General features: G+C 60.5%; 196 protein-coding genes, 1 tRNA gene, 1 other RNA gene and 2 pseudogenes. 92 read left to right on the top strand and 108 right to left on the bottom strand.

All coding sequences use genetic code 11. The features are described 5' to 3' along the window. Nucleotides 1-232 precede the first annotated feature (232 nt). The 4 genes from ACKLNA_RS12015 to glpD all read left to right on the top strand — a co-directional run bounded on the left by ACKLNA_RS12015 (nucleotide 233) and on the right by glpD (nucleotide 5,253). On the top strand, nucleotides 233-1,084 hold the full coding sequence (locus ACKLNA_RS12015; RefSeq protein WP_134827960.1) for an MIP/aquaporin family protein: 852 nt from the start codon (nucleotides 233-235) through the stop codon (nucleotides 1,082-1,084). Nucleotides 1,085-1,162: 78 nt separating this feature from the next. After that, on the top strand, nucleotides 1,163-2,665 hold the full coding sequence (gene glpK, locus ACKLNA_RS12010; RefSeq protein ID WP_085709488.1) for a glycerol kinase GlpK: 1,503 nt from the start codon (nucleotides 1,163-1,165) through the stop codon (nucleotides 2,663-2,665). Between the two features lie 95 nt (nucleotides 2,666-2,760). Next, nucleotides 2,761-3,516, top strand: a complete 756-nt coding sequence (locus tag ACKLNA_RS12005) for a DeoR family transcriptional regulator (RefSeq protein WP_085709487.1) — start codon at nucleotides 2,761-2,763, stop codon at nucleotides 3,514-3,516. A 198-nt stretch (nucleotides 3,517-3,714) separates the two neighbouring features. After that, on the top strand, nucleotides 3,715-5,253 hold the full coding sequence (glpD, locus tag ACKLNA_RS12000) for a glycerol-3-phosphate dehydrogenase (protein ID WP_408985982.1): 1,539 nt from the start codon (nucleotides 3,715-3,717) through the stop codon (nucleotides 5,251-5,253). A gap of 56 nt (nucleotides 5,254-5,309) precedes the next feature. Here glpD and ACKLNA_RS11995 read toward each other — a convergent pair whose 3' ends face one another. Next, a complete protein-coding gene (locus tag ACKLNA_RS11995) occupies nucleotides 5,310-6,197 on the bottom strand; it encodes a LysR family transcriptional regulator (protein ID WP_408986124.1) in 888 nt (295 codons plus the stop codon). 106 nt (nucleotides 6,198-6,303) lie between these two features. On the opposite strand from ACKLNA_RS11995, the gene ACKLNA_RS11990 reads away from it, so the two are divergent. The 18 genes from ACKLNA_RS11990 to ACKLNA_RS11905 all read left to right on the top strand — a co-directional run bounded on the left by ACKLNA_RS11990 (nucleotide 6,304) and on the right by ACKLNA_RS11905 (nucleotide 24,225). Then, nucleotides 6,304-7,671 (top strand): MFS transporter, encoded by a 1,368-nt coding sequence (locus ACKLNA_RS11990; protein WP_408985981.1) that lies wholly within the window; start codon nucleotides 6,304-6,306, stop codon nucleotides 7,669-7,671. Then, entirely contained in the window at nucleotides 7,652-8,068 is a 417-nt protein-coding gene (locus ACKLNA_RS11985) for a DUF4440 domain-containing protein (protein ID WP_114885232.1), read from the top strand. Before ACKLNA_RS11990 ends, ACKLNA_RS11985 begins: the two co-directional genes overlap by 20 nt. Continuing rightward, nucleotides 8,065-8,997: a PDR/VanB family oxidoreductase gene (locus ACKLNA_RS11980; RefSeq protein WP_408985980.1), complete on the top strand. Its 933-nt coding sequence runs from the start codon at nucleotides 8,065-8,067 to the stop codon at nucleotides 8,995-8,997. The genes ACKLNA_RS11985 and ACKLNA_RS11980 overlap by 4 nt, the downstream gene beginning before the upstream one ends. A 40-nt stretch (nucleotides 8,998-9,037) precedes the next feature. Then, the gene (locus ACKLNA_RS11975; protein ID WP_408985979.1) at nucleotides 9,038-10,312 is read left to right on the top strand and encodes an aromatic ring-hydroxylating dioxygenase subunit alpha; all 1,275 of its coding nucleotides are present in this window, start codon (nucleotides 9,038-9,040) and stop codon (nucleotides 10,310-10,312) included. After that, nucleotides 10,293-10,775, top strand: coding sequence for an aromatic-ring-hydroxylating dioxygenase subunit beta (locus tag ACKLNA_RS11970; RefSeq protein WP_408985978.1), 483 nt, complete (start codon nucleotides 10,293-10,295; stop codon nucleotides 10,773-10,775). Before ACKLNA_RS11975 ends, ACKLNA_RS11970 begins: the two co-directional genes overlap by 20 nt. A 28-nt stretch (nucleotides 10,776-10,803) precedes the next feature. Then, nucleotides 10,804-12,504, top strand: a complete 1,701-nt coding sequence (locus tag ACKLNA_RS11965; protein ID WP_408985977.1) for an NAD(P)/FAD-dependent oxidoreductase — start codon at nucleotides 10,804-10,806, stop codon at nucleotides 12,502-12,504. A 31-nt stretch (nucleotides 12,505-12,535) separates the two neighbouring features. Further along, nucleotides 12,536-13,873 carry an amidase family protein gene (locus tag ACKLNA_RS11960; RefSeq protein WP_408985976.1) on the top strand — a complete coding sequence of 446 codons (1,338 nt, stop codon included), beginning with the start codon at nucleotides 12,536-12,538 and terminating at the stop codon, nucleotides 13,871-13,873. Between the two features lie 69 nt (nucleotides 13,874-13,942). Continuing rightward, on the top strand, nucleotides 13,943-15,211 hold the full coding sequence (gene mtr / locus ACKLNA_RS11955; protein WP_408985975.1) for a tryptophan permease: 1,269 nt from the start codon (nucleotides 13,943-13,945) through the stop codon (nucleotides 15,209-15,211). A gap of 264 nt (nucleotides 15,212-15,475) precedes the next feature. Beyond that, nucleotides 15,476-16,402: a glutamate/aspartate ABC transporter substrate-binding protein gene (locus ACKLNA_RS11950; protein ID WP_085709739.1), complete on the top strand. Its 927-nt coding sequence runs from the start codon at nucleotides 15,476-15,478 to the stop codon at nucleotides 16,400-16,402. 192 nt (nucleotides 16,403-16,594) lie between these two features. Further along, nucleotides 16,595-17,341 (top strand): amino acid ABC transporter permease, encoded by a 747-nt coding sequence (locus tag ACKLNA_RS11945; protein WP_085709477.1) that lies wholly within the window; start codon nucleotides 16,595-16,597, stop codon nucleotides 17,339-17,341. Further along, the gene (locus ACKLNA_RS11940) at nucleotides 17,341-18,012 is read left to right on the top strand and encodes an amino acid ABC transporter permease (protein ID WP_114885245.1); all 672 of its coding nucleotides are present in this window, start codon (nucleotides 17,341-17,343) and stop codon (nucleotides 18,010-18,012) included. Before ACKLNA_RS11945 ends, ACKLNA_RS11940 begins: the two co-directional genes overlap by 1 nt. Further along, nucleotides 18,009-18,743, top strand: coding sequence for an amino acid ABC transporter ATP-binding protein (locus ACKLNA_RS11935; RefSeq protein ID WP_085709475.1), 735 nt, complete (start codon nucleotides 18,009-18,011; stop codon nucleotides 18,741-18,743). Before ACKLNA_RS11940 ends, ACKLNA_RS11935 begins: the two co-directional genes overlap by 4 nt. A 65-nt stretch (nucleotides 18,744-18,808) precedes the next feature. Then, on the top strand, nucleotides 18,809-20,722 hold the full coding sequence (locus ACKLNA_RS11930; protein ID WP_408985974.1) for an ATP-binding protein: 1,914 nt from the start codon (nucleotides 18,809-18,811) through the stop codon (nucleotides 20,720-20,722). After that, nucleotides 20,719-22,047: a sigma-54 dependent transcriptional regulator gene (locus tag ACKLNA_RS11925; protein ID WP_085709473.1), complete on the top strand. Its 1,329-nt coding sequence runs from the start codon at nucleotides 20,719-20,721 to the stop codon at nucleotides 22,045-22,047. The genes ACKLNA_RS11930 and ACKLNA_RS11925 overlap by 4 nt, the downstream gene beginning before the upstream one ends. A 20-nt stretch (nucleotides 22,048-22,067) precedes the next feature. Continuing rightward, nucleotides 22,068-22,397: a GlpM family protein gene (locus ACKLNA_RS11920; RefSeq protein ID WP_167443801.1), complete on the top strand. Its 330-nt coding sequence runs from the start codon at nucleotides 22,068-22,070 to the stop codon at nucleotides 22,395-22,397. A gap of 121 nt (nucleotides 22,398-22,518) precedes the next feature. Next, nucleotides 22,519-23,439, top strand: a complete 921-nt coding sequence (locus ACKLNA_RS11915; RefSeq protein WP_408985973.1) for an arginase — start codon at nucleotides 22,519-22,521, stop codon at nucleotides 23,437-23,439. Further along, on the top strand, nucleotides 23,436-23,810 hold the full coding sequence (locus ACKLNA_RS11910) for an EamA family transporter (RefSeq protein ID WP_085709470.1): 375 nt from the start codon (nucleotides 23,436-23,438) through the stop codon (nucleotides 23,808-23,810). Before ACKLNA_RS11915 ends, ACKLNA_RS11910 begins: the two co-directional genes overlap by 4 nt. A 31-nt stretch (nucleotides 23,811-23,841) precedes the next feature. After that, nucleotides 23,842-24,225 (top strand): EamA family transporter, encoded by a 384-nt coding sequence (locus ACKLNA_RS11905; protein WP_408985972.1) that lies wholly within the window; start codon nucleotides 23,842-23,844, stop codon nucleotides 24,223-24,225. A gap of 45 nt (nucleotides 24,226-24,270) precedes the next feature. Here ACKLNA_RS11905 and ACKLNA_RS11900 read toward each other — a convergent pair whose 3' ends face one another. Next, on the bottom strand, nucleotides 24,271-25,137 hold the full coding sequence (locus tag ACKLNA_RS11900) for a fatty acid desaturase family protein (RefSeq protein ID WP_408985971.1): 867 nt from the start codon (nucleotides 25,135-25,137) through the stop codon (nucleotides 24,271-24,273). A 67-nt stretch (nucleotides 25,138-25,204) separates the two neighbouring features. Further along, nucleotides 25,205-25,966 (bottom strand): MipA/OmpV family protein, encoded by a 762-nt coding sequence (locus ACKLNA_RS11895; protein ID WP_248739261.1) that lies wholly within the window; start codon nucleotides 25,964-25,966, stop codon nucleotides 25,205-25,207. 218 nt (nucleotides 25,967-26,184) lie between these two features. Between ACKLNA_RS11895 and ACKLNA_RS11890 the strand changes: the two genes are divergently transcribed. The 6 genes from ACKLNA_RS11890 to ACKLNA_RS11865 are packed head-to-tail and all read left to right on the top strand — an operon-like array spanning nucleotide 26,185 to nucleotide 33,493. Continuing rightward, the gene (locus tag ACKLNA_RS11890; RefSeq protein ID WP_085709466.1) at nucleotides 26,185-26,898 is read left to right on the top strand and encodes an HAD-IB family phosphatase; all 714 of its coding nucleotides are present in this window, start codon (nucleotides 26,185-26,187) and stop codon (nucleotides 26,896-26,898) included. After that, nucleotides 26,891-28,285 carry an aspartate aminotransferase family protein gene (locus ACKLNA_RS11885; protein WP_085709465.1) on the top strand — a complete coding sequence of 465 codons (1,395 nt, stop codon included), beginning with the start codon at nucleotides 26,891-26,893 and terminating at the stop codon, nucleotides 28,283-28,285. The genes ACKLNA_RS11890 and ACKLNA_RS11885 overlap by 8 nt, the downstream gene beginning before the upstream one ends. Further along, on the top strand, nucleotides 28,282-29,163 hold the full coding sequence (locus ACKLNA_RS11880) for a carboxylesterase (RefSeq protein ID WP_085709464.1): 882 nt from the start codon (nucleotides 28,282-28,284) through the stop codon (nucleotides 29,161-29,163). The genes ACKLNA_RS11885 and ACKLNA_RS11880 overlap by 4 nt, the downstream gene beginning before the upstream one ends. Nucleotides 29,164-29,205: 42 nt before the next feature. Continuing rightward, nucleotides 29,206-30,333, top strand: coding sequence for a GNAT family N-acetyltransferase (locus ACKLNA_RS11875; RefSeq protein WP_408985970.1), 1,128 nt, complete (start codon nucleotides 29,206-29,208; stop codon nucleotides 30,331-30,333). 6 nt (nucleotides 30,334-30,339) lie between these two features. Beyond that, nucleotides 30,340-32,115, top strand: coding sequence for an ATP-binding protein (locus tag ACKLNA_RS11870; protein ID WP_408985969.1), 1,776 nt, complete (start codon nucleotides 30,340-30,342; stop codon nucleotides 32,113-32,115). Further along, nucleotides 32,105-33,493, top strand: a complete 1,389-nt coding sequence (locus ACKLNA_RS11865; protein ID WP_408985968.1) for a sigma-54-dependent transcriptional regulator — start codon at nucleotides 32,105-32,107, stop codon at nucleotides 33,491-33,493. The genes ACKLNA_RS11870 and ACKLNA_RS11865 overlap by 11 nt, the downstream gene beginning before the upstream one ends. Before the next feature lie 37 nt (nucleotides 33,494-33,530). Here ACKLNA_RS11865 and ACKLNA_RS11860 read toward each other — a convergent pair whose 3' ends face one another. Both ACKLNA_RS11860 and ACKLNA_RS11855 read right to left on the bottom strand, forming a co-directional pair. Continuing rightward, the gene (locus ACKLNA_RS11860) at nucleotides 33,531-34,196 is read right to left on the bottom strand and encodes a DsbA family oxidoreductase (RefSeq protein ID WP_114885263.1); all 666 of its coding nucleotides are present in this window, start codon (nucleotides 34,194-34,196) and stop codon (nucleotides 33,531-33,533) included. Between the two features lie 50 nt (nucleotides 34,197-34,246). Continuing rightward, nucleotides 34,247-35,281, bottom strand: a complete 1,035-nt coding sequence (locus ACKLNA_RS11855; RefSeq protein ID WP_085709459.1) for an alpha/beta fold hydrolase — start codon at nucleotides 35,279-35,281, stop codon at nucleotides 34,247-34,249. Nucleotides 35,282-35,488: 207 nt separating this feature from the next. Here ACKLNA_RS11855 and ACKLNA_RS11850 point away from each other — a divergent pair, with 207 nt between their 5' ends. Then, nucleotides 35,489-41,002: a dermonecrotic toxin domain-containing protein gene (locus tag ACKLNA_RS11850; protein ID WP_408985967.1), complete on the top strand. Its 5,514-nt coding sequence runs from the start codon at nucleotides 35,489-35,491 to the stop codon at nucleotides 41,000-41,002. A 43-nt stretch (nucleotides 41,003-41,045) separates the two neighbouring features. Here the strand turns inward: ACKLNA_RS11850 and metE are convergent, their stop codons facing one another. Further along, nucleotides 41,046-43,358: a 5-methyltetrahydropteroyltriglutamate--homocysteine S-methyltransferase gene (gene metE, locus ACKLNA_RS11845; protein WP_408985966.1), complete on the bottom strand. Its 2,313-nt coding sequence runs from the start codon at nucleotides 43,356-43,358 to the stop codon at nucleotides 41,046-41,048. A 111-nt stretch (nucleotides 43,359-43,469) separates the two neighbouring features. On the opposite strand from metE, the gene metR reads away from it, so the two are divergent. Next, a complete protein-coding gene (gene metR, locus ACKLNA_RS11840; RefSeq protein ID WP_085709456.1) occupies nucleotides 43,470-44,387 on the top strand; it encodes a transcriptional regulator MetR in 918 nt (305 codons plus the stop codon). Here metR and ACKLNA_RS11835 read toward each other — a convergent pair. The 4 genes from ACKLNA_RS11835 to ACKLNA_RS11820 all read right to left on the bottom strand — a co-directional run bounded on the left by ACKLNA_RS11835 (nucleotide 44,371) and on the right by ACKLNA_RS11820 (nucleotide 47,428). Then, nucleotides 44,371-44,901, bottom strand: coding sequence for a GNAT family N-acetyltransferase (locus ACKLNA_RS11835; protein ID WP_408985965.1), 531 nt, complete (start codon nucleotides 44,899-44,901; stop codon nucleotides 44,371-44,373). The two genes, metR and ACKLNA_RS11835, sit on opposite strands and share 17 nt — an antisense overlap. A gap of 2 nt (nucleotides 44,902-44,903) precedes the next feature. Then, nucleotides 44,904-45,542 (bottom strand): LysE family translocator, encoded by a 639-nt coding sequence (locus tag ACKLNA_RS11830; RefSeq protein ID WP_408985964.1) that lies wholly within the window; start codon nucleotides 45,540-45,542, stop codon nucleotides 44,904-44,906. 23 nt (nucleotides 45,543-45,565) lie between these two features. Then, nucleotides 45,566-46,000 carry an NUDIX hydrolase gene (locus tag ACKLNA_RS11825; protein WP_408985963.1) on the bottom strand — a complete coding sequence of 145 codons (435 nt, stop codon included), beginning with the start codon at nucleotides 45,998-46,000 and terminating at the stop codon, nucleotides 45,566-45,568. 72 nt (nucleotides 46,001-46,072) lie between these two features. Continuing rightward, entirely contained in the window at nucleotides 46,073-47,428 is a 1,356-nt protein-coding gene (locus ACKLNA_RS11820; RefSeq protein WP_408985962.1) for an HD domain-containing phosphohydrolase, read from the bottom strand. A 248-nt stretch (nucleotides 47,429-47,676) separates the two neighbouring features. On the opposite strand from ACKLNA_RS11820, the pseudogene ACKLNA_RS11815 reads away from it, so the two are divergent. The 5 genes and pseudogenes from ACKLNA_RS11815 (at nucleotide 47,677) to ACKLNA_RS11795 (ending at nucleotide 55,602) form a co-directional block, all read left to right on the top strand. Continuing rightward, nucleotides 47,677-49,552 (top strand): annotated as a pseudogene (locus ACKLNA_RS11815) (putative bifunctional diguanylate cyclase/phosphodiesterase). After that, a complete protein-coding gene (locus tag ACKLNA_RS11810; RefSeq protein WP_408985961.1) occupies nucleotides 49,549-51,423 on the top strand; it encodes a putative bifunctional diguanylate cyclase/phosphodiesterase in 1,875 nt (624 codons plus the stop codon). The pseudogene ACKLNA_RS11815 and the gene ACKLNA_RS11810 overlap by 4 nt, the downstream one beginning before the upstream one ends. Next, complete coding sequence (locus ACKLNA_RS11805; RefSeq protein ID WP_408985960.1) at nucleotides 51,420-52,388, top strand: cytochrome-c peroxidase; 969 nt, start codon at nucleotides 51,420-51,422, stop codon at nucleotides 52,386-52,388. The genes ACKLNA_RS11810 and ACKLNA_RS11805 overlap by 4 nt, the downstream gene beginning before the upstream one ends. Beyond that, nucleotides 52,388-54,202 carry a DAHL domain-containing protein gene (locus tag ACKLNA_RS11800; RefSeq protein ID WP_408986123.1) on the top strand — a complete coding sequence of 605 codons (1,815 nt, stop codon included), beginning with the start codon at nucleotides 52,388-52,390 and terminating at the stop codon, nucleotides 54,200-54,202. Before ACKLNA_RS11805 ends, ACKLNA_RS11800 begins: the two co-directional genes overlap by 1 nt. Beyond that, a complete protein-coding gene (locus ACKLNA_RS11795) occupies nucleotides 54,199-55,602 on the top strand; it encodes an ATP-binding protein (protein WP_408985959.1) in 1,404 nt (467 codons plus the stop codon). Before ACKLNA_RS11800 ends, ACKLNA_RS11795 begins: the two co-directional genes overlap by 4 nt. On the opposite strand, the gene ACKLNA_RS11790 is transcribed toward ACKLNA_RS11795, so the two are convergent. Together ACKLNA_RS11790 and ACKLNA_RS11785 are read right to left on the bottom strand one after the other, a co-directional pair. Then, nucleotides 55,603-56,928: an APC family permease gene (locus ACKLNA_RS11790; protein ID WP_408985958.1), complete on the bottom strand. Its 1,326-nt coding sequence runs from the start codon at nucleotides 56,926-56,928 to the stop codon at nucleotides 55,603-55,605. 266 nt (nucleotides 56,929-57,194) lie between these two features. Continuing rightward, complete coding sequence (locus ACKLNA_RS11785) at nucleotides 57,195-58,016, bottom strand: carbon-nitrogen hydrolase family protein (RefSeq protein ID WP_408985957.1); 822 nt, start codon at nucleotides 58,014-58,016, stop codon at nucleotides 57,195-57,197. Between the two features lie 125 nt (nucleotides 58,017-58,141). Here ACKLNA_RS11785 and ACKLNA_RS11780 point away from each other — a divergent pair, with 125 nt between their 5' ends. Then, nucleotides 58,142-58,942 carry a LuxR C-terminal-related transcriptional regulator gene (locus tag ACKLNA_RS11780; RefSeq protein WP_085709445.1) on the top strand — a complete coding sequence of 267 codons (801 nt, stop codon included), beginning with the start codon at nucleotides 58,142-58,144 and terminating at the stop codon, nucleotides 58,940-58,942. A gap of 37 nt (nucleotides 58,943-58,979) precedes the next feature. Continuing rightward, nucleotides 58,980-60,599 (top strand): FMN-binding glutamate synthase family protein, encoded by a 1,620-nt coding sequence (locus ACKLNA_RS11775; RefSeq protein WP_305833524.1) that lies wholly within the window; start codon nucleotides 58,980-58,982, stop codon nucleotides 60,597-60,599. Between the two features lie 31 nt (nucleotides 60,600-60,630). Here ACKLNA_RS11775 and ACKLNA_RS11770 read toward each other — a convergent pair whose 3' ends face one another. The 5 genes from ACKLNA_RS11770 to ACKLNA_RS11750 form a co-directional block, all read right to left on the bottom strand. Beyond that, nucleotides 60,631-62,133, bottom strand: coding sequence for a hypothetical protein (locus tag ACKLNA_RS11770; protein ID WP_408985956.1), 1,503 nt, complete (start codon nucleotides 62,131-62,133; stop codon nucleotides 60,631-60,633). Then, nucleotides 62,130-62,504 (bottom strand): GtrA family protein, encoded by a 375-nt coding sequence (locus tag ACKLNA_RS11765; RefSeq protein ID WP_408986122.1) that lies wholly within the window; start codon nucleotides 62,502-62,504, stop codon nucleotides 62,130-62,132. The genes ACKLNA_RS11770 and ACKLNA_RS11765 overlap by 4 nt, the downstream gene beginning before the upstream one ends. A gap of 108 nt (nucleotides 62,505-62,612) precedes the next feature. Continuing rightward, nucleotides 62,613-64,118 (bottom strand): glucosyltransferase domain-containing protein, encoded by a 1,506-nt coding sequence (locus ACKLNA_RS11760; RefSeq protein WP_408985955.1) that lies wholly within the window; start codon nucleotides 64,116-64,118, stop codon nucleotides 62,613-62,615. A 170-nt stretch (nucleotides 64,119-64,288) separates the two neighbouring features. After that, entirely contained in the window at nucleotides 64,289-65,707 is a 1,419-nt protein-coding gene (locus tag ACKLNA_RS11755; RefSeq protein ID WP_408985954.1) for an amino acid permease, read from the bottom strand. A 301-nt stretch (nucleotides 65,708-66,008) separates the two neighbouring features. Beyond that, on the bottom strand, nucleotides 66,009-69,092 hold the full coding sequence (locus ACKLNA_RS11750) for a dermonecrotic toxin domain-containing protein (RefSeq protein WP_408985953.1): 3,084 nt from the start codon (nucleotides 69,090-69,092) through the stop codon (nucleotides 66,009-66,011). A 302-nt stretch (nucleotides 69,093-69,394) separates the two neighbouring features. Here ACKLNA_RS11750 and ACKLNA_RS11745 point away from each other — a divergent pair, with 302 nt between their 5' ends. Beyond that, nucleotides 69,395-72,538, top strand: coding sequence for a transglycosylase domain-containing protein (locus ACKLNA_RS11745; RefSeq protein WP_408985952.1), 3,144 nt, complete (start codon nucleotides 69,395-69,397; stop codon nucleotides 72,536-72,538). A 150-nt stretch (nucleotides 72,539-72,688) separates the two neighbouring features. After that, the gene (locus ACKLNA_RS11740) at nucleotides 72,689-77,710 is read left to right on the top strand and encodes an NEL-type E3 ubiquitin ligase domain-containing protein (protein ID WP_408985951.1); all 5,022 of its coding nucleotides are present in this window, start codon (nucleotides 72,689-72,691) and stop codon (nucleotides 77,708-77,710) included. A 54-nt stretch (nucleotides 77,711-77,764) separates the two neighbouring features. Here ACKLNA_RS11740 and ACKLNA_RS11735 read toward each other — a convergent pair whose 3' ends face one another. The 7 genes from ACKLNA_RS11735 to ACKLNA_RS11705 form a co-directional block, all read right to left on the bottom strand. Then, nucleotides 77,765-79,018, bottom strand: coding sequence for a hypothetical protein (locus ACKLNA_RS11735; protein ID WP_408985950.1), 1,254 nt, complete (start codon nucleotides 79,016-79,018; stop codon nucleotides 77,765-77,767). A gap of 44 nt (nucleotides 79,019-79,062) precedes the next feature. After that, the gene (locus ACKLNA_RS11730) at nucleotides 79,063-79,566 is read right to left on the bottom strand and encodes a CS1 type fimbrial major subunit (RefSeq protein WP_408985949.1); all 504 of its coding nucleotides are present in this window, start codon (nucleotides 79,564-79,566) and stop codon (nucleotides 79,063-79,065) included. 108 nt (nucleotides 79,567-79,674) lie between these two features. Beyond that, on the bottom strand, nucleotides 79,675-80,175 hold the full coding sequence (locus tag ACKLNA_RS11725) for a fimbrial assembly protein (protein ID WP_408985948.1): 501 nt from the start codon (nucleotides 80,173-80,175) through the stop codon (nucleotides 79,675-79,677). A gap of 15 nt (nucleotides 80,176-80,190) precedes the next feature. Continuing rightward, nucleotides 80,191-80,934 carry a molecular chaperone gene (locus ACKLNA_RS11720; protein WP_408985947.1) on the bottom strand — a complete coding sequence of 248 codons (744 nt, stop codon included), beginning with the start codon at nucleotides 80,932-80,934 and terminating at the stop codon, nucleotides 80,191-80,193. Between the two features lie 43 nt (nucleotides 80,935-80,977). Continuing rightward, nucleotides 80,978-82,195 carry a hypothetical protein gene (locus ACKLNA_RS11715; protein ID WP_408985946.1) on the bottom strand — a complete coding sequence of 406 codons (1,218 nt, stop codon included), beginning with the start codon at nucleotides 82,193-82,195 and terminating at the stop codon, nucleotides 80,978-80,980. Between the two features lie 4 nt (nucleotides 82,196-82,199). Then, nucleotides 82,200-84,722, bottom strand: a complete 2,523-nt coding sequence (locus ACKLNA_RS11710) for a TcfC E-set like domain-containing protein (protein ID WP_408985945.1) — start codon at nucleotides 84,720-84,722, stop codon at nucleotides 82,200-82,202. A gap of 102 nt (nucleotides 84,723-84,824) precedes the next feature. Further along, nucleotides 84,825-85,316, bottom strand: a complete 492-nt coding sequence (locus ACKLNA_RS11705; RefSeq protein ID WP_408985944.1) for a CS1 type fimbrial major subunit — start codon at nucleotides 85,314-85,316, stop codon at nucleotides 84,825-84,827. Between the two features lie 502 nt (nucleotides 85,317-85,818). Here ACKLNA_RS11705 and ACKLNA_RS11700 point away from each other — a divergent pair. Further along, the gene (locus ACKLNA_RS11700) at nucleotides 85,819-86,394 is read left to right on the top strand and encodes a PadR family transcriptional regulator (RefSeq protein WP_408985943.1); all 576 of its coding nucleotides are present in this window, start codon (nucleotides 85,819-85,821) and stop codon (nucleotides 86,392-86,394) included. Beyond that, the gene (locus tag ACKLNA_RS11695) at nucleotides 86,391-87,176 is read left to right on the top strand and encodes a siderophore-interacting protein (protein WP_408985942.1); all 786 of its coding nucleotides are present in this window, start codon (nucleotides 86,391-86,393) and stop codon (nucleotides 87,174-87,176) included. Before ACKLNA_RS11700 ends, ACKLNA_RS11695 begins: the two co-directional genes overlap by 4 nt. 18 nt (nucleotides 87,177-87,194) lie before the next feature. On the opposite strand, the gene ACKLNA_RS11690 is transcribed toward ACKLNA_RS11695, so the two are convergent. After that, nucleotides 87,195-87,833 (bottom strand): Pr6Pr family membrane protein, encoded by a 639-nt coding sequence (locus tag ACKLNA_RS11690; protein ID WP_408985941.1) that lies wholly within the window; start codon nucleotides 87,831-87,833, stop codon nucleotides 87,195-87,197. Between the two features lies 1 nt (nucleotide 87,834). Then, entirely contained in the window at nucleotides 87,835-88,065 is a 231-nt protein-coding gene (locus tag ACKLNA_RS11685; RefSeq protein WP_007956650.1) for a VF530 family DNA-binding protein, read from the bottom strand. A gap of 301 nt (nucleotides 88,066-88,366) precedes the next feature. On the opposite strand from ACKLNA_RS11685, the gene ACKLNA_RS11680 reads away from it, so the two are divergent. The 6 genes from ACKLNA_RS11680 to ACKLNA_RS11655 all read left to right on the top strand — a co-directional run bounded on the left by ACKLNA_RS11680 (nucleotide 88,367) and on the right by ACKLNA_RS11655 (nucleotide 96,427). Beyond that, nucleotides 88,367-89,728: a carbohydrate porin gene (locus ACKLNA_RS11680; RefSeq protein WP_408985940.1), complete on the top strand. Its 1,362-nt coding sequence runs from the start codon at nucleotides 88,367-88,369 to the stop codon at nucleotides 89,726-89,728. Nucleotides 89,729-89,864: 136 nt separating this feature from the next. After that, nucleotides 89,865-92,276 carry a glucose/quinate/shikimate family membrane-bound PQQ-dependent dehydrogenase gene (locus ACKLNA_RS11675; RefSeq protein WP_408985939.1) on the top strand — a complete coding sequence of 804 codons (2,412 nt, stop codon included), beginning with the start codon at nucleotides 89,865-89,867 and terminating at the stop codon, nucleotides 92,274-92,276. 166 nt (nucleotides 92,277-92,442) lie between these two features. Beyond that, nucleotides 92,443-93,669, top strand: a complete 1,227-nt coding sequence (locus ACKLNA_RS11670; protein ID WP_408985938.1) for a hydroxymethylglutaryl-CoA reductase — start codon at nucleotides 92,443-92,445, stop codon at nucleotides 93,667-93,669. 4 nt (nucleotides 93,670-93,673) lie between these two features. Continuing rightward, complete coding sequence (locus ACKLNA_RS11665) at nucleotides 93,674-94,729, top strand: mevalonate kinase (RefSeq protein ID WP_408985937.1); 1,056 nt, start codon at nucleotides 93,674-93,676, stop codon at nucleotides 94,727-94,729. Beyond that, nucleotides 94,726-95,727 carry a diphosphomevalonate decarboxylase gene (mvaD, locus tag ACKLNA_RS11660; RefSeq protein ID WP_408985936.1) on the top strand — a complete coding sequence of 334 codons (1,002 nt, stop codon included), beginning with the start codon at nucleotides 94,726-94,728 and terminating at the stop codon, nucleotides 95,725-95,727. The genes ACKLNA_RS11665 and mvaD overlap by 4 nt, the downstream gene beginning before the upstream one ends. A gap of 331 nt (nucleotides 95,728-96,058) precedes the next feature. After that, nucleotides 96,059-96,427: a DUF6124 family protein gene (locus tag ACKLNA_RS11655; RefSeq protein WP_408985935.1), complete on the top strand. Its 369-nt coding sequence runs from the start codon at nucleotides 96,059-96,061 to the stop codon at nucleotides 96,425-96,427. 118 nt (nucleotides 96,428-96,545) lie between these two features. Here the strand turns inward: ACKLNA_RS11655 and ACKLNA_RS11650 are convergent, their stop codons facing one another. Continuing rightward, nucleotides 96,546-102,272, bottom strand: coding sequence for a dermonecrotic toxin domain-containing protein (locus tag ACKLNA_RS11650; protein ID WP_408985934.1), 5,727 nt, complete (start codon nucleotides 102,270-102,272; stop codon nucleotides 96,546-96,548). 193 nt (nucleotides 102,273-102,465) lie between these two features. On the opposite strand from ACKLNA_RS11650, the gene lon reads away from it, so the two are divergent. From lon to cmoB, 5 genes are all read left to right on the top strand, one after another. Next, nucleotides 102,466-104,889, top strand: coding sequence for an endopeptidase La (gene lon / locus ACKLNA_RS11645; protein WP_408985933.1), 2,424 nt, complete (start codon nucleotides 102,466-102,468; stop codon nucleotides 104,887-104,889). Between the two features lie 111 nt (nucleotides 104,890-105,000). Beyond that, nucleotides 105,001-105,393, top strand: coding sequence for a protease inhibitor I42 family protein (locus ACKLNA_RS11640; protein ID WP_408985932.1), 393 nt, complete (start codon nucleotides 105,001-105,003; stop codon nucleotides 105,391-105,393). A gap of 2 nt (nucleotides 105,394-105,395) precedes the next feature. Next, the gene (locus tag ACKLNA_RS11635; protein WP_408985931.1) at nucleotides 105,396-106,040 is read left to right on the top strand and encodes a lysoplasmalogenase; all 645 of its coding nucleotides are present in this window, start codon (nucleotides 105,396-105,398) and stop codon (nucleotides 106,038-106,040) included. 121 nt (nucleotides 106,041-106,161) lie between these two features. Next, on the top strand, nucleotides 106,162-106,869 hold the full coding sequence (cmoA, locus tag ACKLNA_RS11630; protein WP_408986121.1) for a carboxy-S-adenosyl-L-methionine synthase CmoA: 708 nt from the start codon (nucleotides 106,162-106,164) through the stop codon (nucleotides 106,867-106,869). After that, nucleotides 106,866-107,822: a tRNA 5-methoxyuridine(34)/uridine 5-oxyacetic acid(34) synthase CmoB gene (cmoB, locus tag ACKLNA_RS11625; RefSeq protein ID WP_408985930.1), complete on the top strand. Its 957-nt coding sequence runs from the start codon at nucleotides 106,866-106,868 to the stop codon at nucleotides 107,820-107,822. The genes cmoA and cmoB overlap by 4 nt, the downstream gene beginning before the upstream one ends. 58 nt (nucleotides 107,823-107,880) lie before the next feature. Here the strand turns inward: cmoB and tadA are convergent, their stop codons facing one another. Together tadA and ACKLNA_RS11615 are read right to left on the bottom strand one after the other, a co-directional pair. Then, a complete protein-coding gene (gene tadA, locus ACKLNA_RS11620) occupies nucleotides 107,881-108,378 on the bottom strand; it encodes a tRNA adenosine(34) deaminase TadA (protein ID WP_408985929.1) in 498 nt (165 codons plus the stop codon). After that, nucleotides 108,378-109,754 carry a multicopper oxidase family protein gene (locus tag ACKLNA_RS11615; protein WP_408985928.1) on the bottom strand — a complete coding sequence of 459 codons (1,377 nt, stop codon included), beginning with the start codon at nucleotides 109,752-109,754 and terminating at the stop codon, nucleotides 108,378-108,380. The genes tadA and ACKLNA_RS11615 overlap by 1 nt, the downstream gene beginning before the upstream one ends. A gap of 198 nt (nucleotides 109,755-109,952) precedes the next feature. Between ACKLNA_RS11615 and ACKLNA_RS11610 the strand changes: the two genes are divergently transcribed. Next, nucleotides 109,953-113,048 (top strand): membrane-targeted effector domain-containing toxin, encoded by a 3,096-nt coding sequence (locus tag ACKLNA_RS11610; protein ID WP_408985927.1) that lies wholly within the window; start codon nucleotides 109,953-109,955, stop codon nucleotides 113,046-113,048. Nucleotides 113,049-113,126: 78 nt separating this feature from the next. On the opposite strand, the gene guaA is transcribed toward ACKLNA_RS11610, so the two are convergent. From guaA to ACKLNA_RS11590, 4 genes are all read right to left on the bottom strand, one after another. Beyond that, nucleotides 113,127-114,704 carry a glutamine-hydrolyzing GMP synthase gene (gene guaA / locus ACKLNA_RS11605; protein WP_408985926.1) on the bottom strand — a complete coding sequence of 526 codons (1,578 nt, stop codon included), beginning with the start codon at nucleotides 114,702-114,704 and terminating at the stop codon, nucleotides 113,127-113,129. A 99-nt stretch (nucleotides 114,705-114,803) separates the two neighbouring features. Continuing rightward, entirely contained in the window at nucleotides 114,804-116,273 is a 1,470-nt protein-coding gene (gene guaB / locus ACKLNA_RS11600) for an IMP dehydrogenase (RefSeq protein WP_408985925.1), read from the bottom strand. 115 nt (nucleotides 116,274-116,388) lie between these two features. Then, nucleotides 116,389-116,937: a hypothetical protein gene (locus tag ACKLNA_RS11595; protein ID WP_011335799.1), complete on the bottom strand. Its 549-nt coding sequence runs from the start codon at nucleotides 116,935-116,937 to the stop codon at nucleotides 116,389-116,391. 73 nt (nucleotides 116,938-117,010) lie between these two features. After that, nucleotides 117,011-117,778, bottom strand: coding sequence for a sulfite exporter TauE/SafE family protein (locus tag ACKLNA_RS11590; protein ID WP_408985924.1), 768 nt, complete (start codon nucleotides 117,776-117,778; stop codon nucleotides 117,011-117,013). Nucleotides 117,779-117,879: 101 nt separating this feature from the next. Here ACKLNA_RS11590 and ACKLNA_RS11585 point away from each other — a divergent pair, with 101 nt between their 5' ends. From ACKLNA_RS11585 to leuA, 4 genes are all read left to right on the top strand, one after another. After that, nucleotides 117,880-118,767 carry a LysR family transcriptional regulator gene (locus ACKLNA_RS11585; RefSeq protein WP_408985923.1) on the top strand — a complete coding sequence of 296 codons (888 nt, stop codon included), beginning with the start codon at nucleotides 117,880-117,882 and terminating at the stop codon, nucleotides 118,765-118,767. A gap of 10 nt (nucleotides 118,768-118,777) precedes the next feature. Beyond that, a complete protein-coding gene (xseA, locus tag ACKLNA_RS11580) occupies nucleotides 118,778-120,157 on the top strand; it encodes an exodeoxyribonuclease VII large subunit (RefSeq protein WP_408985922.1) in 1,380 nt (459 codons plus the stop codon). A 3-nt stretch (nucleotides 120,158-120,160) separates the two neighbouring features. Continuing rightward, the gene (locus tag ACKLNA_RS11575) at nucleotides 120,161-120,982 is read left to right on the top strand and encodes a peptidoglycan DD-metalloendopeptidase family protein (RefSeq protein WP_408985921.1); all 822 of its coding nucleotides are present in this window, start codon (nucleotides 120,161-120,163) and stop codon (nucleotides 120,980-120,982) included. Between the two features lie 330 nt (nucleotides 120,983-121,312). After that, nucleotides 121,313-122,992 (top strand): 2-isopropylmalate synthase, encoded by a 1,680-nt coding sequence (leuA, locus tag ACKLNA_RS11570; RefSeq protein WP_085709408.1) that lies wholly within the window; start codon nucleotides 121,313-121,315, stop codon nucleotides 122,990-122,992. 109 nt (nucleotides 122,993-123,101) lie between these two features. Here leuA and ACKLNA_RS11565 read toward each other — a convergent pair whose 3' ends face one another. From ACKLNA_RS11565 to trmJ, 21 genes are all read right to left on the bottom strand, one after another. Continuing rightward, entirely contained in the window at nucleotides 123,102-123,893 is a 792-nt protein-coding gene (locus tag ACKLNA_RS11565; RefSeq protein ID WP_408985920.1) for an amidohydrolase, read from the bottom strand. Beyond that, nucleotides 123,881-125,029, bottom strand: a complete 1,149-nt coding sequence (locus tag ACKLNA_RS11560; protein ID WP_408985919.1) for a pyridoxal phosphate-dependent aminotransferase — start codon at nucleotides 125,027-125,029, stop codon at nucleotides 123,881-123,883. Before ACKLNA_RS11560 ends, ACKLNA_RS11565 begins: the two co-directional genes overlap by 13 nt. Before the next feature lie 117 nt (nucleotides 125,030-125,146). After that, on the bottom strand, nucleotides 125,147-126,619 hold the full coding sequence (gene der, locus ACKLNA_RS11555) for a ribosome biogenesis GTPase Der (protein WP_408985918.1): 1,473 nt from the start codon (nucleotides 126,617-126,619) through the stop codon (nucleotides 125,147-125,149). A gap of 140 nt (nucleotides 126,620-126,759) precedes the next feature. Further along, complete coding sequence (gene bamB, locus ACKLNA_RS11550) at nucleotides 126,760-127,911, bottom strand: outer membrane protein assembly factor BamB (protein WP_408985917.1); 1,152 nt, start codon at nucleotides 127,909-127,911, stop codon at nucleotides 126,760-126,762. Continuing rightward, on the bottom strand, nucleotides 127,904-128,545 hold the full coding sequence (locus ACKLNA_RS11545) for a tetratricopeptide repeat protein (RefSeq protein WP_085734102.1): 642 nt from the start codon (nucleotides 128,543-128,545) through the stop codon (nucleotides 127,904-127,906). Before ACKLNA_RS11545 ends, bamB begins: the two co-directional genes overlap by 8 nt. A gap of 41 nt (nucleotides 128,546-128,586) precedes the next feature. After that, nucleotides 128,587-129,876 carry a histidine--tRNA ligase gene (gene hisS / locus ACKLNA_RS11540; protein WP_408985916.1) on the bottom strand — a complete coding sequence of 430 codons (1,290 nt, stop codon included), beginning with the start codon at nucleotides 129,874-129,876 and terminating at the stop codon, nucleotides 128,587-128,589. Between the two features lie 22 nt (nucleotides 129,877-129,898). After that, entirely contained in the window at nucleotides 129,899-131,008 is a 1,110-nt protein-coding gene (gene ispG, locus ACKLNA_RS11535; protein WP_007956680.1) for a flavodoxin-dependent (E)-4-hydroxy-3-methylbut-2-enyl-diphosphate synthase, read from the bottom strand. Between the two features lie 3 nt (nucleotides 131,009-131,011). After that, entirely contained in the window at nucleotides 131,012-132,055 is a 1,044-nt protein-coding gene (locus tag ACKLNA_RS11530) for a RodZ domain-containing protein (RefSeq protein ID WP_408985915.1), read from the bottom strand. Further along, a complete protein-coding gene (gene pilW, locus ACKLNA_RS11525; RefSeq protein WP_408985914.1) occupies nucleotides 132,055-132,813 on the bottom strand; it encodes a type IV pilus biogenesis/stability protein PilW in 759 nt (252 codons plus the stop codon). The genes ACKLNA_RS11530 and pilW overlap by 1 nt, the downstream gene beginning before the upstream one ends. A 12-nt stretch (nucleotides 132,814-132,825) precedes the next feature. Then, a complete protein-coding gene (gene rlmN / locus ACKLNA_RS11520) occupies nucleotides 132,826-133,974 on the bottom strand; it encodes a 23S rRNA (adenine(2503)-C(2))-methyltransferase RlmN (RefSeq protein ID WP_408985913.1) in 1,149 nt (382 codons plus the stop codon). A gap of 28 nt (nucleotides 133,975-134,002) precedes the next feature. Continuing rightward, a complete protein-coding gene (gene ndk / locus ACKLNA_RS11515) occupies nucleotides 134,003-134,428 on the bottom strand; it encodes a nucleoside-diphosphate kinase (RefSeq protein ID WP_003227894.1) in 426 nt (141 codons plus the stop codon). Between the two features lie 88 nt (nucleotides 134,429-134,516). Next, nucleotides 134,517-134,717, bottom strand: a complete 201-nt coding sequence (iscX, locus tag ACKLNA_RS11510) for a Fe-S cluster assembly protein IscX (RefSeq protein WP_085684618.1) — start codon at nucleotides 134,715-134,717, stop codon at nucleotides 134,517-134,519. Nucleotides 134,718-134,731: 14 nt separating this feature from the next. After that, nucleotides 134,732-135,073, bottom strand: a complete 342-nt coding sequence (gene fdx / locus ACKLNA_RS11505; RefSeq protein ID WP_041071821.1) for an ISC system 2Fe-2S type ferredoxin — start codon at nucleotides 135,071-135,073, stop codon at nucleotides 134,732-134,734. Continuing rightward, nucleotides 135,073-136,938, bottom strand: a complete 1,866-nt coding sequence (hscA, locus tag ACKLNA_RS11500) for a Fe-S protein assembly chaperone HscA (RefSeq protein WP_408985912.1) — start codon at nucleotides 136,936-136,938, stop codon at nucleotides 135,073-135,075. Before hscA ends, fdx begins: the two co-directional genes overlap by 1 nt. Nucleotides 136,939-136,989: 51 nt before the next feature. After that, nucleotides 136,990-137,511 carry a co-chaperone HscB gene (gene hscB, locus ACKLNA_RS11495; protein WP_114885358.1) on the bottom strand — a complete coding sequence of 174 codons (522 nt, stop codon included), beginning with the start codon at nucleotides 137,509-137,511 and terminating at the stop codon, nucleotides 136,990-136,992. An 8-nt stretch (nucleotides 137,512-137,519) separates the two neighbouring features. Continuing rightward, nucleotides 137,520-137,843, bottom strand: coding sequence for an iron-sulfur cluster assembly protein IscA (gene iscA, locus ACKLNA_RS11490; protein ID WP_003227904.1), 324 nt, complete (start codon nucleotides 137,841-137,843; stop codon nucleotides 137,520-137,522). A 28-nt stretch (nucleotides 137,844-137,871) separates the two neighbouring features. After that, nucleotides 137,872-138,258 carry a Fe-S cluster assembly scaffold IscU gene (gene iscU, locus ACKLNA_RS11485; protein WP_064589074.1) on the bottom strand — a complete coding sequence of 129 codons (387 nt, stop codon included), beginning with the start codon at nucleotides 138,256-138,258 and terminating at the stop codon, nucleotides 137,872-137,874. 101 nt (nucleotides 138,259-138,359) lie between these two features. Beyond that, nucleotides 138,360-139,574: an IscS subfamily cysteine desulfurase gene (locus tag ACKLNA_RS11480; protein WP_085709396.1), complete on the bottom strand. Its 1,215-nt coding sequence runs from the start codon at nucleotides 139,572-139,574 to the stop codon at nucleotides 138,360-138,362. A 50-nt stretch (nucleotides 139,575-139,624) separates the two neighbouring features. Next, a complete protein-coding gene (gene iscR, locus ACKLNA_RS11475) occupies nucleotides 139,625-140,116 on the bottom strand; it encodes a Fe-S cluster assembly transcriptional regulator IscR (protein WP_007956690.1) in 492 nt (163 codons plus the stop codon). Between the two features lie 168 nt (nucleotides 140,117-140,284). Continuing rightward, nucleotides 140,285-141,061: a serine O-acetyltransferase gene (gene cysE, locus ACKLNA_RS11470; protein ID WP_085709395.1), complete on the bottom strand. Its 777-nt coding sequence runs from the start codon at nucleotides 141,059-141,061 to the stop codon at nucleotides 140,285-140,287. 2 nt (nucleotides 141,062-141,063) lie between these two features. Continuing rightward, nucleotides 141,064-141,834 (bottom strand): tRNA (cytosine(32)/uridine(32)-2'-O)-methyltransferase TrmJ, encoded by a 771-nt coding sequence (gene trmJ, locus ACKLNA_RS11465; protein ID WP_007956692.1) that lies wholly within the window; start codon nucleotides 141,832-141,834, stop codon nucleotides 141,064-141,066. 145 nt (nucleotides 141,835-141,979) lie between these two features. Here trmJ and suhB point away from each other — a divergent pair, with 145 nt between their 5' ends. After that, nucleotides 141,980-142,798: an inositol-phosphate phosphatase gene (suhB, locus tag ACKLNA_RS11460; protein WP_085709393.1), complete on the top strand. Its 819-nt coding sequence runs from the start codon at nucleotides 141,980-141,982 to the stop codon at nucleotides 142,796-142,798. Nucleotides 142,799-142,913: 115 nt separating this feature from the next. On the opposite strand, the gene ACKLNA_RS11455 is transcribed toward suhB, so the two are convergent. From ACKLNA_RS11455 to queA, 6 genes are all read right to left on the bottom strand, one after another. Further along, nucleotides 142,914-143,462, bottom strand: a complete 549-nt coding sequence (locus ACKLNA_RS11455; RefSeq protein ID WP_085709392.1) for a glycine zipper 2TM domain-containing protein — start codon at nucleotides 143,460-143,462, stop codon at nucleotides 142,914-142,916. A gap of 120 nt (nucleotides 143,463-143,582) precedes the next feature. Continuing rightward, nucleotides 143,583-144,497, bottom strand: a complete 915-nt coding sequence (gene secF / locus ACKLNA_RS11450) for a protein translocase subunit SecF (protein ID WP_085709391.1) — start codon at nucleotides 144,495-144,497, stop codon at nucleotides 143,583-143,585. A 9-nt stretch (nucleotides 144,498-144,506) separates the two neighbouring features. Further along, nucleotides 144,507-146,375, bottom strand: coding sequence for a protein translocase subunit SecD (secD, locus tag ACKLNA_RS11445; protein ID WP_248742673.1), 1,869 nt, complete (start codon nucleotides 146,373-146,375; stop codon nucleotides 144,507-144,509). Nucleotides 146,376-146,439: 64 nt separating this feature from the next. Further along, a complete protein-coding gene (gene yajC / locus ACKLNA_RS11440) occupies nucleotides 146,440-146,775 on the bottom strand; it encodes a preprotein translocase subunit YajC (protein ID WP_065257675.1) in 336 nt (111 codons plus the stop codon). A 43-nt stretch (nucleotides 146,776-146,818) separates the two neighbouring features. Beyond that, complete coding sequence (gene tgt, locus ACKLNA_RS11435) at nucleotides 146,819-147,934, bottom strand: tRNA guanosine(34) transglycosylase Tgt (RefSeq protein WP_162803510.1); 1,116 nt, start codon at nucleotides 147,932-147,934, stop codon at nucleotides 146,819-146,821. 14 nt (nucleotides 147,935-147,948) lie between these two features. Then, nucleotides 147,949-149,013, bottom strand: coding sequence for a tRNA preQ1(34) S-adenosylmethionine ribosyltransferase-isomerase QueA (queA, locus tag ACKLNA_RS11430; RefSeq protein WP_408985911.1), 1,065 nt, complete (start codon nucleotides 149,011-149,013; stop codon nucleotides 147,949-147,951). 108 nt (nucleotides 149,014-149,121) lie between these two features. Here queA and ACKLNA_RS11425 point away from each other — a divergent pair. The 3 genes from ACKLNA_RS11425 (at nucleotide 149,122) to ACKLNA_RS11415 (ending at nucleotide 150,966) form a co-directional block, all read left to right on the top strand. Beyond that, nucleotides 149,122-149,206 (top strand) — tRNA-Leu (locus ACKLNA_RS11425). 93 nt (nucleotides 149,207-149,299) lie between these two features. After that, nucleotides 149,300-149,629, top strand: coding sequence for a hypothetical protein (locus ACKLNA_RS11420; protein ID WP_408985910.1), 330 nt, complete (start codon nucleotides 149,300-149,302; stop codon nucleotides 149,627-149,629). A gap of 158 nt (nucleotides 149,630-149,787) precedes the next feature. After that, nucleotides 149,788-150,966: a hypothetical protein gene (locus tag ACKLNA_RS11415; RefSeq protein ID WP_408985909.1), complete on the top strand. Its 1,179-nt coding sequence runs from the start codon at nucleotides 149,788-149,790 to the stop codon at nucleotides 150,964-150,966. 239 nt (nucleotides 150,967-151,205) lie between these two features. On the opposite strand, the gene ACKLNA_RS11410 is transcribed toward ACKLNA_RS11415, so the two are convergent. Beyond that, a complete protein-coding gene (locus ACKLNA_RS11410; RefSeq protein ID WP_408985908.1) occupies nucleotides 151,206-151,955 on the bottom strand; it encodes a hypothetical protein in 750 nt (249 codons plus the stop codon). A gap of 117 nt (nucleotides 151,956-152,072) precedes the next feature. Here ACKLNA_RS11410 and ACKLNA_RS11405 point away from each other — a divergent pair, with 117 nt between their 5' ends. The 5 genes from ACKLNA_RS11405 to ACKLNA_RS11385 all read left to right on the top strand — a co-directional run bounded on the left by ACKLNA_RS11405 (nucleotide 152,073) and on the right by ACKLNA_RS11385 (nucleotide 155,999). After that, nucleotides 152,073-152,426, top strand: a complete 354-nt coding sequence (locus tag ACKLNA_RS11405; protein ID WP_408985907.1) for a hypothetical protein — start codon at nucleotides 152,073-152,075, stop codon at nucleotides 152,424-152,426. Between the two features lie 132 nt (nucleotides 152,427-152,558). Then, nucleotides 152,559-153,302 carry a hypothetical protein gene (locus tag ACKLNA_RS11400; RefSeq protein WP_408985906.1) on the top strand — a complete coding sequence of 248 codons (744 nt, stop codon included), beginning with the start codon at nucleotides 152,559-152,561 and terminating at the stop codon, nucleotides 153,300-153,302. Nucleotides 153,303-153,374: 72 nt separating this feature from the next. Next, complete coding sequence (locus ACKLNA_RS11395; RefSeq protein WP_408985905.1) at nucleotides 153,375-155,294, top strand: alkaline phosphatase D family protein; 1,920 nt, start codon at nucleotides 153,375-153,377, stop codon at nucleotides 155,292-155,294. A 199-nt stretch (nucleotides 155,295-155,493) separates the two neighbouring features. Beyond that, nucleotides 155,494-155,748, top strand: coding sequence for a type II toxin-antitoxin system Phd/YefM family antitoxin (locus tag ACKLNA_RS11390; protein WP_115079126.1), 255 nt, complete (start codon nucleotides 155,494-155,496; stop codon nucleotides 155,746-155,748). Next, a complete protein-coding gene (locus ACKLNA_RS11385; protein WP_265813306.1) occupies nucleotides 155,745-155,999 on the top strand; it encodes a Txe/YoeB family addiction module toxin in 255 nt (84 codons plus the stop codon). Before ACKLNA_RS11390 ends, ACKLNA_RS11385 begins: the two co-directional genes overlap by 4 nt. Here the strand turns inward: ACKLNA_RS11385 and ACKLNA_RS11380 are convergent. After that, entirely contained in the window at nucleotides 155,993-157,180 is a 1,188-nt protein-coding gene (locus ACKLNA_RS11380; protein ID WP_408985904.1) for an aspartate aminotransferase family protein, read from the bottom strand. The genes ACKLNA_RS11385 and ACKLNA_RS11380 overlap by 7 nt on opposite strands. 102 nt (nucleotides 157,181-157,282) lie before the next feature. Between ACKLNA_RS11380 and ACKLNA_RS11375 the strand changes: the two genes are divergently transcribed. From ACKLNA_RS11375 to ACKLNA_RS11365, 3 genes are all read left to right on the top strand, one after another. Next, entirely contained in the window at nucleotides 157,283-158,188 is a 906-nt protein-coding gene (locus ACKLNA_RS11375) for a LysR family transcriptional regulator (protein ID WP_408985903.1), read from the top strand. Between the two features lie 57 nt (nucleotides 158,189-158,245). After that, the gene (locus ACKLNA_RS11370) at nucleotides 158,246-158,650 is read left to right on the top strand and encodes a GNAT family N-acetyltransferase (RefSeq protein ID WP_408985902.1); all 405 of its coding nucleotides are present in this window, start codon (nucleotides 158,246-158,248) and stop codon (nucleotides 158,648-158,650) included. Between the two features lie 63 nt (nucleotides 158,651-158,713). After that, complete coding sequence (locus ACKLNA_RS11365; RefSeq protein ID WP_408985901.1) at nucleotides 158,714-159,229, top strand: DUF6622 family protein; 516 nt, start codon at nucleotides 158,714-158,716, stop codon at nucleotides 159,227-159,229. A gap of 18 nt (nucleotides 159,230-159,247) precedes the next feature. Here the strand turns inward: ACKLNA_RS11365 and msrA are convergent, their stop codons facing one another. From msrA to msrB, 3 genes are read right to left on the bottom strand one after another with little or no spacing between them, the layout of a single operon-like run. Beyond that, nucleotides 159,248-159,952 (bottom strand): peptide-methionine (S)-S-oxide reductase MsrA, encoded by a 705-nt coding sequence (msrA, locus tag ACKLNA_RS11360; protein ID WP_408985900.1) that lies wholly within the window; start codon nucleotides 159,950-159,952, stop codon nucleotides 159,248-159,250. A gap of 15 nt (nucleotides 159,953-159,967) precedes the next feature. Further along, complete coding sequence (locus tag ACKLNA_RS11355; protein ID WP_408985899.1) at nucleotides 159,968-161,776, bottom strand: cytochrome c biogenesis protein DipZ; 1,809 nt, start codon at nucleotides 161,774-161,776, stop codon at nucleotides 159,968-159,970. 43 nt (nucleotides 161,777-161,819) lie between these two features. Continuing rightward, a complete protein-coding gene (msrB, locus tag ACKLNA_RS11350) occupies nucleotides 161,820-162,338 on the bottom strand; it encodes a peptide-methionine (R)-S-oxide reductase MsrB (RefSeq protein ID WP_408985898.1) in 519 nt (172 codons plus the stop codon). Nucleotides 162,339-162,489: 151 nt separating this feature from the next. Here msrB and ACKLNA_RS11345 point away from each other — a divergent pair, with 151 nt between their 5' ends. The 3 genes from ACKLNA_RS11345 (at nucleotide 162,490) to ACKLNA_RS11335 (ending at nucleotide 165,548) form a co-directional block, all read left to right on the top strand. Beyond that, nucleotides 162,490-163,206 carry a response regulator transcription factor gene (locus ACKLNA_RS11345; protein WP_192552329.1) on the top strand — a complete coding sequence of 239 codons (717 nt, stop codon included), beginning with the start codon at nucleotides 162,490-162,492 and terminating at the stop codon, nucleotides 163,204-163,206. Next, nucleotides 163,203-164,723, top strand: coding sequence for a sensor histidine kinase (locus tag ACKLNA_RS11340; RefSeq protein WP_408985897.1), 1,521 nt, complete (start codon nucleotides 163,203-163,205; stop codon nucleotides 164,721-164,723). The genes ACKLNA_RS11345 and ACKLNA_RS11340 overlap by 4 nt, the downstream gene beginning before the upstream one ends. A gap of 120 nt (nucleotides 164,724-164,843) precedes the next feature. Further along, the gene (locus ACKLNA_RS11335; RefSeq protein WP_408985896.1) at nucleotides 164,844-165,548 is read left to right on the top strand and encodes a hypothetical protein; all 705 of its coding nucleotides are present in this window, start codon (nucleotides 164,844-164,846) and stop codon (nucleotides 165,546-165,548) included. A gap of 69 nt (nucleotides 165,549-165,617) precedes the next feature. Here ACKLNA_RS11335 and ACKLNA_RS11330 read toward each other — a convergent pair whose 3' ends face one another. From ACKLNA_RS11330 to hmpA, 9 genes are all read right to left on the bottom strand, one after another. After that, nucleotides 165,618-166,109 (bottom strand): RidA family protein, encoded by a 492-nt coding sequence (locus ACKLNA_RS11330; RefSeq protein ID WP_085709372.1) that lies wholly within the window; start codon nucleotides 166,107-166,109, stop codon nucleotides 165,618-165,620. A 194-nt stretch (nucleotides 166,110-166,303) separates the two neighbouring features. Continuing rightward, complete coding sequence (gene cyoE / locus ACKLNA_RS11325; protein WP_039765651.1) at nucleotides 166,304-167,191, bottom strand: heme o synthase; 888 nt, start codon at nucleotides 167,189-167,191, stop codon at nucleotides 166,304-166,306. A gap of 10 nt (nucleotides 167,192-167,201) precedes the next feature. Further along, on the bottom strand, nucleotides 167,202-167,537 hold the full coding sequence (gene cyoD / locus ACKLNA_RS11320; RefSeq protein ID WP_085709371.1) for a cytochrome o ubiquinol oxidase subunit IV: 336 nt from the start codon (nucleotides 167,535-167,537) through the stop codon (nucleotides 167,202-167,204). Continuing rightward, nucleotides 167,537-168,163, bottom strand: coding sequence for a cytochrome o ubiquinol oxidase subunit III (locus tag ACKLNA_RS11315; RefSeq protein ID WP_007956720.1), 627 nt, complete (start codon nucleotides 168,161-168,163; stop codon nucleotides 167,537-167,539). The genes cyoD and ACKLNA_RS11315 overlap by 1 nt, the downstream gene beginning before the upstream one ends. A 3-nt stretch (nucleotides 168,164-168,166) precedes the next feature. Continuing rightward, nucleotides 168,167-170,197 carry a cytochrome o ubiquinol oxidase subunit I gene (gene cyoB, locus ACKLNA_RS11310; protein ID WP_085701769.1) on the bottom strand — a complete coding sequence of 677 codons (2,031 nt, stop codon included), beginning with the start codon at nucleotides 170,195-170,197 and terminating at the stop codon, nucleotides 168,167-168,169. 3 nt (nucleotides 170,198-170,200) lie between these two features. Next, complete coding sequence (gene cyoA / locus ACKLNA_RS11305) at nucleotides 170,201-171,142, bottom strand: ubiquinol oxidase subunit II (protein ID WP_065261342.1); 942 nt, start codon at nucleotides 171,140-171,142, stop codon at nucleotides 170,201-170,203. Between the two features lie 823 nt (nucleotides 171,143-171,965). Continuing rightward, on the bottom strand, nucleotides 171,966-172,475 hold the full coding sequence (locus ACKLNA_RS11300) for a disulfide bond formation protein B (protein ID WP_085709370.1): 510 nt from the start codon (nucleotides 172,473-172,475) through the stop codon (nucleotides 171,966-171,968). Between the two features lie 25 nt (nucleotides 172,476-172,500). Next, entirely contained in the window at nucleotides 172,501-173,061 is a 561-nt protein-coding gene (locus tag ACKLNA_RS11295) for an ester cyclase (RefSeq protein ID WP_248739335.1), read from the bottom strand. Between the two features lie 157 nt (nucleotides 173,062-173,218). After that, on the bottom strand, nucleotides 173,219-174,400 hold the full coding sequence (gene hmpA / locus ACKLNA_RS11290) for an NO-inducible flavohemoprotein (protein ID WP_408985895.1): 1,182 nt from the start codon (nucleotides 174,398-174,400) through the stop codon (nucleotides 173,219-173,221). Between the two features lie 163 nt (nucleotides 174,401-174,563). Here hmpA and norR point away from each other — a divergent pair, with 163 nt between their 5' ends. From norR to ACKLNA_RS11265, 5 genes are all read left to right on the top strand, one after another. Then, nucleotides 174,564-176,120, top strand: coding sequence for a nitric oxide reductase transcriptional regulator NorR (gene norR / locus ACKLNA_RS11285; RefSeq protein WP_408985894.1), 1,557 nt, complete (start codon nucleotides 174,564-174,566; stop codon nucleotides 176,118-176,120). Between the two features lie 128 nt (nucleotides 176,121-176,248). Continuing rightward, nucleotides 176,249-177,151 (top strand): chemotaxis protein CheV, encoded by a 903-nt coding sequence (locus ACKLNA_RS11280; protein ID WP_085709366.1) that lies wholly within the window; start codon nucleotides 176,249-176,251, stop codon nucleotides 177,149-177,151. A gap of 27 nt (nucleotides 177,152-177,178) precedes the next feature. After that, nucleotides 177,179-177,637, top strand: coding sequence for a GNAT family N-acetyltransferase (locus ACKLNA_RS11275; RefSeq protein ID WP_408986120.1), 459 nt, complete (start codon nucleotides 177,179-177,181; stop codon nucleotides 177,635-177,637). Nucleotides 177,638-177,698: 61 nt separating this feature from the next. After that, nucleotides 177,699-178,016: a hypothetical protein gene (locus ACKLNA_RS11270; protein WP_408985893.1), complete on the top strand. Its 318-nt coding sequence runs from the start codon at nucleotides 177,699-177,701 to the stop codon at nucleotides 178,014-178,016. Between the two features lie 87 nt (nucleotides 178,017-178,103). Continuing rightward, nucleotides 178,104-178,853, top strand: coding sequence for a YkgJ family cysteine cluster protein (locus ACKLNA_RS11265; RefSeq protein ID WP_408985892.1), 750 nt, complete (start codon nucleotides 178,104-178,106; stop codon nucleotides 178,851-178,853). Here the strand turns inward: ACKLNA_RS11265 and ACKLNA_RS11260 are convergent. From ACKLNA_RS11260 to ACKLNA_RS11250, 3 genes and pseudogenes are all read right to left on the bottom strand, one after another. After that, the gene (locus ACKLNA_RS11260) at nucleotides 178,850-179,914 is read right to left on the bottom strand and encodes a methyl-accepting chemotaxis protein (protein WP_408986119.1); all 1,065 of its coding nucleotides are present in this window, start codon (nucleotides 179,912-179,914) and stop codon (nucleotides 178,850-178,852) included. The genes ACKLNA_RS11265 and ACKLNA_RS11260 overlap by 4 nt on opposite strands. Before the next feature lie 243 nt (nucleotides 179,915-180,157). Then, nucleotides 180,158-180,439, bottom strand: a pseudogene (locus tag ACKLNA_RS11255) (PAS domain-containing protein); the annotation flags it as partial. A 150-nt stretch (nucleotides 180,440-180,589) separates the two neighbouring features. After that, nucleotides 180,590-180,817 (bottom strand): hypothetical protein, encoded by a 228-nt coding sequence (locus tag ACKLNA_RS11250; protein WP_114885412.1) that lies wholly within the window; start codon nucleotides 180,815-180,817, stop codon nucleotides 180,590-180,592. Between the two features lie 784 nt (nucleotides 180,818-181,601). Between ACKLNA_RS11250 and ACKLNA_RS11245 the strand changes: the two genes are divergently transcribed. The 7 genes from ACKLNA_RS11245 (at nucleotide 181,602) to ACKLNA_RS11215 (ending at nucleotide 191,378) form a co-directional block, all read left to right on the top strand. After that, entirely contained in the window at nucleotides 181,602-182,762 is a 1,161-nt protein-coding gene (locus tag ACKLNA_RS11245; protein WP_114885414.1) for an efflux RND transporter periplasmic adaptor subunit, read from the top strand. Continuing rightward, entirely contained in the window at nucleotides 182,759-185,860 is a 3,102-nt protein-coding gene (locus ACKLNA_RS11240) for a multidrug efflux RND transporter permease subunit (protein ID WP_408985891.1), read from the top strand. Before ACKLNA_RS11245 ends, ACKLNA_RS11240 begins: the two co-directional genes overlap by 4 nt. A gap of 8 nt (nucleotides 185,861-185,868) precedes the next feature. Then, on the top strand, nucleotides 185,869-186,546 hold the full coding sequence (locus tag ACKLNA_RS11235; protein WP_003228008.1) for a heavy metal response regulator transcription factor: 678 nt from the start codon (nucleotides 185,869-185,871) through the stop codon (nucleotides 186,544-186,546). After that, on the top strand, nucleotides 186,536-187,900 hold the full coding sequence (locus tag ACKLNA_RS11230) for a heavy metal sensor histidine kinase (protein WP_408985890.1): 1,365 nt from the start codon (nucleotides 186,536-186,538) through the stop codon (nucleotides 187,898-187,900). The genes ACKLNA_RS11235 and ACKLNA_RS11230 overlap by 11 nt, the downstream gene beginning before the upstream one ends. A gap of 121 nt (nucleotides 187,901-188,021) precedes the next feature. Continuing rightward, nucleotides 188,022-188,243: a hypothetical protein gene (locus ACKLNA_RS11225; protein ID WP_085709734.1), complete on the top strand. Its 222-nt coding sequence runs from the start codon at nucleotides 188,022-188,024 to the stop codon at nucleotides 188,241-188,243. A gap of 196 nt (nucleotides 188,244-188,439) precedes the next feature. Beyond that, on the top strand, nucleotides 188,440-189,756 hold the full coding sequence (locus ACKLNA_RS11220) for an OprD family porin (RefSeq protein WP_408985889.1): 1,317 nt from the start codon (nucleotides 188,440-188,442) through the stop codon (nucleotides 189,754-189,756). Nucleotides 189,757-189,869: 113 nt separating this feature from the next. Then, complete coding sequence (locus tag ACKLNA_RS11215; protein ID WP_408985888.1) at nucleotides 189,870-191,378, top strand: sensor domain-containing diguanylate cyclase; 1,509 nt, start codon at nucleotides 189,870-189,872, stop codon at nucleotides 191,376-191,378. 61 nt (nucleotides 191,379-191,439) lie between these two features. On the opposite strand, the gene lpxC is transcribed toward ACKLNA_RS11215, so the two are convergent. The 18 genes from lpxC to rsmI all read right to left on the bottom strand — a co-directional run bounded on the left by lpxC (nucleotide 191,440) and on the right by rsmI (nucleotide 210,993). Beyond that, complete coding sequence (gene lpxC, locus ACKLNA_RS11210; RefSeq protein ID WP_065261513.1) at nucleotides 191,440-192,351, bottom strand: UDP-3-O-acyl-N-acetylglucosamine deacetylase; 912 nt, start codon at nucleotides 192,349-192,351, stop codon at nucleotides 191,440-191,442. Nucleotides 192,352-192,463: 112 nt separating this feature from the next. Further along, entirely contained in the window at nucleotides 192,464-193,660 is a 1,197-nt protein-coding gene (ftsZ, locus tag ACKLNA_RS11205; protein WP_085709356.1) for a cell division protein FtsZ, read from the bottom strand. 67 nt (nucleotides 193,661-193,727) lie between these two features. Then, nucleotides 193,728-194,987, bottom strand: coding sequence for a cell division protein FtsA (gene ftsA / locus ACKLNA_RS11200; protein ID WP_065261511.1), 1,260 nt, complete (start codon nucleotides 194,985-194,987; stop codon nucleotides 193,728-193,730). 15 nt (nucleotides 194,988-195,002) lie between these two features. Continuing rightward, nucleotides 195,003-195,869: a cell division protein FtsQ/DivIB gene (locus tag ACKLNA_RS11195; protein WP_085709355.1), complete on the bottom strand. Its 867-nt coding sequence runs from the start codon at nucleotides 195,867-195,869 to the stop codon at nucleotides 195,003-195,005. Nucleotides 195,870-195,873: 4 nt separating this feature from the next. Continuing rightward, on the bottom strand, nucleotides 195,874-196,848 hold the full coding sequence (locus tag ACKLNA_RS11190) for a D-alanine--D-alanine ligase (protein WP_192552343.1): 975 nt from the start codon (nucleotides 196,846-196,848) through the stop codon (nucleotides 195,874-195,876). Next, the gene (gene murC, locus ACKLNA_RS11185) at nucleotides 196,845-198,305 is read right to left on the bottom strand and encodes a UDP-N-acetylmuramate--L-alanine ligase (RefSeq protein WP_085709353.1); all 1,461 of its coding nucleotides are present in this window, start codon (nucleotides 198,303-198,305) and stop codon (nucleotides 196,845-196,847) included. The genes ACKLNA_RS11190 and murC overlap by 4 nt, the downstream gene beginning before the upstream one ends. Then, entirely contained in the window at nucleotides 198,298-199,368 is a 1,071-nt protein-coding gene (murG, locus tag ACKLNA_RS11180) for an undecaprenyldiphospho-muramoylpentapeptide beta-N-acetylglucosaminyltransferase (protein ID WP_085709352.1), read from the bottom strand. The genes murC and murG overlap by 8 nt, the downstream gene beginning before the upstream one ends. Then, nucleotides 199,358-200,575: a putative lipid II flippase FtsW gene (ftsW, locus tag ACKLNA_RS11175; protein ID WP_085709351.1), complete on the bottom strand. Its 1,218-nt coding sequence runs from the start codon at nucleotides 200,573-200,575 to the stop codon at nucleotides 199,358-199,360. Before ftsW ends, murG begins: the two co-directional genes overlap by 11 nt. Then, the gene (gene murD / locus ACKLNA_RS11170) at nucleotides 200,572-201,918 is read right to left on the bottom strand and encodes a UDP-N-acetylmuramoyl-L-alanine--D-glutamate ligase (protein WP_408985887.1); all 1,347 of its coding nucleotides are present in this window, start codon (nucleotides 201,916-201,918) and stop codon (nucleotides 200,572-200,574) included. The genes ftsW and murD overlap by 4 nt, the downstream gene beginning before the upstream one ends. Nucleotides 201,919-201,923: 5 nt before the next feature. Beyond that, the gene (gene mraY, locus ACKLNA_RS11165; RefSeq protein ID WP_015096766.1) at nucleotides 201,924-203,006 is read right to left on the bottom strand and encodes a phospho-N-acetylmuramoyl-pentapeptide-transferase; all 1,083 of its coding nucleotides are present in this window, start codon (nucleotides 203,004-203,006) and stop codon (nucleotides 201,924-201,926) included. Next, the gene (gene murF, locus ACKLNA_RS11160) at nucleotides 203,006-204,373 is read right to left on the bottom strand and encodes a UDP-N-acetylmuramoyl-tripeptide--D-alanyl-D-alanine ligase (protein ID WP_408985886.1); all 1,368 of its coding nucleotides are present in this window, start codon (nucleotides 204,371-204,373) and stop codon (nucleotides 203,006-203,008) included. Before murF ends, mraY begins: the two co-directional genes overlap by 1 nt. Next, nucleotides 204,366-205,829, bottom strand: a complete 1,464-nt coding sequence (locus ACKLNA_RS11155; RefSeq protein ID WP_085709348.1) for a UDP-N-acetylmuramoyl-L-alanyl-D-glutamate--2,6-diaminopimelate ligase — start codon at nucleotides 205,827-205,829, stop codon at nucleotides 204,366-204,368. The genes murF and ACKLNA_RS11155 overlap by 8 nt, the downstream gene beginning before the upstream one ends. After that, a complete protein-coding gene (locus tag ACKLNA_RS11150) occupies nucleotides 205,829-207,568 on the bottom strand; it encodes a penicillin-binding protein 2 (protein ID WP_170929662.1) in 1,740 nt (579 codons plus the stop codon). The genes ACKLNA_RS11155 and ACKLNA_RS11150 overlap by 1 nt, the downstream gene beginning before the upstream one ends. After that, nucleotides 207,568-207,861, bottom strand: a complete 294-nt coding sequence (gene ftsL, locus ACKLNA_RS11145; RefSeq protein WP_007956777.1) for a cell division protein FtsL — start codon at nucleotides 207,859-207,861, stop codon at nucleotides 207,568-207,570. Before ftsL ends, ACKLNA_RS11150 begins: the two co-directional genes overlap by 1 nt. Next, complete coding sequence (rsmH, locus tag ACKLNA_RS11140) at nucleotides 207,858-208,805, bottom strand: 16S rRNA (cytosine(1402)-N(4))-methyltransferase RsmH (RefSeq protein WP_408985885.1); 948 nt, start codon at nucleotides 208,803-208,805, stop codon at nucleotides 207,858-207,860. The genes ftsL and rsmH overlap by 4 nt, the downstream gene beginning before the upstream one ends. Next, nucleotides 208,802-209,257 carry a division/cell wall cluster transcriptional repressor MraZ gene (gene mraZ / locus ACKLNA_RS11135; protein WP_003205355.1) on the bottom strand — a complete coding sequence of 152 codons (456 nt, stop codon included), beginning with the start codon at nucleotides 209,255-209,257 and terminating at the stop codon, nucleotides 208,802-208,804. The genes rsmH and mraZ overlap by 4 nt, the downstream gene beginning before the upstream one ends. Nucleotides 209,258-209,660: 403 nt before the next feature. Then, nucleotides 209,661-210,014: RNase P RNA component class A (gene rnpB, locus ACKLNA_RS11130), an RNA gene on the bottom strand. Between the two features lie 73 nt (nucleotides 210,015-210,087). Further along, nucleotides 210,088-210,993, bottom strand: a complete 906-nt coding sequence (gene rsmI / locus ACKLNA_RS11125) for a 16S rRNA (cytidine(1402)-2'-O)-methyltransferase (protein WP_408985884.1) — start codon at nucleotides 210,991-210,993, stop codon at nucleotides 210,088-210,090. Nucleotides 210,994-211,170: 177 nt separating this feature from the next. Between rsmI and ACKLNA_RS11120 the strand changes: the two genes are divergently transcribed. The 4 genes from ACKLNA_RS11120 (at nucleotide 211,171) to ACKLNA_RS11105 (ending at nucleotide 214,615) form a co-directional block, all read left to right on the top strand. Next, nucleotides 211,171-212,982 (top strand): penicillin-binding protein activator, encoded by a 1,812-nt coding sequence (locus tag ACKLNA_RS11120; protein ID WP_408985883.1) that lies wholly within the window; start codon nucleotides 211,171-211,173, stop codon nucleotides 212,980-212,982. Next, nucleotides 212,982-213,344, top strand: a complete 363-nt coding sequence (locus ACKLNA_RS11115; protein WP_007956783.1) for a YraN family protein — start codon at nucleotides 212,982-212,984, stop codon at nucleotides 213,342-213,344. Before ACKLNA_RS11120 ends, ACKLNA_RS11115 begins: the two co-directional genes overlap by 1 nt. Before the next feature lie 102 nt (nucleotides 213,345-213,446). Further along, nucleotides 213,447-214,040, top strand: coding sequence for a phosphoheptose isomerase (locus tag ACKLNA_RS11110; RefSeq protein ID WP_007928463.1), 594 nt, complete (start codon nucleotides 213,447-213,449; stop codon nucleotides 214,038-214,040). Next, the gene (locus tag ACKLNA_RS11105) at nucleotides 214,037-214,615 is read left to right on the top strand and encodes a BON domain-containing protein (RefSeq protein WP_085709343.1); all 579 of its coding nucleotides are present in this window, start codon (nucleotides 214,037-214,039) and stop codon (nucleotides 214,613-214,615) included. Before ACKLNA_RS11110 ends, ACKLNA_RS11105 begins: the two co-directional genes overlap by 4 nt. Before the next feature lie 98 nt (nucleotides 214,616-214,713). Here the strand turns inward: ACKLNA_RS11105 and ACKLNA_RS11100 are convergent, their stop codons facing one another. The 7 genes from ACKLNA_RS11100 to rplM form a co-directional block, all read right to left on the bottom strand. Further along, on the bottom strand, nucleotides 214,714-215,127 hold the full coding sequence (locus tag ACKLNA_RS11100) for a ClpXP protease specificity-enhancing factor (RefSeq protein ID WP_065261496.1): 414 nt from the start codon (nucleotides 215,125-215,127) through the stop codon (nucleotides 214,714-214,716). Between the two features lie 16 nt (nucleotides 215,128-215,143). Beyond that, nucleotides 215,144-215,761: a glutathione S-transferase N-terminal domain-containing protein gene (locus ACKLNA_RS11095; protein ID WP_085709342.1), complete on the bottom strand. Its 618-nt coding sequence runs from the start codon at nucleotides 215,759-215,761 to the stop codon at nucleotides 215,144-215,146. A gap of 148 nt (nucleotides 215,762-215,909) precedes the next feature. After that, complete coding sequence (locus ACKLNA_RS11090) at nucleotides 215,910-216,692, bottom strand: cytochrome c1 (protein ID WP_064383969.1); 783 nt, start codon at nucleotides 216,690-216,692, stop codon at nucleotides 215,910-215,912. Beyond that, nucleotides 216,692-217,903 carry a cytochrome b gene (locus ACKLNA_RS11085; protein WP_408985882.1) on the bottom strand — a complete coding sequence of 404 codons (1,212 nt, stop codon included), beginning with the start codon at nucleotides 217,901-217,903 and terminating at the stop codon, nucleotides 216,692-216,694. Before ACKLNA_RS11085 ends, ACKLNA_RS11090 begins: the two co-directional genes overlap by 1 nt. Continuing rightward, nucleotides 217,903-218,496 carry a ubiquinol-cytochrome c reductase iron-sulfur subunit gene (gene petA, locus ACKLNA_RS11080; RefSeq protein ID WP_003228055.1) on the bottom strand — a complete coding sequence of 198 codons (594 nt, stop codon included), beginning with the start codon at nucleotides 218,494-218,496 and terminating at the stop codon, nucleotides 217,903-217,905. The genes ACKLNA_RS11085 and petA overlap by 1 nt, the downstream gene beginning before the upstream one ends. Nucleotides 218,497-218,765: 269 nt before the next feature. Beyond that, nucleotides 218,766-219,158 (bottom strand): 30S ribosomal protein S9, encoded by a 393-nt coding sequence (gene rpsI / locus ACKLNA_RS11075; protein ID WP_007961615.1) that lies wholly within the window; start codon nucleotides 219,156-219,158, stop codon nucleotides 218,766-218,768. A gap of 14 nt (nucleotides 219,159-219,172) precedes the next feature. Then, nucleotides 219,173-219,601 carry a 50S ribosomal protein L13 gene (gene rplM / locus ACKLNA_RS11070; RefSeq protein ID WP_007928449.1) on the bottom strand — a complete coding sequence of 143 codons (429 nt, stop codon included), beginning with the start codon at nucleotides 219,599-219,601 and terminating at the stop codon, nucleotides 219,173-219,175. Nucleotides 219,602-219,845: 244 nt separating this feature from the next. Between rplM and ACKLNA_RS11065 the strand changes: the two genes are divergently transcribed. Continuing rightward, nucleotides 219,846-220,886 carry an NADP(H)-dependent aldo-keto reductase gene (locus ACKLNA_RS11065; RefSeq protein ID WP_408985881.1) on the top strand — a complete coding sequence of 347 codons (1,041 nt, stop codon included), beginning with the start codon at nucleotides 219,846-219,848 and terminating at the stop codon, nucleotides 220,884-220,886. Between the two features lie 105 nt (nucleotides 220,887-220,991). Here ACKLNA_RS11065 and ACKLNA_RS11060 read toward each other — a convergent pair whose 3' ends face one another. Further along, nucleotides 220,992-222,128 (bottom strand): acyl-CoA dehydrogenase family protein, encoded by a 1,137-nt coding sequence (locus ACKLNA_RS11060; RefSeq protein ID WP_408985880.1) that lies wholly within the window; start codon nucleotides 222,126-222,128, stop codon nucleotides 220,992-220,994. A 245-nt stretch (nucleotides 222,129-222,373) separates the two neighbouring features. On the opposite strand from ACKLNA_RS11060, the gene ACKLNA_RS11055 reads away from it, so the two are divergent. Continuing rightward, nucleotides 222,374-223,270 (top strand): GlxA family transcriptional regulator, encoded by an 897-nt coding sequence (locus ACKLNA_RS11055; protein ID WP_170931599.1) that lies wholly within the window; start codon nucleotides 222,374-222,376, stop codon nucleotides 223,268-223,270. A 63-nt stretch (nucleotides 223,271-223,333) separates the two neighbouring features. Here ACKLNA_RS11055 and zapE read toward each other — a convergent pair whose 3' ends face one another. The 3 genes from zapE to ACKLNA_RS11040 all read right to left on the bottom strand — a co-directional run bounded on the left by zapE (nucleotide 223,334) and on the right by ACKLNA_RS11040 (nucleotide 226,528). Further along, nucleotides 223,334-224,428, bottom strand: a complete 1,095-nt coding sequence (zapE, locus tag ACKLNA_RS11050) for a cell division protein ZapE (protein WP_085606932.1) — start codon at nucleotides 224,426-224,428, stop codon at nucleotides 223,334-223,336. 90 nt (nucleotides 224,429-224,518) lie between these two features. Next, nucleotides 224,519-225,874: a tryptophan--tRNA ligase gene (locus ACKLNA_RS11045; protein ID WP_408985879.1), complete on the bottom strand. Its 1,356-nt coding sequence runs from the start codon at nucleotides 225,872-225,874 to the stop codon at nucleotides 224,519-224,521. 24 nt (nucleotides 225,875-225,898) lie between these two features. Next, nucleotides 225,899-226,528 (bottom strand): alpha/beta hydrolase, encoded by a 630-nt coding sequence (locus tag ACKLNA_RS11040; protein ID WP_408985878.1) that lies wholly within the window; start codon nucleotides 226,526-226,528, stop codon nucleotides 225,899-225,901. A 144-nt stretch (nucleotides 226,529-226,672) separates the two neighbouring features. Here ACKLNA_RS11040 and ACKLNA_RS11035 point away from each other — a divergent pair, with 144 nt between their 5' ends. After that, a complete protein-coding gene (locus ACKLNA_RS11035; protein ID WP_085709336.1) occupies nucleotides 226,673-227,107 on the top strand; it encodes a YhcB family protein in 435 nt (144 codons plus the stop codon). Nucleotides 227,108-227,174: 67 nt separating this feature from the next. On the opposite strand, the gene ACKLNA_RS11030 is transcribed toward ACKLNA_RS11035, so the two are convergent. Then, on the bottom strand, nucleotides 227,175-227,912 hold the full coding sequence (locus ACKLNA_RS11030; RefSeq protein ID WP_085709335.1) for an OmpA family protein: 738 nt from the start codon (nucleotides 227,910-227,912) through the stop codon (nucleotides 227,175-227,177). Nucleotides 227,913-228,028: 116 nt separating this feature from the next. Further along, entirely contained in the window at nucleotides 228,029-228,673 is a 645-nt protein-coding gene (locus ACKLNA_RS11025; RefSeq protein WP_408985877.1) for an MBL fold metallo-hydrolase, read from the bottom strand. 200 nt (nucleotides 228,674-228,873) lie between these two features. On the opposite strand from ACKLNA_RS11025, the gene ACKLNA_RS11020 reads away from it, so the two are divergent. Further along, on the top strand, nucleotides 228,874-229,970 hold a 1,097-nt coding region (locus ACKLNA_RS11020; protein ID WP_408985876.1), incomplete at its 3' end, for a M10 family metallopeptidase.

Here is a 229,970-nt window from a genome sequence, read left to right as displayed (position 1 = left end):
CCCGCAGGATCATTCACCTGACTGATAGTTTATTTGTGACTGACGGTTCACTTTCGACCTTTGACAGCTTTGTTTCTTGTCTATATTTTTTCGAATCTGAATAATGTAAGAATTATCGTCACCGCAGCACCCAGCAGTAAACCGGGAACAGGATGGGGATCCTGCCCCGGCGAAAATCGCGCCTTGCCCTGTCGGCAAACGCGCCAGACAACAACAAAAACCGAGGTTTTCAATGACAACTGCGTTACAGCAACCATCGCTCTCGAGCCAATGCCTGGCCGAGTTTCTGGGTACTGCACTGCTGATCTTTTTCGGTACAGGCTGCGTCGCCGCGCTCAAGGTCGCGGGCGCAAGCTTCGGTCTGTGGGAAATCAGCATCATCTGGGGTGTCGGCGTGAGCATGGCGATCTACCTCACCGCCGGAGTTTCCGGCGCGCACCTGAACCCTGCCGTCAGTATCGCCCTGAGCATTTTCGCCGACTTCGAAAAGCGCAAACTGCCGTTCTACATTCTTTCCCAGGTCGCCGGCGCCTTCTGCGGCGCGCTGTTGGTTTACACGCTTTACAGCAACCTGTTCTTCGATTTCGAACAAACTCACCATATGGTTCGTGGCTCGGCTGCCAGCCTGGAACTGGCCTCGGTGTTCTCCACCTTCCCGAACCCTGCGCTGTCGACTGCCCAGGCGTTCCTGGTCGAGGTAATCATCACGGCGATCCTGATGGGCGTGATCATGTCCCTGACCGACGACAACAACGGCCTGCCGAAAGGCCCGCTTGCGCCGCTGCTGATCGGCCTGCTGATTGCCGTGATCGGCAGTTCGATGGGCCCGCTGACCGGTTTCGCGATGAACCCGGCCCGTGACTTCGGTCCGAAACTGATGACTTTCTTCGCGGGCTGGGGTGAAATTTCCTTCACCGGCGCCCGTGAAATCCCGTACTTCCTGATTCCGATTTTTGCACCGATTGTCGGTGCCTGCCTCGGCGCTGCCGGGTATCGCGGGCTGATTGCCCGTCACCTGACCGGCGCCACACCTGCTACAAAGGACGCAGAACCGGCCATTGACGGCAAACCAAGAACTTCTTGAAACAGTCGGCGCGGGTTCCTGCCCATTTCGAGCCCGCGCCACGGCCCACTCACCCTTATTTCGTCCAAGGCAATCGACATGACCGACATTCAGAATAAGAACTACATCATTGCCCTCGATCAGGGTACGACCAGCTCCCGCGCGATCATTTTCGACCGCGATGCGAACGTGGTCTGCACCGCGCAGCGCGAATTCGCCCAGCATTACCCGCAAGCCGGTTGGGTCGAACACGACCCGATGGAAATCTTCGCCACCCAGAGCGCAGTAATGGTTGAAGCGCTGGCCCAGGCCGGTCTGCATCACGACCAGGTAGCTGCCATCGGCATCACCAACCAGCGTGAAACCACCGTGGTCTGGGACAAGACCACCGGCCGCCCGGTCTACAACGCGATCGTCTGGCAATGCCGCCGCAGCACCGAGATCTGCCAGCAGCTCAAGCGCGACGGTCATGAAGACTACATCCGCGAGAACACCGGCCTGGTCACCGACCCGTACTTCTCCGGCACCAAACTGAAGTGGATCCTCGACAATGTCGAAGGCAGCCGCGAACGTGCGCGCAATGGCGAACTGCTGTTCGGCACCGTCGACAGCTGGCTGATCTGGAAATTCACCGGCGGCAAGGTGCACGTCACCGACTACACCAACGCCTCGCGGACCATGCTCTTCAACATCCACTCGCTGGAGTGGGATTCGAAGATGCTGGAGATCCTCGACATCCCGCGCGAGATGCTGCCGGAAGTCAAAGCCTCCTCGGAAATCTACGGTCGCACCAAGAGCGGCATCGCCATTGGCGGTATCGCCGGTGACCAGCAAGCTGCACTGTTCGGCCAGATGTGCGTCGAGCCGGGCCAGGCGAAAAACACCTACGGCACCGGCTGCTTCCTGCTGATGAACACCGGCGACAAAGCGGTGAAATCGCAACACGGCATGCTCACCACCATCGCCTGCGGCCCGCGCGGCGAAGTGGCCTACGCACTGGAAGGCGCTGTGTTCAACGGCGGTTCGACCGTGCAGTGGCTGCGCGATGAACTGAAAATCATCAACGACGCCCACGACACCGAGTACTTCGCCAATAAAGTGAAGGACAGCAACGGCGTGTATCTGGTGCCAGCCTTCACCGGCCTCGGCGCTCCCTACTGGGACCCGTATGCCCGTGGCGCGCTGTTCGGCCTGACTCGCGGCGTACGCGTGGATCACATCATCCGCGCGGCGCTGGAATCGATCGCCTACCAGACCCGCGACGTGCTCGACGCCATGCAACAGGACTCCGGCGAACGCCTCAAGGCCCTGCGCGTGGACGGCGGTGCGGTGGCGAACAACTTCCTGATGCAGTTCCAGGCCGACATCCTCGGCACTCAGGTCGAGCGCCCGCAAATGCGCGAAACCACTGCACTGGGTGCGGCGTACCTGGCCGGCCTGGCGTGCGGCTTCTGGGGCAGCCTGGAAGAACTGCGCGGCAAGGCGGTCATCGAGCGCGAGTTCGAACCGAGCCTGGACGAAGCGGCAAAAGAGAAGCTGTATAAAGGCTGGAAAAAAGCCGTCAGCCGTACCCGTGACTGGGAACGTGAGGACGCTGAATAAGCCAGTCTGAGGACTGGTAACGGCATGTAACTGGTCGGGAGCGGATTCCTGCGGCATCATGGGCAAATTTTGCACGGCAGCCCAAAGGAAGCCCCATGAATCTGCCTCCCCGTCAGCAGCAAATCCTCGAGCTGGTCCGCGAACGCGGCTATGTGAGCATCGAGGAAATGGCCACGCTGTTCGTTGTTACCCCGCAAACCATCCGCCGCGATATCAATCAACTGGCGGAAGCCAATCTGCTGCGTCGCTACCATGGCGGCGCCGCCTATGATTCCAGCGTCGAAAACACTGCCTATGCGATGCGCGCCGATCAGATGCGCGATGAAAAACAACGCATCGGTGAAGCCATCGCCGCGCAGATCCCCGATCACGCCTCGCTGTTCATCAACATCGGCACCACCACCGAATCCATCGCCCGCGCCCTGCTCAACCACAGTCATCTGAAAATCATCACCAACAATCTGCACGTCGCTTCGATGCTCAGCGCCAAGGATGATTTCGATGTGTTGCTCACCGGCGGCAATGTCCGTCGCGACGGCGGCGTGGTGGGTCAGGCGAGCGTGGACTTCATCAATCAGTTCAAGGTCGACTTTGCGCTGGTGGGCATCAGCGGTATCGACGAAGACGGCAGCCTGCTCGATTTCGATTACCAGGAAGTGCGGGTGTCCCAGGCGATCATCGCCAATGCCCGGCAGGTGATCCTGGCGGCAGACTCCAGCAAATTCGGCCGGAACGCGATGATTCGACTTGGCCCGATCAGCCTGATCGATTGCCTGGTCACCGACCAGCAGCCGGTGCCGGCCCTGGCGCAACTGCTGAGCCAGAACAAGATTCGTCTGGAAGTCGTTTAACCCTCCTCACGCATAAGGCGCCTTCATGGGCGCCTTATGCGCATCTGATGTTCGAATATTTTCTTTTAGCCGCCCTTCGATGAGTTTTTTCAATCGAAGTCGACTGGCTGCGCGCGTCTTTATGGGCTACCATTTTCGCAAATGAACATTCATGTTCGATTTCCAAGACAGAAAATCAAAAGAGCCCGAGGCCAGCCGATGTCCACCTCTACCTTGCGTACGCCCCCTATCTCCGAGATCTACGATATCGCCGTCATTGGCGGCGGGATCAATGGCGTGGGGATCGCAGCGGATGCCGCCGGTCGCGGTCTTTCGGTGTTCCTTTGCGAAAAGGACGACCTGGCCAGCCATACCTCGTCGGCCAGCAGCAAGCTGATCCACGGTGGTCTGCGCTACCTCGAACATTATGAATTCCGTCTGGTGCGCGAAGCCCTGGCCGAACGCGAAGTGCTGCTGGCCAAGGCCCCGCACATCGTCAAACCAATGCGCTTCGTGCTGCCGCACCGTCCGCACCTGCGCCCGGCCTGGATGATCCGTGCCGGCCTGTTCCTGTACGACAACCTCGGCAAGCGCGAAAAGCTCGCAGGTTCGAAAAGCCTGAAGTTCGGCGCCGACAGCGCGCTGAAAAGCGAAATCACCAAAGGTTTCGAATACTCCGACTGCTGGGTCGATGACGCCCGCCTCGTGGTACTGAACGCCATGGCCGCCCGTGAAAAAGGCGCGCATGTGCACACCCAGACCCGTTGCGTCAGCGCCCGCCGCGCCAAAGGCCTGTGGCACCTGAACCTGGAACGCGCCGACGGCAGCCTGTTCTCGATCACCGCCAAGGCACTGGTGAACGCCGCCGGCCCGTGGGTCGCCAAGTTCATCCGTGACGACCTGAAGATGGAGTCGCCGTATGGCATCCGCCTGATCCAGGGCAGCCACATCATCGTGCCGAAACTGTACGAAGGTGATCACGCGCACATCCTGCAAAACGAAGATCAGCGCATCGTTTTCACCATTCCGTACCTGAACAACCTGACGCTGATCGGCACCACCGACCGCGAGTACACAGGCGACCCGGCCAAAGTGGCGATCACCGACGGCGAAACCGATTACCTGCTGAAAGTGGTCAACGCCCACTTCAAGAAGCAGATCAGCCGTGACGACATCCTGCACACCTACTCGGGCGTCCGTCCGCTGTGCAACGACGAATCCGACAACCCTTCGGCCGTGACCCGCGACTACACCCTGGCGCTGTCCGGCAGCACCGAAGAAGCACCGTTGCTGTCGGTGTTCGGCGGCAAGCTGACCACCTACCGCAAACTCGCCGAGTCGGCGATGGCACAACTGATGCCGTTCTTCACCCAGATGCGTCCGAGCTGGACCGCCAGCGCCACGCTGCCGGGCGGCGAAGACATGACCACGCCGCAGGCCTTGAGCGCGCTGATCCGCGACAAGTTCGACTTCGTCCCGAGCGAAATCGCCCGCCGCTGGGCCACCACCTACGGCAGCCGCACCTGGCGCATGCTCGAAGGCGTGGACAGCCTGGCCGACATGGGCGAACACATCGGCGGCGGTCTCTACACCCGTGAAGTCGACTACCTGTGCGCCGAAGAGTGGGCCACCACCGCTCACGACATCCTGTGGCGCCGCAGCAAGCTGGGCCTGTTCACCACCCCGGCCGAACAGGAAAAACTGGCGGCGTACCTGAGCCAGGTCGAGCAGAACCGCAGCAAGATCGAAGCGGCCTGATCTTCAAGCCGCATTGACCAAAGCCCCTGAATCTCACGATTCAGGGGCTTTTTGCGTTACTGCGCCAGATGCAGCAGGAGGAAATCGATAAACGCCCGCGACTTGTGCGGCAGATGCGCGGTATTGGGAAATACGACGTTGATCGACTGAGAAGGCAACGTATACGCCGGCAACAGGCGAACCAGCCGTCCGCTGGCGATATCGTCCTCGACCACCCAGCCCGGCAGCACCGAGACACCTAGCGACGACAAGGTCATCGAGCGAATCGCCGTGGAAGAATTGGATTCGAAATGGCTGGTGCCATTGACCTCCACCGTCCCTCCCCGATCATCGCGCAGTACCCATTGCGTGGGCGCCTGCAAGTTGCTGTTGGCAATCCATGGCACACCGTTCAGGTCTTGCGGCTGTGCCACCGGGTGACGCTCGACAAACGCCGGAGTCGCCACCAGCACGATTTGATAATCCGCCAGCTTGCGGCTCTTGAAGGCGGAATCCGCCAGATTGCCCAGACGCACCACCAAATCCAGCTTTTCCGCCACCAGATCATTCAGTGACGAGTTGAAGTTGTAGCACAGGCGAATTTCCGGATAACGCTCGCTGAACAATGGAACCAACGGAAGTATGAACTTCTCGCCGTATTCACTGGTTGAACTAATTCGTAACTTTCCAGAAACCCGGTTATTACCCTTCAGAACATTATCAAAGGCATTATCGATGTCCGCGACAATCCCCTTGAACTCTTCATAAAAGTCCTGACCAATTTCAGTCAGCGATATATTCCGGGTATTGCGGATCAGCAACGTCGCCGAAAGAACTTCTTCCAGCGCCTTGACATGCAGGCTGGCCATGGCTTTGCTGATACTCAGGTAATTCGCGGCCTTGGTGTAAGAGCCGAAGTCGACCACGGCGAGAAATGTCTGAACCCGATTCAGATGAGAATGCATGGCGGTAGCGTTCACTGTTTAATCCTTTCAAACATTGTTTCAAGGATAGTCGTATCGACACTCCAAGTCCATCGCCCCTATGCTTTGCGACAAAGAGGAAACAACAATGAACTATCGCTACAAGATCGCGCTGATCTTTCTGATCGGCTTTTTTATTGACTGCATAAACATATTCATGTCCGCCGTGGCATTACCGAGCATATCGGCGACATTGCAAGTAAGCAGTTCTTCGGTGGCCTGGGTGGCGAATGCCTACATCCTCGGCCTGACCCTGATCATTCCTGTCAGCACCTGGCTAGCCGGGCGTTTCGGCAGCCGCGAGATTCTCACCGCTTCGATGCTGGTATTCACCGGTTCCGTGTGGATGTGCGGCCTGGCCGACAGCTTCCATGAACTGGTGATCTGGCGCTTCGTCCAGGGCATCGGTGGCGGGTTGTTGATTCCGGTGGGTCAGGCGTTGACCTTCAACCTGTTCCAGGGCGAGCAACGGGCGAAAATCTCCACCCTGGTGATGGCCGTGGCCCTGATCGCCCCGGCCATTTCGCCGACCGTCGGCGGCATCATCGTCGACAACAGTTCGTGGCGCTGGGTGTTCTACAGCAACATTCCGTTTTCGCTGATCGCCGCCGGATTATCGTGGTTCTGGATTCGCGAAAGCCGACCGACCAGCCTGGCGCGCCCGGACATCCTCGGCCTGCTGCTGGTCAGTGCCGCGCTGGGCAGCCTGCTGATGGGCATGTCGCTGTACGGCGGCGACTATCCTGCCATCGAGGCCATTGCCTGTGTCGCGGCGGGCCTGATGTTCGTGGCGCTGTACCTGCTGCATTACCGTCGCAAGAGCGACGCGATCATTGACCTGAGCCTGCTCAAGAGCAAAAAGCTCAGCACCTCGATCTTCATCTATTACGCGATTCCCGGGGTGTTCACCGGGGTCAATCTGATGAGCATCTTCTTTCTGCAGAACACCCTGCACTTCAGCGCCCGCCTCACCGGCATGTTCATGATCCTCTACGCCATCGGTGCATTCATCGCGATGCTCACCTGCGGCCGGGTCTACAACAAAATCGGCGCCCGGCGCCTGTTCACCCTCGGCATGCTGATCCACAGCGCCGGCATCGCCACCCTGATGCTGGTGGATGCGCCGACCGATATCGGGGTGATCGTGATCGCCTACAGCCTGATGGGCATCGGCGGCGGGATCGGCGCCAACACCGCGCAAACCACCTCGCTGATGGACTTCAAGGGCAGCGAAACCCACAAGGCCAGTGTGATCTGGAACATCAACCGGCAGATGTCGTTCAGCGTCGGCGCGGCCCTGTTCCTCATGATCTACAACCTGCTGCTCAAACAGTTCGACTCGACCCCGGCCTATCACGCCACGTTCGCGATTGCTGCACTGGTCGGACTGTTCCCGCTGTTTCAAATGAGCCAACTGAACCCTCCAAAGGAATGCCATGAACAACAACCCGGTTGAACTAGCCCGCCACAGCATCCACCACGTGCATGAACTGATTCATCGTGTCTTCACCAATGCCGACGGCGCCGGCGAAGCCGCCATCGCGCCACTGATGGATGTCTTCAGCGAAGACTTCAGCATGGTCACCACCTCGGCCGCCGTGGTCGGGCGGGCCCAGGTCGAGCAACTGTTCAAAGGTGCGGTCGGTGCCCGTCCGGGCCTGGAGATCGACATCAGCGACCTGCACACGATCTGGCACGAAGGCCCGACCGTCGCCCTGCGCTACAAGGAAACCCATCGCCAGAACCAGCGCGAGACTTCGCGCATTTCCGTGGCGATCCTGCGCGTGCACCAGCACAGCACCCGCTGGCTGTACCTGCACGAAACGCCGCTGGCCCAGGAAAACCCGGCATGAATTACACCGTTACCCATTGCCGGATGCTGTCGGCATCAATCAAGGAAATCACCGTCACCGGCGCTCCCGCCGCCCCGCAATCGGCCCATGCCGGGGGGCACTTCAAATGGCTGATAGCGCCCTCGGGCGAATGGCGTCATTACTCCACCGTGGAGCTGGGCGACAGTGCCGAAGGTCGTTTCACTTTCGCCATTCGCCTCAGTGACGACTCCCCCAGCAGCCAGTACCTGCGCTCGCTGGCGGCCGGCGACCAGGTGCAGCTCGAAGGCCCGTTCAATACTTTCAACTACCCGCTCGACACCCGGACCGGTCGCGACATCGCGATTGCCGGCGGCATCGGCATCACTCCGCTGACCGGGATCCTGCGGCATCTGACCGAGCTGGAGCGTTCGGCGCACCTGCATTACTTCGCCCGCAGCGTCGACGATGCGGCCTACGCCGAAGATCTGCGTTCACTGCTGCAAGACCGCATGAACCTGCACCTGTCCGGCCAGCGCCCGGCGATTCACCAGGTACTCGCTGACCTGTGCGCCGAAGACCGGCTCTACGTCTGCGGCCCGGCGGCGATGCTCAACGACATCCTGAGCCACGCCGAATCCGCCGGGCTGCCCCGCGATCGCATTCATCTGGAGGTGTTCAACGTCGCCCGGAATGAAGGCGCCCGGGGTTTCACGGTCGAGGCGGCAGATTCCGCCGTGAGCATCGAGGTCGGTCCCGACCAGACCTTGCTCGAAGCCCTGGAAGCCGCGGGTCTGGACCCGATCTCTGACTGCCGTCGCGGCGAGTGCGGCGTCTGCGCGCTGGACGTGCTGGAAGGCGACGTCGAGCACCGGGATTTCATCATGAGCGAACAAGAAGCGGCCTGCAGCGCACGGATCTATCCCTGCGTTTCCCGGGCGAAAAGCCCACGCCTGAAGCTGGCGATCTGAAGAGGACACCCCGTTGGACAACTATTTCAATGGCAGAGAAGTGCACAAGTCTCTGTTCCTTGATCAACAACTGTTCGAACAGGAACAGCAACGCGTCTTTGCCGCAAGCTGGTGCTACCTGGGCCACGACAGCCTGATCCCCGAAACCGGCGATTACTTCACCGCCACCCTCGCCGCCCAGCCGCTGGCCATGGTGCGCCAGAAGAACGGCGACATCGTGGTGCTGCACAACCGCTGCCCGCACAAGGGCGTGAAAGTGCTGGCCGAAGCGCGTGGCAACGTGGGCCGCTTCATGCGCTGCCCCTATCACGCCTGGACGTTCAAGACCGACGGCGAGCTGTTGAGCATCCCGGTGAAAAAGGAATACGACGACTGCGACCTGAGCAGTTGCTCGGCCCACAAGGGTATGCAGCCGGTTGCGGCGGTGCGCAACTATCGCGGTTTCGTGTTCGTGCGCCTGAGTGAAACCGGCATGGGTTTCGACGAGTTTTTCGGCGAGTCGCTGTCAACGCTGGACAACATGGTCATGCGCTCCCCGCAAGGCAAGCTGCGCGTGGTCGGTCAGCCGCTGCTGCACAAGCATCGCTGCAACTGGAAGATGGTCGTCGACAACCAGACCGATACCTGCCACCCGATGATCGCCCACGAATCCTCGGCCGGCGAAGCCATTCGCCTGTGGAAGGAAACCGGTGACCAGAGCCAGCCTGCGCCGATGGCCGTGGAACTGTTCTCGCCGTTCATGGCCTCGTATGAATTCTTCGCCGGCATGGGCATCCGCGTCTGGCCCAACGGCCACGGACACACCGGGGTCAGCAACTCGATCCACAAGGCCTACACGGGCATTCCCGGTTACTGGGAGCTGATGGTGGAAAGCTACGGCGAAGACCAGGCCCGGGCCATTCTCGACGATACCCGGCACAACACCGTGTATTTCCCCAACCTGATGGTCAAGGGCCCGATCCAGACGCTGCGGGTGATCCGCCCGGTGAGTGCGCAGGAAACCATCGTCGAGTCGTGGATCTTCGAACTGCAGGGCGCCCCGGTGCAACTGCTGGAACGCACCGTGCAATACAACAACCTGATCAACTCGCCATGCTCGATGGTCGCCCATGACGACGTGGAGATGTACGAGCGCGCCATGGAAGGCCTGCACAGCGACGCCAACGAATGGGTCAACGTTGCCCGCCTGTTCGAACCGGGCGAGACCTACGACCAGACCCGCGTGGTGTCCGGCACCAGTGAACTGGCGATGCGCAACTTCTACGACAACTGGCAAAACCTGATGCGGGACGACCATGCACCACGATCAAACTGAACGGGCCATCGAGCGTTTGCTCGAGACCGAAATGCACCTGCTCGATCAACAGGACTTCGACGCCTGGCAGCAATTGCTGAGTGATGACTACACCTACTGGATTCCGATGACCCGCGAACAGCGCAGCCCGCTGCACGAATCCTCGCTGGTGTATGAAGACCGCTTCCTGACCACCCTGCGCATCAACCGCCTGGCCAATGCCCGCAACTTTTCCCAACAGCCGAAAAGCCGTTGCCTGCACATTGCCCAGCGTCCCCGGATCACGATTGAAGAGCCGTCCTGCAGCGCCGTCGCCAGCAGCAATCTGCTGTATTGCGAAGCCCGTGGCGAGCGCGAATGGCATTACCCCGCCACCGTCGAACATCGCCTGATCAACCTCGGCGGCGAGTGGAAAATCCAGGGCAAGAAGATCCTGTTGCTCAACCCCGACCGCGCCCTCGAAAGCCTGCAGCTCATCATCTGACCGACCGAGAATTACCCCTGTGAACTCCATGAACATTCCTGCCAGCCAGGATACCGCGTGCCTGTCTTTCCCCTATGTCGACCTGCTCTACGATTACGGTCAGTTCCTGCGCAACGCCGACCAGGCCATCGGAAACCTGCCGGCACTCACGGCGGAAAAACACATCGGCATCGTCGGCGCCGGCCTGACCGGGCTGGTGGCGGCCTATGAACTGCTGCGTGCCGGTGCCCGTCGCGTGACCCTGTTCGAGGCTGAAGAAAGCCACATCGGCGGTCGCCTGTTGACTCAATGCTTCGATGAAGAACAACCGCAGTTCATCGCGGAAATGGGCGCCATGCGCTTTCCACCGAGCGAGGTCGGGCTGTTCCATTACCTCAACAAGTTCGGCATCCAGACCACCGAAGCCTTTCCCGATCCGGGGGTGGTCGATACCGAACTGCATTATCGTGGCGAGGCCCATCACTGGGCCGCGATGCAACCGCCGCCGGCGCTGTTCAGCACCGTGCATCAGGGCTGGAATGCCTTTCTGCGCGAAGGCGCGGTACTGGACGACGGCACCAGCCTTGCCCCGCCGCTGCTGCTGACCGAACTGCTCAAGCAGCAGAATTACTGCGAAGTGCAGCCGGAATGGCAACGCTATCTGGACTGCTTCGGTGACAGCTCTTTCTACTCGGCGATGGTGCGCATCTTCACCAGCAAGAACCCGCCGGGCGGCAAGGTCTGGCGCAAACCGGAAGACTTCCACCTGTTCGGCTCGCTGGGTATCGGCTCTGGTGGTTTCCAGTCGGTCTATCGCGCCTCGTTCACCGAGATTCTGCGGCTGGTGGTCAACGCGCTGGAGGTCAATCAGCGGCTGGTGCCGAACGGCATCTCCTCGCTGGCAGAGCTGATCGCCGACACCCGGTTCAACGGCATGCAACTGCGCGACATGATCTGCCGTACCCGCATCGAATCGATCAACAAGGGCCCCGACGGACAGATCCTGCTGGCCGGCAGCAACGGTGAAACCTACGCCTGCGACCGGGTGATCACCACCACCACGACCCGCGCCCTGCAGGTCAACCTCAAGCTCACCCAGAACCAGGCGTTCGTGAATCGCGACGTGGCCCGGGCCATCAACGAAACCCACATGGTCGGATCCTCCAAGCTGTTCATCCTGACCAGGGACAAGTTCTGGCTCAAACACGGCCTGGCGCAGAACATCCAGACCGACACCCTGGTCAAGGGCGTGTACTGCCTGGACTACGCGCCACAGGACCCGGACTCCTGGGGCGTGGTGCTGATCAGTTACACCTGGGAAGACGACTCGCACAAGATGGTTTCCATGACCGACAAAGTGCAGCGCTGCCTGCGCCTGGTGGACGAGCTGGCGATGAGCGCGCCGGAATTCGCCCGCCACCTGATCCCGCTCAACGGCGACTACCAGCGCTACGTGCTCGAATACGACTGGCTGACCGACAAGCATGCCCTCGGCGCCTTCAAGCTGAATTTCCCCGGCGACGACATCTATTCCGAGCGTCTGTTCTATCAGTTCCGCACCGCTCTCGATCCGCGTCAGGACACCGGCCTTTACCTGGCGGGCTGCGGCGCTTCGTTCACCGGCGGCTGGGCCGAAGGTTCGATCCAGACGGCCCTGAACGCCGCCTGCTCGGTCATCAGCAGCCTGGGTGGCGACCTGATCGACGGCAATCCGCTCGACGGGCTGGTTCCGCAGTACCGCTACTGCTGATTGCGTCCCTTTCATTTCGCCGAGACTTTCCATGTACAGACAGTTTTCCATCGAACAGCTCGTCAACGGATTTCGCCGTGGCGAGCTCTGCCTCGACACCTGGCAGCAGGCCCTGCGCGAGCGCCATGAGCGGGCGCAGCATCTGCACAGTTTCATCACGTTCGACCCCGCGACGTTCGCCTACACGCCGGACGCGGATCGCCTGGCGCCGCTGTACGGACTGCCGGTGTCTTTCAAGGACAACATCAATGTCAGCGGCATGCCGACCACCGCCGGCACCCCTGGCCTGGCCGATTACCGGCCGCAGCACGACGCCGGTATCGTGGCGCGCTTCAAGCAACTGGGCGCTCGGGTGGTGGGCAAGAACAACATGCACGAACTGTCGTTCGGCGTGACGTCGGCCAATCACACCTACGGTGCGGTCATCAACCCGGCCAGCGAGCTGCATGGCGCCGGTGGCAGCAGCGGTGGCTGTGCCGCCGCTGTCGCCGCCGGGCTGGTGCCCTGCGCGGTAGGCACCGATACCGGCGGCTCGGTGCGCATCCCCGCGGCGTTCTGCGGCGTCGTCGGCCTGCGCCCGACGACCGGCGAATACCCGGCCGACGGCATCGTCCCGGTCTCGCAGACCAAGGACACACCAGGCCTGCTGACGCGCACGGTGGAAGACTGCCGGTTCGTCCACGGCCACCTGACCGGCCGGCACCTGCCGGCGCTGTCCGAAGATCGTGCGCTGCGCATCGGTATTCCCGAACGCTTCCTCTGGGCCGATCTGGACAACAACGTCAGCCGCGACTGCCGCGCCGCCATCAACGCGCTCGCCGGCGCCGGCATGGAAATCGTTGCGGTCGACGATACGGTGATCGGCGAGATCAACGAGTGCATTCAGTTCCCGCTGCCGATCTACGAATTCTTCATCGACTTTCCACGGTTCCTGATGAAGGAAGGCCGCGGTGGAGAATTCCTCGACATCCTGGCGCGGATCGGCGATCCCGGGATCAAGAAAATCCTCACTGCACAGCTGGAAAGCCCGGCGATCTCCTACACCGACTATGTGCAGGCCTTGATGGGCAAGGTCCGGCTGGAGCAGGAGTACCGGCAACTGTTCAGTCGCCACCAGCTGGACTTGATGGCTTATCCGACGGTCAGTTGCAGTGCGCCGTTGCTGGCTGATTGCGCGGATGAAAGCCATTTCGAGCGGTTCGTGCGCAACACCGATCCGGCCAGCAACCTCGCAGCGCCGAGCATGACCGTGCCGGTGGCGGCGAAGGGTTCGCTGCCGGTGGGCCTGTCGTTCGACGCATTGCCGGGGCAGGACGGATTTCTGTTGCAGGCCGTGAGCCGGTTGTCCCCCCTGCTGAACATTCGATGAGCACGGCTCGCCCCGACAAGGGGCGAGCCGGATCGAACCTTCCATAACAAAATCAATGCAGGCCCAGCCATGCGTGCCACGTCACTTGCTTCATCCCCTTCCCCCGCCGCACTCGAACGCTCGCCCTCGGTCCTGGGCGGCGCCATGATCATCGGCGGAACCATCGTCGGCGCCGGAATGTTTTCCCTGCCGGTGGTCATGTCCGGGCTATGGTTTTACGGGTCGGTCGCCGTGTTGGTGTTTGCCTGGTTCTGCACCTTGCATTCGGGCCTGATGATTCTCGAGGCCAACCTCAACTACCACGAAGGCGCGAGCTTCTCGACCATCACCCGTGATCTGCTGGGTCGTACCTGGAACCGGATCAACGGCCTGAGCATCGTCTTCGTGCTCTACACCCTGACCTACGCCTACATTTCCGCCAGCGGTTCAGTGATCCATCACACCGTGCAGTCCATGGGTGTCTCGCTGTCACCGCGTGCCGGCGGGCTGGGTTTTACCGTGCTGGTGGCGTTCATCGTCTGGCTCAGCACCTCGGCGGTGAGCCGGATGACCACCGTGGTGTTCGGCGCAAAGATCCTGGCATTCTTTCTGACCTTCGGCGGCCTGCTCGGCCATGTACAACCGGCCACGCTGTTCGACCTGAACAGCGGCACCACCAGCTACTGGCCCTATCTGCTGGTAACCCTGCCCTTCTGCCTGACTTCGTTCGGATTCCACGGCAACGTGCCGAGCCTGATGAAGCATTTCGGCAAGGACCCGAAGCGAATCCGTGCCTGCCTGCTGGGCGGCACGCTGATCGCACTGGGCCTGTATCTGGTGTGGATGCTGTGCAGCATGGGCAACATTGAGCGCGAAGCCTTCAAGGGCATCGCCCAGCGTGGCGGCAACATCGACGTGCTGATCAGCGCTCTGGGCTCACGCCTGGACAGCGCCAATGTCGACCTGCTGCTGACTTTCTTCTCCAACTTCGCCGTGGCCTGCTCGTTTCTCGGCGTGACCCTGGGCCTGTTCGACTATCTGGCCGACGTGCTCGGTTTCGACGATCGGCCCATGGGCCGCCTGCGGACCGCTGCCGCGACTTTCCTGCCACCGATGCTCTGCGGGTTTCTCTGGCCGGAAGGCTTCATTCACGCCATCGGTTTCGCCGGGCTGGCCGCCACGCTCTGGGCCGTCATCACCCCGGCACTGCTGGCCCGGGCCTCGCGCAAACGCTTTGGCAGCCCGCTCTATCGGGTCTGGGGCGGGACGCCAATGATCGCTCTGGTGCTGTTTTTCGGCGTGATCTGCGCGGTCGCGCACCTGCTGTTCACCCTGGACCTGCTGCCGGTCTGGCGCTGAATCGCCGGCATTCGGTTTTCCGAACGCGACCTGTCGGTCGGTTCGGATAACCGGATCAGAATCGCTGAAAAACACCATCACAAAACTTTAATCACCAGCAAAATCAATCAGTTAACTTGTTGCAACTGGTCTGGCACGACTCATGCTCTACACTCCTTCGACGAATGCCTGTTGCGCCAGCACAACAGGAGCCGTCAGGCATTCGAAGCACAAAAGGGCCCGCTCAACCGGCTCCATAAAAAAAACAATGTCGAGGAAAATTTGATGCGCATCGTTCCCCATATCCTGGGCGCAGCCATTGCTGCCGCTCTGATCAGCACACCAGTTTTCGCTGCCGAGCTCACCGGCACCCTTAAGAAGATCAACGACTCGGGCACCATCACCCTCGGGCATCGTGACAGCTCCATTCCCTTCTCCTACATCGCCGATGCTTCGGGCAAACCTGTGGGCTACTCCCACGACATTCAGGTCGCTATCGTCGAAGCCCTGAAAAAAGACCTTAACAAGCCTGACCTGAACGCCAAGTACAACCTGGTCACCTCGCAAACCCGTATTCCGCTGGTGCAGAACGGCACCGTGGACATCGAGTGCGGCTCCACCACCAACAACGCCGAGCGCGCCCAGCAGGTCGACTTCACCGTCAACATCTTCGAAATCGGCACCCGCCTGCTGGTCAAGAAAGACAAGGAAGGCAAGCCGTCCTACGCTGACTTTGCCGACCTGAAAGGCAAGAACGTCGTGACCACCGCCGGCACCACCTCCGAGCGCATCATCAAGGCGATGAACGCTGACAAGCAGATGGGCATGAACGTCATCTCCGCCAAGGACCACGGCGAATCCTTCCAGATGCTGGAAAGCGGCCGCGCTGTTGCCTTCATGATGGACGACGCCCTGCTGGCCGGCGAAGAAGCCAAAGCCAAGAAGCCGGACGACTGGGTCATCACCGGTACTCCACAGTCCTTCGAAGCCTACGCGTGCATGGTTCGTAAAGACGATCCCGCCTTCAAGAAGGCTGTAGACGACGCCATCGTCGCGCTCTACAAGTCCGGCGAGATCAACAAGATCTACAGCAAGTGGTTCGAGAGCCCGATCCCGCCGAAGGGTCTGAACCTGAACTTCCCGATGAGCGAAAAGGTTAAAGAGCTGATCGCCAATCCGAGCGACAAGCCTGCGCCAGACGTAAAAATCTGACACTGATCTAACCTTGTCACCTGAGGGAGCCAACCCTCCCTCGGGCGACAGTTAATACCTGCTGGTTTCAACTGGAACACTCGACCTGGTGGTTTTCGAGCCGATCGCGTGTGCCTGACGTTCAACGTCAGACGGGAAAGGATCTTCCCCAGGCGGGCACTTGTACATCGATCGAATCGAGGGGAGACCCTAATGAATTACAACTGGGACTGGGGCGTGTTCTTCAAGTCCACCGGCGTGGGCAGCGAGACCTATCTCGACTGGTTCATCTCCGGCCTGGGCTGGACCATCGCCATCGCCGTCGTGGCTTGGATCATCGCCCTGTTGCTGGGCTCGCTGCTGGGCATCATGCGCACCGTGCCGAACCGCATCGTGGCGGGCATCGCGACCTGCTACGTCGAACTGTTCCGCAACGTGCCGCTGCTGGTTCAGCTGTTCATCTGGTACTTCCTGGTACCCGACATGCTGCCGCAGAACCTGCAGGACTGGTACAAACAGGATCTGAACCCGACCACCTCGGCCTACCTGAGCGTTGTCGTGTGCCTGGGCCTGTTCACCGCCGCCCGTGTCTGCGAACAGGTTCGCACCGGTATCCAGGCGCTGCCGCGCGGCCAGGAATCCGCCGCCCGCGCCATGGGTTTCAAGCTGCCACAGATCTACTGGAACGTGCTGCTGCCCCAGGCCTACCGGATCATCATTCCGCCGCTCACCTCGGAATTTTTGAACGTGTTCAAGAACTCCTCCGTGGCGTCGCTGATCGGTCTGATGGAACTGCTGGCGCAAACCAAACAGACCGCCGAGTTCTCGGCCAACCTGTTTGAAGCCTTCACTCTGGCAACCCTGATCTATTTCACCCTGAACATGAGCCTGATGCTGCTGATGCGCATGGTCGAGAAGAAAGTCTCCGTGCCCGGCCTGATCTCCGTGGGGGGTAAATGATGGAATTCGATTTCAGTGGCATCGTCCCGGCCATTCCCGGCCTGTGGAACGGCATGCTGATGACCCTCAAGCTGATGGCGCTGGGCGTGGTCGGCGGGATCATCCTCGGTACCATTCTTGCGCTGTGCCGTCTGTCCCACAGCAAACTGCTGTCGAACCTCGCCGGCGCCTACGTCAACTATTTCCGTTCGATCCCGCTGCTGCTGGTGATCACCTGGTTCTACCTGGCGGTGCCGTTCGTGCTGCGCTGGATCACCGGCGAAGACACCCCGATCGGCGCGTTCACCTCGTGCATCGTGGCCTTCATGATGTTCGAAGCGGCGTACTTCTGCGAAATCGTCCGGGCCGGCGTGCAGTCGATTCCCAAGGGTCAGATGGGTGCCGCCCAGGCACTGGGCATGACCTACGGCCAGATGATGCGCCTGATCATCCTGCCCCAGGCGTTCCGCAAGATGACCCCGCTGCTGCTGCAGCAGAGCATCATCCTGTTCCAGGACACCTCGCTGGTTTACACCGTGGGCCTGGTGGACTTCCTCAACTCCGCCCGCTCCAGCGGCGACATCATCGGACGCTCCAACGAGTTCCTGATCTTTGCCGGTGTCGTCTACTTCATCATCAGCTTTGCCGCCTCGCAGCTGGTCAAGCGTCTGCAAAAAAGGTTCGCCGTATGATCTCTATCAAGAACATCAACAAGTGGTATGGGGACTTCCAGGTGCTGACCGATTGCAGCACCGAGGTCAAAAAGGGTGAAGTGATCGTGGTCTGCGGTCCGTCCGGTTCGGGCAAGTCGACCCTGATCAAGTGCGTCAACGCGCTGGAGCCGTTCCAGAAAGGCGACATCGTGGTCGACGGCACGTCGATTGCCGACCCTAAGACCAACCTGCCGAAACTGCGCTCGCGCGTCGGCATGGTGTTCCAGCATTTCGAACTGTTCCCGCACCTGACCATCACCGAAAACCTGACCATCGCGCAGATCAAGGTGCTGGGCCGCAGCAAGGAAGAGGCGACCAAGAAAGGCCTGCAACTGCTTGATCGCGTCGGCCTGTCGGCTCACGCCCACAAGCACCCGGGCCAACTGTCCGGTGGTCAGCAACAGCGTGTGGCGATTGCCCGTGCGCTGGCGATGGACCCGATCGTCATGCTGTTCGACGAACCGACCTCGGCGCTGGACCCGGAAATGGTCAACGAAGTGCTCGACGTGATGGTGCAACTGGCCCACGAAGGCATGACCATGATGTGCGTGACCCACGAAATGGGCTTCGCCCGCAAAGTGGCCGACCGCGTGATCTTCATGGATGCCGGCAAGATCATCGAAGACTGCAAGAAGGAAGAGTTCTTCGGCGACATCAGCCAGCGCTCCGAACGCGCGCAGCATTTCCTCGAGAAAATCCTGCAGCACTAAAAAACTGCCGGACTCCCCGACAGCAACTGTCGGGGAGTCCGGGTGGTTGACCCAAGGCATCTGTGATGAAATGCGACCCCAATCTCTATCGCGCAACCACGCCATCACTTGCCGTGAAACCCCGTCTGATCCGCCATTTGTTCCTGCCGCCGCTGGTCATCATCCTGATGGTCGGACTGGGTTACGCCGGCTTCTGGATCAGTGAACGCTTCGGCATCCGCAGCCTCAGCGAAAACGGACAGCGCCAGCTCGAACTGAACGCCCGCGCCGTCGAAAGCGAAATCAGCAAATACACCTACCTGCCCAGCCTGCTGGAACTCGAATCGAGCGTTTCGCAGTTGCTCGGCGACCCGACCCCGGAACACCGGCAAACGGTCAACGATTACCTGGAAGGCCTGAACCGGCGCAGCCGCAGTCGGGCCATCTATGTCATGGACACCACCGGCCGGGTCATGGCCACCAGCAACTGGCGCGACGTCGACAGTTACCTCGGCGAAGACCTGTCCTTCCGCGCCTACTTCCAGAAAGCCGTGCGTGGTGAACCCGGACGCTTCTACGGGATCGGCAGCACCAATGGCGAACCCGGCTATTACCTGGCCCACGGCCTGGAAGAACACGGCAAGATCATCGGCGTCGCGGTGGTCAAGGTGCGCATGGAAGCCATGGAGGAGCGCTGGCAACGGGCGCGCCTGGAAGCCTTCGTCAGTGACGAGAACGGCATCATCATTCTCTCCAGCGACCCGGCCCGACGCCTGAAATCCGTGGTGCCGCTGAGCGACGAGACCAAGGAAAAACTCGCCCGCAGCCTGCAGTACTACTGGTTCCCGCTCAACGAACTGCAACCGCTGGCCCGGGAAACCCTGGCCGAAGGCGTGGAGAAACTCACCTTCCCGGCCAACAGCGAAGTCCTGCCGCAACAGGACCGCGACGAAGAGAACATCAGTTACCTGGCACAGACCCGGCCATTGAGCGACACGCCGTGGAATTTCACCCTGCTCACGCCGCTGCAGGACCTGCGGCGCGAAGCGATCAATCAGGGAATTCTGGTGGCCGTCGCTTTTGCGCTGGTGGCGTTCCTGCTGATTGCCTGGAACGAGCGGCGCAAGGTCATCGCCACCCGCCTCGCCGCCCGGGAAGCCCTGCAGGAAGCCAACAATCAGCTGGAGCGTCGGATTACCGAACGCACCGCCGACCTGCGGGCCAGCAACGAACGGCTCAAGAGTCAGATCCGCGAACGCCGTCAGGCCGAAGAAACCCTGCGCCGGGCCCAGGACGAACTGGTGCAGGCCGGCAAGCTCGCGGCCATCGGCCAGATGTCCACCAGCATCGCCCACGAACTGAACCAGCCACTGGCGGCGATGCGCACGCTGTCGGGCAATACCGTGCGCTTTCTGGAGCGCGGCCAGCTGGATGTCGCCAGCACCAACCTCAAGACCATCAACGACCTGATCGATCGCATGGGCCGGATCACCGCCAGCCTGCGCTCGTTCGCCCGGCGCGGTGACGACAAGGGCCGCGCCAGCCTCGGCAAAGCGGTGGACGCGGCGCTGCAAGTGCTCGGCGCCCGTGTCGAAAAAGCCGCGCTGCAAGTGCACCGTCAGTTCATTGATGAGCAAGTGCAGATCGACCAGACGCGCCTGGAGCAGATACTGGTCAACCTGATCGGCAACGCCCTCGACGCCATGCAGGCACAACCGCTGCCGGAGCTATGGCTGGAAGGCGAAGAATTCGACGGCAAATATCGCCTGCGGGTGCGCGACAACGGTCACGGTATCGACGCCGAAGCGCGCAAGCATCTGTTCGAACCGTTCTTCACCACCAAACCCGGCGAACAGGGTCTGGGCCTCGGCCTGACCCTTTCCGCCAGCCTGGCCGCCGCCACCGGCGGGCATCTGGGTGTCGAGCACCCGGCCGGCGGTGGTACCACCTTCGTCCTCAGTTTACCGTTGGTAAGCCCTACTCCTGCCGAGCCAATATGAACAACGACCTTAGTGTGCTGATCGTCGAAGACGATCCCCATGTGCTGCTCGGCTGCCAGCAGGCACTGACCCTGGAAGACATCCCCTGCATCGGCGTCGGCAGTGCCGAAGAAGCGCTGGAGCGGGTCGGCGACAATTTCGCCGGCATCGTCATCAGCGACATCCGCCTGCCCGGCATCGATGGCCTGGAACTGCTGACCCGCCTCAAGCAACGGGACCGCAGCCTGCCGGTGGTGTTGATCACCGGTCACGGCGATATCTCCATGGCGGTCGGCGCGATGCAGAAAGGCGCCTACGACTTCATGGAAAAACCGTTCTCCCCGGAACGGCTGGTGGATGTGGCCCGACGTGCGCTGGAGCAACGCAGCCTCGCTCGTGAGGTCTCGTCCCTGCGGCGGCAACTGGCCGAGCGCGACTCCCTTGAAGGACGGATCATCGGTCGTTCGCCAGCGATGCAGAACCTGCGCGAACTGATCGCCAACGTCGCCGATACCTCGGCCAACGTTTTGATCGAAGGCGAGACCGGTACCGGCAAGGAGCTGGTCGCCCGGTGCCTGCATGACTTCAGCCGCCGCCACACCAAACAATTCGTCGCGCTGAACTGCGGCGGCCTGCCGGAAAACCTGTTCGAAAGCGAGATCTTCGGCCACGAGGCCAACGCCTTCACCGGCGCCGGCAAGCGGCGGATCGGCAAGATCGAACACGCCGACGGCGGCACGCTGTTTCTCGATGAAGTGGAAAGCATGCCGCTGCCGTTGCAGATCAAACTGCTGCGGGTGTTGCAGGAGCGCACCCTCGAACGCCTCGGTTCGAACCAGAGCGTGGCGGTGGATTGCCGGGTGATCGCGGCGACCAAGTCCGACCTCGACGAATCGAGCAAGGCCGGCGAATTTCGCAGCGACTTGTACTACCGCCTCAACGTGGTGACACTGGAACTGCCGCCCCTGCGCGAACGCCGCGAAGACATCCTGCAACTGTTCGAACACTTCACCCAGCAATCGGCCCTGCGCTTCGACCGCGCGTTACCGGAACTGGACAACCAGACCCTGTCCAGCCTGATGAGCCACGACTGGCCGGGCAACGTCCGTGAACTGCGCAACGTCGCCGAGCGCTTCGCCCTCGGTTTGCCGGCCTTCAAGAAGTCCGGCGCCGGCAGCGGCGGCCAGGGCCTGGCGTTCGCCGAAGCGGTGGAAGCCTTCGAACGCAACCTGCTCAGCGATGCCCTGCAGCGCAGCGGCGGCAACCTGACCCAGGCCAGCCTGGAGCTGGGCATGGCCAAGACCACGCTGTTCGACAAAGTAAAAAAGTACGGCCTGAGCCATTAAGCGAGAACGATGTGGATCTGATTTTCAAAGCCTTTCTGGGTGCGGCGGTGGTGGTGATCCTCGCCATGCTGGCCAAGACCAAAAACTATTACATCGCCGGTCTGGTGCCGCTGTTTCCGACCTTCGCCCTGATCGCCCACTACATCGTCGGCAAGGGTCGTTCGGTCGATGACCTGAAGACCACCATCGTGTTTGGCATGTGGTCGATCATTCCCTACTTCGTTTATCTGGCGACGCTGTACGTGATGGTCGACCGGATGCGTCTCGAAGCTTCGCTGGCCGTAGCGGCTGTCGCGTGGCTGATGGCGGCGACGGTGCTGGTCAGCGTCTGGGTCCGCCTGCACGCCTGAGCTGCCGTGCGGGAGAGGGGCTGGCCCGTCCCTTGCATTTACCCCCGAAAGCCCGCCCGGCCGGCGCTCATGTTCGATGAGGCCGGTGTCTGGGAGGGTCTGCCAAGGGTGAATTGCGACCTTGAACATTTTAGATCTCGACCACAGCCTGACCGGTCAGGCGTCCATCGCGCGGCTGCTCGACAGCGGCCGTGCCCGGCGCCTGGACCTGCTCGACCTCGGCCCGAAACTGCGGCTCTGGTCCAGCGAACGCACCTTCCGCCGCTTTGCCGAACGCCTGCGTGAACGGCCCCGGCACAGCGGCCCGACGCCGGAAATCTTTTTCGTCGGCTCCGGCGACTATCACCATCTGACCCCGGCCTTCCTGACTGATTTGCCGGAACCGGTAAGCCTGATCCACTTCGACAACCACCCCGACTGGGTGCACTTCGCGCCCCGCCGGCATTGCGGCTCGTGGGTCAATCAGGCACTGAAACTGCCGAACATCGAACGCATCGTCACCCTCGGGCCGTGCAGCGACGACCTGCAAAATCCGCAGATCAAGGGCGGCAATCTCGGCGCCCTGAAACGCGGAGTATTGCAGTTGTTCCCGTGGCAGCATCCGCCGTCGAAAGTCTGGGGCCGGGTCGGTGACGGCGCCGGTCATCAGCAACAGGAAAACCTGCTGCACTGGAAAAACCTGGCCGATCAGGACTGGTCGGCGTTTCTCGAGCGGATGATCGCCAGCCTTCCGACCCAAGCGGTGTGGATCACCATCGACAAGGACGTGCTGGCCAGCGAAGACGCCGCGACCAATTGGGATCAGGGCCAGATGCGCCTGAGCCACCTGCTTCAGGCCATCCGCAGCCTGGCCGCCAGCAAGCGCGTGATCGGCATCGACATCTGCGGCGAGTTCGCCCGCCCGGCCTTCAGCAACGCCTTCAAACGCTGGGAAGCCAAGTCCGACCAGCCGCCAGCCGAGCGCTGGAGCGAGGCCGATCTGCTGCGCAACTCGGCGACCAATCAGGCGCTGATCGAGTTGTTCGAGGAGCTGTTCCCATGACCTTGACCGTGATTCTGCTGGTGGCGTTCTCCATCGTGCTCGACGTGATCGGCCAGCTCTGTTTCAAGCTCGGCCTGGACCGTTTGCCGGAACTGGAAGGCGGTTTTCGGCTCGGTGCGTTCTGGGGCCAGGTGTTCAACGCGCCGCTGCTGTGGTGCGGCATCGGCGCCTACGTGATCGAGTTTTTTGTCTGGCTCGAAGCCCTGTCCCGGGCGCCGCTGAGCCTGTTGTTCCCCGCCGCCGCGCTGGCGTACTGCGGTGTGGTGCTGGCCGGCAAGGTGTTCCTTGGCGAAACCGTCAGCCGCCGGCGCTGGATGGGCACTCTGGTGATTACGGCGGGCGTGATGCTCGTGTGTGTCGGCCATGCCTGACTCTCAACTGATACTCAAAAGGAATGGCTCGATGGATTGGCTGCACGGCCGCCTCGGCACCGTGGTGCTCTGGACGTTGCTGATCATTCTGGAAAGTGGCGGGCAGATCGCGACCAAGGTCGGCGGCGATCAACTGGGGCAAATGGACTTCACCCTGCAATGGCTGCTCAGCGTCGCCCAGGCGCCGGGGGTGCTGGTGGCGATTGCCTGCTACATCGGCGCGTTCTTTGTCTGGATGCTGATTCTGCGGCGCAGCAGCCTGTCCCTGGCGTTTCCGCTCAGTTCGCTGGTATTTGTCGGGGTGTTGCTGGGGTCGTGGCTGGGCCTCGGTGAAGAGATCAGCCTGCTGCACTGGGTGGGCGTGGCCGTGATCATGGGCGGCATTGCGCTGCTGGCCGAGGGCGAGGAAAACTGAGGTGAACGGTCGTGGGAGCCTGCAGGCTCCCACCTTTCTTACGGTTCAACCCTTGCGATGCGCCACCAGAAATCCGAGGCCGTGGGCCACCGGAATATCCTTCACCCCCGCCTCTCGCTGCTGCCCGGCGATTTCCCGGTGAAACGCCTTGACCCGGGTCCAGTGCATTTTCGGCCGGTAGTGATGCTCGGCGTGGTAGCCGTTGTTCATCCACAGCAGGTTGTAGAGCGGGCTGTAGGCGCTGACGCCCCAGGCGATGGGCGAATCCGGGTTGCCGCCGAAATGCTCGTAGTAACCGTTGAGCGATGACAGCGCCTGACCCAGATACCAGAACGGCAGCAACACCAGCACCGCCCGCCAGTCACAGATCGCCAGCCCCAGATAGAACGCCACTGTCACACCGATCTCCACCTTGACCCAACGCGCATCGGTGGGACGTTTACGCTGCATCTCGTCGTAGATCGGCTTGGGGTCGTCGCGAAAAAAACTCAGGAAGGTGTAGGCCCATGGATTCTCGGGCTGACCGTCCTTGCCGCGCTGATAGATCGACAACGGATCGATGGTCTTGCCATCCGCCCCCGGCCGGTCCGAGTTGCCCCGGTGATGGCGGTTGTGGATATCGCGATAGAGGGTCTGGGAGAAACCGATGGTCACCGACAGCAGCAGGTCAAAGGCACGGTTGAGCCACGCCGGGGTGAAGTAGGCGTTGTGGATCTGGTTGTGGGAAATGCTGTTGATGCTCCATGACAGGCTCACCGCATACAAAAACGCCAGCGGCAGCAGTGCCCACCAGGACAACGCATGAAAGGCCAGGACCAGCCACACCACGAAGGCGAAATGGGCCAGGCCGAGGGCCACGGGAATCAGGTCCCACAACGAATGGGCCAGCAAACGGTAAGCAGGGCGAGCCATGAAGAACATCCTGAAACAATGGGTTCGTCACGGCTGTCTGCAAAGGCCAGACCAGTTCCCGTCGGGCTTACTTGAATTTATAGGCGATCGCCATCTGCACCTCGCCCTGATTGGTATCGCCGACGCTTTTCACGATGCTGCTGTCGGCGGCCGAACCGGTCAGGTGAATCCAGCTGGCGCTGGTCACCAGCGACCATTGCGGGCCAAGCGGGAACTCGAAACTCTGGGTCAGCGCGATGTTCTGCAGGCCGCCGCCAGCGTTGTAGGCGCGGATGCCGGACGCCTGGGCTTCCTTGTCGCTGACACCAAAGAAGGTGTTGTTCTGCCGGGCGTTGGCGAAATGCGCGGTCAGATTGCTGCTGCCGATCACGCCGCCACCCAGCGGATAACCGATCTCGCCGCCGACCCGACCGAGCACGCCGCCCTGCCCGCCATTACCGCCGATGGCCTGGCCAACGGAGGCGAACACCCGCCAGAAGTCGGCCGGCGCGTATTGCACGAAACCGCCGGCCTCGGCCATGTCGGGCACATCGCGCAAGCCTCGCAGTTCGCCGTTGGAGGTGCGGCCCGGCAGGTAATTCACATAAGGCCCGGCGCTGAAGCCGTTGGTCTTCAAGGCGCTCCAGGTCAGGCCGTCGTCGGTACTGAGGCTGACGTCGCCCCAGTCCAGATCCAGATACGGTATCGGCCGGGTTTCGTAACGGCTGCCACTCGGGTCGTGAGGCTGATAACCCAGGCCCACGCCCGCCTCCCCGGTGATGCCGTCCGCCATGGCGCTGGCTGAGAAAGCGCCCAGCGCTGCGAATAAAAACAGTGTCTTCCTCATCATGAGGCCATTCCTTTAATTGAACATGCGCGCATCAATCCCCGGATGCCACCCACCGCGCAAGCACTCATGTTGTTTGTAGCAAGCTACAAAAATTGTAGCTTCGAATTGCCAAAGCACCTCACCGGCCCCGCCGGCAAGGGGCTGATGGCACTTGGCACAGTCCCTGCTCTACCCCTCGGCAAGCGCACACAACGCGCTCTGACCAATAGGTAACGCAGATGATTGACTGGCATATCGTGTGTGATTTCGACGGGACCATCACCCGCACCGACGTGATCGACAGCATCCTCGAACGCTTCGCCGACCCGAGTTGGGAAACGATCGAAAACCAGTGGCTGGCCGGTGAAATCGGTTCCCGTGAATGCCTCAGCCGCCAGCTCTCGCTGGTCAAGGCCACGCCCGGCCAATTGCTGGAGTTCTTCGACAGCATCGAGATCGATCCGGACTTCCCCGACTTCGTCGACCACGCCATCGGCCTGGGCGCTTCGTTCGAAGTGGTCAGCGACGGCATCGAGCAAGGCATCGCGCGGATCCTGTCGCGCAACTACGTGACCCTGCTGCCGATCCTCGCCAACCGCCTGCGACAGCTCGACCACGAAAGCTGGCGCATTGACTTCCCGCATTCCAGCGACGCCTGCCGCGCGGCGTCCGGCAACTGCAAATGCAAATCCACGCCGGGCAACAAACGGGTGCTGGTGATCGGTGACGGCCAGTCCGACATGTGCGTGTCGTCCACCGCCGACTTCGTCTTCGCCAAGGGTCGCCTCGCCGAATACTGCGAACGCAACGCGATCCCTTACGCGCGCTTCGACAGCTTCGCCGAACTCCCGGCGCTGCTGGCCCTGCTGCCAAAGGCCAGCGCGGCCAACGCCACCGCTTTCAACTCCGACACCTTCAATACCGAAACCCAGGAACTCTTCCACCATGTCTGATATTCGAATCGCTACCCAGGAAGACCAGATCCTTCTGGAAAAAGAAGCCAAGTATTGCTCCTACGGCGACACCGTTCACTACATCGAACCGCCGCGCATTTTCAGCCGCTGCGAAGGCTCCTACGTCTGGGACACCGAAGACCAGGCCTACCTCGACCTGCAAATGTGGTACTCAGCCGTCAACTTCGGTTACGCCAACCCGCGCCTGAACAACGCGCTGAAACAGCAGATCGACACCCTGCCGCAGATCGCCAGCCAATACCTGCACAAAGGCAAGATCGAGCTGTCGGAAATGATCGCCGTAGATGCCAAGAAGAAGTTCGGCCTCGACGGTCGCGTGCACTTCAACGTCGGCGGTTCGCAGTCCATCGAGGACTCGCTGAAAGTCGTGCGTAACGCCAGCAACGGCAAGAGCCTGATGTTCGCCTTCGAGGGCGGTTACCACGGTCGCACCCTCGGCGCTTCGTCGATCACTTCCAGCTACCGCTATCGCCGCCGCTACGGCCACTTCGGCGAGCGCGCCAACTTCATCCCGTTCCCGTACCACTTCCGTGGCCCGAAAGGCATGACCAAGGAAGAATACGGCAGCCACTGCGTGCAGCAGTTCGCCCGTCTGTTCGAGACCGAATACAACGGTGTCTGGGATCCGAAGGTCGGCGCCAGTGAATACGCCGCGTTCTACGTCGAGCCGATCCAGGGCACCGGCGGCTACGTGATTCCGCCGATGAACTTCTATAGCGAACTCAAGCATGTGCTGGACCAGCACGGCATCCTGATGGTGGTCGACGAAATCCAGATGGGCTTCTATCGCACCGGCAAGCTGTGGTCGATCGAACACTTCGACGTCAAACCGGACGTGATCGTCTTCGGCAAGGCGCTGACCAACGGCCTCAACCCGCTGGGCGGCATCTGGGCCAAGGAAGAACTGATCAACCCGAAAGTCTTCCCGCCAGGCTCGACCCACTCCACCTTCGCCTCCAACCCGCTGGGCACTGCCGTGGGCCTGGAAATGTTCAAGATGACCAGCGAAGTCGACTACGGCGCGATGGTCATGGCCAAGGGCAAATACTTCCTCGAAGGCCTGCAGGATCTGCAGAAACGCTACCCGATCATCGGCGACGTCGATGGCCTGGGCCTGGCCCTGCGCTGCGAAATCTGCGCCCCGGACGGTTTCACCCCGGACAAGGCCACCCTGGACTTCATGGTCGAGGAAGGCATGAAGGGCGACATCGAGATCGACGGCCGCAAACTGGGCCTGATCCTCGACGTGGGCGGTTATTACAAGAACGTGATCACCCTCGCGCCATCGCTGGAAATCAGCTACCCGGAAATCGACCTGGGCATCGCCCTGCTCGACCGTCTGCTGGCCCGGGCGATGAAACGATGAACGCGGCCGGGATCGATCTGGGCGAAGGCGACGCCGGTTTCGTTCTCGGCACAGGGGAGGTCGCGGTGTTGTTGATCCACGGCCTCACCGGCACCCCGACGGAGTTGCGTCGGGTCGCTGTGGGACTGGCCAAGGCCGGTTGCACGGTGTACGTGCCGACCCTGGCCGGGCACTGCGGCGGCAATGCCGACCTGCAGGCCACCGGCTGGCGCGACTGGTACGAAGGCGTGCGCAAGACCTTCGTCGGCATTCGCCGTCAGCACAGCAAGGTATTTGTCGGCGGTCTGTCGATGGGTGCGGTGATGTCGATGTACGTGGCGTCCGAACACCCGGGTCAGGTGGCCGGGTTGCTGATGTATTCCACCACGCTCAAGTACGACGGCTGGAGCATCAACAAACTGGCGTTTCTCACGCCGTTGCTGATGAAAATCCCGTTCGGCGTGCACATCTGCAAGTTCGAAGAGAAACCGCCCTACGGCATCAAGAACGAGCGCCTGCGGGCCATCGTCGAACGGCAGATGAAGGAAGGCCACAGCAGTGAGGCCGGTCTGTTGACCATGGAAGGCGTGACCGTGCGCGAACTGCACCGGATGAACGCCGTGGTGCGCAAGCGCATGCCTTCGATCACCGTGCCGGCGCTGGTGCTGCATTCCATCGAGGACGACATCACCAGCCGCTGGAATGCCGACTACGTGGAACGCAAGCTCGGCGGCGAAGTGGTGAAGATCCTGCTGGACGACTGCTATCACATGATCACCGTCGACCTGCAGTACCGACGCGTCGTGGAACTGAGCGTGCAGTTCATCAACAACCATCGCACCGACCTTGCGCCCTCCGCTCATTCCCTGCCAACCGAGGAATACCGGCAGCGAGCGTGAAGCGACTGCAAAACGACCTGCCATGCCGGTTAAGGAAACGACGTGATCACGGCCCAAGCCTTTTCAACCATCGAAGCGATTGATCGCGACGCGTGGAATGCCTGCTTTCCCGAGGAGCTCGAAGACTGGGCCTACTATCGCGCCGTGGAACAGGCCGGCATCGACGGCTTTCACTGGCGCTATCTGGCGCTGTTTGAAGACGACCGGCTCATCGCGGCGGTCGTGGCCTTCACCACGGCTTATTCGCTCGACACCACCCTGCAGGGCACCGGCAAGCGCTTGAGCCAGTGGCTGCGCAGTTGCTGGCCGGGGCTGTTCGACATTCGTCTGTATGCCCTCGGTTCGCCAGTGGCCGAGCAGTGCCATGTCGGTACGCACCCGTTGCTCGATCCGGCACGTTTGCCGTCACTGTTCGCACGCCTGCTGCAACTGGCCCGCGAGGACGCGGACCAGTCCGGCGTCGGCCTGCTGGCGGTCAAGGATGCTTCCCATCGCAACCCGCAATGGCTCCGGGCCTGCCGCGAGGCCGGTTTGCAAAGCATGCCGGGGTTGCCCGGTGCCGAGCTGCCGATCAAGTTCGCCTCGGTCGACGCTTACCTCGGCACCCTGGGCAAATCCACCCGCAAGGACCTGCGCCGGACCCTGCGCGGTTCAGGCCCGCGAATCGAATGGCGACGTTCGGTGGACGATCTGCTGCCGACCATGATGCGGCTTTATGAAGCGACCCTGGCGCGCAGCGACCTGACATTCGAATGTCTGCCTGCTGCGTATTTCCGCCAGGTGCTGGAACACCTCGACGAGCGCGCCGCCTGCGTTTTGTACTGGGTGGACGATGAGCTGGTGGCGTTCAATCTGGTGCTGCTGGACGAACAGCGGCTGGTGGACAAGTTCTTCGCCCACGATCTGGCCCGCACCCGCGAGCACAAGCTGTACATGCGCAGCTGGCTGGCGAATGTCGGCTACTGTATTGAGCACCGGATTCCGATCTACGCGTGCGGCCAGGCCGGTTATGCCAGTAAGCTGCGCCTGGGCTGTTCGTTCATCGGCAACACGGTGTTTTTCCGCCATCGCCACCCCGTACTCAATCACCTGCTGCGGCTGGTGAAGATTTTCATCCGCCCGGACCGTACCGATCCGGCCATGGCGACTGCGATAAGCGAACAACAATAAGCGAGCATGATGAGCAAAGACCGACGCGCCACCGCCCGACCCTTCGCCCTCTCCGGCTGGAGCCTGCAACGCAAACTGGTGCTGGCGTTCTGGCTGGTCAGCGTGATTCCGACCATGATCGCCGCGGAACTGGCGGCCACCACCCTGTCGCAGATTTTCGACAGCAACGTGCGGATCTGGCTGCAGGAGTCGACCAAGATCGTCGAGGACGAGATCCGCGAAATCGTGCGCGACAATGCCCGCGCCGCGCAGTTGTTCCTGCGCTACACCCGTCCGCCCACGGACCGCCAGTCGGCCCGGCGCGACAAGCTGACTTCCGACATCGCCGACTCCATGGGCATCGACGTGGTCGCACTGGTGCGCAACAGCGATCACAAAGTGGTGTTCAGCACCGCCGCCGATGACATCGTGCGGCAGATCAGCACCGCGCCCAAAGCCGTGCTGCAAACCCTGCAGGTCGGCGGCGTGGCGACCGGCGCCGTGGTGTCGACCTTCGAGAGCGATCAGGACGGCACCGACTACAAACTGATCGTGGTGACCTACCTCGACAACAGTTTCCTCACCAGCGTCGCCGACGTGCACTCTCTGGACCTGCGCCTGTACCTGGCCAGGGACGCCGATTTCTCGGAGATCTTTTCCACCCAGCGCTTTGAAGATCACCCGGCAATCGTTCCGGAAAGCATCGAACAGCAACTGCGCAGCACCAAGCAACCGATCGAACAGTCAACCAAACGCTACAGCGGCATCTACCGACCGATTCTCAACGAAAACGGCGAACTGCAAGGCGTGGTGTTCAGCGGCCTGCTGCGCCACACCACGCTGGTCGGGCTGGTGAACCAGAGCAACCTGTTCATCCTGATTTTCATCCTCAGCTCGGCGGCTTCGCTGGCGGTGGGCTGGCTGGTGTCGGAGCGCATGACCAAGCCGCTGCGCGGCCTGGCCAAAGGCGTGCAAGCGGTGATCGCCGGGGACTACCGCCAGCGCCTGCCGGTCACCGGCGGCGATGAGCTGGCGGAACTGAGCAGCATCTTCAACCACATGAGCGAACGCCTTGGGGAGTTGCAGCATCTGGAGTCGCAACTGCGGCGCCGCGACCGCCTGCATGCGCTGGGCGAAGTGGCGATGGGCCTGGCCCATGAAATCCGCAACCCGCTGGGCATCATCAAGACCGCCACGCAACTGCTGCACCGGCGCGCCGACCTGCCGGAGACCGACAAGCGTCATCTGGAATACGTGGTCAGTGAAGTCAGCCGCATCAACGACCTGATTACCGAATTTCTCGATTTCGCCAAGCCCAGCGCACCGCTGCGTTCGACCCAACTGGCACGGCCATTGGTGGATGAACTGGTGGGTTTCTGCGCCCCGGAACTGGCCAGCCACAACATCGATGTGCAGATCGAGGACCGCGCGCCAGGTGCGACCCTGTACGCCGATGCCCGGCAACTCAAACAGGCGGGCCTGAATCTGATCGTCAACGCCATCGACGCCATGCCCGACGGCGGCCGTCTGACCCTGGGCATCCACAGCGATCAACACAACACGGTCATCAGCGTCAGCGACACTGGCCAGGGCATCGAAGCGGACATGCTCGAACGGATTTTCACACCGTTCGTCACCACCAAGGCGTCCGGCACCGGACTCGGTCTGGCCAAAGTCTTCTCGATCATGGAAAACCATGACGGGCGCATCGAATGCGTCAGCGAAAAAGATGCCGGCGCCACCTTCAGCCTGTACATTCCGGCCAACGGTGAAGACTTCGACGAGGACAGCGATGACGCATAACGTACTGGTGGTGGACGACGAGCCCAAGCTCTGCGACCTGCTGGCATCGGCCTTGAGTCAGAACGACATTGCGGTGTTCACCGCCGGCAACGGCCTGCACGCGCTCAAGGTGCTGGAGTCCGAGGACATCGATCTGGTGATCAGCGACTGGCGCATGCCCGGCATGGACGGCCCGCAACTGCTGGCGGAAATCAAGAACCGCTACCCGCAGTTGCCGGTGATCGTCATGACCGCCTACAGCACGGTGAAGAATGCCGTGCAGTCGATGCGCAACGGCGCCTTCGACTACATCGCCAAACCCTTCGACATCGATGAGCTGGACATCACCGTCAGCAAGGCCCTGCAGTTTCGAGACATCCTCAAAGACAACCTGCGCATGCGCGCCGAACTCGACGAGCACCAGCAGATCGACAGCCTGGTGGGCGACAGCCCGAGCTTTCGCCGGGTCCTGAGCGCGATCGATTCAGTGCGCGAAAGCAACGCGACGATTCTGCTGACCGGCGAAAGCGGCACCGGCAAGGAAATGGTCGCCCGGGCCATCCACAAACACGGCAACCGCGCCGACAAACCGTTTGTCGCGGTCAACTGCGCGGCGATCCCGGAAGGGCTGCTGGAAAGCGAAATGTTCGGCCACCGCAAAGGCGCGTTCACCGGTGCGGTGGCGGACCGGGTCGGGCGTTTCCAGCAGGCAGACAAGGGCACGCTGTTTCTCGACGAAATCGGCGAGATGCCTTTGGCGCTGCAGGCGAAAATCCTCCGCGCCTTGCAGGAGCGCATCATCGAGCCGGTAGGCGATCCACGCGAGCGCAAGGTCGATGTGCGGGTCATCGCCGCGACCAACAAGAACCTGCTGGACGCGGTGGCCAACAAGGAGTTTCGCGAAGACCTGTATTACCGCCTCAACGTGTTCCCGATTCCGTTGCCGGCCCTGCGTGAACGGGTCGAAGACATTGCCCCGCTGGCCCGGCATTTCGCCCACACACTGGGCGTTGCGGCGGGCAAACGCTTCAGCGGTTTCAGTGCCGAAGCGTTGCAGGCCATGGCCCGTTATTCGTGGCCGGGCAACATTCGTGAACTGCAGAACTGCGTCGAGCGCGCGACCATCGTCGCGTCCGGTGCGGAGATTGAAGAGCAGGACCTGCCGGCGTACCTGTTCGCCTCACAGCCGACCCAGCCGGGAGCGCTGGTCGCCGAAGGCAGCGTGCCGGCCGACCTGGAAGCGGCGCTGGCGGAAGTGGAAAAAGCCTACATCCTCGCCGCCCTGGCCCAGAGCAACGGCGTGCAGGCTGCGGCGGCGCAACTGATCGGGATTTCCGAGCGCAGCTTCTGGTATCGCCTGAAGAAACTGGGGATTCACGTCGACAAGATCGTCCGCTGATCCGGGTTCCCGGGCATTGCCCGGGAACCTCGCGGCCTCAGTTCACCGTGCCGCCCTTCGCCTCGCTCATGATCTGCCGGATCGCCCCGACAAAGGTGTCCACCGGCTGCCCGCCAGTCACCGCGTATTGCCCGTTGAACACCACGGTCGGCACCGAACTCACGCCGCGCGACAGCCACAGTTGCTCTTCCTCGCGCACGTCGCTGGCGAACTCGTCGGACGCTAGAATCGCCTCGGCGCGCTGCCGGTCCAGACCCACGCTTTCGGCAATCTGTGCCAGTTGTCCGTGATCGGACGGGTTGCCGCCATCGGTGAAATACGCCTTGAACAACGCCTCTTTCAACGGCAACTGCAAGCCCTCCTCGCCCGCCCAATGCAGCAGCCGATGCGCATCGAAGGTGTTGTAGATGCGACTGTTGGAATCGGTGCGGAAGGCGAAACCGACATCGGCGCCACGGGCGCGGATCACTTCACGGTTCTTCTGTGACTGCTCCGGGGTCGAGCCGTATTTTTCCTGGATATGCTCGCCGATGTTCTGCCCTTCGGCGCCCATCTTCGGGTTCAGCTCGAACGGCTGGAAACGGATCTCGGCCTGCACCTCGTCACGCAGAATCTCCAGCGCCCGCAGCAAACCGTACAGACCGACGACGCACCACGGGCAGGACACGTCGCTGACAAAATCGATTTTCAGGGCAGAACTCATGACACACCTCGCGCGTTCAATCGGGGTCAAAGACCTGCACGATACACCCGCTAGAGCAGGTTGCGCTCGCCCACCGGTTCGATCTGCGCCCAGTGCGAAGTGTCTTCACGGTGCTGCTGCAAGTACGGCAGCACCGCCGCCAGCAACGGCGCCTTGAACGCCTCCTGGAAACGATGGGCCAGCCCCGGAATCAGCTTCAACTGGCTGCCGCGAATGTGCGCCGCCAGGTGTACGCCGTGCATCACCGGCAGCAACGGATCGGCGGTGCCGTGCACCACCAGGGTCGGCACCCGCAACTGATTGAGCAACGCCACCCGGCTCGGCTCGGCGAGGATCGCCATGATCTGGCGCTTCACGCCTTCGGGGTTGAACGCACGGTCATAGGCCACCGCCGCCTGATGCAGCAGCATCTGGCGATCATCGGTGACCATCGGGCTGCCCAGCGCCGCCAGCAGGTCCGCTTGCTGCTCCAGCGCCACTTCACGGTTGGGTGCACCGCGCCGCGACAACAATTGCACCAGTGCCGCGCTCGGTGCCGGCAGGCCTTCGGCGCCGGAACTGGTCATGATCAGCGTCAGGCTCTCGACCCGCTGCGGCGCCATGGCCGCCAGGTGCTGGGCGATCATCCCGCCCATGCTCGCGCCGAGCACGTGGAATTGTTCGACGTGCAACGCGTCCATCAGGCCCAGCGCATCGTCGGCCATGTCGGTCAGGCTGTAAGGCGCCGCCACCGGCAACCCGAGTTTGTAGCGCAGCACTTCAAATGTCAGGTTGGCCTCGGCCGGTGCCTGGCGCCAGGTCGAAAGACCGACATCACGATTGTCATAGCGGATCACCCGGAAACCCTGCTGACATAGTGCGACCACCACTTCGTCCGGCCAGTGGATCAACTGCCCGCCCAGGCCCATCACCAGCAGCAATGCCGGATCCGACGCACGACCGATGCTCTGGTACGCCAGGCTCACCTGTGCCAGATCGACCCGTTCGGTCGGAACATTGACATCACAACGCGACGCCGCAGAAGACGCCGGCACGAAAAAAACCGCGGCCAACAACGCCGCGATTGCAAAAATTCCCTTGAACATGAAAAACACCGAAACGCAGAACTCCAGTAGAGCGCGAGTCTGATGAAGTTTGTTCAAGCGCGCTGCCACAGTTCGATGACAGTTTGATGAAGAGTGCCGAGCGGTCGAACGGGCGGATAACTATGTAACACCGTGGCGCTCGGCAATGATCCTTGAATGGCGCAAGTACGGAGCGGATTCCCGCGCCCTTGTCCGAGAGCCATTGCAATGATCGAAAGATCTTTTTTACTGAGTACTTCTCACGAATCGATTCCCTTGCCGGGTTTCGCCCCCTTGCCGACACCTGTGGATGAGAGCCTGCTGCATACTGCGGCAACCCGCCGGCGAACGAGCGGCGAAGGACTGCGACAATTGTGTGCCGGCGTACCCTTTGTACGCGAAACGCTCAACCGGTTACTCCGTCAGAAGCTGGACCTTGACGGTGAACTGGCAGGCCTGTCATTCGCCCCTGTCAGCGGGCACCCGGAGCGACGGGTCAGCCTGGTGGCGGCCTGCGCCTACGTCACCCAGTCCTCCCGGACAGAGGAATGGCTCGACAGCCAATGCCGCCTGACCGGTGTGAACCGCGCCCATGCATTGGCGGCACTGTCCCCGTCGCAAATGCTTGCCCGGATCAAAGCCCTCGCCCCGGCACTGGCGCTCGATGAGCGCTGGAACGCCTACTGGGGCAGCCGTGCCCCGTGGACGCCCCTGTCCTGTCGGGACCAGGCCGGCCAGTTGTATCGCGGACATATCGAGGCATCCGCACAAATGGCCTTCGCCCGAGGCACGGTGACAGCCGGTCAGCTCCTGCCGCTGTGGTCCTTGATGGGAGAACCGGATGCACGGGATGCGGCTGACAAAGCCCTGCGGATCGAACTGCCGACCTTGTGCCTGCACAATGGTGTGCGGGTAAAACTGCCAGCGGCCTGGGTCATCAGCCGTGGTGATGACGCCGCACAATTGCTGTACGTGCCCGACCAGTCGGATGCAATCCAGGCATTCGCCAAACGCAGCGACATGCAGACCTGGCTTGTGCAACAACCTCTGGTGCCCGCCGGTCTGCCGCTCGATAACCTTCGAGTCGAATACGTTTCAGTCGGTCAATCGCTGGAAATGGCGCTCAATGAATGGTTGTTGCAGCAACAGATGGCTCAGGTCGCCGCCCTGCGCAACGGATCGGACGGCAAGGCCGGTCTGGCCGAACAGGGCCCCCTGGCGCTGGACGTTGCCGACCGGGTCGACCGCCAACGCGGCATGGCCGTTTTCTGCGCTCCCTCCGGTCTGGACAATCCGCAGTCCGGCACCCAGGCAACGGATGAGGCGTCGCTGTTCGGCAGCCTGCATCCCGATATTCCCTGGCCCCTGCGACAGGCCAGCGTCACCCGGTCACTCGATGCACTGGAATCATTAAACGATGGCGACACCTCGACATCGTTCGAGGCGCTGCAAACGACACTGGAAGCCGCCGAACACTCCGCTGATCTCGCTGCGCGCGCCCTGCTCTCCCGCGAACGGGTGCTGGACCTGGCCACCTTCAACCGCGAATTCACCGCACTGTACGATGCACACAAGCAAGGGCTGCGGGCCGAAGCCGCAATGCAACGGGCGCTGAACCGACTGAGCGTCGCAGAGCATGACCTGCTCGTCGCATTGCTTGATAACCGTGGCCGGAGCGATCTGGAGGTGAAAAGCCTGACCCTGTCGCTGACCGAGTCCGAGGGAGGCAAGGTCTCCACCCTTGTCCAGACACTTACTGGTCCGTTCGTACTGATGTCCAAGAGCCCGATTCAGAGCCTGTTGCTCTACTGGCCCGGCAGCAGTGGCGGCCTCCAACGCTTCGCCGACCGTCATGCACTTGAACAGCAGGTGTTCAAGCTGCACGCCAGTGACGCCCATCAGAGCTTGCGCTTGAACACTCTGGCCGGCGACCCGTTGCAGCATGCCTTGAACGAACTGACCGGCGAGTTTGAAACGCAGGCTGCAACGATCCGCCGGCGCTACGACGAGCCGACACAGGCGCAACAGCGTGCAGACGAACTGGAGCAGCTGCGCCGCAAGACACTTCCCCTGCTGCAGGTGCCGATCGATGCCGCACGACGCCTGGCGCTGTCTCTTCAAATCCAGCAGAAACGCAGTGCGACCCTCGCCACGCAGGCACCGCCATGGCTGACCGGCCTGAGCGAAAGCGAACGAAGCACTCTCAAGGAACTGATCCAGGCCTGGATCACCGCAATGCACCGCAGCCATGAACTGCTGAGCATCGCGCTGCCCCCCCGGGAAGATTTCACCCGTCAGCATCTGTACGCCCGATTGCGCCAGGACTTTTCTCTGAACGGGTACTTTTCGGTAGAACTGGATCTGCCGGATTCGGTTGCGTTGCAAAAGCAGGCCTTCAGTGCACCCGGAGCCCCGGGCACGCCGCAAAAGCTTGTCGCCGTCCCCAGCGCCAGCCGCAGCCGGATGTCCCTCGAAACCCTGGCCCAGCTCAATATCGACAACACCCCGTCGATGAACCTTGAACAACTGCCACTGCGCCTTGGCTTCATGCGTGTCGAAGTCAGCGCCACCGATGAGCAGGAGCGTCAGACCCTCACTGCCGGTATTACCGAGGCCTACCTGCGCAAACTGATGCCTGAACTGGACCTGCCCAAGGCCTACGAACAAAGGATTTACGACACCTTCAAAGGCACGTCCGATGAACCACCGTTCCAGTGCGAGCACCGTCAGGAATGCCTGCTCGAACCCTGGCGAGTGATGCTCAAGCTGCAAGGCCGAGGCGCACGGCTGCAGCACCACATTGGCGACTCTGACCTGAGCCTGTTCGAAACGGTCATCGACGCCGACACAGCCGACGCCTGGAACACCGCCGGTCGACGCATTGCCCTGCTTCCGGCATTCCTCGCCGCCGGTGGCACTGATACACCGAATGAAGGCCCCGTCACGCTGTCGGGAGTGACCTTCATCGAAGAGCAAATCAGCGGCACGACGCTGCTCTATCTGCCGGATGCCCCAGACGCGAGGTTTCTGCGCCGATACGACAGCCTTGAATCCGCGCGCAAGGATCTGTTCAAACGTTGCAGCAAGGACGAGATGACCCGCTATCTGGCCGGCCGGGCCTTGCAAGGCAGCGTACGCGCCCACGAACGTCGTATCGCTCAGGCGGTGGAAAAACGCTTCGATGCCATGATCGGTGTCGGCCCGCGCTGGCCGGTAACCACGTCGCTGGCCGCTCATCTGCTCAATGCACACATGGGCCGTCTGATCGAGGTCCATCGCGGCTCCTCGCGCTCCAACGATACCTTGTTTCGGGAACGTTATGCCCTGCAAGGCACACGGGTGTTCGATTACATGAAAATGGCCCTGGGCATGGTGCCATTCATTGGCACTGCCATCGCCCTGTACGACGCCTGGAGCGCAGCCAACCAGGCAGTCGCGGCTTTTCTGCGAGGCCGGCTCGGTGACGGTCTGGCCGAAATCGAGTCGGTATTGCTGTGCCTGGTCGATGCGCTGATCGACATTGTGCCCACTGCCGGCGCGGCCTTGATGGCTCGCTCTGCAACACGTGTGCGCCTGATGCGAAAAATCCCCTCGGCGTTCAGCACGCTGGCCGTCCCCGATGAAAAGCAGGCACGGCGCATCGTCGAACGTTTCAGCGGTTATGAATATGAAAAACCCGTGTCGCTGGCAGGCCTGCGGCCCGTGAACGGCGGCGTATGGCGCAACATTTACCGCCATGCAGACGGCGACTTCATCGTCCGTCAGGGCCGGGTCTATCAGGTCGAATGGAGCCGTGACTCACGCAACTGGCGACTGAGCGGCACCACGCGCAAAACCTACAAACAACCTATCGCCCTGAACGAAGCAGGAGAGTGGGACACCTGGTTCGGCGTCTACGGTACAACTTTCGAAGGCGGCGGAGCCGGTGGCGGCAACGTGCTGGGGCATATGGCCGATGCTCTCGAGCCTCTCTGGCCGCAGGCGTTACGTGAGCGCCTGCCACGCTGGTGGGTAAGCCGGGCACTTCGTCGCCAGCATCAGCTGACGCTTGAATGCAAAGATTTGGGCAATCGTCTCGATCGTCAGCTTGGACGAAATTCCCGCACGCTCAATGCCTCCCGCGATAACCCCAAAGACGAATCACTGAGGGTCGCGGCGCTGAAGGCCTGGGATGACGACATGGCCTTGCTGACCCGAAAGTACCGTACCGCGGCCGAGCTGCGACCGCTTATCCACGGCAACAAGCTGCGCGCCCTGATCGAAGCCCAGAGCCGGAACGCGGCCCAGATAACTAATCGGCACATACATCGTGTCGGTATAAATCACGCTCGCATTCGTCAGTATCTGAGCGAAATCGAAAGTAAACGCGCCTCCCTCGACGCACTGCCAAAAACCTCGATTACCGACCGACTGGAGCTGGTTCGGAACTTGCGTAATCTGCGTGTGGACATGATCGTGCTCATCGAAGAGGTCGAGCTCTTCATAAGCGATATGAACCGCTGGTATGCGCTGATCAGCGTACGGGCAGACAAGGCCAGGCTCACCCTGCTCGTGAATGACATCAACGAGCGTATGGACGATTTCAGTCTGGGCTACCTGAAAACGTCTCATCGTCTGGAATCCATCAAGAACATCGAAAACATCGATGACGTGTCCTGGCTTTACTTGCAGGTACGGGCCAGACAATTGCGCATCGATATGGCTCGTGCTCTGTTCAACCAGTGCAGCCTGTCCGAAGTCAGCGTCAACCGGGCGCAGCGCATGCAGATCCTGGGCAACTGCCTCGAGACCTACGCCCGATACTGCCGGGAAATGAACCAGTGGACGGCCAGCTATCCGAAGTACTTTCACATGGAAGAATTCGAACCGCTGATGACCGGCATCGAAGCCATGGCCGAACGCGCCAGGAAGGCTATCGATAATCCCTCCCCGCCTCGCACGACGGGACAAAGTACCAAGAAAGTTTTCCAGACCGAAGACCAGCAATGGTTGATCGGGGTGGAAAACTGGGAGCCAAGAACCCGCAAGCGGCAATTTGTCGTTAACCACGGCAACGCGGACCGGGAAGTCTGGGAGCAGGCTGACAACGGCAAGTTCCGTTTGCTGACGCTGAACACACCGCCCCCCGCTCCTTCCCGCGATCTCCCATTGCTGCTCGCCGATGCCCGCAAGCGCCTGGACGGGCAACCGGCCTACCTGGCCAAGGTTCAAGGGTATGCCAAGCGCGACATGCTCCCGGTGGATCTGGAACACATGATGGTCAGCGAAGCCGATGACCTGAGCCATCGGGCCAGAGACATTGAAGCGATGTCGCCAGAGAACCCGATCATCGGCGAACTGAAATCGAAGGCCGACGAATTGCGTCTCACCGGACGGCAGTTGCGCACCCTACAAACCCTGAAGAGTCGAAAGCCCACCGACGGCATGCTCGAAGATTTGCTCCGGCAGGACGCTGTGGAAGTACGAAAGGTCGCGCTGATGAAACAACTGCGCCATCGCGCCGACGGTCGTCCCGACCATATGCAGGAATACGAAATCCACGATCTGAGTGCCCGACCGCCGCGTCTGCTGTGGTATGCGCATTTCCACTACAACAAACCCAGGCCGTCATTCGCAGAGTTCGAGAAAGCGCACCTGAAACTGCCGGAGCACCGCTACCTCACTCATGCCGACGATGCCGCGCTGCCGTACGCCGACATTGGCAAACGCTCGCCGGTCCTGCCCTGGTTCGAAGCGTTGTAAAACAAAACGGGGAGCGGTTGGCCGCTCCCCGTTTTGCTGTGCGTCAAGCCAGCTGACTGCGCAGTTGCCGCGCTGCCGCCACCATGTTGACCAGCGCTGCTTCCGTCTCCGGCCAGGCACGGGTCTTTAGCCCGCAATCCGGGTTGACCCACAACCGCGCTGCCGGAATCCGTTTCACGGCCTTGCTCATCAGCTTGACCATTTCCGCCGTGTCCGGCACCCGTGGCGAGTGGATGTCGTAGACGCCCGGCCCGATGTCGTTCGGGTAGTCGAACGCTTCGAAGGCATCGAGCAATTCCATGTCCGAGCGCGAGGTTTCGATGGTGATCACGTCGGCGTCCATGTCGGCAATGGCCTTGATCACGTCATTGAATTCGCTGTAGCACATGTGGGTGTGGATCTGGGTTTCGTCCTTCACGCCCGAGGCGGTCAGGCGGAACGCTTCCACCGCCCAGTCGAGGTATTCCTGCCATTGCGCACGGCGCAGCGGCAGGCCTTCGCGGAACGCGGCTTCGTCGATCTGCACGATTTTGATCCCCGCGTTTTCCAGATCCACCACTTCGTCCCGCAGGGCCAGCGCCAGTTGCTGCGCCTGGACTTTGCGCGACACGTCTTCGCGGGGGAACGACCACATCAGCATCGTCACCGGGCCGGTCAGCATGCCTTTCATGACCTTGTCGGTCAGGCTCTGGGCGTAAGTGATCCAGTCCACGGTCATGGCGCTCGGACGGCTCAGGTCGCCGTAGATCACCGCCGGTTTCACGCAGCGGGAACCGTAACTCTGGACCCAGCCGAAACGGGTGAACAGGTAGCCGTCGAGCTGCTCGGCGAAGTACTCGACCATGTCGTTGCGTTCGGCTTCACCGTGCACCAGCACATCCAGACCCAGACGTTCCTGGACTTGCACAGCATGGCGGATTTCGCTGCGCATGGCATCGTGGTAATCGTTGGCCGACAGCTTGCCCTGCTTGAACGCCTGACGCGCCAGACGGATCGAACCGGTCTGCGGGAACGAGCCGATGGTGGTGGTCGGGAACGCCGGCAATTTCAAACGCGCCTGTTGCGCGGCGATGCGCTTGGCGAACGGCGAATGGCGCTGACTGTCGCGGGCATTGATCGCTTCGATCCGCGCCTGCACATCGGCCTTGTGAATACGCGGCGAGCGAGCACGGCTTTCCTGAATGGCACGGCTTTCGGCCAGTGCGCTTTGCACTTTTGGCGCTTGTGGATCATTCAGCGCATCACGCAGCACGGAGATTTCGGCGCACTTCTGCACGGCGAATGCCAGCCAGCTTTTCAGTTCCGGATCGAGCTTGTCTTCGCGCTCGACGTCCACCGGACTGTGCAGCAACGAGCAGGAACTGCTGACCCACAGGTTGTCGCCAAAACGCTCCTGGGCCGGTTGCAGTTGGGCCAGTGCCTGTTCCAGCTCGCAGCGCCAGACGTTGCGACCGTTGACCAGACCCACCGAAAGAATCTTGTAGGTCGGCAGACGATCCAGCACCTGACCCAGCTGATCCGGCGCACGCACCGCATCGATGTGCAGGCCTTGCACCGGCAGGCCCACGGCCAGACCAAGATTGTCTTGCAGACCGCTGAAATAGGTCGCCACCAGCTTCTTCAACGGCGAGTACTGAAGGATGTGATAGGCGCGTTCGAAGGCGCTTTTCCAGGCCTGCGGCAGGTCGAGAGTGAGGATCGGTTCGTCGATCTGCACCCACTCCACGCCCTGTGCGGCGAGGCGACCGAGGATTTCGTTGTACACCGGCAGCAGGCGCTCGAGCAGGTCGAGTTTGTCGAAATCCTTGCCTTTCGCCTTGCCCAGCCACAGGTAGGTCAGCGGGCCGATGATCACCGGTTTGACGTTATGACCGAGGGCTTTGGCTTCTTCGACTTCATCGAACAGCTGTTCCCAGCTCAGCTTGAACTGTTGATCGACGGTGAACTCCGGGACCAGGTAGTGGTAGTTGGTGTCGAACCACTTGGTCAGCTCTTGTGCGTATTGAGTCTTGCCGTGTTCAGCGCCGCAGCAGGACGCCGTGGCGCCACGGGCCATGGCGAACAGGGTGTCGAGGGTCGGCAGGCCACGCTCGTCGCGCACACCGTCGAAGCGCTCGGGGATCACACCGAAGGTCAGCGAGTGAGTCAGCACCTGGTCGTACCAGGCGAAGTCGCCGACCGGAAGCAGGTCGATGCCGGCGTCTTTCTGAAGTTGCCAATGCCTTGCGCGCAACTCGCGGCCGACCTGATTCAGGGCCGCCTGATCGAGATCGCCTTTCCAACAGGCTTCGAGGGCTTTTTTCAGTTCGCGGTCGGCGCCGATGCGCGGGAAACCAAGGGTGTGGGCCACGGCCATGTCGAGTGTTCTCCATTGCGTAAAAGATAGCGCCATTGTCGACAGCCGGGGCAACATGAGACAAACTCAACCTTTTCGTGTTGATCACAAATTTTCCTCATGGAGCCCGTGGTGCTTGAGATCCGTCACCTGAAAACCCTGCATGCCCTGCGCGAAGCCGACAGCCTGGTGGATGCGGCCGACCGCCTGCACCTGACCCAGTCGGCACTGTCCCACCAGTTCAAGGAGCTGGAGGAGCGCATGGGCATGCCGTTGTTCGTGCGCAAGACCAAACCGGTGCGCTTTACCAGCGCCGGCCTGCGTCTGCTGCAACTGGCCGACGCGACCCTGCCGCTGCTGCGCGCCGCCGAACGTGACATCGGGCGCCTGGCCGGGGGCACCGCCGGGCGTCTGCACATGGCCATCGAATGCCACAGCTGCTTCCAGTGGCTGATGCCGACCATCGACCAGTTCCGTGATGCCTGGCCGGAAGTCGAACTCGACCTCGCTTCCGGTTTCTCCTTCGCCCCTCTGCCGGCGCTGGCCCGGGGCGATCTGGATCTGGTGGTGACCTCCGACCCGCTGGAAATCGCCGGTATCACCTACGTGCCGCTGTTCACCTATGAAGCCATGCTCGCGGTCGCCAACCAGCACGCCTTGGCGAGCAAACCGTACATCGTCCCCGAAGACTTGCTGACGGAAACCCTGATCACTTATCCGGTTGAGCGCGACCGCCTCGACATCTTCACCCGCTTCCTCGAACCCGCCGACATCGAACCGGCGCAAGTCCGCACCTCGGAACTGACAGTGATGATGATGCAACTGGTGGCCAGCGGCCGTGGCGTGTGCGGCATGCCGCACTGGGCGCTGCATGAATACAGTTCGCGGGGCTACGTGAAGGCCAAGCGGTTGGGAGAGAAAGGCCTGTTTGCGACGCTGTACGCGGCGATCCGCGCCGACATGCTCGACGCGCCGTACATGCGCGATTTCCTGCTGACGGCCAAGGACACGTCGTTCTCGACCCTGGATGGGGTCAGCGCGGTTCGTTGAGGCTGGCGGATGGCACCAAAGGTGCGCACCACATGTGGATCTTGTCGAAGTAGTCCTCGCCAACCCGCACCGCCATCGGCTCGAGGCCGAACTGGATGAAGCCGCAGCGCTGGTACAGCTGGAACGCTGCGTCATTGCCGGCGGTGACGGTCAGTTGAATGACCTTCAGTGCCGGATGCTGCTGCGCTTCCTCCAGCACCGCCTCCATCAACTTCAGGCCCAACCCGCGCTGACGAAATTCAGCCGACACATACATGCCGAATACGGTTGCCTTGTGCCGGGCCTTTTCCCGAGGCTCGAACGCCAGGCCGACGATGCCCGCCAGGCGGCCTGCTTCGAACGCGCCAAACACCGCGTCGAGCTTGCCGGTCAGACGCGACTCCCACCAGCTCAGCGGCATCGCCGCTCGCTCGCGCACGCTGGAGGTGAAGGCCTGCGGATGCCGGTCATACGCTTCCAGCATCAACTCGCGATAGGCCAGCGCATGACTGGCGTCCAGCCGTTCGATCCACATGTTCACGCGGTCCTGCGTTGCTCGAGCATCAGGCGCACCGCCAGGCCACCGAGCACAAAACCCATGAAATAACGCTGCGCCGCCAGCCACGTCGGGTTGCTGGCAAACCACGAGGCAATGCCCGCCGCCGACAGGGCAATCAACAGGTTGACGCTGAAACTGACGCTGATCTGGGTCAGGCCGAGGATGATGCTCTGGCTGAACACCGAGCCGTGTTCCGGCGTGATGAACTGCGGAAACACCGAGAGGTAGAACACCGCGATCTTCGGGTTCAGGGCGCTGGTGAGAAAGCCCATGGTGATGAGCCTGCGCGACGAGTCCGCCGGCAATGCCTGCACTTCGAACGGCGAGCGGGCACCGGGTTTCACCGCTTGCCAGGCCAGCCACAGCAGGTACAGCGCGCCGGCCCACTTCAACACTTCATAGGCCATCGGCACCGCGAGAAACACCGCCGTCAGACCCGCTGCCGCCGCGAACATATGCACGAAGAACCCGGCCACCACGCCGAGCAGCGACGTGACCCCGGCCTTGCGCCCCTGACAGATCGACCGCGAGATCAGGTAGATCATGTTCGGCCCCGGCGTCAGTACCATCAACAACGCGGCAGCGGCAAAAATCAGCAGGTCTTGAAGCGGGATCATGACGAAGTCCTTTGCACGAATGATCAGGCGATCGCGGTCAGCGAGGCTCGATAAAACGGCAGGATGAGGTCGCGTGTCAATGGGGCGAGAACCACATCACCGTCGGTGGCCGGGTCGATCCAGATCACCTCTTCGATCTCGGCCGCCGGGGAGACTTCGGCGTCGATGGTCAGTTGAAAGATCTCGGCCTGTACAACGAATCCGGGCTCATTGGCGGCCGGTGCCGAGAACTGGCCGAGAAAACTCGCCTGCGCCGGATCGATCACCAGCCCCAGCTCTTCTTCCAGTTCGCGGGCCAGCGCATGCACCGGCAGTTCATGGGCCTCGATCTTGCCGCCCGGTTGCATGAACGCGGAGGTATCACGCTTGCGCACCAGCAGGGTCTGGCCTTCGGGGTTGAGCAGCAGCGCGGCGGCAATGCGAATGGTGCGGGGGGAAACAGCGGATACAGAGGTCATGGGTCAGCCACCGGCCTGGAGAAAAACCGCAAGGATCCCATGCCGGCGGCGCCAGCGTCACCTCGTGCGGCCTCAAGGACCGGCCAGCAGCGTCGCTTCGCCCTCCTCCGGGATTTTCACGAACACCTTGTATTTAGCCCCCTCCATGGCTTCGAAACTGATCAGTTTGTCCACCAGCAGCGCACTCAGCACCTTGCCGGCATTGAGCAGCAACATGCCGTTGTCGGCATTGAGGTTGCGCGCCAGGATCATCCCCGCCGCCAGCTCCCGGGTGCCCAGCACCTTGACGCTCGGATCGGTCAGGGTGATATCGCTGACCATCGCGCAGACCTTGATGAAATCCTCGATCAACTCGGGATCGTAAAGCCTGCCGGCATACTGACGCAGGTACAGCAACGCCTCGTCGCTGTTCATCTGCCGTTCGAGAATCAACCCGCGCTGCAACTCGACGAAATCCACCGCCAGTTTCAACAGCCGCGAACCCAGGGGAATGGCCTCGCCCTTGAGCCGGTCGGGAAAACCGCTGCCGTCCCAGTGTTCCTGATGGTGCAGGATCAGCCGTGCGGCATCCTTCATCGGGTCCAGGGTCATCAACAGCGATTCGCTCTGTTTCGGATAACCCCGATAACGGTCGCGGTCGGTGCTGTGCAACAGGTCCGAAGGGGTGGTCATCATGCTGTCGGTCCAGCTCAGCTTGCCGATGTTGTACAGCGCGGCGGCCATGGTCAGGTCGCGGCTGGCGGCTTCGTCCAGCCGATGCACCTTGCAGTAGCCGCGCACCAGTTCGATGATCTGCCGGTTGGTCTGCTTGGCCGGCGGCAGGCGCAGGTTGGCCAGCAGCGAGAACACTTCGGTGCCGGTCACATAGCTGTGCTTGAGCTCCTCGTAGGCCAGATCGAGCATGTCGGCAGTCTGCTGCAACTCGGCGGTACGGGCGCTGACATGTTTTTCCAGGGTGCTGTTGAGCAGCTTCAACTGATCGTTCTGCACCCGGGTCAGTTGCTCCAGACGCTCGCGCTCACGGGCCAGATGCTGATGCTCCAGGGCCTGGCGCAGGATCAGCAGCATCTCCTCGTCGTTCCAGGGTTTGCTGATGTAGCGGTCGATCTGGCCCTCGTTGATGGCCTTGATGATCGCCGAAGGGTCGGCATAGCCCGTCAACATGATCCGCGTGGTCGCCGGATACAGCTGACGAACGCTGGCCAGCAGCGTGGCGCCGTCCATATTGGGCATCCGCGCGTCACTCATCACCAGATCGACCGGACGTTGCGCCAGCATTTCCAGCGCCTGGGCACCGCTGCTGGCGAGCAACACCTCATAGGGCTGGCCCCGCAGCAGGCGGCGCAGGCTGTTGAGGATCGACTCCTCGTCATCGACCAGCAACACGGCAGGCCGATGGGCCGGAGTCGGGGCGGATTGCGCTTCCATGGCGAGGCCTCGCGATAGACGATGGACGTGGCAGGCGTGTCGACAGACTTCCTCCCTTGCCCGCGCCTGAGTGACAGGCTAGATGATATTTTCGCCGGGACCGCGCAAGTCATCGGGTAAGGCGAAGTCCCCACAGGGCAACTATGCTCAAGTCGCTGGACGACACCATCAGCCTGCGCGCAGGCCTGTGATGAGGGGAAAAGGATGCTCCCGATGACGATCGTGCGTGAACTTGCGGGTAGGGCGCCATGAGTGCGCCACCTGGTCCCATCAATCGCCGTGTGCTGATCGTCGACGATACGGCGTCGATCCACGACGATTTCGCGAAAATCCTCAAGTCATCCGCGATTGAATACAACAGTCTGGGCGAAACCGAAAGCCTGCTGTTCGGCACCCCGTCCGGCGCGTCTGCCACACGGAACGAAAATTTCGAGCTGGATTCGGCCTTTCAGGGGCGCGAAGCGCTGGACAAGGTCGAAGCCGCGCTGGCCGCCGGTCGCCCTTACGCCATGGCCTTCATCGACATGCGCATGCCGCCGGGCTGGGACGGCCTGGAAACCATCGAGCGGCTCTGGCAGGTCGATCCCAGGCTGCAAGTGGCCCTGTGCACCGCTTATTCCGATTATTCCTGGGAAGAGATCGATCAGCGGTTGCCGCTGAATGATCGCCTGCTGATCCTGAAAAAACCCTTCGATGCGATCGAAATCCGCCAGATGGCCAGCGCCCTGACGGTCAAATGGCAAATGACCGAAGACGCCGCGCTGAAGATGAATCAGCTGGAACAAAAAGTGACCCTGCTGGCCCGCACGGACGGCCTCACCGGGCTGGCCAACCGCGCCACGCTGATCGAGCGTCTGCATCAGGCCTTCGCTGCCGCACGCCGGGGGGGCGGCGCCATTCTCGGTGTTTTACCTGGACCTGGACCACTTCAAACGGATCAACGACACCCTCGGTCATCCGGTCGGCGACCAACTGCTGCAGCAAGTGGCACAACGGATCAAGGCCGGGGTTCGGGAGAATGACGTGGTGGCGCGCCTGGGCGGCGATGAGTTCGCGATCCTGCAACTGGACGTCAGCGAACCGACACAGTCCGCCGCCATGGCCACCAAGATCCTTGAAACACTGCAGGCGCCCTACCAACTGGGCGGCAATGCCGTGCGCATTTCGGCCAGCATCGGCATCAGCAGCTATGCGCCCGTCAGCTTCGATGCCGACAGCCTGTTGGGACAAGCCGACATGGCGCTGTACCGCGCCAAGGAGTCCGGACGCGATCAGTTTCACTTCCACTCGGAGGACATCACTCGGGAGGTGGCCGAGCGCATGGTCCTTGCCGAGGAGTTGACCACGGCCCTCACCCAGGGAGGACTGAAGCTCGATTACATGCCGGAAGTGGACCTGCACAGCGGCAGGATTCTCGGCATGGCCGCGCAGGTCAGCTGGCAACATCCCAGGCTTGGCCTGCTGCCGGCGTCAGCCTTCGTTCCGGCGGCGGAAAAGACCGGCGCAATCATTCCTCTCGGGCGCTGGATTCTGGATCACGCCTGCTGGCAGATGCACCGGTGGCAAAACGACGGGGTGGCGCCTCCGGTAATGGCGATCAAGATTTCCCTGGCGCAGCTCAAGTCCGGCCCCGAACTCATCTACGACGTGCTGCGCACCACGGCTCGCTGGGAACTGGCGCCATGGGATCTGCGCTTCGATGTCACCGAAGCCACCCTGGCCCAGACCCAATGGACCCACAACGATGCGTTGCCGCGCCTGCGCGAGCTGGGTGTGACCATCGCCATCGATGATTTCGGCACCGAATACTCATCGTTCGATTACCTGAAAACCTACCGGGTCAATCACCTCAAACTCGCCCGGTCCCTGATCGACAATGCGGCCCGGGATCAAGACGGCGCCAACCGGCTGCGGGCGATCGTCAATTTCGCCCGGGACCTGGCCATCGACATCAGCGCCGAGGGCATCCAGCCGGACGCTCAGGGCGCCGCCCTCGTACCCGGCGTGCCGTTGAAAAACGTGCAGGGCTTTTGCCTGAGCGCGGCGGTCAGCCCGGAACAGGCCGCCCGCCTGCTGAAGGACGCCAGCGCGGCCACTCCGCTGCCCAGGGAGGATGAAGGATGAAAACGCCTTTTCCCCAGACCAACCGGCGCATTCTGATCGTCGACGATACGCCGGCGATCCATGCCGATTTCCGCAAGATCCTCGCCCCCGAGACGGCGGCTGAAGCGGATCTGAGCGGTCTCGAACAGGCGCTGTTCGGTACTCGCCAGTCGCCGCACCTGACCTTTCAGCTCGACTCCGCCTATCAGGGCCAGGAAGCGTTGAAACTGGTGCAACACGCGCTGGACGAAGGTCGCCCCTATGCCCTCGCCTTCACCGACATGCGGATGCCGCCCGGTTGGGACGGCCTGGAGACCATCGAAAAACTGTGGGAGGTCGATCCGAACCTGCAAATCGCCTTGTGCACCGCCTACTCCGACTACAGCTGGGAAGCCATGGCCGAACGGCTGGAATTCGGTGATCAGTTGCTGATCCTGAAAAAGCCATTCGACACCCTGGAAATCCGTCAGATGGCCAATGCCCTGACCTGGAAATGGCAACTGGCCCAGGACGCGGCGCTGAAGTTGCTCAGCCTTGAGCAGACCGTCGAAGCCCGCGTTCATGAGCTGCTCAAGGTCTCGCGCCTGTTGCAGTACGACAGCCTCACGGGGCTGCCCAACAGCACCTTGCTCGGTGACCGCCTGACTCAGTCGCTGGCCGCTTGCCGGCGCCATGACAAACAACTGGTGGTGATGTTTCTCGGCCTGGACCGCTTCAAGCGCATCAACAATGCCCTGGGCCATCCGGCGGGCGACGAGATGCTCAAGCGGGTCGGCCAGCAACTGCTGGCTTGTGTACGCGAATCGGACTCGGTGTTTCGCTATGGCTCCGACGAATTCGTGGTGATGCTCAGCGACATCAATCACCCGCAACAGACCCGCAGCATCGCCGAAAAACTGCTGGCGGCCATCCGTGAGCCACAGACGATTGTCGGTCATGACGTCAGTGTCACCGCCAGCGTGGGCATCAGCCTTTATCCGGACGACGGGCTGGAAGCCATCGACCTGATCAAAAAAGCCGAGACGGCCATGCGCAATGCCAAGGAAAGCGGCCCGAACGAGATCGGTTTCTTCATCGAGGCCATGAACCAGCGCGCCCGGGAACAGCACGGCATCGAGTCGGGCATTCGCCTGGCTCTGCAACGGCACGAATTCGTCCTGCACTACCAGCCGAAAATCGATCTGGGCAGTGGCCGGGTGGTGGGCGCCGAGGCGCTGGTACGCTGGCAGAAACCGGGACATGGCTGGGTGTATCCATCGGAGTTCATCCCCGTGGCCGAAGACAGCGGCCTGATCGTGCCGCTGAGCAAATGGGTGCTGGGTGAGGCTTGCCGTCAGACGCGGGACTGGCAAAAAGCCGGGTTGCCGCCGATCCGCATGTCGGTCAACACCTCGGCCATCGACTTTCGTCAGCGCCTGTTTGTCGAGGGCATCGAACAGGTGCTCAAAGAGACCGGGCTGGATCCCGCCCTGCTGGAGCTGGAGATCACCGAAGGCGTGCTGATGCAGAACGTCGACGCGACCATGAGCGCGTTGAACCGGCTCAAGGCCCTGGGCGTCAGGCTGGCCATCGATGATTTCGGCACCGGCTATTCCAGCCTGAGTTACCTGCGGCGGTTCCCCATCGATGTGCTGAAGATCGATCAGTCGTTCATTCGCGGCCTGAGCCATGACAGCAGTGACGCCGCGCTGGTCGGCGCGATCATCAGCCTGGGCAAGAGCCTGAACCTGAACGTCATCGCCGAAGGCGTGGAGACCGCACAACAACTGGCCTTTCTCAGGGCCCACGACTGCGAGGAGGGCCAGGGCTTCCACTTCAGCAAGGCCTTGCCGGCGGACGCCTTCGCCCGCCTGCTGGTGGCCGGGTTGCCTGGCCCCTGGAGCGTTGCATGAACACGCCGACGACAGGCCCGCCGCTTAGCGTTTTGTTCCTGCTGCTTTTCGTTCCCTGCGTCGGGATTGTTGCCGCGCCGCTGGACGAGCCACTGAAGCCGCTGCCCGACATTCCGAAACAGGATCCGAAACGCGTCGAGCTGGGCCGCCGGCTTTTTCTCGATCCACGGTTATCCCTCAACAACACCCTGTCCTGCGCCAGTTGCCATCAACTGGACAAGAACGGCGCTGACAGCCGGGCCCTTTCCCTGGGTTTCGATGGCCAGCCGGTGGCGGTCAACACCCCGACCGTGCTCAATGCCAGCCTCAATTTCCGCCAGTTCTGGGACGGTCGCGTGGAAACGCTGGAAGAGCAGACCAGCGGCGTCATCACCAGCCCCCACGAAATGGGCAGCGACTGGAACACTGTCGTGCAACGGATTGCCGACGATTCCGGCTATCGCCAGTCTTTCAGTGCCGCCTACCCGGATGCGGTGACACAAGCCAATATCCAGAACGCCCTGACGAGCTACGAACGCACGTTGCTGACACCCGGCTCTCGCTTCGATCAGTACCTGCTCGGCAACACCGAGATCCTGACCCTCGATGAGAAATACGGCTATCAGCGCTTCAAGGATTACGGCTGCATTGCCTGCCATCAGGGGGTAAACATCGGCGGCAACATGTACCAGAAATTCGGGGTGTTCGGTGACTACATCGCCGATCGCGGCAACCCGACGCTGGCGGATCAGGGCCGGTTCAACGTCACCGGTGACGAAAACGATCGGGCCGTGTTCAAGGTGCCGAGCCTGCGCAACGTCGCACTGACCGCGCCGTACTTCCACGACGGCTCGGCGCCCACCCTCGAACGGGCCGTGGACGTGATGTTCCAGTATCAGCTGGGGCGTATGCCGAGCGAGGAAGACAAGGCGCTGATCATCGAATTTCTCAAGACCCTGACCGGACACTGGGAGGGTCAGTCATGATGAAAACCGTCTCGGGGCGGCTCAGCCTGCTGTTGCTCAGCCTCCTGGCCGTATTGCTGGCCTCGATCCTGGTGTTTCTGTACCTCAAGTCCAGTTCCGAGCAGACCACCACCTACACCGAATCCCGGGACCTGATCCGTCAGATCAAGCAACAGGATTCGCAGTGGGAAAGTGAAGTCCTCAAGGCCCGGGTGGCAATCACCCACAATTACGACCCGCTGGTCTCGCCGATGAACGAGATGAATCGCCTGTGGGCACGTTTCGAATCCATGGAATCCGGGCATGGACGCGGCGAATCCACACAATGGGACCATGCCCACGAACGCTACCTGGACGCCATGCAGGAAAAGACCCGTCTGGTGGAGCAGTTCAAGTCGCACAACGCGTTGCTGCGCAACTCCCTGGCGTTTCTGCCCAGCGCCGAAGATGACATTCAGGCACAACTGGCCAATCTGTCCGACCTCGACAAGATTCAATTGCAGAACATCGTCACCGACACCTATGACCTGTTGCTCAGCGCACTGGAGTTCGCCCAGGTCGCCTCTGACGACAAAGCCTCCGACATCGAGGTGGGCCTGAACAAACTGGCGGTGAACGCGCAACGCCTGCCGGCGGATTTTCAGACTCCGATCAGGATCCTGAGCAATCACATCGCCCTGATCCTGCGCGAGCAACCGATCGTCAATCGCCTGCTCGACCAGATCGAATCGATTCCCGTGGCCGAGCGCCTGGACACCATCACCAACATGCTCGATCTGGATCAGCAACAGGCCGAACGCACCGACCAGAAATACCATTTCTACCTGCTGCTGTTTTCCGTCCTGCTGATGTTGTCGCTGCTGTGGCTGGCCATCCGCCTGATCCGCAGTTTTGCCGAAATCAACCGGGTCAACGCGGCCCTGCAAACCGCCAACGATGTGCTCGAGCAACGGGTCGACGAACGGACCCGCGAACTGAAGAACGTGCAGAGCGAATTGCTCGATGCCGCGCGGCAGGCCGGCATGGCGGAAATCGCCACCAACGTGTTGCACAACGTCGGCAACGTGCTCAACAGCGTGAACATTTCCTCCGACCTGATCTCGCGAAAACTGCGCAGCAGCAAAGCCCTGGGGCTGGGCAAGGCGATGCAACTGATCAACGAACACCCGGACGACCTCGGGCCGTTCCTGACCGAGGACGCCAAAGGCAAGTTGCTGCCCGGCTACCTCAACCAACTGGTGGGTGCCATCGCCCAGGAACAGCAGGAAATGGCCGACGAACTGGCCCAGATGAACAAGAGCGTCGATCACATCAAGGACATCGTCGCCACCCAGCAATCCTATGCCGGCGCCAACAGCATGACCGAGCCGCTGTACATCAACGAACTGCTCGAAGACGCGTTGCGCATGAATGCCGGCGCGCTGACCCGGCATCACGTCACGGTGGTAAAGGAATACGGCGACGTGCCCCAGGTGATGGGCGACAAGCACCGTCTGCTGCTGATCCTGATCAACCTGATCAGCAACGCCAAGTACGCGATGTCCGACCTCAGCAACCGCCCGCGGACCATGACCCTGGGGGTGAAGATCGTCGATGAAGGTTTTCTGGAGATCAGCGTCAAGGATGATGGCGAGGGCATCGCACCGGAGAACATGACGCGGATCTTTGCCCACGGCTTCACCACCCGCAAGGATGGCCACGGCTTCGGCCTGCACAGTTGCGCCCTGGCGGCCATCGAGATGAACGGCCATCTCACCGCCCACAGCGACGGGCCTGGCCTGGGCGCCCTGTTCACTTTGCAGATCCCGCTAATCACGGTAACGGAGAACGCATGAGCGAACTGTCGAACCGCCGCATCCTGCTGATCGACGACATGCCGTCGATCCACGAAGACTTTCGCAAGATCCTCACCCCGAACCGGGCGCAGTCGGCGGAACTGGACGAGATGGAAGCGGCCCTGTTCGGCGCCCCCGCCAAGCCCCGGCGGGCGATGTTCGAACTGGACTCGGCCTATGGCGGCGAGGAAGGCCTGGCCAAACTCAACCTGGCCCTGCAGGAGCAATGCCCCTACGCCCTGGCCTTTGTCGACATGCGCATGCCCGACGGTTGGGACGGAGCGAAAACCATCGAGCAGTTGTGGCTGCAGGATCCGCAATTGCAGGTGGTGGTCTGCACCGCGTATTCCGACTATTCCTGGGATGAACTGCTGGATCGCCTGCACGCCCATGACCGGTTGCTGATCCTGAAAAAGCCCTTCGACAACATCGAAGTCCAGCAGATGGCCAACACCCTGCTGACCAAATGGCAGATGACCGAGCGCGCCTCATTGCAAATGCATCACCTGGAACATCTGGTGGACCAGCGCACGGCCCAGTTCAAACAGGCCAGCGAAGCCTTGCAGCGGGAAATCGACGAACGCAAGCAACTGGAAGGCCAGTTGGTGCAGTCGGAAAAACTCGCCTCGCTGGGGCAACTGGCCGCCGGGGTCGCCCATGAAATCAACAATCCGATCGGTTTCATTTCTTCCAACCTCGGCACCCTCGACGGTTACTTCCAGCAATTGCTGGCCATGCTCGGCGCCTACCACTCAGCCGGGCAGGCCCTGGCTGCCGAGCCGGCTGCGCAGTTGCAACAACTGCGCGAGCACCTCGAAGTGGATTTTCTGCTGGAGGACATTCCGGTGCTGATCCGCGAATCCAAGGAAGGCATCGGCCGGGTCGGGCAGATCGTCAAGGACCTCAAGGACTTTTCCCGGGTCGACACCCAGCAGCAATGGCAGTGGGCGAACCTGCAACAGGGTATCGAGTCGACCCTGAACATCGTCGCCAGCGAACTCAAGTACAAGGCCGACGTGATCAAGGAATATCAGGACATTCCGGAGATCGAGTGCCTGCCCTCGCAGATCAATCAGGTCATCATGAACCTGGTGATCAATGCGGCGCAGGCCATGGGTGCCGAGCGCGGCACCATCACCCTGCGCACTGCGGTGCAGGGCGAGTCGGCGATCATCGAAGTGGCCGACACCGGCTCGGGCATTGCCCCCGAGACCCTGCAGAAAATCTTCGACCCGTTTTTCACCACCAAACCAGTAGGCCAGGGGACAGGGCTGGGCCTGTCCCTGTCCTATGGCATCGTGAAGAAACACGGCGGGGATATTTCAGTCAGCAGCACATTGGGCGCCGGCACCACATTTCGCGTGCAATTGCCCTTGCGCCAGACCCGGCCTGCGGCCTGATCAGGTCGCTTCCTGAAAATCCATTTCCGGTGGCTGGCGACGGAAACCGCCGGTCAGCACCGCCAGATACACCACGCCAATCGCCAGCCAGCTCAGGCCCAGATACACCGCCAGGTGATCGAGGCTGACCATCAGCCACAAGTCCGCGACCAGACCGATAAACGGGAACACCAGAAACAGCACCAGCTCGCGCAGGCCTTTTTTCTCGCCACCGATCCAGTAGTGAAAAATCACTGACAGGTTGACCAGGCTGAAGGCCAGGAACGCGCCGAAGTTGATGAACGAGGTCGAGGTGGTCACGTCGAGTTTCAGCGCCAGCAATGCCACCACGGCGCAGAGCAGGATGCTGTTGACCGGCGTACCGAAGCGCTCGTGCAAGGTGCCGAAAAATGACTTCGGCAACACGCCGTCACGACCCATCGCAAACAGCAGCCGCGAACCGCTGGCCTGGGCGGACAGACCCGAAGCGAACTGGCCGACGATCAGACCGATGAGGAAGATCGAGACAAACAGATCGCCGCCGATGTTGCGCGCAATCTCGTAGGCCGCCGAGTCGACGTTGTCGAACTGGAACGACGGATGAGCGACCTGCACGAAGTACGATACGCCGACGAAGATCAGCCCGCCGATCAGGGTGATCAACATGATTGCCCGAGGGATGGTGCGACGTGCATCGCGGGTTTCTTCGGTGAGGGTGCTGACTGCATCGAAACCGAGGAACGAGTAACAGGCGATGGCCGCGCCGCTCATGATCAGCGGCATCTGCATGTCGCCGTTGAAGAACGGTTTGATCGACCACAGCGGCGTGCTGGCGTCGCCGCCGATGTAATGCACGCAGAGGGCGACGAACGCGACCAGCACCAGAAACTGCACCGGCATCAGCAAGGCGTTGATGCCGTTGGCCAGTTTCAGACCGATGATGTTGATCGCGCTGGTGATGCCGATGAACGCCAGCACCCAGATCCACTGCGGGATCGACGGAAAGGCCGAAGCGAGGTACGCGGCGCCGATCAGCCAAATCGCCATCGGCAGAAACAGATAATCGAGCAGCACTGCCCAACCGGCGATGAAACCGAGTTTCGGGCTGATGGCCTTGCGCACATAGCTGTAGGCCGAGCCGGCCACCGGGAATGCTGCAGCCATGCGGCCATAACTCATGGCCGTGAAGAACATCGCCACCAGCGCCGCCAGATACGCGGCGGGCACCATGCCGGCGGTGGATTGGGCGAGGATGCCGAACGTGCCGAGGACAATGATCGGCGTCATGTAGGCGATGCCGAACAGCACCACCGACCCCAGCGAAAGGGTGCGTTGCAAACGAGCCATGGGCGACTTACTCCGGATTTTATTGGATTTATGGCAGAGGCCGAGTTCGGCGAGTGTTTTGGGTGTTGCTTGTTTTTTTGTTCGACTGGAGATCCTTACCCCCTCACCCCAACCCTCTCCCCCAAGGGGGCGAGGGGGAAAGGGAGCAGATCTCCATGGGTTTCAAATCCTGAGTTCGACTCGATCTCTCAGGTCGGCGTAACTTGAATGAACACCTCGGTCAGTCCCCTCTCCCCCCGGGAGAGGGTTAGGGTGAGGGCAGCGATTTAACGGGCAGGAATCAAAAGCTCCCGAACACCACCCTCCCGCTCCACCACCTCCCCCGGCAACCTCAACCGCTGATCATCCAGATACCGATAATCCTTGCGCGCCAGCGCCAGCTGAGCGAAATCCAGCTCGACACTGAACCGTCCCTCCTCACGCCCGGCCTCGAACAGCACCGTGCCCAGCGGATCCACCAGCGCACTGCCGCCGGCAAACATCAACCCGTCATCCCCCGCTTCCACCCGATTGACCATCAGCGCAAACGCCTGGTTTTCCTGAGCCCGGGCCATGATCGCGGTGCGGTGGGTCGGGCCGTAAGGGTCCATGTTGCCGTTGGTGACGATCAGCAGTTCCGCGCCCAGTTGCGCCAAGGCACGGGCGGACTCCGGGAACTCGATGTCGTAGCAGATCAGCAGACCGACCCGCACGCCGTTCCACAGGCACGTGGCGTAACGGTCACCGGCCTCGAACACACCGCGATCCGAGGCCCAGAGGTGGGTCTTGCGATATTTCAGGGCGATGCCTTCGGGGGTGATCAGCAGCGTGGTGTTGTAGAAGCGGCCGTTGTCGTTTTCGGCCATGCCGATCACCACAGCGACGTTGCGTTCGCGGGCAGCGGCCTGCACAGCGCTGACGGTCGGCCCGTCCAGCGGCTCGGCGATCTGCGCCACGGTGTCGGCGGTCGGGAAGCCCATCAGGTGGGTCTCGGGGAATACGATCAGTTGCGTATCGGCCGGGCACTCGGCAATCGCCGCCAGGGCGCGTTCGAGGTTGTACGCCGTGTCTTTGTCACGGCCCGCCAGTTGGGCGAGTTCGACTTTCATGGGGAGTCCTTGTTATGAGCGCCGGGCGCCGAAAGATTGCCCGGCGGCTGTCTGTGGGCCAGTATGCTTCGCATTCGACCGGCCAGGGAATTACGCGGCCGGGGTAACCCGATAGGGGTAGAGGCATGACTGTTTCGTTTGACGACATCACCTGGCACCGCGCCGTCGGGCAGTTGATCGACGCCCTCGACAAGCCGAATTTCTGGGCGCAACTGGTGCGCCTGCTCGACCAGTACGTCACGTTCGATAGCTGGGTAGCCCTGCTGTTCAGCGCTGACCGTCACCCGCAGGTGTTCGCCGAATGCCCGGGCGAAGACGGCAGTCCCGACCAGCTCTTCCAGGATTATCTGCGCGGGTTGTACCTGCTCGACCCTTTCTACATCGCCTGCCGCGAGCAATCGCGCACCGGGTTGTACCGCCTGTCGGAGGTCGCGCCGGAGCATTTCGAGCTGACCGAGTATTACCAGCGATACTTTCGTCTGAATGTGGTGGCCGACGAAATCCAGTTCAATTGCCAGCTCGAAGGCGACCGCACGCTGTGCCTGTCACTGGGCAGCAAGCAGCGCTTCAGTGGCGAGCAGATTGCCCTGCTGTCGCTGATCCAGCCGTGGGTGCTCGGCCTGCTGCGCCAGCGCCTGCCCTACGAAATCAATGAAATCGTCGCCCTCGCCCCGTCACCGGCACAACCGGACTGGCGGGTGCAGCTCGAAGCGTCGGTGCAGCAACTCAAAGGCGCGCAACTGACCGCCCGGGAACTGGATGTCGGGCGTTTGATGCTCAGCGGTTGCTCCAGTAAAGAAATCGCCCGTAAGCTGGAAATCTCTGTTGAAACCGTGAAAGTCCATAAGAAACACATGTACAGCAAGCTGGGGATCAAGTCCCAGTCGGAGCTGTTTTCGATCTTCCTGCAGGCGCAGAACGCCTGACTGCCGCAAAAAAATCTGTCCGAACCAAGGAAACCGTATGAGCCTGTCACTCCTGAGCCGCTACGCCTTCTTTGCCGTCTGCGTGATTTTCACCCTCGCCAGCCTGCCCTTCCTCGAACACGACTGGCTGTGGCCGATCACCGCCGTTACCGGGGTGCTGAGCCTGATCGGTCTGTTCGACTTGATGCAGAGTCCCCACGCGGTGCGCCGCAACTACCCGATCCTGGGCAACATCCGTTATCTGGTCGAGGGGATTCGCCCGGAAATCCGCCAGTACCTGCTGGAATCCGACAGCGACGCCCTGCCCTTCTCCCGTGCCCAGCGCTCGCTGGTGTACTCGCGGGCCAAGAACGAAAGCGCCGACAAACCGTTCGGCACCCTGATCGATGTGTATCAGTCCGGTTTCGAGTTCATCGGTCACTCGATGCGCCCGGCGCCGTTGAGCGACCCGAACAGTTTTCGCGTCACGGTTGGCGGGCCACAGTGCACCCAGCCGTACTCGGCATCGGTGTTCAACATCTCGGCCATGAGTTTTGGCTCCCTCAGCGCCAACGCGATCCGCGCGCTGAACCAGGGTGCGAAACTCGGCAATTTCGCCCACGACACCGGCGAAGGCAGCATCAGCCCCTATCACCGCGAACACGGCGGCGACCTGACCTGGGAACTGGGCAGCGGTTACTTCGGCTGCCGCACCAGCGACGGCCGTTTCGACCCGGAACGTTTCGCCGCCCAGGCGCAGACCCCGCAGGTGCGGATGATCGAAATCAAGATGAGCCAGGGTGCCAAACCCGGCCACGGCGGGATTCTGCCCAAGCACAAGGTGACCCAGGAAATCGCCGACACCCGCGGCATTCTGATGGGCGAAGACTGCATCTCGCCGTCCCGCCACAGCGCCTTCTCCACGCCGATCGAAATGATGCATTTCATCCAGCAACTGCGTGAACTGTCCGGCGGCAAACCGGTGGGCTTCAAGTTCTGCCTCGGCCATCCGTGGGAGTTCATGGGCATCGCCAAGGCCATGCTGGAAACCGGCATCCTGCCGGACTTCATCGTGGTCGACGGCAAGGAAGGCGGCACCGGCGCCGCGCCGGTGGAGTTCACCGACCACATCGGTGTGCCGATGCGCGAGGGCCTGCTGTTCGTCCACAACACGCTGGTCGGCCTGAATCTGCGGGACAAGATCAAGCTCGGCGCCAGCGGCAAGATCGTCAGTGCCTTCGACATCGCCAGCGTGCTGGCCATCGGCGCCGACTGGGCCAACTCGGCGCGGGGCTTCATGTTCGCCATCGGCTGCATCCAGTCGCAAAGCTGCCACACCAACAAATGCCCGACCGGCGTCGCCACCCAGGACAACCTGCGCCAGCGTGCGCTGGTGGTGCCGGACAAGGCCCAGCGGGTCTACAACTTCCATCGCAACACGTTGAAGGCACTGGCGGAAATGCTCGCGGCCGCCGGCCTCGATCATCCGTCGCAACTGTCGGCCAAGCATCTGGTACGGCGCATGTCAGCCACCGAGATCAAACTGTTCTCGCAGCTGCATGTGTTCCTGAAGCCGGGAGAGTTGCTCACTGGGGAAGTGAATGGCGAGTTCTATTCGCGGATGTGGCAAATGGCGCGGGCAGACAGTTTTGAGCCGCAGGACATCGCGGCTGCATGAAGACAGGAGGTTCCGTCTTTAGGGCCGGGCGTCATTGAGCAATGAACAGTCGGGCCTCAATGACCCCGCCACTGAGTGTCTGCGCTCTCTTCCAGCGATGGGAGACGAGGGACAGATCCTCGGCTTTTTGTGTGTGAGTGATCCACCAGACTCTTTTGGCCTTGAGTTCGGTCAATGAGTCATCGCCCAGAATCGATTGATCGGGCTGCGCGACCAGCGCCCAGCCCGATCGGTCAGGATAACCCCACAGTTTTGTGGCAAACGACCCGACGTAGATCCGGGGAGATATGCCTGTATGGTTGTAGAGCGTAAACGGGAAGTACCAGAACAGGTTTTCCACCACAATCACATCCCCTTGCTGGCTCTGCGTCTGTATTCCCGAAGCCAGTAGATCAGGCCGGCCATTGGCCTCTCTCACTTTCGTCAATGCGGCCAGACCGTAGAGTTCGCCAAAAAGAAAACAGGCCAGCACACCTGCACACAGCAACCGGCTTGACCGCCACCTATCATCGAGAGCGACCGCTAACATCAGCGGAATACCGATGGCAGCAAACTGAAAATATCTCGGTACGAATGTCGGTGTCGTCACGGCAATAAAAAGCAGTACCCCCGTCGGAACAAAAAAGTAACCCAACAACAGAACGTTGTATCGGGATGCTTTGGCTGGTCTCGACAGGATACTGAGCACACTGGCAAGCAGTAGCAGGGCAAGCCATACCTGCCATAAAAGGTTGGTTGCCTCATTGCCATCCGTGAGCTGCCAGACAAGCAAGAGCACAAACCTCCATGTAAAAGGTTCTATCCAGCCGAAATACGGTTTGCCTGCCAGCTGATCGAACACAGAGGGCAGCCACGGGATAAACAAGAGAACGATGGCGCCGTTGGCCATAACCCATCGACCGGCAGAGAGAACAAGACTTTCTTGTCGATGACTTCGCCACCAGAACAGCCAGTGAGTCAGTACGCAAAGTGCGGCGAGGTAATGGGTGTAGAAGGCGGCTGTCATCAGCAACACATAAATGACCGGGTAACGCATCCGGCCCGGTGAGTTGCACCAACAGACCAACGCCACGGTCGCGCCCATCAACCAGAACCCCAGCAAGGTATACATCCGTGCTTCCTGGCTGTATCGAACTGAAATCGGCAATAAAGCCAGCAGCACCGCTGCCATCCACGTCGCCCGGCGCGTGGCAATCAGACTCATCAATTTGATACACAGCAGCACTGTTCCGACATCCACCAGAGCACTCAGCGCGCGGGCCGGCAATGCACCCTCCCCCCACAGCAGCACCCAGTAATGCAGCAGAACGTAATAAAGCGGCGGATGGACATCCAGCGCGGTCAGGGCCCAGATACGCGCCGGTGTTTCGCGTGCGAGCACCAGACTGTAAGCCTCGTCGTACCAGAGACTCGACACATCAATGGCATGGAACCGAACGATCAGGGCAAGGCACACAACCGCCAGCAGGGCCAGTCTGTCGACCCGCCAGGATGAACGCCCGGCGGTGGCAGCAACAGCGGAAGCGCCTTTCATGACTGCCGCCCACGAAACAGCACAAACCGGAAAAAGCAGTACCCCAGCAACAGATTCAACAGCGAAAACACAGACACCGTCGCCAGTCCCGGCAAATTCCGCGCATCACCGAACACACCTGTGCCATAACTCAAAACACCCATCACGCCCATGAACCCCAGGTACGCCAACACAGACGTTCCGGTCTCGAATGTGTAGAGCGCGTTCATGTAAAACGAGAAGGCAGCGGAGATGCAAAACGCAGCGAAGTTACTCGCCGACTGGGTCGCCTGAACGGCGCTGGTCAATACGAAAAAGATCTGCCAGTGGATCAACGTCCCGGCAAGGCCGATTGCCGTTTGTGCGGAAAACCCTTTCCACAAGATTCTCATCGCCAATCCTTGCTGTCACGGCAACCGTCGAGGGTTTCAAGCTAGGGCAGCGCGTGGGCGGGGTCTACTGTCAGAAATTACAGGTCGGCGGTGGTTTCAGACCAACGGTCACCATTGCAGCAACCGGCCGTGAGGCGGCTCTTTCATGACGATGAAACCGTAATCGCCGATCAGATAGATGCGGTAGTAGAGGCTGTCCACCAGCGCTGGAAAACCCTGATAGCCGATGCGGGTGGCGTTGCGCCGCTCGCGTTCGGCGACCACGTTGGTAATGCCGGCCGAGGGCAGGTTTTCCGCGAGCATGAAGTAGTCGATGTTCAGCAGATAGCGCAGTACCGGCGACTGTTTGAACGTACCCGTCGCACTCGCCAGCCAGCGGTCGGAGTAAGTGACCGACATATAAATCCGCTTGGCGTCGCGCAATTCGCGATGGGCAGAAATGTCGTGACTGAGGCTGTAGAGAGCACTGCTGGCGAAGGTTTTTTCCATCGTCAGCACCCTGCCGTAAGCGAAGGACAGCGACAGCGTGGCCAGAAGCGGAAATGCCAACAACAGGGTCAATCGCGAGTGCAGCGACGTCAATCCGATACAGGCCAGATAGAACAGCAACATCAGCAGCACGCCGAATCCCATCAAGGTGCGTGCGCCTTCGTTGAAGTCACGAAACAGCAGCGTCATGCCCGGCACCAGCAGCACAATCAACGGCAGCGTCAGCAGGCAGATAAAGCCCAGGAGCAAACCTTGTGCGGGTGGCTCATTGCGCAGGCGAATCTGCCTTCCCAAGCCCACGCCGCCGACCAATGCACACACCACCAAAACAGCGAACACCGCCGTGTAGGCACCGTGAAACAGCAGAGCAACTTTCTCCATCACCCGACCGATATTGATGCCGATCTGTAACAACGGATCAGCGCCGCCGCTGAGCAACTCCGTGCGCCCGGATTCCGTAAACGGATAGGCCGTGACTGTGTAGATCGACACGCCCAGCGCCAGTTGCGCCAGCCGCCAGCCTGATTGGCGCCAGAGCTCATCCCCTGGAATTCGCGCGTGAACATGCCTGAGCAGCTCCACACAACACAGCCCGAGAAACACATTGAGGCAGATCTGATACAGCCCGATCGCCAGCGCCAGCAACACCGAAGGCACCAGCCATCGTTGTATCCGCGAAGTGCCGCCAAACGTGATCGCGTAAATCACCGCCACCAGACTCAGGGCCATGCCGGCCCCGTCGTATTGATAGGACAGGTTCTGCAACAGGAACGGGTTGTACCAGAGCGGCAAAGGCACCAGACAACAGGCGAGCGTCGGCTCTGGGAAATAGTGAAAGGTCAGTCGGGTCAGGGCCAGTGACATCGCCAGCGTCGCGAGCAACAGCGGCAAGGGAAAGATGTTCGGCGCAGCGCCCGTGAACGTCAGCGCTTTATACAGCCAGTCCATGAACAGGCGCCCCTGCCCGGCCCACACATTGCCGGCAGCCAGGGTGCGCCAGTTGTCGTCGATGTAGGGGAAGTCGGCGAGGATCAGCGGCAGGATGTACAGCATCGTGGCGAACAGGAAAAACAGCACGACCTGACGGCGGCCGAGTTCTCGTACGAGAAAATCGCTGATGCTCATACCTGCGCCTCTGTGCACTGCTGCGCGGGAAACTGCGTCTATAAAGCTTGGAACATGGCACGAGGTCAGAGGTCGCTTTTACCCTGGTTTCAGACAAGCGGCCTCAATCTCCCGCCCACAAAAAAGCCCCGGCCAATCGACCGGGGCTTTCAGTTTTCAGCACTGACGATTTACGACGCCGAACGCACCACGCCTTGCGACGCATCGGTCGGTTGCAGCTTGAACACGTAGAACAGAACGGTCAGCAGCACCAGGAACGCCGGGCCGACATACAGCGCCACGCGGGTATCCGGGAAGTACGCCATCAGGCCCACCACCAGCACCAGGAACGCCAGCGCCAGATAGGAGCTGACCGGGAACAGCCACATTTTGTATTTCAGACCGGCACGTTCGCTGGCACTCAGGCCTTTGCGGAATTTCAACTGGGCCAGCAGGATCATTACCCAGGTCCAGATCGCGCCGAAGGTGGCGATGGACGTTACCCAGACGAAGACTTTTTCCGGCACCAGATAGTTCAGCAGCACACCCAGCAGCAGGGCGAAGATCGACAGCAGCAACGCCCGACGCGGCACGCCGTTGGAGGTCTTGGCGAAGGCGGCAGGCGCCTGGCCGTTCTGCGCGAGGCTGTAGAGCATGCGCCCGGTGCTGAAGATACCGCCGTTGCAGGACGACAGCGCGGCGGTGATCACCACGAAGTTGATGATGCCGGCGGCAGTCTTGATGCCCAGACGCTCGAAGGTCATCACAAACGGGCTGCCCTGCGTGCCGATTTCATTCCACGGGTAGATCGACAAAATCACAAACAGCGCGCCGACGTAGAACAGCAGAATCCGCCAGAACACCGAGCCGATGGCACCGGGAATGGTCTTCTGCGGGTTCTTCGCTTCACCGGCGGTCAGGCCGATCATCTCTACGCCCAGGTAGGCGAACATCACCATCTGCAGCGACATCAGCACCCCCGTCACGCCGTTGGGCATGAAGCCGCCATGGGTCCACAGATTGGAAATCCCCAGCGCCACACCGTCGTTGCCGAAACCGAAGGCGATGATGCCGATGCCGCCGAGTACCATGGCGATGATGGTGACGATCTTGATCAGGGCGAACCAGAACTCGAACTCACCGAAAGCCTTCACCGCGATCAGGTTGATCGAACCCATGCTGACCAGCGCCGCCAGCGCCCAGATCCAGCGCGGTACATCGGGGAACCAGATGCCCATGTACACCGCCACCGCGGTGATTTCCGCGACGCAGGTCACCAGCCACAGGAACCAGTAGTTCCAGCCGGTGAGAAACCCCGCCAACGGGCCGAGATAATCCTGCGCGTAACGGCTGAAGGAACCGGCCACCGGGTTGTGCACGGCCATCTCGCCGAGGGCGCGCATGATCACCAGGATCGCCAGACCACCAATGATGTAGGACAGCATGATAGCCGGGCCGGCCATTTCGATGGCCTTGGCCGAACCGAGGAACAGTCCGACACCGATACAGGCGCCGAGCGCCATCAGACGGATATGCCGTTCGCCGAGTTCGCGTTTGAGTGGACCGCCGTTCGCGGTCTCGCCATGGGGCGGGTGATTGCCGACTGGCATGGGGGACTTCCTCGTCTTGTTATTGGATGTGACCACTGAGAGTTCAAGCGTCGGCCGATAAGCCGGCGCCTGAGTAAAGCCGGCCCTGCCTCGTGGGCAGGACCGTCCCGCAGAAGCAACCTGCGGGATCAGCGGGGCGTGCAGTATAAAAAGCTTGCGACAGGTTTTTTCACTCTATAAGTCGTCAGATTCAGACGCAAAACTCGTCAAATACGTGGTTTACGAGACAAACCATACTGCATTTCGAGAGTTATTCACCGCGCAAATGGGGCGCCGAGTATTGCACAGCAATGGTGCAACGTCACATTCCGGCCGGTGTCACAGGCCTCCCGATGGTCGTCACCGGTAGGGTTTCAACCTTCCAGACTTTCGTCCGGCCATAGACTCGTGCCAGTGTATCGGGACGGGAAAACCAGCCCGGTTGTTCCCTCGAATAGCGGCCAATGGCGGTCGCCCCCTGATTGGATTGATAGTGCAGTTTCCAGACGCGAGCCGTTCGGTCGTATTTCATGAAGGCGAAACCCGTCAGGATCGAGTCGGGATTGCCGTTCTGATCCAGACGGAGCCCGTAGTCCGGAAACTCCATGGCGGCACTCAGTCCCCACCCATGCTCTTCCGGGGCCAGATCGTTGTATTGAGGGGCTTCCTTTCCGCCCTCGACATGCCTGACCCGAAGCAGATTTTCATCCATCTGATCCACCACCAGCGAGCAACCGCTGAAACCGGGCGTGAAGACATGATCCGGCTGCGCCCATTCAGGGTGAACGGGGACATCGACGTAGCCTCCCTGCGGCGACCAATACGCGGAAATCGCATTCGCCTGATCAGGGCGCTCACCCGCCTCAAGATCGATGACTTTGAGTGCGTTGAACTCCCCTTCCACGGCACCGGAATACTTCATGCGCTGCATGGTAAACAGGAAGCTGCCCCCACCGTTTCGCCTGTCGAGCTGCGACGCGATCTCCTGCGACAACCCCGCCTTGCCGCCTTCTATCAGATCGGTTGCGATGGTTCGCCGGCCCAACTCGGGCATCTCGAGTGACTGGTGAATGCTGGTCGGCTCAATCGAAAAGGGAAGCTCATGCATGCTCCCCCAATCAAATGGCAAATGCCTCACGTCGGACCTGGGAACCACTTCGATTGCCGGCTCCCACAAACCGTTGGGCAGTTGCTTGCGCACGAAAGCAGGTCTGTCATCCAGTGAGTTGCCGGACCTGGCCCCCCCTCTCAACGACAGAGGTTGCCATTGATCGGGGGCTACTTCCCGCAGGCGCAGCTCCGTCGCCCGATTGCTCTGCGGATCAACAATGTTGACGTCCACGATCTCGGCGTTGAGATTGAACGAATCACGGATCCGATACACCGAGACGATGCCGGCATCGTCGATGTTGCGGATATAACACCATTGGCTGTCGATACTGCGGTAGATGCCTCTGGAAGGTTTCAAGCCGAGAATCAACGCCTCATCAACGGCATGGCGGCCAATAATGGCGGTGTCGATACCCTCCCCCTTGATAGGGGCGATCTTCAGTGGATGGGGTGTCGGCCGCTCCAGGGTGTGGTACCAGCCGTCGGAGTTTTCCGCGAGTATCGGCTGATATGCGTCCGGATTCGTCGGATGAACGATTCGCCAGGTATCGGTCAACGGATCGAAGCGTTTTTCGAATGCGTGACCGTCAAGACGCACATACCATTTATCGCCGATCCGGTACTGCTCGCGGAAATTGGGTTCGACATTATTGAGTGAAACCCTGGAACGATAAGCGCTGAGCTCGGGTTTCCAGAGACGCTTCTGCCCACTGGCCAGTTCGATCGGGGTGAACTCGGCAGAAGCGACACCTGCCAGCGGCAACAATGCGGCGCCGACAGCGAGGTTGCCCAGCACATCGTTGATGTGTTGCCAGCCGACTTCCTTGTCCCCGATGCTCAATTCATCCAGCCCTTCGAGCACTTCATACATCATTTGTAAAGCATTGACCCCTAACATCACCGCCCCAAGAGGAGGTACGGCGAGGGAAAAAACATTCAACGCCATCAGCCCGAACTGGACCAACAGGATGATCGTTGCATGACGTGCATTGGCATCGACATCCTCGGTCGGTACGGCCTGGTGACGCGCATCGCGCAGGATCCGTTGCCTGAAATGCTGGTGGAGCATCGTCCAGAGATCAAATCGCTGCTCCCAGAGTTCTCCCGACGGATCCAGGACCGTGAACTGCAATAAAAAATCTGGAGCCGCTTTTTGTCGACGCTCAAGATAATGAATGCCTCGCTGGCGCTCCAGGAAAGGTGTCGGCACCTCTTCGGTGAAACTTCGGAGGAATCTGGCACGATCCTCATACCGGGTGAAACGGCTGAAGAACTGTTGGTAAGGCGTCGGTGCATTGGAGCTGGCACCCTTTGTAAATTGTTGGATCAGCCGTGCCTTGAATGCCTCGATCGAGGAATAATGCTTCACGGGATGGTCGGGATCATCGGGAATGTAGACGATGAATTCGTGCTGAATCTCGCTACCGAACGTTGACGCCAGATCGTCCCAGACGGAATCGCTGTCCGCGTCGGCTATTTCAAGAACGAGACAGCTGTGCAGCGGCATCTCCATGAAACTCAAGCCTCGATACCAAACCGGTCTGCCATCAATGCGCACCGAACTGTCGCCGTTCACGATGGCCATTATTGCCTGGTGATGCTTCTCCTCAATGTCACCTTTGCGCCAGGCAATCAGGCTGGCCGCTTTCAGCGCCGCTTTGTGATAACCGATAAAAGCGTCACTCAGCCGGCCTTGGGCGGCCGGGTCATCCCAGTTCAGTTGGCTTTTGATGTGTTGCTGATAGTGTGTTCCGAGATCCAGCTCCCGACACAGAGTGACAAATTTGCTGACATCAAATGGAACTCTCTCAAACCTCCCCCTGGCAACTTCCTCGTTGCATTCGATACTTCGGAATTGATCCTCATGGCTGAAATTCTGAAGAGCCGCCTGAATCAAAGTGGCACCGTGGTGTTCACCGTACACGGACCAGTCCAGCCCCTTTTCAATATCGAAGTCCAAAGAAAATATTTCATTGAATTTTTTCTTCAGTAAAACACTGGCAAACGCATGGGCGGATTTCACACCCGCCATCTCCCGACTCAAGACCGTATGCGCCGCCAAGCTCTGGTCAACCAGCCCCCGTACCTCGGCACGTTGCTGCGCAGAGCTCTTGACCAGCCAGTCCGGTGTTGAAGGCGTAAAACTTTTCAAGATTTTCCGATTGGACTCAGACATATCAAGAAATGCGGGAGATGCCGCTGACTTCACGATTTCATAATGCTCGTCAAACCGATTGGTTTGTTGGCTCAATGCTATGGGTGCATTTCGCACAGCGGACGACAGTTTATTAAGCATGGTTAGACTCCAGTTCCTGTAAAAGAACTTGAATCAGGCACTGCAGCCGCAAAAGTTAAAACACCAGTAACACTACAAGCGTTTACCAAATCAAACTAAATATGACTGGACCCAAACCGGTTGCCCACCGCAACAAGTTGCTCGCGCATCCATTCATCAGACACTGCCATGCTTCGACCACGAGATCGTCGCACCCACCGACGTTCGGCCGAGCCTTCACCTTCACAATTTTTTCACCGACGCCAACCAGCGACTAAGCTTCAGTCAAGTCCGATCAATCTGCTTGAATGGATCAATCGACTATGGGCGCTTTGTGGCAAACCGATTCGAGTGAAAAAGTGGTTCCGACTGAACGTGTGGATGAAGCGCCTGTCCCTGAGAAACCCCGTCGTAACCGGCATGGGTGGAAGGCTTTCTGGCTATTGCTGGTGATCATTGCGATTGTGGTGGGCCTGGCCGCGATGAAGGAAATGCGCACTTCGCGTTTTCAATCCCGCGAGGTCAGCCAGTACGCCGCCAGATTGACCTATGAACTGCAACCTGGCCCCAGCGAAGCCATTCGTTATCCGGGCAACGGGCCTTTCGATCTGCGTCTGGGTTACAGCTCGCTGGACGAGTTTTTGCCACGATTGCTCAAGCGCAATTACGTGATCACCGAACAGACGCGCTTCTCGCCAGCGCTGCTCGGCTATACCGACAAGGGCCTGTTCGTGCCCTACTCCGAGAAGATCCAGGCCGGGCTGTCGATCACCGATTGCCGCGCCGCGCCGTTGTATCAGTACAACTATCCACAGCAGCTGTATTCGAGTTTCGAGTCGATCCCGCCGGTGGTGGTCAACAGCCTGCTGTTCATCGAAAACCGTTTCCTGCTGGACCCGAAACAACCGCTGGCCAACCCGGCGGTGGACTGGCCGCGCTTCGGCATGGCCGCGTGGTCGCAAGTCGCCAAGCTCCTGCACTTGCCGGGGCAGTCGGCGGGCGGCAGTACGCTGGCCACGCAGCTGGAAAAGTATCGCCACTCGCCTGACGGACTGACGGTGAACGGTGCCGAGAAAATCCGCCAGATGATTTCCGCCAGCGTGCGCGCCTATCAGGCCGGCCCGGACACCTTGCCGGCACGGCGCAACATCATTCGTGACTACCTCAACAGCGTGCCGTTGTCGGCGGTGCCGGGGCACGGTGAAGTCCATGGCATGGCCGAAGGCCTGCGGGTCTGGTACGGCGCCGATTTCAATGAAGCCAATCAAAAACTCGCCAGTACCGCCACCGATCCGCAGACCCTGGCCGACAAGGGCCTGGCCCTGCGCGAAATGCTTTCGCTGATGATCGCCCAGCGCCGGCCTTCCCATTACCTGACCAAGGGCCGGGAAGAGCTGGCCGATCTCACCGACAGCCACCTGCGGCTGCTCAAGCAGAACGGCGTGATCGACAACGCGCTGGCCGATGCCGCCCTGGCCAGCAAGGTCACTTACCGCGACTGGCAGACCCAGCCGACCATTCAGCCGATCGAAACCAACAAAGGCATCAGCGTCGCCCGCAGCCGTCTGGCCTCGATGCTCAATCGTCCGCTCTACGACCTCGACCGCCTCGACCTCTCGGCCACCAGCACCTTGCAAGGGGAGCTGCAAACCCAGGCCACGGCCTACCTGAAGAAACTCGCCGACCCGGCCTACGCCGCTGAAATCGGCCTGCTCGGTGAACGTCTGCTGACGCCCACCAGCACCACGCAAGTGCGCTACAGCTTCACCCTGTTCGAGCTGACCCCGGACGGCTCGCGGGTGCGGGTGCAGACCGACAGCACCGACCAGCCGTTCGACATCAACGAAGGCAGCAAACTGGAACTGGGCTCCACGGCGAAGATGCGGGTGCTGACCACCTACCTGCAAATCATCTCCGAGCTGCATGACAAGTACGGCGCCATGACCGTGCCGGAACTGAAGAAAGTCGACGTGCCGGATCAGGACCGCCTGACCCAGTGGGTGATCGATTACCTGATCCAGAACAAGGATCACGACCTGTCGAAAATGCTTGGCGCCGCCCTCGACCGCAAATATTCCGCCAGTCCCGGCGAGGCGTTTTTCACCGGTGGCGGCCTGCACGTGTTCCACAACTTCCGCAAGGAAGACAACGGCCGCATGCCGACCCTGCGCGATGCCCTGCGCGAGTCGATCAACCTGCCATTCATTCGCCTGATGCGCGATCTGGTGCGCTACACCACCTACTCCGGTCCCAACAACAGCGCCGAATTGCTCAAGGATGATCGCGACCCGCGGCGTCAGGAATATCTGGCTTCGTTCGCTGACCGTGAAGGCACTTCGTTCCTGCTCAAGTTCTGGAAGAAGTATAAAAACAAGGACACCCAGGCCCGCCTCGACACCTTCCTCGACAGCATGCGCCCGACGCCGATCCGCATGGCCGCCGTGCATCGCTACCTGCTGCCCAACGCCAGCCAGGAAGACTTCAACAGCTTTGTGCGGTCGCACCTGAAGGGCGTGAAAATCACTGAAAAGCTCACCGACGAGCGCCTCGAAAGGCTTTATCTGGCCTATGGCCCCGGCACCTACGACCTGCCCGACCAAGGCTTCATTGCCAAAGTCCACCCGTTGGATCTGTGGCTGATCGGCTATCTGCTCAACCACCCGGACGCAACCTGGAGCCAGATCGTCAAGGCCAGTCAGTTCGAGCGTCAGGAGGTCTACAGCTGGCTGTTCAAGAGCAAGCACAAGGGCGCCCGGGACAGCCGGATCCGCACCATGCTGGAGATCGAAGCCTTCCTCGACATCCATCAGCGCTGGCAGAAAGTCGGTTACCCGTTCGATCACCTGGTGCCGTCGCTGGCCACCGCCATCGGCAGTTCCGGCGACCGCCCCGCCGCGCTGGCCGAGTTGATCGGCACCATCCTCAACGACGGTGTGCGCATGCCTACGCTACGCATCGACAGCCTGCATTTTGCCGCCGGTACGCCTTACGAAACGAAACTGGTCAATGATCCCCATGTCGGCAAACGGGTGATGCCGTCCGAAGTCGCCACGGCGATGCGTGAAGCACTGTCGCAAGTGGTGGACTCGGGAACCGCCAAACGTGTTTCCGGCAGTTTCAAACTGAACGATGGAACACCGCTGACCATGGGCGGAAAAACCGGTACGGGCGACAACCGCATCGAGGCCATCGGTTCCGGCGGGCGCATTTTGAGTTCCAAGTCGATCAACCGCACGGCGACCTTCGTGTTCTACATCGGCGATCACCATTTCGGCACACTCACCGCGTTCGTTCCGGGACGCTCGGCGGAGAACTTCAAATTCACCTCGGCCCTGCCGGTACAGGTGCTCAAGGGCATGGCACCGATCCTGATGCCGTATCTGCAGCCGGGCAGTGATTCGCAATGCCGGCCACCGCAAGTTCCCCAGGTGGCTCTGGTGAACCTGCCATCGCGTAATACTGACTGAGGTTGTGGAGGCAATAACTAATTGTTTTATGCATTCCAATATTCAATGTTTCGCCCGCCAGGTTCGCACTCGAACAGCAGGCTTTTGAACTAATTCTCGGCCCCCTTGAACGTTAGGCTGAAGCTTCCTGACTTATTCAAGGCTGTACCCATGACTGCAACAACTGAATACAAAGGGCAACATTACGAATTAATCAAATCGCGGATCGATCCGGTATTTACCGCTATGAAACCGCACCACGGCGAAGCGTTGAAAAAGATCAAACCTCACCGTGAATCGTGGATGACGCCGCAACTGGCCCGAGTCAATAAAAACGCTTGGGCAGCCCGCAACGGTGCCGACAAGGCACTGGACCGACTGAAAGATATTCACTCGTTTGCCGCACCACTGCTGAAAGCCCGTTTGCGGGAAAGAACCGGCATCGACGTCGATATCGAGAATACGTTTCTGATGCTGTACCGCGACGCCAGATCGCCCTGGTACGTGATAAAAATATTCAGTGGTTCAACCACAAGAAAAGTGTCATTGCTCGAAGCCGCGTTAAACAACTTTTCCTGTGACGAAACTTACGCGTCGAACTGCGCGTTTCTCGTCAAAAGAGAACATGTAAGCGAACAGTACGATATTTCGCCACTTGATCGAATGATGACCATTGCCCAATTCCAGACCCTGTGTCGGGAACTGGATATCGGCAGGCTCTATCAAGCCCACCTCCAGGAAATGCTGCTGAGCGACGAACCAGTGGCGCGCAGCTACGTGCAGTCACAGGTTGTACAGAGTCACAAGGCCACGCTGCAGGCAGCCGCGCATATGGCGTTGGCGAAAGAAGAGATCAGCCGCGAAGGTTTTCAACTGATTCGAGCCCTGCTCGACGGTCGCATGGCGCTCAAGCTTGGCCAGCAGACGATGCAGGCCTGCGAGCTGAACATCATGGATCTGAAGATGACCGGTATCCTGATCCTGCGTCCCGATCCCGCTCAGCCGCAGCACTCCTCGCGGGTCATCGTCTACGTCCCCCACGACCCCGAACATCCGTTGAAGGAATACGACTCCCACCTCGCCTTTCTCAAGGAACTGTCTCGTCAGTTGCAGAGGAACGAAACCCTGGCCTCCACTGGTGGCAATTACTGGCAGTTCTTCAGTCAGTTCGTCGATCACCATGAGCGCGGGCACTTCTTCGCCGATCTCAAACAGCGTCTGACGCATGTGAAATGGTATCCACACGAACGCGGAGACTCGCGTCCGTCCTGGCGCGAAACACCGACCAGCAATCCCAACCTGCAATACGGCGCAACAGCCATCACCGGGGCATTGTGGGAATCACTCTATCAGCGCCAGCTCGACAAGATTCTCAACGATGCACGCAACATCGCCGTGCCTACCGCCGATGCAGACAAGAGTGCTCGCGCGGACTGGTGGGCGAACGTCTTCAAGGTTGCCCAGGACATCCTGAACGTGGCGGTGATGGTGGCTGCGCCCTTTGTACCTGTCGTCGGCCTTGCGATGCTGGGCTACACCGCCTGGCAATTGACCAATGAAGTCATCGAAGGTGTGGTGGATCTGACACTGGCCCATTGGGAGGAGGCCGCGGAGCATGTGGTGGGGGTGGTCAACAATGTTCTGCAACTGGCGGCTTTTGCCACTGGCGGCGTCATCGCCAAGCCGTTGTTGCTGAAGTTGTCTCCCTTGATTGAAAACATGAAAGCGGTGCGTTCGTTCGATGGCGGCACGCGCTTGTGGCACCCGGATCTCAAACCCTACGAGCAGTCGCAACTGAGGCTGCCGGGTGGCTCAAAACCAGATGCTCTGGGCCTGCATCAACATGCAGGCAAGACTGTTCTGCCGCTGGAGGGCAGGCACTATGCGGTCAGGTTCGACCGCAACAGCGGCGACTACCGTGTCGAGCACCCTTCCCGATCGCAGGCTTATTCACCACGACTGCAGCACAACGGTCGGGGGGCCTGGACTCACGAGGCGGAGTCCCCCCATGAGTGGGAAGGCCCGCGCCTGATGCGTCGAATAGGCCACTCGGTCGATGGTTTGAGTGACACCGAACTGGAGCGGATACGCCAAATCAGTGGCACGCCGGTCGACTCGCTGCGCCGGATGCATGTGGAAAACACCCCGCCACCGCCGTTGCTGGACGATACGCTCACCCGCTTCAAGACCCGGCAGGAAACCCAAAACTTCGGTGAACTCATACGTACCGGACAGCCGCTCCCGCCAGAATCGCACTGGTTTGACCGGGCAGTCCCTGACATGCCGGGCTGGCCTGCCGACAAGGCTCTGAAGGTCTGGCAAAACAACGATCTGACCGGTGCCCACAGGCAATACGGAAATCCCCGGGCTTCTGACGCTCAGACACTATCCATCGGCGTTGCCGATGTAATGGACAACAAACTCCCTGAACGGCTGGTGGACTTTTTCGATGACGCCGACATGCGATCCCTGCTTGGCGGGGACTACCCGAAAGCCCGACGAGCGCAAATCCTGCGCAACCGCCTGGCCGATATCGTGCGAACCCGGGAACCCGAAATCTTCGATTATCACTACCGCTTCAAGAATCGCACTGTCGATACGCTGGCCCAGATAGTCCAGCGCCGGTTCCCGCGTTTGTCCGCACGGCTTGCCGAATCGGTGGCCAGCGAGGCGACAGCTGCCGAACACAGCATCATGACCGAGAAGCAACGCATCCCGTTGCGCCTGAAGAGTCAGGCTCGTGAAATCGAATTCGAGGTTCTGGCAACCCGGGCCAACGAGGGCTTACAGGATCCGGCTTTGTTCACTCCCGACACCGCACGGCTCGCCCTCAATACCTTGAGGGTTTACACCGACGTCTTTGGAAACTTGCGCATCGAAGTGCGAGAGGGCACACATGACGGCCCGTTGCGGTGCAGCGCCGGCCCAGAGGATGCCGCCACGGTACACAGGCTGATCAGAAATGAGCACGGCCGCTATGAAGTGCATGACCACGCTGACAACAGGCTTCTGGGCGCCAGCGATTTCTATGAGGCCCTTCTGTCGGCCATCCCCGAAGCCAGGCGCAGGGCATTGGGTTACCGCACAGGTCAAGGGAGAATGCTCAGGCAATGGGTGATGGCGTTGACCGAGACGCCAGCCGAGCGCCGGATCGTGCTGGCGCGACCGCCCATCCGCCCGTTCGTGCCGCTGGAAACCGAGTTGTTGTTGCGAGGCCCCTCGCAGTCCAAGGCACCGCTGACCGTGGAAGAAAAGGTCAGAAATCTCTACCCGCATTTCAGCGAAACAGAAGTGACGGCGTTCACCCGGTCATTGCACTCCACGGGTGATGCACACTGGAAAATCGCGCGGCTTGAAGGTGAACTCAAGACGTTGAAGGAAAAACTGGAAACCTGGAGACAGAGCTTCCTGAGCAGTTGGGATGCAGACGGTCCCGACGCCAACCTGCCCCGTGCCTATCATGACTATCAGCACAGAGGCGGGCGCTTCATCGCTGACCGTCTGCTGGAGTGTTTCGAACGCCGATCCGAAGTGTTCCAGGAACGCAGCACCAGCCTTGAAAGCGGATATGCACTGGACTTGTCGAAAGAGATGCTGCCCCATAACCTTCAACACTGGTGGGACCAGTTGCCCGACGGCCTCAAACCCTGGCTCGATCAGATCACGACACTGAACCTGGACGGCCAGGGATTTTCTTCGGCCGCCAACGGACTGTTGAAGGATTTCCCTCAACTGCGTCAACTGAGCGCCAGATACTGCGATCTCAAAACCCTGCCGGCCAGCATCGGTCAGATGCAGCGTCTGGAAACCCTGCGTCTGAGCAACAACCAGCTGCAACTGACACCCACCAATGCGCAGCAGTTGAACTCGCTGGCACGCCTGGAAATCCTGAGACTGGACAACAACCCCGTCAGCATGCCCCTGTCGGTCGGGCGTATGCCGAGATTGCGGATCCTGAGCCTGATCAATACCCAGATTGACGCATGGCCCCTGGGCCTGTTCGATGTTCCCCGCCCACGAGGGTTCTTTCTTGATCTGGGCAACAATCCGCTCAGGTATATCCCCGAAGTACAGCCCGGCTCCGATGAGGCTTACCTGATCGCCCGTACGCGCGTTCATCTGGAGCAACTCGCCAGACGGGCCCGCTCCACTTATGAGCAATACAGAAGATCAGTGGGCCTTCGTCCTTCGCAAAGCTACGCGACCGTTGCCGAAGACTTGCTTGAGCAATGGCCGCTGTCCGTAGACACCAACCTGGCCGATGAAACGCCCGGCATCGGTGCTTTTCGCCCGGAAGCGTGGCACGAACTGGCAAGCGAACCCGGCTCCGATGGATTTTTTCAGGTGCTGCAGGGTCTGACCCGTTCTGCTGATTACGAGCAGGGTGGCGAGGCGCGGGATCAGTTGACCGACCGCGTCTGGCGCATGATCGACGCCATGGACATCGACACCCGGCTGCGCGAAGAGCTGTTCCTGATGTCGACCGATCCCGAAGGTTGCGAAGATGCCGGGGCCCAGTTGTTCAACAGCATGGGAATACGCGTACTGGAGTCGGAGGCACGCACTTTTTCCAGTTCTCCCGAAGAACTTGAACGCCGATTGGTGATACTGGCCAAAGGTGCTGCACGACTCAGACAGGTCAATGAGATTGCCCGGGCCGACATCGCGGCACGACAAGGCAACCCCGACGAAGTGGAAGTGCATCTGGCTTATGAGACCGGGCTGGCCAGACGCCTTGAACTGCCCTGGCAGTCCGAGGCCATGAGATTCCGTATGGTCGCCGGGGTCAGTGATGAAACCATTGATGCCGCCTACAACAGGATTATCGACGAGGAAGCCGGTGACAGGCTGGTAAAGCAGATGCTCGATCAGCCATTCTGGGATCGCTATCTGCGGGAAACCTGGTCCGGAGAACTTGCGGCCAATACCCGCCTGTTTCAGGATAAGGCCAATCTACTGATCGACCTGCAGGCCGCTCAGGAAAGCTGGGTCGAGTCGGCCGACCGTTCTCCGTCACTCAGGCAGACACTCGCCGAACTGGCGCGCCGATTGTCCATACCGGACGCCGTTGTCTTCACACCGGAAAAGATGAGCCAGAAGACCTTCGACGAGTTGCTGGAGAACCTGGGCAAGCAGGAGAAAGCCTTGAACATAAGGCTGACACGCGAGGCGATGTCACGCGCAGGCATTTGACCCCTTGAACGGCATCCTGAAGACAATCCCTCCAGGTTGTCTTCAGGACCTGTGCTACACGTCCGAATCCCAGATCACCGTGACATTGCCGGCGTAACGCCTGGCTTGACCAGGCTGCAGCATCTGTTCGACGTACTCCCGGGGTATTTCGAAATGCAACGTGCCCGCCGTCCGGTCCAGAAACCGGTCCGGTTGAAAGCCCGGAGCATTCGGGCTGGAGGTCAACGGCCGACGGCGCACCGGCCGGCCTGCATCGTCGGTGATACTGTCGGGCAGGCTGACGCTCACGAACACCTGAGCATCGGCCCCGCCGCCCTCCGTGCCCCGTATCCCGCAGGACTGCGCGCCGCCGTGCTGGCATTCGATAAACATCTTGAAGCGCGACGACGACGAAATGTTGAAGGTCTGATCGCGGAACAATCGCACCGGTTTGCGCCCCTGTTGCAGCCAGGTCTGCCAGCCACCTTGCGGCACCAGTACCACCTTGTTGCCGCCGGGGGGAATGTCGACCTTGAGCACATGCTGCACATCCAGTACGAACCTGAAGGTCACGGCCGAATTGTCCGGCAACAGATTGTCGCCGGTGTCGATGTCCATGCCCGGCCCGACACCGTAGGCCAACTGACCGGTGTACAGGCCGGCGGACATCTTCAACGGGTCCGGCATGCGCAATTCGTAGCCCACGTCCAGATAGCCATAGGACATCCAGGGAATCATGAACGCGGCCCGTTTGGCGCAGACGCCTTCGGCCGGCGTCTTCCAGAAGAAACGGAAAAAGTCAGGCCCGTGAGACGGCATCGCCCCGGGCCGGCAAGGCAACGGCGCAACGCCCCAACTGGTGCCCCACAGTTTGTGGTGCGCCTGTTGGTCGTCGGTTTCGCCGGTCAGGTTGGCCGCCGTGTCGCTCAGCACGTACTGGGAACCGAATCCGCCAATGCGCATTTCCACCGTCGCCGATTCACCCGTGAACACATTGGTCACCACCAGACTGTGCCACTGTGCGGGCATGCTGAACATCGCACCGTTGCGTTCGGACGCCCCCGGTTCGACCGCCTGAACCGAGGCGAAACGCAACGGAAGTCTGACACCGGACAACGGTTTGCAATCGCTGGGGTAAGTACCGCAGTAGCCGCTCTGAGGCGTCTGGTTGATGAAGGTGTTGGTCTGTGGATTGGCCGGATCGGGAATGTAGACCGCACGAATTTCCTGCGTCACCGCCAATGCCGCTGATGACATCAGCCCTGCGCACACACCGCACCACCCTTTTGCCTGATTGAACCTGTTGATCTTGCGCAACCCTGAAACCATTACCAGCTCCTTGCTCAGCAATCGGTCTGTTGTACTTCAAGCGCTCAGCCCGCCGGGGCCGCCACGTTGAAAATGATGTTGACGCTGCCGTAGTAATCGCCCGGTTTGTACCCGTCCGGGTGGACCCGTGGTTCGATTTCCAGTTGCACCCGTTTACCCGCCACCGCCTCCTCGCGGGACACGACCTGACGCGGCACCGGATGATTGCTCAGTTCCGTGCCGTTAAAGGCAACGCGCAGGCTGATGTCGTCCCGTGAGTCCTGGCCGCTGGACAGAATGGCGAAGCTTTCGAGACGGGCTTCGATGGCACTGCTGTCGGTGCGTACATCGAAGTTCTTGCGCAAGCCACCCAGCGTTGAAGTCGTCAGGTTCCAGGGCAATGTCTGCTGAAGGTGAATCCAGTCCCCCTCAGTCGGGATCACGTAAAACTCCAGGGTCGGAATATCCACAGAAACTTCAAAGATGTGTTTCTCCTGCGCCGCAAATACACCTCCCGTCATTGGTGTCGAGAAGCCGATGGTCACGGCAATGACCGCTTGCTTGAACATGTCACTTCCTTTTGCGTGGATAGAAACCGCCTCCCTGGCGGCACCCTTGACTGGCGATAATCGTGATTTTTGCTCCACAATCGAATACGGATCGCGTGCCGCCGCCAGTCACTCGCCAGGAGCACGAGCGTTGAACAGCACCAAAACATTGCCGAAATAATCGCCCGCCTTGTAACCGCCTGCAGGAACGATCGGGTCTATCTCCAGCAGAACACGTTTGCCGGTTGCGGCCTCCTCTTTTGACAGCACCTGACGAAATGCCGGATGGGCGCTCAGCTCGACATTGTTGAAGCGCACACGCAGGTCGATGTTTTCACCGAATCTGCCTGTCGACAGGTAAGGCGCACTTTCCAGGCGTGCCTCGATGGCGCTGGTGTCATGCCGCACATCGAAGTTCTTGCTGATGCCGCCAAGGGTCGAAGCCGGGGAGTTCCATAGCAGGACCTGTGGCTGGTGGATCCAGTCCGGCTCCGACGGCAGGATATAAAAGGATCGGCTGGGGATCGTCAGCGTGACTTCAAATTGCAGCGTTTCCCGCGCGGCCCAGGCCGTAGCACCGGTCAATGCGCTGATTACCGCCAGTACAGCGGCCACACAATGCTTGTTCATGGTTTTTCCCGTGAGTCAGCGACTGACAACCTTGAGATCCTTCTTGCGCTCGCCTTCGACGAGCTTGAAGCGGTATTCGCGGCCTTTTTCCTTGTCGAAACCGAACGTGCGGCCGGCCATGACGTGGTGTTTGACGGTCGCACCGCAATCGGTCTCCTTGTCCAGCGAGCAGCTCTTGAACTCGTCGACCACCACCACCGTGTTGCCGTTGTTGCGTACTTCGTACCGACTGCCGGTGTCATTGAGGACGGTGTCGTAACGGGCATCTTTCGGCCGTACGAAAAACACCGTGCCGAATCCGGTCATCACATTGACGCCGGCCGAAAGGGTCTTCTTGTAATCTTCACGTTCTTCGTTGGAGACCACGAAGTCGTCCTCCTTCTCCGGTACCACCGGCACGAAGCGCACCCGGAAATAGCGCTCACGGTCGCGCTCGCCCATGTACAGCAAGCGCGTGCCCTGCATCCCCTGGGCCGGGATGATCAGCCGTGCGGGGCTGGCCATCAGGCCGTTGCGCGACGCCCCGTCAGCGGCATTGGTGACCGGTATTTCCCTGGACTGACCGTCGCTGCCGTAAACGATTTCCAGCACGTTGACCTTGACGAACGCGGTACTGTCCCCGCTGTTGAACACCCGTTTCAGGTAGGTGCTCTTCTCACCATCCAGATAGTCGTACACCGTTCCCACATTGATCTGCGGCCCGGCGCTGGCCGTTGTCCAGAACACCGCGCACAGCAACAGCAAAAACAGACGTGTCATTGTTTCAACCTCATGAAAATCGAAATGGCCCCTGGTCGGGTGCTCATACTTCCGAATCGAAAATGATCGTGGCGATGCCCATCAGGGTGCCGTTCATGCCGGGCCTGAGAAAACCCATGTTTTGAGGGGGAATGAAGAAGCGCAGCATTCCCTGTTTGCGGTCGATGTAACGGCTGGGTTCGAACGGACCGATCCACAGGTTATGGGTCAGCGTGCCGAACCAACCGTCGTGATTGCCGGGGCCGACAATGCCCGGTGGCATCGTGAGCCGTACCCGAAAGTCGGAATAGCCCACCTGGTTATTACCGATGGCACAGTCCGAATCGCCCAGAGAGTTGCATTGCAGCATCACCTTGAATCGCGAAGACGAGGACAGGAAAAACGGCTGATCACGAAAGATCTCGGTGGGCCGTTGACCACCATCGATCCAGCGTTGCCAACCTCCCGCCGGCTCGAGCGCAACCTTGTTGCCACCAGGTGGAAGATCGACTTTCAGCGTGTGCTGCACATCCAGCACGAAGTCCAGGGTCAGGTTGCTGTCATCTGGCACCATCATCGGCCCCATCTGGAAATCACCGGTGGGACCGAGTGTGTAGGACAGCGATCCGGTGTACAGCCCGGAGGACATACTCAGAGGCTTGGGTGTGCGCAGCTCATAGGCAAAATCGAGGGTGTCGAAGGACATCGACGGAATCCGGTACGCGGCCACTTTTGTGCACCACGCCTCCTGGGGCGCTTTCCAGAAGAACCGATACGTTCTAGATGTGTAGAATCCGACCCCGCTGTTTTGGCAGGGGGCCGGCGCATTAGCCCAACTGCTACTGCTCCAGAGTCTTTGGTGTCCTTCGAGTATGTCAGTCACTCCGACCAGGTTCGCCGCAGAGTCGCTCAGGATGAAATTCGAACCAATACCGGTGATTCTTACTTCCACTGTTTGCGACTCGCCCGTATCACGATTGACAACGGTCAACCGCCGCCAGTTGGCCGGCACCTTCAACATCATTGCGTCCCCGGGAGCACCGGGAATGATCGGGCGCGTGGAGTCAAAACGCACCGGCAACTGAATGCTGAACATGTTGTCAGCGCATTGAGCCGGATCGATCGTGCAATAGCCGCTGTTCGGCGTTTTGTTGACGAACACATTTTTGTTCGGCTTCGAAGAGTCCGGCTGGAACAACGCCCGGATTTCCTGATTGACCGCTTCGGCTGATGGCAGGCTCAGCGCCGCCAACAGGCCCAGCCAGTACGGAGTTTTTTTCATGGTCTCAACCCGCCTTCTGTTCGGTGGATGCGAGATCGGCCAGGGTATCCGGCGTGCAGCGCAGGTCGCCGATCATCAGCACGTTGTTTTCGCTGCGATGCTCTTTCTCGTTGAGGCGGAACTGGCACAGCAGGTTGTTATCGCGGCGTACTTCGAGGGTTGGCGAGCCGGCGTTCATTTCCATCGAGAAGAACCCGTCGACTTCGGTGACTCCGCGACTGGCGTGGTTGATCACGTGATGCCCCTTGAGTGGACGCCCCTGCTCATCGAGCAGACGGCCAAGAACGGTGAGGGTTTTCATCACCCGGATATGTCGGTAATCCACGCCCCCCTTGTTCAGGTGATAGCGGGTCCGGGCCGGGGCGATGGTCGCGGCGGGCACATGGTTGCCCTCGAAGTCGAAGCTCACGGAGCTGTTCTGGTACGCAGTCAGCGGAATGAAATTGCGCCCCGGCTTCAACGCCGCTCCGCCACCACTGAGGTCATCGGCCCGCAGGACGATCCCGTCGATGTCCGACTCCACGTCGACGATCATGCCGGCTCCGCGCATCTCGTACTCGCTGGTCATCAACATTTTTTCCCCGCCCATCACCAGCGTGCTGTCGAGGTTCAGGCCACCGGTGAACTTGTTGTTGTAGGACGAACGCTGAACGAAACCATCGCCATTGACCGTGTCGGTGCGGAAATTGGCCAGGCTCGACAGGCCCATGCCGTAGGTGTCGCTCAACGCGGTGACCGAGACGTTTTGCAGCACGTGATCCTTGAAGTCCTTGCGCCAGCCGAGCGAGGCATTGTTGTCGCGACCGCCGTCACGATCGGTGCGAGAGCCAATGCTGCCGGTCAGTTGCTGGCCCGGCGCGCCGATGGCCAGGTTCAGGCTCAGGTCGACGCCCCGGCTGCGGTCATTACCACTGCTGAAACTGCCGGGGCGATCGAACAGTGACAGGCGCCAGTTGGCATCATTGCCGAACAGCTCGGCACGCCGGCTCCAGCCTAGATCCACACCGACGCCCTCGACGTTACCTTCGCTATGGGAAACCCGGGCGTTGAGGGAATTGCGCTGATCGACCCGATGGTTGATCGCCAGCGACGAGTTACTGGTCTGGCCGACGAACACGTTGCGCTGCCGTACACGGGTGCCGTCCGGCAGGGTGTCGTAAAGATCCGTGGTATCCAGCCAGCTGCGGGTGTGACTGAGGACCAGACTGCCGGCGCCGTAGTTGTAGAGGCTTTGCAGGTCCAGTCCGGTGCCGTAATCCCGGGTCTGGTAGACGTTGGCATACAGGCTGAGGTGATTGGCCAGGGTCCAGTCGATGGACGTGCCGTATTGCAGTGTTTCCCGGATCTGGCGTGCCGACAGCCCGAGAATCACCCGCGGATGCGCCAGGTAGTTGATCGACGCGCCCGCCGTAGGGCTGCCGCTGGCCTGCTGGTCCCAATTGCTGAGCAGTTTGCTTTCTTCACCGGCGAACAGGTTGTAGCGCCAGCGCTCGTCGAGGTTGCGCCAGTTATTGGGTTTGTAGACCAGTTCCTGAGTGGTGGAGGTGATCTGACCGTCTTCGATCAGCCGCACTTCCACTTCATAGATGCCGCCGGGCAGCGGCCGGGTGTCCAGGGTCTGCAACCCGGCGGGCACCGACTGGGTATTGATCAGCAGGCCGTCGCGATAGATTTCCACTGAACCCTGACGGTTGGCGGTGACATAAATCGGGTAGACGCTGGGCATCGCATTGTTGATGGCCAGACTGTCGGAGCTGCCGTACATCACACCGACCGCCGTGTCGGGGCTGGTACCGAATGTACGCGGCTGACGGGTCAGGCCTTCGGAATTGGGGGTGAAATAGCCCAGGCGAAAGAAGCTGCCTTGCAACTCGCGCTGGGTGTAAAGCTCATGCACGGCGTGGTACAGCTTGTCGTCGGGGCCGCCCATGCGTGCCACTTGCATGTTGAACGTCTGGCTCCAGTTGCCCAGGCTGCCGCTGGCTTCCAGGCCATAGCGCCCGCCCAGGTCCTGATCCTGGCCGCCATTGAGATTGAGCTGGTTGCGTACCATCAGACCGCTGCTGCCACCTTCGGGCTGCTCGTGGAAACGTTTGGCCTCCAGATCACGTTCGGCGTTACGGGTGAGGATCGAGACCAGGGAGTTTTCCAGGTTGTAATGCACCGCCAGCAGTTGATCCGGGCACGAACCGCTGCAATCGCCCAGCGCCACGCCGGCCTTGAGGTAACCGGCCCATTTCTCCCGCTCGGCAGGGCCGTAGCGGTTCTCGCTGGTATCGGTGAACTCAAGCAAGGTGATGCGATCATCACGCGACAGCACCACCAGGGCTTCGCCCAGAGGCTGCTGGTCAAGTTCGATCCGCACCGCCAGAGGCACATCGAAGAAGTGCTCCTCGAAATCCGCCGGCAAACCTTTGGCCTGCGCCAGCAGGCTGCGAGGTGTCGTACCCGCAGGAGCAGGGGCCGCCATCGCACCGGCGCAAAACAGCAGCGCAAGCGCGACCGCGATGGGTGTCATCGGGAACATGAACTCTTACTCTGATTTCGAACAAGTTGGAGACCGGCGGGACAGTGGGGAATGGATGTCCCGCCGGAAAACGCTATACGCCAGTCGACATGAATCGTCCGATCAAGGCGTGATGACTGGAGGTACGGCGTCGAAGGTCATGGCGACAGTACCGGTGTAATCACCCGGATTGAATGTAGTGCCCTTGGCCGTGATTTTCAGCGGTGCGCGGTAGTTCACGTCGGACTCGGACTCACCCACGACCATTTGCGGAGTCTGGGTCAGAACTTTGTTATTGAAGGATACTTCCAGCGGGATGGTGTCACTTCCGTAGATCAATTGCGGAACACTTTCCAGACTGGCGTGAACCGAACCGTTGTTGTTGCGTACATCGAAGAAACCGTTGATCTCACGCATCTTGCCGGTGCTTGGCTGGAAGCTCATGTCCTGGTCCTTGTTGACCAGGTCCGAGTCGGTCGGCACCACGTAGAAACCGTTGGTCGGCACGTGAGCGATGAGGCTGATGGAGTGGCGGGCCTCACCGGCAGCGAAGGTCACGGAGGAGCTCAGGGCCAGGGCGGCGAGAGAAGCGGTGATTGCGATTTTCTTGAACATCGATCAGTACCTGTTTTCTTTTAAGGAATCGAAACATTGAAGTTCCTGTCACTCCGGCCGATAAGACCTGAAGCACAGAAGTTCAACGCCGGGGCATGATCGACTCTCGAACAACGAATGTAAGCAGGCAACTTCCCACGAACTTGTAGCTCAACGCCCTCAAAACTCGAAAGAAAAAACATCGAAAAACAAAAATACTTGAAACCAACTGTAAGCTATACCCTACATACAGTTTCGGATAAAAATCATTACAGCACTTCTGGCTTTGCGCAGCCGCACTTTCATTTATTTTTAGAATATAAGCTCAACTATTAATAGAGTGATAGCTTTAACTTCATGGTTATTCCTGAATGACTGATCAATTCCAAAGAACTCATTGAAAAACCTGCGTTCGTGTTCCCCGACCACTCGTCAGCTGCCATTTCCTCCCGGGAAAAAAGGCCTTGCCCAGTCGCAAAGATATATCTTAAGTTGTATCTAAACACGACGAGAGAAGACTGAAATGAGAGACCATCATTCCCCCCACCGCGACCACGGCGACAGCCGGGACGGCTTCGAAAAACGTCACGGCCGCGAGCGCGGCGGTCGCGGCCCACGGGTCTTTGCCCCGGGCGATCTGAAATTGCTTTTGCTGGCGCTGATCGCCGAGCAGCCGTGCCATGGCTACGACCTGATCCGCCAGATCGAAACCATGTTCGATGGCGCCTACAGTCCCAGCCCCGGCGTGATCTACCCGACCCTGACGTTTCTCGAAGAAAGCGAAATGATCACCGGCGACGCCGAGGGCGGCAAAAAGCGCTACGCGGTCACCGATGCCGGTCGCCAATCGCTGAGCGAACAGGCCGTGGCCCTCGACGGCGTGCGTATGCGTATCGATGTCAGTAAGCGCTCGTTGCGCGGCCACGACCGGCCGCCGGAAATTCATGAAGCGGTGCATAACCTGCGTCATGCGCTGCAAATGCACCATGGGCGCTGGAGCCCGGAAGAAATCCTGCGCGTTCGCGAGCTGCTCAACGACACCGCCAAAGCCATCGTCGACGGCCCCGCCGTTCAACCTGCTCCGGAGAAAGCCGAATGACTGAAGTCCAGACCCAAGGCATCCACCGTGTGATGCACGAAATCAAACGTCGCCGACTGGAAGTGCTGCGGGTGGTCGACCTGACCCCGCGCATGCGCCGCATCACCCTCGGCGGGCCGGAACTGGCCGGGTTCGTCAGCCTCGGCACCGATGACCACGTCAAACTGCTGTTCCCGCAGAACGCCGAGCAGGCCGCCGCGCTGGAAACCCTGGTGCTCGGCGCCGGCAAAAACGACGTGCCGATGCCCGAGATGCGCGACTACACCCCGCGTCGCTACGATCTCGACAAGCTGGAACTGGACATCGACTTCGTCCTGCACGGCGACGGCCCTGCCTCGACCTGGGCCGAACAGGCCAAGCCCGGGCAGTTCCTGCACATCGGCGGCCCGCGCGGCTCGATGATCGTGCCGGACATCTTCGACAGCTACCTGCTGATCGGCGACGAAACCGCCCTGCCCGCCATCGCCCGCCGCCTGGAAGGCCTCGCGGCCAATCGCAAGGCGCTGGTGGTGGTCGAAGTGGAAAACGGCAAGGAGCAGCAAGCGCTGGAAAGCGCGGCGCAGGTCAATGTGATCTGGGTGTTGCGCGGCGCCAACAAGGACAGCCTGCTGACCACCGTGAAGCAGTTGCAGGTGCCCAAGGGCAATCTGTATGCGTGGGTGGCGACCGAGACCAAGGTTTCTAGGCAGATCCGCCGGGTGCTGCTCGATGAGCATGGGCTGGACGAGCAGTTCGTCAAAGCCGTCGGTTACTGGCGCGCCGAAGGCTCCGAAGAAGAGTGAATACGAGCGGCGGCGCTGCTAAAGGCGCCGCCCTTGCCAACGATCAATCCCGATCACCAGCAACGCCATCAGCACAAACCCCGCCAGAATCCCCCCGGCATTGACGAACACCTGTGGATAACCCAGCAGCGCCACGTCAATGAACGGATAGGCATAAGCCCCCAGCAGATGCCCGCGCAGCAGCGCATAAGCGAAGTACACCAGCGGGTAGATCAGCCACAGCGGCAGATGCTTCAGACGCAGGGTGCCCTTCGGCACGCACAACCACCAATAGGCCAGGAACAGCAGCGGCATCACGTCGTGGAGCAATTCGTCAGCGATAAACTGCCAGCCCTGCGGGTGCCACAGGTGACGCAGCAAAATGCTGTAGGCCAGGCCCACCACCGCAATGCTCACGGCGATCCCGCTGCTGACCCACGGCTGCAGAAACCAGCGGCGCGCAGCGGATTCGCGATCCGTCACCGCGCAGGTCAGCACCACCGCCACCAGGGTGTTGGTGATTACGGTGAAGTAACTGAAGAAACTCACCAGCCCGCCCAGCAGACTGGCGCCGACGCTCAGGCGGGCGAAGAAAATCAGGTACAGCTGAATCCCCAGCCCGGCCCATCCAAGCACCGCCGCCGAAGTGATCAGGCGTCGCCGCAGCACGGCGTTCATCTCAGAGCGGGCGCTTGGTGCGCATCAGCTTCACGTACAGACGCTCGACCTTTTCCCGCGCCCATGGCGTCTTGCGCAAAAAGGTCAGGCTCGACTTGATGGTCGGATCGCTCTTGAAGCAACGAATGTCGATGCGCTCGGCCAGGCCTGACCACTCGTAATGGGTCACCAGTGCATTGAGGATCTGTTCGAGGGTCACGCCGTGCAGCGGATCGGGATTGTGGTCGTTCATGCCGGGCCTTTGGGCGAAGTGAAAATGCAGAAGCCGCGCACCTTAGCCGAGGGGCTGTGCCGGTGGAAGGCCTTCCTTCAAATGTAGGTGAACCGTGCAAGATCGCAGGCTCGCTCGACCCCGGCAATGTGATCGATTGCCGCACTGTTACCGAATCCGAAAGGGTTCATGTCTGCAAAAGCACTTTGTGTTTTTGTAACAGGACATTATCCTGCCGCCCTTCTGCTGAATCGCTTCACTGCCTGCGTCAAATCGTAGCGGTCAGCCCGTCCCCCATAAAAGATCAAGAAAGACCTATTCAATGCCCGATTTTCCGCTTTTCCGAGACAGCGCTATCTCAACCCTGCGCCTGATCGGCGGCTGCACCGCCCTTGGCCTCGCCACCTGCTCCCAGGCCGCTCCGGCCTTCGACAGTGAATCGCCGTATATGCTCGGTGACTGGAGCGGCACCCGCAGCGAACTCTCGGCAAAAGGCATCGACTTCAAGCTCGACTACACCGGCGAAATGGGCAGCAACCTGCACGGCGGCTACGACCACGACCGCACTGCGCGCTACAGCGACCAATGGGGCCTCGGCACCCATCTGGACCTGCAAAAACTGTTGGGCTGGAACGACGCCGAATTCCAGCTGACCGTGACCAAACGCAGCGGCAACAACATCAGTAACGACCGCATCAACGACCCGCGCGTCGGCGGCTTCACCTCGGCCCAGGAAGTCTGGGGCCGTGGCCAGACCACCCGCCTGACGCAGATGTGGTACCAGCAGAAATTCTTCGACCAGAAACTCGACATCAAGGTCGGCCGTTTCGGTGAAGGCGAAGACTTCAACAGCTTCCCGTGCGACTTCCAGAACCTGGCGTTCTGCGGCTCCCAGGTCGGCAACTGGGTCGGTGGCATCTGGTACAACTGGCCGGTCAGCCAATGGGCGCTGCGCGTCAAATATCACCTGACGCCGGAGCTGTATGCGCAGGTCGGCGCCTATGAGCAGAACCCGTCGAACCTCGATCGCGGCAACGGCTTCAAACTCAGCGGCAGCGGCACCCAGGGCGCGATCCTGCCGATCGAACTGGTATGGACGCCGAAGCTCAACGGCCTGCCGGGCGAGTACCGCGCCGGTTACTACTACAGCAACGCCAAGGCCACCGACGCCTATAAAGACAGCAACGGCCAGCCGGCAGCCCTGAGCGGCGAAGCCTATCGCAGCGCGTCGAGCAAACACGGCGTGTGGCTCGGCGTGCAGCAGCAGATCACCAGCGTCGCCAGCGACAACTCCCGCGGCCTGAGCGTGTTCGCCAACGGCACGATGCACGACAAGAAGACCAACGCCGTCGACAACTACGTGCAGGCCGGCGTGGTCTACAAAGGCCTGTTCGACGCCCGCGCCAGGGACGACATCGGTTTCGCCCTCGCCCGCGTCCACGTCAACCCGGCCTACCGCAAGAACGCCGAAGCAACCAACCAGGCCCGCGCCGTCTACGACTACGACGATCCGTCCTACCTGCCGCCGCAGGACACCGAATACAGCGCCGAACTCTATTACGGCGTGCACGTCACCAATTGGCTGACGGTGCGCCCGAACCTGCAATACATCCGCCATCCGGGTGGTGTGGACAAGGTCGATGACGCGCTGATCGGCGGGATCAAGATCCAGTCGTCGTTCTGACCCAATGCAGGCCGCTCAGGCCTGCAGATGAAATTCGATAGCCAGACAAGTTTTTATCTGAACCATGCCCGCGCCCAATCGTCATCTACAGTGACTACAGCGCGGGACTACTTGAAACGTCACGGAGAACCACACTATGAGCACCGAAAGTGCTTCGAGTCGAGGCCGTCTGCTTCCGAGCCTGCTCGGCATTCTGCTTCTACTGATGGGCCTGGCCATGCTGGCCGGGGGAATCAAGCTGAGCACGCTCGGCGGCTCGCTGTACTACCTGCTGGCCGGTATCGGCATCACGCTGACCGGCATTCTGTTGCTGATGCGTCGCCGCGCAGCACTGGGCCTGTACGCCATCGTGCTGTTTGCCAGCACCGTCTGGGCGTTGTGGGAAGTCGGTCTGGACTGGTGGCAACTGGTGCCACGTCTGGCGCTGTGGTTCGTCCTCGGCTTCGTGATGCTGCTGCCGTGGTTCCGTCGTCCGCTGCTGCTCAACGGTCCTGCACCGATGGGCACCGGCGGCCTGACCGTAGCCGTGGTGCTGGCCGGCCTCACCGCTCTGGCCAGCCTGTTCACTCACCCGGGCGAAACCTTCGGTGAACTGGGTCGCGACACTGCCGACACCACCAGCACCGCGCCAGCCATGCCCGATGGCGACTGGCAGGCCTATGGCCGCACCGAATTCGGTGACCGTTACTCGCCACTGAAGCAGATCACCCCGGCCAACGTCGGCAAGCTGCAGGAAGCCTGGCGCATCCAGACCGGCGACCTGCCGACCGCTGATGACCCGGTTGAGCTGACCAACGAAAACACCCCGCTGAAAGCCAACGGCATGCTCTACGCCTGCACCGCCCACAGCAAAGTGCTGGCGCTGGACCCGGACACCGGCAAGGAACTGTGGCGCTTCGACCCGCAGATCAAGAGCCCGGTCGGCTTCAAGGGCTTCGCCCACATGACCTGCCGTGGCGTGTCGTACTACGACGAAGCCGCTTACGCCAAGTCTGAAAACGCAGCGTCCGCCGTCATCTCCGAGGCCGGCAAAGCCGTCGCCCAGGCCTGCCCGCGTCGCCTGTACCTGCCGACCGCCGATGCACGCCTGATCGCACTGAACGCCGACACCGGCAAGATCTGCGAAGGCTTCGGCAACAAAGGCGTGGTCGACCTGACCCAAGGCATCGGCCCGTTCACCGCCGGCGGTTACTACTCCACCTCGCCAGCCGCGATCACGCGTGATCTGGTGATCATGGGCGGTCACGTCACCGACAACGAATCGACCAACGAGCCATCGGGCGTGATCCGCGCCTTCGACGTGCGCGACGGTCACCTGGTGTGGAACTGGGACAGCGACAAGCCGGACGCCACCGAACCGTTGGCCCCTGGTCAGATCTACAGCCGCAACTCGGCCAACATGTGGTCGCTGGCCAGCGTCGATGAAAAACTCGGCATGGTCTTCCTGCCACTGGGCAACCAGACTCCGGACCAGTGGGGCGCCGACCGCACCCCGGGTGCCGAGAAATTCAGCGCCGGCATCGTCGCGCTGGACCTGGCCACCGGTAAAGTGCGCTGGAACTACCAGTTCACCCACCACGACCTGTGGGACATGGACGTCGGCAGCCAGCCAACCCTGCTGGACATGAAAACCGCCGACGGCATCAAGCCTGCGCTGATCGCCCCGACCAAACAGGGCAGCCTGTACGTCCTCGACCGTCGTGACGGCACGCCGATCATCCCGATCCGCGAGATCCCGGTTCCGCAAGGCGCCGTGAAAGGCGACCACACCGCACCGACCCAGGCCCGTTCGGACCTCAACCTGCTGGCTCCGGAACTGACCGAAAAAGCCATGTGGGGCGCCAGCCCGTTCGACCAGATGCTGTGCCGCATCCAGTTCAAGGAACTGCGCTACGAAGGCCAGTACACGCCTCCGTCGGAACAGGGCAGCCTGATCTATCCGGGTAACGTCGGCGTGTTCAACTGGGGCGGTGTTTCTGTCGACCCGGTTCGTCAGATGCTGTTCACCAGCCCGAACTACATGGCCTTCGTCTCGAAAATGGTGCCACGCGAAAAAGTCGCCGCCGGCAGCAAACGCGAGAGCGAAACCGCAGGCGTGCAACCGAACACCGGCGCGCCATACGCGGTGATCATGCACCCGTTCATGTCGCCACTGGGCGTACCGTGCCAGGCCCCGGCGTGGGGCTACGTCGCCGGTATCGACCTGACCACCGGCAAGGTCGTGTGGAAACGCAAGAACGGCACCAGCCGCGACAGCTCGCCAATCCCGATCGGCTTCACCCTGGGCGTGCCGAGCATGGGCGGTTCGATCGTGACTGCGGGCGGCGTCGGCTTCCTCAGCGGCACCCTCGACCAGTACCTGCGCGCCTACGACGTGAACACCGGTAAAGAGCTGTGGAAATCCCGTCTGCCTGCGGGCGGCCAAGCGACCCCGATGACCTACACCGGCAAGGACGGCAAGCAATACGTCCTGCTCGTAGTGGGTGGTCACGGTTCGCTGGGCACCAAGATGGGTGACTATGTGATTGCGTACAAACTGCCGGAATAAGTTTCAGCGGCGGCAAAGAGAAAGGCGATGCCCTGTGAGGGGTGTCGCCTTTTTTATGGGCGACAATCGCCAATCGATATAAAAGACTGTCAACTTTGACAGGCGCCATTGTGCCCGTTTGCTCCGATCATCAACTTCACGTAGCGGTTGAATCACGGAGCCTTCCATGTCAGATACGCGCTTTGGCAACCACTGGATCGAAGCGCTGACCAAAGGGCAGACCCGCTTTCACCAGTTGCCCGCCGATCTTGATCACAACGAAGCCGCACTGATTCGCCGTGAAGCCCTGCAACACATCAGTGGCGCCTCACTGCGCAGCATTGGCGATTACACCCGCGAACCGCAGCCGGCCCATTGCGAGAACCGGATCGGCTCCATCCAGATTCCGCTGGGCGTCGCCGGACCATTGCTCGTCAAAGGCCAGGCCATCACTGCGCAGCAACCGCTCTACGTTCCCATGGCCACCACCGAAGGCGCGCTGGTCGCCAGCACCTCCCGTGGCTGCCGGGCAATACACGCCGCCGGCGGCGCAGTGGTCAGGGTCGAAGAGGTGGGCATTACCCGTGCGCCGGTGTTTCGCTCCAGCGGCATCGAGCAGACCCAGACCTTTCTGGGCTGGATCCGCGAGCACTTTGCGCAGATCCGGCAACTCTGCGAACAGCACAGTCAGCACCTGCAGTTGCAGGACATCGTGCCCGCCGTCGTCGGCACCTCGATCTATCTGCGCTTTCGCTTTCACACCGCCGATGCCATGGGCATGAACATGGCAACCATTGCCTGCGACCGGGTCATCCGCCAACTGATAAGCCCCGAGACAGGCGTCCCCTGCATCAGCATTTCGGGCAATTACTGCACCGATAAAAAGCCTGCGATGGTCAACTTCCTCAACGGGCGCGGCTATCGGATCCACGCCGAAGTCCGGCTGAGCCAAGACATACTGCGCGACATTCTGAAAACCGACGCCAAGGCACTTTGCGAGCTGCAGTATCGGAAAAATCTGCTGGGTTCGGCCATGGCCGGCACCATCGGCTGCAACGCCCATCATGCCAACCTGCTCGCCGCGTTCTTCATCGCCACCGGCCAGGATGTCGCTCAAGTGGCTGAAAGTGCCACGGGCATCACCTGTATCGAAGCCTGTGATCATGACGCCGTTTACGCGTCGATCATGATGCCCGACGTACCGCTGGGAACGGTCGGCGGCGGCACCGGACTGTGCACCCAGCGCGAAGCCCTGGCCTTGATGGGGATAATCCCCGGCAGCAAAAAACCCGGTGTCGATACCCGGCGGCTGGCGGAAATACTCGGCGCCCTGGTACTCGCCGGCGAGCTGTCGATCATGGCTGCCCAGGCCTCGCATCAACTGGTCTCGGCCCATCAACGGCTGGGGCGCTGACTCCATGATCCATGCAACAGCCCCCGGCAAAGTCATCCTGATGGGTGAACATGCCGCGCTGCATGGATGTCCGGCAATCGCCTGTGCCGTGGGGCTTTACTGCAACGTGTGGATATCCCCGCAAGAGCCTCGGCAGATCGACGTGCAACTGCCCGACCTTTCGTTCCGGCACAGCTATGCCCCCGAGCAGCTGGCGGACTATGTCAGCCATGTTCGTCTGGCCTGGGAGCATTATCGGCGCGTCCCCAGCGCCTGGAGTTATGCGCAACTCCACGCCGGTGCCCCCGACCACCTGATCAAATGCGCCATCGGTGAAATCCTGCTCCGACTCGCGCCGCCAGACTGGCAGGGCTTTATCCTGCGGGTGCAATCGCAGATTCCGAGCGGTGCCGGTTTCGGCAGCTCCGGCGCACTGGCGGTCACGCTGATGGCGGCACTGTCGCAGTTGTTCCGGCTGACAGAAGCCGATTGCCCGCTCGAACAATTGGCCCTGTCGGTAGAACGCTATCAGCACGGCGAACCTTCGGGCATCGACCACAACACCAGCCTGCTGGGCTCGGTTGTCGAAGGTCGGCGTGACGCGAAGGGCCAGTTCAATCTGCGCACGCTACCCGGCAGCCCTCCGCTCCTGCCGCTCGCCAACTTGCGTCTGTTCAACACCGGAACCGCCCGCGAGAACACCGGTCAGGTCATTGCCGCTACCCGATACCGGCTCGAAGGTGCCCACAATCCGTTGCTGGCCAGCATGCAACGCAATACCGAGCGCTTCTGTTCGCTGCTGCAACAATCGCGACCGATGCCGGAAACCCTTCGTGCGGTGATACGCGACTACCAGGCCGATCTGGAAAAACTGGGCGTCGTCCCCGCAGCGGTCGCCCGGTTGATTCGATCGATTGAAAACGCAGGAGGGGCAGCAAAAATCTGCGGTGCGGGAGCCCTGACCGGTCACCAGGCCGGTGCCCTGCTCGTCATGGGCGCAGAAGATGTACCCGAGCTTTCGCGGTATCGGCGAATCGACGCCCCTCTCGCAGTGGCAGGCCTCGAGATCCGCCGCTCATGAATCGCATCAGCGTCTCGTCGCCTGCCAACATTGCACTGATCAAGTACTGGGGCATGCGCGACGTGCTGAACACACTGCCCAACAACGCCTCGCTTTCAATGACACTCAGCCGTTGCGTCAGCCTCTGCACACTGGCTCCGCTTGCCCATGGCACGACCGATGAAATTCTGTGGAAAACCTCACGCGGTGCGCTGGTGCCGGCCGATCCCACCCTGCGGGCCGGAATCGAACATCACCTGCAAGCCTTGCGCGAACACTTCGATCACTGGCAACCGCTGCGCATCGCCACCACCAACAGCTTCCCGACCGGCGCCGGCATCGCCTCATCGGCAGCGGGCTTCAGTGCTCTGGCGGCAGCATTTGCCGTGTATCGCGGATGCTTGCCGACAGATCCCGTCCTCAGCGATCTGGCACGCCTGTCCGGCTCCGGCTCGGCGGCGCGCTCGGTATCCGGTGGTTTTGTGCAATGGCCCGGCCATGCGCAACTACTCTCGGGACCGGCCGTGCAAATCGCCCCCGCACGCCACTGGCCGCTGCATGACCTGATCGCCGTGGTCGACGCCCGACACAAAACCGTCAGCTCCCGCCAGGGTCACCTGCTCGCCACCAGCAGCGAGTTTTATCCGACCCGCCTGAAGCTGCTGCCGGAGCGTCTGGAACAAGTGCGCCGCGCCATTCTCGAACGCGACTTCACCCGACTGGCCGACGCCGTGGAACGCGAAGCCATCGAACTGCACCTGATCGCCATGACTTCGCAGCCACCAATCTACTATTGGCGCCCGGCGACACTGGCCGTGCTGGAACAGGTGCGCCAGTTGCGTGGCGAAGGCCTGGACGTCTGCGCCACACTCGACGCCGGCCCCAACGTGCACGTGCTCTGCACGCCACAACACTCCCCAAAAGTGTTTGCCGCGCTGCGCAAACTGCCTGACATCCAGCGCTGGATACTGGATAGAGCGGGCGACGGCCCCCGGCGGCTGGAGCAGCATCTGTTCTGATACGTGCGTCCTACAGACGAGGTGTTTTTCGGGGACGATTCCGACAAGTCGCGTCGGTTGTCCCTAGGAAACGGGGTGGATAGGCTTTGGGGGTCGCTGAAACATTCAGCGAACGGGCTTCGCAGTCCGCTCAACTCACTTGGTGCATAATCGCCACCCCAAACCGAAGTGCCTCGGTACTTTTCGTTTGTTAATGGTGGCTGTGCGCGGGATACCTTCGGGTATGCCGGAGTTTGCCAAGTGATCCGGTCTGCGAACCCGCGCACAGCTGCCACCCTCCATCGTTTCGCAGCGATTCGTGGTAGCTCAATTTGTCACTTGGAGTTCAACCATGAAAAAACCAACACCCAATCCCCCCGAATCAAACGACGCATCGCCCTACGAATCGCCAGATTCCAAAAAACTCCACGAAGCCGCCGAGCGCGCCCTCGACCACTACCTGAAACCCAACGCCACCACCCTGCGCTTCCATAAACCCAGCACCATGTTCCAGGTCGCACCCGATCAGGACAGCGAAAGCCTGCTGGTCCACGCCTGCGAATCACTGGCACAGGCCAACCTCATGACCAGCGACATCGCCGCACACATCGAACTCCCGCAGCGGCGGACAATTCTGGCCATTCAGCAAATCATCATGCTGGCCGAGCTGGCGGTGAATCGGGTGCTGGATAACGTTGAGGTCGATCGGTATCCAGCCTGATTATTGAAGAAGTCTCTGAGCGAAGAAGGGCTTGTGATGCGTTCTGCCTGAGGCACCACAAGCCCTTCCGAGCGTCAAATCCGTTGTTTTTTGACAATGCCCGTGGCCAGCCGGATTTTTATACCACCTTGATCAATTGCACATCGTGTACCAGCATACCGATCAAGTTCTGCAGGTATTTGAAGCCCTTATCTTTTTTCCCCCAGCGATCAATGAACAGCAAGCCGTGATCATTGACCTGGATCGGTGTCTCGACGATCTCGCCTGTTCTGGATTTATGCACCAGACGGGGCGCACCCGTGTCTGAATTGTCGATCATGAACATCCCGATATCAGTCAGTTTGCTGCGGCTGACAGGCGGATTCGGGGCTGGCTTTTTCTTTCCAGCGACGGCTACCTCCATCAAAAAGTCGCTGCGCAGCGCACAGCTTTTGGTTCCGAGCCTTTCGGACACAACTTCCCACCCCCCGCGATGGATACCCTTGGCCAGTTCCGGAGCCACGTCGCGCACATGGAGACTGACTGCCGAGAGGGTATCCGCCAGCCCCGGTACACCCAGGTTGTAATTGGTGTGGGCACTGCCGATGAAGGCCACCCATTTATGCGGTCCGTGTGCCAGTTGGTCGGCTTCGATCACCTGAGTGGCGAAATAGCTGAACATCTCGTTGCGAGAAATACTTTTGTCATCCAGACCCTTGAGGTGGTAGGACGCTGTGCAATCGAGTGCCCTGATACGGATGTTGTACTTGGCCGCCGCCTGACAGACCTCTGTGTACGTATCGTTACCGGCATGGGTGGGCATCTGGCCACGGTCCTGAACGCGCAGATAAGCCTTCAGCCTGTCCGGCATGCGCTGTGTCCGATAGAAAATATCCAGATCGGCCTGGTGCAGATCGGTGAACAGATGCTCCATGTACAGCGTGTCATACCCGGCCTGCTTGAGCGCCTTCATGTATTTTTTCAGCAGCACTTTGCTCGATACGTCGCCATGGGCCTCGCCGATCAGCAGGTTCAAGCGTCCGTCAGACAGTTGCCGCAAAAACGCTTCGAATGTGGTGTCTGAGGTGATCGTCGGGAGCCTGGCAGCTGCGGGGGGAGTGTACTGAGCAAAAGTGTCCCGGGCTTTTTTCCCGAGACGCTTGCGGTTGGCGATGAACGCATCATGCGCCAGTCTGTCATTCGGTGCCGACGGGTAATAACGTGAATCCATGGCGTGGGGTCGATGCAACATTCTCGCGGTATCGTCCCGCAGGGAGGCCTGGATATCGTAGTCGCTGAAATGCTCGACAACAGGGGCAATCGGAGCGGGCCTGGAGACGGGCTGGGGAGCCTTGTACGCCGTCGGCCATTGCACACGATAATCGCCCTTGGCAGCCGCATCCCCCGCGATTGTCCCGGCCGAATCGAGGCTGATACGTGCTGACTGATCCAGGGCAACGTCTTCTACACGCACGGCGACAGCAGCATGCAGGTCAGCCAGGCCAGGGGTTTTGTCGAAGGTGCACATGCGTGATTGTTCAGTGAGAACCACCCAGCGCTCCTCGGGCGCATCGGCGATATCGGCGGCCAGCGTCTTGTGTGAATAGAAATTTCTGATGCGGTTGCTTCGAGGGGTCAATGGCGAGTCATCAGCCAGGACCAGAGCCCCGTCCAGGTTGTAGCTGGTCGAAGCATCCAGCGCCTGGATTTTCAGACCTTTTTCGCGAGCCGCACGCACCAGTGCCAGATACGAGTGTGGTGCGTCTTTCTCATGTCCCAGTGCACGGTCGACGGCTTCAAGATGAGTTTTGATGTGTTTCCAGGTTCCACCCTTGTTCATTTTTGCCAGCTTGATATTGAAGACATCACCCGCCAGGTATTCCACGTAAAGCCGCTTGTAGCCGTGACTGACGAGTGCGTCCAGATTATCGATCAGCAGTTGTTTGCTGGCGATCGAATCGGGCCGGGCGCCGATCACCAGATTTTTCCCTTTGACAGTATCGCTGCCGATCAACCGGACAAATGACAGGTCGCCGGCGACTGCCGGGACTTCGGCGCGGGCTGCCAGCGGGGCAAGTCCGGCGAAATGAGCAGTGGCGTCTGCGCTGAGCTTTTCGACCTGCTTGAGGTATGCGGTGCGTGTCGAGGCAAGCTCATGGGCGGCGCCTTCCATGACGATGGCGGGCGTGATGGCTATATCGTCCTGACTGCGCAGGAGGACGTTCTGCCGGGTTTGCGGATTCATCACCGTTTCGATGCGTTCCCGGTACTTGGGCTCTACGCCATAGTCCTTATACGGTCCGGGGGTCTCTGGTACAGGCTCATACTTGGGCGCTCCACCGACCATGCCACTACGTACCATAACGCCATCGGAATTGCGCACGGTCAGAATGCCGGTAGAAACGAGTTCGCTGGAATCCGGCTTGAACCGATAGAGCAAATAACGACCGAGTTCGTCAGGACTGTTCCTGGTATAGAACAGTTGGTTTCTGAAAGACACCACATGCATGTCTTTCAAATGAGGTTGGGGTGCCACGTCATCAATCACGGCCATGACATGTTTCAGTTGATTTCTGGCGCTGGCACTGGAGATGCGTGGCAGCAAAAGACTGCGTGTGGGTTTGAGCGGTTTCAACATCGGACGCAGGTCGGTCAGTACCGCCCCGGCACTGTTGAACAGATAGCCGAGCCAATGCTCAAAAGCTTCACCGTGGTCACCCTGGCGATAGGCGTGCAGGGCGAGCATGCCGTCCTTGAAAGCCAACAGCAGACCGCTACTCAGGCTCAGCAGCGGGAACGGCGCAGTGGCAATGGCGGTGAACAGTTCGACAGTGATCCATACCAGACTGGCGATCATTCCGGCACGGCTGGTGGTGGTCGCGTTAACGTCGTCGATCCGACGTTGCAGCTTCATGTTGTAAAGGGCAAAGCGCAGATCACTGACTGCCGCGACCGCGTGGGTCGAGTCGTAACGCGCAGGGCTGGGTGTCGTTTTATTGAGGTCTGCGGGCAGCTCCTTCCTGATATTTTCAAGGTACTTGCTTACACGGGGCCGGGCGCTGACGCTGACTCGCGAGACCAGGTATTCGAGCATGCCGGACAGCTGTTTAAGCAGGTAGTTGAACAGCCGCGCCTCGCGAAAAACCACGCCGTCGGGCGCATCGGGTGTGTAGAGCAGGACCGGGTTGTCGCCGTGGCTGAACAGCCACGTATCGATCACCCACTCGCCGTCGATCATCAGACGGTGAAGCGCATAATTCGTGCGCGTGGCACCTGAAGTCTCACCCATACTGTCAATACTGTGCTCCAGCCATTGCAGGTCATGACTGGCAATATGGCCTTGCAGCTGGCATTCCAGCGCGGCGTTTTTCATCTGGAGCCGGGTAATCGCCAGGGTTGCATTACGCCTGAAGTCATAGCCTTCGCTTGTCGAACTTTGCAGCTCAGCCTTGACCTTGTCGATGTAGCGTTGGCCGATCCATACACCGGTGACCGAACGCGCGACATTCTCTGCAGTCAGGTTGCTGATATCGATCCCCTGCGGACCTCTGAAGCGCGCCGAGCGGGAAAATTTTTCATCGAGAAAACCGACGCCGTCGGCGTAACCGTCGCGATAAAGCTTCGTGTACGTCAAAGGTGCCGGTGTCCACGAGGGCATGATGGAGGTCGGCGAGAATGCCCAGACGGTATCCGGGTCGACATCGTTGGCCGTGCGTTTGAGCAAGCGATTCAAGCTTATTTTTGCTTGCTCGTGCACATAGTCATCAAAGGTCGGAAAGCGACTGCCCGACAAGGCGTGGCTGATGAACGCACGCAAGACTCCGTTAGCGCCTTCGCCATGGGTCGTCAGTTTCCGGCGGTTGACGGAGGTGGTCGAGCGATACCACAACGGTGTACTGAAATCGTAGTCGTCGGTCCGTGTAGCGAGCACGTGCCTGGCCATCGCACCAAGGCAATCGAGATGACTGCCGTGAACGAACGTGACCTTGTGATGCTCGCGCGCCTCTGGCTTGAAACTCAGTCCGGACAACACCTGGCGCACCTTCTGGCGAAAACGCATGGGCGCGCGACGGATCAGATAGCCGGCCATGCTGTCGGCGACACTTTGCCGGGCCCAGCCAAGCAAGTGAGTCTGGCATTCGAGCTCACTGTCGAAAGCCTGGAATTGCTGCTCTCGCGGCGCCTCTGGCGTACACAGCAACAACCGTTTGATCGCGCCGCCGTCATCGTTCTGGCACAGCACCCACAAGTCCTGTAACTGTGCGCCGTGCAGCGACACGGTGGCGGCGCGCAGGCGGGAATCGCGGCCGTCACGCAGGCGCTGGATCAGTTGCAGGTCACTGTCGAGCAGATGCCCTTGCAGCACTGCCGCGTGAGCGAGGGCGACGATACGGTGATCGAGCATCTGCTCGATGGCGGATTTGATCGCAGGCCTGGCCTGTAGCGCTTTTTGCAAGTCATAGAAATCAATTCGAGGCTGCAGCTCCACAGCTTGCTTGATCAGCCACGCTGGTGTCACGTCAGCGTAGGCTGGTGGCAAAGGCTCGTCATTGTAAGTGAGGGTGGTGTGCTTCAAAAACGCCGAGTCCGGTAATTCATCGCCGGTGTGCGGGCCGCGCAAGGACAGCTCAAGCAAACTGCTTTGTTGCACATAATTACCGTATCCCGGTACTTGACGAACGGTGGAAAGGCTTAATTTTTCGGGCTCGATGTCGTCGATTTCCAGATCTTCGCTCAGGCGCTCCAGCCATTGCTGGCGGGCCAGGGCCGTCAGGCTGCCTGCCGGTCCCATCAGGTCGAGCAGGTATTGCCGCCTCTGCTGGTAGTTGCGCAGGTGCTGCGCCAGTGCGTTTTTTTGCGCAGTGCTGGCGCTCCGATACCAGTGCGGTGCGCTATCGCGCAGATGGCGTTCGAACAAGGATTGCGCGCGCAATTCCATACGCGACGTGAGATCCGGCAATGCGGCGGCAATTGCGCGTTCCAGGGCCGCGAGCAATAGCGTGGGGTCTTGCAGCGGGTTATCGGAGAAGCTCAAGGCGCGCTCGATATCCTGCGTACGTTTTTCGATCAGCGCATCGTAGATGTGTTCGAACAAGGGCTTGCTGTCGATCGGTACCAGCGACAGCGGCCAGATACCTGCTGCGCCCACAGCGTGATAGCGCGTCGGCAGCATGTGCATGAATTCTTGACTTGCACTCGCCTGGTTCAGGGACGCGCGCAACTGGTTGTCGAGATCAGCCAGGGAATTGAAGAATTCGATGCCCCTTGCGGGGGTGAACAGCAACGCGTAACCCATGCCTTGGTCTGTCTGCAGATCCTTGACCTGGCGGGTGTTTTTTTCCGTGACGAGGAAGGCGCCGGCCAGCTCGACGATGGTGTCCTGGTAGCTGAACTGCAGCGCGTAAGTGGCTGGACGCAGCATAGGTACCCTATCGAGCTTTTTGAGAAGCTCGCCGGCTTGCGGGTGCAGCAGGCGGTCGCTGACGGCTTGCCTTGCTTCGTTGCCGATGGCGGTGAAGCCCGCGTCATATACGAGGAAGCTTTTCGCCGGTTTGCCGTCGATGCGGTCGCGCATGTCCATGCCGGCCAGTTGGCTAGCCAGTCCGCTTTTCAGCGTTGCGATCAACTTTTTGCCTTCGGCGCTTTTCAGATCGCTGTTTTCCACCACCTGATACAGCGCGCGACTGCGTTGCAGGTAGCTTGTACGGTAGGTTTTCAGTTGCTCATCGAGGCGTTTCAGGAAGGCCTGTTCGCTGGTCGGTTTCTGTTCGGGAAGCAATGGGGTTTGGGTATTGAACAAATAATGGGCGATCACGTTGAGATCGTTTTTGATCTCTTCGGGTGTGGGAGGGGTGGTGATACTCATTGGCACACGTCCATGTTGAGGATAAGGGCGCAGCATGGCGAAGGGCAGTCCTGACAAGGTGGTACACATACACTTCCAGACGAGGTCCAGACCCTGTCAAAGCCCTGAACACACAACCAGAAACACCCACCCCCATTGAAACCACCAAAACCCTGCCCCATCTAAGACCCATACCCCATTGCGCAGGTGCCCCATGAGCGACCAGCAAGAATTCCCCGAGAACCCCGACGACATCACCGAAACCGACGCCGAACACATCGAACACCACGTCCCCGGCAAAGGCCTCGCCCTGCCCGGCCAGAACCTGCCGGACAAGGTCTACATCATCCCGATCCACAACCGCCCGTTCTTCCCGGCTCAGGTCCTGCCGGTCATCGTCAATGAAGAACCCTGGGCCGAAACCCTCGAACTGGTCAGCAAATCCGAACACCACTCCCTGGCCCTGTTCTTCATGGACACGCCCCAGGAAGACCCGCGCCACTTCGACACCAAGGCACTCCCGCAATACGGCACCCTGGTCAAGGTGCACCACGCCAGCCGCGAAAACGGCAAACTGCAATTCGTCGCTCAGGGCCTGAGCCGTGTGCGCATCAAGACCTGGCTCAAGCACCATCGCCCGCCGTATCTCGTTGAAGTCGAATACCCGCACCAGCCCACCGAGCCGACCGACGAGGTCAAGGCCTACGGCATGGCGCTGATCAACGCGATCAAGGAACTGCTGCCGCTCAACCCGCTGTACAGCGAAGAACTGAAGAACTACCTCAACCGCTTCAGCCCCAACGACCCGTCGCCGCTGACCGACTTCGCCGCCGCCCTGACTTCCGCCACCGGCCCCGAGCTGCAGGAAGTGCTCGACTGCGTGCCGATGCTCAAGCGCATGGAAAAAGTCCTGCCGATGCTGCGCAAGGAAGTCGAAGTCGCGCGCCTGCAAAAAGAAATCTCCGCCGAAGTGAACCGCAAGATCGGCGAGCATCAGCGCGAGTTCTTCCTTAAAGAGCAGCTCAAGGTCATCCAGCAGGAACTCGGCCTGACCAAGGACGACCGCAGCGCCGACCTCGAACAGTTCGAGCAGCGTCTGGAAGGCAAGGTCCTGCCGACGCAGGTGCAGAAGCGCCTCGAAGAAGAGATGAACAAACTGTCGATCCTCGAAACCGGATCGCCGGAGTACGCGGTCACCCGCAACTATCTGGACTGGGCAACCTCGGTGCCGTGGGGCGTCTACGGCGAGGACAAACTCGACCTCAAGCACGCCCGCAAGGTGCTGGACAAACACCACGCCGGCCTCGACGACATCAAGGACCGCATTCTCGAATTCCTTGCGGTCGGTGCCTATAAAGGCGAAATCAGCGGCTCCATCGTGCTACTGGTGGGCCCGCCGGGCGTGGGTAAAACCAGCGTCGGCAAATCCATCGCCGAATCCCTCGGCCGGCCGTTCTACCGTTTCAGCCTCGGCGGCATGCGCGACGAAGCCGAGATCAAGGGCCACCGCCGCACCTACATCGGCGCGCAACCGGGCAAACTCGTGCAGGCGTTGAAAGACGTCGAAGTGATGAACCCGGTGATCATGCTCGACGAGATCGACAAGATGGGCCAGAGCTACCAGGGCGACCCGGCCTCGGCGCTGCTGGAAACGCTGGATCCGGAACAGAACGTCGAATTCCTCGACCACTATCTGGACCTGCGGATGGACCTGTCGAAAGTCCTGTTCGTCTGCACCGCCAACACCCTGGATTCGATCCCCGGCCCGCTGCTGGACCGGATGGAAGTGATTCGCCTGTCGGGCTACATCACCGAAGAAAAAGTCGCCATCGCCAAGCGTCACCTGTGGCCGAAACTGCTGGAAAAGGCCGGTGTGTCCAAGGGTAGCCTGAGCATCAGCGACAGCGCCCTCAAAGCCCTGATCGACGGTTACGCCCGTGAAGCCGGCGTGCGCCAGCTGGAAAAACAGATGGGCAAACTGGTGCGCAAAGCGGTGATGAAGCTGATCGACGACCCGAAAGCGGTGATCAAGCTCGGCCCGAAAGACCTCGAAGCGTCCCTCGGCCATCCGGTGTTCCGCAACGAGCAAGTGCTGTCCGGCACCGGCGTAATCACTGGCCTGGCCTGGACCAGCATGGGCGGCGCGACTTTGCCGATCGAGGCCACGCGGATTCACACCCTGAATCGCGGCTTCAAGCTCACCGGGCAATTGGGCGATGTGATGAAGGAGTCGGCGGAGATCGCCTACAGCTACGTCAGCTCGCACCTGAAGTCATTCGGTGGCGATCCGAAATTCTTCGACGAGGCTTTCGTCCACCTGCACGTGCCGGAAGGCGCAACACCGAAAGACGGCCCGAGCGCCGGCGTGACCATGGCCAGCGCCCTGCTCTCGCTCGCCCGCAACCAGCCACCGAAAAAAGGCGTGGCGATGACCGGTGAACTGACGCTGACCGGGCACGTGCTGCCGATTGGCGGGGTGCGCGAGAAGGTGATTGCGGCGCGGCGGCAGAAGATTTTCGAGCTGATTCTGCCGGAGGCGAATCGCGGAAACTTTGAAGAGCTGCCGGATTACCTGAAGGAAGGGATCACCGTGCACTTTGCCAAGAAGTTTTCGGATGTGGCGAAGGTGCTTTTCTGATTTCGTCTTGAACCATCGAGGGGGGCTGGCATCGCTGCCCCTCACTGTCACACTTTGTCTCATCTTCAGTTATGCTCGCCGTTCGTCGCCAACGCCGGAGCCGCTGAGCCTATGTCCCCCACTCGCCTGTTTGTCCCCCTGTCCCTCGCCCTGCTGGCCGCCTGCGCCACGCAACCGAAAACCAACGTGACCGTGGAAAAACAGAGCGAATGCCCGGTGCAACTGACCAACGGCCAGAACCTGATCGTCATGCTGCCAAGCAACCCCACCACCGGCTATCGCTGGGCCATTCAGGACTCGGCTGGCGGCGTGCTGCATGCGCTGAGCCCCGAGGTCTACAGCAGCCCGAAAGATTCCGGCATGGTCGGCGCGGGCGGTTTCTCCACCTGGCGTTTCCAGGCTTTTGCTACCGGCACCGGGCGCCTGCGCCTGACATCGCAGCAACCCTGGGAACCTGAAGTCGAGCCGGTGGAAACCTTTGACTGCGCGATCTCGGTGAACTGATCGTGGGCTGGCTGATCCTCGCGCTGATGGGCGCAGCGACCTTTCTCTATGGCGTCAGTACCCACGCGGCGCTGCTTTGTCTGTTGGTCAAACCGCTGCCGGTACTGGCCCTGCTCGGCTGGCTGCACGATGCGCCGCCGAGTGACTATCGCCGCTGGATCAGCCTGGGTCTGATTTTCTCGTTGCTCGGCGATGTGCTGCTGGCATGGCCGGGAGATTTGTTCGTGTTTGGTCTGGGTGCGTTTCTGGTCGCGCATCTGGCGTATCTCAAGGCTTACCTCAGCGATTGCCGGCGTCTGGCCCTGCTACCGCTGATCCTTGCCCTTGGCGTTGGCGCAGTCCTGCTCGGCATCCTGATTTCCAGCGGACTCGGGCCGTTGACCGTGCCGGTGATCGTCTACGGCACCGCCATCAGCGCCATGCTCTGGCGCGCCCTGGCCCGACTCGGCAGCGGCGTACCGCAACGTTCGGCGTTGCTCGCGGCAGGCGGAGCGGTGGCATTCGTGTTCTCCGACAGCGTGATCGGCATCGATCGATTTGTCGCACCGTTCCACGCCGCGCCATACGTCATCATCCTCAGTTACTGGTTAGGGCAGTGGGGCATCGCCGCCTCGGCATTTTCCCAGAGCAAACGCCCGGTCCTTTGATCGGGCGGTTTATCAGACAACCCGCGCATCTGCGCGCCAGTTTGGCTAAAATGCCGGCCTTTTCATCGACACCGCCGGAACCGCCGTGAGCAAAGAACCCGATCGCATTTTCGCCCAGCCGATGGCCCAGGTGCCTGACTTCGCCTTCAACGAAGACGTGGTGCGGGTGTTTCCGGACATGATCAAGCGTTCGGTGCCGGGTTACCCGACCATCGTCGAGAACCTCGGCGTGCTCGCGGCACAATTCGCTCAGCCGAACAGCGTGCTCTACGACCTCGGCGCCTCCCTCGGTGCAGTGACCCAGGCCCTGCGCCGCCACGTGCGCACCGACGGTTGCCGGGTGATTGCGGTGGATAACTCGGTGGCGATGGTCGAGCGCTGCCGTGAATACCTCAACGGTCAGGATTCGATGTTCCAGGAGTTGTTGCCGGTCGAGGTGATCGAAGGCGACATCCTCGCCCTCGATTTCAAACCAGCCTCGGTGGTGGCGCTGAACTTCACCCTGCAATTCATCGCCCCGGAGCAGCGTACGGCGTTGCTGTCGCGCATTCGCCAATCGTTGCTGCCGGGTGGCGCGCTGATTCTGTCGGAGAAGCTGCGCTTCAACGATGCCGAAGAACACGCGTTGCTGACCGATCTGCACGTCGCGTTCAAACGCGCCAACGGCTACAGCGAACTGGAAATCGCCCAGAAGCGCAGCGCCATCGAAAACGTCATGAAGCCCGACAGCCTCGAAGAACACCGCGAGCGCCTGCTGGCCGCCGGGTTCTCGAAAGTCGTGCCGTGGTTCCAGTGTCTTAACTTTGCCTCGTTGATTGCCTTGCCATGATTGATCTGTCCCCCCTCGCCCGCCGTCTGGCCGGCACACCGCTGGCCGACTGGGCCAACACCCTGCAAGCGCAACTCGACAAGAAAATGGAGAAAGGCCACGGCGATCTGGAGCGCTGGCAAAGTGCGCTGGACGCCCTGCCGAAGATCCAGCCGACCGAAGTCGACCTGCTCGACGGCTTGAAGCTGGACACCGATTGCGACGACGCAACCCGCGCACAGATGCGTACCGCGCTGATGGGTTTGTCGCCTTGGCGCAAGGGGCCGTTCGATCTGTTCGGCGTGCACGTCGACACCGAATGGCGCTCGGACTGGAAGTGGTCCCGGGTCGCTCCGCATCTCGACTTGAAGGGCAAGCGCATCCTTGATGTCGGTTGCGGCAACGGTTACTACATGTGGCGCATGCTCGGCGCCGGTGCCGACAGCGTGATCGGCGTCGATCCGAACTGGCTGTTTTTCTGCCAGTTCCAGGCGGTGCAGCGTTATCTGTCAGAGCCGAATGCCTGGCACTTGCCGTTCCCGTTCGAAGATCTGCCGCCGAATCTCGAAGGCTTCGATACGGTGTTTTCCATGGGCGTGTTCTATCACCGTCGCTCGCCAATCGAGCATTTGCTGGCGTTGAAGGATTGCCTGGTCAAGGGCGGCGAACTGGTGCTGGAGACGCTGGTGGTCGAGGGCGACAAGCATCAGGTGCTGGTGCCGGAAGATCGTTATGCGCAGATGCGTAACGTGTGGTTTTTGCCGTCGGTGCCGGCGCTGGAATTGTGGCTGCGACGTGCGGGATTCACGGATGTGAAATGCGTGGATGTGAGCACCACGACCGTTGAAGAACAGCGCGGGACCGAGTGGATGAAGTATCAGTCGCTGAGTGACTTCCTGGATCCTGAAGACCACAGCAAGACGATCGAAGGGCTGCCGGCGCCGATGCGGGCGGTGATTGTCGCGAAGAAGTAAATCTTCCGAACATAAAAAAACCTGTGGGAGCGCGCAAGCTCGCTCCCACAGGTTTTTTTCATTCTGCCGGTTTTGCCCGCCGCGCCCTGAAAAACTCGGTCAACACCGCCCCACACTCCTCCGCCAGCACCCCGCCGTCATACAGCACTCGATGGTTGAGAAAGCCCTGGGTGAAGAACTGCCCCTGACTCTGCACAATTCCGGCCTTGGGCTCCAGCGCGCCGTACACCACGCGAGCAACCCGCGAATGCACGATCAGCCCGGCGCACATGCTGCACGGCTCCAGCGTCACATAGAGCGTGCTGCCCGGCAGACGATAGTTATCCACTGCTTGCGCGGCGGCGCGGATCGCGACCATTTCTGCGTGTGCGCTGGGGTCGCTGGTGCTGATCGGGCAATTGAAGCCGCGACCGATGATCTCGCCATCCTGCACCAGCACCGCACCCACCGGCACTTCGCCGAGGGCTGCGCCTTGGGCTGCCAACTCGAGCGCCTCACGCATGAAGTCACGGTCACGGCTGCGGTCGATGATCGCCGCGGGGCGAATCTGACGCATCACTTCACCTCGATGGCGGCCATCAGGCCGGTTTCCATGTGGTCGATCACGTGGCAGTGGAACATCCATACCCCCGGGTTATCCGCCACCAGCGCCACTTGCGCACGCTCGTTCTTGCCCAGCAGATAAGTGTCGGTGAAGTAAGGCACGATTTTGTGCCGGTTCGACGCAATCACCTTGAAGCTCATGCCGTGCAGGTGGATCGGGTGCTGGTACTGGGTCATGTTCTTCAGTTCGAAGATATAACTCTGGCCCAGTTTCAGACTGGCGATCGGCCGGTCGGCGCAGGTCTTGTCGGTGATGTCCCAGGCCTTGCCGTTGATCTGCCACAGGCTCGGCGGCTTGCCGTTGTCGACATTCACCGACACCGAACCGACCCATTCGAAATTGAAGTTGAGTTTCTCGGCATTGGCCAGGTCCGGTTCGGCCACCGGGTTGGCGGGCAATGCCTTCGGCCACTCGGTTGGCGTTTCGTTGTTGGCCACCGAACGCAGTGTGCCCAGGCGTACCGGGCCATTGCGCAGCGAAAGCTCTTCACCAGCGGCCGGTGCCTTGATCGCCAGGCAAATGCGCATGCCCGGGCCAAGCCAATACTCCTTGCCCAGCGGGCGCGGTTCGACCGGGTTGCCGTCCAGCGCATAGATCTGCGCTTCGACACCGGGAATGTTGATGCGATAGGTCAGGGTGTTGTCGAGATTGAGCAAACGCACACGGGTGATCTGCCCGGCCGGCAACTCGATCACCGGTGACGGCACGCCGTTGATGGTCGACAGCCGTCCTGCCGTACCACCACGGGCCGCTTCGCGCGGGACGCTGAATTCGACGAAATTGCCCTCGTCGTCGATGTGCCAGTTCTTCAGGCTCAAGGTCTTTTCGTACCTGAACCCGGTCGGCTCGCGTTCCTCAACGATCAACGGCCCGACCAGCCCGCGACCGAGTTCTTCGCTGCTGCTGACGTGCGGGTGATACCAGTAGCTGCCGGCGTCCGGCACGCGGAATTTGTAATCGAAGTATTCCCCCGGCAGTACCGGCAATTGCGAGACATAAGGCACGCCGTCCATTTCCAGCGGCAGGCGGATGCCGTGCCAGTGAATGGTCGTCGCCACCGGCAAGTGGTTGATGAACCGCACCCGCAGCCATTCGCCCTGACGCACCCGCAATTCAGTCCCCGGCGCCGACGGGCCGAACGCCCAGGCCTCGGTCTTGTGCCCTGGCACCAGTTCGACGTCCAGCGGTGCAGCGATCAACTCGTAGTCATGCCCGGCATTGGCATCGGCCACCTTGCCCAGCCAGTAACGCGTCGCACCACCGGCTCCCGCGCCAACCACTGCAAGACCGGCCAGGCCACCGAGAATTTGTCGACGGGTAAAGGACATGGACACAACTACCTCTCGTATCAGCCGCGGGCCAGGGCGCCCGCAAAAGGCGAATACGATACACCTGCGGTTGCGAAACAGTAAGGGCAGCGCGGCGGATGGCCGCAGATCGGGGCGGTCTCGGGTGGTATACAAGTACCGCACAGTCCTCGCGTGAACAGACCACTCTCACTGTTTCTTTCTCAAGGACCAGTGCGAATGACCCCAGCAACCCCCCGCCCATTGCCCAACGCTGCCGACAAGGCCGCCCTCAGGATCATGGCTACACAACTTGTCAGAGCCTGTCCAAGCCTGAACGATACCGCGCATGCAGTCGCCAGCGAATTGCTCATCAGGCGCGGCCTCGCCGGTCTGGATCCCGATTACATCTACTTCCATCGATTCAGAACCGCTCAGAGCCTGTCCGCCTCGTTCACTGGCTGGCAACACTATGGCGAAAGACCTTACGAAAGCCTGACTCTGACGCAACTGGTCATTCACCGGTTCCGCGCCACCGATCAAGACAATGCCGACTTGCTGGATGTATACGGTGGCTTTTACACCGCCGGCCCGGACGCCGAAAGTTTTGATGCAAGCAACGAAGTGCATCTGCATGGCAGCGAAGTGCTGAATGAGTTCTGGAACATCAATTTCAGTGAGCGTTATCGCAACGAGCTGCACGCATTCTGGGCCAGCCACTTCAACGATTTTCGCACCCTGGCCAAATGCAGCTTCCTTGGTAAAGCCGTCGAAGCGCGAGAACTCGGCCACCTCACCGACGATGACCTTCATACGATGATCCATGCGTTCGCCGGTCCGCTGACCTGGCCTGTCAACCTTCACACACTGCAAGCCGAAACCTCGCCCAGCGATGCCGTACAAATGCGCACTCTGGATATCGACGGTCGCATGGCCACCGACATTCTGCGCATTATCGACTCGGACGGCCGCCAGATTATTTACGTGCCCGGAGACATTCAGTCGTTCCATGTGCTGGACACCCCCACCGATATGCACTGGTGGATCTTGCAACAGTTGAACGAAAATGCCCCCCGCGAACTGTTCCTGAAACATTTCTCACTGGCTGACCGACACTGGATGACCGAAAACATCAGCGACCTGATGAATCGGCTGGTCAGCACCTGGGGACATTCCGACCACAGCCTCATCAATCGGACGGATCGGCCGGTCACGACCGATGCATTCAGTTGGTTACGAGATTCCATTCGCGACGCGATGTCCGCCGAAGCCGATCTGTCCCTGACCTCCAATGGTGACCTGCGCAAGAAACTTTGGATCGGTTACCTGAGTGCCGGCCTGAAAGTGCTCGGCCCGATGGCTGTGGTGGGCTGGCCCGTAGCGTTGCCGGTGATCGGCGCCAGCATCGCCGACATGGGGCTGAACATCGACAAGGCCGTCAACGGCAAGACTTCCGAAGAGCGCAAGGAAGGCGTATTGGGAGCAGTCCTCAGTGGTATTGATGCGCTGTTCAATACTCCGTTTCTGATGGGATCCGGTGCACTGCCAGAGTTTGATCTACCGTCAGAGGTCTCCGAGACAAGCGAGCTGGCAGAAAGCGGTACGCCAGCGGAGCTGGAGTCAGAAGAACCGAACGAGATTCTGCCTGTTGCGCAAGAGCTGCCCTTGCCGACCTCCGAAACCGTGCAGGTCCGGCAGATCCCGCAGCACTTTCAGTCAAACGAAATACTGGATGGTCTGAATCCGGTTGCGGAGCCCGGCAAATACCAGGGGATCTACAGACTGAACGCGGACTCACCCTATGCCATCCAGATGAACGACACGGCCTATTACGTCCGTTACTTCAGCGACTCACAGGGCGGCGGATTCTGGGCGATCATCGATCCGGCAAAACCCAATCAACTGATCCATGCAATTCCTGTGCGCTTGAACAGCAAAGGACTTTGGGAGCGCATGACCCAGTTGGGCCTCAAAGGGGGCGGTCAGTGCATGGGCAGACAATGCACCGTAGATGTGGAGCTTGAGCTTGATACGCACGCGCCATCGCCCGAAGAGCAGGAACGCCCCCTGATGCAACCTGAACCGTCAACCTCGCTGCCCGGCGAGCCTCAGCCATCGACTTCGCAGGAGATTCGCCTGATCAGGACACCGTACGCAGTAGACCCGCAGCGGATGCTGGAACTGCGACGATGGGCCCTGAATTTACGTGAAAACCACATTGAACTGCGAATTGGCCCTGACGGTGGACTGGTCTCTCCAGACCGTTATGCACTCTATTTCGCCGAAAAGGCCCGTGCTCTTCAGCTCTCTGCCAGACGCTTCTACAAGAATCTCCCTTGGGCAAACCTGCCGTCACGTCCGCAGATTCCTGCGCTCACCTCATCAATGAGCTTCACGGACTTCACTGCGCAGGCATTTGAGGAAGCGCCCGGGCTGGTTATCGGCGAAACCCCCGACCGTATAGCCAGCATGCGATTGGTCATTGAGAACATGCCCGCGCTGGCGCGCCAAGGCGTCAGGACACTCTATGTGCGCCGATTGCTCAACGACTTTGCCCAGGCTGATCTGAACGTTTACTTCAAATCCGGCGCCATGTCCGATGACCTGCAGCAATATCTGAGTCGTCTCGGCACCGATCCAGCAGAGCAGTTCGACGAACTGGCGCTGGTGAAAAGCGCCAGAGAAAACGGTATTCGAGTTCAGGCCACCGATTGTGCGGCGACCTACAGAAAGCCCGTTTCACTTACGCTGCCCGAGGAACAAATCATGACCAACCACCTGACCGCCGACATCATGTTCATGGACAAAACCATGAATGACGTTGGCAAATGGGTGGTACTGACGGGGGTGGAAAATACCAATACGTTCAGGGGCGTTGCTGGTATCAGCGAACTGGAGGGTGGCATCGGCGTGCGGATTCAAGAGGTCGATCCGGGACAAGGGGAACATTTGGCAGTAGACCCGGGCGTTGACATCGAACGGGGTCCACATTCACAGACTCTGGTACAGCGTGGAACTGTCGAAACCCATTACGCCGACGTGCTTCTGCAGATGGAAGCAGCACCGGTCAGCCGTACCGAACTGCAAATACACCGGCTGCTTTATCGTGCGGGTATGTTTGTATTCGAACGCTCCCAAGGCACGTATCGGTTATTCCACCGAAGTGTGAACGGCGAGATTGTACAAACGCCCGTCCAGACTTTCGCCGATGGACGCTATTACATTGACCGTCCATCCTGGGGTTCGGTACATCGCGTGCCCTTCGACAGCCTTGAACAATTATCCAGTGCACTGAAGCAAATCGGACTGCAACTGCAAAGCCGACTTCCTGCTTGACCTGCCATTCAGACAGACGAAAAAACCCTGGCCGAGGCCAGGGTTTTTCATTGCATCAGTGCGAGCTGTGTTGCGGGATCACTCCCACTCAATGGTCGCCGGCGGCTTGCTCGACACGTCGTAAGTGACGCGGGAGATGCCTTCGATTTCATTGATGATGCGGCCGGAAACGGTTTCCAGCAGTTCGTAAGGCAGGTGTGCCCAACGTGCGGTCATGAAGTCGATGGTTTCCACGGCACGCAGGGCCACGACCCAGGCGTAACGACGGCCATCGCCGACCACGCCAACCGATTTCACTGGCTGGAACACGACGAAGGCCTGGCTGACCTTGTGGTACCAGTCGGCCTTGCGCAGTTCTTCGATGAAGATGTGGTCGGCGCGACGCAGCAGGTCGGCGTATTCCTTCTTCACTTCACCGAGGATGCGCACGCCCAGGCCCGGGCCCGGGAACGGGTGACGGTAGACCATGTCGTACGGCAGGCCCAGTTCCAGGCCCAGACGACGGACTTCGTCCTTGAACAGTTCGCGCAGTGGCTCGACCAGTTTCAGGTTCATCTCGTCCGGCAGGCCGCCCACGTTGTGGTGCGACTTGATCACGTGAGCCTTGCCGCTTTTCGCGCCAGCCGACTCGATCACGTCCGGGTAGATGGTGCCCTGGGCCAGGTACTTGATGTTGTCCAGCTTGCAGGATTCGGCATCGAACACGTCGATGAAGGTGCGGCCGATGATCTTGCGCTTCTTCTCCGGATCGGCTTCGCCGGCCAGGTTGTTCAGGAACTGGTCTTCGGCGTTGGCGCGGATCACCTTGACGCCCATGTTCTCGGCGAACATGGCCATCACTTGCTCGCCTTCGTGCAGACGCAGCAGGCCGTTGTCGACGAAGACGCAGGTCAGCTGGTCGCCGATGGCCTTGTGCAGCAGTGCCGCAACCACCGAGGAATCCACACCGCCGGACAGACCCAGCAGCACGTTGTCGGTACCGACCTGCGCGCGGATGTTGGCGATGGCGTCTTCGGCAATCTTCGACGGGGTCCACAGGGCTTCACAGCCGCAGATGTCGAGAACGAAGCGCGACAGGATGCGACCGCCCTGCTTGGTGTGGGTCACTTCCGGGTGAAACTGCACGCCGTAGTAAGCGCGCTCGTCGTTGAACATGCCGGCGATCGGGCAGCTCGGGGTGCTGGCCAGGATGTGGAAATCGCCTGGCATCTTGGTGACCTTGTCACCGTGGCTCATCCATACGTCGAGGCCGAACAGGCCGTCGGCGTCGATGTGGTCTTCGATGCCGTCGAGCAGACGGCTCTTGCCGACTACGTCAACGCGGGCATAACCGAACTCACGCAGTTCGGAGCCTTCAACCTTGCCGCCCAGTTGCTCGGCCATGGTCTGCATGCCGTAGCAGATGCCGAAAACCGGTACGCCCAGGTCGAAAACCGCTTGCGGGCAACGCGGGCTGTTGGCTTCGTGCACGGACTCGGGACCGCCGGCGAGGATCACGCCTTTTGGAGCGAATTCGCGGATCGCATCCTCGTCCATGTCGAACGGGTGCAGTTCGCAGTACACACCGATCTCACGCACGCGGCGGGCGATCAGTTGGGTGTATTGCGAACCGAAGTCGAGGATCAGGATGCGGTGAGCGTGAATGTCGAGGGCCATGATTCAGTCTCGTCTAAGTAATTCAGAAACAGTCTTGATTCAGAAACGACTCGGGGCTGAATAAAACAGCCCCGGTCATTTAACGTTTTGCTTGAAGCCTCAACCTACGCGGTAGTTTGGCGCTTCCTTGGTGATCTGCACGTCGTGAACGTGGGATTCGGCCATGCCGGCACCGGTGATCCGCACGAACTCAGGCTTGGTGCGCATTTCTTCGATGTTGGCGCTGCCGGTGTAACCCATCGAGGAACGCAGACCGCCCATCAACTGGTGAATGATCGCGCTCAGGGTGCCCTTGTAAGGAACACGGCCTTCGATGCCTTCCGGAACCAGTTTCTCGGCGCCGGCCGAGGAGTCCTGGAAGTAACGGTCGGAAGAACCCTGAGCCTGGGACATGGCGCCCAGCGAGCCCATGCCGCGATAAGCCTTGTACGAACGGCCCTGGAACAGTTCGATCTCGCCCGGCGCTTCTTCGGTACCGGCGAACATCGAGCCCATCATCACGCAGGACGCACCGGCCACGATGGCCTTGGACAGGTCACCGGAGAAACGGATGCCGCCGTCGGCGATCAACGGAACACCGGTGCCTTCGAGGGCGGCGGCGACGTTGGCGATGGCACTGATTTGCGGAACGCCGACACCGGCGACGATACGGGTGGTGCAGATCGAGCCAGGGCCGATACCGACCTTGACCGCATCGGCGCCAGCTTCGGCCAGGGCCTTGGCGGCTGCGCCGGTGGCGATGTTGCCGCCGATCACCTGCACTTCAGGGAAGTTCTCCTTGACCCAGCGAACGCGGTCGATCACGCCTTTGGAGTGACCGTGAGCGGTGTCGACCACCACCACGTCCACACCGGCATTGACCAGAGCGGCAACACGGTCACCGGTGTCTTTACCGGTACCGACTGCAGCGCCGACGCGCAGACGACCTTGATCGTCCTTGCTGGCCAGCGGGTAGGCCTTGGCTTTTTCGATGTCTTTGACGGTCATCATGCCTTTGAGGGCAAACTTGTCGTCGACGATCAGGACTTTTTCCAGGCGGTGCTTGTGCAGCAACTCGCGGACTTCGTTCTTGTCGGCGCCTTCGCGAACGGTGACCAGACGCTCTTTCGGCGTCATCACTTCACGAACGGTGGCGTCCAGACGGGTTTCGAAGCGCACGTCACGGGAAGTGACGATGCCGACCAGGTCGCCATCGTGCAGCACCGGAACGCCGGAAATGTTGTGCATGCGGGTCAGATCGAACAGATCACGAACCGTGGCGTCAGCCTCGATGGTGATTGGATCCTTGACCACACCGGCTTCGAACTTCTTGACCTTGCGGACTTCGGCAGCTTGCTGCTCGATGGTCATGTTCTTGTGGATAATGCCGATGCCACCTTCCTGAGCCATGGCGATTGCCAGACGGGCTTCGGTGACGGTGTCCATGGCGGCAGAAACCAGAGGAATATTCAGTTCGATGCCACGGGTGAGGCGGGTCTTGAGACTGACTTCGTTAGGAAGCACCTCGGAATAACCAGGCACTAAAAGAATGTCGTCGAAGGTCAGAGCTTCTTGGCTGATACGCAGCATCGCGGGGGCTCCCGAGCGGGAAAATGGAAGCGCGCCATTATAGTCAGACACCCCTTCGGGTTCAATGTAAAACTTGTCTTATATCAATGTTGCTGATGTACGGGAAAAACGGCTCCTACAACTCGACCTTGACCCAGCTCACCGGTTGATCCAGCCAGTCGGCGAATTCGTCGATGAAACTCTGCTTGAACCCCGCCTCGAGCCAGTTGTTGAAGATGAAACCGAGGTTGGAAAACCCACATTCCTGCAAATACAGAAAACCGTTGATGTCGTCTTCATGCCCACACTCGGGGCAGGTGAAGTTGTCGGTGCGGCCCGGCATCCAGTCTTCCAGGCTTTCGAACAGCGCTTCGCCGATTTCCTGGCGGCACTCGGCGCAACCGGCCTCTTCGAGAAAGCCCTTGGCCGGGGTGTAGATGCAGCGTTTGGTGATGACTTCCAGGCCATTGATCGGTTCACCGAACGGCAGCGCCTCGGGGTGCAGCACCACCGCGCGGGCGCCATCGGCGATGGCATAGGCCATGCGATTGCCGGTGCGTCCACAGGTGCTCAGCTCTTCCTTGACGATGTTCTTGCGCACCAGCCAGCGCAGGATCGCCCGGGCCCGGGGCTCGTGCACCGGCAGGTTGGAGATTTTCGGGACGATGATGCTTTGGGAGTTCATGGTGCAAGCCTGCTGCGTCAAAGGATGTTCTGCGACGAACGCGGCCGGCAGCTTAATCCCTGAGACAATCCGGTCAAGTGCTTAAATAGCGGCCGATCAGCGCCAGACCGCTCGCCAGCACCAGCCAGGTCACCAGCCGCACGAAGGCCTCACGGGACAAACGCATCGTCAGCCGCCGCCCGATCCACAAGCCCAGCGCCATGGCCGGTAGCAGGCACAGCGCGAGCATCAACAAGGGTAGCTCGGCATACACGCCTGCGATGGCGAACAGACTCAAACGCACCACCGTGCTGCAACTGATCAGCGCACTCTGCGTGGCCCGGGCCGCGTCCTTGGGCAGCCGGCTGTTGAGGTAAATCGCATAAAGAAAGCCGCCACTGCCGAACAACGCCCCGAACAGCCCGCCCACCGTGCCCATGGGCAACGCCCACCCGGCGGACAACTGCGCCGGCCGCGCCTTGATCCACAAGCTGTAAACCGCATAGGCACTGATGAACAGTCCCATCAGCAACAACAGCAGATCGGATTTGAGGTTGAGCAGGAAAATCACTCCCAGCGTGCACCCCACCGCCATGCACGGCAGCAGCCGCAGCAACTCCGGTTTCGCTACATCTCTGCGCGATGGCAGCAGATTGCCGAACGCCGCTACAAAATCCAGCAACACCAGCAACGGCACGATTTTCGACAGCGGCATGAACAGGATCAGGATCGGCCCCGCCACCAGCGCCGTGCCAAAACCGGCAATGCCGAACACGACATAGGCCAGCGCAACACCCACTCCGACGACTGCCCAGCCCCCGAAGCCCCACGACCACTCGCTCAACAACCCCGCCACACTCATCCGCTCGCTTCCTTTAATAAGCCTGTGATGACTTTAGCCAGCGCCGAGGGTTGCGACTAATATCATCGAAACCGCCAAGCCATCTCGAAAAGGCATATCTCGTGCTTTCAACCCGTCAATTGCGCTATTTCGTCGAAATCGCCGAGTGCGGCAGCTTCAGCGCCGCCGCCGAACGCCTGTTCATTGCTCAATCGGCGCTGAGCCGGCAGATTAAGGACATGGAAACCCGCCTGCGAACGCCGCTGTTCGAACGCACCGCCCGCCAGCCCCGGCTCACTGCCGCTGGCGAAGCATTCCTGCCCCGGGCGAGAAACCTGCTCAATGAATTGAACAAGGCCAGCACCCTGGCCACGGAAATCGGCCAGGGCCAGCGCGGCACCTTGCGCCTGTGTCACTCCAGCACAGTGCCGATCAGCGGCCAACTGTTGCGCGACATGAGCGCTTACCTGGAACAGCAGCCCGGGGTTTCGCTGGACATCGGCACGTTGTCTTCGGAGGCACAGCTTGAAGAACTGGCCGAGGGGCGGCTCGACATCAGTCTTCTGCGCCTGCCGGTTTTGCGCCAGCGCGAGGGTGTTCATGTCGTGCCGCTCTACACCGAGCGCTTGCTGCTTGCCGTGCCGGCGGATCATCGACTGGCCTTTGCGGAGGCAGTCGATCTGGCGCAATTGAAGGACGAAGCGTTCATTTCCATCCCCCATCCGCAACGCGGCGGGTTGAGTTACTTGTGCGCCGACCTGTGCATGCGCCACGGTTTCTTCCCCCAGGCTGCGCGAGTGATGTCGCGCAAGACCACGCAGCTGCAATTGATCCAGGCCGGTTTCGGCATCGCCCTGCTGCCGGAGTCGATGCAGGACATCGCGCCTGCCGGTGTGAGATTTGTGCCGCTGAGCGGCGATTGCCAGAGCACCGTCGCCCTTGCCTTTCGGCAGAATCCCACATCGTTGGTGCAACACTTCCTCCAGACATTCACCGGCGAAAGCCTTTAAACTGCGTCCCATGATTAAAGATCCCTTTGCAAGACTCGGCCTGGACCGCGAAGTCCTGACCGTCAGCCAGCTCAACGGCCGCGCACGGGTGTTGCTCGAAGACGTGTTCAGCAACATCTGGGTCGAAGGCGAAATCTCCAACCTCGCCCGCCCGGCGTCCGGCCACGTGTATTTCACGCTCAAGGACAGCGGCGCGCAGGTGCGTTGCGCACTGTTTCGCCAGAACGCTGCGCGGGTGCGGCAGGCGCTGAAGGATGGCCTGGCGGTGAAGGTGCGCGGCAAGGTCTCACTGTTCGAGGGCCGTGGCGACTATCAGTTGATCCTCGACACGGTGGAGCCTGCCGGCGATGGCGCTCTGCGTCTGGCGTTTGATGCCTTGAAGGAAAAGCTCAGCGCCGAAGGCCTGTTCAGTGCCGAACGCAAAGTCCCGCTGCCGGCACATCCGCAGCACATCGGCATTATCAGTTCGCCGACCGGCGCGGTGATTCGCGACATTATCAGTGTGTTCCGACGCCGTGCGCCGCAGGTACAACTGACGCTAATTCCCACCGCTGTTCAGGGCCGCGAAGCCACGGCGCAGATCGTCCGCGCCCTGAGACTGGCGGACGCCCGGGGCTTCGACGCGCTGATTCTTGCCCGTGGCGGCGGCTCGCTGGAAGACCTCTGGTGCTTCAACGAAGAAGCCGTGGCCCGGGCGGTAGATGCCTGTGTTACGCCAATCGTCAGTGCGGTTGGTCATGAAACCGATGTGTCGATCAGCGACTTCGTGGCGGACGTTCGCGCACCGACGCCGTCCGCTGCCGCTGAACTGCTTGCCCCGGATTCCAGCCACCTGATCCGGCAGGTCGAAAGCCTGCATCGCCGACTGGTGATGCGCATACGCGACCGACTGATGCGTGATCGCCTGCGCCTTGAAGGCATGGCCCGCCGGTTGCGCCATCCCGGCGAACGTCTGCGCCAGCAGGCACAGCGCCTGGATGACCTGGACATGCGCATGCGCCGGGCATTCGAGCGCCAGCTCAACACCCGGCGCGAACGCCTGATTCGTCTGGAAACACGCCTTGCCGGGCAACATCCCGGACGGCAACTTGCCCTGTTGCGCCAACGCCTCGACAGTCTTGCCGAACGCCTGCCCCGCGCCATGAACGAAGGCCTGAAACGCCGTCGCCTGCAGTTGCAAAGCCAGATGCAGACCCTGCACGTGGTCAGCCCGCTGGCGACCCTCGGCCGTGGCTACAGCATTCTGCTGGATGAGCGCGGCAACGCGATTCGCAACGCCGCGCAGACCCATACCGGCCAGCGCCTGAAGGCCAAACTGGGCGAAGGCGAACTGCAAGTGCGCGTCGAGGACAATCACCTGACGCCCGTCACCCTCTCTTTACTGGACTGATCCATGCCGCGTTTTCTCGCTCCGCTGCTGTTGCTGTGCCTGACCGTCAACGCCCACGCCGACAGCTACATCACCCGGCTGCTGAACAAACCGGTGCCGGGCGGCGTTGCTGTCGTCGATCTGGGCACCGCCACACAAGCACCGAAAGCCACGTATCAGGGCAAACCGGTGTTGGTGGTCAAGGAACAGAACAACTGGCTGGCGATTGTCGGCGTTCCGCTGACCGTCAAACCCGGCACCCAGCAGATCAGCAGCGGCGGTCGAAACCTGAACTTCACTGTCGGCAACAAGAAATACCCGGAACAGCGCATCACCCTGAAGAACACGCAACAGGTCAATCCGAACCCGGCGAACCTCAAGCGCATCGAGGGCGAACTGGCCGAGCAGATCAAGGCTTACCGCAGCTTCAGCCCGAACACTCCGAGTAACCTGTTGCTCGACAAACCGGTCAACGGACCGCTGTCGAGCAAGTTCGGTGTGCGCCGGTTCTTCAACGGAGAAGAGCGCAATCCCCATGCAGGCCTCGACTTCGCGGTGCCGGCCGGCACACCGATCAAGACCCCGGCGGCGGGCAAGGTGATCCTGATCGGCAACTACTTCTTCAATGGCAACACCGTGTTCGTCGACCACGGCCAGGGCTTCATCAGCATGTTCTGCCATATGTCGAAGATCGACGTGCAGAACGGCCAGCAACTGGCTCGCGGCGCAGTGGTGGGCAAGGTTGGCGCCACAGGTCGGGCGACCGGGCCGCACATGCACTGGAATGTCAGCCTGAACGACGCGCGGGTCGATCCGGCAATCTTTATCGGCGCATTTCAACCTTGATTCGCCCCCAGCGGGGATTGCGCGCGACGAATGGTCTGCGCAATCCCCGCCAACAATTGCCGCCATATCAAGAATAAAATCTCGGAAAAAACTGCTTTCCGGGTATTCCTCTCAATTTTTTTCGACTGCTTGCCATCCTCAGCCCCCGCGGTTAGGGTTGAAGGCATGAAAACCTCTCACACCCTTATTCAGCTTCGCCAGCACCGCAGCCTGTGCCTCGTCAGCGCACGACTGCCGGGCTGAATCGCTGCGCCTCGTCCCAAGCTTCTCCGAACATTCGTTCCACCGGCAGGCCGCCTCTTTTCGGCCCAGACAATAAGGAATTTCCCGATGAGCATGCTCAAAGACCCGTCTTCGAAATACCGCGCGTTTCCTGTGATCAACCTGCCGGATCGCACCTGGCCGTCGAAAACCATCGATGCCGCGCCGATCTGGTGCAGCTCCGACCTGCGTGACGGCAACCAGTCGTTGATCGAGCCGATGGACGCGGTGAAAAAGCTGCGCTTCTGGAAAACCCTGGTGCAGGTGGGCGTGAAGGAAATCGAGGCGTCGTTCCCGGCGGCTTCGCAAACCGACTTCGACTTCGTGCGTACCCTGATCGAAGACGGCCACATCCCGGACGACACCACCATTCAGGTGCTGACCCAGGGTCGTGAAGATCTGATCGAGCGCACCTTCGAATCCCTGCGCGGGGCGAAAAAGGCGATCGTTCACCTGTACAACGCCACTTCCCCGTCTTTCCGTCGCATCGTGTTCAATCAGGACAAGGACGGGATCAAGGCCATCGCCGTGAACGCCGCCAAGCTGTTCGTCAAATACGCTGCGATGCAGCCGGACACCGAGTGGACCTTCGAATACTCGCCGGAAACCTTCAGCGCCACCGAGCTGGAGTTCGCCAAGGAAGTCTGCGATGCGGTGATCGAGGTCTGGAACCCGACGCCCGAGCACAAGATCATCCTCAACCTGCCGGCCACCGTTGAGTGCGCGACCCCGAACGTCTACGCCGACCAGATCGAGTGGTTCCACCGCAACATCAACCGTCGTGACAGCGTGATCATCAGCCTGCACACCCACAACGACCGTGGCACTGGCGTGGCCGCCACCGAGCTGGGCCTGATGGCCGGCGCCGACCGCGTCGAAGGCTGCCTGTTCGGCAACGGCGAGCGTACCGGTAACGTCGACCTCGTGACCGTGGCACTGAACATGTACACCCAGGGCCTCGACCCGCAACTGGACTTCTCCGACATCGACGGCGTGCGCAAGGTCGTCGAAGAGTGCAACCAGATCCAGGTTCACCCGCGTCACCCGTACGTCGGCGACCTGGTGCACACCGCGTTCTCCGGCTCCCACCAGGACGCGATCCGCAAGGGCTTCGCCCAGCAGAAACCGGACACCCTGTGGGAAGTGCCGTACCTGCCGATCGATCCGGCCGACATCGGCCGCAGCTACGAGGCGGTGATCCGCGTCAACAGCCAGTCGGGCAAGGGCGGTATCGCCTACCTGCTGGAGCAGGAATATGGCATCAGCCTGCCGCGCCGCATGCAGATCGAGTTCAGCCAGGTTGTGCAGCGTGAAACCGATCGTCTGGGCCTGGAAATGACTGCCCAGCAGATCCACTCGCTGCTGCACACCGAGTACCTGCAAGCCAACACCCCGTATGCGCTGGTCAGCCATCGCCTGCAGGAAGAAAACGGCCACAGCGCCGTCGAGGTGGAAGTGGCGAGCAAGGGCCAGGGCGAAACCAACCTGCACTGGCGCGGCAAGGGCAACGGTGCGCTGGAAGCACTGGTGGCCGGTCTGCCGATTCCGGTGGAGATCATGGACTACAACGAACACGCCATCGGCGCTGGCACCAACGCCAAGGCAGCGGCTTACATCGAGCTGCGCGTGAATGGCGAACGTGCCGTGCACGGCGTGGGTATCGATGAAAACATCACCACCGCCAGCTTCAAGGCACTGTTCAGCGCGCTCAACCGCTCGCTGAGCCAGCCGGAAGCAAAAGCGGCGTAACTGAGCGCTGAAATGCAAAAGGCCCCGGGGTTTACACCTTGGGGCCTTTTTATTTTCTATCTGATCGTTCCCACGCTCCGCGTGGGAACGATCCAGCTAATCTTGGCTATCAAGTGAACTCGAAGGTATCCGCGTCCAGATTCGCCGGAAACCGCTCGCGGTAAGCCGCCAGCGGTGCCGCTTCCAGTACGGCCTTGAACACCCCGTCCGCCTCCCCCGCCGCCAGCAAGGTCTCGCCCTGGAAGTCCAGCACCTGACTATCGCCGGTGTAGGCAAAACCCTTGCCGTCGGTGCCGACGCGATTCACGGCCGCCACGTAGCACAGGTTTTCAATCGCCCGCGCCGGCAGCAAACGGTTCCAGTGCAGACGCCGCGCCCCCGGCCAGTTGGCGGTGTACAGCAGCAGATCGGTATCTTGTGCATCGCGGCTCCACACCGGGAAACGCAAGTCGTAGCAAATCAGCGGCCGGATGCGCCAGCCCTTGAGCTCGAACTGCACCTGGCGTTCGCCGGGCGTGTAGTGATTGTGCTCGCCGGCCATGCGGAACAGATGGCGCTTGTCGTAATGCCACACTTCACCGTCCGGACGCGCCCATAGCAGGCGATTGCGATGGCTGCCGTCCGCGGCCTGGATGATCACACTGCCGGTGATCACCGCATTGAGCTTCGCCGCCTGTGCCTTCATCCATTTGCTGGTCGGGCCGTTTTCGGCTTCCGCCAGAGTTTCGGATTCCATGGAGAATCCGGTGGTGAACATCTCCGGCAGGATAATCAGATCCGCACCACGCGCCTGCTCCAGCAAAGCGTCGAAATGCTCAAGGTTGGCCTGACGATCATGCCAGGCCAGGCTGGTCTGGATCAGCGCCAGGTTGAGATTGGGCAAAGCACTCAGATCACGCATAGTTTTGCCGCCGCTTCCCGCAGCGTCTCCTCGCGTTTGGCGAAGCACAGCCGCACCAGGCGCTGGCCTTCAGGTGGATTCTGGTAGAACACCGACACCGGGATGCTCGCCACACCATGTTCGCGAGTCATCCACATCGCCATCTCGACATCGTTCAGGTCGGGACGGATCTGTGAGTAATCGACCAGTTGGAAATAGGTGCCGGTGACCCGGGTGAAGCTGAATCGCGACGGTTCCAGCAGATCACAGAACAGATCGCGCTTGGCCTGATAGAAACCCGGCAGTTCTTCGACGTGTTCCGGATGCTCGGCCATGTAATCGGCCAGCGCATATTGCAGCGGCGTCACGCCACAGAAGCTGACGTACTGGTGCACCTTGCGCAGTTCGGCGGTCAGGGCCGGCGGCGCCACGACGTAGCCGGTTTTCCAGCCGGTGACGTGATAGGTCTTGCCGAACGAGCTGACCACGAATGCGCGCTGATACAGCTCTTCATGGGCCAGCACGCTCACATGGGGAAGGCCGTCGTACACCAGGTGTTCGTAGACTTCGTCGCTGATCACATAGATGTCGCGATCGCGGATCAGCGCCGCCAACTGGTCCAGCTCTGCGCGACTGATCAGGGCGCCGCTGGGGTTGTGCGGGGTGTTGAGGATGATCATCCGCGTGCGCGGGCTCAGCGCTGCACTGAGCTTGTCGAAGTCGATGGAGAAATCCTCCAGACCGAGTTGCACATGCACGCAGCGCCCACCGGCCAGCTCTACCGACGGCTCGTAGCTGTCATAGGCCGGGTCGAACACGATCACTTCATCGCCGCTGTGGATAACCGCCTGGATCGCACAGAAGATCGCCTGAGTCGCGCCGGGAGTGACGGTCACCTCGTGATCGGCATCGACATTCACGCCATAGCTTCGGGCAATCTTCGCCGCAATCTGCTGGCGCAAGGCCGGCAGGCCGGTCATGGGCGAATACTGGTTATGGCCGCTGGCGATGTGCCGACCGACCGCATCGCGCAGCGACTGCGGGCCGTCGAAATCGGGAAAACCCTGGGACAGGTTGATGGCTCCGGTCTGTGCCGCGAGCTGAGACATCTGCGTGAAAATAGTGATGCCGACATTCGGCAGCTTGCTGTTGATCATCGGGGTTCCCTGCTCTGCCCCGGCACTGACGACGGCGCGGGAGAGCCCGAGGATAGCCCATCCGGCGCCCATAAAAAAAGGGCGCCAGATGGCGCCCTTCTCTCTTGATGACCGGGATCAGCGCTTGTCGCGGCGCTTCTTGCTGGCCTTCTTGTTGTGCGACATCAAACGACGCTTCTTGTTGACCTGGCGGTCGGTCAGCGTGTTCTTGTTGCCTTCGTACGGGTTCTCGCCGCCCTTGAACTCGATACGGATCGGCGTACCGACCAGTTTGAGCACACGGCGGTAAGTGTTTTCCAGATAGCGCACGTACGAGTTCGGTACTTTCTCGATCTGGTTGCCGTGGATCACGATCAGCGGCGGGTTGGCGCCACCGAGGTGGGCATAACGCAGCTTGATCCGGCGGCCGTTGACCATCGGCGGCTGGTGCTCGCTGACCGCGTCTTCGAGGATCTGGGTCAGGCGGCTGGTCGGCCAGCGGGTGACCGCCGACTTGAACGAGTTCTGCACCGAAGAGTAGAGGTTGCCCACGCCGGTACCGTGCAGGGCCGAGATGAAGTGGATGTCGGCGAAGTCGACGAAGAACAACCGGCGTTCCAGTTCGGTCTTCACGTAGTCACGCTCGCCCGGAGTCATGCCATCCCACTTGTTCAGCGCGATGACCAGCGCACGGCCGGACTCAAGGGCAAAGCCCAGCAGGTTGAGGTCGTGATCGACCACCCCTTCGCGGGCGTCCATCACGAAGATCACCACGTTGGCGTCTTTGATGGCCTGCAGGGTTTTGACCACGGAGAACTTTTCGACTTCTTCGTGGATCTTGCCGCGCTTGCGCACACCGGCAGTGTCGATCAGCGTGTACTTCTCGTCGTTACGCTCGAACGGGATGTAGATACTGTCGCGAGTGGTGCCCGGCTGGTCGTAGACGATCACCCGCTCTTCACCCAGCATGCGGTTGACCAGCGTCGACTTGCCGACGTTCGGCCGGCCGATGATGGCGATCTTGATGCCGTCCTTTTCGCTCGGACCTGGAATGCGCTTGGCTTCCTCGCCTTCGGCGACTTCTTCCTGCTCTTCGCCTTCCTGCGGCTCGTCCTCATCTTTCGGGAATTCGCTCAGAGCGATTTCCAGCAATTGAGTGATGCCACGACCATGCGCGCCGGCAATCGGGATCGCATCGCCCATGCCCATCGGGGCAAATTCGGCGCGAGCCATTTCCGGGTCGATGTTGTCGACCTTGTTGGCGACCACGTAGGAACGCTTGTTACGCTTGCGCAGGTGTTCGCCGATCATCTGGTCGGCGGCGGTGAAACCGGCCTTGGCATCTACCAGGAACAGAACGACATCCGCTTCTTCGATGGCCAGCAGCGACTGCTCGGCCATTTTTTCGTCCATACCATGCTCGTCACCGGAGATACCGCCGGTGTCGATCAGAATGTAGGAACGCCCTTGCCACTTGGCCTCACCGTACTGGCGATCACGGGTCAGACCGGACAAGTCGCCGACGATGGCGTCGCGAGTCCTGGTCAGGCGGTTGAACAAGGTGGACTTGCCGACGTTCGGTCGGCCCACCAGGGCGATTACGGGAACCATGCGGCTCTCCACTTCGTTATTTCAGAAAATACAAAAGCCGCTGCGAGGCAGCGGCTGGTGCTCGGGGCAACACCCATGGATGTTGCAAACCCTGCCGGAGCAGGGCCGCTTGGGGATCAACCCCAAGCATAGTCAAACCATTACTTGATGGTCAGGGCTTCCAGTTTGCCGCTGTTGCCATACACGTAAATCGTGTCACCCACCACCAGCGGACGGGCACGCAGGCCGTCGCTGTCGATGCGCTCGCGGCCGACGAAACGACCGTCCACCTGACTCAGCAGATGCAGGTAACCTTCCAGGTCACCGACTGCAACGTAGCTGGAGAACACTTCCGGTGCCGACAGTTGACGGCGGGCCAGCGAGTCGTTGGTCCACAGTGCAGTGGTCGAACGCTCGTCGACGCCTTCAACGGTGCCCGAGGACAGGCTCACGTAGACGTTGCCGAAACCCTGGGCGATACCGGCGTAGCTCGACGCATCGCGCTGCCACAGTTGACGGCCGCTTTCCAGGTCCAGTGCCGCAACGCGACCCTGATAGCTGGCAACGTACAGTGTGCCACCCGACAGCAGCAGACCGCCGTCGATGTCGACCACGCGCTCCAGTTCCGAACGACCTTGTGGAATCGCGATCCGTTGTTCCCAGACCGGCACGCCATTGGAAATGTCCAGAGCGACCACTTTACCGGTCGACAGGCCAGCCACCGCAAGGCGGTTGGTCGCGAGCGGCGCACTGGTGCCACGCAGGGTCAGTACGGCCGGGGTGCTGTCATACACCCAGCGCTGTTGACCGGTGGATGCATCCAGACCGATCAGACGATCGTCCTGGGTCTGCACGACCACGATGTCGCCGTTGCTGGCTGGTGGCGCCAATACTTCACTGGTCACGCGAGCGCGCCACTTCTCTTCACCATTGATGGTGTCGAGGGCGATGACGTCGCCACGCAGCGTGCCGATCAGAACCAGACCGTAACCCACGCCGACGGCGCCGGAGACTGGCACATCCAGTTCTTTTTTCCACTTCACGTCGCCGTTGCTGCGATCCATGGACATCACGATACCGGTCACGTCGGCGGCGTAAATGGTGTCACCATCGATCGCCGGCACCAGCATGTTGTAGGTTTCGCCCTGACCGTCGCCGATCGAACGGCTCCAGACTTTGTGCAGAACCACTTCTTCCTTGAAGGAAGTCAGTTCGGCTGGTGGCAGTTCTTTTGTGCTGTTGCTGCTGCAACCCGTGGCCAGAATGGCCAGAGCCAGCAATGCTGCATGCTTCCAACCGATCACGTCACGCATCCCCTTTGGCCAGGTCGTCCAGCTTGATTTGAAGGCCGCCGACTGCCGCTTCATCCGACAGTGCCGCCTTGGCTTTTTGATACGCCGCGTTCGCTTCGTCAGTGCGGCCCAGCTGTACCAGCAGGTCGCCCTTGAGTTCTTCGCGAGTGGCCAGGAACGACTTGTCGGCATCGCCTTCAAGCAGTTTCAGGGCTTCATCCGCCTTGTTCTGTGCACCCAGCACCTGCGCCAGACGCTGACGGGCGATTTCGCCCAGCGCCGCGTTGGCCGGTTTGGCAACGATGGCTTTCAGTTCGGTCGCCGCGTCGTCCAGCTTGCCGCTGTCGACCGCAACCTTGGCCACAAACAGGCTGCCGTACTGCGCGTAGGCCGTACCGCCGAACTCGCTGTTGAGCTTGCCGGCCAGATCCGCAACGCGCGCGGCGTCAGGCTTGCCGTCCGGGGTCAGCGTGGTTTCCAGCAATTGCTGATAGAGCACCGAGGCGCCTTGCGACTGGTTGCTCTGATACTTGTGAAATGCCTGCCAGCCGAACACGATGACCAGCGCCAACAGGCCGCCAGTGACCAGAGGTTTGCCGTTGCGTGTCCACCAGTCCTTCAAATCCGCCAACTGTTCGTCTTCGGTACTCGACACCCCAATACTCCTTAATCGCTAAATCGGCTGTTTAAACAGCTTCAACCCTGCACGACGCAGGTGGCCAGGTGAGCGGCAAGCGCATCCCAGGCAATGCTTTGTTGTTCGCCCTGGCCACGCAGGGGTTTGAAACCTACCACTTGCTGGGCCATTTCGTCGTCACCGAGGATCAGCGCGTACAGCGCACCGCTCTTGTCGGCTTTCTTGAACTGGCTCTTGAAGCTGCCGGCACCGGCATTGACCTGCAGGCGCAGGTTCGGCAACTGGTCGCGTACACGCTCGGCCAGGGCCAGACCGGCCAGCTCCGCCTCTTCGCCGAAGGCGCAGAGGTAGACGTCGACCTGACGGGCGAGTTCTTGCGGGATCTGCTCCAGGGTTTCCAGCATCAGCACAAGGCGCTCGATGCCCATGGCGAAACCGACGCCCGGGGTCGGCTTGCCGCCCATCTGCTCGACCAGACCGTCGTAACGGCCGCCCGCGCACACGGTGCCTTGGGCGCCGAGCTTGTCGGTGACCCATTCGAATACGGTTTTGCTGTAGTAATCGAGACCGCGCACCAGTTTCGGGTTGAGCACGTAAGGAATGCCGACAGCATCCAGACGGGCCTTCAGACCTTCGAAGTGGGCACGGGACTCTTCATCCAGGTAATCCGCCATTTTCGGCGCATCGACCAGCACGGCTTGCGTGTCGGCGTTCTTGGTGTCGAGCACGCGCAGCGGGTTGGTTTTCAGGCGACGCTGGCTGTCTTCGTCCAGTTTGTCGTGGTGCGCCGAGAGGTACTCGACCAGCGCTTCACGATAACGACCACGGGACTCGCTGGTACCCAGACTGTTGAGTTCGAGCTTGACCGCATCACGGATACCCAGCTCGCCCCACAGGCGCCAGGTCATGATGATCAATTCGGCGTCGATGTCCGGACCGTCGAGGTTGAAGACTTCCAGACCGATCTGGTGGAACTGGCGATAACGGCCTTTCTGCGGACGCTCGTGACGGAACATCGGACCGATGTACCAGAGTTTCTGCACCTGGCCACCGCCGGTGATGCCATGCTCGAGCACGGCACGCACGCACGCAGCGGTACCTTCCGGACGCAGGGTCAGGGAGTCGCCGTTGCGGTCGTCGAAGGTGTACATCTCTTTTTCGACGATGTCGGTCACTTCGCCGATCGAGCGCTTGAACAGCTCGGTGAATTCGACGATCGGCATGCGGATCTGCTTGTAACCGTAGTTATCCAGCAAACGCGAAACAGTGCCTTCGAAGTAGCGCCATACCGGGGTCTGTTCCGGCAGGATGTCGTTCATGCCACGAATGGCTTGCAGGGACTTGCTCACAGAAATTCCTTAATTCGTTCGATCAGCCGCGCGCGATGACCGCTGCGTCGGCTTCGACCTTCTCGGCCGCCTTCTCGCGGATCAGCTTTTCCAGCTCGTCCACCAGATTGTCATTCGTCAGTTTCTGCGACGGCTTGCCGTCGATGTAAATCAGGTTCGGCGTACCGCCGGTCAAGCCGATATGGGCTTCCTTGGCTTCGCCGGGGCCGTTGACCACGCAGCCGATCACCGCAACATCCAGCGGCACCAGCAGGTCTTCAAGGCGCCCTTCCAGCTCGTTCATGGTCTTGACAACATCGAAGTTCTGCCGCGAGCAGCTCGGGCAGGCGATGAAGTTGATGCCACGGGAACGCAGATGCAAAGACTTGAGGATGTCGTAACCGACCTTCACTTCCTCGACCGGATCGGCCGCCAGCGAGATGCGGATGGTATCGCCAATCCCCTCGGCGAGCAGCATACCTAGGCCCACGGCGGATTTCACTGTACCGGAGCGCAATCCACCGGCTTCGGTGATGCCCAGGTGCAGCGGCTGGACGATTTCTTTCGCCAGCAGGCGGTAGGCTTCGACGGCCATGAACACGTCGGAAGCCTTCACGCTGACCTTGAAGTCCTGGAAATTCAGGCGTTCGAGGTGCTCGACGTGACGCAGTGCGGACTCGACCAGCGCGGCCGGGGTCGGCTCACCGTATTTCTTCTGCAGGTCTTTTTCCAGGGAACCGGCGTTGACGCCGATGCGGATCGGAATCCCGCGGTCACGAGCGGCATCAACCACCGCACGCACGCGGTCTTCGCGACCGATGTTGCCCGGGTTGATGCGCAGGCAGTCCACACCCAGTTCGGCCACGCGCAAAGCGATCTTATAGTCGAAGTGGATGTCGGCAACCAGCGGCACCTTGACCAGTTGCTTGATCTTGCCGAACGCCTCGGCGGCGTCCATGTCCGGCACCGATACGCGAACGATGTCGACGCCAGCGGCTTCCAGACGGTTGATCTGGGCGACCGTGGCCGCGACATCGTTGGTGTCGCTGTTGGTCATGCTCTGCACCGCGATAGGTGCATCGCCGCCCACAGGCACGTTACCGACCCAGATCTTGCGCGATTCGCGACGTTTGATTGGAGATTCGCCGTGCATGACTTATTGACCCAACTTCAGGCGAGCAGTCTCGCCACTGGTGAACGGAGCGACATCGACCGGCTGGCCGTTGTAGCTGACCTGCGCTGCCCGGGCAACACCCAGACGCACGGCCAGCGGTGGCTTGCCTGCCACGGAGACGCTGTCGCCTTTATGTTTCAGACCACTGAACAGAACCTTGCCGCGACCATCGGTGACCTGTGCCCAGCAATCAGCAGTGAACTGCAGTTGCACCTGACCTTCGCCTGCTGCCGGAGCAGTGGTTTCTGCGGTGGGTGCCGGGGTGGCCGGGACAACGGGTGCGGTGACTGTCGGTGCCGGAGTCGCCGGAACATTAGGGGCAGGTGCAGCCGGAGTGGCGACAACCGGGGCCGGGGCATGGGCCGGAGCAGCTGGCGTCGCCGCCGGGGCAGCAGATACAGCTGGCGCAGCTGCCGGAACGACGGGTTCGGCACCGGTCGACTCTGCAGCGGTTTCCGACTGGGGCAGTGCCAGCGCCGTCGCGCCCTCGGTTTGACCTTCGGTAACGGCCTGGTCTTCCGGCTCGTCGATCGGATGAATCTGCGTGGTGCCATCGGCGCCTTCGACTTCAACGTGCTCCGGGGCCAGACTGGTCAGATCCTTGGTACGCAGCGAGGTCTGATCCTGCCACCAGACGAAACCGCCGCCGATGACCGCGATCAGCAGCAGGAGGCTGACGATTCGCAAAATGGTGTGGGAAACCCGGACCGGCTCTTCGATCCGACCCAGCGCATGGACATTGCTGCCTTGGGAGTCGGTGCCGGTGGACTGGTCGAACTGCTGGACCAGGACCGCCTGATCCATGCCGAGCAATTTGGCATAGGCGCGAATATAGCCGCGAGCGAAGGTATGCCCCGGCAGCTTGTCGAACGCACCGGCTTCGAGGTTGGTCAGGGAAGTCACGGTGAGGTTGAGCTTGAGGGCCACTTCGGCCAGCGACCAGCCATTGCTTTCGCGGGCCTGGCGCAAGGTCTCACCGGGGTTAACGCGATTCGCTGCTACAACTTCGGGATGCGCCGCTTTCATCATTGCTCCGACAGGTATTGCTGATATTCCGGCGTACCGGGATAGAGTCGTTTTAATTGCAGGCCCGCACTGGCGGCCTTGTCGCGATCTTCAAACACTTTTGCCAACCGAACCGCGAGCAACAGACTACGTGCATTTTGCTCGGACAGCTGGCTGAAACGGTCGTAATAGTCACGCGCGGGCACATAATGCCTGTCTTCGAATGACAACTCAGCCATTTCCAGCAACGCCCGTGGTTGCTGACGGTTCAAACGCAATGCTTTTTCCAGTTGCTGCCGGGCCAGTTCACGCTGACCAAGCTTGGACGCCGTCATGCCGAGGTTCTCGAACACACGGGAACGCTCAGGATACAGGGTATCGGCGGCGGCCTGTTCAAAACGCTCGTAGGCTTCCTTGTAACGCTGCTCTTCGTAGAGAAAACTGCCGTAATTGTTGAGGATGCGGGCATCGGCGGGACGGGAGGACAGCGCCTTGCGAAAGTGTTCGTCGGCCAGCTTCGGCTCCATCTCGGACTGAAAGACCAGCCCAAGAGCGGCGTTGGCGTCGGGATCGGAACCGTCCAGCTCAAGGGCCTTTTTCAATGGCACCTTGGCCCGCTCGGTCATGCCTTGCTGCAAGTACCCCAGGCCCAGCTGCACGTAGGCAGCCCGCGCTTCGTCGCGGCCCTTGCTGGTCTTCATCGGGTTGTAATCGCCCGACAGGACACAGCCAGCACACAGGCTGGCCAACAGCAAAAGCAGCGCAAAGCGCAGGGACATAGAGATCCTCTCTTAGTTAGTGTTCGCGACGTTCTGTGCCAGATCGCTGTCGGCGCTCAATTCGCGCACGGCGATGTAACGTTCGCTGCGACGGGTGCGATCCAGCACCTGCCCTACCAATTGACCGCAAGCCGCGTCGATGTCTTCACCACGGGTGGTGCGCACGGTCACGTTATAGCCTGCCTGATGCAGCTGATCCTGGAACCGGCGAATCGCGTTGTTGCTCGGCCGCTCGTAACCGGAATGCGGGAACGGGTTGAACGGAATCAGGTTGATCTTGCAGGGAATATCCTTGAGCAACTCGATCATTTCCACGGCGTGCTCAAGCTTGTCGTTGACGTCCTTGAGCAAGGTGTACTCGATGGTCAGCACACGTTTCTCGCCCAGGGCGGACATGTAGCGCACACACGAATCGAGGAGCATCTTAAGCGGATATTTCTTGTTGATCGGCACCAATTGGTTACGCAATGCGTCATTCGGTGCGTGCAGGGACAACGCCAGGGATACGTCGATGTGCTTGGCCAGCTCATCGATCATCGGCACCACACCCGACGTGGACAGGGTCACGCGGCGCTTGGAGATCCCGTAGCCCAGGTCATCCATCATCAGATGCATGGCGGCCACGACGTTGTCGAAGTTCAGCAGCGGTTCGCCCATGCCCATCATCACCACGTTGGTGATGGCGCGGTCGATGGTAGCCGGAACACTGCCGAAGGATTTGTTGGCAATCCACACCTGGCCGATGACTTCGGCGGCGGTGAGGTTGCTGTTGAAGCCTTGCTTGCCGGTGGAGCAGAAACTGCAGTCCAGGGCACAGCCTGCCTGGGACGAAACGCACAGAGTGCCGCGTTTGCCCTGGGGAATGTAAACGGTCTCGACACAGCTGCCGGACGCCACGCGCACCACCCACTTGCGGGTGCCGTCGCTGGAAATGTCCTCGCTGACCACTTCGGGACCACGGACCTCAGCAACAGCCTTGAGCTTTTCGCGCAAGGCCTTGCTGACGTTCGTCATGGCGTCGAAATCATCGACGCCAAAGTGGTGAATCCATTTCATTACCTGACCGGCACGGAAACGCTTCTCCCCGATTGAGTCGAAGAATTTTTCCATTTCCGGCTGGGTCAGACCCAGCAGGTTGGTTTTAACAGTCGATGTAGTCATGGATTCACCTTCACTCTTAAGCCAATGCTTAGCGAGTGGTTACTTCAGTAGCTGCGAAGAAGTACGAGATTTCGCGAGCGGCAGCGGCTTCGGAGTCCGAACCGTGAACGGCGTTGGCGTCGATCGACTCAGCGAAGTCAGCACGGATGGTGCCGGCAGCAGCTTCTTTAGGGTTGGTAGCGCCCATCAGCTCACGGTTGCGAGCGATGGCGTTTTCGCCTTCCAGAACCTGAACGACAACCGGACCGGAGATCATGAAAGCAACCAGGTCACCGAAGAAACCGCGCTCTTTGTGCTCAGCGTAGAAGCCTTCAGCTTCGGCTTTGGACAGTTGCTTCATTTTCGAAGCAACTACTTTCAGACCAGCCTTTTCGAAACGGGTAACGATTTCGCCGGCAGCGCCTTTTGCAACGGCGTCAGGCTTGATGATGGAGAAAGTACGTTGAACAGCCATGGTGTAACTCCAGAAACGGTAATTTGCGAAAAATTAAACCCGCGAATTATACGCGGGTTCTTGGGTATTGCCTAACCTGCGAGGACGATCAGTCTATTTCGTCATTCCAGAGCTGCTGAACCGCTTCCAACACCTTCTCGCCGACACGGCCAGAGTTGTTGTCGAAGTCAGGCAGCTCCATGATCCATCGCTGCAGGTCGACGAAATTGACAGAAAACGGATCTACACCCGGCTTGGCTTCCGCCAGCTCTTCTGCAATACGTTGAACATCATTCCAACCGTAGCTCATGACAGTCTTACCAGTCAGTGCGGCGCTTCGGCCGCATGGTTAAGCGAATATTTCGGAATCTCGACGGTGAGGTCTTCCTCGCCGACGATGGCCTGACAGGCCAGACGCGACTGCGCCTCCAGACCCCAGGCACGATCAAGAAAATCTTCCTCCAACTCGTCAGCTTCTTCCAGCGAGTCGAAACCCTCGCGGATGATGCAGTGACAGGTGGTGCAGGCGCAGACGCCGCCGCAGGCGCTTTCCATCTCGATGTGGTGTTCGTGGGCCAGCTCGAGAATCGAAGTGCCGGGCTCAGCCTCGACCACCATGCCTTCAGGGCAGAACTTCTCGTGGGGCAGAAAAATGACCTGCGGCATCAGATATCCTCGATTTCATTCAGGTTGCGCCCCGACAGAGCGGCTTTCACCGTCTGATCCATACGACGGGCAGCAAAAGCATCGGTCACTTGCGACAGACGCTTGGTCTGCTGCTCGATGGCGTAACCATCAGTGCCTTTCATCAGTTCGGTCAGTTCCTGCACCTGCTGATCGATGACCATCCGCTCTTCGGCGTCGAGCAAACGCTCGCCATCCGCCTCCAGAGCGCCCTGCACCGCTTCGATCAGGCGCTGGGCATCAACCTGCTGCTCGCGCAGGACGCGGGCAACCTTGTCGTCATTGGCGTGCTGGAACGAATCCTTGAGCATCTTGGCGATTTCGCCATCGGTCAAACCGTAGGACGGCTTGACCTGAATGCTCGCTTCAACACCCGAGCCCAGTTCACGGGCAGAAACACTGAGCAGACCGTCAGCATCGACCTGAAAGGTCACGCGAATCTTCGCCGCGCCCGCCACCATCGCCGGGATACCGCGCAATTCGAAACGAGCCAGGGAGCGGCAGTCGCTGATCAGTTCGCGCTCGCCCTGCAACACATGGATCGCCATGGCCGACTGGCCGTCTTTATAAGTGGTGAAGTCCTGGGCGCGGGCAACCGGGATGGTGGTGTTGCGCGGAATCACCTTCTCCATCAGGCCGCCCATGGTTTCCAGCCCCAGGGACAGCGGAATCACATCGAGCAGCAGCAGTTCGCCGCCATCGCGCTTGTTGCCGGCCAGTGTATCGGCCTGGATCGCGGCACCGATGGCCACTACCTGATCCGGGTCGATTTCGGTCAGCGGTTGACGGCCGAAGGCTTCGGCGACGGCTTCGCGAACACGTGGAACGCGGGTCGAACCACCGACCATGACCACGGCATGCACGTCTTCCAGCTCGATACCGGAGTCGCGAACGGCACGGCGGCAGGCTTTCAGGCTGCGGGCAACCATCGGCTCGATCAGTGCGTCGAAGGCCTCGCGGGTCAGCTGTGCTTTCCAGTCACCATAAGCAACTTCAACACTGTCGGCATTCGTCAGGGCTTCTTTGGCCGCACAAGCGGTTTGCAGCAGATTGCGCTGCGCACCCGGATCGAGATCGGCGGACAGGCCCGCGCTCTCGATGATCCAGCCGGCAATCGCGTGGTCGAAATCGTCACCGCCCAGGGCACTGTCGCCACCGGTGGCCAGAACTTCGAAGACACCGCCGGTCAGGCGCAGAATCGAAATATCAAAAGTACCGCCGCCCAGATCATAAATGGCGACCAGGCCTTCGGCATGCTGATCCAGACCATAAGCCACTGCAGCCGCAGTCGGCTCGTTGAGCAAGCGCAGAACGTTCAGACCGGCGAGTTTTGCCGCATCCTTGGTAGCTTGGCGCTGAGCGTCGTCGAAATAGGCAGGAACGGTAATCACCGCGCCGACCAGTTCACCGCCCAAGGTCGCTTCAGCTCGCTGACGCAGCACTTTGAGGATATCGGCGGAGACTTCGACCGGGCTTTTCGGGCCCTGCACGGTGTCGATGAATGGCATGTGCGATTCGCCGCCGACAAAGCGGTACGGCAGTTGATCGCCCAATTGCTTGACGTCGGACAGGCCACGGCCCATCAGGCGCTTGACCGACAGCACGGTATTCAGGGGATCGGAGGACGCGGCCAGTTTGGCCGACTCGCCGACTTCGACGCGATCGGCGTGATAACGCACGGCGGAAGGCAGAATGACCCGCCCTTCGGCATCGGCCAGCGGCTCGGAAAGACCACTGCGCAACGCAGCGACCAGCGAATTGGTAGTGCCCAAGTCGATCCCCACAGCCAGACGACGCTGGTGCGGTTGAGGACTTTGGCCGGGTTCGGCGATCTGCAGTAGGGCCATCGTGATCAGGACTTATCTGTATATCAGGCGTGCGACCGGAGCGGCACTGGGTTAATCGTCGAGGCGCTCTTCTAACTGGCGCACTTCGTAGGTGAGCTTGTCGAGGAACTGCATGCGCCGCATCAGGCGTTCGGCCTGTTCGCGTTGCGCTGCATCATCCCAACAAGCCGCGAAGCTTTCGTTCAGCTGCTCCTGGGCGACTTTCAGGCGACGCTTGAAGGTCGCGACACCCGCCAGGTCGGCACTGTCCTGCAGATCTTCGAGCTCTTCGCGCCATTGCATCTGCTGCAGAAGAAACTCGGGATCGTGGACCGTGACTTCCATCGGCACTTCATGACCGCTGATCGTCAGCAGGTAACGTGCACGCTGGGCCGGGCTCTTGAGCGTCTGGTAAGCATCGTTGAGCCGCGCAGACTGTTCGAGCGCCGAGCGCTGCTCACGCTCGGAAGCGTCGGCAAAACGATCGGGATGAACGCCGCGCGCCAGCTCGCGATAGCGCGTGGCCAGTTGCTCGAGATCCAGACGAAAGCCCGGTTGCAGCTCGAATAAAGCGAAATGACAAGGAGTTCCCACGACCAGCCTCAGATGTTGAAGCTTTCGCCGCAGCCACACTCACCGCGCACGTTGGGATTGTTGAACTTGAAGCCTTCGTTCAACCCTTCCTTGACGAAATCGAGCTCGGTGCCGTCGAGGTAAGCCAGGCTCTTGGGGTCGATGATCACTTTTTCGCCGTGACTCTCGAACACCTGATCTTCTGCAACCACCTCGTCGACAAACTCCAGCACGTAGGCAAGGCCGGAACAGCCCGTGGTGCGAACACCCAGACGAATCCCTTCACCCTTGCCGCGCCCGTCGAGGGAGCGTCGCACGTGTCGAGCAGCCGCTTCTGTCATGCTGATAGCCATCGTTGACTCCTTACTCGTCGCCCAATGCTTAGATCAAGCCTTTCTTCTGCTTGTAGTCGCGAACAGCCGCCTTGATGGCGTCTTCAGCGAGTACCGAGCAGTGGATTTTCACTGGCGGCAGGGCCAGTTCTTCGGCCAGCTGGGTGTTCTTGATGGTTTCCGCTTCGTCCAGGGTCTTGCCCTTCATCCACTCGGTGGCGAGGGAGCTGGAAGCGATAGCCGAACCGCAGCCGTAGGTCTTGAACTTGGCGTCTTCGATAACGCCCTGGTCGTTGACCTTGATCTGCAGACGCATCACGTCGCCGCACGCCGGAGCGCCGACCATGCCGGTGCCGACATCCGGATCTTCCGCGTCCATCTTGCCGACGTTACGCGGGTTTTCGTAGTGGTCGATGACCTTTTCGCTGTAAGCCATGATTCTCAATCCTCACTCATCAGGGCCGCTCTTGAGACCCTGCAACTGCGCTGCGTAAACCGCCGCGTCGCTACAGGATCTGTATCCGGCGGCTTCTATATTTAGTGTGCCGCCCACTCGATCTTCGAGATATCGACGCCGTCTTTGTACATGTCCCACAGCGGCGACAGAGCGCGCAGCTTGGTAACGGCCTCGCAGACTTTCTGCGCGGCGTAATCGATTTCTTCTTCGGTGGTGAAACGGCCGAAGGTGAAGCGGATCGAGCTGTGTGCCAGTTCGTCGTTGCGGCCCAGGGCGCGCAGCACGTACGAAGGCTCCAGGGACGCCGAGGTGCACGCCGAACCGGACGAAACCGCCAGATCCTTGAGCGCCATGATCAGCGACTCGCCTTCAACGTAGTTGAAGCTCAGGTTCAGGTTGTGCGGAACGCGGGCAGTCAGGCTGCCGTTGACGTACAGCTCTTCCAGGTGCTCGACCTGCTTGTAGAAGCGATCGCTCAGGGCCTTGATGCGCACGTTTTCGGCAGCCATGTCTTCCTTGGCTACACGGAACGCTTCGCCCATGCCGACGATCTGGTGGGTCGCCAGGGTGCCGGAACGCATGCCGCGTTCGTGGCCGCCACCGTGCATGGTCGCTTCGATGCGCACACGCGGCTTACGGCTGACGTACAGCGCGCCAATGCCTTTAGGACCGTAGGTCTTGTGGGCAGAGAACGACATCATGTCGACTTTCAGCTTCTGCAGGTCGATTTCGACCTTGCCGGTGGACTGAGCAGCGTCGACGTGGAACAGAATACCTTTCGAACGGGTCAGCTCGCCGATGGCGGCGATGTCGTTGACCGTGCCGATTTCGTTGTTCACGTGCATCACCGACACCAGGATGGTGTCTTCGCGCAGCGCGGCTTCGATCATGGCCGGTGTGATCAGACCGTCTTCGGTCGGCTCGAGATAGGTCACTTCGAACCCTTCACGCTCCAGTTGGCGCATGGTGTCGAGGACAGCCTTGTGCTCGATCTTGGAGGTGATCAGGTGTTTGCCCTTGGAGGCATAGAAATGTGCCGCACCCTTGATTGCCAGGTTGTCGGACTCGGTGGCACCGGAGGTCCAGACGATTTCGCGCGGGTCGGCGTTGACCAGATCGGCCACCTGACGACGGGCGTTTTCGACGGACTCTTCGGCCTTCCAGCCGAACACGTGGGAACGGGACGCCGGGTTACCGAAGTTTCCGTCGACCAGCAGGCATTCACTCATCTTTTGCGCAACGCGCGGATCGACCGGGGTGGTCGCAGAGTAATCAAGGTAAATCGGCAATTTCATGGACTATCTCCTAAATCAGGCTGGCTGGCGTGCCGCTAGCTCTCTGGCTGTCATTCGACGGCGGACGCTTCAATCTTGTCCAGGCGCGGCGCCTTGCCATTGCAACGACGCTGATCCTGACGCTGGGCCACTTCCTGCACCTCACGGCGAGTTACGAGGTCGGCCAAGCTGATACCGCTGAGAAATTCGTGAATCTGCAGGCTCAGGTCGCACCACAGGTGATGGGTCAGGCAGGTGTCGCCGGAATGGCAATCGCCCTGGCCCTGGCATTTTGTTGCATCGACCGATTCGTTCACCGCATCGATCACCTGGGCGACCTGGATGCCCTGCATGTCGCGGGACAACTGGTAGCCACCGCCCGGACCGCGAACACTGGAAACCAGGTTGCTGCGGCGCAGCTTGGCGAAAAGCTGTTCGAGATAGGACAGGGAGATGCCTTGGCGCTCGGAGATATCGGCCAGGGACACGGGCCCGTGCTGCGCGTGCAACGCCAGGTCAAGCATGGCGGTCACGGCGTATCGGCCTTTTGTAGTCAGTCGCATGGACAATTACCACGGAGTTCGGAATGGGCGGGAGTATGCAATTCCCGAGCATTTAAGTCAACTATAAGACCTAGTGCTTTAGTCGGGTTTACCCGCAAAAGAGCGCGCGAATGATAGCAGGGTCTGCGGCTTAATGGCACACCGGTCGGCAGCAGCCCTGCAGGCGCATCAATGCGTCGTGGATTCGTCCTTGCCCTTGACGCAGGCAAAGTCCTCCTCGCGCAGTTCAGGCAGATCTTTCGCACAGTAATTGCTGCCCAGATCCTTCAACGCCCCGCACATCCCCTCCAGACGACCATCCACCGCCTGCAGGTGATCGAGCAGTTGACCAATGGCACGCGCCACCGGATCCGGCATGTCACCGCTCACACCATAGGCATCGAAACCGATTTTCTCGGCCATCGCCTTGCGCTTGGCATCGGCTTCATCATCGGATTTGACGATGATCCGCCCCGGAATGCCTACCACCGTGGCGCCCGGCGGCACCTCTTTGGTCACCACGGCATTGGAGCCGACCTTGGCGCCGGCGCCGACCGTGAACGGACCCAGCACCTTCGCGCCAGCCCCCACCACAACGCCATCACCTAGCGTCGGGTGACGCTTGCCTTTGTTCCAACTGGTGCCGCCAAGAGTCACGCCTTGATAGATGGTGACGTCATCACCGATTTCAGCGGTTTCACCGATAACGATACCCATGCCATGGTCGATAAAAAAACGTCGACCAACCTTGGCGCCCGGATGAATCTCGATTCCGGTCAGCCAGCGACCGAAGTTCGACACCAGCCGCGCCAGCCATTTCAGATCGTTGCGCCAGAGCATGCCGGCCAGTCGATGAATCCAGATTGCATGCATGCCGGGGTAGCAGGTCAGGACTTCAAAAGCGTTACGCGCCGCCGGGTCTCGGTGGAATACGCTCTGGATATCTTCACGCAAACGCTCGAACATCATTAATCCTTCCGCTTAAGGAGCTCGCCACGGGCCGCTTTCTGGGTTTCCGTGAGGATGCCACGCAAAATATTCATTTCCGCCCGGCTGACCGAGCTGCGTCCGTACAACCGGCGCAGGCGCGCCATCAAGTGCCGAGGCTTTTCCGGATCGAGGAATTCGATGGCCACCAGGGTCTGCTCCAGGTGCTCATAGAATCGCTCCAGCTCATCCATGGTCGCCAGCTCGGCGCTTTTCACGGAGGCCACTTCTTCCTTCTCGATCTTGGTCGGCTGGCCTTGTGCGGCCAGCCAGGCCATGCGCACTTCATAGCTCAGTACCTGCACCGCCGCCCCGAGATTCAGCGAGCTGAATTCAGGATCGGAGGGGATGTGCACGTGATAGTGACATCGTTGCAGCTCGTCGTTGGTCAGGCCGGAGTCTTCACGCCCGAACACCAGCGCGATTTCCGCGCCCTGCCCGGCCTCCTCGACCACTTTGGTCCCGCATTCGCGCGGATCCAGCAGCGGCCAGGGAATACGACGGTCGCGGGCACTGGTGCCGAGCACCAGATTGCAGCCAACCAGGGCGTCTTCCAAGGTGGCGACGACTTGCGCATTTTCAAGGATGTCACCGGCACCCGAGGCGCGGGCATCGGCTTCGTGATGCGGAAAAACTCGCGGGTCGACCAGCACCAGCCGCGACAAACCCATGTTTTTCATGGCGCGCGCGGTCCCGCCGATGTTTCCCGGGTGGCTGGTATTGACCAGGACGACACGAATGTTTTGCAGCACGGCGGGCGCTCTCGGACTGGGGAAAGGGGTGCAAATCTTACAGAACAGCCTACCGTTAAGCTATGAAAGCGAACAGCGACCTTCACCTGAAGAAAAGTTCTGATAGAATGCGCGGCTTTCTTTAACAACCTTAGGTGACACATCCATGCAGCCCATGCTGAATATCGCGCTGCGCGCCGCCCGCAGCGCCAGTGAACTGATCTTCCGCTCCATCGAGCGCCTGGATACCATCAAGGTCGACGAAAAAGACGCCAAGGATTACGTATCCGAGGTCGATCGCGCCGCCGAACAGAAAATCATCGACGCTCTGCGCAAGGCTTACCCGAATCACTCGATCATGGGTGAAGAGACCGGCATGCACGCCGGCAGCGGTATCGAAGGCGAAGAATACCTGTGGATCATCGATCCGCTGGACGGCACCACCAACTTCCTGCGCGGCATTCCTCACTTCGCCGTCAGCATTGCCTGCAAATACCGTGGTCGCCTGGAACACGCCGTTGTTCTGGACCCGGTTCGCCAGGAAGAATTCACCGCCAGCCGTGGTCGCGGCGCCCAACTGAACGGTCGTCGCCTGCGTGTCAGCGGTCGTACCAGTCTGGATGGCGCTCTGCTCGGTACCGGTTTCCCGTTCCGTGACGACCAGATGGACAACCTCGACAACTACCTGGGCATGTTCCGCGCCCTGGTTGGCCAGACTGCCGGCATCCGCCGCGCCGGTTCGGCGAGCCTGGACCTGGCTTACGTTGCTGCCGGTCGTTTCGACGCGTTCTGGGAGTCGGGCCTGTCCGAGTGGGACATGGCTGCAGGCGCCCTGCTGATTCAGGAAGCAGGCGGCCTGGTGAGCGACTTCACCGGCGGTCACGACTTCCTTGAAAAAGGCCACGTCGTTGCCGGCAACACCAAATGCTTCAAGGCAGTTCTGACGGCGATCCAGCCGCACCTGCCGGCCTCGCTGAAGCGCTAAGCCTCTCGCGAAACCAGAAAAGCACCCTTCGGGGTGCTTTTTTTATGCCTGTCATCACGTTAATCCCGGGCACAAAAAAGCACCCCGAAGGGTGCTTCTTTTTTACTACAACCGCTTATTGCCCAGGCTGCGCCTGCGACAGGATCAGCTTGCCTTCCTTGTCGACCGGAATCTGGTTGCCCGGATCACGATCCATCCGCACTTTGCCTTCCTTGCCGTCCAGCGAGTAGCGGACGTCATAGCCTACGACCTTGTCGCTGATGTCATTCACCGTATTACAGCGAGTCTGGGTGGTGGTGTAGGTATCGCGATTCTGCATGCCTTCCTGCACCTTGTTGCCGGCATAACCGCCACCGACCGCGCCAGCTACCGTGGCAATCTTCTTGCCGGTGCCGCCGCCGATCTGGTTGCCCAGCAAACCACCTGCCACGGCACCGATGGCGGTACCGAGAATCTGGTGTTGATCCTTGACCGGCGCCTGCCGGGTCACAGCGACATCCTTGCATACTTCACGTGGCGTCTTGATCTGTGTCTTGACCGGTTCAACGGCCAGAACCTGCGCATACTCAGGGCCGCTTTTAACCAGGCTGTAGGTGGCGACAGCGCCCCCGGCAGTCACACCGACAGCACCCAGTACCGCACCAACCAGCAACGACTTGTTCACATGAACCTCCTGACCATCACATGCGGGACGCGCCCGCGCTTCTCCCAGCCTTGGAGCAATAAAAAAGGCGCGAGTTCAACTCGCGCCTTTTTTGACTGACAACCGGGGAAGCGATGGCCGTTATGGACGGTCGTCGACTTCCTTCTCGGTATTGGCCGGCGGAATCAGGTCTTCCGAAGACAGGTTCAGCCAGATCAGCACCACGTTGGCGATGTAGATCGACGAGTAGGTACCCGCCAGAACACCGATGAACAGGGCGATGGAGAAGCCGAACAGGTTGTCGCCACCGAAGAACAGCAGTGCCGCGATCGCCAGCAAAGTGGAGATCGAAGTCGCCATGGTGCGCAGCAGGGTCTGAGTGGTCGAGATGTTGATGTTCTCGATCAGCGAAGCCTTGCGCAGCACGCGGAAGTTCTCACGCACCCGGTCGAACACGACGATGGTGTCGTTCAGCGAGTAACCGATGATCGCCAGTACCGCCGCCAGCACCGTCAGGTCGAAGGTGATCTGGAAGAACGACAGGATACCCACGGTCACGATCACGTCGTGAATCAGCGAAACGATGGCACCGACCGCGAATTTCCACTGAAAGCGGAAAGCCAGGTAGATCAGGATGCCGCCGAGCGCCAGCAGCATGCCGAGGCCGCCCTGGTCGCGCAGTTCTTCACCGACCTGCGGGCCGACGAACTCGACGCGCTTGACCGTCGCCGGGTTTTCACCGCCGACCTTCTGCAGCGCTTCCGCTACCTGATGGCCCAGCTGCGGGTCTTCGCCCGGCATGCGCACCAGCAGGTCGGTGGTCGCACCGAAGTTCTGCACGACCGCTTCGTGATAACCGGCGGTAACCAGTTGCTCACGCACCTTGGTGACGTCGGCCGGACGCTCGTAGGTCAGCTCGATGAGCGTACCGCCGGTGAAGTCCAGGCCCCAGTTCATGCCCTTGTGGAACACGCTGAACAAGGCCAGCACGGTAAGGAACAATGTGACGCCGAACGCGAAGTTGCGAACGCCCATGAAGTTGATTGTACGTAACATGGCAGCCCCTTAAATCCACAACTTCTTGAAGTCACGACCGCCGAAGATCAGGTTGACCATCGCGCGGGTCACCATGATGGCCGTGAACATCGAGGTAAAGATCCCGAGGGACATGGTCACTGCGAAACCCTTCACCGGGCCGGTGCCCATGGCGAAGAGGATGCCGCCGACCAGCAAGGTGGTCAGGTTGGCGTCGAGAATCGCGGTGAATGCCCGGCCGAAGCCTTCGTTGATTGCACGCTGCACGGTCATGCCGGCGGCGATCTCTTCACGGATCCGCGAGAAGATCAGCACGTTGGCGTCGACCGCCATACCCATGGTCAACACGATACCGGCGATACCCGGCAGGGTCAGGGTTGCACCCAGCAGCGACATCAATGCCAGCAGCAGCACCATGTTCACCGCCAGCGCGACGGTGGCGATCAGGCCGAAGAAGCGGTAGATGGCGATGATGAACAGCGAGACGAACAGCATGCCCCACAGCGATGCATCGATACCCTTGGTGATGTTGTCCGCACCCAGGCTCGGGCCGATGGTACGTTCTTCAGCGAAGTACATCGGAGCCGCCAGACCACCGGCACGCAGCAGCAGCGCCAGTTCGGACGATTCGCCCTGACCGTTCAGGCCGGTGATACGGAATTGCGCACCCAGCGGCGACTGGATGGTCGCCAGGCTGATGATCTTCTTCTCTTCCTTGAAGGTCTGCACGGCAACGTCTTTCTCGACGCCGTCGACCATCTGCTTGACGTAGGTGGTCACCGGGCGCTGTTCGATGAAGATCACCGCCATGCTGCGACCGACGTTGCTGCGGGTCGCGCGGCTCATCAGTTCGCCACCGTGGCCATCCAGACGGATGTTCACTTCAGGAGTACCGTGCTCGCCGAAACCGGCCTTGGCATCGGTCACCTGGTCACCGGTGATGATCAGGCTACGCTCGATCTGTGCCGGAGGACGCTTGCCTTCGCGGAACTCGAAAGTCTCGGAAGTGGCTTTCGAAGCTCCCGGCTCGGCGGCCAGACGGAATTCCAGGTTGGCGGTCTTGCCGAGGATACGCTTGGCTTCGGCAGTGTCCTGCACGCCCGGCAGCTCAACCACGATGCGGTTGGCGCCCTGACGCTGGACGATCGGTTCGGCAACACCCAGCTCGTTGACGCGGTTACGTACCGTGGTCAGGTTCTGCTTGATGGAGTATTCACGGATTTCCGCCAGCTTGGCCGGGGTCATCGCCAGACGCAGCACCGGTTGACCGTTGAGGTCGGCCGGAACAATGTCGAAATCGTTGAAGTTCTTGCGGATCAGCGCACGGGCCTGTTCGCGGGAGTCAGCATCGCTGAAGCCCAGCTGAATGGCGCCATTGAGCTGCGGCAGGCTGCGATAGCGCAGCTTCTCTTTGCGCAGCAGGCTCTTGACGTCGCCTTCGTAGACTTTCAGGCGTGCGTCGAGGGCTTTGTCCATGTCCACTTCCAGCAGGAAGTGCACACCACCGGACAAGTCCAGACCCAGCTTCATCGGGTGCGCAGCCATGTTGCGCAGCCATTGCGGGGTGGTCTGTGCCAGGTTCAGCGCAACGACGTAGTCGTCACCCAATGCCTTGCGCACAACGTCCTTGGCCGGCAACTGGTCTTCAGCCTTGGTCAGACGGATCAGACCGCCCTTGCCGTTGGCAGCCAGGCTCGACGCCTTGACGTTGATCCCGGATTCACGCAGCGCGGTGCTCACGCGGTCCAGGTCGGCCTGATTGACCTGCAGGGCCGTGCTGGCGCCGCTGATCTGGATGGCCGGGTCATCGGGGTATAGATTCGGAGCGGAATAAATCAGACCGATCGCCAGCACCGCCAGGATCAGAATGTATTTCCACAGAGGATATTTGTTCAGCATCACGCCGCCCGTTATGACGCGGGGCGCCTTGCGCGCCCCGTCGATTGAGTAGAAGTTGTTGCCCTTAGATCGCTTTCAGCGTGCCTTTTGGCAGCGTGGCGGCGATGGCGCCCTTCTGGAACTTCATTTCCACGGTGTCGGAAACTTCCAGAACCACGAAGTCATCGGCCACTTTGGTGATCTTGCCGGCGATGCCGCCGGTGGTGACCACTTCGTCGCCCTTCTGCAGGCTGTTCAGCAGGTTCTTCTGCTCTTTGGCGCGCTTGGCCTGTGGACGCCAGATCATCAGGTAGAAAATGACCAGGAAGCCGACCAGGAAAATCCACTCGAAGCCGCCGCCCATAGGCGCTGCAGCCGGTGCAGCCGCGTCAGCCATGGCGTTAGAGATAAAAAAGCTCATTTAGCACTCCAGTTGCAAATGTTGAATCTTGGGGTCAGAAAACTCAGTCCAAAGGCGGAACGGGGAGCCCGCGTTTGGCGTAGAAGGCATCGACAAAGGCGGCCAATGTACCCTGTTGAATAGCCTCGCGCAAACCAGCCATCAGCACCTGATAATGGCGCAAGTTATGGATGGTATTGAGCATGCTTCCCAGCATTTCGCCGCACTTGTCCAGGTGATGCAGATAAGCGCGGGAGAAGTTCTGGCAGGTATAGCAATCGCAGGTCGGATCCAGCGGCGAATCATCATGGCGATGGAACGCGTTACGGATCTTCAGCACGCCTGTATCAATGAACAGATGCCCGTTGCGGGCATTACGGGTTGGCATCACGCAATCGAACATGTCCACACCGCGGCGCACACCCTCAACCAGATCTTCCGGTTTGCCAACGCCCATAAGGTAACGAGGTTTGTCAGCCGGCATCATGCCCGGCAGGTAATCGAGCACCTTGATCATTTCGTGCTTCGGTTCGCCCACCGACAGACCGCCGATGGCCAGGCCATCGAAGCCGATCTTGTCCAGGCCCTCCAGCGAGCGCATGCGCAGGTCCTGGTGCATGCCACCCTGAACGATGCCGAACAGCGCCGCCGTGTTGTCGCCGTGGGCATTCTTCGAACGCTGGGCCCAGCGCAGCGACAGCTCCATGGACACGCGGGCGACGTCTTCGTCAGCCGGATACGGAGTGCATTCGTCGAAAATCATCACGATGTCCGAGCCCAGGTCGCGCTGGACCTGCATCGACTCTTCCGGGCCCATGAACACTTTCGAACCGTCGACCGGAGAGGCGAAGGTCACGCCCTCTTCCTTGATCTTGCGCATGGCGCCGAGGCTGAACACCTGGAAGCCGCCGGAGTCGGTCAGGATCGGGCCTTTCCACTGCATGAAATCGTGCAGGTCGCCGTGGGCCTTGATCACTTCGGTGCCCGGGCGCAGCCACAGGTGGAAGGTATTGCCCAGAATGATTTCCGCGCCAATCGCCTCGATATCACGCGGCAACATGCCCTTGACCGTGCCGTAAGTACCCACCGGCATGAAGGCCGGGGTCTCGACGGTGCCACGGGGGAAGGTCAGGCGACCACGACGGGCCTTGCCATCGGTGGCCAGGAGTTCAAAGGACATGCGACATTCGCGACTCATTCTGTTTCCTCTGGGCCTGTCTGTTCAGGGGCAGTCGGTGCGGGATTACGGGTGATGAACATCGCATCACCGTAGCTGAAAAAGCGGTAACCGTTGTCCACGGCGGCCTTATAGGCGGCCATGGTTTCCGGGTAACCGGCAAACGCCGAAACCAGCATCAACAGCGTGGATTCGGGCAAATGGAAATTGGTCACCAGGGCATCGACCACATGGAACGGCCGGCCCGGGTAGATAAAGATGTCGGTATCACCGCTGAACGGCTTGAGCACGCCATCGCGGGCGGCGCTTTCCAGCGAACGCACGCTGGTGGTGCCCACGGCGATCACTCGACCGCCGCGCTCACGGCAAGCGGCAACGGCATCGACCACGTCCTGGCCGACTTCCAGCCACTCGGTGTGCATGTGGTGATCTTCGATTTTCTCGACCCGCACTGGCTGGAAAGTACCAGCGCCAACGTGCAACGTGACGAACGCAGTCTCGACGCCCTTGGCCGCAATCGCTTCCATCAGCGTCTGATCGAAGTGCAGCCCGGCGGTCGGTGCAGCCACCGCACCCAGCTTCTCGGCGTAAACGGTCTGATAACGCTCGCGATCCGAACCTTCGTCCGGGCGATCTATATAAGGAGGAAGCGGCATGTGGCCGACGCGGTCGAGCAGCGGCAGCACTTCCTCAGAGAAACCCAGCTCGAACAACGCGTCGTGACGGGCCAGCATCTCGGCTTCGCCACCACCGTCGATAAGGATCTTCGAACCCGGTTTCGGCGACTTGCTGGAACGCACATGGGCCAGCACGCGGTGCGTATCGAGCACCCGCTCGATGAGGATTTCCAGCTTGCCGCCGGAGGCTTTCTGCCCGAACAGCCGCGCCGGAATCACCCGGGTATTGTTGAACACCATCAGATCGCCCGGGCGCAAATGCTCAAGCAGATCAGTGAATTGACGGTGTGCCAGGGCGCCGCTGACCCCATCCAGGGTCAACAGGCGACTACCGCGACGCTCGGCCAAAGGGTGGCGGGCGATCAGCGAATCAGGAAGCTCGAAGGTAAAGTCAGCAACGCGCATGATGGGGTTCGTCTAGCAGGGCCGGAAAGTCTAGCGGAAATATCGAAAATTGACCATGAAACGTGATTGACCAACGGTAGGCACCTCTCTATACTTCGCCGCCATTGAGCCCTGATGGCGGAATTGGTAGACGCGGCGGATTCAAAATCCGTTTTCGAAAGGAGTGGGAGTTCGAGTCTCCCTCGGGGCACCAAAATTAAGAAAGGTCTTGCTTAGCAAGGCCTTTTTTTTCGCCTGCCGGAAAGTGCCGCTGGCCGACCGGCGAGATCTCACACAGGTTCACAGCATGGAATCGTCACTGGAAACAGTCGCCCTTTTCTCCCTGAAACTCGCTTACGAGGAAGAAGGCCTGAGCCCGATTCTGCGGGACGATCTGGTCATGGGCGACTATCAGAAAGACGTGTTCGAATTGTTGGTCCGGCGCGGCGATGTCGAGAGTATTCAATTCAAGATGAACGAGTGTCTGGGCCTGGCACTGGATGCACTCGGTGGTGTCGAGAAACCGCTGGGGCGTGAGCTGCAAAAGTTGTCGGCCGAACTCAGTCAGGCACAATCGGTGGAGCAACTGAATCAGCCCCTCTCCGCGCTCAGGCGCTATCTGAAAGACGTTCTGTAAAAACGCACCGGCGGCACAGCCTGTCATCGCGGGAAAATCCAGATCCATTCAAATGCGATCCAGCAGTGGCGCAGCGCCATCTTTTTGTTATCTTGCCGCCCGCAACCGGCGGATCTGCTGAGTGTGCCGGCACGAAATAACGAAAGGAAATGGATGGGATGGAGACATCGTTGATCGTGATGTTTTTGCTGGTCTGGGCAGGGATGTGGGCCTGGGTCGTCAAGAATCGTGGAACCTGGCCGGTATTTTTCGGCCACTTCGCCGGCATGATCGCCGGGTTTATCGTGGCGCTTGTGGTCTACGTTACCGTCAACGGACTACTTCACGAAAAAACCACCCCTGCGACATCCAGCGGCGCTCAGCCGCAAATCGCGAACGAAAGCCAGCTAAGGACCTTTGTCCCACGCAAGCCGGTCAGTCGCACATCCGCTCCGACGTCTCCGTTACTGCCAACCGACAGCCCACGCTATCCACGGCTGTCTACACCGCTGCTTTCCGCCAATCTCGATCCACAGTCGAAAAGCCAATACGCGCAATGGCGAGCCAGCGCAGATATGGTCAACGGGGTCAACGGAAGTCTGGCGGGGCTGATCTGCCGGTCAGCGGCAAAATCCACGCTACGCATTCCGGATTCCGCCGCGTTCGACGAGACTGAGGAATTTCGATCCGACGCCTACAAATCCCAGACCTACCTCCTCATCAGCAGGATCAGTGGCGAAAACATGGAAGGCACGATGGTCAGTCTCGGCTACGACTGCGCCGTGCAGTTCGTCTCGGGCAACGGGGTCAAGAATGACCAATGGCGGCTGCTGGAGTTGACCATGCAAGGCAAATCAGGCCCTGCGGAGTCTGCCAATACTTCGACCGGGGATGCATTGCCTGAGTATGACGCCAGTGAGCCTGGCATTACGCCAGAACCGCTCAAGTCCGGCCTGGTGGAAAACTATCTGAATGAAATACCGACAACCCGCTCCGAGCTGGCGACGGTTCAAGGGATGACTGCACAACAGACCCTGGCTCATGCGCAGTTGCGAAGAGGGCTCATTGACGGGCCGGACGCCAACAAAAGACTGATCGCGTTCCAGATGTGCGAGCCGTTTATACGCAGCGCTCTGCGTCAGCCGGAACTGGCCTTGTTTGCCGACGACAAGGCTCTCTCGACTCAGCGTTACAAACATCAGATCTATACCAGCACAAGTTTGATGAAGATCCCGGACGCTGCAGGAAACTATCTGACCTATCGCTTCGAATGCACCCTGCAGGCTATGCCAACCATGAACGCAGGTTTTGACGACTGGAGGTTGCTGGATCTGCGCTTCGAACTGACCGGTAGCTGACCGGCTCGATGAGCAAGAGGCGTCACGCTGCTATTTTGCTGCCCGCTGCCACCGACACTGGTGTCTGGTCCTGAAAAAGGCTTACACCTGTTCAACCCGACGCCCGATGCCTTGCATCGGGCGTTTTGTATTTCACGATCGAGCATCTGGATGCGCCTTTCTCACCCTCAAGAGTTAGTTGAAAGGCCCGCTGTAAAGCCTCACAGAAGATGCCGGGAAATGTGCTTGGAGTTTTCCGATCAGTCGATAGCCTTGACGACTCGAATGTCGACGGGAAACCCATCCGCCCCCTCCAGCTCCTTCCACCCGACGTACTGAAAGATCCCGTCCCGGTCAATGTTGTCGCCTCTGTCCACCCTCTTACCGTTCAGTACCGCGACGTTTCTATGGTGGACACATGTGCCATCCGGCGCACCGACGGTGTAGATCACATAGGGTTTTACGTATTTCGCGGCGCGAAAATGTCGGCCGCATCCAAAATCGACTGTGATCATCAACGTCTTCAGATTCGCTTCGCCATCCAGCTCTGCGTGCTCGTCGAGCTGACCGATCTCGCCTACGTCGGTGAAACCCAGAGCACGAGCGCGCTTGTATTCCGGGGAGTTCCGGTGTTCGGTCTGCGCTTGTTGCAGATGCTGAGCGATCTCGTCGTCGTATACGGCGCGCTCTTTGGCAACGAAATCTTTCCCTTGGGTGATGAGGTTTTCGCAGCGAGCGTAATCGGGGGAAGCGAGTTTTGAGGGATCGAGGTGTTTACGATGTACCGGAAAGGTTCGCATAGGGCTCTCGATATAGAGCATGGAATCTCTTGCAGTCTGGCTACCGTTCTGCAGATTGGTAATTGCCCGCTGCAGGTGCTGGCAATCGGAAAGGTAGCCCTTCCAGGCCTCCTCCGGAGTTTCGTCCCAGTCGTCGGCATACGCCGGGGTCATCACGACGGCGAGAGTGGTCGCGCAGAGCAGGCGAAATACCAAGGTAAAAATGGGCATATGTAATCCGTTACGGTGATGAGGAATGGCGCGACGCTACTATTTTGCTATCTTGCCGTCCACTGTCGGGCAGGGTGCGAAAAGTCTGACCGGGACTGACTCAGATGGAAGGATTCGATGGACTTTGCGTTTTGTCTTCTAGCCTGGGCGGCCATGTGGGTGTGGGTCGTCAAGCAGCGTGGTGCCTGGAACCTGTTTCTCGCCAACCTGCTGGGTGCAGTCAGCGGCCTGGTGGTGGGACTGGTGGTCTCGGAGTTCTACATCGGCCTGTTCGGGTCGACCCGGCCGCACGTATCCAGGCTTACGGGTACGTTGCTGGAAATGATGACAACTGCCGCAGCGCTGGTCGGTGTATGGATGCTGGTCGCGCGACGCTCGCAAGTCGAGCCCCTCATTACGCGACAGCTTCTGGCAGGCCTTTGCGGCACGGTGGCCGGCATTACAGCGCTGGCGTTTTTTGCACTCAAGTAGTCTGTATCGACACTGAACATGAAGGTTCTCGTGGCACCAGAAATCTATTTTGATATCTTGCCGCCTACCGTCAGGACTCATTCTCCACGACGCACCGTTTTCAGGTTTTTGCAGGTTTAAGGAAAGGATCGAATGGAGTTTCTGCGTTTTCTGGCATTTGTCGCGGCCTGGGGTTTCATGTGGCGCTGGGTGGTGAAAAACCGCGGCAGCTGGCATCTGTTTTACGGCAACCTGGTCGGTGCGGCGGGTGGTTTTATTGTGGCGATGGTGGTGCTGTCGATCACGCTGTCACTGTTCCCGTCGGCCCATCGCTACGAAGCCGAGCAGACTGAAAACGTTGTGACACGGGAAGCAGAGCCGACCTCGTTGCTGCCGGAAGCCGAGTCGGCTGCAAGCCCCGCAGCACTGAAAGACGCGCCGGTGTTTGCCGCTATCGAGCCGGACGACAAACCCTCGCCGCCGGACTCAGCCTTGCTGCCGAACTACGCCAGTCGTGCGCCGAAAACCCTGTCGGTGCAAACCGTGATTGACCAGAGCGACGACCAGGGGCGCAAAGCCCTGACAGCCCTGAGCAAAAAACTGCGCAGCGACGCGCAGGGTGACAAGTCGATGCTCGCGTATGTCATGTGCAGCCCGTTCGTAACCAGTACCTTGCGCTTTCCCGCTTCCGCGCGGTTTGCCGATAGCAAAGGCATCGCACCGCAACGCTTCAAGGATCAGGTCTACACCTTCAGCAATACTGTCACCGCGCGAAACATGAACGGCGACGACGTCACTTACCGTTTCGACTGCTCCGTGCAGGAACAGCCAAGAGTCGACGCGACGCCTGCCGAATGGCGCCTGTTGGCGTTGAAGCTGCAAAAGTCGGACTCTTAAGCCTCGCTTAAGGGTTGAAAGCACGGGCTGAGCTATCATCGCCAGCCTGTGCGACCTGAGTTTTGCCCTCCGATGTCTCGAATTTCTGCTGACCTGTCTCCGTTGCCTCCTGTATTGGCCGGCCCGCTGTTGCGACGTCTGGAACCGACACGCATCGTATTTTGGCTGGTCGGCAGTCGCGAGCTGTCGTTGACCTTGCGCCTGCAAGGCGCAGGAGACATTCCACTGGATGCCGGGAAATGCACGGTCATTCCTGTGGGAAATCGTGCATTCATTCACCTGATAGACGTCACGCTCGACAGCCCCCTGCCTTTTGACACACAGGTCGATTACGACTTGCTGATCGATGGCCAACATTCCCTCGCCGACTGGGCGCCGCATCTGCTGTACGGCAATGCCACGTGCCCGAACCTTGTCGTGCGCTCACGGATCGATCAACTGCTCCACGGCTCCTGCCGCAAACCGCATCACCCGGCGGCTGACGGTTTGCTCTGTGTCGATCGGCTTTTGGCGGCCGACAGCGAGCCACAACAGCGCCCGGCCCTGCTGATGATGAGCGGTGATCAGATTTACGCCGATGACGTTGCCGGTCCGATGTTGCGGGCGATTCATGCCTTGATCGAGCGGCTCGGCCTGTTTGGTGAGCAACTCGAAGGCGCGGTGGTCAGCGACAGCGCCCGTCTCTACGAGCATCCGGCCAGTTATTACCACCGTGCAGATTTGTTACCGGCACTTGAGAGCAACGAGACTTTGCGCGAGCGGTTTTTCGGCGGTGCGCGCAAGCCGATTTTCACCAGCAGCAGCGCCGACAATCATCTGGTGACGTTCGCCGAAGTCATGGCCATGTACCTGTTGGTGTGGTCGCCGACGCCATGGACATTGATCGATCCGCAAGTCCCGAACCTGACGCCCGAACGCCAGCAGCGCTATGCACTGGAGCAGACCCGGATCGATACCTTCAAGGCAGGCCTGGGCAATGTCGCCCGGGCGTTGGCGCACTTGCCGAGCCTGATGATCTTCGACGATCACGACATCACCGATGACTGGAACCTGTCCGCACAGTGGGAAGAAACCGCCTATGGCCATCCGTTCTCCAGACGCATCATCGGCAATGCGCTGATCGCCTATCTGTTGTGCCAGGGCTGGGGCAACAATCCGGATGCATTCAACGGGTTATTGGAGAAAACCCGGCATCTGAGCGCCAGCGGTAATGATCGTTATCTCGATTCACCGGTACAGGACGAACTGATCGATGAGCTGCTGCGCTTTCAGCACTGGCATTTCGTGCTGCCGACCAGCCCGGCCCTGGTGGTGCTCGACACCCGCACCCGTCGCTGGCGCAGCGAGATGGCGCTCAAGCAACCTTCCGGCCTGCTCGACTGGGAAGCCCTTTGCGAACTGCAGCAGGAACTGCTCGATCATCCGTCGGCGATCATTGTCTCGCCGGCACCGATCTTTGGCGTGAAGCTGATCGAAACCGTGCAGAAGGTCTTCAGCTGGTGCGGTTACCCCCTGTTGGTGGACGCGGAAAACTGGATGGCCCATCGCGGTGCGGCCCAGGTGATCCTGAATATTTTCCGACACACCCGTACACCCGGCAGCTACGTGGTGCTGTCAGGGGATGTGCATTATTCCTTCGTCTACGAAGTGCTTATCCGACACCGCAAGGCCGGTCCGCGCATCTGGCAGATCACCAGCAGCGGCATCAAGAACGAATTTCCGCCCACCCTGCTGGAGTGGTTCGACCGCCTCAATCGCTGGCTCTACTCACCCCGCTCGCCACTGAACTGGCTGACCAAACGCCGACGCATGCGCATCGTGCCGTACGTTCCCGAGCATGCCGAAGCAGGTGAACGGCTGTGGAATTCAGCGGGGATCGGTCAGGTGTTTTTCAATGAACAAGGGCAGCCCCGGGACATCATTCAGCACAACTCGAACGGCGCGCCGAAGACCCGGATGCTGGCGCCGGATTTGTCGGACTACCCTGATTAGAAAAATCTCACGTAGAGCGCGAGGGAGATGGCAGTCTCGTCGGAATCAGATTACAGAAGTCTCAGAAACGTCTCGATGAGAGTTCGGTGATACTCAGTACGCCGCAGACAACCCGTCTGTGACACAACCATTGGTAGGTATCGCCTTGTCACTCTGTACTGATTTCTGTACGTTCTTTGCATCAAGCGAGGACTACAACATGGACACTATCAACTACACCACAGCTCGTGCGCACTTGGCTGAAACCATGGACCGCGTGAATGAAGACTGCGCCCCACTGCTGGTAACCCGCCAAAAAGGCGAGCCTGTAGTGATGATGTCTCTGGCCGAATACAACGCGCTGGAAGAAACGGCTTATCTGCTGCGTTCTCCGGCCAATGCCGAACGCTTGATCAAATCGATTGGCGAAATGCGCGCTGGAAAAGCACAAGTCAGGCAACTGATCGAAGAATGAAAATCCAGTTCACGCCAACGGGCTGGGAAGACTACTTATGGTTTCAGCAAAACGATAAGGCCGGTCTCAAACGAATCAATCTTTTGATCAAAGCGATCCAGCGCCAGCCTTTTGAAGGCTTGGGTAAACCGGAGCCGCTCAAGCACAACATGAGCGGTTTCTGGTCCCGGCGGATAACTGCGGAGCATCGCTTGGTCTATGCAATCGTAGACGGCGAAATCTGCGTCATTACATGCAGACTTCACTACTGACCGAGGGATGAGACATGGCTCAGGGAACGGCTCACCCCCCTCACAATCATCCCCACCTCCCGCTCATCAATCGTCAGCGGCGGCAGCAGCCGTATCGTCTTGCCGCGAGTGACGTTGATCAGCAGCCCGTGATCCCGCGCGGCAATCAGGGTCAGGTCGCGGATCGGCTGTTTCAGTTCGATGCCGATCATCAATCCCTGCCCACGAATCGCCAGCACATTCGGGTTGTCCGTCAGTTCCGCCCGCAGGCGGCTGAGCAAACGCTCGCCTTGTACCCGGGCATTTTCCAGCAAGCCCTGTTCTTCGATGATGTCCAGCACGGTGCAACCCACCCGACAGGCCAGCGGATTGCCGCCAAAGGTGCTGCCATGGCTGCCCGGCGTAAACAGTTCCGCCGCCCGGCCCCGCGCCAGACAGGCACCAATCGGCACGCCGTTACCCAGGCCTTTGGCGAGGGTCATGACGTCGGGGACGATGCCTTCGTGCTGGAACGCAAACCAGCGCCCGGTGCGGCCGATGCCGGTCTGGATCTCGTCGAGCATCAGTAGCCACCCGTGGCGATTGCACTGTTCGCGCAGGGCTTTCAGGTAACCCGGCGGCGCGATTTGTACGCCGCTTTCGCCCTGGATCGGCTCCACCAGAATCGCCACGATTCGCTCGCCATGTTTTTGCTGCACCTGATTCAGCACTTCAAGATCACCAAATGGCACTTTGACGAAATCCCCCGGCAACTCGTTGAATCCCAGGCGCACCGCCGGGCCATCGCTGGCGGACAAGGTACCGAGGGTGCGGCCATGAAAGGCGTTGGCCATGACCACCACCAGCGGCTGCTCGATCCCTTTGCGCCAGCCATGCAGCCGCGCCAGTTTCAGCGCGGTTTCGTTGGCCTCGGCACCGGAGTTGTTGAAGAACGCTCGCTCCATCCCCGCCAGCTGGGTCAACTTCAGCGCCAACTGCTGCTGCCAGTCGATGCTGTAGAGGTTGGATGTATGCAGCAGCAACCCCGCCTGCTCGCTGATCGCCGAAACAATCCGCGGATGCGAATGCCCGACATTGGTCACCGCCACACCCGCGACAGCATCGAGGTACTCGCGACCGGCCTGATCCCACAGACGGGTGCCCAGGCCTTTGGTGAAACTCAGGGCCAACGGTTGGTACGTATTCATCAGGGCGGCGGTCATGACTTCAAACTCCAGTGAAGGTCGGTGTGTTTGCAGTATGGTTAGCCACCAGAGCTGGATAAACTCGGCAAAACTTCAATCATTTATAAGCAGGGCTTGATAATGGATCTGTTCCAGTCGATGAGCGTCTACGTCAAGGTCGTGGAAACCGGCAGCATGACGGCCGCCGCCCTGCAGTGCGAAATGTCCACGACCATGGTCGGCAATCACCTGCGGGCACTGGAGCAGCGCCTCGGCGTACAACTGCTGCAACGCACCACCCGCCGTCAGCGGCTGACCGAATTCGGCACGGTTTACTACCAGCGTTGCCTAGAAGTACTGGGCCTGGTGCAAGACTCCGAACGGCTTGCCGAGCAAACCCTGGATGAGCCTCGCGGCCTGTTGCGCATCACCGCGCCACTGACCTTCGGTGTCGAACGCCTGGCTCCGGCGCTCAGTGAATTTTCCCTGCATTACCCGCAGGTCAGAATGGATGTCGTGCTGACCAACAGCCGCCCGGACCTGCTGGAAAGCGGTCTCGATGTGGCGTTCCGGCTCGGCCATTTCGAACAATCGAACCTGATCGCCCGCCCCCTGATCGACTACACCCTGACCGTGTGCGCGTCTCCGGATTACGTGGCCCGGCGGGGGATGCCCCTGACGCCTGAAGACCTGCAACAGCACGATTGCCTGTCGTTCGCCTACCCCGCCGGCGATGACTGGCAATCGGTGGAAAAGCGCTGGCGCCTGAGCGGCCCTGACGGTGAAATCATGGTCGATGTCAGCGGACCGATGCTGATGAACACCTCGGCCGGTTTGCATCAGGCGGCGCGTACCGGCATGGGCATCGTGATGCTGCCCGATGCACTGGTGGAGCAGGATTTGCGCGACGGCAAACTTGTCGCAGTAATGCCCGACTACCAGCCACCGAGCCGTCCTTTGCATCTGCTTTATGCACAGGATCGTTATCGGCTGCCGAAGCTTCGGCGCTTCGTCGAGTTTGCGATGCGGACATGGGGGAAAAGCTGACTACGCGTGGCATCAGCTCAATTGCATTCATCTGGCCATCAAGGACTCGATCACCCAATGGAAAGCGCTCTGACGGTACGCGATCTTTTACCCGCCGAAACGGAGTCGGTGCGGTTGTTTCTCGGGCAACACGGTTGGGCCCATCGAGTCGGTTCCGCCGAATATTTTGCGCAGTTGATTCAAAACTCACAGCGGACGGCTGTTGCACGGTTGGACGAGCAGATCATCGGCTTCGCCCGGGGCATTACCGATGGTTTGTCCAATGGCTACCTGTCGATGGTGGTCGTCGATGTACAACACCAACGCCAAGGCGTGGGCCGGAAACTGGTCGAGCATGTGATGGGCGACAACCCTGACATCACCTGGGTACTGCGGGCCGGGCGCGAGGGAGCAGAAGCATTTTTTGCCAGCCTGGGATTTGAAACCTCGGTGATTGCAATGGAGCGCCCACGATTGAAATAACCGGCACTTGCTCCGGCCCCGGCTATTATCCACCTTCCCCTTTTTCAGCATGGATGCTGCGCGATGCTCACGATTCTGCAAAACACCCCGATTCGGGCCTACGTGTTTTTTCTGCTTGTGGTTTATTTCGGCATCAAGGCGTTTTCTCCCCGCCGCGAAAGCCGTCTCTCGATGCTCATCACACCGCCGGCGTTTCTGGCGTGGTCGTTGTACTCCGTGAACTTGACGATCGACCCGGTCCTGTTCCTTGGCAGTTGGTTCGGCGCGCTGTTGCTGGGCAGCCTCTCGGCCTGGCTGTTTTTTTCCCGCAAGGGCGTGGCACTCGACGATACCGCGACGGGGTTGATCATGCCGGGCACCGTGAAAATCCTGATCATGTTCCTGATGTTCTTTTTCGCGAACTATTACTTCGGCTATCAGGATGCGGTAAATCCGCAGCTGGCCGCTTCACCCGACATGCTGCTGCTCAAGTCCACGGTGTCGGGTTTCATGTGCGGCCTGATCAGTACCCGCTCGCTGACGCTCTACTGGGCACTGCGAACCCTCGCCGCCCGACAGTCGCCAGTGACCGCACAATAACCATTGGACAACCGGTGATCACGACCCGCTTTTCACCAGCACCGGTTTCTCCTGATAACGCTCGGCGAACAGCTGCTTCAACTGCGCCACTTTCGGCAGGTCGTTGATCACGATGTACGGATAGGTCGGATGTTCGGTGAGGAAGTCCTGGTGATAGTCCTCCGCCGGATAGAAGCCGTTGTAGGTTTCCAGTCGGGTCACGATGGGTTTGCTGTAGGCATGCGCCGCATCAAGCTGGGCGATATAGGCCTGCGCAACGCGTTGCTGATCGGCATTGACCGGGAACAACGCCGATCGATATTGGGTGCCGCTGTCCGGGCCCTGTCGGTTGAGTTCTGTCGGGTTGTGGGCCACCGAGAAGTAGATCTGCAACAGGCTGCCGTAGCTGACCTGGGTCGGGTCGAAGGTGACTTGTACCGACTCGGCATGCCCGGTATCGCCCTCGCTGACCCGCTCATATTCCGCTGTATTCGCCGCGCCGCCGGCGTATCCGGAGACGGCTTTCTGCACACCTTTGACGTGCTGAAAAACACCCTGCACACCCCAAAAACAGCCGCCGGCGAAGACTGCTGTCTCGCTGTGTGCCTGGGTGTTTTCATCAAGCGCTGGCGGTGGAATGACCACGCCTTCCTCGCCACCGAAGGAAAACGCCGAGCACTGTCCGATCACTCCGGCCGCCGCGACGCCCAACAACAGACGACGCCAGATGATTCGAGTTTTCATGTCACGCACTCCTGATCAGCCGAAGGTAAAGGCGTAGGCCGAAACGCCCGGATCGAGAAACTCGATGCTGAAGGTTCGGTCCTTCACCCCATCGGTTTGCCGCACCAATTGATACAAACGCTGTTCGGTGACCCGACCACTGCCGTCGGGCGCCACGTCGACACCGTGGGCATCGCCCGGCGCCTGACCGTCGATGGTCACTTTGAAGCGCACCGGTTTGCCGTCCGTTCCCGGACCCAGCACAAGATGCAGATCGCGGGCATGGAAGCGGTAAACGATACGGCTGGCCGGCGCGCTGGCGGTGGCGCGCTCGGCACCGACTGCCCATTGCCCGCCCAGACTCCAGTCATTTAGAGCCAGGTTGGTCGGCGCCGTGTAAGCCGCCACCTTGTCAGGCACAAGGCTGGTTTCCGGTACGAAATGTTCCGCACGCTGGTAGCCGACGTAAGTTTCCGGCGACAGCACCTGATTCATGTCCGGCGCCAGCTGCACGCCTTGGGCATCGGCATTGATCAGACCGTCGGCGACGGTTTTCGCACCGGCCTCACGCAGCAGTTGCTGGATGACCCGTTCCGATTCGGCGTAGTCCCCTTCGCCAAAATGGTGGTAACGAATGCGCCCCTGGGCGTCGGCAAAGTAATGCGCCGGCCAGTATTCATTGCTGAAAGCACGCCAGATCCTGTAGTCGTTATCGATGGCCACCGGGTAGTTGATGCCCAGTTCCTTCATGGCTTTGGTGACGTTGCCTACATCACGCTCGAAAGCGAATTCCGGGGCATGCACGCCGATCACCACCAGGCCCTGATCCTTGTACTTCTCGGCCCAGGCTTTGACGTAAGGCAAGGTGCGCAGGCAGTTGATGCAGGAGTAGGTCCAGAAATCCACCAGCACCACTTTGCCCTTCAATGCCTGTGCATCCAGGGGGGCGGAGTTAAGCCATTGCACCGCGCCATCGAGCGGCGGCAACTGACCCTCGACCGGCAACGAGCCCGGTGCCTTGGCGGCCATTTTCATCGCGCCGCCAGCAGCCATCATGCTGCCGTTTGCCGTGTCATCCGCTGCGGGAATCTGCGCCATCATCGTGCCGTTGCCCTGAGGGGATTTCCCCGAGAGCTTGCCGACCAGCGCCTGCTCCAGTCCTCCGGTAGAGGCCGTCGACACCCGCGCCAGAATCCCGGTATCGAGGCCCAGCGCGATGGCGGCCACACCGGCCAGCATCGCAGCGCCGAGCCCGCGGCGGATCCACTCGCCGGTGCCGATCGAGCGCTTCATCAGCGCGAAGACCTTACCGCCCAGCAGCAGCGCCGCAGCCAGCGACGTAGCCGCGCCCGCCGCGTAAGCGAGCAACAACAGCGTGGTGGCGATGCTTGCCCCTTGCAGCGCGGCACCGGTCAGAATCAAGCCGAGGATTGGCCCGGCGCAAGGCGCCCACAGCAACCCCGTGGCGACACCGATCAGAAACGACGCGCCGGGACGCGGACGATTGTCCTGGCCGGCGGCCTCCGACAGGCGACTGCCGGCGGACACCAGCGGCCGGGTCAGACGCTCGGCCAGATGCGGCAGCAGCAAGGTCAGCCCGAACAGTGCAACGAACAGCAACGCGAGCCAGCGACCGTACTGATTGACTTGCACCACCCAACCGCCGCCAACCGCCGCCAGTGTCGCGACGAGGGCGAAGGTCAGTGCCATCCCGGCCAACAGCGGCAAGCCACTCTTGATAAACGGCTGCCCGGTGCGAGCGAAGACAAAAGGCAGAACCGGCAGGATGCACGGGCTGACGATCGTCAGCACACCGCCGAGATAAGCGAGAACCAAGAGCCACATGGTGTCGTCCTGTAGTGAGTGAAGATTGCAGGCGGGCCACGACTCAGGCCGCCACGGGTTTGAAGGTCATGGCCAGGCCGTTCATGCAGTAGCGCAGACCGGTGGGTTTGGGCCCGTCGTCGAACACATGGCCGAGGTGACCGCCGCAACGTCGGCAGTGAACTTCCTCCCGGGTCATGCCGAAGGACCGGTCCTGGCGGGTGGCCACGGCGTGTTCCAGCGGCGCCCAGAAACTCGGCCAGCCGGTGCGGCTGTCGAACTTGGTGTCCGACGAAAACAGCGCCAGATCGCAGCCGGCACAGGCGAACGTGCCGGCCCGATGCTCGTTGTTCAGGGGACTGCTGTAGGCCCGCTCCGTGCCCTCCTTGCGCAGCACGTCGAATTGCTCGTCTGTCAGCAGCGCATGCCATTCGCTATCGCTGTGGGTCACTTCGAACGCCTCGTCGGCGAGTGCCTCACCGACCAGCGCCGAGCCCGTGGATAACTTTGGCAATACACCTGCCAGTAACGCTGCAAGCCCCAGCCCGCCGCCCGTTGCCAGAATCTGTCGCCGTGAAAACATGGCCGTCTCCCAAAATTCCAGATGCCTGTCGTGGAACACAGCCTAGGCTTGGGTTGATCGCCAAATCCTCACGGGAAGTTAAACAATTCGTGATAACTCGCCCCGAGGAAAACCCGCACAATGCGCACATTGCGCCGAAGGATTGAGCTTCATGGAACAGACCAAACGCGTCCTGGTGGTCGAGGACGACCTGCACATTGCCGACCTCATTTGCCTGCATCTGCGGGACGAACAATTCGAGGTGGTCCACAGCGCCGACGGCGACGAAGGCATGCGCCTGCTGCAGCAAGGTCACTGGGATGCACTGATCCTCGACCTCATGCTGCCGGGCGTCGACGGCCTGGAAATCTGCCGCCGCGCCCGGGCCATGGCCCGCTATACACCAATCATCATCACCAGCGCCCGCTCCAGCGAACTGCACCGTATCCTTGGCCTGGAACTGGGCGCCGACGATTACCTCGCCAAACCGTTTTCGATGCTTGAACTCGTCGCCCGGGTCAAAGCCCTGCTGCGCCGGGTAGACGCCATGGCCCGCAACCTGAAGATGGACGCCGGCAGCCTGAGCCTCGACGGCCTGACCATCGACCCGATCACCCGTGACGTCGCCCTGAACGGCCAGCGCCTGGACCTCACCCCTCGGGAGTTCGACCTGCTGTACTTCTTCGCCCGCCAGCCGGGCAAGGTGTTCTCGCGCATGGACCTGCTCAACGCGGTCTGGGGTTACAGCCACGAAGGTTACGAACACACGGTCAACACCCACATCAATCGCCTGCGGGCGAAGATCGAGGCAGATCCGGCACAACCGGTGCGCATCCTCACGGTGTGGGGCCGTGGCTACAAATTCGGCACGGGTACAGAACAACCATGAAACTGACCCTGACGCAGCGCCTGTCCCTGGTATTCGCCGTGTTGCTGCTGGCGTGCTGTGGCACGTCGGCGTGGTTGCAGGTGCGCTCCAGCCAGATGCATGAGCTGGAGGTGGTGCAGGGGCTGTCCCGGGATCTGGCGCAACACATCGCCCATGACACGGTACTGATGGACAGCAACGGCCTGATGCCCGGCGCGGTGCGCGAACTGTTCAGCCAGTTGATGCTGGTCAACCCGAGTGTCGAGGTGTACCTGCTCGACACCGAAGGCCGGATCGTCGGCAACGCCGCACCAGAAGGACGCCTGCGTCGGCAGACTGTCGACCTGCAACCGATCCGGCGACTGCTCAATGATCAACCGCTGCCGATCCTCGGCGACGACCCGCGCAGCGTCGACGGGCGCAAGGTGTTCAGCGCCGCGCCGTTGCAGGTCAACGGCAAGCCGGCCGGTTACCTTTACGTGGTCTTGCTCAGCGAAGCGCACGACCGTTTCGCCGAACGCGGCGCCACCAGCGCGGCGTTGAATACGGCGTTGCTGTCCATCGGTCTGGTGGCGTTCCTGTGCCTGATTGCCGGTCTGACGGCATTCAACCTGATCACCCGGCCATTGCGTCGGTTGACCGAAACCGTGGGTCGCTTCGATATCGACGGCGCACCGCAATCGCTGCCAATCGCGCCGACGCCTGTGGACAAGTCTGCCGACCCGGACGAAATCGCCGTGCTCGACGCGGCGTTCCGGCAAATGCAAAACCGCCTCGGCGAACAGTGGCGCTCATTGACCCGTCAGGATCAGGAACGCCGGGAACTGGTGGCGAATATTTCCCACGATCTGCGCACACCGCTGGCTTCGCTGCATGGTTACCTGGAAACGCTGTCACTCAAGGACGCCACCCTGTCTCCCGAAGAACGCCGCCGCTATCTGGGGATCGCCCTGGATCAGAGCCGCAAGGTCGGCGGGCTCGCGCAATCGCTGCTGGAACTGGTGCGCCTTGAGCATGGCTTCGTGCAGCCTGTGCTAGAGCAGTTTTCCCTGACCGATCTGGTCCAGGACATCTTCCAGAAATTCGAATTGGGCGCCGAGGCCCGGAACGTCGAACTCAAGGCCAGCTTCAGCGCCAATCTGCCGACCGTCTGCGCTGACCTCGGGCTGATCGAACGGGTGCTGACCAACCTGTTCGATAACGCCTTGCGCCATACGCCGCCGGGGGGCGAAATCGAACTCGGCCTGAAACCCCGGGGTGCACTGGTTGAAATCACCGTCAGTGACACCGGCCCCGGCATCGCCGCCGAGTTGCGTGAAGGTTTGTTCCTGCGTCCCTTCAATATCGGCGGCGCGCGACGCGACGGCGGACTGGGCCTGCGGATCGTGCACCGGATCCTGCAACTGCACGGGCGCGAGATCCAGTTGCTCGATGTCGCAGGACGGGGCGCGACCTTTCGCTTCTCGCTGCCGGTGGATCAACAGAACGCCGAACAGTGGATCGTCCGTTCGATGAACCTGAATACGCCGGGCAAATAATCAACTCCATCGGGCCGTTGCTCCGTGACAACACTGCCCCGCTCCCCTAAATTAGTCGGCCTGAAAAAGCCCCCCCATGCTTTCTCGTCTTATCCCAAGTTAAAAAGTAGTGAAATTTCAATGTCCGATTTCAACACCGCTGAATCCGTAGTCACCCTGTCGTCCAAAGCGGAATACGAAAACTCCATCAATCTTTCACAACACATTCCACAAGCGAAGATCATCAGCGAAATGGTGCTCGACGCGTTCCAGTCGACCCGCGAGAGCGAGCAGATCCGTGAACTGCGCGCCGCCATCCGTCAGGCCCATGATCGCTTCGATGACGATCAGGCCTACGAGCTGATGGGCCAGCTCAAGCGCCTGAAAGACGCCGAGGCGGCCGACATCGCAGCCCTCGAAGACCTGAGCAGCAAGTTCCCGATCAGCCGCATCCTGTCCAGCTTCAAGGACGATCCGGCGTTCCAGGAAATCGTCTACGGCCTGGCCCTCAAGGTGCTGAACCAGACCCATCAGGCGATCAGCAACCCGAGCGGTGGCAAGAGCAAAGCCGCACGCGCCAAGAAAGACGTCGAAGTGTTCAGCATCAGCAAGGACGGCATCAGCGTGACCCTGCCAATGCGCACGCCGCGTTCGCGCCTGAACGTGGATCGTGAAGCGCTGGAGTTCCTCGGTTTCACTTTCGTCGGTGAAGGCGAAGAAGCAGAAATCGAAGGCGAGACCTTCGTCGACAACGCCGGCACCGAACACGCGATCAACCGCAAGAACATCATCACCGCCCTGCAACAGCAGACCGCATTCGATGGTTACAGCATCGCTGCCCAGTAAGCGCAGCGCTGACGAAAAAGCCCCGCTCTGAATCTCAGGCGGGGCTTTTTGTTGTGCGGCTTTCAGCGATTACGCCGACGGGTGTACCGCCGCGATCATGTCGACTTCGATGGCCGCGTTTTTCGGCAACTGATAGACGCCGACGGTGGTGCGGGTATGCCGACCTGCATCGCCCAGTACATAACTGAAGACGTCGGATGCGCCGTTGGCCACTTCGCTCAGGTCGACGAAGTCCGGGGTCGACTTCACATAGACCGTGACCCGCAACAGCGCCCTGACCTTGTCCAGCGAACCGACCGCATCGACGATGAACGCCAGGCAACGCATGGCGCTGATGCTCGCGGCGGCTTGCGCGTCCTTGAGCGTCAGCTCCAGACCGACCCGGCCGGGATACTGAATCTTGCCCTCGGTGCGCGGCACCATGCCACTGATGTACAGCTCATCGTGATGACGCACCAGCGGCGCGTAATTACCGCCCACCGTGTTCTCGCCATTGATGTCGTAATTCAGCTCTTTTGCCAGGGCAATGAAGCGTTCGTCGCAGGTCATCCTCTCAGTCATTTCGCCCAGCCTCTTGATCGATGCGTGAAGTTGGATCCGAATCTAGGGCTTTTGCCTGGTGACCGCAACCTGTCGATTTCTGGTTAATCATTTACGGCTTAACCCAAACCGCTGTGACGGATTCACTTGCCGCGGACAACAAAAAACCCCGCTCATCTCTCGATGAACGGGGTTTCTCGTACAACGTTCGGACCTTACGGCGCGTACGTCAGCAGCAGCTCGGTCGGCACCTTGAAGTCCAGGGACATCATGACGCTCAACGCGGTGATGGTGAAGATCGAGAACACGAACAGCTTGCGTGCCCAGACCGTGTCATCCACCGCCTTGTAGCCGGTCCAGGCCATGTACAGCCAGTACATGCCCATGGCCGCGGCGACGGCGAGGTAGCTCATGCCGGCGTAGCCGCTGAAGGTCAGCATCAGGGTCGCCACGAGGAACGCCAGGATGTAGAACAGGATGTGCTTCTTGGCCACCTGGATCCCGCGCTTCACTGGCAGCACCGGAATCGATGCGGCCAGGTAATCGTTGAAGCGGAAGATCGCGATGGCGTAGGAATGCGGCATCTGCCACAGGCTGAACATCACCAGCAGGGTCAGCGCGGCCATGTCGAAGCTGTTGGTCACGGCCACGTAACCGATCACCGGTGGCATGGCGCCCGACAGACTGCCCACCAGCGTGCCGTGAACCGACTTGCGCTTGAGGTACAGGCTGTAGAAGCCGACGTAGATGATGAAGCCGATCACGGCGAACAGGGCAGCCAACGGGTTGGCCACCTTGTACAGCAACGCAACGCCGGCGACACCCAGGACGGTCGCATAGACCAGGGCCAGTTTCAGGGAGATAAGGCCCTGGACCAGCACCCGGTTCTTGGTGCGTTCCATCTTCAGGTCGATGTCGCGGTCGATGCAGTTGTTGAACACGCAACCGGAGGCCACGACCAGGGAAGTGCCGATCATGGCGGCCAGGAACACCGCCAGATCTACATGCCCTTTCGAGGCCAGGAAGAACCCGCCTGCCACAGAAAGCACGTTACCGAAAATGATCCCCGGTTTGGTGATTTGGATAAAGTGCTTGAGCGACATCGGGTCTACCTCACTTCGCCATCATGTAGGTGTGGATGCTGAACATGATCCACAGCGACAGACCGACCAGCAGCACGATCACGATGGCCGTAAAGACGAACGCGATCACGTTGTTACGTTGGGCAACGGAGCGGTCCAGGTGCAGGAAGTAATACAGGTGAACGATCACCTGGATTACCGCGAACAGCAGGACGATTGCCAGCGTGGTGGATTTCGGCAGGGTCGGGAACATCACCAGGCCGAACGGGATGACGGTCAGGATCACCGACAGGATGAAGCCGATGGCGTACGACTTTACGCTGCCGTGGCCAGCATCATGGCTGTCATGGGAGTGTGCATTAGCCATTACAGGGTCCCCATCAGGTAAACAACGGTGAATACGCAGATCCACACCACGTCCAGGAAGTGCCAGAACAGGCTCAGGCAGCTCAGACGGGTCTTGTTGGTCGCCGTCAGGCCGTGCTTGTTGACCTGGTACATCATGATGCCCATCCAGATCAGACCCGCGGATACGTGCAGACCGTGGGTACCGACCAGGGTGAAGAACGCCGACAGGAAGCCCGAACGGCTAGGACCGAAGCCCTCGGAGATCAGCAGGTGGAACTCGTTGATCTCCATGGCGATGAAGCCTGCGCCGAGCAGGAAGGTCATGAACAACCAGCCCAGAACCTGCTGCTTCTTGCCTTTGTACAACGCCAGCATGGCGAAGCCGTAGGTGATCGAACTGAACAACAGCAGAGCGGTTTCGCCCAGCACGTATGGCAGTTCGAAGATGTCGTGGCCCGACGGGCCACCGGCGACGTTGTTTACCAGTACCGCGTATACCGCGAAGATCGACGCAAACAGAATGCAGTCGGTCATCAGGTAGAGCCAGAAACCGTATACGGTCATCTCGCCCGAGTCGTGGTGATGGTCATCGTGCCCATGGTCGTGGCCATGGGCGTGTCCAGCATTGGTCACTAAGTTCGACATTGTTTAAGCCTGTTCCAACTTGGTTTCAACACGGGTCGCGGAAGCAGGGATCTTCCCGGCCGCTACCAGACGCTTGTGCTGCTCGGCTTCGATGCGCTCGATCGTTTCAACCGGAACCATGTAGCCCTGGTCGTCACGTGCAGCGTGGATCACGAAGTAGATGACAGTGCCGGCCAGGCTGGCGATCGCCAACCACCAGATGTGCCAGATCATCGCGAAACCGAATACGGTCAGCAGTGCGCCCATCACCACGCCAGTGGCGGTGTTGTTCGGCATGTGGATCGGCTCGTACTTGGCCGGAGTCTGGTACGCAGTACCGTTTTCCTTGGCTTCGGTGAACGGGTCGATGCAGTCAGCCTTAGGCAGCACAGCGAAGTTGTAGAACGGAGGTGGCGACGAGGTCGACCATTCCAGGGTATGGGCATTCCACGGGTCACCGTGTTCGCACATGTTTTCCGGCTTGTTGCGGTCACGTACCGACACGTACAGCTGGATCAGCTGGCAAGCGATACCAACGGCGATCAGGATCGCACCGAACATGGCAACGTACAGGTACGGTACCCACTCAGGGTTGGTGGTGGCGTTCAGACGACGGGTCATGCCCATGAAGCCCAGTGCATAGAGCGGCATGAACGCGACGAAGAAGCCCGAGATCCAGAACCAGAACGCTGCTTTACCCCAGCCTTCGTGCAGCTTGAAGCCGAACGCTTTCGGGAAGTAGAAGCCGAAACCTGCGATGTAGCCGAATACCGCGCCGCCGATGATCACGTTGTGGAAGTGCGCGATCACGAACAGGCTGTTGTGCAGAACGAAGTCAGCACCCGGGATGGCCAGCAGTACGCCGGTCATGCCGCCGATGGCGAAGGTCACCATGAAGCCCAGGGTCCACAGAACCTGGCTGGTGAAGCGCAGACGGCCCTGGTAGATGGTGAACAGCCAGTTGAACAGTTTCACACCCGTCGGGATGGAAATCAGCATCGTCGCCAGACCGAAGAAGGCGTTGACGCTGGCACCCGAACCCATGGTGAAGAAGTGGTGCAGCCAAACCATGAAGCCCAGTACCGAGATCGCGCCCGAAGCGTAGATCATCGAGTGGTGGCCGAACAGTTTCTTGCCGGTGAAGGCCGAGATCACTTCCGAGAAGATGCCGAAGGCCGGCAGGATCAGGATGTAAACCTCAGGGTGGCCCCATGCCCAGAACAGGTTGACGTACATCATTGGATTGCCACCAAGTTCATTGGTGAAAATGTGGAAATCCATGTAACGGTCAAGGGTCAGCAGTGCCAGGGTAGCGGTCAGGATCGGGAACGAAGCCACGATCAGAACGTTTGCCCAGGTGCAGGTCCAGGTGAAGATCGGCATGTCCATCAGTTTCATGCCCGGGGTACGCATTTTCAGCACGGTCGCGAGGAAGTTGACCCCGGTTAACGTTGTACCCAGACCCGATAGCTGTAGCGCCCAGATGTAGTAGTCCATCCCCACGCCAGGGCTGTATTGCAGACCCGACAGCGGTGGATAGGCAACCCAGCCGGTCTTGGCGAATTCGCCGACGCCCAGGGACAGGTTGATCAGCACGACGCCGGACACCAGCAGCCAGAAGCTCAGGGAGTTCAGGAACGGGAACGCAACGTCACGGGCACCGATCTGCAGCGGCACTGCAAGGTTCATCAGGCCGGTGAAGAATGGCATCGCCATGAAGATGATCATGATCACACCGTGAGCGGTGAAGATCTGGTCATAGTGTTCAGGTGGCAGGTAGCCAGGCGAACCCTCGGTGGCCATGGCCAGCTGGGTACGCATCATGATGGCGTCGGCAAAGCCACGCAGCAGCATGACCATGGCAACGATGATGTACATCACGCCGATTTTCTTGTGGTCGACCGACGTCAGCCACTCGGTCCACAGGTAAGTCCACTTCTTGAAGTAGGTGATTGCAGCGAACAACGCCAGACCACCGAGCGCGATCATCGAGATGGTGACCATCACGATCGGCTCGTGGAAAGGGATCGCTTCCCAACTTAATTTACCAAACATCGTTTACTCCTCTGCCCCGGCAGCTGAATGCGAATTCGAGTCCATATCCGTTGCCGCCACTTCTTTCTCTTTCTTCTCGTGCTTCAGCGGCTTGCCCGGTTTCATGCCTTCGTACTTGTCGACGATGGTCTGGAACAGGTTCGGCGTGACCGAGGAGTAGAGCTCGACTGGATTGTTCTGGCTTGGCTTGGCAAGGGCTGCGTATTCAGCTTGTTCAAGCTGTTTAGGTGCCTTTTTGACTTCACTTACCCAGGCGTCGAAATCTTCCTGAGAAGTTGCGATCGCTTTGAATTTCATACCGGTGAAACCGGCACCGCTGTAGTTGGCGGAGATACCGTCCATTTCAGCGTTGCGGTCAGCGATCAGGTGCAGCTTGGTGGTCATGCCCGCCATCGCGTAGATCTGGCCGCCCAGGCCCGGGATGAAGAACGAGTTCATCACCGCGTCCGAAGTGATCCGGAAGTTGACTGGCGTGTGCGCCGGGAACACGATCTTGTTGACCGTGGCGATGCCTTGTTCCGGATAGATGAACAGCCACTTCCAGTCCAGCGCGACCACTTCGATGGTCACAGGCTTGACGTCGGATTCGATCGGACGATACGGATCCAGCGAGTGGGTCGACTTGTAGGTGATGTAACCCAGGGCAATGATGATCAGGACCGGAATGGTCCAGACTGCCACTTCGATCTTGGTCGAGTGCGACCATTTCGGGGTGTAGACGGCGTTCTTGTTGGAGGCGCGGTACTTCCAGGCGAACAGGAAGGTCATGACGATGACCGGCACAACAACCAACAGCATCAGCAGCGTAGCGGTGATGATCAGGTTGCGCTGTTCCAGGCCGACCTGGCCCGTTGGATTGAGCAAGGTCATGTTGCAGCCTCCCAGCAACAACGTGCCGAGCAGCGGCACTAGGCCTAGTAATCTGGGGTACCTGTTTTTACTCATCTCACGACCTCTAAAGCAGCTTGCGCAATGCAGTTGGGTTTTGATCGCCAACACTTCACCCTGCCAAGGGTTGGCATTTTCTTTGGATTGAATAAGGGCCGCCCGTCGCGCGTCAGACGCTCGACAAATCCTGGGACAGCGGTCAGTTCTTATTCGAATTCGTGGTCAAAGGCCTTGTTACAGACCAATTCCATTTGGTGCGGAAAGTTGGAAGGCACCGACACCTGGGTGTCTCGCAAGCCTTTCGGCCCCTCGACACCCGACTTCCTGCTCAGTTCCTTATAAAGGTTGAACAGTGCCGGGAATTCAGTGCGGGCGATTGTAGATAGGTAGCGCCCTATACACCATGTCTTATCCCGAAATAATTTTTATCGCTCAGAGCAACAATCCATCACCGTTTTTGCAAAAGTTCCGCATGTTATCGAAATCGATTCTCAACAAAAACACCAAAAAATGTAGGTGTACCTGGCTCGGATCAGACAGTTCCGAAGACTTTTTCCGACACCGTGAAGCGCTTAAACCCCGATAACCCAAGGGCTTTGGCCAATTGCCACAGGTTGTTAAAACTGCCTGTTCCGGCACCAGCGTCCCAAAGCCGAAAAACCCTGAAACAGACCAATCCTTTTTTGTAACAACACTCCAATCCGGGCCCGCGAAAGGCACTGCGACACGGCGTGTGTGACAACATGTCGCACACCTGTCGCACCGTCCCTTGCCGTTCGTCACGACGTTTTCACAAAGACCCTGAAATGCAAAACGCCCCGATTTGCGTCACTGCAAATCGAGGCGTTTGTGTTATCGGCGCAGGGGCCGAAAAGTTGATTCAGCGCAATGCTTTTCGGTTGCGCGAGGTCAACAGCGGCACCAGGATCACCACCAGCACGAAAGCCACCAGGGCCCATTGCGCCAGCGACAGACCGAGGATCGGCGGGTACGGCGTCGAGCAGAAACCGTCGACCTGGAAGCCCAGCGGGAAGATCTTCGCCAGCGGCAGGTCATCGACGATCGGCTGCAGCACATCGATGCCGCAACTCACCGCCGGGTAGAACTGGGTGTACACGTGATGCCCGGCGACGCCGGCTCCGGCAATCGCGCAAATCACCACCAGCACCTCGAACACGGTGATGCTGCGGCGGGTGCGCATGGCCGCGCCAATGAACGCGAACAGCGCGATCAGCAGCAAGGCATAACGCTGCAGGATGCACAGCGGGCATGGCGCCTCGCCCAGCACGATCTGCATGTACAGCGCGCCACCGATCAGCGCCAGGCAGATGACGCCCAGCAACACCAGATAGCGCCGTTCACGTCCCAATCGAATCGTTTCCTCGCTCATCGCGTTTCCCTTTCATGTCCATGGTTCAGCTGGCCGGCGGCTGCGCTTGCAGTTGCGCCATCAGGCTGATGTTGTCTTCGATATGCCAATTGGCCGCGATGCGACCGTTGTCGATCTGATAGATATCGGTTGCCCGGAAGTCTACACGCTGGCCCTGCCCTTTGAGAGCCTTGAACGTACCGGTGAAATGTCCGCGAAAGTGCAGATGCACCACCACGCGATCACCGGCGACGATCATTTGTTCGATCTCGCAGCTCAGGTCCGGCACCGCCGTGCGAAAGAACTTCGACGCCAGCAGCGGCCCGGTCGGCCCCTGGACCCGGCCTTCCGGCGGGGTCTTGTCGACAAACTGCGGCGACAGGGCTGCGGTGGCCAACGCCTCTTCGCCCGTGTTCCAGAAACTGCCATAACGCCGCGCCGCCAGTTCCATTGCATCACGCTGCGCCTTGGGCAGGCTCTGATCGACGATCAGGGTCTGCGGCTGGATCAACGCGGATTCGGCAAAGACAAACGGACTGGACAGCAAGGCAACCGACAGGCCCAACGTGGCCAGGCTGAAACGACGGGAAGAGGCGATGTGCGACATGGGGGCGATCCTGATCATGTAAACGAACGAGCGCCTATCATCAGCATCGGGGAATAAACGATAAACCGGTTAAGAAACGATTAACCTTTAAACACTTTTTAAGAATCGGAACCGCTCAAAAAAAAGCGACCCGATAATCTCGGGTCGCTCATCAGGCTTATTCCAGTGCCGCCGCCGGCCCGAAGAACTCATACCGGCTCTGCTTCTCCGGCACACCCAGCGCCTTCAGATGACGCTTGATCGCCCCCATGAAACCTTTCGGCCCGAGGAAGTAAGCGTCCACATCACGCTCCGCCGGCAACCACTCGCCCAGTTGCTCCTCGCTCAGCAACCCGACCTTGTCCGCCGCCGGGCTCACGCCGTCATCTTCGGCGTAGCAATAGAAGCGCTTGAGCTGCGGATGACGCTCGGCCAGACCGTCGATCCAGTCACGGAACGCATGCACGCTGCCATTGCGCGCGCAGTGAATGAAATGCACCGGACGCTCGGTTTCCAGCGCCGCTTCCAGCATCGCCAGAGTTGGCGTGATACCAACGCCGCCGCTGATCAGCACCAGAGGTTTGTCGCTGGCAGTCAGGGTGAACTCGCCCGATGGCGGGAACAGCTGGATGCTCGCACCGACATGCAGTTGATCGTGCAGGTGATTGGACGCGCGGCCGCCCGGTTCACGCTTGACGCTGATGCGGTACTGGCCTTTGTTAGCCAAGGCTGACAGCGAGTAATTGCGGCGGATTTCTTCGCCGTCAAGGATCAGCTTCATGCCGATGTACTGGCCTGGCTCGGCTGCGAGAATCGGCCCCTTGTCCGCCGGCTCGAAGTAGAAGGAAATGATTTCCGCGCTCTCCTCGACCTTGGCCACAACGATGAACTCCCGCGCCCCGCGCCAGCCGCCGACGGCCTGCTCTTTCTGGTCATAGATCGCGGTTTCGGCGCCGATCAGGATCTCGGCCAACTGACCGTAGGCCGCGCCCCAGGCGTTCATCACCTCCGGCGTGGCAATTTCATCGCCCAGCACTTCGGAGATGGCGCGCAGCAGGCAGGTGCCGACGATCGGGTAGTGCTCCGGCAGAATCTGCAACGCCACATGCTTGTTGATGATCTTCGCCACCAGATCGCCCAACTGGTCGAGTTGATCGATGTGACGGGCATACATCAATACGCCGTTGGCCAGGGCGCGGGGCTGGTCACCGCTGGCCTGGTGAGCCTGGTTGAACAGCGGGCGGACTTCCGGGTACTCGGAGAGCATCATGCGGTAGAAGTGGGTGATCAGCGCTTCACCACCGCTTTCCAGCAGAGGCACAGTGGATTTGACGATGGCACGATCCTGGACGCTAAGCATAAGGGTGACTCCTGAGCTTTCTCTAAAAGTGCCTTATGTATTCCAGTAATCGTGCCAAATAATTTTTCTATATAAATCAATAATTTGAAATTTATGTAGTCAGATCGACACAAGCACCTCTATAGTCGCTTCGACTACAACGCGTCTCTTTGACTACAAGCCTATGTCCGCCAAATCATTGCTCACCGCCCTGCTCCCGCTGGTCTCCGACCTGTCCCGCGAATTGCCTGAAGGCGAACGCTACCGACGGCTGCTCGAAGCCATGCGCGCCCTGCTGCCGTGCGATGCCGCAGCCTTGTTGCGCCTCGATGGCGAGTGGCTGGTGCCATTGGCGGTGGATGGGCTGAGCACCGACACCCTCGGTCGGCGCTTCAAGGTCAGCGAGCACCCACGTTTCGAAGTGCTGCTGGCAGGCGACGGGCCGACCCGTTTCGCTGCCGACAGCGATTTGCCCGATCCTTATGACGGGCTGGTCGACGGCCTCGACGATCACCTCGAAGTTCACGACTGCCTCGGCTGTCCGTTGTTCGTCGATGAAAAGCTTTGGGGTCTGATTACTCTCGACGCCCTCGATCCGGAGCGTTTCGAGCCGATCGAACTCGACGCCTTGCAAGCCTTCGCCAGCCTTGCCTCGGCCACGGTCAACGCCGCCGAACGCATCGAACGTCTGGCGATTCGTGCCGAGGACGAACACCAGCGCGCCGAGGTCTATCGTCAGGCCAGCGGCCAGCAGAACCGCGAAATGATCGGCCAGAGCAAGGCTCATAAACGGCTGGTGGAAGAAATCAGTCTGGTGGGCGGCAGCGACCTGACCGTGCTGATCACCGGGGAAACCGGGGTCGGCAAGGAACTGGTGGCCCAGGCGATCCATGCCGCCTCCCAGCGCGCCGACAAACCGATCATCAGCCTCAACTGCGCGGCCCTGCCCGACACGCTGGTGGAAAGCGAACTGTTCGGCCACGTGCGCGGTGCTTTCACCGGCGCCACCAGCGACCGGCGCGGCAAGTTCGAACTGGCCAACGGCGGCACACTGTTTCTCGATGAGGTCGGCGAGTTGTCGCTCACCGTCCAGGCCAAGTTGTTGCGGGTTTTGCAGAGCGGCCAGTTACAACGTCTGGGTTCGGACAAGGAACATCAGGTCGACGTGCGCCTGATCGCCGCGACCAACCGCGACCTGGCCGAAGAAGTGCGCAGCGGCCGCTACCGCGCCGACTTCTACCATCGCCTCAGCGTCTACCCGTTGCGAGTACCGGCGCTGCGTGAACGAGGTCGCGATGTGTTGCTGCTCAGCGGTTTTTTCCTCGAACAGAACCGCTCGCGCATGGGCCTCAACAGCCTGCGTCTGAACAGCGATGCCCAGGAAGCGCTGCTGGCCTACACCTGGCCGGGCAACGTGCGGGAACTGGAACACCTGATCGGACGCAGCGCGCTGAAGGCGCTGGGCAACTGCAAGGTGCGGCCGAAGATTCTCAGCCTGAGCGCGATGGATCTCGACCTGCCGCGCGAGGTTGTGGATAACTCGCCGGTGCCGTCCGAAGCGACTGCCGCCGTGCCATTGATCAGCGGTGACCTGCGTGCAGCCACCGAGCAGTATCAGCGGCAGTTGATCAGTGCAGCGCTTGAGCGTAACCGGGACAATTGGGCCAGTGCGGCGCGCGAACTGGGGCTGGACCGGGCGAATCTGGGGCGGATGGCGAAGCGGTTGGGCCTGAAAAGTTGACTGGCCCGCCACTGGAACACCACCCGACAACTAACCTAAAGCCCAACCTTTTGACGCCGATAACCCGGCATCAATAGTTTCTGGCGATTTCCACCCTCGCCCACCACCTTTTTCCACAGAAGGTTTTTATGTCTTCCAACAAAGCCCGCGCAGATTCACTTTCGCTTCTGCTGTTTACCTTGCGCAGCGGCAAGCTGATGGCGATCAACCTGCTGAAAGTCAGTGAAATCATCCCCTGCCCGCCGCTGACCAAGCTGCCGGAGTCGCACCCGCACGTCAAAGGCATCGCCACCCTGCGCGGTGCTTCGCTGTCGGTGATCGACCTGAGCCGTGCCATCGGCGAGCGCCCGCTGGAAGACCCGAACGGCGGCTGCCTGATCGTCACCGACGTCAGCCGTTCGAAACAGGGTCTGCATGTGCAGGCGGTGAGCAAGATCGTGCATTGCCTGACCACCGACATCAAACCGCCGCCGTTCGGTTCCGGCGGCTCGCGCGCCTACATCACTGGCGTGACCTCGGTGGACGGCACGCTGGTGCAAGTGCTGGACATCGAAAAGGTCATCCACGGCATCGCCCCGGCGCAGATCGACATGGCCCCGACCGAGCTGAGCATGGAAGACGCCGAAGTGCTGGGCAACGCGCGGATCCTGGTGGTCGACGACAGCCAGGTGGCGTTGCAGCAATCGGTTCACACCCTGCGCAATCTCGGCCTGCAATGCCACACCGCCCGCAGTGCCAAGGAAGCCATCGACTGCCTGCTGGACCTGCAAGGCACCGCGCAGCAGATCAACCTGATCGTCTCCGACATCGAAATGTCCGAGATGGACGGCTACGCCTTCACCCGCACCCTGCGCGAGACCCCGGACTTCGCCCACCTTTACGTGCTGCTGCACACCTCGCTGGACAGCGCGATGAACAGCGAAAAGGCACGGCTCGCCGGCGCCAACGGCGTGCTGACCAAGTTCTCCTCGCCGGAGCTGACCCATTGCCTGATCGAAGCGGCCAAACACGTCGCCGCCCAGGGTTACTGAGCCTTGAACGAGACCTTCTGTTTTCTGATGCGGCGCGACCTGAGCCAGGGCGTGCCGGCCATCGAGTGGCCGAACGGCATCGAAATCACCACCTACAGCGTTGAACAAGCAGCCGCCGTGCATCAACTGATGCAGATCGGTTACCGCGAAGGCGGTGGTCGGGTGCCGGCGCTGGACGTCTGGCAGCAGCAGTATGAAACGGACGCCGAATACGATCCGGCGCTGTGCTTCATCGCCAGTGATGCCGACGGCGTCATCGGCGTGGCGCAATGCTGGACCAGTTCCTACATCAAAAATCTGGTGGTGCATCCCCGGGCGCAAGGTCGTGGATTGGGTCGGGCGTTACTGCTTCATGCGTTCAAGGCGTTTCAGGATCGGCGCGAGGGCTTTGTCGATCTGAAGGTGCTGGAAGAAAACCGGCGGGCGCGACAGCTGTACGAAAAGTCTGGAATGTATGTGGTCCGCCGGGAATTGGTGCCGGACTGACAAACTAAAATCCTGCGGCATACTCAAACCCTGGCGATCAACCTCCAAGGATGCCCGAACCATGAAACGCCTCGCCCTCTCCGTACTGTGTCTCATCGCCCCGTTTGCCCACGCCTCCAGCCCCGACGCCTGGGCGGCCTACGACAAAACCGTGCTCGCCAGCTGCACAAAGGCCAGCGGCCTGAAAAACGCCAAACCGGTCGGCAACGCCGCGCAATTCGATGACCGCGTCGGCTACACCGCGCTGTTGCTGCAAGGCCAATACCCGCAAAAACACATGAAGGGCCAGCAAGGCACCGAGCTGTGCCTGTACAACAAGAAGTCGAAAACCGCGTTCGTCACCGAATGGGACTCGATCCGCCCGACCGCCAAACCCTGAGAGAGTGGCGCACAACTTGCTTCACTCCGGGCCTGTACGGCGGCTTTATGTCGCCGTTTCGCACCCTGATTGAAGATTGCCCGCTCAATGAATACGACCTTTTCCTGCGTAGGCTGCGGCAAATGCTGCACCGATCACCACGTGCCCCTGACCCTGGCCGAAGCCCGCATGTGGGCGGCCGACGGCGGTCAGGTGATCGTGCTGGTGGAGGCGTTTCTCGCCAACGGCCTGGGTTTGCCGGCGGAACAGCGTGAGCACGCACAGCGGCGTTCGGCGGTAGTGCGCAGCGGCACGTCCGACGCCCATGTAGCGATCACCTTCGCCGCCTACAACGTCGGTCCCTGCCGGAATCTTGACGAAGACAAGCTGTGCCGCATCTACGACCGCCGGCCGCTGGTGTGTCGCATCTATCCTGCCGAAATCAATCCGCACATTGCGCTGAACCCTGCCGCCAAGGACTGCCCGCCGGAATCGTGGGAACAGGGACCGGAGCTGATCGTCGGTGGCGAACTGGTGGATCAGGAACTGGTGACATTGATCCAGCGCTCCCGTCAGGCCGATCGCAACGACATCCGGATCAAGGATGCGATCTGCGGACAACTGGGGATCCGCGCCACGGCACTCAAGGGCGACGGGTTTACCGCGTATCTGCCGGACATGGGCGTGTTTGCCTCGGTGATCGATCAGGTCACGGCGCAACCACTGGCTGCCGGAGACAGCCAATGGCTGTTCCATGTCTCCGGCGATGACATCGCCGGGCAAGTGCGGGCGGCCGGGGCACAAGTGGTGTCCGAACCGCCGCAGACCTACGCGTTCATTTCCCTGCGCGCGGCCTAGGATCCCTGCCGCCGCCCCCAGAACTCCCGCGCCAGCGAACGCAAATCCCCCGCCAGCCCCGCCACATCCTGTGAGTTGAGCTGGCTCTGGCGCCCTTCATCCACCGTCAGTTCACACGCCGTGCGAATACTGACGATGTTGCGGTTGATGTCCTCGCTCACCGCGCTTTGCTCCTCGACCGCTGCGGCAATCTGCAGGCTCATCTCGGTGATCTGCTCGACTCGCCCACTGATCCCGTCCAGCGCCCGGGCCGCACGCTGCGCCTGTTCGACGCTGTTATCCACATGCTCGCTGCTCTGCTGCATCACCAGCACCGCATCCCGCGCGCCATTTTGCAGGGTGCTGATCATCCGTTGAATCTCGTTGGTCGACTGTTGAGTGCGCTGGGCCAGGCCACGCACTTCATCGGCCACCACCGCAAACCCGCGTCCGGCATCCCCGGCCCGTGCCGCTTCGATCGCCGCGTTGAGCGCCAGCAGATTGGTCTGTTCGGCGATGCTGCGAATCACCTCCAGCACCCCGGATATCTCGCTGCTGTGACCTTCGAGCTGATGAATCACCTCGGTCGCCCGGCCCAATTCCTCAGCCAGCCGCAACACCGCGCTGCGACTTTCGCCAACCAGCAGATGACCTTCACGGGTTTCCGTACCCGCCATATCGGCCGCCACCGACGCCTGCTGCGCATGGCTGGCGACCTCGGCCACACTGGCCGCCATCTGATGAATCGCCGCCGCCACCTGATCAGTTTCCGCCTGCTGCGCCAAGGTGCTGGTATGGCTGCTGTGCAAATGGTCGACCAATTGTGCCGCATGCCCGGCCAGCCGCTGCGACGCATCACCGATCCGCCCGACCACCGCGCCGACCTGAGCCTCGAGCATCTGCAAGGCGAACTCGATCTGCCCGAACTGATCCCTCCGCCCGGTATAAATGCCCTGACTCAACGGGTTGTCGGCAATCTGTTTTGCACGTTCGGTCAGTCGCTCCAGCGGTCGCAACAACCAGCCCACGCCCAGAGCACACGCGCCACTGCCAGCCACCAGCGCAGCGGCCTCGATGCCCATGGACTCCGGCCGCAACCAGGCTTCAATCCCCAGCACCACCGCCAGCACCGAACTGGTCAACGCCACAATCCGCGCCCGCAAGCCCAACACCGGCAGCCGCTGCCAACGCGACACCCGCTCACCACGCAACTGCGCATAAGTCCGTTCCGCCGCAGCGATCTGCCGGGCATCCGGCCGCGTGCGTACCGACTGAAACTCCACCGCCGCACCGTTCTGCGTGACCGGCGTGACATAGGCACTGACCCAGTAGTGATCACCGTTCTTGCAACGATTCTTCACCAGCCCCATCCACGAGCGCCCGCGCTTGAGCGTCTGCCACATATGGGCAAACGCCTGCGCCGGCATGTCCGGATGACGCAACAGGTTATGCGGCGTGCCCAGCAGCTCGTCACGGCTGTAACCGCTGATCTTGATGAAGTCGTCGTTGGCGTAGGTGATCGCGCTGGTCAGATCGGTGGTCGAGAGAATGTTCGCATCCGGCGCAACATCGACATTGCGCCCGGTCACCGGGAGATTGATCTTCATGGAAAGCGCGCTCGTTTTATTGGAAAGAGTCGGCAGGGCTGCTGACTCTAAGCGCACTAATCGGTTAAACGTTGATCTGGCTCAGGAACTGAGCATTTAGCCATCACTGTGACCGAAAATCACAGACGATGGCTGCAGGAGGGAAGTGAATCAGCGCTTGCCCATCGAACGACGAGTGCCCGACGGCGCCACACCCGGGGTCCTGGCGTGACGATCACCGTCCTTGCCCTTGAACTGCGGCTGCTTGGCGGCTTTGGCGGCGGCCAGTTCACCTGGCTTGAACGGAAACTTGAATGCAGGAATGGTCGGCTTGGATTCGCCGGCCTCGGCCAGCTCTGCCGGGACATCGCTCACAGCGTTGTCGATTGGGGAAGTCATGAAAGCTCCGGAAAGCAAAAAGTCCGGCCCGGTGGATGAGCCGCGAAGGCGCGCAGTATACCTGCGCGCGCGGACTTTAAAGAGTCCCAAAAAGGGTTCGACCGGTCCCTTTTTGGGACTGCTCGACTAACGGATCACTTCTCCCGATCAACCCAAAAACACTGCAGAAACAAACGGTACACCCAACACATTTCCAAACATCCGAAAATGGAACGCGGAGCGTCCCGGCTGCATTCCCACGCGGAGCGTGGGAACGATCAAGCAGTAAGCAGCCGCTTTCCGCCTCTCGCCTCTCGCCTCTCGCCTCTCGCTTCCCACCACTCAACACGATGAGCGTTAGCTCGAGTAAAGCTTTTGATCTTGTGGCCCCTTCGGCAGGCTGAGCGGAGGGATTTATCCGGGGGTGGGCGCGTAGCGCCGTTCGACGCAGTCGAACACATCGAGAGGAGGTGCAGCGAAGCAAACCGGAGGCGATGCCCCCGGATGAATCCCGGAACGAAGGAACACCGAGCCACAGCGAGGTGCCGTACGCCGGGGCCTAGACCTTTTGGTTCCTTTTGGGGCGTTTGCCAAAAGGGACTCGCCGTAAGGGCGAAACCGCCAGCCGCAACACCCGAAGAAACGGATATTCACAAAAAACACCCAAAGCCTGGTCGGCCCAAAGGCCGCCAAGTCAAAAGCCGAAACTGACAGCGCCGTCAGCTAGCCGTCACCCTCCTGACCCCCAAACAAGTTTATAAAGAACCAACCTGCCCAAACCCCGTCCCCCTGGCGCCCCACAAGCATGCAAATCCAGAAGAAAAAGGCCCTGCTCGCCACCCTGCTGATCGCCCTCGCAGCCGCTGGCCTGTGGTACGCGATAAAACCCGCACCGGCCAAACTCGCCGCCCCGACCGCGATCCCGGTCAGGGTCGTCGCCGTCAGCGAAAAAGACGTCCCACGCTATACCAGCGGCATCGGCTCGGTGCTCTCGCTGCACAGCGTGGTGGTACGTCCACAGATCGACGGCATCCTCACCAAGCTGCTGGTCAAAGAAGGTCAATTGGTGAAACAGGGCGACCTGCTCGCCACCATCGACGACCGCTCGATCCGCGCCAGCCTCGACCAGGCCCGGGCACAACTGGGCGAAAGCCAGGCGCAACTGCAAGTGGCGCTGGTCAACCTCAAGCGCTACAAACTGCTCAGCGTCGACGACGGCGTCTCCAAGCAGACCTACGATCAGCAACAGGCACTGGTCAACCAGCTCAAGGCCACCGCCCAAGGTAATCAAGCCTCGATTGACGCGGCTCAGGTACAACTTTCCTACACCCAGATTCGCTCCCCGGTCACCGGTCGCGTCGGGATTCGTACGGTCGACGAAGGCAACTTCCTGCGCATGACCGACACCCAGGGTCTGTTCACCGTGACCCAGATCGACCCGATCGCCGTCGAGTTTTCCCTGCCCCAGCAAATGCTGCCGACCCTGCAAGGCCTGATCAGCGATCCGCAGCGCGCCCAGGTCAAGGCCTACATCGGCGCCGACACCGATGGCGAAACCGGCAACCTGCTCGGCGAAGGTCACCTGACCCTGATCGACAACCAGATCAACGCCAACACCGGCACCATCCGCGCCAAGGCCGAATTCGACAACCCCAATCAGAAACTCTGGCCCGGCCTGCTGGTGACGGTAAAGATTCAGACGGCACTGGATAAAGATGCGCTGGTGGTCCCGCCCACTGTCGTACAGCGTGGGCTGGATCAACACTTCGTGTACCGGGTCAACGGCGACAAGGTTGAAGCCGTGCAGGTGCAGATGGTCTATCAGGGCAGCGGTCAGGACATCATCAAGGGTGTGAACCCCGGCGACGTATTGGTCAGTGATGGCCAGTCACGGCTCAAGCCCGGCTCTACCGTGCAGGTCATGAGCGAACCGCCGCAGGTGGTGCAAGCGGAGCCCAAGCCATGAAGCAGCACAAAGGCGTTTCGACCTGGTGCATCGATCACCCGGTGGCAACGATTCTGCTGACCATCGCGCTGGTGCTGGTCGGGGTGATTGCCTTCCCGCGCCTGCCGATTGCGCCGTTGCCGGAAGCGGAATTTCCAACGATTCAGGTCTCCGCGCAGTTGCCCGGCGCCAGCCCGGACACCATGGCGTCGTCCGTGGCCACGCCGCTGGAGGTGCAATTCAGCGCCATCCCCGGCATGACCCAGATGACCTCCAGCAGTGCGCTGGGCTCCAGCCTGCTGACCCTGCAATTCACCCTCGACAAGAGCATCGACACCGCCGCCCAGGAAGTGCAGGCCGCGATCAACACCGCCGCCGGCAAACTGCCGAAAGACATGCCGACCCTGCCGACCTGGAAGAAGGTCAACCCGGCCGACAGCCCGGTGCTGATCCTCAGCGTCAGTTCCACGCAGATGCCCGGCACCGAACTCAGTGACCTGGTGGAAACCCTGCTGGCCCGTCAGATCAGTCAGATCGACGGCGTAGGCCAGATCAACATCACCGGTCAGCAACGTCCGGCGATTCGCGTCCAGGCTTCGGCGGACAAACTGGCGGCCATCGGCCTGACGCTTGCGGACATTCGTCTGGCGATCCAGCAGACCAGCCTCAACCTCGCCAAAGGTGCGTTGTACGGCGAGTCGAGCATTTCCACGCTGTCGACCAACGACCAGCTGTTCCACCCCGAGGAATACAGCCAGCTCATCGTTTCCTACAAGGATGGCGCCCCGGTTCACCTGAAAGATGTCGCCAAAGTCGTCAACGGTTCGGAAGATGCCTACGTGCAAGCGTGGGCCGGCGATCAACCGGGGGTGAACCTGGTGATCTCCCGCCAGCCGGGGGCCAATATCGTCGAGACCGTGGACCGCATCCAGGCCGCCCTGCCCGGCCTCGAAGCCATGTTGCCGGCCTCGGTGCAGGTCAAGGTGCTGATCGACCGTACCCAGACCATTCGCGCCTCGCTGCATGAAGTGGAAATCACCCTGCTGATCGCGATCCTGCTGGTGGTGGCGGTGATGGCGCTGTTCTTGCGCCAGTTGTCGGCGACGATGATTGTGTCGGCGGTGCTCGGCGTATCGCTGACCGCCAGTTTCGCCTTGATGTATTTACTCGGTTTCAGCCTGAACAACCTGACGCTGGTGGCCATCGTCGTGGCCGTAGGTTTCGTGGTCGACGACGCGATCGTGGTGGTGGAAAACATCCACCGTCATCTGGAAGCCGGCGACAGCATGCGCGAAGCGGCGGTCAAGGGCGCCGGCGAGATCGGTTTCACCGTGGTCTCGATCAGTTTCTCGCTGGTGGCAGCGTTCATTCCGTTGCTGTTTATGGGCGGTGTGGTCGGGCGTTTGTTCAAGGAATTCGCACTGACGGCGACCTCGACCATCATGATTTCCGTGGTGGTATCGCTGACCCTCGCGCCGACGCTGGCCGCGCTGTTCATGCGCAAACCGGTGCATCACGCCCATGACAAACCGGGCTTCAGCGAACGCCTGCTCGGCTGGTACGAAAAAGGCCTGCGCCGCGCCCTCGCCCATCAGAAACTGATGATCGGCGTGTTCGGGATCTCGGTCGCGCTGGCCATCGGCGGCTACATCTTTATCCCCAAAGGGTTCTTCCCGGTGCAGGACACCGGCTTCGTCCTCGGTACGACGGAGGCCGCTGCGGATATCTCCTACAGCGACATGGTGAAAAAGCACCTGGCGATGGCGGAAATCGTCGCCGCCGACCCGGCCGTGCAGGCGTTTTCCCATTCGGTGGGCGTGTCCGGCAGTAACCAGACCATCGCCAACGGCCGTTTCTGGATCGCCCTGAAAAAACGCGGTGATCGCGATGTTTCGGCCAGCCAGTTCATCGACCGCATTCGTCCGCAGCTGATGAAAGTCCCCGGCATCGTGCTTTACCTGCGCGCCGGCCAGGACATCAACCTCAGCTCCGGCCCGAGCCGCGCACAGTATCAATACGTGCTCAAGAGCAACGACGGGCCGACGCTCGCTACCTGGACCCAGAAACTCACCGAGAAACTGCGCAGCATTCCGGCGTTCCGTGACATCTCCAACGACCTGCAACTGGGCGGCAGCATCACGCACATCAGCATCGACCGTAGCGCCGCCGCGCGTTTCGGCCTGACGGCGAGTGATGTCGACGAAGCGCTGTACGACGCCTTTGGGCAGCGGCAGATCAACGAGTTCCAGACCCAGGTCAACCAATACAACGTGATTCTGGAGCTGGACACCGCACAGCGTGGCAAGGCCGAAAGCCTCAACTATTTCTACCTGCGCTCACCGCTGAGTGGGGAAATGGTGCCGCTGTCGGCGCTGGCCCGATTCGACGCACCAACCATCGGCCCGCTGTCGATTGCCCACGACGGCATGTTCCCGGCCGCCAACCTGTCGTTCAATCTGGCGCCCGGCGTGGCATTGGGCGACGCGGTGATCCTGCTCAACCAGGCCAAGGCCGAGATCGGCATGCCGACCGCGATCAGCGGCAACTTCCAGGGTGCGGCCCAGGCGTTCCAGAGTTCGCTGGCCAGCCAGCCGTGGCTGATTCTCGCGGCGCTGGTGGCGGTGTACATCATTCTGGGTGTGCTCTACGAGAGCTTTGTCCATCCGCTGACGATCATCTCGACCTTGCCGGCGGCGGGTCTCGGTGCGGTGATCATGCTGTGGATCTGCGGCCAGGACTTTTCGATCATGGCGCTGATCGGGCTGGTGTTGTTGATCGGTATCGTCAAGAAGAACGGCATCCTGATGATCGACTTCGCTCTCGAAGCCCAGCGTCATCGTGGGCTGGCACCTCAAGATGCGATTTTCGAAGCATGCCTGACGCGGTTCCGGCCGATCATCATGACCACCCTCGCCGCCCTGCTCGGCGCCCTGCCGCTGATGCTCGGCTACGGCACCGGCGCCGAACTGCGTCAGCCGCTGGGGATCGCGGTCGTGGGCGGCTTGCTAGTGAGCCAGATGCTGACGCTGTTCACCACGCCGGTCATATACTTGTGGCTTGAGCGGCTGTTCCACAAGCCCAAACCGGCGCCCGTCACGGCGCTGGCAACGACAGACTGAGGCGGGTCATGCGCGTCCTGATTATCGAAGACGAAGAGAAAACCGCGGACTATCTGCACCGCGGCCTGACGGAACAGGGTTACACCGTGGATCTGGCCCGCGACGGCGTCGAGGGCCTGCACCTGGCGCTGGAAAGCGACTACGCGGTGATCGTCCTCGACGTCATGCTGCCGGGCCTCGATGGCTTTGGCGTACTGCGCGCCTTGCGTGCGCGCAAACAGACGCCGGTGATCATGCTCACCGCCCGCGAACGGGTCGAAGACCGGATCCGGGGCCTGCGCGACGGCGCCGACGATTACCTCGGCAAACCGTTTTCCTTCCTCGAACTGGTGGCGCGCCTGCAGGCGCTGACCCGCCGCAGCGGTGGCCATGAACCAGTGCAAGTGAGCATCGCCGACCTGTGGATCGATCTGATCAGCCGCAAGGCGACCCGCGCCGGTACCCGGCTGGACCTGACCGCCAAGGAGTTTTCGCTGCTCAGCGTGCTGGCCCGGCGTCAGGGCGAAATCCTCTCGAAAACCGCGATTGCGGAGATGGTCTGGGACATCAATTTCGACAGCGACGCCAACGTCGTCGAAGTCGCGATCAAGCGTCTGCGAGCCAAGCTCGACGGACCGTTCGACGAGAAGCTGCTGCACACCATCCGTGGCATGGGTTATGTGCTGGAGAGCCGTGGTGTCCAGTAACTCCATCGCCCTGCGCCTGAGCGGCATGTTCACGCTGGTAGCGCTGCTGGTGTTTTTGTTGATCGGCGGCGCGCTCTATCAGCAAGTGGACAAGGGTTTGGGTCTGTTGCCGGAAGCAGAACTCGACGCTCGCTACAGCGTGCTCGAATCCACCGTCGGCCGTTATGGCACGCCCGAGCATTGGGTCAAGATCAACAGCAAACTCAAGCTGCTCGGCGAAGAAGACAAGCGCATCAGTTTCTGGATCAGCAGCGGCGATCCGCAGTACGAGTACGGCGATTTCACCCCGCAGATTCGCGAATTCGCCAATGGTCCGCTGGGCATGCGCGACCTGCAATTGCCCGGTCAGCCCTACCCGTTGAAAGTGCTGGTCAGCCAGTTCCCGGCCAAGGATCAACGCCCGCCCCTGCGTTTCATGATCGGCATCGACACCGAGACCTTTCACCAGACCCAGCACAACCTGCTGATCGCCTTGATCGGCCTGGCGATTGTCGGCGTGTTGATGGCTTCTGCATTGGGTTACTGGGTGGCGCGAATCGGCCTCAAGCCGCTGATCAAACTGTCCCACGAGGCCCAACGCCTGGCGCCACCTCTGCGGGCCGGGCGCTTGCGTCTGTCGCCGCTGCCGCCGGAGCTGGAACAGTTTGTCGACTCGTTCAACTCGACGCTGGAGCGGGTCGAACAGGCGTATTCACGGCTGGAATCGTTCAACGCCGACGTGGCCCATGAGCTGCGCTCGCCGCTGACCAACCTGATCGGCCAGACCCAGGTCGCCCTGACCCGTGGGCGCTCCGCCGAGCATTATTTCGAAGTGCTGCAATCCAACCTCGAAGAGCTGGAACGCCTGCGCTCGATCATCAATGACATGCTGTTTCTGGCCAGCGCTGATCAGGGCAGCAAAGCCACCAAACTGACCTCGACCTCGCTGGCCGACGAAGTAGCGACCACCCTCGAATACCTCGATTTCATCCTCGAAGATGCACAGGTTGAGGTCCATGTGAGTGGCGACGCACAGGTGCAGATCGAGATCGCCCATCTGCGCCGGGCGTTGATCAATCTGCTGAGCAATGCGGTGCAGCACACCGCGCCGGGACAGGTGATCGAAGTGCAGATCACGGTCGAGGAACATCAGGTCAGCATCGGCGTGGCCAACCCCGGTGCGCCGATTGCCAGCGAGCATTTGCCACGGCTGTTCGAGCGCTTCTACCGGGTCGATGCATCGCGCAGCAACAGTGGCAACAACCACGGCCTGGGGCTGGCGATCGTCAAGGCGATTGCGCTGATGCATGGGGGGGATGTGTTTGTACGTAGTGATCGCGGCATGAACACTTTTGGCATTCATCTTCCGGTCTGAAGACTGGGATCGTTGCCATTCCCGCAACAGTCATTTATGAAAATCACGCTGTTTCCCGGTGCCCGGCGACCTTATCTTTGCCCGCACCAAACAGCACTTGCCAAGCAAGAAGGTTTTCAAGATGTCCAACAGTATGGGTATTGCCAGCGCTTTCGTTTTGTCCTCATTGATCCTGTCGCCGATGGCGATGGCTGAAGAATCGCAGTCGTTCGTAGCGCAGAATGCCGCTCGCGCTCACGCATTCGAACAGCATCAGGCAGAAGTGATGGCCAAGGCTCAAGACGCCACGCAAGCCCCTCAGGCCGCAACTTCCCAGGCTCAGGCAGCCGAGAAAGACAGCTGAGTCACGCACCGCGCAACGTTTCCCTCGACGCGGTTGTTTGGCTCTTCCCGTTCAACCGTCGTCCTTCCAGGCCACTGATTTTCAGTGGCCTTTTTTCGTTGTGGTGTGAAAGCGGCCCGGTTCGTCTCTTACAATTAGAAACATCCCGCACCTCAAGACATTGAAGTGTCAGTTGACCCAAGGAGCTTTACCGCAAGTGCGTTACCCAGTCCGCTTTACCCCGCTGTTCATTGCAATCGCCGCAACGATTGCCCCCACCGCCCACGCCGCCGAACCCGAGAAAGAAGGTTTCGTCGAAGGTTCGAGCCTCAACCTCAACGCCCGCAACTACTACATGAATCGCAACCGCTTGCAGAAAGCGGACGACAACATCGAGTGGGGCCAGGGTTTCCTCGGCAAATTCCAGTCGGGTTACACCGAAGGCACGGTCGGTTTCGGCATCGATGCCCACGCCATGCTCGGGCTGAAACTCGACGGTGGTGGCGGCACGGACAACTCCAGCATCCTGCCGGTCAGCGATGGCAACGGCAAAGCGCCGGGCTCGTTCTCCACGGCGGGCGGCACCCTGAAAATGCGTGCGTTCGATACCGAGCTGAAAGCCGGCGACCTGTTCCTCACCAATCCGGTGATCGCTGGCGGTGAGAGCCGCATGCTGCCGCAGACCTTCCGTGGCGTCAGCCTGACCAACCACAGCTTCGACGGCTGGATGATCGAAGGCGGCCAGGCGAGCTTCACCAAGCCGTACAACCAGAGCGGCCACAAACGCATCGGCACCTCGTACGGCACCCTCGCCGACGGCGACAAGAGCCAGCACCTGAACTGGGCCGGTGTGTCCTGGAGCGGCGTCGAAGGCCTGACCAGCAACCTGTACGCCGCCGAGCTGAAGGACATCTGGAACCAGTACTACTACGACCTCGACTACACCTGGGCGCTGAACGATCTGGTGACCCTCAACCCGGGCCTGCACTTCTATCACACCCAGGACACCGGCGAGGCGCTGCTGGGCAACATCGACAACAACACCTACAGCCTGCATTTCACCGTCGGCATCGGCAGCCACAGCGTCACCGCCGCGTACCAGCGGGTCAACGGCAACACGCCGTTCGACTACATCAGCCAGGGCGACAGCATCTACCTCGACAACTCCCAGCAATACTCGGACTTCAACGGCCCGAACGAGCGTTCGTGGAAACTCAAGTACGCCTACGACTTCGCAGGCATCGGCCTGCCGGGCCTGACTTCGGCCGTGTCCTACTCGCGCGGCACGCTGGACCTGACCAAGGTCGACCCGGACAGCAAGGGCTACGCCTCGTGGTACAGCGCCGAAGGCCGCAACGCCAAGCACTGGGAACGCGACATCGACCTCAAGTACGTGGTGCAGAGCGGCCAGGCCAAAGACCTGGCGGTACGTCTGCAATGGGCCACCAACCGTGGCGGCAACGGTTACGGCGCGCTGGACACTGACACAGATGAATACCGTGTGATCATCGACTACCCGATCAACGTCTTCTAAGATCGGCGCTACAGTTGAAAGGCCAGCCTTATGCGCTGGCCTTTTTCTTGCGTGTGCGGCTGCGACGTTTGTACAACTACGCTTATAAGACTCTTCAACCGATAAACCCAACCATGATCGCGAGCCGTACCCCACCCGCTGCGGGCAAGACCGGACGTCCCGAACTGCTGCTGATTCTCGGCAGTCTGCTGAGCGTCATCGCGATTGTGTGCATCGTCACTTTTCTGCTGATTCGCGAGCACGCCAATGCTCAGGAATCGGCCACCCGCAGCGCCACGACCATCGCCCAACTGATCGACGCCGATGTGCTGCGCACCGTCGAACTGTATGACCTGACCCTGCAAGGCCTGATTGCCGCCGCCCAGCGCGACGACCTGAAAAACGTATCGCCGCAGATCCGTCACCTGGCGCTGTTCGACCGCTCCACCACCGCGCGCTTCAAGGGCGACATCCTGCTGCTCGACAAACACGGCGAGGTCATCGCCGATTCCTCGCGGGTCGAACCGCTGCCGGGCAATTTCGCCGACCGCGACTATTTCCTCGCCCACGCCTTCAATCGCGACGCCGGCATGTTCATCAGCCGCCCGTTCAAACCCCGTTGCGATTGCGACGACGCCAACCAGTGGCGCATCAGTTTCAGCCGGCGCATTTCCTCGGACACCGGTGAGTTCCTGGGCGTAGCGGTGGCGTCAATGAAGCTCGATTACTTCGACCAGTTGTTCAACAGCCTCGACATCGGCGTCGACAGCACGCTGAACATCATCAACAACGACGGCATCCTGTTGGCCCAGAAGCCTTATCTGCAGAGCGATTCGATCGGCAAGAGTTTCGCCAACCGCCCCAATGTCGTGCGGATTCTGCGCGACCGTAGCGGCAATGGCAGTTTCAACAGCATTTCGAGCATGGATCACCAGCAACGACTGTACACCTACTCCCAGGTCGGTAACCTGCCGTTGACGGTGATCGTGGCTTTGTCCAGCGATGAAGTGTTCGGTGCATGGAAACGCACAGCGATTCTGATCAGCGGTGCCACCGGCGTGCTTTGCCTCGGCCTGCTGTGGCTGACCTGGCTGCTGGCCCGGGAGCTGCGTCTGCGCCAGCGCGCCGAACATGAGCTGGCGCAACTGGCCGCCACCGATGCCCTGACCGGTGTCGCCAACCGGCGCATGCTTGATCAGTCGTTGCGGCACGAGTGGTTTCGCGCCCAACGCTCGGGCAAATCGCTTTCGTTGCTGATGATCGACGCTGATCACTTCAAGGCCTTCAACGACCGGCATGGCCATCAGGCCGGGGATCAGGCGCTGCGTGAACTGGCCAGGGTCATTACCGCCAATGTGCGACGTCCGGCGGATCTGGTGGCGCGTTATGGCGGTGAAGAGTTCTCGGTGGTCCTAGCCGAAACCGATAGCGTCGGTGCACAACAGATAGCCGAGCATGTGCGGGCCGCCGTCGAGCAATTGCCGCGGATGGCGGGCGATGAAATGCCGATGACGGTGAGCATCGGTATCAGCACCTGGACGGTGGCGAGCGAAATCAGTCTGGAACAACTGCTGTTCGCGGCGGACCGGGCGCTGTATCAGGCCAAGGAAGGTGGCCGGAACCGGGTGGTGCTGGCGTCCTGAACACAGGCATAAAAAAAGGCCACCCAAAGGTGGCCTTCAAAAAACTAGAGAGGTTTTTTACTTACACTGCCGCAACCGGGCGCATGTAAGAGATCGGTGCAGTGCTGGCGTCTTCGAACGTCACGACTTCCCAGGCATCTTTCTGCTCAATCAGTTTGCGCAGAAGCTGGTTGTTCAGTGCGTGGCCGGACTTGAAGCCCTTGAACTCACCAATCAGGCTGTTGCCCAGCAGGTACAGGTCGCCAATTGCATCGAGGATCTTGTGCTTCACGAATTCGTCTTCATAGCGAAGGCCGTCTTCGTTCAGTACGCCATCGGCATCGACCACGATTGCGTTTTCAACGCTGCCGCCGAGTGCGAGGTTGTGCTTGCGCAGGTACTCGATGTCACTCATGAAACCGAAAGTACGGGCGCGGCTGACTTCTTTTACGAACGAAGTGCTGGAAAAATCCACGCTTGCACTTTGGGTGCGGTCCCGGAATACCGGGTGATCGAAATCGATCTCGAAGCTCACCTTGAATCCGTCGAAAGGGACGAAAGTGGCGCGCTTGTCGCCGTCTTCCACTGTCACTTCACGCAGGATGCGGATGAATTTCTTGGCGGCGTCCTGTTCTTCCAGGCCTGCCGATTGAATCAGGAATACGAAAGGTCCTGCGCTACCGTCCATGATCGGGACTTCGGACGCGGAGAGCTCGACGTAGGCGTTATCGATGCCCAGGCCAGCCATGGCCGAGAGCAAGTGCTCTACCGTGTCCACTTTGACGTCGCCGTTAATCAGCGTCGTCGACATAGTGGTTTCACCGACGTTTTCCGCGCGGGCAGGAATCTGCACCACAGGGTCGAGGTCAGCGCGACAAAACACAATGCCAGTGTCGACAGGCGCAGGCTTGAGGGTCAGGTAGACCTTCTCCCCGGAGTGCAGGCCTACACCTGTGGCACGGATAATATTTTTCAGTGTGCGTTGTTTAATCATGGCTTGGGCCGCTTCAGCGCAAATTGCGAACTGGTATCAACAAAGGCTGGCGATAATAGCAGACCGAGCCTTTGCTGAACACCAATCACCTTCATAGCCCTGATACATTCCATCAATCAGCCTGACGACGCAGGAAAGCCGGGATGTCCAGGTAGTCCAAGTCATCTTGCGGATTCATCTTCGCAGCAGTCGCAGCACCGGCCTGAGCCTGGTTGCGCATGACGGTCGGACGGTCCAGGTCACGGTAGTTCACAGCAGGTTGTTCCTGACGCGCAGGGGCCTGTTGTTGCACCGGAGCGGAAGCCATGGTGGTGTGAACGGTGTTGTCGATGACCTTCACAGGCTTCTCGATTTTCGCGCCCAGACCGGTGGCAACCACGGTCACGTGCAGCTCGTCGCGCATGTCCGGATCGATAACGGTACCGACCTTGACCATTGCGTGCTCGGAAGCGAAGGCTTCGATGATCGAACCCACGTCGGAGTACTCACCCAGGGACAGGTCAGGACCGGCAGTGATGTTCACCAGGATGCCGCGTGCGCCTTGCAGGTTCACGTCTTCCAGCAGCGGGTTGCGGATGGCCGCTTCGGTGGCTTCACGTGCACGGTTCGGACCGCTGGCGCAGCCAGTGCCCATCATCGCCATGCCCATTTCGCTCATCACGGTGCGTACGTCGGCGAAGTCGACGTTGATCATGCCCGGACGCTTGATGATGTCGGAGATACCGCGAACGGCACCGGCCAGTACATCGTCAGCCTTGGCGAAAGCCGACAGCAGGCTTGCGTCTTTGCCAAGGATGGTCAGCAGCTTCTCGTTGGGAATGGTGATCAACGAGTCGACGCTTTCGGAGAGCATGCGGATGCCTTCGTCGGCGATCTGCATACGCTTGCGGCCTTCGAACGGGAACGGACGGGTCACGACCGCAACGGTCAGGATGCCCATTTCCTTGGCCACTTCAGCGATGATCGGCGCTGCACCGGTACCGGTACCGCCGCCCATGCCGGTGGTGATGAACACCATGTTGGTGCCGGCCAGCACTTCAGCGATGCGCTCGCGATCTTCCAGCGCAGCCTGACGGCCGACTTCCGGGTTGGCGCCGGCGCCCAGGCCTTTGGTCACGCCGGTGCCCAGTTGCAGAATGGTGCGCGCGCCGATGTTTTTCAGCGCTTGAGCATCGGTGTTGGCGCAGATGAATTCGACGCCTTCGATGTTGCTCTTGACCATGTGGTTGACAGCGTTGCCGCCGCCACCGCCAACACCGATAACTTTGATTACCGGGCTTGCGGGGATGTTGTCTACGAGTTCGAACATTTTCCCTCTCCTTACATTCTCTAGTTTTTTCGCCTACTGCATTTTGTTGCGGTGTTGCGGTAAAGCTTTAGAAGTTGCCTTGAACCCACTTCTTCAAACGGTCCAGCAACGGTGCCTGTGGCTCGTCGTTGCTGTAGCTGTCGCGGCTGCCGATGCCCGAGAACGAGATCCCGTCGGACTGCTTCTGCAGGCCGTACATCAACAAGCCCACGCCAGTGGAATAGATTGGGTTGCGCACCACGTCATCCAGGCCCTTCACGCCGTGCGGCACACCGAGGCGTACCGGCATGTGGAAGATTTCCTCGGCCAGTTCGGTGGCGCCTTCCATCTTCGACGTACCGCCGGTCAGCACGATGCCGGCCGGGATCAGGTCTTCGTAGCCGCTGCGACGCAGCTCGGCCTGGATCAGGGTGAACAGTTCGTCGTAACGCGGCTCGACCACTTCGGCCAGGGCCTGACGGGACAGTTCGCGCGGCGGACGGTCGCCGACGCTCGGCACCTTGATGGTCTCGCCGGCACCGGCCAGTTTGGCCAGGGCGCAGGCGTAGCGGATCTTGATCTCTTCGGCGTACTGGGTCGGGGTGCGCAACGCCATGGCGATGTCGTTGGTCACCTGATCGCCGGCAATCGGGATCACGGCCGTGTGACGGATCGCGCCTTCGGTGAAGATCGCGATGTCGGTGGTGCCGCCGCCGATGTCGACCAGGCACACGCCCAGTTCTTTTTCGTCGTCGGTCAGGACCGAGTAGGCCGAGGCCAGTTGCTCGAGAATGATGTCGTCGATTTCCAGACCGCAGCGACGCACGCACTTTTCAATGTTCTGTGCGGCGTTGACGGCGCAGGTGACCACGTGAACCTTGGCTTCCAGACGCACGCCGGACATGCCCAGCGGCTCGCGCACGCCTTCCTGGTTATCGATCACGTAGTCCTGCGGCAAGGTGTGCAGCACGCGCTGGTCAGCCGGAATCGCCACGGCCTGGGCGGCGTCGAGTACGCGCTCCAGGTCAGCCGAGCTGACTTCGCGGTCGCGGATCGCCACGATGCCGTGGGAGTTCAGGCTGCGGATGTGATTGCCCGCCACGCCGACGAACGCCGAGTGAATGCGGCAGCCCGCCATCAACTGGGCTTCTTCGATCGCGCGCTGGATCGATTGCACGGTGGACTCGATGTTCACCACCACGCCTTTCTTCAGGCCGCGGGACGGATGGGTACCGATCCCGACGATATCGAGCGTGCCATCGTCCGCAACCTCGCCGACCAGCGCCACCACCTTGGAGGTGCCGATATCGAGACCGACGATCATTTTGCCGCTTTGCACGTTTGCCATGGGTCCTGCCTCTTCTTAATTCTTTGCGACAGCGGGTTGGGCTGTCGTCGGCGCTACTGGTTCCCGCCAGCCAACAGCGAGGCCGTTGGCGTAGCGCAGATCGATACGCGCAATGTTCGTAATCTGGTCTTTAAGCGTCTTGTCGTAGATGGCAATGAAGCGGCGCATCTTTTCCACCAGGTTGCCGCGTCCCAGCAGCAACTCGATGCCGGGGCCGGAACTGCCGGCACCGGTGGTCAGGAACCAGCTGCCACGTTCACGCAGTTCCAGGCGCGCGATCGAGAAGCCCAACGGCCGGAGCATCTGGCTCAGTACCTGGTATTGCTGCATCACCTGCTGCTGGGCCCGCTGCGGACCGAACAGCTGTGGCAGGTGTTCGTAGTTCGCCAGTTCCTTGGGCGTGAACGCCTGACCCTGGTTGTTGAGCAACGACTCGTCGCCCCAACGGGCTACGGGCAGTTGCTCTTCGAGGCGGATCACCACCTGGTCCGGCCACACGCGACGGACTTCGGCGTGGGCGATCCACGGCATCTGTTCCAGTTCCGAGCGCATGCTGGCCAGGTCGATGGTGAAGAAGCTCGACGCCACGTACGGGGCGATTCGCTGCTGCACCGCCTGCTGACTGATGTAGCTCAGGTCGCCCTGCACCGCGATCTTGGTGATCGGCCGGTCGGCGTATGGCAACAGACGCTGCGCACCTTCGTAGGTACCGAACCCGAGCGCCACCAGCAGCACCGGCCAGAACAGGCTTTTCAGAAAGCCGAAATTGGCTTTCGGCAGGCGCGCGGACATCGGCTCTTTGGCCACCATTCGGCTGGCACCCCGCGGCACCGGCTTGCGGCCGGGAGCGGGTGGCTGATGTCTGAGCTGTGCGCCTTGCATGGTCTTAACCTCGCGCCTCTTTATGGCCATCGGCATCGACACTGGCGGCCAGGATGGCCAGGACCAGTTGCTGGAAATCCAGACCGGCCGCTTTCGCCGCCATCGGTACCAGGCTGTGGTCGGTCATGCCGGGAGCCGTGTTGACTTCCAGGAACCAGAATTTGCCGTCAGCGTCCTGCATCACGTCCGCCCGGCCCCAACCGGCGATACCCAGCGCCTCGCAGGCTCGCGCCGTGAGGTCCATGAGTTCTTTTTCCTTGGCGGCATCGAGCCCGCACGGAATCCGATACTGGGTATCGTTGGCGATGTACTTGGCGTCGTAGTCGTAGAACGTGTGTGGCGTACCCAGGGCGATAGGAGGCAACACCTGGTCACGCAGGGTGGCGATGGTGAACTCCGGACCGTGGATCCATTGCTCGACCAACACTTGCGAATCGTAGGTACTGGCCGCTTTCCATGCGTCGATCAACTCGGACGCAGAACTCACTTTGGCCATCCCGATACTTGAACCTTCATGCGCCGGTTTGACGATCAAAGGGAAGCCCAGTTCCGTCGCTGCCGAAATACAATCGGCCTCGCTGCGCAGCACGGCGTGACGCGGCGTCGGAATCCCCAGCGTGTGCCAGACCTGCTTGGTACGCAGTTTGTCCATGGCCAGCGCGGAAGCCAGGATGCCGCTGCCGGTGTACGGAATGCCGGCCACTTCGAGCAGGCCCTGCATGCTGCCGTCTTCACCGCCACGACCGTGGAGGATGATGAACGCGCGGTCGATCTTCTCGCTCAGCAGACGCTGCAGAATATCGGCGCCCACATCGATCCCGAACGCGTCCACACCGGCGCTTTGCAGCGCAGAGAGCACGGCGTTGCCGGACTTCAGCGAGACTTCACGTTCGGCACTCAGGCCGCCGAACAGCACGGCGACACGGCCGAAGTCTTTCGGGGCAATGGTGGAGAACAGGTTGGCGTAGGCAGCAGTCATTTCAACTTCCCCTCGACCGGTGCGGCCACGGCACCGGCGAACAACTCGCTTTTCAACAGTTTCGGTGCGAGACCGCCGATATCACCGGCGCCCTGGCACAGCAGAATGTCGCCGGCACGCAGCAGCGGCTTGACCAGCGGCGCCAGGTCGACACCGCGCTCGATGTAGATCGGGTCCAGCTGACCGCGCTGACGGATGCTGTTGCACAGCTTGCGGCTGTCGGCACCCGGGATCGGCTCTTCGCCGGCCGGATAGACTTCCATCAGCAGCAGCACGTTGGCGTCGGCCAGTACATTGACGAAGTCGTCGTACAGGTCACGGGTGCGGCTGTAGCGGTGCGGCTGGTAGACCATCACCAGACGGCGCTCTGGCCAGCCACCGCGCACAGCCTTGATCACGGCCGCGACTTCGGTCGGGTGGTGACCGTAGTCGTCGACCAGCATCACGTTGCCGCCGTCCACCGGCAGTTCGCCGTAGACCTGGAAGCGTCGGCCGACGCCCTGGAATCCGGAAAGACCCTGGACGATGGCTTCATCGCTGACACCTTCGTCGGTAGCGATACAGATGGTCGCCAGCGAGTTGAGCACGTTGTGGTTGCCCGGCATGTTCACGGACACATCCAGCGGCTCGCGATCAGGGCGCAGCACGGTGAAGAAGGTCTGCATGCCCTGCTGGCGCACATTGATGGCGCGCACGTCGGCGTCTTCGCTGAAGCCGTAGGTCACGGTCGGACGCTTCACCAGCGGCAGGATTTCACGCACCACCGGATCGTCCAGGCACATCACCGCCAGACCGTAGAACGGCAGGTTGTGCAGGAACTCGACGAAGGTTTTCTTCAGTTTGTTGAAGTCGCCGTCGTAGGTCGCCATGTGGTCGGCGTCGATGTTGGTCACCACAGCCACCAGCGGTTGCAGGTGCAGGAAGCTGGCGTCGCTCTCGTCGGCCTCGGCGATCAGGTAGCGGCTGGTGCCGAGCTGGGCATTGGTGCCCGCGGCATTCAGACGGCCACCGATGACGAACGTCGGGTCCAGGCCACCGGCGGCGAACACCGAAGCGATCAGGCTGGTGGTGGTGGTCTTGCCGTGAGTACCGGCGACGGCGATGCCGTGGCGGTAGCGCATCAGCTCGGCAAGCATCTCGGCACGCGGCACCACCGGAATACGGCGTTCCAGCGCAGTCGCGACTTCCGGGTTGGAAGTGTTCACGGCACTCGACACCACCAGCACGTCGGCGGCAGCGGCGTTCTCGGCACGGTGGCCGATGAAGATCTGCGCACCGAAGGATTCCAGACGCTCGGTGACCGGCGAAGCCTTGAGGTCGGAGCCGGACACGGCGTAACCCAGGTTCAGCAGCACTTCAGCGATACCGCACATGCCCACGCCGCCGATCCCGACGAAGTGGATGCGACGGATGCGGCGCATTTCCGGTTGCGGCATGGCTTTCTGATTCTCAACCATGGGCCACCTCCAGACAGGTATCGACCACGCTGCGGGTGGCTTCGGGTTTTGCCAGACGGCGGGCCGCTCGGGCCATTTCTTCGAGTCGTTGCGGTTGCATCAAGACCTCTGTCAGGCGCGCGGCAAGGTCCGCGGCACCAGTCGTTCTTTGCGGCATCAGGAAGGCAGCGCCTTCGCGGGCCAGATAATCGGCGTTGCGGGTCTGGTGATCGTCGATCGCATGGGGCAAGGGCACCAGCATCGACGGCAGACCGGCGGCGGCCAGCTCGCTGACGGTCAATGCGCCGGCACGGCACACCACGATGTCAGCCCAGCCATAGGCCTGAGCCATGTCCTTGATGAAGGGCTGCACCTGCGCGTCCACGCCGGCGGCGCGGTAGCGCTCTGCAGTCACTTCATCGTGATTTTTGCCGGCCTGATGAAACACTTCCGGGCGCAAATCGGCAGCGACTTGCGACAAGGCTTCAGGCAGCAACTTGTTCAACGGTTCTGCGCCCAGGCTTCCGCCCAGGATCAGCAAACGCGCCTTGCGTCCGGCCAGTGCCGCACGCGGTGTTTCGAGGAACAGCTCGCTGCGCACCGGGTTGCCGGTGGTACGGCGGCTGTCCGACAGGGTAAAGGTGTCGGGGAATGCTTCACACACCCGGGCGGCGAACGGCACCAGCAACCGATTGGCGGTGCCGGCCACGGCGTTCTGTTCGTGAACGATCACCGGCACACCGGCCAGTTTGGCGGCAATGCCACCAGGACCGGTCACATAACCACCGAAACCGACCACGCACACCGGACGCAGGCGGCGAATGATCGCCCGCGCCTGCCACACCGACTTCAGCAGCATGAACGGTGCCTTGAGCAGCGACAGCTTGCCCTTGCCGCGCAGGCCGGTGGCGTTGATGCGATGCAGTTCAAGGCCGGCGGCCGGCACCAGGTCGTTTTCAATGCCCCGTGGCGTGCCGAGCCAGTGCACGGTGTAGCCCCGCGCCTGGAATTCACGGGCACAGGACAGTGCCGGGAACACGTGGCCGCCGGTACCGCCGGCCATGATCAATACGTTAGCGCCCATGGTTCGGCTCCTCGGCGAAGTCGCTCTCATGGAATTCCATCTCTTCACTGCCCAGGTGGGTCCGGCTCTCCCACTCGATCCTCAGCAACAGGCCAAGGCAGGCGCAGCAGATCACCAGGGAACTGCCGCCATAACTGAGGAACGGCAAGGTCAGACCCTTGGTCGGCAGCAGGCCGACGTTCACGCCGATGTTGATCAGGAACTGACCGATCCACAGGAACGACAGACCGTAGGCAACATAAGCGGCAAAAAACTGTTTGGCTTTCTCGGCCCATAGACCGATGTACATGCCGCGGATACACACGAACACGAACAGCGCCACGGTACACAGCGAGCCGACAGCGCCCAGCTCTTCGGCCAGTACCGAGAACACGAAGTCGGTGTGGGCTTCCGGCAGGTAGAACTGCTTCTGCACGCTGTTGCCCAGACCGACACCCAGCCACTCGCCGCGACCGAAGGCGATCAAGGCCTGGGACAATTGATAGCCCGCGCCGAACTGGTCGGCCCACGGGTCGGCGAAGTTGGTCAGACGCGCCATCCGGTACGGCTGCATCTGGATCAGCAACACCACCGCCGCCACCGCCAGCACCACCATCAGCGAGAACCGGAACAGTCCGACCCCGCCGAGGAACAGCATCGCCGCCGCAGCGCCCATCATCACGACGGTTGCGCCGAAGTCCGGCTCCATCAGCAACAGACCGGCCATCGGCAGCAGCACGATGAACGGCTTGAAGAAGCCCATCCAGCTTTCGCGCACTTCCTTCTGACGACGCACCAGATAACCGGCGAGGTAAATCACCACGAACACCTTGGCGATCTCGGACGGTTGCACGTTGAAGAAGCTGAAACCGATCCAGCGCATCGAACCGTTAACCTCACGGCCGATCCCCGGGACGATCACCATCACCAGCAGACCGAACGCACCGATCAGCATCATCCAGCCCAGGCGTTGCCAGGTGGCGATCGGAATCATCATGGTGACGATGCACGCGCCCAGGCCCAGCACCACGTAGATCAGGTGACGGGTCATGTAGTAGAGAGCGCTGCCCGACTGCACTGCACCCACCTCGGTGGATGCCGAAGCAATCATGATCAGGCCCAGGCCGAGCAGCGCCAGGCAACCGGCGAGCATCGGGAAATCGAGGTCGATCCCGCGCCCGGTGATGATCGGCGACGGATACGGCTTGATGATGTTTCGCAGGCTCATGCCAGATCCTCCACGGCGCGGACGAACTGGTGACCACGGTCTTCGTAATTCTTGAACATGTCGAAACTGGCGCAGGCCGGCGATAGCAGCACCACGTCACCCGGCTGGGCGGCGGCACGGCATTTCTCGACGGCGTCGATCAGTGTGGTGGCGCGAATCAGCGGCACGGCATCGCCGATGGCCTCGCCGATCTTGTCGGAATCGCGGCCCATCAGGATCACGGCACGGCAATGGGCCGCCGCCGGATCACGCAGGTCCTTGAACTCGGCACCCTTGCCATCGCCGCCGGCGATCAGCACGACCTTGCCGCTGATGTCCGCGCCCAGACCTTCGATGGCAGCCAGTGCGGCGCCGACGTTGGTGGCTTTGGAATCGTTGTAGTAGCCGACGCCCTCCAGGTCACGCACCCACTGGCAGCGATGTTCGAGACCGGCGAAGTTGCGCAGGGCCGCGAGCATGGCGTCGAACGGCAGACCGACCGCATGCCCGAGCGCCAGCGCCGCCAGAGCATTGGACTGGTTGTGGGCGCCGCGAATCTTCAGTTCACGTACCGGCATCAGGTTCTGGAATTCGAAGGCCAGGTATTTCTCGCCATTCTCTTCGCGCAGACCGAACGCCTTGAAATCGGGTTTGGTCAGGCCGAAGGTCCAGCATGGCTGGCCCTCGCCCATCAGCGGCCGGGTCAACGCATCCTGACGGTTGACCACGAACTGTTTCGCGCCACGGAAGATCCGGTGCTTGGCCAGGTGATAGGCCGGCAGACCGCTGTAGCGATCCATGTGGTCTTCGCTGATGTTGAGCACGGTCGCCACTTCGGCGTTGAGCTGGTCGGTGGTTTCCAGCTGGAAGCTCGACAGCTCCATCACGTACAGCTCGACGTCATCGCTGAGCAGATCCAGCGCCGGCGTACCGAGGTTGCCGCCCACCGCCACGCGCTTGCCGGCCGCAGCCGCCATCTCGCCGACCAGGGTGGTGACGGTGCTTTTCGCGTTGGAACCGCTGATGGCCACGATCGGCGCCTTCGCGTTACGCGCGAACAGCTCGATGTCGCCGGACAGCTTCACGCCACGGGCTGCGGCGGCTTGCAGGGCCGGGGTCGCCAACGCCAGGCCGGGGCTCACGTAGAGCTCGTCGGCACGGCAGAGGAACTCGACGTCCAGCTCGCCACAACGCACTTCCACGTGCGGATAGTCACGCTGGAGCGTGGCCAGTTCCGGTGGATTTTCCCGCGTATCGGCCACCGCAAACGCCACGCCCCGGTTCGCCAGGAAGCGAACCAGGGACATGCCGCTCTTGCCGAGGCCGACAACGATGCGGAAGTGGTCAGAAGCGATCAGAGACACTCGTTCTACCTCAGCTTCAGGGTGGCAAGGCCGATCAGCACGAGAATCACGGTGATGATCCAGAAACGGACGATCACGCGCGGCTCGGGCCAGCCCTTGAGTTCAAAGTGGTGGTGTATCGGAGCCATGCGGAACACACGGCGACCGGTCAGCTTAAAGGAAGCCACCTGAATGACGACTGACAGGGTTTCCATCACGAACACGCCGCCCATGATGAACAGGACGATTTCCTGACGAACGATCACCGCGATGGTGCCCAGGGCAGCGCCCAGCGCCAGTGCGCCGACGTCACCCATGAAGACTTGCGCCGGGTAAGTGTTGAACCACAGGAAGCCCAGGCCGGCACCGATCAGTGCGCCGCAGAACACGATCAGCTCGCCCGCGCCCGGTACGTACGGGATCAACAGGTATTCAGCGAATTTCACGTTACCCGACAGGTAGCAGAAGATGCCCAGGCCACCGCCGACCATCACCGTCGGCATGATCGCCAGACCGTCGAGGCCGTCGGTCAGGTTGACCGCGTTGCTCGAGCCGACGATCACGAAGTAGGTCAGCACGATGAAACCGGCGCCCAGCGGAATGCTGTAGTCCTTGAGCATCGGCAGGATCAGGGTGGTTTCCACCGGCGTGGCGGCAGTCATATAAAGGAAGATTGCCGCGCCGAGGCCGAACACCGACTGCCAGAAATATTTCCAGCGACTTGGCAGACCACGGGAGTTCTTCTCGATCACTTTGCGGTAGTCGTCGACCCAGCCGATGGCGCCGAACAGCAGGGTCACCAGCAGCACGACCCACACGTAACGGTTGCTCAGGTCAGCCCACAACAGGGTGCTGACGCCGATGGACGACAGGATCAGTGCGCCGCCCATGGTCGGCGTACCGGATTTGGACAGGTGCGATTGCGGACCATCGTTACGAACCGATTGGCCGATCTGACGGTTCTGCAGGGTGCGGATCATCCACGGGCCGTAGCACAGCGACAGGACCAGCGCGGTCAGCACACCGAGGATCCCGCGCAGGGTCAGGTACTGGAAGACCGCGAAGCCTTTGTAGAACTGTTGCAGATACTCCGCTAGCAGCAGCAGCATTAATGTTTCTCCAGACTGGACCCGCACAGGGCCGCAACGATGTTTTCCATCGCCGCGCTGCGCGAACCCTTGATCAAAATGGTGGTGTTTTTGTCCTGCTCGGCGCCGAGGGCCTGGATCAGTTCGGCCTGTGTGCCGAAGTGATGCGCCTCTTGGCCGAATGCGTTCACGGCGTGGACCATGTTCGGCCCGACGGCGTAAAGCGCGGAAACCTTGCCCCGGGCGTATTCGCCCACGTCGCGGTGCCCCTGCTCCGCCCAGTCGCCCAACTCGCCGATATCCCCGAGCACCAGGACGGTGCGGCCGGAAAAGCCGGCGAGTATATCAACGGCCGCGCACATGGAGGTGGGGTTCGCGTTGTAAGTGTCATCGATCACGCGCATGCCGTTTTTCGCCAGTTGCGCGACGGTGCGACCCTTGACCGGTTGTACCGCGCCAAGCCCGGTGGCGATGCCGAACAGCGACACGCCCAGGGCGTGAGCGGCAGCGGCGGCGGCCAAGGCATTGGCGACGTTATGAGTGCCGAGCAGGTTCAGTTGAACCCGTTCCACACCTTCAGGACTGTGCAGGTTGAACGCCGGGCAGCCACGGGCATCGGTGGCCAGGTCGCTGGCGTGGAAATCCGCTTGCGTGTTGCTCAGGGCGAAGGTCAGCACCTTGCGACCGGCAGCGCGGGTTTTCCAGATACCGAACGCCTTGTCATCGAGATTCAGCACGGCAATGCCATCGGCCGCCAGCCCTTCGATGATTTCGCCCTTGGCTTCGACGATTTTCTCCGGCCCGCCGAACTCGCCAACGTGAGCGGTGCCGGCGTTGTTGAGGATCGCCACGTGCGGCTTGGTCAGCCCGACGGTGTAGGCGATTTCACCCAGACGCGAAGCACCCAGTTCGATCACCGCCGCGCTGTGTTCCGGGGCAAGTTCGAGCAGGGTCAGCGGTACGCCGAGGTCGTTGTTCAGGTTGCCACGGGTCGCGTGCACCGAGCCGCGTGTGCGCAGGATGCTCGCGAGCATTTCCTTGACCGTGGTCTTGCCGCTGGAGCCGGTCACGGCCGCGACCGGTTTGGTGAACGCGGCACGGTTCAGCGCACCCAGCTGGCCGAGGGCCTGGCGGGTGTCCTTGACCAGCAATTGCGGCAGCGTGCTGTCGGCAACTTCGCGCTCGACCAATGCAGCAACGGCGCCTTTGGCGGCGACTTCATTCAGATAGTCATGACCGTCGAAACGCGGACCGGTCAGGGCGATAAACAGTTGGCCGGCCTTGATGGCGCGGCTGTCGATGCTTACGCCGTCGAAGCTGGCGTCCGCGCTGATCAAGCGCGCGTCGAGTGCGTTGGTCAGTTCGCTGAGTTTCAGGGCCTTAAGCATGGGCCACCTCCCACGCGGTCAGGGCATGATCGGCCTCGACCAGATCAGAAAATGCGTGGCGCTCGCCGTTGATTTCCTGATAGTCCTCGTGACCTTTGCCGGCCAGGACCACCACGTCATCCGCCGAGGCGCTGGCGATCAGTTGTGCGATGGCCTGGCCACGGCCGGCCACGAATGTGACGTTATCCACAGCCGTGAAACCGGCGCGGATGTCATCGAAAATCACCGCTGGATCTTCGGTACGCGGATTGTCATCGGTGACCAGCACGCGGTCGGCCAGACGCTCGACCACTTCGGCCATCAGCGGACGCTTGCCGCGATCGCGATCACCGCCACAACCGAACAGGCACAGCAACTGGCCTTTGACGTGTGGACGCAACGCAGTCAGAACTTTTTCCAGCGCATCCGGCGTGTGGGCGTAATCGACCACTACCAGCGGCTGGGTGCCGCCACCGAGACGCTGCATGCGTCCGGCCGGACCTTCGAGCTTCGGCAGCACTTTGAGGATTTCATCGAGGGCGTAGTCCAGACCCAGCAAGGCGCCAACCGCAGCCAGTACGTTGCTCAGGTTGAAACGGCCCAGCAATGTGCTGCGCAGATGATGTTCGCCCTGTGGCGTGACCAGCGTGGCGCGCACGCCATGGTCGTCGAACTGCGCTTCGCGGACATACAGATAGGCGCTGCTGTCGAGCAGGCTATAGGTGATCAGACGCGACTCACGTTTTTCAGCGGCCAGTTGCCGGCCGAAATCGTCATCCAGATTGACCACGCGGCACTTCAAGTCATTCCAGGCAAACAGCTTGGCCTTCGCTTCGGCGTAGGCCTCCATGGTGCCGTGGTAATCGAGGTGATCGCGGGACAGGTTGGTCATCACCGCGACGTCGAACGCCAGTGCGGTGACCCGGCCCTGATCCAGACCGTGGGACGAAACTTCCATGGCCACAGCTTTGGCGCCGGCCTTTTTCAGGTCGCCCAGGGTCGCTTGCATGGCGATCGGATTCGGCGTGGTGTGCAGGCCGCTTTGCAGCGAACCGTAGAAACCGGAACCCAGGGTGCCGACGATGCCGCAATGCTGGCCGAGCAGATCCAGGGCCTGTGCGACCAATTGGGTCACGCTGGTCTTGCCGTTGGTACCGGTCACGCCCACCAGATTCAGGTGATGACTCGGCTCACCGTAAAAACGACCGGCGATATCCGACAGCTGCGCCGCCAGGCCTTTGACCGGAATCAACGGCACGTCAGTGATCGGCAGCACAGTGGCGCCTTCCACTTCGTAAGCGACCGCCGCGGCGCCACGAGCCAGTGCATCGGCAATGTGCGCACGACCATCGAACTTGCCGCCCGGCACCGCGAGGAACAGGTCGCCCGCGCGCACGTTGCGGCTGTCGAGTGCCAATTCACGGATCAACAGATCGTGGCCGGCGTGGGGGAAAATCTTGTTCAGACTAAGAGACATCAGCCGCGCCCTCCATTGGCTTTCAGCGGAACAGCCGGGGTGGCATTGGCTTGCTGGGTATTCGGCAGGTTGTCCGGGGTGATGTTCATCAGGCGCAGGGTGCCGGACATCACACGGCTGAACACCGGCGCCGAAACCAGACCACCGAAGTAACCGGCCTTGGTCGGTTCATCGATCACCACGACGATGGCATAACGCGGATCGCTCATCGGGCCGAAACCGGCGAACAGCGAGCGATAGGAGTTTTCGGCATAGCCCTTGGTGCCCACCGAGGTCTTGCGCGCCGTACCCGACTTGCCGGCCACGTGATAGGCCGGCACCTGCGCACGGAATACGCCGCGCGGGGCTTCGATCACCTGCTGCAACATACCCTGCATGGTTTTCGCCACGGCTTCCGGCAGCACCTGAGTGGTCTGCGGCGCCTTGTCGGTTTTGATCAGGGTCAGCGGTGCGAGACGACCGTTGTTGGCCAGCGCCGAGAACGCGTGCACCAGCTGGATCGCGGTCACCGAAACACCGTAGCCGTAGGACAGCGTTGCGGTTTCAGCCTTGCGCCATTCGCGGTAGTTCGGCAGGTTGCCGACACGCTCGCCCGGGAACCCGAGGCCGGTGTCCTGGCCGAGGCCGACTTTCTGTGCCAGACGGAAAATGGTTTCGCCGCCGATATCGAACGCGACCTTACTCATGCCGACGTTACTGGAATTGATCAGAATCCCGGTCAGATCGAGTACCGGACCTTCGGTCTTCGATACGTCCTTGATGGTGTATTTGCCGATCTGCAGAGAGCCCGGATACACCTCGACGGTGTCGCTCGGTTTCCAGCGACCGGTCTCGATCGCGGCACTCATCGAGATCGCTTTCATGGTCGAACCCGGTTCGAACACGTCGATCATCGCGCGGTTACGCATCATCGCCGGTTGCAGGTTGCGACGGTTGTTCGGGTTGTAGGTCGGCTGGTTGACCATGGCGAGGATCTCGCCGGTCTTCACGTCCATGATCACCAGACTGCCGGCCTTGGCGCCGTTCTCGATGATCGCGTTGCGCAGCTCGCGGTTGGCCAGGTATTGCAGACGCAGGTCAATGGACAACGCCAAGGGCTTGCCGGCCTTGGCGTTCTTGGTGACCTGGACATCCTTGATCAGCCGACCGCGCCGATCCTTGATGACCTGCCGCTTGCCGGGTACGCCGGCCAGCCACTCGTCGTAGGCCAGTTCGACACCTTCACGACCGTGGTCATCAATGTCGGTGAACCCGACCATGTGCGCGGTGACTTCACCGGCCGGATAGAACCGGCGGAATTCTTCGATGCCGTAGACGCCCGGCACTTTCAGGTCGAGCACGGCCTGGCCCTGCTCGGGGGTCAGCCCGCGCACCAGATAAATGAATTCTTTGTTGGCCTGGGCCTCAAGACGTTCGGCCAGAGCTTTCGGATCCTGGCCCAGGGCAGCAGCGAGTGCCGGCCACTTTTCCTTGGCCAGCTGCATTTCCTTGGCGTTGGCCCACAGGGTGGTCACCGGCGTACTCACGGCCAGAGGCTCGCCATTGCGGTCAGTGATCAGACCACGGTGTGCCGGGATCGGAATGTGACGAACGCTTCGCGCATCGCCCTGACCCTTGAGGAAGTCACGGTCGATAACCTGCAGGTCGATGATGCGCCAGCAGATCGCGGCCACCATCACGCCGAGCAGACCGACGACCAGACGGAAGCGCCACGGGAAGAGTGCCCCTTCGAGTTTCATCATGGCGCCACCATCTTCACGTCAGCTGCGCCCGGGATGTGCATCTTCAGTTGTTCGGTGGCCAGCACTTCGATCCGGCTGTGGGCGGTCCAGGTGCTTTGTTCCAGGATCAGACGCCCCCACTCGGCCTGCGCCTTGTCGCGCACGCTGAGTTCGTTGTAAAGGGTATTGAGCAACTGCCGGTTCCAGTGGGCGCTGTAAGACACACCGATGGCCGACACGAGCACGCCGATGAACAGCAGCAGCATGAAAAAGCTGCCGCCAGGCAGTGGCTTGGCGAAAAGCTTGCTCACCGCAACTTCTCCGCGACGCGCATGACGGCGCTACGGGAACGTGGGTTGGCTTTGAGTTCGGCGTCGGAGGCCGTCTGCGCTTTGCCATGGATCTTGATTTTCGGTTCGAACGCGACGTGGCGAACCGGCAGGTTGCGCGGCAGGTTGTCGGCTTCGCCTTTCACCAGCTTGCGCATGAACAGTTTGACGATGCGGTCTTCCAGCGAGTGGAAGCTGATCACGACCAGACGGCCGCCCACTTCCAGGCATTCGAGCGCGGCTTCAAGGCCCGCTTCCAGATCGCCCAGTTCGTTGTTGACGTGAATGCGCAGGCCCTGGAATGCACGGGTGGCCGGGTTCTTGCCCTTTTCCCACGCCGGGTTGGCGACTTTCAGCACTTCAGCCAGATCGGCGGTGCGCTCGAACGGCGTGATGTCGCGGCGCTCGGCCACGGCACGGGCCATGCGGCCGGAGAAACGTTCTTCGCCATATTCCTTGAACACCCGGGCGATTTCTTCCACCGGCGCGGTGTTGACGAATTCGGCTGCGCTGATGCCACGGGACGGGTCCATGCGCATGTCCAGCGGGCCATCGTTGAGGAAACTGAAGCCACGCTCGGCATCATCGAGCTGCGGCGAAGACACACCGAGGTCGAGCAGAATGCCGCTGACCTTGCCGGCCAGACCACGTTCGGCAACCACCGAGCCGAGCTCGGCAAAGCTGCGCTGCACAACGACAAAGCGGCCGTCTTCGGCCGCTAGCGTTTGCCCGGTGGCAATCGCTTGTGGGTCCTTGTCGAATCCGATGAGCCGGCCATCAGGCCCGAGCTTGCTGAGGATCAGCCGGCTGTGCCCGCCGCGCCCGAACGTGCCGTCCAGATAGCAGCCATCAGGACGTACGGCGAGAGCCTCGACGGCTTCGTCAAGCAGTACGGTGATGTGGTTAAAGCCGCTATCAATAGTCACAGGATCAGATCACGCAGTTCATCAGGCATGGCGCCCGGTTGTTGTATGGCAGCCAGGTCAGCGGCAGAAACCGCGTTCCAGGCATCTTCGTCCCACAGTTGGAACTTGTTCAGTTGACCGACCAGCATCGCGCGCTTGTCCAGCTTTGCGTATTCGCGCAGGCGCGGCGGCACCAGAAAACGACCACTGCCGTCGAGTTCGAGGTCGACGGCGTTACCAATCAATAAACGTTGCAGACGACGGTTCTCTTCGCGGAGCGAAGGAAGCGCGCGCAACTTGGTTTCAATAATTTCCCACTCATCGAGCGGGTAGACACACAGGCACGGATCAACGGCATCAATGGTCACGATCAATTGGCCGGAACTACGCGAAACGAGCTCGTCACGGTACCGGCTCGGCATGGCGAGACGGCCCTTTGCGTCGAGACTGATAGCGTTAGCTCCGCGAAACACGTCTGCGTTTCTCCAATTTTTATCGTTTTGAGCTCAAAAAACCCACTTCATGCCACTTTCCGCCACTTGCGCACACTATAGGAATGCGCCCACCACACCGTCAAGGCGCGGATCAAAGGAAAACCCTTACAGAACGGAGATTTAGGAGCATAAAAGGAGGAGCAACGAGAATCCGGCGGATGCTTTTATCCAATAACTTGAGACAGCACTGACAGCTGCGCTCGAAAGTTAAAGTAATTTGTTAAGAGTAAGATTTTTTCGGTATTACAAAAGCGCTTCTGCTGTTGATTGAAGCAAGGTGGGAAATGGCTATTACTGCGGTTGCCGCTGCCGGATTTCCAGAGCAGGCCTGCTGATAATAAACAGCCCTGTCGCCTTTAATTCAAGCAGGGAAAAGAAAAAGGTGGAGAGTCGATCTGTAAGCCGGGTTCTGTCTTGAACAGTCATTCGTCTACGATGGCCATCACTGGACATCTTTAGCAACCTACCCGGTCCCAGCGCGGGCCACGCCTTGGGACCCTATTTGGTCTTGCTCCAAGTGGGGTTTACCTAGCCACGAACTGTTGCCAGACGTGCGGTGCGCTCTTACCGCACCTTTTCACCCTTACCGGCGCCGAAGCGCTTAGGCGGTTATTTTCTGTGGCACTTTCCGTAGGCTCACGCCTCCCAGGCATTACCTGGCACTTCGCCCTATGGAGCCCGGACTTTCCTCCCCCCCCTAATTTTCATAGAGGGCAGCGACTGTCCGATCGACTCTCCGCCGCGCAGGTTAACGGCAGAGCGCCCGAAGAACAAGCGCTAATAGCCCGCAAACCGGTCTGCGCGACGGGTTACGCGCCTTTTTGCTGATCCAGCGCCACCTGATACAGCACGTTTTTGCGCTCACCGGTGATTTGCGCTGCCAAAGCTGCAGCACGCTTGAGCGGCATCTCTTCCAGTAGCAGATTAAGGATGCGCATCGCCTCGCTGCTGAGGGCATCTTCGGATTCCGGCGCAGTCCAGCCAGCCACCACAACAACACACTCGCCACGTTGCTGATTGCTGTCCGCCTCGACGAATGCCCGCAACTCGGCCAGTGGCAGGCCCTTGAGGGTTTCAAAGGTCTTGGTGATTTCACGGGCGAGCAATGCCGGGCGATCAGCGCCGAACACGGCTTCCATATCCTGCAGGCATTCGAGAATACGATGCGGCGCCTCGTAGAAAATCAGCGTGCGCGGCTCTTCCTTGATGGCTTCCAGACGCGCCTTGCGCCCCACCGCCTTGGCCGGTAGAAAACCTTCGAAGATGAAACGGTCGGATGGCAGACCGGCCGCCGACAAAGCTGCGATCAATGCACAGGCACCTGGCACCGGCACCACATTGATCCCGGCGGCACGCGCCTGGCGCACCAGGTGATAACCCGGATCGGAAATCAGCGGCGTACCGGCATCGGAAATCAGCGCAACGTTGTCGCCAGCCAGCAGACGAGTAATGAAACGACTGCCCTCATCACGCTCATTGTGTTCATGGCAGGCCGCCAGCGGCGTGGAGATGCCAAAGTGCTGCATCAGACGCTGGGAGTGGCGCGTGTCTTCGGCGGCGATCAGCGCCACTTCGCGCAGGATCCTCAACGCCCGGGCGCTGATGTCATCCAGGTTGCCGATGGGCGTCGCCACCACATAAAGCGAGCCCGCAGCGGAATTCAAAGCACCTGGAGCAGTCAAAGCGCACACCTCATGATCGGTAAAAGCCGCCATTGTAGCGCGTCACGCGCCCGGCGATGCGCTCGCGGCAGACACGGTTTGTCGCACCATTGTGCGGTCGCGCAACATTTACATCAGCTAAATTGACGGTTTCACACCAGTAACATCGCGCCCCGGCCAGCGCTTGGGTACAATTCGACGCTAATTTGATCGAGTATCAGGAACACTTACATGATCGCTTGCCTGCGGCTGTTCACTGCCCTCTGCCTCGCTGCCTTGCTGGCGGCTTGCGCCAGCTCCCCTTCCTCCAGCCTTGGCGAACTTCCACGGACTCCGGATGCCAGCATCGAGCAACTGCTCGAACAGGCCGCCCAGGCCAAATCGCCGGACAAGGCTGCACTGCTGCGCCTGAGCGCGGCGGACATGGCTTATCGCCAGGGCAATCCCGGTCAGTCCGCGCAAATCCTGCAACAAGTACCGATGGAACAACTCCAGCCAGGCCAGCAGGCATTCGCCAGCACCTTGTCTGCCGAGCTGGCGATGACCCGCAACCAGCCGAAAGCCGCGCTGGCAGCCTTGAATCATCCAAGCCTGCAGCGCCTGAGCGAAATGTCGATTCCGCTGCAGGTTCGCGCCGGCACCGTTCACGCCCGTGCCCTTGAAGCCGATGGCCAGACGCTGGCTGCCGCTCGCGAGCGCATCTTCATCGCACCGATGCTGGAAGGCGAAGCCGCCAGCAAGAACCACGAAGCGATCTGGACCCTGATTGCCTCGCTGCCGACCGATCAACTGCAACCCAACGGGACCGACGACCTCGCAGGCTGGATGAGCCTGGCCCTGGCCGTGAAAACCGCCGGCACCCTGGAACAGCAACAGACTGCCATCGACGACTGGCGCTCGCAGCACCCGAAACACCCGGCCGCGATCAACCTGCCGCTGCCTCTGACCAAACTCAAGGAACTGGCCAGCCAGCCTCTGAGCAAAATCGCTCTGCTGCTGCCACAGGACGGCCAGTTGGCCTCGGTCGGCAAGGCCCTGCGTGACGGCTTCATGGCCGCGCACTACCAGGCCCAGCAAGCCGGTCAGAAACCACCGGCCATCGTGTTCTACGACAGCTCGCACCTGACCAGCATGGACGAGTTCTACCGCAAGGCCCAGGCCGACGGCGTGCAACTGGTTGTCGGCCCACTGGAAAAACCACTGGTCAAACAGCTGAGCACCCGCCCGCAACTGCCGATCACCACGCTGGCGCTGAACTACAGCGAAGGCGACCAGGGCCCGGCGCAACTGTTCCAGTTCGGCCTCGCCGCTGAAGACGAAGCCCGCGAAGTGTCCCGCCGCGCCCGTGCCGACGGCCTGCACCGCGCTGCGATCATGGTGCCGAAAGGCGAATGGGGTGACCGCGTCCTGCGCGCCTTCAGCCAGGACTGGCAAGCCAACGGCGGCAGCATTGTCGCCACCGAGCGCGTCGATCAGCCCGTGCAACTGGCCCAGCAGATCGCCGACATGTTCCAGTTGCGCCAGAGCGAAGCCCGCGCCAAGAGCCTGCAGAATGCTGCCGGCACCAACGTCGCCGCCCAGCCTTCGCGTCGCCAGGACATCGAGTTCATTTTCCTCGCCGCGACTCCGCAACAGGCCCAACAGATCAAGCCGACCCTGAACTTCCAGTACGCCGGCGACGTGCCGGTCTACGCGACCTCCCACGTGTTCAGCGCCAGCGGCGACGTCAACCAGTACAACGACATGAACGGTGTGCGCTTCTGCGAAACCCCATGGCTGCTGGATGCCAACGACCCGCTGCGCAAACAGGTCACCGCACAATGGCCACAGGCTGCCGGCAGCCTCGGCCGTCTGTACGCGATGGGTGTTGACGCCTACCGCCTGGCACCACGCCTGAGCCAGCTCAAGACCCTGCCGGACAGCCGCATCGACGGCCTGTCGGGCAGCCTGGGCATGACCCAGAGCCAACGCGTCGTACGTCAGCTGCCATGGGCCCAGTTTGTCAGCGGCCAGATCCAGCGCCTGCCGGACACCCCGCGCTGATGCCCGACAGGTCACACCTGCAAAGCGGCAAGGATGCCGAGCGCCAGGCGCTCGAGCATCTGCAACACCAGGGTCTGCGCCTGCTGGCGCAGAACTGGTTATGTAAACGCGGCGAGCTTGATCTGGTCATGCTTGATGGCGATACAGTAGTATTCGTCGAAGTACGTTACCGAAAGAACACTCAATGGGGTGGAGCGCTTGACAGTATCGACGGGCGCAAACGGCAGAAACTGATTTTCGCCGCACAGTATTTTCTTCAGCGCGAGTCGCGTTGGGCCAATTCCCCCTGCCGCTTCGACGTGGTGGCCATCGACAGTCACCAGGGTCAGCTGAACTGGTTGCAGAATGCGTTCGACAGTTGAGCGCCTGCGCCGACCTGGACATTTTCACTCAACACTTTTGCTCTTTGCTTTGCGGGCTGCACATTCACGTGCCGGACAGCCGCGCTAATTAAGGTCACACAGATGGACATGCAATCCCGAATTCGCCAGCTTTTTCAGGCCAGTATCGACACCAAGCAACAGGCGATGGACGTACTTGCACCGCACATCGAGCAAGCCAGCCAGGTAATGGTCAACGCCCTGCTCAACGAAGGGAAAATGCTCTCGTGCGGCAACGGCGGCTCGGCCGGCGATGCCCAGCACTTTTCCTCGGAACTGCTCAACCGTTTCGAGCGCGAGCGTCCGAGCCTGCCGGCCATCGCCCTGACCACCGACAGTTCGACCATCACCTCGATCGCCAACGACTACAGCTACAACGAAGTGTTCTCCAAGCAGATCCGTGCACTCGGCCAGCCCGGCGATGTGCTGCTGGCGATTTCGACCAGCGGTAACTCGGCGAACATTATTCAGGCGATCCAGGCCGCACATGATCGCGAAATGATTGTCGTAGCTTTGACCGGGCGCGATGGCGGCGGCATGGCGTCGCTGCTGCTGCCCGAAGACGTCGAGATTCGCGTACCGGCCAATGTCACCGCACGTATTCAGGAAGTCCACTTGCTGGCGATCCATTGCCTTTGTGATCTGATCGACAGCCAACTGTTCGGGAGTGAAGAATGACCCCTAATCGCCTTGGCCTTCTGGCCTTGACCCTGTGCCTCGGCATTACTGGCTGCACCTCCGTGGTGAATGCCAGCCGCGAAGCACCGATCGAAGACGATCGCGGCACCCGCACCTTCGGCAGCAAGATCGACGATTCATTGATCGAGACCAAAGTCGGCGTCAACGTGGCCAAGGCCGATCCGGGCCTGGACAATGACTCGCACATCGTCGTTACCAGCTTCAACGGCATCGTGCTGCTGGCCGGCCAGACCCCGCGCGAAGACCTCAAGGCCAAGGCCGAACAGGCTGCCGCCAATGTGCAACGCGTGAAGAAGGTGCACAACGAACTGCAAGTGATCGCCCCTTCGAGCTTCCTCGCCCGCCAGAACGACTCCTGGCTGACGACCAAGATCAAAACCCAGATGCTGACCGACGCCAGCATTCCCGGCTCGCGCATCAAAGTCGTGACCGAGAACGGCATCGTCTATCTGCTCGGCCTGCTGACCAAGCAGGAAGCAGCCCAGGCCACCAATCTGGTCCAGGGCGTGTCCGGCGTGCAGAAGATCGTGAAACTGTTCGAGTACATCGACTGAGAACGATCTGCCCTCGGCGGCGCTTACGAAAGCGCTATCGCGAGCAGGCTCGCTCCCACGGGCACAAAAAAGGCGATCCGGTTGGATCGCCTTTTTTATTACTTCACCACTTTCAGGCTTGGCCGGCCGCTTGGGCGCGGTGGTTCGCTGTCTGGTGGCGGAATATCGTCATCCTGCTCGATCTCGTCTTCGTCATCCATCGGCGACTCCAGATCGAACACCATGCCCTGACCGTTCTCCCGGGCGTAGATACCCAGGATCGCAGCAATCGGCACGTACAGACTGTGCGGAACACCACCGAAGCGACCTTCGAAGGTCACCACGTCGTTGTCCATGTGCAGATGCCGCACGGCACTCGGTGAAATATTCAGGACAATCTGCCCGTCACTGGCAAAGCCCTGTGGTACCTGCACTGCCGGGTACTCGGAGTTGACCAGCATGTGCGGGGTGCAATCGTTATCCACAATCCACTCGTAGAGCGCGCGGACCAGATAAGGTCGACTGGAGTTCATAGCGGCTCCTTAAGCCTTAGCGCATGTCGCGTTCGACACCAGACAGACTCGCCTGGAAAGCCTCACGCGCAAATTGACGCTCCATATAATCAAGCAGCGGCTTGGCCGGCCGCGGCAGTTCTATACCCAGAATCGGCAAACGCCAGAGTATTGGCAATAGGCAGCAATCCACCAGACTTTGTTCCTCACTGAGGAAAAACGGCTTGTCGGCGAACAGCGGCGACACGCCCGTCAGGCTTTCACGCAATTCCTTGCGCGCCACGACACGCGCAGCTTCCTTGGTGCGTGAATCCAGAATCAGATCCACCAGACCACACCAGTCACGCTGGATACGGTGCATCAACAGACGACTGTTGGCACGCGCCACCGGGTACACAGGCATCAATGGCGGATGCGGGTAACGCTCATCCAGATACTCCATCACCACGGTCGACTCCCACAACGCCAGGTCGCGATCGACCAGCGTCGGGAGACTGCCGTAAGGGTTCACTTCAATCAGTTTAGGCGGCTGACGACCAGCCTCCACAAAAATGATTTCGGCGCTGACACCCTTCTCTGCAAGCACGATGCGCACTCGGTGGGAATAGTGGTCGGCGGGGTCGGAGTAACAGGCCAACCGATTGGTCACGCCCATGGCGATCCTCCTCGCTTGTTGAAATAGTCGGAGCCGGAAAAACGCGCGCGCCCAGAGGGCGCCTCCCGCAGTACCTGGCTGACCAGGCCTTGCGTTTTCAGAGGCGCCCTTGGGCGCGCGCGATTAACAGCAATTGCTTGAAGCGTTATCAGTGCACGTCTTTCCAGTATTCACGCTTGAGCAGGTAGGCGAACACAAAGAAGAACGCCAGGTACAGCAATACGTAAGTACCGATGCGCTGATGTTGCAGCTTAACCGGGTTAGCCGAGTAAGCCAGGAAGGTTACCAGATTCTTGACCTTCTCATCGAACTGCTCTTCGTTCAGGGTGCCGGTTTTCGGCACGATGGTCAGTTGATCGCAAGCCTCATGGGTCAAAGGCGTACCGGTCAGCGGATCGTACTGCTTCTTGCCATCCTCGACGATCTGCACCTGTTTGCAACCCACGACCTGGCGACCTTGCAGGCCGACCAGCACGTTAGGCATGCCGACGTTCGGGAAGACCTTGTTGTTCACGCCCCATGGACGCGCCGGATCTTCATAGAACGAACGCAGATAACCATACAGCCAGTCGGTGCCACGAACACGCGCCACCAGGGTCAGGTCCGGTGGCGCTGCACCGAACCAGGTCTTGGCGTCGGCCGGTTGCATGCCGATGTTCATGTGATCGCCGATCTTGGCACCGGTGAACACCAGTTTCTCCAGCATCATTTCGTGCGGAACGCCGAGGTCATCGGCAACACGCTCGTAACGCTGGAACTTGGCACTGTGGCAACCCATGCAATAGTTGGCAAAGGTGCGTGCGCCATCCTGCAGGGCGGCCTTGTCGGAAACGTCGATATCGACTTTTTCCAGTTCCGGACCACCGTGTTCCGCAGCAAAGGACAGCACAGGCAGAGCAGCAAAAATCAGAGCAAAAAATAACTTTTTCATCAGCCAGTCACCCTTTCCGGAACCGGTTTGGTCTTCTCGAGCCTGGTGTAGAACGGCATCAGAATGAAGTAGGCGAAGTAGAGGAAGGTGCAGACCTGCGACAACAGCGTGCGCTCCGGCGTCGGGGCCAGAACCCCCAGAATGCCGAGGATCACGAAGGAAATGCAGAACACCACCAGCCAGATTTTGCTCATCCAGCCTTTGTAGCGCATCGATTTGACCGGGCTACGATCAAGCCATGGCAGCACGAACAGCAAGGCAATCGAGGCACCCATGGCGATAACGCCCATGAGTTTGTCCGGGATCGCACGCAAGATTGCGTAGAACGGAGTGAAGTACCAGACCGGTGCAATGTGCTCTGGCGTCTTGAACGGGTTGGCTTGCTCAAAGTTTGGTTTTTCGAGGAAGTAGCCACCCATTTCCGGGAAGAAGAACACAATGAAGCAGAAGATGAACAGGAAGACCACCACACCGACGATGTCTTTCACGGTGTAGTACGGGTGGAAAGCGATGCCGTCCAGCGGCACACCGTTCTCGTCCTTGTGCTTCTTGATGTCCACGCCGTCCGGGTTGTTCGAACCGACTTCGTGCAACGCCAGGATGTGCAACACCACCAGACCGAGAATCACGATCGGCAAGGCCACTACGTGCAGGGCGAAGAAGCGGTTCAGGGTGATTCCGGAAATCAGGTAGTCACCACGAATCCACTGGGTCAGGTCGTTGCCGATAACCGGAATCGCGCCGAACAGCGAGATGATCACCTGGGCGCCCCAGTAGGACATCTGACCCCATGGCAGCAGGTACCCCATGAAGGCTTCGGCCATCAACGCCAGGTAGATCAGCATGCCGAACACCCACACCAGTTCCCGCGGCTTCTGGTACGAACCGTAAAGCAGGCCACGGAACATGTGCAGATAGACCACGATGAAGAACGCCGAAGCGCCGGTAGAGTGGAGCAAACGCAGGATCGAGCCGTACTCGACGTCGCGCATGATGTATTCGACGGAGGCGAACGCCTCTTCCGCCGACGGGGTGTAGCTCATGGTCAGCCAGACACCGGTGACGATCTGATTGACCAGAACGAGCAGCGCCAGCGAGCCGAAGAAGTAGAAGAAGTTGAAGTTTTTTGGAGCGTAATACTTGCTGAGATGGTCTTCCCACATTTTGGTGGCGGGGAAGCGCGCATCAACCCAATCCATGAACTTGCTCATCACGCTTTCTCCGTATCGACGCCAATGACAATCAGGTCATCGGTCTCATAGGAATGCGGGGGTACTGGCAGGTTCAAAGGCGCAGGTTGCGACTTGTAGACGCGGCCAGCCAGATCGTAGTGGGAACCGTGGCAAGGGCAGAAATAGCCACCTACCCAGTCTTTGCCCAGATCCGCGGGTGCCACTTCGGGACGGAAGGTCGGTGAGCAACCCAGGTGAGTGCAGATCCCGATCAGCAGCAGGATTTCCGGCTTGATCGAACGCACTTCAGGGTCGACATAGGTGGGTTGCGTGGAGTTTTTGGAGGTCGGATCGGAGAGCTGGCCCTCGATCTTCTTGAGATTCCCCAGGATTTCCGCAGTACGGCGAACAATGAATACCGGCTGGCCGCGCCATTCAGCAATCATCTGCTGTCCGGGCTCGATCTTGCTGACATTCACTTTCACCGGTGCGCCGGCAGCCTTCGCCTTGGCACTGGGAAACCATGACCCCACGAACGGGACCGCAGCCCCCACCGCTCCTGCAGCACCCACCACGGATGTGGCCGCTACCAAGAAGCGACGCCGGCCTGCATTCACGCCGTCATTGCTCATTCAGTCCTCTCCCATCAGCTTTGTGGCCTGTTAAATCAGGCATCTACTAAATATGAAACAATGTACTTATAAAAATTTTGCCGAATGGTAATGAAAACCCCCAATTCTGACAAGGTAATTACCCGGAGGGCTGGCCCTCAAGCCTTGTAGTATAGGGGGTCTACGAATGTGGCAAGTTGTCACAGCGCAATTATTCGAGAAATCGCACGCATAAAAAAACGCCCGGTTCCGTGAGGAATCGGGCGTTCTTTTTGAACGTGGAAGCGGAATTAACGCTTCGAGTACTGCGGACGCTTACGCGCTTTACGCAGACCAACTTTCTTACGTTCAACTTCACGGGCGTCGCGGGTAACGAAGCCAGCTTTGCGCAGAGCGCTACGCAGGGTTTCGTCGTAGTCCATCAGAGCGCGAGTGATACCGTGGCGGATTGCGCCAGCCTGACCACTTACACCACCGCCGATCACGGTGACGTAGATGTCGAATTTCTCGACAGTCTCGGTCAGTTCCAGCGGCTGACGAACTACCATGCGGGCAGTTTCGCGGCCGAAGAACGAATCCAGCGAACGGTTGTTGATGGAGATGTTACCAGTACCCGGACGCAGGAAAACGCGTGCGGTTGCGGTCTTGCGACGGCCAGTGCCGTAATTTTGAGTCGCCGACATAATGAACTATTCCGTTAAATCTTCAGTTCTTGGGGCTGCTGAGCAGTATGAGGGTGTGCAGCGCCCGCATAGACTTTCAGCTTACGGTACATGTCGCGACCCAGCGGGTTCTTAGGCAGCATGCCTTTAACCGCGGTCTCGATCACGCGCTCAGGGGCCTTGGCGATCAGTTTTTCAAAGTTGATCGACTTGATACCGCCCGGGAAACCGGAGTGGGAGTAGTACATTTTGTCAGTGGTTTTAGCACCGGTTACACGAACTTGCTCGGCGTTGATTACGACGATGTAGTCGCCGGTGTCAACGTGAGGAGTGTACTCAGGCTTGTGCTTGCCACGCAGACGGCTCGCGATTTCGGTGGCCAGACGACCCAGGGTCTGACCAGCAGCGTCGACGACAAACCAGTCGCGCTTTACTGTTTCCGGTTTAGCAGTAAAAGTTTTCATTCTTTATAGCCTCAGGGGCCGCCTGTAAATAAGACGGCGGATCTTACTGAATAGTGCGTACTTTGACAAGTCAAAGGCAGCCGGATACAGACGCTTTCGGGGGCTCGGGTCGGCGCGTCCGTTCAACGGCAAGATTCTTCGGCGGCGGGGCATCACTTCCACTGCAGAAAGAGGTCGGCAATTATGCAGATTGCGAAAAAAATTTCAACCTGCTTTTATGCTTGTTTTGCCCAAGGAGCACCCGATGGACTATCGCCAGCTAGGCCGTACCGACCTGAACGTGAGTGCAATCTGCCTCGGCACCATGACCTGGGGCGAGCAAAATACTGAAGCTGAAGCCTTCGCCCAGATCGAGCGGGCCAAGGGCGCCGGGATCAATTTCATCGACACCGCCGAGATGTACCCGGTGCCGCCGAAAGCCGAAACCTACGCCACCACCGAGCGCTACATCGGCAATTACTTCAAGAGCCGCGGCGACCGCGCCGACTGGATCCTCGCCAGCAAGATCGCCGGCCCCGGCAACACCATCGACTACATCCGCGACAAAAACCTGCGCCACAACCGCCAGCACATCAACGAAGCCGTGGACGCCAGCCTCAAGCGCCTGCAGACCGATTACATCGACCTGTATCAACTGCACTGGCCGGAGCGCAGCACCAACTTTTTCGGACAGCTGGGCTACAAACACAAGATCGAAGCCAACCTCACCCCGCTCGAAGACACCCTCGAAGCGCTCGATGAGCAAGTGAAGGCCGGCAAGATCCGCCACATCGGCCTGTCCAACGAAACCCCGTGGGGCACCATGCGCTTTCTGGCCCTGGCCGAAGCCCGTGGCTGGCCGCGCGCGGTATCGATCCAGAACCCGTACAACCTGCTCAACCGCAGCTTCGAAGTCGGCCTGGCGGAAATCGCCATTCGCGAACAGTGCGGCCTGCTCGCCTATTCGCCGCTGGCATTCGGTTTCCTGTCGGGCAAGTACGAAGGTGGCGCCCGCCCGCCAAAAGGTCGCCTGAGCCTCTACAGCCGCTTCAGCCGCTACTTCAACGCGCAATCGGAAGCAGCGTGCAGCCGTTACGTGGCACTCGCCCGGGAACATGGCCTGGATCCGGCGCAAATGGCGCTGGCCTTCGTCAATCAGCAACCGTTCGTCACCAGCAACATCATCGGGGCGACGACGCTGGAGCAACTGGACAGCAACATTGCCAGTTTCTATCTGAATCTTTCAGACGAAGTGCTTGAAGGGATTGAAGCGATTCACAAGGATCATCCGAACCCGGCTCCTTGATTGGCAGAAAAAACGCTTTCGCGAGCAAGCTCGCTCCCACAGGCACGGTGATCACCTGTGGGAGCGAGCTTGCTCGCGAAGGGGCCAGTCAATTCACTGCAAAACTCAAAGCGACCGCGCAATAATTTCTTTCATGATTTCATTGGTACCGGCATAGATCCGCTGCACCCGCGCATCCGCCCACGCCCGGGCCACCGGGTACTCCCACATGAAGCCGTAACCGCCATGCAACTGCACGCACTCGTCGAGCACCTTGCATTGCAGGTCGGTGCCCCAGTATTTGGCCATTGCCGCCGTCGGCACATCCAGTTTTCCCTGAAGATGCAGCTTCAGACAGCGGTCGACGAATACCCGGCCGATCTGAATCTCGGTGGCCATTTCCGCCAGTTTGAAGCGGGTGTTCTGGAAGTCGGCGATCGCCTTGCCGAACGCCTTGCGGTCACGGGTGTAATCCAGCGTCCATTGCAGTGCTGCCTCGGCTGAAGCCAACCCGCCAATCGCCACCGTCAGCCGTTCCTGCGGCAGTTCCTGCATCAGATAGGCAAACCCGGCACCGGCTTGACCCAACAGGTTTTCCTTCGGCACGCGCACGTCCTGGAAGAACAATTCCGACGTGTCCTGGGCCTTCATTCCGACCTTCTCCAGGCGCTTGCCCTTGTCGAAGCCCGGCGTGTTCGCCTCTACCAGAAACAGACTGGTGCCCTTCGCACCCGCTTTCGGATCGGTCTTGGCCACGACGATCACCAGATCAGCCAGAAAGCCGTTGGTGATGAAGGTCTTCGAGCCGTTGATCACATATTCGTCGCCATCCAGCACAGCCGTGGTCTTGACGCCCTGCAAATCGGAACCGGCACCCGGCTCGGTCATGGCGATGGCGCTGACCATCTCGCCGGACACCAGTTTCGGCAGGTATTTCTGCTTCAGCGCCTCGCTGCCGTAATGCAGGATGTAAGGCGCAACAATGTCCGAATGCAGCGAGAAACCGATGCCGGTCAGACCCAGTCGGCCTACTTCTTCAATCACTACGGCGCTGTACAGGAAGTCCGCCCCCAGCCCGCCGTATTCCTCAGGCAGATGCGAGCAGAGCATCCCCGCCTCCCCTGCCTTGTTCCAGAGTTTACGGTCGATGTAGCCTTGTTTTTCCCATTGTCCATGGAACGGCACCGCCTCTTTCTCAAGGAAAGTCCGCACGCTGTCGCGGAACAATTCGTGCTCGGAGCTGAACAGGGTTCTGGGAATCATGCGTCACCTTTCGTTCTTGTTGGAGGGATCAGACCTTCAGAGACTAAGCCGCACACCCGTTACAGGACACTGGACACATCCGACAAAAAATAAGACGATCCAGCCGTCTGGTGACCACTTTCCCTTATAAAAACAAAAGTTGAATTATGTCCAAGCAAGCCTCCACGCCCTTGCGGCGCGTCAGCATCCTGGCGATCGACCGGGTTTTCGCTTCCACCCTCATGCAAGCCAAGGATTTCTTCCATCTGGCCAGCCTGCGTTACGGCAAACAACTGGGCCACGGCCTGACTCCGGCGTTCGAAACCCGCCTGGTCAGCCCCGACGGCAAACCGGTTAACAGCTTCAGTGACGTGGTCATGCCGGTGGACGGCGGCCTGGAAAATGCCGACGTCATCATCCTTCCGGCCTTCTGGGATGACTTCGACACGCTGTGCCAACGTTATCCACAGGTCCTGCCCTGGCTGCGTGAACAGCACGCCCGTGGCGCCGTGCTCTGCGGCGAGGCCACCGGGGTGTTCTGGCTGGCCGAGGCCGGCCTGCTCAACGGCAAGGAAGCGACCACCTACTGGCGTTTCTTCAATGCCTTCGCCGAGCGCTTCCCCAAGGTCTATCTCAATCAGGACAAACACCTGACCGACGCCGACAACCTGTACTGTGCCGGCGGCACCACCTCGGCCTGCGACCTCTATATCTATCTGATCGAGCGTTTCTGCGGTGCCAATGTGGCGCAAGCCGTGGCCCGCGACATTCTTTATGAAGTGCAGCGCAGCTACTCACCGGGCCGCATCGGATTCGGCGGCCAGAAGCTGCACCAGGACGTGATCATCCTGCAGATCCAGCACTGGCTAGAAGAACACTTCGCCGACAAGTTCCGCTTCGAAGACGTAGCCCGCGAGCACGGCATGAGCATCCGCAACTTCATGCGCCGCTTCCAGACCGCCACCGGTGACAAGCCGCTGCACTACCTGCAACGATTGCGCATCGAGACCGCCAAGGGCCTGCTCTCCGGCAGCCGCAAGAGCATCAAGACCATCAGCTACGAAGTCGGCTACGACGATGCGAGCTTCTTCGCACGCCTGTTCCGCCAGCACACCGAACTGTCGCCGAACCAGTATCGACAGCAGTTCCAGCAAGCTGCCTGACAATTCGACCAGACACAAAAAAGGGCCTGCATCTGCAGGCCCTTTTTTATTTGCCGAATCCGCTTAAGGCTTGTGCGCCCGGGAAAGGAATTCGTGGGATTGCATCTCCAGCAGACGGCTGAGGGTCCGCTGGAATTCGAACGTCAGGCGCCCGCCGGTGTACAGGTCTTTCAACTCGACTTCGGCAGAAATGATCAGCTTGACGTTACGGTCGTAGAACTCGTCGACCATGTTGATGAAGCGACGGGCGATGTCGTCGGTGGTGACACTCATCTGCTCCACGCCACTGAGCAGCACGGCGTGGAAGATCTTGCCCAGTTCGATGTAGTCGTTCTGGCTGCGCGGGCCGTCGCACAGTTCACGGAAGTCGAACCACGCCACGTCATCGCAGGTGCGCAGGGCACGGATTTCGCGGTTCTCGATGATCAGCACATCGTTTTCCACGGCCGCCGTGCATTCAGGCGTCAGCGCACGGAAGCTCTTGCGCAGGCTCTCGTGAGCGGCTTCGTCGAGCGGGAAGTGGAACAGCTCCGCTTGTTCGAGGTGACGCAGACGATAGTCGACGCCGCTGTCGACGTTGACGATTTCGGTGTTCTGCTTGATCAGCGCGATGGCCGGCAGGAAGCGCGCGCGTTGCAGGCCGTCCTTGTACAGTCCGTCGGGGACGATGTTCGACGTGGCGACCAGGGTTACGCCGTTCTTGAACAGTTCTTCCATCAGCGTGCCGAGGATCATGGCGTCGGTGATGTCGGAAACGAAGAATTCATCGAAGCAGATGACCCGAGATTCGGTCGCGAAACGCTTGGCGATGATGGTCAGCGGGTTTTTCTCGCCGCCGAGGGTTTTCATCTCTTCGTGCACGCGCTTCATGAAGCGGTGGAAGTGGGTGCGGGTCTTTTCCTTGAATGGCAGCGCTTCGAAGAAGGTGTCCACCAGGTAAGTCTTGCCGCGACCCACGCCGCCCCAGAAGTACAGGCCCTTGACCGGCGTCTGATCCTTTTTGCCAAACAGCTTGCCCAGCAAACCCGGCTTGTTCTGCTCGGCCGCGATCAAATCGTCGTACAGGCGTTGCAAGTGACGCACGGCAGTTTCCTGCGCCGCATCGTGGAAGAAGTCCGGGCGTTTCAGATCAGCTTGATATCGTTCTAGGGGCGTCATAATTCGTTAGCAAGGCAACAAAAACGGGCCGTCACTGTAGCGATGGCCCGTGGGAATGGCAATCGGCCCTTGGTCGGGCCGGCCCGTTGATTATTCCTGAACCGGTGTCAGAGCGATCCGCAAGGCCTCGATGGCCGCATCCCGCGCAGCGATGTCGGCAAACGCCGGGCTGTCACCGACACACTGGCCTTCCAGCCAGACGCTGAAGCTCAGGTCTTCGCTGCGCACATCCAGCGCCTGACCCGATTGCAGTTGCTTGGTCACCTGGCCGGCGGTCTTGCCGTCGGCGAAGTTGCGCGACAGCAGCAGTTGCTCGCCGTCAGCAGCCAGCAGACGGAAACGGAAGCTGCCGTCGTCTTCGCGGAAGCTGACGAAACGCGCGGCTTTCGCGGCTTTCTTCTTGGTGGTCGCGGCCACCTGAACCTGATTGACGAAGGAGCGCAGGCCTACCGCTTCGCGCAACTCGTTGAGGAACGGCGTCGCCACCGCACGAGCCTTCTTGGCGCCGTGTTGCAGGATGTCCTCCAGATCTGCCGGACGTTCAATCAACTGGTGATAACGCTCGCGGGACTCGCCCAGTTCGTTGTCGAGCAACTGGAACAGACGGTTCTTCGCTTCACCCCAACCCAGACCGCCCAGCAGCTCGCTGCGGAACTCATCGGCCTGCGCCGGCGTGGCGAACGCCTGGAACAGGGTGAACAGGTGCGAATTGTCCGGATCCTTCGCTTCGCCCGGCGCGCGGGAGTCGGTAACGATCCGCGAGATCGCGTCCTTCATGTCCTTGGCGCTGGTGAACAGCGGGATGGTGTTGTCGTAGCTCTTGGACATCTTGCGACCGTCCAGGCCCGGCAACGTGGCGACGCTTTCCTCGATCAGCGCTTCGGGCATGGTGAAGAACTCCTTGCCCTGGCCAAACAGGTGGTTGAAGCGCTGGCCGATATCGCGGGCCATTTCCACGTGCTGGATCTGGTCGCGACCGACCGGCACCTTGTGTGCGTTGAACATCAGGATGTCCGCCGCCATCAGCACCGGGTAGCTGTACAGGCCCATGGTGATGCCGGCATCCGGGTCTTCGCCGGTCTCGACGTTCTTGTCCACCGAAGCCTTGTAGGCATGAGCTCGGTTGAGCAGGCCCTTGGCGGCGACACAGGTCAGCAGCCAGGTCAGCTCGGGGATTTCCGGGATGTCGGACTGGCGATAGAAGGTCACACGATCCACATCCAGGCCACCGGCCAGCCAGGTCGCGGCGATTTCCAGACGCGAGCGCTGGATGCGCAGCGGGTCATCGCATTTGATCAGGGCGTGGTAGTCGGCCAGGAAGTAGAACGAATCGGCGTTCGTGTCACGGCTGGCGACGATCGCCGGGCGGATGGCACCGGCGTAGTTGCCCAGGTGCGGGGTGCCGGTGGTGGTGATGCCGGTGAGGATGCGGGTACGGTTCGTCATGGGTAATCGCTTGTCAGACTGCAATCAATTCGAGAGACGCGGCAGGATCAGATCCTTGAGATCGGTCAGCTTGCCATGAAAAAAGTGTCCGCATTCTGCCACTTTCAGCAGCTCATGGGGGCGCTGGAGTTTGTCGGACCATTCGTAGACCAGTTGTGGATCGATCACTTCGTCGGTTTCCGGCTGGATCACGGTCAGCTCGCCCTGCTGCGGCAACTGATCCTGATCCCCTAGACGCATGACTGCTGGTGCCACCATGAACAGATGCTTAAGTTGCACGCCCTGCTCTTCAAGACGACCGCCGAGACTTGCTGCAACAAATCCACCGAAGGAGAAACCGAACAGGGTCAGCGGCAGATTCGGGTGTTTTTCCAGCAGCCAGGCAGCGGCTACCTGGGCGTCATCGACTTCACCGCTGCCCATGTCATGGGAACCTTCACTGGCACCGACGCCGCGATAGTTGAAACGCAGGGTGATCAGGCCCGCGTCGCGCGCGGTGCGCTGCAAGGTCGAGACGACCTTGTTGAGCATGGTGCCGCCCTGCACCGGGTTGGGGTGGCAGATCAGCGCGATGCCGCGTGGCTGCTCGTTGTCCAGGTACAGGGATTCAAGTTGACCCACCGGGCCATCAATCACTACAGGGGTTTCACGCATCAGCAAGGAAGGAACTCCGTGACCTCGAATCGGGTCGACTCGTCTAGCAAATTGTCTGTGCCAATCTATTGCGAGTGAATCGCGGTATACAGCGCAGGTTCGAGCCGTTAACGTAAAGCAAAGCCGTTTATAGAGGAAGGACTCGTGGAACACTCGCTCTTAGTTTGGTTGTTGCCGACTCTTGCCCTGGTTGTGGGTGTCGCCATTGGTTTCCTGATCGCACGCGTTGCGCCGAACGCCGCGCCCAGCCGCACACAGCGTCAACTGGACGACATTCAGGAACGTTTCGACAGTTATCAGAATGAAGTGGTGACCCACTTCAACAGCACCGCCAATCTGGTCAAGAAACTGACCCAGAGCTACCAGGAAGTACAGGATCACCTCGCCGAGGGCGCCAATCGTCTGGCCCTGGACGAACAGACCCGTCAGCGTCTGCTGGCCTCCCTGCACTCCGAAGCGGTTCAGGCTCCACGGGAGCGCCTGACGCCACCGCACAGCCAGGAGCCACCGCGCGACTACGCGCCGAAGACTCCGAACTCGCCTGGCATGCTGGATGAGCATTACGGTCTGAAGAAGTAATCAGCCTTCGCACCAACAAAAAGCCCCCGGACAATTACTTGTCCGGGGGCTTTTTTGTACCTGACAGTTACGGATACTGCTGAACCGTACCCGGCTGCTGTTGCTGCTGACCACCGTACTGCTGGCCCGGGATCGCCTTCAGGTTGACTTCAACGCGGCGGTTCTGTGCCCGGCCATTGACGTCACCGTTGCTGGCAACAGGATTATCCGGGCCGGCACCACGGGCCGACAGGTTGGCACCGCTGACGCCTTGCGAGGTCAGGTAGGTTGCCACGCTCTGCGCACGACGCTGGGACAGGTCCATGTTGTGCTGGCGGCTGCCGGTGCTGTCGGTGTAGCCGACGATCTCGATCTGGTTCTGGTTGAATTCCCTGAGCGAGCCCGCCAGGTTGTTCAGCGGTTGATAGAAGCTTGGCGCGATATTCGCCGAATCGGTGGCGAAGGTGATGTTGCCCGGCATGATCAGCTTGATCTGGTCACCCTGACGCTGCACCTCGACACCGGTGTTGGCCATGCTGGCGCGCAGTTTCTTCTCCTGCTGGTCGGCGTAATAGCCGTAACCGGCAGCGGAAGCACCGACGACGGCAGCGCCGATCAAGGCGCCCTTGCCACGGTTGTTGTGGTCGATGGCAGCACCGGCCAGCGCACCGGCAAGTGCACCGAGGCCGCCGTACTTGGCGGTTTTGCTCATGCCCTGGGAGCCACCGTCGGCCTGACCCTGATTGTCATACGGGTTGGGCGAGGCGCAGCCGGACAGTACGGCTACGGCAGTAGCGACAATAATCAAACGACGCGTGGTGAACATGGAGAGCTCCTACTTTTTTGCATTCTGTGGTGCAACGGCCGTTTGGCAATGGACCTTTGCGGGCGTTGGATCATGACAATGCACAAAAATTCCGCCGGGCACTCGTGACAAAATGTTTAGGCGCGCACGAACGGATTTTCCCGCATTTCATCGCCCAGACGCGTGTCCGGGCCGTGTCCGGCCACAACGGTCGCGTCTTCGTCCAGTGTGTACAGCCGCTGCTTGATCGATCGCACGATGGTCGCCTGATCGCCGCCCCACAAATCCGTGCGCCCTACTCCGCGCCGGAACAATGTGTCGCCGGCAATCAACAGCTTAGCCTCGGAAAACCAAAAGCTCATGGAACCGGGTGTATGCCCCGGCGTGTGCAGCGCCACACCGCAGCCACAGGCCAGCTCTTCATCGTCGCTCAGCCAGCGATCCGGTGATGGCACCGGGGTGTAAGGCACACCGAACATCTGGCATTGCATCTCGAGGTTGTCCCACAGGAACTGATCCTCTTTATGCAGATGCAGGGTTGCGCCGGTTTTTTCTTTCATTTGCCCGGAGGCAAGAAAGTGATCCAGATGCGCGTGGGTGTGAATGATGCTCACAAGCTTCAGACCCAGCGCATCCAGACGCGCCATGATCAGGTCAGGATTGCCGCCAGGGTCGACAACGATGGCTTTTTTGGTAATTGGGTCGCCGATGATCGTGCAGTTGCACTGCAAGGGGCCGACGGGGAAGGTTTCGCGCAGAAGCGCAGGACTTGGGGCAGACATTTAAATCCTCGACAGACGGCAATACGCGTTCGCTAAGGATTCTACCCCACAGGCCGATATAGATCGCCGGGTCAGTAATTTGACGCCATCAATCGGAAAATGATGGCTCAATGATGTCAAATGTACAAAATCTGGTGCAAAATCGCTTTTTTTTGTAGCGGTCGCATTCAGGAAGGGCCGCAGCGCATTCAGGAAATCCCATGCCGACGCCCAAGACGTATTCCCCCACTTTCACCGCCACCCTGACTGGCAACGCCATTGTCGACAGTCTGATCTCCGGCACCTTCTGGCTGGGTTCCAACTGGACGCCCAACGGGCCGACCAACCTCAGTTACAGTTTCATGGCTCCGGTGACCTCGTACTTCATCACCAACTACAGCCCTGACAATGAATACAATGCCCTGTATGAGTTGACGGCCGGTCAAAAGACCGCGGTGACCAGCGCGCTCAGTGCATGGAGCGCCGTCGCGAACCTGAATTTCACATTGACCACCGATACCTTGTTCAACGTCGGTGACCTGCGCTTTGGCGCCTACCGGTTGATGGATGACAAAACGGCAGCCTGGGCTTATTTCCCTGCCGATACACCGACTGCGGGCGACGTCTGGATCGGGCCACAAACAAATGATCCGAATCCGGGCAAAGGTAGCTACGACTACCTGACGTTCGTTCATGAAATCGGTCATGCGCTGGGCCTCAAGCACCCTTTCGACGCGAGTAATACCAACAAGCTTTTGCTCGACCCAAAACTCGACGACGTCCACTTCACAGTGATGAGTTACAACAGTAACTACTCCTATCAGCCAACGACGCCGATGGTTCTGGACATCATCACGATGCAGAGCCTGTATGGCGCCAACATGCTGTGGCAGACCGGCAACAACGTTTACAAGTGGGATGCCAACCAGTCGATTTTCGAAACAATCTGGGATGCGGGGGGCAATGACACGATTGATGGCAGCAACCAGCTGGCGTCTGTTGCCATCAATCTGAATGAGGGCTCGTACAGCGAGATCGGCAAGGCCTTCGTTGACCTGAACAATCAAACGGCAATCAGAGACGGTCTGGCGATTGCCTATGGTGCAAAAATTGAAAACGCCGTCGGCTCGGCGTTCAACGACATACTGACGGGCAATGACCTAAATAACATTCTGAACGGTATGGCGGGCGCCGATACCATGGCTGGAGGCAAAGGCGACGACACCTATTACGTCGACAATGTCGGCGATACCGTTATCGAAACGGCCAACGCCGGCATCGATACGGTCATGGCCTCGATCGATTACACCCTGGGCAC

It is taken from the genome of Pseudomonas sp. UV AK001, assembly GCF_046097675.1.
Classification (GTDB): domain Bacteria; phylum Pseudomonadota; class Gammaproteobacteria; order Pseudomonadales; family Pseudomonadaceae; genus Aquipseudomonas; species Aquipseudomonas kribbensis.
The sequence above is the reverse complement of the archived record's forward strand: the minus strand, read 5'-3'. Positions and strand labels throughout refer to the sequence as shown.

What these genes read in the sequence shown, in the direction of transcription:
- ACKLNA_RS11695 (WP_408985942.1), top strand. Translation starts at nt 86,391, where the DNA reads ATGACTGAAGTCCAGACCCAAGGCATCCACCGTGTGATGCACGAAATC.
- lpxC (WP_065261513.1), bottom strand. Translation starts at nt 192,351, where the DNA reads ATGATTAAACAACGCACACTGAAAAATATTATCCGTGCCACAGGTGTA.
- ACKLNA_RS11560 (WP_408985919.1), bottom strand. Translation starts at nt 125,029, where the DNA reads ATGATCAACAGCAAGCTGCCGAATGTCGGCATCACTATTTTCACGCAG.
- ACKLNA_RS11745 (WP_408985952.1), top strand. Translation starts at nt 69,395, where the DNA reads ATGGGCGCTTTGTGGCAAACCGATTCGAGTGAAAAAGTGGTTCCGACT.
- ACKLNA_RS11985 (WP_114885232.1), top strand. Translation starts at nt 7,652, where the DNA reads ATGAACAACAACCCGGTTGAACTAGCCCGCCACAGCATCCACCACGTG.
- cmoB (WP_408985930.1), top strand. Translation starts at nt 106,866, where the DNA reads ATGATTGATCTGTCCCCCCTCGCCCGCCGTCTGGCCGGCACACCGCTG.
- iscX (WP_085684618.1), bottom strand. Translation starts at nt 134,717, where the DNA reads ATGAGCTACGGTTGGAATGATGTTCAACGTATTGCAGAAGAGCTGGCG.
- ACKLNA_RS11530 (WP_408985915.1), bottom strand. Translation starts at nt 132,055, where the DNA reads ATGAAAGCGGCGCATCCCGAAGTTGTAGCAGCGAATCGCGTTAACCCC.
- ACKLNA_RS11715 (WP_408985946.1), bottom strand. Translation starts at nt 82,195, where the DNA reads ATGAAAAAAACTCCGTACTGGCTGGGCCTGTTGGCGGCGCTGAGCCTG.
- ACKLNA_RS11980 (WP_408985980.1), top strand. Translation starts at nt 8,065, where the DNA reads ATGAATTACACCGTTACCCATTGCCGGATGCTGTCGGCATCAATCAAG.
- ACKLNA_RS11260 (WP_408986119.1), bottom strand. Translation starts at nt 179,914, where the DNA reads ATGGGCATCGAGGCCGCTGCGCTGGTGGCTGGCAGTGGCGCGTGTGCT.
- ACKLNA_RS11860 (WP_114885263.1), bottom strand. Translation starts at nt 34,196, where the DNA reads ATGAGTTCTGCCCTGAAAATCGATTTTGTCAGCGACGTGTCCTGCCCG.
- ACKLNA_RS11910 (WP_085709470.1), top strand. Translation starts at nt 23,436, where the DNA reads ATGACCTTGACCGTGATTCTGCTGGTGGCGTTCTCCATCGTGCTCGAC.
- ACKLNA_RS11750 (WP_408985953.1), bottom strand. Translation starts at nt 69,092, where the DNA reads ATGCTTAATAAACTGTCGTCCGCTGTGCGAAATGCACCCATAGCATTG.
- lon (WP_408985933.1), top strand. Translation starts at nt 102,466, where the DNA reads ATGAGCGACCAGCAAGAATTCCCCGAGAACCCCGACGACATCACCGAA.
- ACKLNA_RS11610 (WP_408985927.1), top strand. Translation starts at nt 109,953, where the DNA reads ATGACCCCAGCAACCCCCCGCCCATTGCCCAACGCTGCCGACAAGGCC.
- ACKLNA_RS11390 (WP_115079126.1), top strand. Translation starts at nt 155,494, where the DNA reads ATGGACACTATCAACTACACCACAGCTCGTGCGCACTTGGCTGAAACC.
- ACKLNA_RS11665 (WP_408985937.1), top strand. Translation starts at nt 93,674, where the DNA reads ATGATCCATGCAACAGCCCCCGGCAAAGTCATCCTGATGGGTGAACAT.
- der (WP_408985918.1), bottom strand. Translation starts at nt 126,619, where the DNA reads ATGGTTCCCGTAATCGCCCTGGTGGGCCGACCGAACGTCGGCAAGTCC.
- ACKLNA_RS11595 (WP_011335799.1), bottom strand. Translation starts at nt 116,937, where the DNA reads ATGAACTCCCAAAGCATCATCGTCCCGAAAATCTCCAACCTGCCGGTG.
- ACKLNA_RS11905 (WP_408985972.1), top strand. Translation starts at nt 23,842, where the DNA reads ATGGATTGGCTGCACGGCCGCCTCGGCACCGTGGTGCTCTGGACGTTG.
- ACKLNA_RS11395 (WP_408985905.1), top strand. Translation starts at nt 153,375, where the DNA reads ATGTCTCGAATTTCTGCTGACCTGTCTCCGTTGCCTCCTGTATTGGCC.
- ACKLNA_RS11895 (WP_248739261.1), bottom strand. Translation starts at nt 25,966, where the DNA reads ATGATGAGGAAGACACTGTTTTTATTCGCAGCGCTGGGCGCTTTCTCA.
- ACKLNA_RS11590 (WP_408985924.1), bottom strand. Translation starts at nt 117,778, where the DNA reads ATGAGTGTGGCGGGGTTGTTGAGCGAGTGGTCGTGGGGCTTCGGGGGC.
- ACKLNA_RS11315 (WP_007956720.1), bottom strand. Translation starts at nt 168,163, where the DNA reads ATGTCGAACTTAGTGACCAATGCTGGACACGCCCATGGCCACGACCAT.
- ACKLNA_RS11720 (WP_408985947.1), bottom strand. Translation starts at nt 80,934, where the DNA reads ATGACACGTCTGTTTTTGCTGTTGCTGTGCGCGGTGTTCTGGACAACG.
- ACKLNA_RS11615 (WP_408985928.1), bottom strand. Translation starts at nt 109,754, where the DNA reads ATGTCCTTTACCCGTCGACAAATTCTCGGTGGCCTGGCCGGTCTTGCA.
- yajC (WP_065257675.1), bottom strand. Translation starts at nt 146,775, where the DNA reads ATGAGCTTTTTTATCTCTAACGCCATGGCTGACGCGGCTGCACCGGCT.
- ACKLNA_RS11805 (WP_408985960.1), top strand. Translation starts at nt 51,420, where the DNA reads ATGAACACGCCGACGACAGGCCCGCCGCTTAGCGTTTTGTTCCTGCTG.
- ACKLNA_RS11365 (WP_408985901.1), top strand. Translation starts at nt 158,714, where the DNA reads ATGCTCACGATTCTGCAAAACACCCCGATTCGGGCCTACGTGTTTTTT.
- ACKLNA_RS11765 (WP_408986122.1), bottom strand. Translation starts at nt 62,504, where the DNA reads ATGAGAATCTTGTGGAAAGGGTTTTCCGCACAAACGGCAATCGGCCTT.
- ACKLNA_RS11640 (WP_408985932.1), top strand. Translation starts at nt 105,001, where the DNA reads ATGTCCCCCACTCGCCTGTTTGTCCCCCTGTCCCTCGCCCTGCTGGCC.
- ACKLNA_RS12005 (WP_085709487.1), top strand. Translation starts at nt 2,761, where the DNA reads ATGAATCTGCCTCCCCGTCAGCAGCAAATCCTCGAGCTGGTCCGCGAA.
- norR (WP_408985894.1), top strand. Translation starts at nt 174,564, where the DNA reads ATGTCCGCCAAATCATTGCTCACCGCCCTGCTCCCGCTGGTCTCCGAC.
- hscA (WP_408985912.1), bottom strand. Translation starts at nt 136,938, where the DNA reads ATGGCCCTACTGCAGATCGCCGAACCCGGCCAAAGTCCTCAACCGCAC.
- ACKLNA_RS11830 (WP_408985964.1), bottom strand. Translation starts at nt 45,542, where the DNA reads ATGATCCCGCTTCAAGACCTGCTGATTTTTGCCGCTGCCGCGTTGTTG.
- ACKLNA_RS11770 (WP_408985956.1), bottom strand. Translation starts at nt 62,133, where the DNA reads ATGAAAGGCGCTTCCGCTGTTGCTGCCACCGCCGGGCGTTCATCCTGG.
- ACKLNA_RS11095 (WP_085709342.1), bottom strand. Translation starts at nt 215,761, where the DNA reads ATGGGCGTGACCAATCGGTTGGCCTGTTACTCCGACCCCGCCGACCAC.
- ACKLNA_RS11680 (WP_408985940.1), top strand. Translation starts at nt 88,367, where the DNA reads ATGCCCGATTTTCCGCTTTTCCGAGACAGCGCTATCTCAACCCTGCGC.
- ACKLNA_RS11045 (WP_408985879.1), bottom strand. Translation starts at nt 225,874, where the DNA reads ATGACGAACCGTACCCGCATCCTCACCGGCATCACCACCACCGGCACC.
- rsmI (WP_408985884.1), bottom strand. Translation starts at nt 210,993, where the DNA reads ATGGCGGCTTTTACCGATCATGAGGTGTGCGCTTTGACTGCTCCAGGT.
- ACKLNA_RS11710 (WP_408985945.1), bottom strand. Translation starts at nt 84,722, where the DNA reads ATGTTCCCGATGACACCCATCGCGGTCGCGCTTGCGCTGCTGTTTTGC.
- ACKLNA_RS11670 (WP_408985938.1), top strand. Translation starts at nt 92,443, where the DNA reads ATGTCAGATACGCGCTTTGGCAACCACTGGATCGAAGCGCTGACCAAA.
- ACKLNA_RS11960 (WP_408985976.1), top strand. Translation starts at nt 12,536, where the DNA reads ATGTACAGACAGTTTTCCATCGAACAGCTCGTCAACGGATTTCGCCGT.
- ACKLNA_RS11940 (WP_114885245.1), top strand. Translation starts at nt 17,341, where the DNA reads ATGGAATTCGATTTCAGTGGCATCGTCCCGGCCATTCCCGGCCTGTGG.
- cmoA (WP_408986121.1), top strand. Translation starts at nt 106,162, where the DNA reads ATGGCCCAGGTGCCTGACTTCGCCTTCAACGAAGACGTGGTGCGGGTG.
- leuA (WP_085709408.1), top strand. Translation starts at nt 121,313, where the DNA reads ATGAGCATGCTCAAAGACCCGTCTTCGAAATACCGCGCGTTTCCTGTG.
- glpD (WP_408985982.1), top strand. Translation starts at nt 3,715, where the DNA reads ATGTCCACCTCTACCTTGCGTACGCCCCCTATCTCCGAGATCTACGAT.
- ACKLNA_RS11355 (WP_408985899.1), bottom strand. Translation starts at nt 161,776, where the DNA reads ATGTGGCTCTTGGTTCTCGCTTATCTCGGCGGTGTGCTGACGATCGTC.
- fdx (WP_041071821.1), bottom strand. Translation starts at nt 135,073, where the DNA reads ATGCCGCAGGTCATTTTTCTGCCCCACGAGAAGTTCTGCCCTGAAGGC.
- secF (WP_085709391.1), bottom strand. Translation starts at nt 144,497, where the DNA reads ATGTTACGTACAATCAACTTCATGGGCGTTCGCAACTTCGCGTTCGGC.
- ACKLNA_RS11480 (WP_085709396.1), bottom strand. Translation starts at nt 139,574, where the DNA reads ATGAAATTGCCGATTTACCTTGATTACTCTGCGACCACCCCGGTCGAT.
- ACKLNA_RS11225 (WP_085709734.1), top strand. Translation starts at nt 188,022, where the DNA reads ATGTCCAACAGTATGGGTATTGCCAGCGCTTTCGTTTTGTCCTCATTG.
- ACKLNA_RS11780 (WP_085709445.1), top strand. Translation starts at nt 58,142, where the DNA reads ATGACTGTTTCGTTTGACGACATCACCTGGCACCGCGCCGTCGGGCAG.
- ACKLNA_RS11335 (WP_408985896.1), top strand. Translation starts at nt 164,844, where the DNA reads ATGTCCGATTTCAACACCGCTGAATCCGTAGTCACCCTGTCGTCCAAA.
- ACKLNA_RS11935 (WP_085709475.1), top strand. Translation starts at nt 18,009, where the DNA reads ATGATCTCTATCAAGAACATCAACAAGTGGTATGGGGACTTCCAGGTG.
- ACKLNA_RS11995 (WP_408986124.1), bottom strand. Translation starts at nt 6,197, where the DNA reads ATGCATTCTCATCTGAATCGGGTTCAGACATTTCTCGCCGTGGTCGAC.
- ACKLNA_RS11760 (WP_408985955.1), bottom strand. Translation starts at nt 64,118, where the DNA reads ATGAGCATCAGCGATTTTCTCGTACGAGAACTCGGCCGCCGTCAGGTC.
- ACKLNA_RS11700 (WP_408985943.1), top strand. Translation starts at nt 85,819, where the DNA reads ATGAGAGACCATCATTCCCCCCACCGCGACCACGGCGACAGCCGGGAC.
- ACKLNA_RS11420 (WP_408985910.1), top strand. Translation starts at nt 149,300, where the DNA reads ATGGAATCGTCACTGGAAACAGTCGCCCTTTTCTCCCTGAAACTCGCT.
- rplM (WP_007928449.1), bottom strand. Translation starts at nt 219,601, where the DNA reads ATGAAAACTTTTACTGCTAAACCGGAAACAGTAAAGCGCGACTGGTTT.
- cysE (WP_085709395.1), bottom strand. Translation starts at nt 141,061, where the DNA reads ATGTTCGAGCGTTTGCGTGAAGATATCCAGAGCGTATTCCACCGAGAC.
- ACKLNA_RS11965 (WP_408985977.1), top strand. Translation starts at nt 10,804, where the DNA reads ATGAACATTCCTGCCAGCCAGGATACCGCGTGCCTGTCTTTCCCCTAT.
- pilW (WP_408985914.1), bottom strand. Translation starts at nt 132,813, where the DNA reads ATGTCCCTGCGCTTTGCGCTGCTTTTGCTGTTGGCCAGCCTGTGTGCT.
- ACKLNA_RS11345 (WP_192552329.1), top strand. Translation starts at nt 162,490, where the DNA reads ATGGAACAGACCAAACGCGTCCTGGTGGTCGAGGACGACCTGCACATT.
- ACKLNA_RS11375 (WP_408985903.1), top strand. Translation starts at nt 157,283, where the DNA reads ATGGATCTGTTCCAGTCGATGAGCGTCTACGTCAAGGTCGTGGAAACC.
- ACKLNA_RS11190 (WP_192552343.1), bottom strand. Translation starts at nt 196,848, where the DNA reads ATGACTGCTGCCTACGCCAACCTGTTCTCCACCATTGCCCCGAAAGAC.
- ftsW (WP_085709351.1), bottom strand. Translation starts at nt 200,575, where the DNA reads ATGAGCCTGCGAAACATCATCAAGCCGTATCCGTCGCCGATCATCACC.
- bamB (WP_408985917.1), bottom strand. Translation starts at nt 127,911, where the DNA reads ATGCGTGACGTGATCGGTTGGAAGCATGCAGCATTGCTGGCTCTGGCC.
- tgt (WP_162803510.1), bottom strand. Translation starts at nt 147,934, where the DNA reads ATGTCCTTTGAACTCCTGGCCACCGATGGCAAGGCCCGTCGTGGTCGC.
- ACKLNA_RS11900 (WP_408985971.1), bottom strand. Translation starts at nt 25,137, where the DNA reads ATGGCTCGCCCTGCTTACCGTTTGCTGGCCCATTCGTTGTGGGACCTG.
- msrB (WP_408985898.1), bottom strand. Translation starts at nt 162,338, where the DNA reads ATGTTTTCACGGCGACAGATTCTGGCAACGGGCGGCGGGCTGGGGCTT.
- ACKLNA_RS11340 (WP_408985897.1), top strand. Translation starts at nt 163,203, where the DNA reads ATGAAACTGACCCTGACGCAGCGCCTGTCCCTGGTATTCGCCGTGTTG.
- rpsI (WP_007961615.1), bottom strand. Translation starts at nt 219,158, where the DNA reads ATGTCGGCGACTCAAAATTACGGCACTGGCCGTCGCAAGACCGCAACC.
- ACKLNA_RS11575 (WP_408985921.1), top strand. Translation starts at nt 120,161, where the DNA reads ATGCCGCGTTTTCTCGCTCCGCTGCTGTTGCTGTGCCTGACCGTCAAC.
- ACKLNA_RS11865 (WP_408985968.1), top strand. Translation starts at nt 32,105, where the DNA reads ATGACGCATAACGTACTGGTGGTGGACGACGAGCCCAAGCTCTGCGAC.
- ACKLNA_RS11240 (WP_408985891.1), top strand. Translation starts at nt 182,759, where the DNA reads ATGAAGCAGCACAAAGGCGTTTCGACCTGGTGCATCGATCACCCGGTG.
- ACKLNA_RS11970 (WP_408985978.1), top strand. Translation starts at nt 10,293, where the DNA reads ATGCACCACGATCAAACTGAACGGGCCATCGAGCGTTTGCTCGAGACC.
- mvaD (WP_408985936.1), top strand. Translation starts at nt 94,726, where the DNA reads ATGAATCGCATCAGCGTCTCGTCGCCTGCCAACATTGCACTGATCAAG.
- ACKLNA_RS11785 (WP_408985957.1), bottom strand. Translation starts at nt 58,016, where the DNA reads ATGAAAGTCGAACTCGCCCAACTGGCGGGCCGTGACAAAGACACGGCG.
- ACKLNA_RS11300 (WP_085709370.1), bottom strand. Translation starts at nt 172,475, where the DNA reads ATGAGCGAGGAAACGATTCGATTGGGACGTGAACGGCGCTATCTGGTG.
- ACKLNA_RS11685 (WP_007956650.1), bottom strand. Translation starts at nt 88,065, where the DNA reads ATGAACGACCACAATCCCGATCCGCTGCACGGCGTGACCCTCGAACAG.
- petA (WP_003228055.1), bottom strand. Translation starts at nt 218,496, where the DNA reads ATGAGCAATGACGGCGTGAATGCAGGCCGGCGTCGCTTCTTGGTAGCG.
- ACKLNA_RS11155 (WP_085709348.1), bottom strand. Translation starts at nt 205,829, where the DNA reads ATGTCTCTTAGTCTGAACAAGATTTTCCCCCACGCCGGCCACGATCTG.
- ftsA (WP_065261511.1), bottom strand. Translation starts at nt 194,987, where the DNA reads ATGGCAAACGTGCAAAGCGGCAAAATGATCGTCGGTCTCGATATCGGC.
- mraY (WP_015096766.1), bottom strand. Translation starts at nt 203,006, where the DNA reads ATGCTGCTGCTGCTAGCGGAGTATCTGCAACAGTTCTACAAAGGCTTC.
- ACKLNA_RS11415 (WP_408985909.1), top strand. Translation starts at nt 149,788, where the DNA reads ATGGAGACATCGTTGATCGTGATGTTTTTGCTGGTCTGGGCAGGGATG.
- ACKLNA_RS11735 (WP_408985950.1), bottom strand. Translation starts at nt 79,018, where the DNA reads ATGGTTTCAGGGTTGCGCAAGATCAACAGGTTCAATCAGGCAAAAGGG.
- ACKLNA_RS11795 (WP_408985959.1), top strand. Translation starts at nt 54,199, where the DNA reads ATGAGCGAACTGTCGAACCGCCGCATCCTGCTGATCGACGACATGCCG.
- murC (WP_085709353.1), bottom strand. Translation starts at nt 198,305, where the DNA reads ATGGTTGAGAATCAGAAAGCCATGCCGCAACCGGAAATGCGCCGCATC.
- iscA (WP_003227904.1), bottom strand. Translation starts at nt 137,843, where the DNA reads ATGGCTATCAGCATGACAGAAGCGGCTGCTCGACACGTGCGACGCTCC.
- ACKLNA_RS11885 (WP_085709465.1), top strand. Translation starts at nt 26,891, where the DNA reads ATGTCTGATATTCGAATCGCTACCCAGGAAGACCAGATCCTTCTGGAA.
- ACKLNA_RS11925 (WP_085709473.1), top strand. Translation starts at nt 20,719, where the DNA reads ATGAACAACGACCTTAGTGTGCTGATCGTCGAAGACGATCCCCATGTG.
- ACKLNA_RS11705 (WP_408985944.1), bottom strand. Translation starts at nt 85,316, where the DNA reads ATGTTCAAGAAAATCGCAATCACCGCTTCTCTCGCCGCCCTGGCCCTG.
- ACKLNA_RS11250 (WP_114885412.1), bottom strand. Translation starts at nt 180,817, where the DNA reads ATGACTTCCCCAATCGACAACGCTGTGAGCGATGTCCCGGCAGAGCTG.
- ACKLNA_RS12015 (WP_134827960.1), top strand. Translation starts at nt 233, where the DNA reads ATGACAACTGCGTTACAGCAACCATCGCTCTCGAGCCAATGCCTGGCC.
- murF (WP_408985886.1), bottom strand. Translation starts at nt 204,373, where the DNA reads ATGCTTAAGGCCCTGAAACTCAGCGAACTGACCAACGCACTCGACGCG.
- ACKLNA_RS11410 (WP_408985908.1), bottom strand. Translation starts at nt 151,955, where the DNA reads ATGCCCATTTTTACCTTGGTATTTCGCCTGCTCTGCGCGACCACTCTC.
- ACKLNA_RS11295 (WP_248739335.1), bottom strand. Translation starts at nt 173,061, where the DNA reads ATGTCGCACATCGCCTCTTCCCGTCGTTTCAGCCTGGCCACGTTGGGC.
- ACKLNA_RS11115 (WP_007956783.1), top strand. Translation starts at nt 212,982, where the DNA reads ATGCCCGACAGGTCACACCTGCAAAGCGGCAAGGATGCCGAGCGCCAG.
- ACKLNA_RS11235 (WP_003228008.1), top strand. Translation starts at nt 185,869, where the DNA reads ATGCGCGTCCTGATTATCGAAGACGAAGAGAAAACCGCGGACTATCTG.
- iscU (WP_064589074.1), bottom strand. Translation starts at nt 138,258, where the DNA reads ATGGCTTACAGCGAAAAGGTCATCGACCACTACGAAAACCCGCGTAAC.
- ACKLNA_RS11090 (WP_064383969.1), bottom strand. Translation starts at nt 216,692, where the DNA reads ATGAAAAAGTTATTTTTTGCTCTGATTTTTGCTGCTCTGCCTGTGCTG.
- secD (WP_248742673.1), bottom strand. Translation starts at nt 146,375, where the DNA reads ATGCTGAACAAATATCCTCTGTGGAAATACATTCTGATCCTGGCGGTG.
- ACKLNA_RS11990 (WP_408985981.1), top strand. Translation starts at nt 6,304, where the DNA reads ATGAACTATCGCTACAAGATCGCGCTGATCTTTCTGATCGGCTTTTTT.
- ACKLNA_RS11370 (WP_408985902.1), top strand. Translation starts at nt 158,246, where the DNA reads ATGGAAAGCGCTCTGACGGTACGCGATCTTTTACCCGCCGAAACGGAG.
- ACKLNA_RS11775 (WP_305833524.1), top strand. Translation starts at nt 58,980, where the DNA reads ATGAGCCTGTCACTCCTGAGCCGCTACGCCTTCTTTGCCGTCTGCGTG.
- ACKLNA_RS11405 (WP_408985907.1), top strand. Translation starts at nt 152,073, where the DNA reads ATGGACTTTGCGTTTTGTCTTCTAGCCTGGGCGGCCATGTGGGTGTGG.
- ACKLNA_RS11060 (WP_408985880.1), bottom strand. Translation starts at nt 222,128, where the DNA reads ATGATTCCCAGAACCCTGTTCAGCTCCGAGCACGAATTGTTCCGCGAC.
- tadA (WP_408985929.1), bottom strand. Translation starts at nt 108,378, where the DNA reads ATGCGTCAGATTCGCCCCGCGGCGATCATCGACCGCAGCCGTGACCGT.
- ACKLNA_RS11890 (WP_085709466.1), top strand. Translation starts at nt 26,185, where the DNA reads ATGATTGACTGGCATATCGTGTGTGATTTCGACGGGACCATCACCCGC.
- glpK (WP_085709488.1), top strand. Translation starts at nt 1,163, where the DNA reads ATGACCGACATTCAGAATAAGAACTACATCATTGCCCTCGATCAGGGT.
- ACKLNA_RS11855 (WP_085709459.1), bottom strand. Translation starts at nt 35,281, where the DNA reads ATGTTCAAGGGAATTTTTGCAATCGCGGCGTTGTTGGCCGCGGTTTTT.
- ACKLNA_RS11755 (WP_408985954.1), bottom strand. Translation starts at nt 65,707, where the DNA reads ATGCCAGTCGGCAATCACCCGCCCCATGGCGAGACCGCGAACGGCGGT.
- guaA (WP_408985926.1), bottom strand. Translation starts at nt 114,704, where the DNA reads ATGGCCCTCGACATTCACGCTCACCGCATCCTGATCCTCGACTTCGGT.
- ACKLNA_RS11385 (WP_265813306.1), top strand. Translation starts at nt 155,745, where the DNA reads ATGAAAATCCAGTTCACGCCAACGGGCTGGGAAGACTACTTATGGTTT.
- ACKLNA_RS11655 (WP_408985935.1), top strand. Translation starts at nt 96,059, where the DNA reads ATGAAAAAACCAACACCCAATCCCCCCGAATCAAACGACGCATCGCCC.
- ACKLNA_RS11275 (WP_408986120.1), top strand. Translation starts at nt 177,179, where the DNA reads ATGCGGCGCGACCTGAGCCAGGGCGTGCCGGCCATCGAGTGGCCGAAC.
- cyoB (WP_085701769.1), bottom strand. Translation starts at nt 170,197, where the DNA reads ATGTTTGGTAAATTAAGTTGGGAAGCGATCCCTTTCCACGAGCCGATC.
- ACKLNA_RS11245 (WP_114885414.1), top strand. Translation starts at nt 181,602, where the DNA reads ATGCAAATCCAGAAGAAAAAGGCCCTGCTCGCCACCCTGCTGATCGCC.
- ACKLNA_RS11675 (WP_408985939.1), top strand. Translation starts at nt 89,865, where the DNA reads ATGAGCACCGAAAGTGCTTCGAGTCGAGGCCGTCTGCTTCCGAGCCTG.
- ACKLNA_RS11380 (WP_408985904.1), bottom strand. Translation starts at nt 157,180, where the DNA reads ATGACCGCCGCCCTGATGAATACGTACCAACCGTTGGCCCTGAGTTTC.
- ACKLNA_RS11265 (WP_408985892.1), top strand. Translation starts at nt 178,104, where the DNA reads ATGAATACGACCTTTTCCTGCGTAGGCTGCGGCAAATGCTGCACCGAT.
- ACKLNA_RS11565 (WP_408985920.1), bottom strand. Translation starts at nt 123,893, where the DNA reads ATGCGTGATCTGAGTGCTTTGCCCAATCTCAACCTGGCGCTGATCCAG.
- ACKLNA_RS11280 (WP_085709366.1), top strand. Translation starts at nt 176,249, where the DNA reads ATGTCTTCCAACAAAGCCCGCGCAGATTCACTTTCGCTTCTGCTGTTT.
- ndk (WP_003227894.1), bottom strand. Translation starts at nt 134,428, where the DNA reads ATGGCTGTTCAACGTACTTTCTCCATCATCAAGCCTGACGCCGTTGCA.
- ACKLNA_RS11740 (WP_408985951.1), top strand. Translation starts at nt 72,689, where the DNA reads ATGACTGCAACAACTGAATACAAAGGGCAACATTACGAATTAATCAAA.
- cyoE (WP_039765651.1), bottom strand. Translation starts at nt 167,191, where the DNA reads ATGTCGCTCAAGCACTTTATCCAAATCACCAAACCGGGGATCATTTTC.
- suhB (WP_085709393.1), top strand. Translation starts at nt 141,980, where the DNA reads ATGCAGCCCATGCTGAATATCGCGCTGCGCGCCGCCCGCAGCGCCAGT.
- ACKLNA_RS11150 (WP_170929662.1), bottom strand. Translation starts at nt 207,568, where the DNA reads ATGAAACTCGAAGGGGCACTCTTCCCGTGGCGCTTCCGTCTGGTCGTC.
- ACKLNA_RS11810 (WP_408985961.1), top strand. Translation starts at nt 49,549, where the DNA reads ATGAAAACGCCTTTTCCCCAGACCAACCGGCGCATTCTGATCGTCGAC.
- ACKLNA_RS11100 (WP_065261496.1), bottom strand. Translation starts at nt 215,127, where the DNA reads ATGAACTCCAGTCGACCTTATCTGGTCCGCGCGCTCTACGAGTGGATT.
- ACKLNA_RS11800 (WP_408986123.1), top strand. Translation starts at nt 52,388, where the DNA reads ATGAAAACCGTCTCGGGGCGGCTCAGCCTGCTGTTGCTCAGCCTCCTG.
- ACKLNA_RS11040 (WP_408985878.1), bottom strand. Translation starts at nt 226,528, where the DNA reads ATGCGTGAAACCCCTGTAGTGATTGATGGCCCGGTGGGTCAACTTGAA.
- msrA (WP_408985900.1), bottom strand. Translation starts at nt 159,952, where the DNA reads ATGAAAACTCGAATCATCTGGCGTCGTCTGTTGTTGGGCGTCGCGGCG.
- ACKLNA_RS11105 (WP_085709343.1), top strand. Translation starts at nt 214,037, where the DNA reads ATGACCCCTAATCGCCTTGGCCTTCTGGCCTTGACCCTGTGCCTCGGC.
- cyoD (WP_085709371.1), bottom strand. Translation starts at nt 167,537, where the DNA reads ATGGCTAATGCACACTCCCATGACAGCCATGATGCTGGCCACGGCAGC.
- ACKLNA_RS11215 (WP_408985888.1), top strand. Translation starts at nt 189,870, where the DNA reads ATGATCGCGAGCCGTACCCCACCCGCTGCGGGCAAGACCGGACGTCCC.
- xseA (WP_408985922.1), top strand. Translation starts at nt 118,778, where the DNA reads ATGATTAAAGATCCCTTTGCAAGACTCGGCCTGGACCGCGAAGTCCTG.
- ACKLNA_RS11930 (WP_408985974.1), top strand. Translation starts at nt 18,809, where the DNA reads ATGAAATGCGACCCCAATCTCTATCGCGCAACCACGCCATCACTTGCC.
- cyoA (WP_065261342.1), bottom strand. Translation starts at nt 171,142, where the DNA reads ATGAGTAAAAACAGGTACCCCAGATTACTAGGCCTAGTGCCGCTGCTC.
- ACKLNA_RS11945 (WP_085709477.1), top strand. Translation starts at nt 16,595, where the DNA reads ATGAATTACAACTGGGACTGGGGCGTGTTCTTCAAGTCCACCGGCGTG.
- ACKLNA_RS11330 (WP_085709372.1), bottom strand. Translation starts at nt 166,109, where the DNA reads ATGACTGAGAGGATGACCTGCGACGAACGCTTCATTGCCCTGGCAAAA.
- queA (WP_408985911.1), bottom strand. Translation starts at nt 149,013, where the DNA reads ATGCGCGTTGCTGACTTTACCTTCGAGCTTCCTGATTCGCTGATCGCC.
- ACKLNA_RS11650 (WP_408985934.1), bottom strand. Translation starts at nt 102,272, where the DNA reads ATGAGTATCACCACCCCTCCCACACCCGAAGAGATCAAAAACGATCTC.
- ACKLNA_RS11730 (WP_408985949.1), bottom strand. Translation starts at nt 79,566, where the DNA reads ATGTTCAAGCAAGCGGTCATTGCCGTGACCATCGGCTTCTCGACACCA.
- mtr (WP_408985975.1), top strand. Translation starts at nt 13,943, where the DNA reads ATGCGTGCCACGTCACTTGCTTCATCCCCTTCCCCCGCCGCACTCGAA.
- ACKLNA_RS11825 (WP_408985963.1), bottom strand. Translation starts at nt 46,000, where the DNA reads ATGACCTCTGTATCCGCTGTTTCCCCCCGCACCATTCGCATTGCCGCC.
- ispG (WP_007956680.1), bottom strand. Translation starts at nt 131,008, where the DNA reads ATGCACGGCGAATCTCCAATCAAACGTCGCGAATCGCGCAAGATCTGG.
- ftsZ (WP_085709356.1), bottom strand. Translation starts at nt 193,660, where the DNA reads ATGTTCGAACTCGTAGACAACATCCCCGCAAGCCCGGTAATCAAAGTT.
- ACKLNA_RS11400 (WP_408985906.1), top strand. Translation starts at nt 152,559, where the DNA reads ATGGAGTTTCTGCGTTTTCTGGCATTTGTCGCGGCCTGGGGTTTCATG.
- murG (WP_085709352.1), bottom strand. Translation starts at nt 199,368, where the DNA reads ATGGGCGCTAACGTATTGATCATGGCCGGCGGTACCGGCGGCCACGTG.
- ACKLNA_RS11030 (WP_085709335.1), bottom strand. Translation starts at nt 227,912, where the DNA reads ATGTTCACCACGCGTCGTTTGATTATTGTCGCTACTGCCGTAGCCGTA.
- ACKLNA_RS11025 (WP_408985877.1), bottom strand. Translation starts at nt 228,673, where the DNA reads ATGTCTGCCCCAAGTCCTGCGCTTCTGCGCGAAACCTTCCCCGTCGGC.
- ACKLNA_RS11690 (WP_408985941.1), bottom strand. Translation starts at nt 87,833, where the DNA reads ATGAACGCCGTGCTGCGGCGACGCCTGATCACTTCGGCGGCGGTGCTT.
- ACKLNA_RS11725 (WP_408985948.1), bottom strand. Translation starts at nt 80,175, where the DNA reads ATGAACAAGCATTGTGTGGCCGCTGTACTGGCGGTAATCAGCGCATTG.
- ACKLNA_RS11195 (WP_085709355.1), bottom strand. Translation starts at nt 195,869, where the DNA reads ATGCAAGGCGCACAGCTCAGACATCAGCCACCCGCTCCCGGCCGCAAG.
- ACKLNA_RS11880 (WP_085709464.1), top strand. Translation starts at nt 28,282, where the DNA reads ATGAACGCGGCCGGGATCGATCTGGGCGAAGGCGACGCCGGTTTCGTT.
- ACKLNA_RS11270 (WP_408985893.1), top strand. Translation starts at nt 177,699, where the DNA reads ATGAAACGCCTCGCCCTCTCCGTACTGTGTCTCATCGCCCCGTTTGCC.
- rlmN (WP_408985913.1), bottom strand. Translation starts at nt 133,974, where the DNA reads ATGACTACATCGACTGTTAAAACCAACCTGCTGGGTCTGACCCAGCCG.
- ACKLNA_RS11870 (WP_408985969.1), top strand. Translation starts at nt 30,340, where the DNA reads ATGATGAGCAAAGACCGACGCGCCACCGCCCGACCCTTCGCCCTCTCC.
- ACKLNA_RS11085 (WP_408985882.1), bottom strand. Translation starts at nt 217,903, where the DNA reads ATGAGCAAGTTCATGGATTGGGTTGATGCGCGCTTCCCCGCCACCAAA.
- guaB (WP_408985925.1), bottom strand. Translation starts at nt 116,273, where the DNA reads ATGCTGCGTATCAGCCAAGAAGCTCTGACCTTCGACGACATTCTTTTA.
- ACKLNA_RS11120 (WP_408985883.1), top strand. Translation starts at nt 211,171, where the DNA reads ATGATCGCTTGCCTGCGGCTGTTCACTGCCCTCTGCCTCGCTGCCTTG.
- ACKLNA_RS11850 (WP_408985967.1), top strand. Translation starts at nt 35,489, where the DNA reads ATGATCGAAAGATCTTTTTTACTGAGTACTTCTCACGAATCGATTCCC.
- ACKLNA_RS11950 (WP_085709739.1), top strand. Translation starts at nt 15,476, where the DNA reads ATGCGCATCGTTCCCCATATCCTGGGCGCAGCCATTGCTGCCGCTCTG.
- ACKLNA_RS11835 (WP_408985965.1), bottom strand. Translation starts at nt 44,901, where the DNA reads ATGTGGATCGAACGGCTGGACGCCAGTCATGCGCTGGCCTATCGCGAG.
- iscR (WP_007956690.1), bottom strand. Translation starts at nt 140,116, where the DNA reads ATGCGACTGACTACAAAAGGCCGATACGCCGTGACCGCCATGCTTGAC.
- metE (WP_408985966.1), bottom strand. Translation starts at nt 43,358, where the DNA reads ATGGCCGTGGCCCACACCCTTGGTTTCCCGCGCATCGGCGCCGACCGC.
- ACKLNA_RS11790 (WP_408985958.1), bottom strand. Translation starts at nt 56,928, where the DNA reads ATGGCTCGTTTGCAACGCACCCTTTCGCTGGGGTCGGTGGTGCTGTTC.
- hmpA (WP_408985895.1), bottom strand. Translation starts at nt 174,400, where the DNA reads ATGCTTAGCGTCCAGGATCGTGCCATCGTCAAATCCACTGTGCCTCTG.
- zapE (WP_085606932.1), bottom strand. Translation starts at nt 224,428, where the DNA reads ATGACGCCCCTAGAACGATATCAAGCTGATCTGAAACGCCCGGACTTC.
- ACKLNA_RS11065 (WP_408985881.1), top strand. Translation starts at nt 219,846, where the DNA reads ATGGACTATCGCCAGCTAGGCCGTACCGACCTGAACGTGAGTGCAATC.
- ACKLNA_RS11820 (WP_408985962.1), bottom strand. Translation starts at nt 47,428, where the DNA reads ATGGAAGCGCAATCCGCCCCGACTCCGGCCCATCGGCCTGCCGTGTTG.
- ACKLNA_RS11110 (WP_007928463.1), top strand. Translation starts at nt 213,447, where the DNA reads ATGGACATGCAATCCCGAATTCGCCAGCTTTTTCAGGCCAGTATCGAC.